This window comes from Vibrio sp. SCSIO 43009 (assembly GCF_023716525.1).
Classification (GTDB): domain Bacteria; phylum Pseudomonadota; class Gammaproteobacteria; order Enterobacterales; family Vibrionaceae; genus Vibrio; species Vibrio alginolyticus.
The window spans coordinates 980,418-1,211,103 of sequence record NZ_CP071842.1; the positions used below are offsets into that span (position 1 = coordinate 980,418).

The 230,686-nt window shown below is 44.7% G+C and carries 221 protein-coding genes, 2 tRNA genes and 1 riboswitch (2 of these 224 only partly in view); of the genes, 131 read left to right on the forward strand and 92 right to left on the reverse strand.

Annotation, left to right across the window (positions count from 1 at the left end; translation table 11 throughout):
* Positions 1-376, reverse strand: partial view of a hypothetical protein gene (locus J4N43_RS04595; RefSeq protein ID WP_050450713.1) — the beginning only. Its footprint begins 1,175 nt before the window's first position; only the first 376 of its 1,551 coding nucleotides appear in the window; the start codon lies at positions 374-376; the stop codon falls past the left edge of the window.
* A 744-nt stretch (positions 377-1,120) separates the two neighbouring features.
* Between J4N43_RS04595 and J4N43_RS04600 the strand changes: the two genes are divergently transcribed.
* On the forward strand, positions 1,121-2,800 hold the full coding sequence (locus J4N43_RS04600) for a mechanosensitive ion channel family protein (protein ID WP_005380681.1): 1,680 nt from the start codon (positions 1,121-1,123) through the stop codon (positions 2,798-2,800).
* A 69-nt stretch (positions 2,801-2,869) separates the two neighbouring features.
* On the opposite strand, the gene J4N43_RS04605 is transcribed toward J4N43_RS04600, so the two are convergent.
* The 10 genes from J4N43_RS04605 to gap all read right to left on the reverse strand — a co-directional run bounded on the left by J4N43_RS04605 (position 2,870) and on the right by gap (position 12,971).
* The gene (locus J4N43_RS04605) at positions 2,870-3,154 is read right to left on the reverse strand and encodes a putative quinol monooxygenase (protein WP_005384942.1); all 285 of its coding nucleotides are present in this window, start codon (positions 3,152-3,154) and stop codon (positions 2,870-2,872) included.
* Positions 3,155-3,171: 17 nt separating this feature from the next.
* On the reverse strand, positions 3,172-3,567 hold the full coding sequence (locus tag J4N43_RS04610; RefSeq protein WP_005380685.1) for a VOC family protein: 396 nt from the start codon (positions 3,565-3,567) through the stop codon (positions 3,172-3,174).
* Positions 3,568-3,707: 140 nt separating this feature from the next.
* Positions 3,708-4,007, reverse strand: a complete 300-nt coding sequence (locus J4N43_RS04615) for a ribbon-helix-helix domain-containing protein (RefSeq protein ID WP_005384938.1) — start codon at positions 4,005-4,007, stop codon at positions 3,708-3,710.
* 137 nt (positions 4,008-4,144) lie between these two features.
* Positions 4,145-5,722, reverse strand: a complete 1,578-nt coding sequence (locus J4N43_RS04620) for an alkaline phosphatase (protein ID WP_158159737.1) — start codon at positions 5,720-5,722, stop codon at positions 4,145-4,147.
* A gap of 398 nt (positions 5,723-6,120) precedes the next feature.
* A complete protein-coding gene (locus J4N43_RS04625) occupies positions 6,121-6,480 on the reverse strand; it encodes a hypothetical protein (RefSeq protein WP_053349598.1) in 360 nt (119 codons plus the stop codon).
* A gap of 251 nt (positions 6,481-6,731) precedes the next feature.
* Positions 6,732-7,679, reverse strand: a complete 948-nt coding sequence (locus J4N43_RS04630; RefSeq protein ID WP_053349599.1) for a ChaN family lipoprotein — start codon at positions 7,677-7,679, stop codon at positions 6,732-6,734.
* Positions 7,680-7,776: 97 nt separating this feature from the next.
* Complete coding sequence (rlmA, locus tag J4N43_RS04635) at positions 7,777-8,604, reverse strand: 23S rRNA (guanine(745)-N(1))-methyltransferase (protein WP_062730495.1); 828 nt, start codon at positions 8,602-8,604, stop codon at positions 7,777-7,779.
* 96 nt (positions 8,605-8,700) lie between these two features.
* Positions 8,701-10,737: a methyl-accepting chemotaxis protein gene (locus J4N43_RS04640; RefSeq protein WP_158159736.1), complete on the reverse strand. Its 2,037-nt coding sequence runs from the start codon at positions 10,735-10,737 to the stop codon at positions 8,701-8,703.
* A 198-nt stretch (positions 10,738-10,935) separates the two neighbouring features.
* On the reverse strand, positions 10,936-11,820 hold the full coding sequence (locus J4N43_RS04645) for a D-hexose-6-phosphate mutarotase (RefSeq protein ID WP_005384929.1): 885 nt from the start codon (positions 11,818-11,820) through the stop codon (positions 10,936-10,938).
* Between the two features lie 155 nt (positions 11,821-11,975).
* Positions 11,976-12,971, reverse strand: coding sequence for a type I glyceraldehyde-3-phosphate dehydrogenase (gap, locus tag J4N43_RS04650; protein ID WP_005380697.1), 996 nt, complete (start codon positions 12,969-12,971; stop codon positions 11,976-11,978).
* A 337-nt stretch (positions 12,972-13,308) separates the two neighbouring features.
* Between gap and msrB the strand changes: the two genes are divergently transcribed.
* Positions 13,309-13,716 carry a peptide-methionine (R)-S-oxide reductase MsrB gene (msrB, locus tag J4N43_RS04655; protein WP_005380698.1) on the forward strand — a complete coding sequence of 136 codons (408 nt, stop codon included), beginning with the start codon at positions 13,309-13,311 and terminating at the stop codon, positions 13,714-13,716.
* Positions 13,717-13,833: 117 nt separating this feature from the next.
* Here the strand turns inward: msrB and J4N43_RS04660 are convergent, their stop codons facing one another.
* Positions 13,834-14,655: a DUF2989 domain-containing protein gene (locus tag J4N43_RS04660; RefSeq protein ID WP_017821139.1), complete on the reverse strand. Its 822-nt coding sequence runs from the start codon at positions 14,653-14,655 to the stop codon at positions 13,834-13,836.
* 101 nt (positions 14,656-14,756) lie between these two features.
* Here J4N43_RS04660 and J4N43_RS04665 point away from each other — a divergent pair, with 101 nt between their 5' ends.
* Positions 14,757-15,041: a YeaC family protein gene (locus tag J4N43_RS04665; RefSeq protein ID WP_005380700.1), complete on the forward strand. Its 285-nt coding sequence runs from the start codon at positions 14,757-14,759 to the stop codon at positions 15,039-15,041.
* Positions 15,042-15,136: 95 nt separating this feature from the next.
* Here J4N43_RS04665 and ansA read toward each other — a convergent pair whose 3' ends face one another.
* Together ansA and sppA are read right to left on the reverse strand one after the other, a co-directional pair.
* Positions 15,137-16,150: an asparaginase gene (gene ansA / locus J4N43_RS04670; RefSeq protein WP_017635822.1), complete on the reverse strand. Its 1,014-nt coding sequence runs from the start codon at positions 16,148-16,150 to the stop codon at positions 15,137-15,139.
* Positions 16,151-16,314: 164 nt separating this feature from the next.
* A complete protein-coding gene (gene sppA / locus J4N43_RS04675) occupies positions 16,315-18,165 on the reverse strand; it encodes a signal peptide peptidase SppA (RefSeq protein ID WP_005380705.1) in 1,851 nt (616 codons plus the stop codon).
* 224 nt (positions 18,166-18,389) lie between these two features.
* On the opposite strand from sppA, the gene J4N43_RS04680 reads away from it, so the two are divergent.
* Complete coding sequence (locus J4N43_RS04680) at positions 18,390-20,402, forward strand: NADPH-dependent 2,4-dienoyl-CoA reductase (RefSeq protein WP_199266798.1); 2,013 nt, start codon at positions 18,390-18,392, stop codon at positions 20,400-20,402.
* Between the two features lie 59 nt (positions 20,403-20,461).
* On the opposite strand, the gene J4N43_RS04685 is transcribed toward J4N43_RS04680, so the two are convergent.
* On the reverse strand, positions 20,462-21,778 hold the full coding sequence (locus tag J4N43_RS04685) for an MFS transporter (protein ID WP_054701571.1): 1,317 nt from the start codon (positions 21,776-21,778) through the stop codon (positions 20,462-20,464).
* Positions 21,779-21,951: 173 nt separating this feature from the next.
* On the opposite strand from J4N43_RS04685, the gene J4N43_RS04690 reads away from it, so the two are divergent.
* Complete coding sequence (locus tag J4N43_RS04690; RefSeq protein WP_005380711.1) at positions 21,952-22,500, forward strand: NAD(P)H nitroreductase; 549 nt, start codon at positions 21,952-21,954, stop codon at positions 22,498-22,500.
* Positions 22,501-22,603: 103 nt separating this feature from the next.
* Positions 22,604-24,571, forward strand: a complete 1,968-nt coding sequence (locus tag J4N43_RS04695; RefSeq protein WP_053349603.1) for a DNA topoisomerase III — start codon at positions 22,604-22,606, stop codon at positions 24,569-24,571.
* A gap of 44 nt (positions 24,572-24,615) precedes the next feature.
* On the opposite strand, the gene J4N43_RS04700 is transcribed toward J4N43_RS04695, so the two are convergent.
* Positions 24,616-24,822 carry a hypothetical protein gene (locus J4N43_RS04700; RefSeq protein ID WP_005380717.1) on the reverse strand — a complete coding sequence of 69 codons (207 nt, stop codon included), beginning with the start codon at positions 24,820-24,822 and terminating at the stop codon, positions 24,616-24,618.
* A 183-nt stretch (positions 24,823-25,005) separates the two neighbouring features.
* Positions 25,006-25,695, reverse strand: coding sequence for an SDR family oxidoreductase (locus J4N43_RS04705; RefSeq protein ID WP_053349604.1), 690 nt, complete (start codon positions 25,693-25,695; stop codon positions 25,006-25,008).
* A 271-nt stretch (positions 25,696-25,966) separates the two neighbouring features.
* On the opposite strand from J4N43_RS04705, the gene J4N43_RS04710 reads away from it, so the two are divergent.
* Positions 25,967-26,890 (forward strand): histone deacetylase family protein, encoded by a 924-nt coding sequence (locus tag J4N43_RS04710; RefSeq protein WP_053349605.1) that lies wholly within the window; start codon positions 25,967-25,969, stop codon positions 26,888-26,890.
* A gap of 201 nt (positions 26,891-27,091) precedes the next feature.
* On the opposite strand, the gene J4N43_RS04715 is transcribed toward J4N43_RS04710, so the two are convergent.
* From J4N43_RS04715 to J4N43_RS04725, 3 genes are all read right to left on the reverse strand, one after another.
* Positions 27,092-27,182: transfer RNA gene (locus tag J4N43_RS04715), tRNA-Ser, on the reverse strand.
* 154 nt (positions 27,183-27,336) lie between these two features.
* A complete protein-coding gene (locus J4N43_RS04720) occupies positions 27,337-29,145 on the reverse strand; it encodes a DUF3413 domain-containing protein (RefSeq protein ID WP_005380721.1) in 1,809 nt (602 codons plus the stop codon).
* A 22-nt stretch (positions 29,146-29,167) separates the two neighbouring features.
* Positions 29,168-29,395: a YejL family protein gene (locus J4N43_RS04725; RefSeq protein ID WP_005380722.1), complete on the reverse strand. Its 228-nt coding sequence runs from the start codon at positions 29,393-29,395 to the stop codon at positions 29,168-29,170.
* Positions 29,396-29,480: 85 nt separating this feature from the next.
* Here J4N43_RS04725 and yejK point away from each other — a divergent pair, with 85 nt between their 5' ends.
* From yejK to J4N43_RS04740, 3 genes are all read left to right on the forward strand, one after another.
* Positions 29,481-30,479, forward strand: coding sequence for a nucleoid-associated protein YejK (gene yejK, locus J4N43_RS04730; protein ID WP_005380723.1), 999 nt, complete (start codon positions 29,481-29,483; stop codon positions 30,477-30,479).
* A gap of 82 nt (positions 30,480-30,561) precedes the next feature.
* Positions 30,562-31,890, forward strand: a complete 1,329-nt coding sequence (locus J4N43_RS04735; RefSeq protein WP_053349606.1) for an Hpt domain-containing protein — start codon at positions 30,562-30,564, stop codon at positions 31,888-31,890.
* 104 nt (positions 31,891-31,994) lie between these two features.
* Positions 31,995-33,158 carry a hypothetical protein gene (locus J4N43_RS04740; protein ID WP_005380725.1) on the forward strand — a complete coding sequence of 388 codons (1,164 nt, stop codon included), beginning with the start codon at positions 31,995-31,997 and terminating at the stop codon, positions 33,156-33,158.
* Between the two features lie 90 nt (positions 33,159-33,248).
* Here the strand turns inward: J4N43_RS04740 and nhaC are convergent, their stop codons facing one another.
* Complete coding sequence (gene nhaC / locus J4N43_RS04745; RefSeq protein WP_005380726.1) at positions 33,249-34,682, reverse strand: Na+/H+ antiporter NhaC; 1,434 nt, start codon at positions 34,680-34,682, stop codon at positions 33,249-33,251.
* A 431-nt stretch (positions 34,683-35,113) separates the two neighbouring features.
* On the opposite strand from nhaC, the gene asd reads away from it, so the two are divergent.
* A complete protein-coding gene (gene asd, locus J4N43_RS04750; protein WP_005380727.1) occupies positions 35,114-36,229 on the forward strand; it encodes an aspartate-semialdehyde dehydrogenase in 1,116 nt (371 codons plus the stop codon).
* Between the two features lie 57 nt (positions 36,230-36,286).
* On the opposite strand, the gene J4N43_RS04755 is transcribed toward asd, so the two are convergent.
* Together J4N43_RS04755 and J4N43_RS04760 are read right to left on the reverse strand one after the other, a co-directional pair.
* Complete coding sequence (locus J4N43_RS04755) at positions 36,287-37,150, reverse strand: ion transporter (protein ID WP_005380728.1); 864 nt, start codon at positions 37,148-37,150, stop codon at positions 36,287-36,289.
* Positions 37,151-37,185: 35 nt separating this feature from the next.
* Positions 37,186-37,824, reverse strand: a complete 639-nt coding sequence (locus tag J4N43_RS04760) for a YchE family NAAT transporter (RefSeq protein ID WP_005380729.1) — start codon at positions 37,822-37,824, stop codon at positions 37,186-37,188.
* 650 nt (positions 37,825-38,474) lie between these two features.
* Here J4N43_RS04760 and adhE point away from each other — a divergent pair.
* Positions 38,475-41,177, forward strand: a complete 2,703-nt coding sequence (gene adhE, locus J4N43_RS04765) for a bifunctional acetaldehyde-CoA/alcohol dehydrogenase (protein ID WP_005380731.1) — start codon at positions 38,475-38,477, stop codon at positions 41,175-41,177.
* 143 nt (positions 41,178-41,320) lie between these two features.
* Here adhE and J4N43_RS04770 read toward each other — a convergent pair whose 3' ends face one another.
* The 3 genes from J4N43_RS04770 to sodB form a co-directional block, all read right to left on the reverse strand.
* Entirely contained in the window at positions 41,321-42,064 is a 744-nt protein-coding gene (locus J4N43_RS04770; protein WP_005380732.1) for an SDR family oxidoreductase, read from the reverse strand.
* Between the two features lie 134 nt (positions 42,065-42,198).
* Positions 42,199-42,702: a VC2046/SO_2500 family protein gene (locus tag J4N43_RS04775; RefSeq protein WP_033907342.1), complete on the reverse strand. Its 504-nt coding sequence runs from the start codon at positions 42,700-42,702 to the stop codon at positions 42,199-42,201.
* Between the two features lie 154 nt (positions 42,703-42,856).
* Positions 42,857-43,441, reverse strand: coding sequence for a superoxide dismutase [Fe] (gene sodB / locus J4N43_RS04780; RefSeq protein ID WP_005396533.1), 585 nt, complete (start codon positions 43,439-43,441; stop codon positions 42,857-42,859).
* A 285-nt stretch (positions 43,442-43,726) separates the two neighbouring features.
* Here sodB and J4N43_RS04785 point away from each other — a divergent pair, with 285 nt between their 5' ends.
* The 3 genes from J4N43_RS04785 to J4N43_RS04795 all read left to right on the forward strand — a co-directional run bounded on the left by J4N43_RS04785 (position 43,727) and on the right by J4N43_RS04795 (position 45,824).
* Positions 43,727-44,062, forward strand: a complete 336-nt coding sequence (locus tag J4N43_RS04785; RefSeq protein ID WP_017635833.1) for a Grx4 family monothiol glutaredoxin — start codon at positions 43,727-43,729, stop codon at positions 44,060-44,062.
* 417 nt (positions 44,063-44,479) lie between these two features.
* On the forward strand, positions 44,480-45,055 hold the full coding sequence (locus J4N43_RS04790; RefSeq protein ID WP_053349607.1) for a hypothetical protein: 576 nt from the start codon (positions 44,480-44,482) through the stop codon (positions 45,053-45,055).
* 193 nt (positions 45,056-45,248) lie between these two features.
* Positions 45,249-45,824, forward strand: a complete 576-nt coding sequence (locus J4N43_RS04795; RefSeq protein WP_053349608.1) for a hypothetical protein — start codon at positions 45,249-45,251, stop codon at positions 45,822-45,824.
* Positions 45,825-46,211: 387 nt separating this feature from the next.
* On the opposite strand, the gene J4N43_RS04800 is transcribed toward J4N43_RS04795, so the two are convergent.
* From J4N43_RS04800 to J4N43_RS04820, 5 genes are all read right to left on the reverse strand, one after another.
* On the reverse strand, positions 46,212-46,661 hold the full coding sequence (locus J4N43_RS04800; protein ID WP_252094129.1) for a hypothetical protein: 450 nt from the start codon (positions 46,659-46,661) through the stop codon (positions 46,212-46,214).
* Between the two features lie 139 nt (positions 46,662-46,800).
* A complete protein-coding gene (locus tag J4N43_RS04805; protein ID WP_252094130.1) occupies positions 46,801-47,823 on the reverse strand; it encodes a phage integrase in 1,023 nt (340 codons plus the stop codon).
* A complete protein-coding gene (locus J4N43_RS04810; RefSeq protein WP_252094131.1) occupies positions 47,810-49,252 on the reverse strand; it encodes a KAP family P-loop NTPase fold protein in 1,443 nt (480 codons plus the stop codon). Before J4N43_RS04810 ends, J4N43_RS04805 begins: the two co-directional genes overlap by 14 nt.
* A gap of 34 nt (positions 49,253-49,286) precedes the next feature.
* On the reverse strand, positions 49,287-50,231 hold the full coding sequence (locus tag J4N43_RS04815; protein WP_252094132.1) for a DUF6414 family protein: 945 nt from the start codon (positions 50,229-50,231) through the stop codon (positions 49,287-49,289).
* Positions 50,228-50,410, reverse strand: coding sequence for a hypothetical protein (locus tag J4N43_RS04820; RefSeq protein WP_252094133.1), 183 nt, complete (start codon positions 50,408-50,410; stop codon positions 50,228-50,230). Before J4N43_RS04820 ends, J4N43_RS04815 begins: the two co-directional genes overlap by 4 nt.
* 273 nt (positions 50,411-50,683) lie before the next feature.
* Between J4N43_RS04820 and J4N43_RS04825 the strand changes: the two genes are divergently transcribed.
* Positions 50,684-50,923: a hypothetical protein gene (locus tag J4N43_RS04825; protein ID WP_252094134.1), complete on the forward strand. Its 240-nt coding sequence runs from the start codon at positions 50,684-50,686 to the stop codon at positions 50,921-50,923.
* On the opposite strand, the gene J4N43_RS04830 is transcribed toward J4N43_RS04825, so the two are convergent.
* The 3 genes from J4N43_RS04830 to J4N43_RS04840 form a co-directional block, all read right to left on the reverse strand.
* Positions 50,913-51,605: a DUF4145 domain-containing protein gene (locus J4N43_RS04830; RefSeq protein ID WP_252094135.1), complete on the reverse strand. Its 693-nt coding sequence runs from the start codon at positions 51,603-51,605 to the stop codon at positions 50,913-50,915. The two genes, J4N43_RS04825 and J4N43_RS04830, sit on opposite strands and share 11 nt — an antisense overlap.
* A 108-nt stretch (positions 51,606-51,713) precedes the next feature.
* The gene (locus J4N43_RS04835; RefSeq protein WP_252094136.1) at positions 51,714-52,181 is read right to left on the reverse strand and encodes a hypothetical protein; all 468 of its coding nucleotides are present in this window, start codon (positions 52,179-52,181) and stop codon (positions 51,714-51,716) included.
* 23 nt (positions 52,182-52,204) lie between these two features.
* On the reverse strand, positions 52,205-52,846 hold the full coding sequence (locus tag J4N43_RS04840; RefSeq protein ID WP_252094137.1) for a phage repressor protein CI: 642 nt from the start codon (positions 52,844-52,846) through the stop codon (positions 52,205-52,207).
* 166 nt (positions 52,847-53,012) lie between these two features.
* Between J4N43_RS04840 and J4N43_RS04845 the strand changes: the two genes are divergently transcribed.
* The 10 genes from J4N43_RS04845 to J4N43_RS04890 all read left to right on the forward strand — a co-directional run bounded on the left by J4N43_RS04845 (position 53,013) and on the right by J4N43_RS04890 (position 59,015).
* Positions 53,013-53,225, forward strand: a complete 213-nt coding sequence (locus tag J4N43_RS04845; RefSeq protein ID WP_045588167.1) for a hypothetical protein — start codon at positions 53,013-53,015, stop codon at positions 53,223-53,225.
* A gap of 111 nt (positions 53,226-53,336) precedes the next feature.
* Positions 53,337-53,876, forward strand: a complete 540-nt coding sequence (locus J4N43_RS04850; RefSeq protein ID WP_252094138.1) for a phage regulatory CII family protein — start codon at positions 53,337-53,339, stop codon at positions 53,874-53,876.
* Between the two features lie 9 nt (positions 53,877-53,885).
* Entirely contained in the window at positions 53,886-54,221 is a 336-nt protein-coding gene (locus J4N43_RS04855) for a hypothetical protein (protein ID WP_252094139.1), read from the forward strand.
* A 71-nt stretch (positions 54,222-54,292) separates the two neighbouring features.
* A complete protein-coding gene (locus tag J4N43_RS04860) occupies positions 54,293-54,721 on the forward strand; it encodes a hypothetical protein (protein WP_252094140.1) in 429 nt (142 codons plus the stop codon).
* Entirely contained in the window at positions 54,718-55,119 is a 402-nt protein-coding gene (locus tag J4N43_RS04865) for a hypothetical protein (RefSeq protein ID WP_252094141.1), read from the forward strand. The genes J4N43_RS04860 and J4N43_RS04865 overlap by 4 nt, the downstream gene beginning before the upstream one ends.
* A 1-nt stretch (position 55,120) precedes the next feature.
* The gene (locus tag J4N43_RS04870) at positions 55,121-55,486 is read left to right on the forward strand and encodes a hypothetical protein (protein WP_252094142.1); all 366 of its coding nucleotides are present in this window, start codon (positions 55,121-55,123) and stop codon (positions 55,484-55,486) included.
* Between the two features lie 7 nt (positions 55,487-55,493).
* The gene (locus J4N43_RS04875; protein ID WP_025587969.1) at positions 55,494-55,721 is read left to right on the forward strand and encodes a hypothetical protein; all 228 of its coding nucleotides are present in this window, start codon (positions 55,494-55,496) and stop codon (positions 55,719-55,721) included.
* Entirely contained in the window at positions 55,718-55,951 is a 234-nt protein-coding gene (locus tag J4N43_RS04880; RefSeq protein WP_193289515.1) for a hypothetical protein, read from the forward strand. The genes J4N43_RS04875 and J4N43_RS04880 overlap by 4 nt, the downstream gene beginning before the upstream one ends.
* A complete protein-coding gene (locus J4N43_RS04885) occupies positions 55,948-56,376 on the forward strand; it encodes a hypothetical protein (protein ID WP_252094143.1) in 429 nt (142 codons plus the stop codon). Before J4N43_RS04880 ends, J4N43_RS04885 begins: the two co-directional genes overlap by 4 nt.
* 8 nt (positions 56,377-56,384) lie before the next feature.
* Positions 56,385-59,015: a replication endonuclease gene (locus J4N43_RS04890; RefSeq protein ID WP_503064186.1), complete on the forward strand. Its 2,631-nt coding sequence runs from the start codon at positions 56,385-56,387 to the stop codon at positions 59,013-59,015.
* 30 nt (positions 59,016-59,045) lie between these two features.
* On the opposite strand, the gene J4N43_RS04895 is transcribed toward J4N43_RS04890, so the two are convergent.
* Positions 59,046-59,468, reverse strand: a complete 423-nt coding sequence (locus J4N43_RS04895; RefSeq protein ID WP_109168551.1) for a hypothetical protein — start codon at positions 59,466-59,468, stop codon at positions 59,046-59,048.
* Positions 59,458-60,255, reverse strand: a complete 798-nt coding sequence (locus J4N43_RS04900) for a hypothetical protein (RefSeq protein ID WP_109168550.1) — start codon at positions 60,253-60,255, stop codon at positions 59,458-59,460. Before J4N43_RS04900 ends, J4N43_RS04895 begins: the two co-directional genes overlap by 11 nt.
* Before the next feature lie 369 nt (positions 60,256-60,624).
* On the opposite strand from J4N43_RS04900, the gene J4N43_RS04905 reads away from it, so the two are divergent.
* On the forward strand, positions 60,625-60,930 hold the full coding sequence (locus tag J4N43_RS04905; protein ID WP_252094144.1) for a hypothetical protein: 306 nt from the start codon (positions 60,625-60,627) through the stop codon (positions 60,928-60,930).
* Here the strand turns inward: J4N43_RS04905 and J4N43_RS04910 are convergent.
* The 3 genes from J4N43_RS04910 to J4N43_RS04920 all read right to left on the reverse strand — a co-directional run bounded on the left by J4N43_RS04910 (position 60,925) and on the right by J4N43_RS04920 (position 64,051).
* A complete protein-coding gene (locus J4N43_RS04910) occupies positions 60,925-61,176 on the reverse strand; it encodes an Ogr/Delta-like zinc finger protein (protein ID WP_109168548.1) in 252 nt (83 codons plus the stop codon). The two genes, J4N43_RS04905 and J4N43_RS04910, sit on opposite strands and share 6 nt — an antisense overlap.
* A 77-nt stretch (positions 61,177-61,253) precedes the next feature.
* Positions 61,254-62,282: a phage portal protein gene (locus tag J4N43_RS04915; protein WP_252094145.1), complete on the reverse strand. Its 1,029-nt coding sequence runs from the start codon at positions 62,280-62,282 to the stop codon at positions 61,254-61,256.
* Positions 62,279-64,051: a terminase large subunit domain-containing protein gene (locus J4N43_RS04920; RefSeq protein WP_252094146.1), complete on the reverse strand. Its 1,773-nt coding sequence runs from the start codon at positions 64,049-64,051 to the stop codon at positions 62,279-62,281. The genes J4N43_RS04915 and J4N43_RS04920 overlap by 4 nt, the downstream gene beginning before the upstream one ends.
* Before the next feature lie 166 nt (positions 64,052-64,217).
* Here J4N43_RS04920 and J4N43_RS04925 point away from each other — a divergent pair, with 166 nt between their 5' ends.
* The 24 genes from J4N43_RS04925 (at position 64,218) to J4N43_RS05040 (ending at position 82,119) form a co-directional block, all read left to right on the forward strand.
* Positions 64,218-65,075 (forward strand): GPO family capsid scaffolding protein, encoded by an 858-nt coding sequence (locus tag J4N43_RS04925; protein WP_252094147.1) that lies wholly within the window; start codon positions 64,218-64,220, stop codon positions 65,073-65,075.
* A complete protein-coding gene (locus J4N43_RS04930) occupies positions 65,075-66,079 on the forward strand; it encodes a phage major capsid protein, P2 family (protein WP_252094148.1) in 1,005 nt (334 codons plus the stop codon). The genes J4N43_RS04925 and J4N43_RS04930 overlap by 1 nt, the downstream gene beginning before the upstream one ends.
* A 10-nt stretch (positions 66,080-66,089) precedes the next feature.
* On the forward strand, positions 66,090-66,806 hold the full coding sequence (gene gpM, locus J4N43_RS04935; protein WP_252094149.1) for a phage terminase small subunit: 717 nt from the start codon (positions 66,090-66,092) through the stop codon (positions 66,804-66,806).
* Between the two features lie 114 nt (positions 66,807-66,920).
* Entirely contained in the window at positions 66,921-67,340 is a 420-nt protein-coding gene (locus J4N43_RS04940; protein ID WP_045588186.1) for a head completion/stabilization protein, read from the forward strand.
* Complete coding sequence (locus tag J4N43_RS04945) at positions 67,337-67,828, forward strand: phage tail protein (RefSeq protein WP_252094150.1); 492 nt, start codon at positions 67,337-67,339, stop codon at positions 67,826-67,828. The genes J4N43_RS04940 and J4N43_RS04945 overlap by 4 nt, the downstream gene beginning before the upstream one ends.
* Positions 67,812-68,468: a hypothetical protein gene (locus tag J4N43_RS04950; protein ID WP_025605250.1), complete on the forward strand. Its 657-nt coding sequence runs from the start codon at positions 67,812-67,814 to the stop codon at positions 68,466-68,468. The genes J4N43_RS04945 and J4N43_RS04950 overlap by 17 nt, the downstream gene beginning before the upstream one ends.
* A 3-nt stretch (positions 68,469-68,471) precedes the next feature.
* Positions 68,472-69,602: a DUF2586 domain-containing protein gene (locus J4N43_RS04955; protein ID WP_140345058.1), complete on the forward strand. Its 1,131-nt coding sequence runs from the start codon at positions 68,472-68,474 to the stop codon at positions 69,600-69,602.
* 3 nt (positions 69,603-69,605) lie between these two features.
* Entirely contained in the window at positions 69,606-70,055 is a 450-nt protein-coding gene (locus J4N43_RS04960) for a phage protein (RefSeq protein ID WP_025605246.1), read from the forward strand.
* 12 nt (positions 70,056-70,067) lie between these two features.
* The gene (locus J4N43_RS04965) at positions 70,068-70,286 is read left to right on the forward strand and encodes a TraR/DksA C4-type zinc finger protein (RefSeq protein ID WP_252094169.1); all 219 of its coding nucleotides are present in this window, start codon (positions 70,068-70,070) and stop codon (positions 70,284-70,286) included.
* A complete protein-coding gene (locus J4N43_RS04970; protein ID WP_252094151.1) occupies positions 70,283-70,780 on the forward strand; it encodes a hypothetical protein in 498 nt (165 codons plus the stop codon). The genes J4N43_RS04965 and J4N43_RS04970 overlap by 4 nt, the downstream gene beginning before the upstream one ends.
* Positions 70,777-71,007, forward strand: coding sequence for a hypothetical protein (locus tag J4N43_RS04975; RefSeq protein WP_031429740.1), 231 nt, complete (start codon positions 70,777-70,779; stop codon positions 71,005-71,007). The genes J4N43_RS04970 and J4N43_RS04975 overlap by 4 nt, the downstream gene beginning before the upstream one ends.
* A 2-nt stretch (positions 71,008-71,009) precedes the next feature.
* Positions 71,010-71,294, forward strand: a complete 285-nt coding sequence (locus J4N43_RS04980; RefSeq protein WP_045607483.1) for a hypothetical protein — start codon at positions 71,010-71,012, stop codon at positions 71,292-71,294.
* Positions 71,291-71,554: a putative phage tail assembly chaperone gene (locus J4N43_RS04985; protein ID WP_031429742.1), complete on the forward strand. Its 264-nt coding sequence runs from the start codon at positions 71,291-71,293 to the stop codon at positions 71,552-71,554. Before J4N43_RS04980 ends, J4N43_RS04985 begins: the two co-directional genes overlap by 4 nt.
* A 41-nt stretch (positions 71,555-71,595) precedes the next feature.
* Positions 71,596-71,736: a DUF6890 family protein gene (locus J4N43_RS04990; RefSeq protein ID WP_162836293.1), complete on the forward strand. Its 141-nt coding sequence runs from the start codon at positions 71,596-71,598 to the stop codon at positions 71,734-71,736.
* Between the two features lie 11 nt (positions 71,737-71,747).
* On the forward strand, positions 71,748-73,634 hold the full coding sequence (locus J4N43_RS04995) for a phage tail tape measure protein (protein WP_252094152.1): 1,887 nt from the start codon (positions 71,748-71,750) through the stop codon (positions 73,632-73,634).
* The gene (locus J4N43_RS05000; RefSeq protein ID WP_025589745.1) at positions 73,634-73,975 is read left to right on the forward strand and encodes a DUF2590 family protein; all 342 of its coding nucleotides are present in this window, start codon (positions 73,634-73,636) and stop codon (positions 73,973-73,975) included. The genes J4N43_RS04995 and J4N43_RS05000 overlap by 1 nt, the downstream gene beginning before the upstream one ends.
* Complete coding sequence (locus J4N43_RS05005; RefSeq protein ID WP_252094153.1) at positions 73,975-75,162, forward strand: baseplate J/gp47 family protein; 1,188 nt, start codon at positions 73,975-73,977, stop codon at positions 75,160-75,162. Before J4N43_RS05000 ends, J4N43_RS05005 begins: the two co-directional genes overlap by 1 nt.
* Positions 75,149-75,751, forward strand: coding sequence for a phage tail protein (locus J4N43_RS05010; RefSeq protein WP_052131904.1), 603 nt, complete (start codon positions 75,149-75,151; stop codon positions 75,749-75,751). Before J4N43_RS05005 ends, J4N43_RS05010 begins: the two co-directional genes overlap by 14 nt.
* A 13-nt stretch (positions 75,752-75,764) precedes the next feature.
* Positions 75,765-78,464, forward strand: a complete 2,700-nt coding sequence (locus J4N43_RS05015) for a phage tail-collar fiber domain-containing protein (RefSeq protein ID WP_252094154.1) — start codon at positions 75,765-75,767, stop codon at positions 78,462-78,464.
* Entirely contained in the window at positions 78,461-78,997 is a 537-nt protein-coding gene (locus tag J4N43_RS05020) for a baseplate complex protein (RefSeq protein WP_252094155.1), read from the forward strand. Before J4N43_RS05015 ends, J4N43_RS05020 begins: the two co-directional genes overlap by 4 nt.
* Positions 78,998-79,007: 10 nt before the next feature.
* Positions 79,008-79,697 (forward strand): hypothetical protein, encoded by a 690-nt coding sequence (locus tag J4N43_RS05025; RefSeq protein WP_252094156.1) that lies wholly within the window; start codon positions 79,008-79,010, stop codon positions 79,695-79,697.
* On the forward strand, positions 79,688-80,359 hold the full coding sequence (locus J4N43_RS05030; protein ID WP_252094157.1) for a hypothetical protein: 672 nt from the start codon (positions 79,688-79,690) through the stop codon (positions 80,357-80,359). Before J4N43_RS05025 ends, J4N43_RS05030 begins: the two co-directional genes overlap by 10 nt.
* 1 nt (position 80,360) lies before the next feature.
* The gene (locus J4N43_RS05035) at positions 80,361-80,558 is read left to right on the forward strand and encodes a hypothetical protein (RefSeq protein WP_252094158.1); all 198 of its coding nucleotides are present in this window, start codon (positions 80,361-80,363) and stop codon (positions 80,556-80,558) included.
* A gap of 931 nt (positions 80,559-81,489) precedes the next feature.
* Positions 81,490-82,119, forward strand: coding sequence for a DsbA family protein (locus J4N43_RS05040; RefSeq protein ID WP_017821191.1), 630 nt, complete (start codon positions 81,490-81,492; stop codon positions 82,117-82,119).
* Positions 82,120-82,197: 78 nt separating this feature from the next.
* On the opposite strand, the gene J4N43_RS05045 is transcribed toward J4N43_RS05040, so the two are convergent.
* Together J4N43_RS05045 and rnt are read right to left on the reverse strand one after the other, a co-directional pair.
* Positions 82,198-83,523 carry a Na+/H+ antiporter family protein gene (locus J4N43_RS05045; RefSeq protein WP_017821192.1) on the reverse strand — a complete coding sequence of 442 codons (1,326 nt, stop codon included), beginning with the start codon at positions 83,521-83,523 and terminating at the stop codon, positions 82,198-82,200.
* Positions 83,524-83,551: 28 nt separating this feature from the next.
* Entirely contained in the window at positions 83,552-84,196 is a 645-nt protein-coding gene (gene rnt, locus J4N43_RS05050; RefSeq protein ID WP_005384888.1) for a ribonuclease T, read from the reverse strand.
* Positions 84,197-84,537: 341 nt separating this feature from the next.
* Between rnt and motY the strand changes: the two genes are divergently transcribed.
* Positions 84,538-85,419 (forward strand): flagellar protein MotY, encoded by an 882-nt coding sequence (gene motY, locus J4N43_RS05055; protein ID WP_005384887.1) that lies wholly within the window; start codon positions 84,538-84,540, stop codon positions 85,417-85,419.
* A gap of 120 nt (positions 85,420-85,539) precedes the next feature.
* Here motY and J4N43_RS05060 read toward each other — a convergent pair whose 3' ends face one another.
* From J4N43_RS05060 to J4N43_RS05110, 11 genes are all read right to left on the reverse strand, one after another.
* Positions 85,540-85,974: a DUF2753 domain-containing protein gene (locus J4N43_RS05060; RefSeq protein ID WP_005384886.1), complete on the reverse strand. Its 435-nt coding sequence runs from the start codon at positions 85,972-85,974 to the stop codon at positions 85,540-85,542.
* A 150-nt stretch (positions 85,975-86,124) separates the two neighbouring features.
* Complete coding sequence (gene gloA, locus J4N43_RS05065; protein WP_005380739.1) at positions 86,125-86,541, reverse strand: lactoylglutathione lyase; 417 nt, start codon at positions 86,539-86,541, stop codon at positions 86,125-86,127.
* A 32-nt stretch (positions 86,542-86,573) separates the two neighbouring features.
* Entirely contained in the window at positions 86,574-87,215 is a 642-nt protein-coding gene (nth, locus tag J4N43_RS05070) for an endonuclease III (protein ID WP_005380743.1), read from the reverse strand.
* Between the two features lie 64 nt (positions 87,216-87,279).
* Positions 87,280-87,972: an electron transport complex subunit E gene (locus J4N43_RS05075; protein WP_005380745.1), complete on the reverse strand. Its 693-nt coding sequence runs from the start codon at positions 87,970-87,972 to the stop codon at positions 87,280-87,282.
* The gene (gene rsxG / locus J4N43_RS05080; RefSeq protein ID WP_047103464.1) at positions 87,972-88,604 is read right to left on the reverse strand and encodes an electron transport complex subunit RsxG; all 633 of its coding nucleotides are present in this window, start codon (positions 88,602-88,604) and stop codon (positions 87,972-87,974) included. The genes J4N43_RS05075 and rsxG overlap by 1 nt, the downstream gene beginning before the upstream one ends.
* A gap of 7 nt (positions 88,605-88,611) precedes the next feature.
* Complete coding sequence (gene rsxD / locus J4N43_RS05085; RefSeq protein WP_053349609.1) at positions 88,612-89,658, reverse strand: electron transport complex subunit RsxD; 1,047 nt, start codon at positions 89,656-89,658, stop codon at positions 88,612-88,614.
* Positions 89,658-92,408 carry an electron transport complex subunit RsxC gene (gene rsxC, locus J4N43_RS05090; RefSeq protein ID WP_062730497.1) on the reverse strand — a complete coding sequence of 917 codons (2,751 nt, stop codon included), beginning with the start codon at positions 92,406-92,408 and terminating at the stop codon, positions 89,658-89,660. The genes rsxD and rsxC overlap by 1 nt, the downstream gene beginning before the upstream one ends.
* A gap of 8 nt (positions 92,409-92,416) precedes the next feature.
* Complete coding sequence (gene rsxB, locus J4N43_RS05095; protein ID WP_005380760.1) at positions 92,417-93,013, reverse strand: electron transport complex subunit RsxB; 597 nt, start codon at positions 93,011-93,013, stop codon at positions 92,417-92,419.
* A 3-nt stretch (positions 93,014-93,016) separates the two neighbouring features.
* Complete coding sequence (rsxA, locus tag J4N43_RS05100) at positions 93,017-93,595, reverse strand: electron transport complex subunit RsxA (RefSeq protein WP_005380762.1); 579 nt, start codon at positions 93,593-93,595, stop codon at positions 93,017-93,019.
* 305 nt (positions 93,596-93,900) lie between these two features.
* Positions 93,901-96,198 carry a formate C-acetyltransferase gene (gene pflB, locus J4N43_RS05105; protein WP_053349610.1) on the reverse strand — a complete coding sequence of 766 codons (2,298 nt, stop codon included), beginning with the start codon at positions 96,196-96,198 and terminating at the stop codon, positions 93,901-93,903.
* A gap of 350 nt (positions 96,199-96,548) precedes the next feature.
* Positions 96,549-96,624: transfer RNA gene (locus J4N43_RS05110), tRNA-Asn, on the reverse strand.
* A gap of 559 nt (positions 96,625-97,183) precedes the next feature.
* Here J4N43_RS05110 and uvrB point away from each other — a divergent pair.
* The 3 genes from uvrB to luxU all read left to right on the forward strand — a co-directional run bounded on the left by uvrB (position 97,184) and on the right by luxU (position 101,252).
* Entirely contained in the window at positions 97,184-99,214 is a 2,031-nt protein-coding gene (uvrB, locus tag J4N43_RS05115) for an excinuclease ABC subunit UvrB (RefSeq protein WP_017636056.1), read from the forward strand.
* Positions 99,215-99,504: 290 nt separating this feature from the next.
* Positions 99,505-100,911: a quorum-sensing sigma-54 dependent transcriptional regulator LuxO gene (gene luxO, locus J4N43_RS05120; protein ID WP_005380768.1), complete on the forward strand. Its 1,407-nt coding sequence runs from the start codon at positions 99,505-99,507 to the stop codon at positions 100,909-100,911.
* Positions 100,908-101,252 carry a quorum-sensing phosphorelay protein LuxU gene (gene luxU / locus J4N43_RS05125; RefSeq protein WP_005380770.1) on the forward strand — a complete coding sequence of 115 codons (345 nt, stop codon included), beginning with the start codon at positions 100,908-100,910 and terminating at the stop codon, positions 101,250-101,252. The genes luxO and luxU overlap by 4 nt, the downstream gene beginning before the upstream one ends.
* 137 nt (positions 101,253-101,389) lie before the next feature.
* Here the strand turns inward: luxU and J4N43_RS05130 are convergent, their stop codons facing one another.
* Positions 101,390-102,286 (reverse strand): YvcK family protein, encoded by an 897-nt coding sequence (locus J4N43_RS05130; RefSeq protein WP_005388931.1) that lies wholly within the window; start codon positions 102,284-102,286, stop codon positions 101,390-101,392.
* 175 nt (positions 102,287-102,461) lie between these two features.
* Positions 102,462-102,596: riboswitch (molybdenum cofactor riboswitch) on the forward strand.
* Between J4N43_RS05130 and moaA the strand changes: the two genes are divergently transcribed.
* From moaA to J4N43_RS05185, 11 genes are all read left to right on the forward strand, one after another.
* Positions 102,585-103,574 (forward strand): GTP 3',8-cyclase MoaA, encoded by a 990-nt coding sequence (gene moaA, locus J4N43_RS05135; RefSeq protein WP_017636052.1) that lies wholly within the window; start codon positions 102,585-102,587, stop codon positions 103,572-103,574. Its footprint overlaps the riboswitch before it by 12 nt.
* A 101-nt stretch (positions 103,575-103,675) precedes the next feature.
* On the forward strand, positions 103,676-104,188 hold the full coding sequence (moaB, locus tag J4N43_RS05140) for a molybdenum cofactor biosynthesis protein B (RefSeq protein ID WP_005388935.1): 513 nt from the start codon (positions 103,676-103,678) through the stop codon (positions 104,186-104,188).
* Between the two features lie 26 nt (positions 104,189-104,214).
* On the forward strand, positions 104,215-104,694 hold the full coding sequence (gene moaC, locus J4N43_RS05145; protein ID WP_005380779.1) for a cyclic pyranopterin monophosphate synthase MoaC: 480 nt from the start codon (positions 104,215-104,217) through the stop codon (positions 104,692-104,694).
* Positions 104,691-104,948, forward strand: coding sequence for a molybdopterin synthase sulfur carrier subunit (gene moaD, locus J4N43_RS05150; RefSeq protein WP_005388938.1), 258 nt, complete (start codon positions 104,691-104,693; stop codon positions 104,946-104,948). The genes moaC and moaD overlap by 4 nt, the downstream gene beginning before the upstream one ends.
* Position 104,949: 1 nt before the next feature.
* The gene (gene moaE / locus J4N43_RS05155) at positions 104,950-105,405 is read left to right on the forward strand and encodes a molybdopterin synthase catalytic subunit MoaE (protein ID WP_017821374.1); all 456 of its coding nucleotides are present in this window, start codon (positions 104,950-104,952) and stop codon (positions 105,403-105,405) included.
* 531 nt (positions 105,406-105,936) lie between these two features.
* Positions 105,937-107,613: an ABC transporter substrate-binding protein gene (locus J4N43_RS05160; RefSeq protein WP_158159715.1), complete on the forward strand. Its 1,677-nt coding sequence runs from the start codon at positions 105,937-105,939 to the stop codon at positions 107,611-107,613.
* 128 nt (positions 107,614-107,741) lie between these two features.
* Positions 107,742-108,662 (forward strand): oligopeptide ABC transporter permease OppB, encoded by a 921-nt coding sequence (oppB, locus tag J4N43_RS05165; RefSeq protein WP_005380786.1) that lies wholly within the window; start codon positions 107,742-107,744, stop codon positions 108,660-108,662.
* Positions 108,663-108,677: 15 nt separating this feature from the next.
* The gene (gene oppC / locus J4N43_RS05170; protein WP_017633861.1) at positions 108,678-109,580 is read left to right on the forward strand and encodes an oligopeptide ABC transporter permease OppC; all 903 of its coding nucleotides are present in this window, start codon (positions 108,678-108,680) and stop codon (positions 109,578-109,580) included.
* A 27-nt stretch (positions 109,581-109,607) separates the two neighbouring features.
* The gene (locus J4N43_RS05175; protein WP_005380792.1) at positions 109,608-110,579 is read left to right on the forward strand and encodes an ABC transporter ATP-binding protein; all 972 of its coding nucleotides are present in this window, start codon (positions 109,608-109,610) and stop codon (positions 110,577-110,579) included.
* Complete coding sequence (gene oppF / locus J4N43_RS05180) at positions 110,558-111,571, forward strand: murein tripeptide/oligopeptide ABC transporter ATP binding protein OppF (RefSeq protein WP_005387265.1); 1,014 nt, start codon at positions 110,558-110,560, stop codon at positions 111,569-111,571. The genes J4N43_RS05175 and oppF overlap by 22 nt, the downstream gene beginning before the upstream one ends.
* A gap of 167 nt (positions 111,572-111,738) precedes the next feature.
* A complete protein-coding gene (locus tag J4N43_RS05185) occupies positions 111,739-112,686 on the forward strand; it encodes a glutathione S-transferase family protein (protein ID WP_053349611.1) in 948 nt (315 codons plus the stop codon).
* 114 nt (positions 112,687-112,800) lie between these two features.
* On the opposite strand, the gene J4N43_RS05190 is transcribed toward J4N43_RS05185, so the two are convergent.
* From J4N43_RS05190 to J4N43_RS05200, 3 genes are all read right to left on the reverse strand, one after another.
* Positions 112,801-113,223 carry a DUF7282 domain-containing protein gene (locus J4N43_RS05190; protein WP_005380804.1) on the reverse strand — a complete coding sequence of 141 codons (423 nt, stop codon included), beginning with the start codon at positions 113,221-113,223 and terminating at the stop codon, positions 112,801-112,803.
* Between the two features lie 342 nt (positions 113,224-113,565).
* Positions 113,566-115,710 carry a phosphate acetyltransferase gene (pta, locus tag J4N43_RS05195; RefSeq protein WP_005380805.1) on the reverse strand — a complete coding sequence of 715 codons (2,145 nt, stop codon included), beginning with the start codon at positions 115,708-115,710 and terminating at the stop codon, positions 113,566-113,568.
* A gap of 136 nt (positions 115,711-115,846) precedes the next feature.
* Positions 115,847-117,043 (reverse strand): acetate kinase, encoded by a 1,197-nt coding sequence (locus tag J4N43_RS05200; protein WP_005380807.1) that lies wholly within the window; start codon positions 117,041-117,043, stop codon positions 115,847-115,849.
* Positions 117,044-117,389: 346 nt separating this feature from the next.
* Between J4N43_RS05200 and yfbV the strand changes: the two genes are divergently transcribed.
* The 6 genes from yfbV to J4N43_RS05230 all read left to right on the forward strand — a co-directional run bounded on the left by yfbV (position 117,390) and on the right by J4N43_RS05230 (position 124,643).
* Positions 117,390-117,842: a terminus macrodomain insulation protein YfbV gene (yfbV, locus tag J4N43_RS05205; protein ID WP_005380809.1), complete on the forward strand. Its 453-nt coding sequence runs from the start codon at positions 117,390-117,392 to the stop codon at positions 117,840-117,842.
* A gap of 330 nt (positions 117,843-118,172) precedes the next feature.
* Positions 118,173-119,138 (forward strand): ABC transporter substrate-binding protein, encoded by a 966-nt coding sequence (locus J4N43_RS05210; protein ID WP_053349612.1) that lies wholly within the window; start codon positions 118,173-118,175, stop codon positions 119,136-119,138.
* A 175-nt stretch (positions 119,139-119,313) separates the two neighbouring features.
* Entirely contained in the window at positions 119,314-120,249 is a 936-nt protein-coding gene (locus tag J4N43_RS05215; RefSeq protein ID WP_005380812.1) for an ABC transporter permease, read from the forward strand.
* Entirely contained in the window at positions 120,246-121,040 is a 795-nt protein-coding gene (locus J4N43_RS05220; RefSeq protein WP_005387275.1) for an ABC transporter ATP-binding protein, read from the forward strand. Before J4N43_RS05215 ends, J4N43_RS05220 begins: the two co-directional genes overlap by 4 nt.
* 141 nt (positions 121,041-121,181) lie before the next feature.
* Positions 121,182-123,008 carry a maltodextrin glucosidase gene (gene malZ, locus J4N43_RS05225; RefSeq protein WP_158159714.1) on the forward strand — a complete coding sequence of 609 codons (1,827 nt, stop codon included), beginning with the start codon at positions 121,182-121,184 and terminating at the stop codon, positions 123,006-123,008.
* Between the two features lie 174 nt (positions 123,009-123,182).
* Positions 123,183-124,643, forward strand: coding sequence for a sensor domain-containing diguanylate cyclase (locus J4N43_RS05230; protein ID WP_005380815.1), 1,461 nt, complete (start codon positions 123,183-123,185; stop codon positions 124,641-124,643).
* A 51-nt stretch (positions 124,644-124,694) separates the two neighbouring features.
* On the opposite strand, the gene dusC is transcribed toward J4N43_RS05230, so the two are convergent.
* Positions 124,695-125,654: a tRNA dihydrouridine(16) synthase DusC gene (gene dusC / locus J4N43_RS05235; RefSeq protein ID WP_062730500.1), complete on the reverse strand. Its 960-nt coding sequence runs from the start codon at positions 125,652-125,654 to the stop codon at positions 124,695-124,697.
* Positions 125,655-125,824: 170 nt separating this feature from the next.
* On the opposite strand from dusC, the gene J4N43_RS05240 reads away from it, so the two are divergent.
* Positions 125,825-126,442, forward strand: coding sequence for a YecA family protein (locus J4N43_RS05240; RefSeq protein ID WP_005380818.1), 618 nt, complete (start codon positions 125,825-125,827; stop codon positions 126,440-126,442).
* 79 nt (positions 126,443-126,521) lie between these two features.
* Here J4N43_RS05240 and dsbB read toward each other — a convergent pair whose 3' ends face one another.
* Both dsbB and nhaB read right to left on the reverse strand, forming a co-directional pair.
* Positions 126,522-127,058: a disulfide bond formation protein DsbB gene (gene dsbB, locus J4N43_RS05245; protein ID WP_017821379.1), complete on the reverse strand. Its 537-nt coding sequence runs from the start codon at positions 127,056-127,058 to the stop codon at positions 126,522-126,524.
* An 83-nt stretch (positions 127,059-127,141) separates the two neighbouring features.
* The gene (gene nhaB / locus J4N43_RS05250) at positions 127,142-128,728 is read right to left on the reverse strand and encodes a Na(+)/H(+) antiporter NhaB (RefSeq protein ID WP_005380822.1); all 1,587 of its coding nucleotides are present in this window, start codon (positions 128,726-128,728) and stop codon (positions 127,142-127,144) included.
* Positions 128,729-129,367: 639 nt separating this feature from the next.
* Between nhaB and fadR the strand changes: the two genes are divergently transcribed.
* The gene (fadR, locus tag J4N43_RS05255) at positions 129,368-130,207 is read left to right on the forward strand and encodes a fatty acid metabolism transcriptional regulator FadR (protein WP_005380824.1); all 840 of its coding nucleotides are present in this window, start codon (positions 129,368-129,370) and stop codon (positions 130,205-130,207) included.
* Positions 130,208-130,317: 110 nt separating this feature from the next.
* Here the strand turns inward: fadR and J4N43_RS05260 are convergent, their stop codons facing one another.
* A complete protein-coding gene (locus J4N43_RS05260; protein ID WP_017821380.1) occupies positions 130,318-131,127 on the reverse strand; it encodes a hypothetical protein in 810 nt (269 codons plus the stop codon).
* 743 nt (positions 131,128-131,870) lie between these two features.
* Here J4N43_RS05260 and J4N43_RS05265 point away from each other — a divergent pair.
* The 3 genes from J4N43_RS05265 to J4N43_RS05275 all read left to right on the forward strand — a co-directional run bounded on the left by J4N43_RS05265 (position 131,871) and on the right by J4N43_RS05275 (position 133,292).
* Positions 131,871-132,515: a hypothetical protein gene (locus J4N43_RS05265; RefSeq protein WP_225452447.1), complete on the forward strand. Its 645-nt coding sequence runs from the start codon at positions 131,871-131,873 to the stop codon at positions 132,513-132,515.
* A gap of 10 nt (positions 132,516-132,525) precedes the next feature.
* The gene (locus J4N43_RS05270; protein WP_062730501.1) at positions 132,526-132,864 is read left to right on the forward strand and encodes a hypothetical protein; all 339 of its coding nucleotides are present in this window, start codon (positions 132,526-132,528) and stop codon (positions 132,862-132,864) included.
* A gap of 182 nt (positions 132,865-133,046) precedes the next feature.
* Complete coding sequence (locus J4N43_RS05275) at positions 133,047-133,292, forward strand: hypothetical protein (protein ID WP_226975267.1); 246 nt, start codon at positions 133,047-133,049, stop codon at positions 133,290-133,292.
* A 78-nt stretch (positions 133,293-133,370) separates the two neighbouring features.
* On the opposite strand, the gene metG is transcribed toward J4N43_RS05275, so the two are convergent.
* Entirely contained in the window at positions 133,371-135,446 is a 2,076-nt protein-coding gene (metG, locus tag J4N43_RS05280; RefSeq protein ID WP_062730503.1) for a methionine--tRNA ligase, read from the reverse strand.
* Between the two features lie 162 nt (positions 135,447-135,608).
* Here metG and apbC point away from each other — a divergent pair, with 162 nt between their 5' ends.
* The 3 genes from apbC to J4N43_RS05295 all read left to right on the forward strand — a co-directional run bounded on the left by apbC (position 135,609) and on the right by J4N43_RS05295 (position 139,783).
* Positions 135,609-136,685: an iron-sulfur cluster carrier protein ApbC gene (gene apbC / locus J4N43_RS05285; RefSeq protein ID WP_252094159.1), complete on the forward strand. Its 1,077-nt coding sequence runs from the start codon at positions 135,609-135,611 to the stop codon at positions 136,683-136,685.
* Positions 136,686-136,865: 180 nt separating this feature from the next.
* Positions 136,866-137,507 (forward strand): uridine kinase, encoded by a 642-nt coding sequence (gene udk, locus J4N43_RS05290; RefSeq protein ID WP_005380833.1) that lies wholly within the window; start codon positions 136,866-136,868, stop codon positions 137,505-137,507.
* 188 nt (positions 137,508-137,695) lie between these two features.
* A complete protein-coding gene (locus J4N43_RS05295) occupies positions 137,696-139,783 on the forward strand; it encodes an AsmA family protein (RefSeq protein WP_062730505.1) in 2,088 nt (695 codons plus the stop codon).
* A gap of 62 nt (positions 139,784-139,845) precedes the next feature.
* Here the strand turns inward: J4N43_RS05295 and cobO are convergent, their stop codons facing one another.
* Positions 139,846-140,451: a cob(I)yrinic acid a,c-diamide adenosyltransferase gene (gene cobO, locus J4N43_RS05300; RefSeq protein WP_062730506.1), complete on the reverse strand. Its 606-nt coding sequence runs from the start codon at positions 140,449-140,451 to the stop codon at positions 139,846-139,848.
* A 117-nt stretch (positions 140,452-140,568) separates the two neighbouring features.
* On the opposite strand from cobO, the gene J4N43_RS05305 reads away from it, so the two are divergent.
* Positions 140,569-141,018 (forward strand): low molecular weight protein-tyrosine-phosphatase, encoded by a 450-nt coding sequence (locus J4N43_RS05305; protein ID WP_025767219.1) that lies wholly within the window; start codon positions 140,569-140,571, stop codon positions 141,016-141,018.
* Positions 141,019-141,078: 60 nt separating this feature from the next.
* Here J4N43_RS05305 and J4N43_RS05310 read toward each other — a convergent pair whose 3' ends face one another.
* The gene (locus tag J4N43_RS05310) at positions 141,079-142,638 is read right to left on the reverse strand and encodes a SulP family inorganic anion transporter (RefSeq protein ID WP_005380840.1); all 1,560 of its coding nucleotides are present in this window, start codon (positions 142,636-142,638) and stop codon (positions 141,079-141,081) included.
* 332 nt (positions 142,639-142,970) lie between these two features.
* Complete coding sequence (gene rne, locus J4N43_RS05315) at positions 142,971-146,060, reverse strand: ribonuclease E (protein WP_053349620.1); 3,090 nt, start codon at positions 146,058-146,060, stop codon at positions 142,971-142,973.
* 639 nt (positions 146,061-146,699) lie between these two features.
* On the opposite strand from rne, the gene rluC reads away from it, so the two are divergent.
* The gene (gene rluC / locus J4N43_RS05320) at positions 146,700-147,644 is read left to right on the forward strand and encodes a 23S rRNA pseudouridine(955/2504/2580) synthase RluC (protein WP_021033985.1); all 945 of its coding nucleotides are present in this window, start codon (positions 146,700-146,702) and stop codon (positions 147,642-147,644) included.
* A 58-nt stretch (positions 147,645-147,702) separates the two neighbouring features.
* Here the strand turns inward: rluC and J4N43_RS05325 are convergent, their stop codons facing one another.
* A complete protein-coding gene (locus J4N43_RS05325) occupies positions 147,703-148,284 on the reverse strand; it encodes a Maf family protein (RefSeq protein WP_053349621.1) in 582 nt (193 codons plus the stop codon).
* 149 nt (positions 148,285-148,433) lie between these two features.
* On the opposite strand from J4N43_RS05325, the gene yceD reads away from it, so the two are divergent.
* The 15 genes from yceD to J4N43_RS05400 all read left to right on the forward strand — a co-directional run bounded on the left by yceD (position 148,434) and on the right by J4N43_RS05400 (position 161,583).
* Positions 148,434-148,958 carry a 23S rRNA accumulation protein YceD gene (gene yceD, locus J4N43_RS05330; protein ID WP_005387307.1) on the forward strand — a complete coding sequence of 175 codons (525 nt, stop codon included), beginning with the start codon at positions 148,434-148,436 and terminating at the stop codon, positions 148,956-148,958.
* 59 nt (positions 148,959-149,017) lie between these two features.
* Positions 149,018-149,188, forward strand: a complete 171-nt coding sequence (gene rpmF, locus J4N43_RS05335; protein WP_005396978.1) for a 50S ribosomal protein L32 — start codon at positions 149,018-149,020, stop codon at positions 149,186-149,188.
* A 10-nt stretch (positions 149,189-149,198) separates the two neighbouring features.
* On the forward strand, positions 149,199-150,224 hold the full coding sequence (plsX, locus tag J4N43_RS05340) for a phosphate acyltransferase PlsX (protein WP_017633846.1): 1,026 nt from the start codon (positions 149,199-149,201) through the stop codon (positions 150,222-150,224).
* Between the two features lie 5 nt (positions 150,225-150,229).
* Complete coding sequence (locus tag J4N43_RS05345; protein ID WP_017821385.1) at positions 150,230-151,180, forward strand: beta-ketoacyl-ACP synthase III; 951 nt, start codon at positions 150,230-150,232, stop codon at positions 151,178-151,180.
* 75 nt (positions 151,181-151,255) lie between these two features.
* Positions 151,256-152,179, forward strand: a complete 924-nt coding sequence (gene fabD / locus J4N43_RS05350) for an ACP S-malonyltransferase (RefSeq protein WP_005387313.1) — start codon at positions 151,256-151,258, stop codon at positions 152,177-152,179.
* Positions 152,180-152,224: 45 nt separating this feature from the next.
* Positions 152,225-152,959 carry a 3-oxoacyl-ACP reductase FabG gene (gene fabG / locus J4N43_RS05355; RefSeq protein ID WP_031781117.1) on the forward strand — a complete coding sequence of 245 codons (735 nt, stop codon included), beginning with the start codon at positions 152,225-152,227 and terminating at the stop codon, positions 152,957-152,959.
* Between the two features lie 246 nt (positions 152,960-153,205).
* Positions 153,206-153,439 (forward strand): acyl carrier protein, encoded by a 234-nt coding sequence (gene acpP / locus J4N43_RS05360; protein WP_004406112.1) that lies wholly within the window; start codon positions 153,206-153,208, stop codon positions 153,437-153,439.
* Positions 153,440-153,532: 93 nt separating this feature from the next.
* The gene (gene fabF, locus J4N43_RS05365; protein WP_005372948.1) at positions 153,533-154,783 is read left to right on the forward strand and encodes a beta-ketoacyl-ACP synthase II; all 1,251 of its coding nucleotides are present in this window, start codon (positions 153,533-153,535) and stop codon (positions 154,781-154,783) included.
* 107 nt (positions 154,784-154,890) lie between these two features.
* Entirely contained in the window at positions 154,891-155,706 is an 816-nt protein-coding gene (gene pabC / locus J4N43_RS05370; protein WP_053349622.1) for an aminodeoxychorismate lyase, read from the forward strand.
* Entirely contained in the window at positions 155,703-156,719 is a 1,017-nt protein-coding gene (gene mltG, locus J4N43_RS05375) for an endolytic transglycosylase MltG (protein WP_005372950.1), read from the forward strand. The genes pabC and mltG overlap by 4 nt, the downstream gene beginning before the upstream one ends.
* Positions 156,716-157,348 carry a dTMP kinase gene (gene tmk, locus J4N43_RS05380; protein ID WP_005387350.1) on the forward strand — a complete coding sequence of 211 codons (633 nt, stop codon included), beginning with the start codon at positions 156,716-156,718 and terminating at the stop codon, positions 157,346-157,348. The genes mltG and tmk overlap by 4 nt, the downstream gene beginning before the upstream one ends.
* A gap of 24 nt (positions 157,349-157,372) precedes the next feature.
* Positions 157,373-158,335 carry a DNA polymerase III subunit delta' gene (locus J4N43_RS05385; RefSeq protein WP_017821391.1) on the forward strand — a complete coding sequence of 321 codons (963 nt, stop codon included), beginning with the start codon at positions 157,373-157,375 and terminating at the stop codon, positions 158,333-158,335.
* A complete protein-coding gene (locus J4N43_RS05390) occupies positions 158,326-159,093 on the forward strand; it encodes a TatD family hydrolase (protein WP_053349623.1) in 768 nt (255 codons plus the stop codon). The genes J4N43_RS05385 and J4N43_RS05390 overlap by 10 nt, the downstream gene beginning before the upstream one ends.
* A 444-nt stretch (positions 159,094-159,537) precedes the next feature.
* Positions 159,538-160,968 carry a PTS glucose transporter subunit IIBC gene (ptsG, locus tag J4N43_RS05395; protein WP_005372959.1) on the forward strand — a complete coding sequence of 477 codons (1,431 nt, stop codon included), beginning with the start codon at positions 159,538-159,540 and terminating at the stop codon, positions 160,966-160,968.
* A 213-nt stretch (positions 160,969-161,181) separates the two neighbouring features.
* On the forward strand, positions 161,182-161,583 hold the full coding sequence (locus J4N43_RS05400) for a hypothetical protein (RefSeq protein ID WP_053349624.1): 402 nt from the start codon (positions 161,182-161,184) through the stop codon (positions 161,581-161,583).
* A 63-nt stretch (positions 161,584-161,646) separates the two neighbouring features.
* Here J4N43_RS05400 and J4N43_RS05405 read toward each other — a convergent pair whose 3' ends face one another.
* From J4N43_RS05405 to J4N43_RS05415, 3 genes are all read right to left on the reverse strand, one after another.
* The gene (locus J4N43_RS05405) at positions 161,647-161,742 is read right to left on the reverse strand and encodes a MetS family NSS transporter small subunit (protein WP_005372963.1); all 96 of its coding nucleotides are present in this window, start codon (positions 161,740-161,742) and stop codon (positions 161,647-161,649) included.
* Entirely contained in the window at positions 161,739-163,205 is a 1,467-nt protein-coding gene (locus J4N43_RS05410; protein WP_053349625.1) for a sodium-dependent transporter, read from the reverse strand. Before J4N43_RS05410 ends, J4N43_RS05405 begins: the two co-directional genes overlap by 4 nt.
* 569 nt (positions 163,206-163,774) lie before the next feature.
* Complete coding sequence (locus J4N43_RS05415; RefSeq protein ID WP_053349626.1) at positions 163,775-164,365, reverse strand: outer membrane protein; 591 nt, start codon at positions 164,363-164,365, stop codon at positions 163,775-163,777.
* Positions 164,366-164,492: 127 nt separating this feature from the next.
* Between J4N43_RS05415 and cydH the strand changes: the two genes are divergently transcribed.
* Positions 164,493-164,585 carry a cytochrome bd-I oxidase subunit CydH gene (gene cydH, locus J4N43_RS05420; RefSeq protein ID WP_005372970.1) on the forward strand — a complete coding sequence of 31 codons (93 nt, stop codon included), beginning with the start codon at positions 164,493-164,495 and terminating at the stop codon, positions 164,583-164,585.
* 44 nt (positions 164,586-164,629) lie between these two features.
* Positions 164,630-165,781 carry a patatin-like phospholipase family protein gene (locus J4N43_RS05425; RefSeq protein ID WP_005372971.1) on the forward strand — a complete coding sequence of 384 codons (1,152 nt, stop codon included), beginning with the start codon at positions 164,630-164,632 and terminating at the stop codon, positions 165,779-165,781.
* A gap of 108 nt (positions 165,782-165,889) precedes the next feature.
* On the opposite strand, the gene pyk is transcribed toward J4N43_RS05425, so the two are convergent.
* On the reverse strand, positions 165,890-167,332 hold the full coding sequence (gene pyk, locus J4N43_RS05430; RefSeq protein WP_025767228.1) for a pyruvate kinase: 1,443 nt from the start codon (positions 167,330-167,332) through the stop codon (positions 165,890-165,892).
* Between the two features lie 410 nt (positions 167,333-167,742).
* Between pyk and mlc the strand changes: the two genes are divergently transcribed.
* Both mlc and J4N43_RS05440 read left to right on the forward strand, forming a co-directional pair.
* The gene (gene mlc, locus J4N43_RS05435; protein ID WP_005372973.1) at positions 167,743-168,960 is read left to right on the forward strand and encodes a sugar metabolism global transcriptional regulator Mlc; all 1,218 of its coding nucleotides are present in this window, start codon (positions 167,743-167,745) and stop codon (positions 168,958-168,960) included.
* Between the two features lie 363 nt (positions 168,961-169,323).
* Positions 169,324-170,277, forward strand: a complete 954-nt coding sequence (locus tag J4N43_RS05440) for a chemotaxis protein CheV (protein ID WP_005372976.1) — start codon at positions 169,324-169,326, stop codon at positions 170,275-170,277.
* 72 nt (positions 170,278-170,349) lie between these two features.
* Here J4N43_RS05440 and J4N43_RS05445 read toward each other — a convergent pair whose 3' ends face one another.
* From J4N43_RS05445 to J4N43_RS05460, 4 genes are all read right to left on the reverse strand, one after another.
* Positions 170,350-173,424 carry an error-prone DNA polymerase gene (locus tag J4N43_RS05445; protein ID WP_053349627.1) on the reverse strand — a complete coding sequence of 1,025 codons (3,075 nt, stop codon included), beginning with the start codon at positions 173,422-173,424 and terminating at the stop codon, positions 170,350-170,352.
* Between the two features lie 27 nt (positions 173,425-173,451).
* Positions 173,452-174,855, reverse strand: coding sequence for a Y-family DNA polymerase (locus tag J4N43_RS05450; RefSeq protein ID WP_053349628.1), 1,404 nt, complete (start codon positions 174,853-174,855; stop codon positions 173,452-173,454).
* Positions 174,856-174,859: 4 nt separating this feature from the next.
* Positions 174,860-175,552 (reverse strand): translesion DNA synthesis-associated protein ImuA, encoded by a 693-nt coding sequence (imuA, locus tag J4N43_RS05455; protein ID WP_053306608.1) that lies wholly within the window; start codon positions 175,550-175,552, stop codon positions 174,860-174,862.
* 129 nt (positions 175,553-175,681) lie between these two features.
* A complete protein-coding gene (locus tag J4N43_RS05460; RefSeq protein WP_005372980.1) occupies positions 175,682-176,428 on the reverse strand; it encodes a YciK family oxidoreductase in 747 nt (248 codons plus the stop codon).
* A 254-nt stretch (positions 176,429-176,682) separates the two neighbouring features.
* On the opposite strand from J4N43_RS05460, the gene sohB reads away from it, so the two are divergent.
* The 8 genes from sohB (at position 176,683) to J4N43_RS05500 (ending at position 185,793) form a co-directional block, all read left to right on the forward strand.
* Complete coding sequence (gene sohB, locus J4N43_RS05465; protein ID WP_252094160.1) at positions 176,683-177,744, forward strand: protease SohB; 1,062 nt, start codon at positions 176,683-176,685, stop codon at positions 177,742-177,744.
* Between the two features lie 208 nt (positions 177,745-177,952).
* Complete coding sequence (gene cmk, locus J4N43_RS05470; protein ID WP_021033981.1) at positions 177,953-178,633, forward strand: (d)CMP kinase; 681 nt, start codon at positions 177,953-177,955, stop codon at positions 178,631-178,633.
* A 110-nt stretch (positions 178,634-178,743) separates the two neighbouring features.
* Positions 178,744-180,414: a 30S ribosomal protein S1 gene (rpsA, locus tag J4N43_RS05475; protein WP_005385817.1), complete on the forward strand. Its 1,671-nt coding sequence runs from the start codon at positions 178,744-178,746 to the stop codon at positions 180,412-180,414.
* A 213-nt stretch (positions 180,415-180,627) separates the two neighbouring features.
* The gene (gene ihfB / locus J4N43_RS05480) at positions 180,628-180,909 is read left to right on the forward strand and encodes an integration host factor subunit beta (protein ID WP_005385816.1); all 282 of its coding nucleotides are present in this window, start codon (positions 180,628-180,630) and stop codon (positions 180,907-180,909) included.
* A 269-nt stretch (positions 180,910-181,178) separates the two neighbouring features.
* A complete protein-coding gene (locus J4N43_RS05485) occupies positions 181,179-181,475 on the forward strand; it encodes a LapA family protein (protein WP_005376663.1) in 297 nt (98 codons plus the stop codon).
* A gap of 18 nt (positions 181,476-181,493) precedes the next feature.
* On the forward strand, positions 181,494-182,669 hold the full coding sequence (lapB, locus tag J4N43_RS05490; protein WP_005376665.1) for a lipopolysaccharide assembly protein LapB: 1,176 nt from the start codon (positions 181,494-181,496) through the stop codon (positions 182,667-182,669).
* 84 nt (positions 182,670-182,753) lie between these two features.
* Positions 182,754-183,455 (forward strand): orotidine-5'-phosphate decarboxylase, encoded by a 702-nt coding sequence (pyrF, locus tag J4N43_RS05495; RefSeq protein ID WP_017821659.1) that lies wholly within the window; start codon positions 182,754-182,756, stop codon positions 183,453-183,455.
* A gap of 499 nt (positions 183,456-183,954) precedes the next feature.
* Positions 183,955-185,793 carry an extracellular solute-binding protein gene (locus tag J4N43_RS05500; RefSeq protein ID WP_017633867.1) on the forward strand — a complete coding sequence of 613 codons (1,839 nt, stop codon included), beginning with the start codon at positions 183,955-183,957 and terminating at the stop codon, positions 185,791-185,793.
* Positions 185,794-185,853: 60 nt separating this feature from the next.
* On the opposite strand, the gene J4N43_RS05505 is transcribed toward J4N43_RS05500, so the two are convergent.
* The 10 genes from J4N43_RS05505 to dsrO all read right to left on the reverse strand — a co-directional run bounded on the left by J4N43_RS05505 (position 185,854) and on the right by dsrO (position 197,932).
* Complete coding sequence (locus tag J4N43_RS05505; protein ID WP_017821658.1) at positions 185,854-186,093, reverse strand: hypothetical protein; 240 nt, start codon at positions 186,091-186,093, stop codon at positions 185,854-185,856.
* A 206-nt stretch (positions 186,094-186,299) separates the two neighbouring features.
* Positions 186,300-187,073, reverse strand: coding sequence for a hypothetical protein (locus J4N43_RS05510; RefSeq protein ID WP_031778929.1), 774 nt, complete (start codon positions 187,071-187,073; stop codon positions 186,300-186,302).
* A 102-nt stretch (positions 187,074-187,175) separates the two neighbouring features.
* Positions 187,176-187,754 carry a PqiC family protein gene (locus tag J4N43_RS05515; protein WP_053349629.1) on the reverse strand — a complete coding sequence of 193 codons (579 nt, stop codon included), beginning with the start codon at positions 187,752-187,754 and terminating at the stop codon, positions 187,176-187,178.
* Positions 187,754-189,400, reverse strand: a complete 1,647-nt coding sequence (gene pqiB / locus J4N43_RS05520) for an intermembrane transport protein PqiB (RefSeq protein ID WP_005376682.1) — start codon at positions 189,398-189,400, stop codon at positions 187,754-187,756. The genes J4N43_RS05515 and pqiB overlap by 1 nt, the downstream gene beginning before the upstream one ends.
* Entirely contained in the window at positions 189,393-190,724 is a 1,332-nt protein-coding gene (locus J4N43_RS05525; RefSeq protein WP_053349630.1) for a paraquat-inducible protein A, read from the reverse strand. Before J4N43_RS05525 ends, pqiB begins: the two co-directional genes overlap by 8 nt.
* Before the next feature lie 301 nt (positions 190,725-191,025).
* Positions 191,026-192,078 (reverse strand): c-type cytochrome, encoded by a 1,053-nt coding sequence (locus J4N43_RS05530; RefSeq protein ID WP_158159713.1) that lies wholly within the window; start codon positions 192,076-192,078, stop codon positions 191,026-191,028.
* 8 nt (positions 192,079-192,086) lie between these two features.
* Positions 192,087-192,650 carry a c-type cytochrome gene (locus tag J4N43_RS05535; RefSeq protein WP_370687796.1) on the reverse strand — a complete coding sequence of 188 codons (564 nt, stop codon included), beginning with the start codon at positions 192,648-192,650 and terminating at the stop codon, positions 192,087-192,089.
* 277 nt (positions 192,651-192,927) lie between these two features.
* On the reverse strand, positions 192,928-196,020 hold the full coding sequence (locus J4N43_RS05540; RefSeq protein WP_158159712.1) for a tetrathionate reductase subunit A: 3,093 nt from the start codon (positions 196,018-196,020) through the stop codon (positions 192,928-192,930).
* A gap of 17 nt (positions 196,021-196,037) precedes the next feature.
* Entirely contained in the window at positions 196,038-197,168 is a 1,131-nt protein-coding gene (nrfD, locus tag J4N43_RS05545) for an NrfD/PsrC family molybdoenzyme membrane anchor subunit (protein ID WP_033905724.1), read from the reverse strand.
* Complete coding sequence (gene dsrO, locus J4N43_RS05550) at positions 197,165-197,932, reverse strand: sulfate reduction electron transfer complex DsrMKJOP subunit DsrO (RefSeq protein ID WP_158159711.1); 768 nt, start codon at positions 197,930-197,932, stop codon at positions 197,165-197,167. The genes nrfD and dsrO overlap by 4 nt, the downstream gene beginning before the upstream one ends.
* A gap of 178 nt (positions 197,933-198,110) precedes the next feature.
* Between dsrO and J4N43_RS05555 the strand changes: the two genes are divergently transcribed.
* The 14 genes from J4N43_RS05555 to J4N43_RS05620 all read left to right on the forward strand — a co-directional run bounded on the left by J4N43_RS05555 (position 198,111) and on the right by J4N43_RS05620 (position 212,194).
* The gene (locus tag J4N43_RS05555) at positions 198,111-199,943 is read left to right on the forward strand and encodes a sensor histidine kinase (RefSeq protein ID WP_053349634.1); all 1,833 of its coding nucleotides are present in this window, start codon (positions 198,111-198,113) and stop codon (positions 199,941-199,943) included.
* Between the two features lie 25 nt (positions 199,944-199,968).
* Positions 199,969-200,571, forward strand: a complete 603-nt coding sequence (locus J4N43_RS05560) for a response regulator transcription factor (RefSeq protein WP_017633878.1) — start codon at positions 199,969-199,971, stop codon at positions 200,569-200,571.
* Between the two features lie 102 nt (positions 200,572-200,673).
* Positions 200,674-201,072, forward strand: a complete 399-nt coding sequence (locus tag J4N43_RS05565) for a hypothetical protein (protein ID WP_005376702.1) — start codon at positions 200,674-200,676, stop codon at positions 201,070-201,072.
* A 64-nt stretch (positions 201,073-201,136) separates the two neighbouring features.
* The gene (locus tag J4N43_RS05570; protein ID WP_053349635.1) at positions 201,137-203,248 is read left to right on the forward strand and encodes a protein-disulfide reductase DsbD family protein; all 2,112 of its coding nucleotides are present in this window, start codon (positions 201,137-201,139) and stop codon (positions 203,246-203,248) included.
* Positions 203,245-203,760, forward strand: a complete 516-nt coding sequence (locus tag J4N43_RS05575; RefSeq protein ID WP_053349636.1) for a protein disulfide oxidoreductase — start codon at positions 203,245-203,247, stop codon at positions 203,758-203,760. Before J4N43_RS05570 ends, J4N43_RS05575 begins: the two co-directional genes overlap by 4 nt.
* A gap of 161 nt (positions 203,761-203,921) precedes the next feature.
* Complete coding sequence (locus J4N43_RS05580) at positions 203,922-204,554, forward strand: class I SAM-dependent DNA methyltransferase (RefSeq protein ID WP_053349637.1); 633 nt, start codon at positions 203,922-203,924, stop codon at positions 204,552-204,554.
* Between the two features lie 25 nt (positions 204,555-204,579).
* Complete coding sequence (locus J4N43_RS05585) at positions 204,580-205,335, forward strand: class I SAM-dependent methyltransferase (protein WP_053349638.1); 756 nt, start codon at positions 204,580-204,582, stop codon at positions 205,333-205,335.
* 19 nt (positions 205,336-205,354) lie between these two features.
* On the forward strand, positions 205,355-205,780 hold the full coding sequence (locus tag J4N43_RS05590) for a GNAT family N-acetyltransferase (RefSeq protein WP_053349639.1): 426 nt from the start codon (positions 205,355-205,357) through the stop codon (positions 205,778-205,780).
* A gap of 3 nt (positions 205,781-205,783) precedes the next feature.
* Positions 205,784-206,344 (forward strand): GNAT family N-acetyltransferase, encoded by a 561-nt coding sequence (locus tag J4N43_RS05595; RefSeq protein ID WP_081051339.1) that lies wholly within the window; start codon positions 205,784-205,786, stop codon positions 206,342-206,344.
* A 228-nt stretch (positions 206,345-206,572) separates the two neighbouring features.
* On the forward strand, positions 206,573-207,706 hold the full coding sequence (locus tag J4N43_RS05600; protein WP_005376722.1) for an efflux RND transporter periplasmic adaptor subunit: 1,134 nt from the start codon (positions 206,573-206,575) through the stop codon (positions 207,704-207,706).
* The gene (locus J4N43_RS05605) at positions 207,699-208,970 is read left to right on the forward strand and encodes a TolC family protein (protein WP_053349640.1); all 1,272 of its coding nucleotides are present in this window, start codon (positions 207,699-207,701) and stop codon (positions 208,968-208,970) included. The genes J4N43_RS05600 and J4N43_RS05605 overlap by 8 nt, the downstream gene beginning before the upstream one ends.
* Positions 208,967-210,181: an ABC transporter permease gene (locus J4N43_RS05610; protein ID WP_158159710.1), complete on the forward strand. Its 1,215-nt coding sequence runs from the start codon at positions 208,967-208,969 to the stop codon at positions 210,179-210,181. Before J4N43_RS05605 ends, J4N43_RS05610 begins: the two co-directional genes overlap by 4 nt.
* Positions 210,182-210,183: 2 nt before the next feature.
* Positions 210,184-211,467 carry an ABC transporter permease gene (locus J4N43_RS05615; protein ID WP_053349642.1) on the forward strand — a complete coding sequence of 428 codons (1,284 nt, stop codon included), beginning with the start codon at positions 210,184-210,186 and terminating at the stop codon, positions 211,465-211,467.
* A gap of 22 nt (positions 211,468-211,489) precedes the next feature.
* Complete coding sequence (locus tag J4N43_RS05620) at positions 211,490-212,194, forward strand: ABC transporter ATP-binding protein (protein ID WP_025767247.1); 705 nt, start codon at positions 211,490-211,492, stop codon at positions 212,192-212,194.
* A 65-nt stretch (positions 212,195-212,259) separates the two neighbouring features.
* Here the strand turns inward: J4N43_RS05620 and J4N43_RS05625 are convergent, their stop codons facing one another.
* Together J4N43_RS05625 and J4N43_RS05630 are read right to left on the reverse strand one after the other, a co-directional pair.
* Entirely contained in the window at positions 212,260-212,943 is a 684-nt protein-coding gene (locus tag J4N43_RS05625; RefSeq protein ID WP_053349643.1) for a hypothetical protein, read from the reverse strand.
* 75 nt (positions 212,944-213,018) lie between these two features.
* Positions 213,019-213,936, reverse strand: coding sequence for a leukocidin family pore-forming toxin (locus J4N43_RS05630; protein ID WP_005376731.1), 918 nt, complete (start codon positions 213,934-213,936; stop codon positions 213,019-213,021).
* A gap of 1,101 nt (positions 213,937-215,037) precedes the next feature.
* Between J4N43_RS05630 and J4N43_RS05635 the strand changes: the two genes are divergently transcribed.
* Positions 215,038-216,012 carry a DUF1852 domain-containing protein gene (locus tag J4N43_RS05635; RefSeq protein WP_005376733.1) on the forward strand — a complete coding sequence of 325 codons (975 nt, stop codon included), beginning with the start codon at positions 215,038-215,040 and terminating at the stop codon, positions 216,010-216,012.
* A 30-nt stretch (positions 216,013-216,042) separates the two neighbouring features.
* Positions 216,043-217,071 carry a methionine synthase gene (locus J4N43_RS05640; RefSeq protein ID WP_047103352.1) on the forward strand — a complete coding sequence of 343 codons (1,029 nt, stop codon included), beginning with the start codon at positions 216,043-216,045 and terminating at the stop codon, positions 217,069-217,071.
* Positions 217,072-218,268: 1,197 nt separating this feature from the next.
* Here the strand turns inward: J4N43_RS05640 and J4N43_RS05645 are convergent.
* The gene (locus tag J4N43_RS05645; RefSeq protein WP_053349644.1) at positions 218,269-219,288 is read right to left on the reverse strand and encodes a DUF2955 domain-containing protein; all 1,020 of its coding nucleotides are present in this window, start codon (positions 219,286-219,288) and stop codon (positions 218,269-218,271) included.
* A gap of 9 nt (positions 219,289-219,297) precedes the next feature.
* A complete protein-coding gene (locus tag J4N43_RS05650; protein ID WP_053349645.1) occupies positions 219,298-220,362 on the reverse strand; it encodes an HlyD family secretion protein in 1,065 nt (354 codons plus the stop codon).
* Positions 220,363-220,461: 99 nt separating this feature from the next.
* On the opposite strand from J4N43_RS05650, the gene J4N43_RS05655 reads away from it, so the two are divergent.
* Together J4N43_RS05655 and J4N43_RS05660 are read left to right on the forward strand one after the other, a co-directional pair.
* Positions 220,462-221,322, forward strand: coding sequence for a LysR family transcriptional regulator (locus J4N43_RS05655; protein WP_017634710.1), 861 nt, complete (start codon positions 220,462-220,464; stop codon positions 221,320-221,322).
* 150 nt (positions 221,323-221,472) lie between these two features.
* Entirely contained in the window at positions 221,473-222,015 is a 543-nt protein-coding gene (locus tag J4N43_RS05660) for an isochorismatase family protein (protein WP_053349646.1), read from the forward strand.
* A gap of 39 nt (positions 222,016-222,054) precedes the next feature.
* On the opposite strand, the gene J4N43_RS05665 is transcribed toward J4N43_RS05660, so the two are convergent.
* A complete protein-coding gene (locus J4N43_RS05665; protein ID WP_053349647.1) occupies positions 222,055-222,951 on the reverse strand; it encodes a 1-aminocyclopropane-1-carboxylate deaminase/D-cysteine desulfhydrase in 897 nt (298 codons plus the stop codon).
* A gap of 222 nt (positions 222,952-223,173) precedes the next feature.
* Here J4N43_RS05665 and J4N43_RS05670 point away from each other — a divergent pair, with 222 nt between their 5' ends.
* Positions 223,174-224,412, forward strand: a complete 1,239-nt coding sequence (locus J4N43_RS05670; protein ID WP_053349648.1) for a leucine-rich repeat-containing protein kinase family protein — start codon at positions 223,174-223,176, stop codon at positions 224,410-224,412.
* Between the two features lie 95 nt (positions 224,413-224,507).
* On the opposite strand, the gene J4N43_RS05675 is transcribed toward J4N43_RS05670, so the two are convergent.
* Both J4N43_RS05675 and J4N43_RS05680 read right to left on the reverse strand, forming a co-directional pair.
* The gene (locus J4N43_RS05675) at positions 224,508-225,806 is read right to left on the reverse strand and encodes a sensor histidine kinase (protein WP_053349649.1); all 1,299 of its coding nucleotides are present in this window, start codon (positions 225,804-225,806) and stop codon (positions 224,508-224,510) included.
* Entirely contained in the window at positions 225,803-226,480 is a 678-nt protein-coding gene (locus J4N43_RS05680) for a response regulator transcription factor (RefSeq protein WP_053349650.1), read from the reverse strand. Before J4N43_RS05680 ends, J4N43_RS05675 begins: the two co-directional genes overlap by 4 nt.
* A gap of 152 nt (positions 226,481-226,632) precedes the next feature.
* Between J4N43_RS05680 and J4N43_RS05685 the strand changes: the two genes are divergently transcribed.
* Genes J4N43_RS05685 through J4N43_RS05695 form a run of 3 tightly spaced genes read left to right on the forward strand, consistent with a single transcriptional unit; the run spans position 226,633 to position 229,509 of the window.
* A complete protein-coding gene (locus J4N43_RS05685) occupies positions 226,633-227,673 on the forward strand; it encodes a glycosyltransferase family 2 protein (RefSeq protein ID WP_080996823.1) in 1,041 nt (346 codons plus the stop codon).
* 2 nt (positions 227,674-227,675) lie between these two features.
* Positions 227,676-229,082, forward strand: coding sequence for an ArnT family glycosyltransferase (locus J4N43_RS05690; protein ID WP_053349651.1), 1,407 nt, complete (start codon positions 227,676-227,678; stop codon positions 229,080-229,082).
* Between the two features lie 4 nt (positions 229,083-229,086).
* Positions 229,087-229,509 carry a GtrA family protein gene (locus J4N43_RS05695; protein WP_033905699.1) on the forward strand — a complete coding sequence of 141 codons (423 nt, stop codon included), beginning with the start codon at positions 229,087-229,089 and terminating at the stop codon, positions 229,507-229,509.
* 127 nt (positions 229,510-229,636) lie between these two features.
* On the opposite strand, the gene J4N43_RS05700 is transcribed toward J4N43_RS05695, so the two are convergent.
* A complete protein-coding gene (locus tag J4N43_RS05700; protein ID WP_206953372.1) occupies positions 229,637-230,581 on the reverse strand; it encodes an immunity protein TsiV2 protein in 945 nt (314 codons plus the stop codon).
* A 3-nt stretch (positions 230,582-230,584) separates the two neighbouring features.
* On the reverse strand, positions 230,585-230,686 hold the 3' portion of the coding sequence (locus tag J4N43_RS05705; RefSeq protein ID WP_138940436.1) for an immunity protein TsiV2 protein. 846 nt of this gene lie beyond the right edge of the window; only the last 102 of its 948 coding nucleotides appear in the window; the start codon falls outside the window, past its right edge — the gene reads right to left on this strand; it ends in the stop codon at positions 230,585-230,587.

Consider the following 230,686-nt stretch of genomic DNA (forward strand, 5'->3'; position numbering starts at 1 on the left):
TGTTTTCGTCATATAGCTTCTTGCCAATATTAGAGTTTGAGAACTCTTCAGCTCTAACCTTCCACGACCTAAGCTCCGATACTGAATATTTAACAACATCTACGTCTATGATTCGAGAACAGCTCTGACAAAGCCAGATTCCATTGTCATAATCTTTACGTTGTTGTTTTGTCAAATCAGCGTCATATCTCGGTCCACCAATAGCGGCAGCCGTAATATGAGCGGCAACACCGATTCCAGCAGAGCCAAGAGCTCCAGTTTTCGCGCCTCTTGTTAGTACTCTGCACTCAGGGTTGGAACACAGATGGCCAACCCTCTCTGCCAATACTTTCTTTGTAGGCTGTGAAAAATCATCTCTTGGTTTCAGTTCACCCATATACTTCAATCAGACTGTATCAATACTTAACCTAAATCATACAGCATTGCGCATATCAACAGCTATTTTTTACTTCTAGAGTCCTACCCACTCTAACTTCCAATTGCCTTACGTATTCTTGATGCTGACCCGCTAGGTACATACATTTTGAGTGCTTCATGATTTGTACTGGCCAACCAAGTTTTGCCGCGTAGTTGGAGCGGTTCACCATACATGAGCTAATCCGCGCTTCACCAATTTTGCATGATCCCTGAAACACTTCTGTCCAAAAATTTGTTATGTGGGGTTATGGCTGTATGATACAAAGGAGTAGCTATTAGGCTGAGTACTTTCTCGTATAGTAGAGCGCTGACTAGCAATAAAATTTCGAGACTTGCTTAGATCGGGTTGACGGGATAGTTGAGAATTTTTGGGTGATTTTCTCAGGTTTTGGTTAGAGAAAGACCTTCTTGTAGAGAAAGTTGTGAATCCATTGGTATTACTGGCCTCTCTCATGATTCATAAAAACAAAAATTAATTCTTGCGATTTTTAAATCATCCCAACCGTCCTTAGTCGAATACAAACAAGCCTTTCATTGATTAAATGAAAGGCTTGTTTGCTATTGGGGCTCCCAACTTTGACGTCTCGCTAACGAAATGCTGCTCAGTTTATTATTTAGTGTTGTAAACTTAGGAGTATGATTTCAACGCTTTACACTTCTATTCCTGATTGTTTTGATCAGGATTGTTCCCTATGAGGTAAACATGACGTTTCATTTCCCCCAGAAACTGCGCCTGACATCTTGGGTGACATTATTCGCACTTGCCGTCATTATGTTCTCCCCAATGGCTGTTCATGCGACTGCTACTGACGATATCCAAGAGCCTTCTGCTGCCGAAATCTCGATTGACAACTTGAACCGAGAGATTGTGGATTTATCCCAAAGCCTCTCGCAAGCGAGTGGCGACGAGCGTGATGCCCTTCAACTGCAACTATTCCAAAAGAATGAAGAATTAAGAAGCCAGTTAGCGTCAGCGATTGAACGTGAAACTATCTCTCGCGACAAGCTGATCTTGCTAGTTAAAAAACAAGAACAATACTCTGAGGATGCGACGAACTATCTATCGGAAAAAATAAAGAAAGTCGTCGAGGATTTAAATAAGGCTAAGGATGAAGAGAAGCTTGCTCTTGTTAATGATTATCGAGAGCTACAGCGTTATCTTGATGTTAGCTTCGATTCGAGCTGGCAAAATCTCGCTTGGTTGAAGGAGCTAGGGGCCCAAAACGAGCGCGCAGAAGCGGAATTAAAAGATAAAATTGATAAACGTATGCGCTTACTGTCTGCTTCAATTGAGTACTTGAGTCAGCAAAGTGAGATCATTGGCTCCCAACTTTCGTCTAGCCCAGAGTCGGAAAAAGCGTCGTTGCAACTTAGTCAGCTCATTACTAAACAAAGGCTAAATATTGCGACAGAAAGCTTACGCAACCTGATTTCAATTGGTGATAAAGTCGGTTTAGAAACGTCTGAATACAAACGCCAAATTTTTGAAGTGACGGGTAATATCACCCATGATTTACTGAATACCAAAGTTGTGTGGTCAATACTGAGTCACTGGTCCAACTCGGCACTGGATTGGTTTGCCGAGAATGCACCGCAGCATATCTTCCAGTTGTTTGTTTTTGCGCTGATTTTATTGATCGCTCGTGGACTGGCTAAGTTAACGCGCAAAGTGGTCCGTAAGGCAGTTGCATCGAAAAACTTAAAACTTTCCCACTTGATGCAAGACTTCTTTATCTCGATGTCCGGCAAATTCGTGTGGGTGATCGGTATCATGGTAGGCTTATCTCAGCTTGGCTTGAACCTAGCGCCAATCCTAACCGGTTTCGGTATTGCTGGTGTGATTATTGGTTTCGCGTTGCAAGACACGTTATCCAACTTCGCGGCGGGTATGATGCTGCTTATTTATCGCCCATTTGATGTTGGTGATTTTGTGTATGCTGGCGGTGTAGATGGCAAGGTAAGCCATATGAGTTTGGTGAACACCACAATCCGTACGTTTGATAACCAAATTATTATTGTGCCTAACAGCAAAATCTGGGGAGATGTTATTAAGAACGTCACGCATGAACGCATTCGCCGCGTGGATATGGTGTTTGGCATTGGCTATGCGGATGACCTCTTAAAAGCGGAGTCAGTATTGTCTGATATCATTACCTCTCACCCTTCGGTACTTCGCACTCCAGAGCCAATGATCAAAGTTCATACATTAAATACGTCTTCTGTAGATTTTATTGTGCGTCCTTGGGTAAAAACGGATGATTACTGGGATGTATACTGGGATGTGACAAAAGAGGTGAAACTACGCTTCGACCGAGAAGGTATTTCGATTCCTTTCCCACAACAAGATGTGCATTTGCATATGGTGGAGAAGCAAGACGCTTAATCACAGGTCCCAACTAGTGAAAGGCACTCTAGATAGAGTGCCTTTTTTGATCTTCGGTTAGCGCTATAGTTACAGTTCGTTAAAGAACACCAGTTTAGGCTCGCATTCTAACAAGTTGTCGATCTGGCTAATCAAAAGAGCAAAGTGTTCTGTTTTACCATGAAGCTCAAATGCTTGTTGGTTTTTAAATTGCTCCTGAAAAACGAAGTGGCATGTATTGTCTTTATCTTGGAACAATTGATAACGAACGCAACCTTCTTCATTGCGAGTAGGTTCAAGCGCTCGGGTAAGTACCTCTTTCAACTCTTGTTCTTTTCCCGGTTGTGCATGAAAGGTAGCCGTCAAGTGAATCATAATGTTTACTCTTTTTGTTATAGGTAACGCCCTTGGCGTTGCAGGAACTCAATTTTGTAACCATCAGGGTCGGTTACAAAAAAGAACGTTGCTAAATGCTTTTGTTGATGGTCAAAGGCTTTGATGTCACCAGTTTCAATGCCGAGAGATTTAATGCGTTTGTGGGCTTGTTCAATGTCCTCCACGCTGACGGCAAGGTGGCCGTAACCTGAGCCGTGAGTGTAGGGCTCACTTTGGTCGTGATTGTGCGTCAGTTCCAATTCAAAGCCAGTTTCTTGGTTGGCTAGATAGGTTAGAGAAAAGCCATCAAAGATGTATTGATCAGCGACTTCTAGTTCAAGTACGTCACAGTAAAATTGTAGAGAGCGGTCCAGATCACTTACTCGGATCATGGTGTGAATCATTTTTGTCATAGGTACTCCTTGATAGTCCGCACAGGTTAGCGATTTCAAAAGGAGTCTGGGTAGTACTCTAGTACGACAAATTAGAAGATGCTCAAGGGTTTATAATACGGATGCATAGCCTAGGATGGTTATTGCTCGGTTGGTTGCTATTAACTGTTAAGTTGCGCAAGTGCTTGACGAGTGGTCTCTTGAGGTTGGCGGGCGTAAGTGAGGCAAGCGCATCGAAGTAAGGAGGCAAAGTTGTTCACTTCACCATTGTATTCGAGTGCTTCTTGATAAACAGTGCTTATGAATTTAGGAACCGTCATGTTTTGAGCACTAGCGATTTCCTCAAGAATTGTCCAAAAGCTCGCTTCAAGTTTTACACTGGTCGCGTGACCATCAATACGGATAGAGCGGGTGATGAACTGATAGTTGTCTTGGGGTTGCTTAGCAAAGATTTCGCACATTTTCTTTATTCATATAATTAAAGACCCATAATTATTGTGGTGTGCGATTTAAAACGTCAACTGTTTTCATGAATAAAAAAAACGCTCCCTTGCGAGAGCGTTGAAACATCACGAGTTGTGAAGTAAGTGCAAGTTGATTATTTAATTTGTTGCTTCAAGTACTCGCCTAGTTGCGAGTGGTGCATGATTTTTGATACCGGAAGGATAGTTTCTGCAGGTCCCCAAGCAAATACGTTGACAGGAGTATGCGTATGAGTACCCGTCCCCCATACTGTGTTTTGCTTTGTTGCATGCGCACGCGCTAGCAAGTTGCCACGGTCGTTGTAAGGAAAGAAAGCATCAAAGTCATTGATTGTCGGTACGTTCTCTTCGCTTAAGTATTTGTGTCCAGCGAGTCGGTATGGATTTGGTTTACTTGCTAATACGCGTTCTGCTTGCTCAGGCGTAATCGAAAAATCGCTATTTGCGTTCACGACTTCCGCAAACTTCTCTGGAGTTTGCTCTTTCTTATCAAGCGCTTGGAATTCACTGATCATGCCGTAGTAACTTTTCTTTTGGTTGTATAAACCATCGAGGATCTCGAACTGACCAAAGTTGAAGTTTGGCGCGTAATCCTGATTTTTGAATGCTTCGCCGTCGCGTTTTTGTGGTTTAGGCAAGTTTGCTGATGAGTAGCTAAAGCCAAAAGAGCCGGTTTCGTGGTCAGCAGTAACAATGATCAGGGTGTCATCACGGCCTTTTGCCCACTCATAAACTGAGTTTACCGCTTCATCGAATTTAAGCATTTCATGCAGCATCGTACCTGCATCGTTACTGTGGCCAGCCCAGTCAATTTGGCCGCCTTCAACCATCAAGAAAAAACCGTCTTTGTCTTTTGAAAGAATGTCGATTGCTTTGGTGGTCATTTCTTTCAGCGATGGCTGCGTGCGTTTTGGATCGTTTTTGCTTTGACTGTAGGCAATACCATCGTTCATGCCCGAGTAAGCAAAAAGTCCAAGTAATTTGTCACCTTTAGCTTGTGTGAGCATATCGCGGCTGAAAGCCAGGTTGTAACCTTGGTCTTGCGCCTCAGTAAGCAAGTTGCGCTCATCTTTACGTTTCGACTTTAGGTAGACATTACCTTCAGTGAGCTTTTCAAGTTGCTCGTATGTCTTTCCCTTGTCGTTTGTCGACTTTGGAATCCAATGACGAAGTCCACCAGACATCATCACGTCTACGCCTGTTTCGAGCATATCCGCCGCAATATTGTTTTCTAGGGAGCGATGTGGTTGATGAGCGGCAAATGCTGCTGGCGTTGCGTGGGTCATACGCGTATCAGAGACGAGCCCTGTCGCTTTACCTTTACTTTTGGCTTTTTCCAAAATAGTTTCGACATGGTTGCCTTGGCTATCAATGCCAATGACTTCAGAAGCGGTAGGGATTCCTGTCGCTAGCATCGTAGCTGAGCACGCAGAGTCGACGACAATTGCGTCTTCTGGATTGGTCAGTGATGATCCAATCACACCTTCTTGAGCGAGTTTGTATAACGCTGTGCTTTCGCCTTTGTAAACCGAGTTAGGTGCGTGTTTTGCGTAGGTCTCGAGTAAACCAACTTGTTGAGGACCCATGCCGTCGCCGATCATCAAAATGACGTTTTTGATTTCAGCTGAGAGTGCGTTGAAAGAGAGGGTAGATGCAGCCACTGCCGTAACGATTGGAGATACTAAGCGCTTCATTATATTTTCCTTGTTTATTGAAAGCGCAGGCATTAAAGCAATGATTTATGAAGGTTTTGTGTCGGTAATAAAAGTTTAACCAAATTGTCGTTTTTGTTTGGTTTTGCAGAAAAAATGAGTCGCTCTGTAACGTTCGTTAGTTTGGAAAGAAGAAAGCCCACAAACGTGGGCTTGGATTACGCTTAGGAGTTGAAAGCATGGACTAAAGTTATCCATTCAGTGCCTTCACAAGAAACCTAGTTTAGGGAGCAATAAACGAGCATGTATTATCGGGCCACAAGAGCGGTCGAATTCACTTACGTTTGCATCATATCGTTCTTTGGCTTATTAAATTATGGGCTGCAGTAAGTGTTTGGTTCAAATAGGATTTGTTGTCGTGACGATTATCAGACTGGTTATCAGACTAATGCCAGTATGATGCCACCAACGGTAAGTGCCGCAGAAAGGTATTGACCCGCAGAATATGAGCCATCCTCTTCTTTCTCGATTTTATCGGGGTGATCCATGCCAAGCGCACCATGCGTGAAAGATTCGACCTTTTCACCAACAGATTTATCTTCTGCTTCTATTTTTTTGCTGTCGTGCTCGATTTGTTGCAGAGCGGCAAGTAGCGCTTTGCCTTCGGTCGAAAGCGTCACCTTATTGTGTTCGACTTTCAGCGGCGAAGCACTAGTTTCTTCTTGTGCAATACTTGCTTGTTTAGAGGCGACAGGTTGTTTGGCATAGCTATTAACAGAAGTGCTTCCTACTGGATTCATCGAATACTCCTTGGAACATCGACACTCGGTCACTGAGTGCGGGTAAAAAGCAGTTATATTTTTATCGGCGGCAAAGTTTATTTCTGAAGCTATTTGGATAAAAACAGGTCTGCTTTTGCCGCTTCTAGTTTCTATTGGTGATCATTAGCAAAAAATAGACCAGCAGGAAGCAGACCCTTGTCACTCTATGAACTCGAAGCGGTGTGATGATGCAACGCAACGGCAAGGTAGTAACTTAAATTGAAGACCAGCTACTTACATTGAAGATCGTTATTGCGTTTAGTTAGATGTTGATATGCCGCCATGCGGTGAGCATCTTGTACATACCGTACTGGTGGTGCGAGAACCTCTAACTGATAGTCTGTATTATCAGAAAGCACGTTATCTGTTGGGCTAATTACAACCACTTTTAAGCTCGGGTTGCGGCTTAAGATTGATGCTGCCGTACCCAACCCTTGCTCGGTGTGAAACTTGCCCGCAACATGGACAATCTGAGCGCCTGGGTTGTCGTCTAGATAGCTAACGATAGATTCCGCCATAGTTTCATCCCAAGTAACTTGAGCTGCAAACTGTTTTTCCGTCTGCTCTGGCTTACCGTGATGCATGGATGCCATGAACTTTTCTTTGTACGGACTACTACCAGTGTTGATGGCTTGTGCAATGAACATCCGCTGATCATCATCGAGCTTGTTAATGTAATCTAGCCCTTGTCGACCAATGCATCGGACAATGCTCTTTGGTGCATTTGCTGCAATGACCGGGAGATTTTTCTGCTTAGCAAACTCCACGAGAGGGCGATAGTCGCTTTCATAATTGGGCCAAGCGTTGGCTTGTTTCATTAAGTACTGTTCGCCGATCTCCCCACGTAGGTAAGCGTCAACAACAGGTTGTTTGTCGCGGGTAAATTGTTCCATAGATAACGCGAGTGAGCGGTCGTAGGACGTAAGTTGTTTGAGCATATCGGTTTGAAAGCGATGAATGCCGGCGTGTGTGTGCCATTCACCAATAAGAATGACATCTGCTTGTTGCAGCTCAATTGGCAGTTTGCTTAGAGCGATGTGCTCGCCAGAAGGGGTGTATAGTTGGTAGTCGTAAAAACTAGTGACTTCCGCTGAGGTTGCGTGAGAGTTGGTGTGCGTATATGAAGAGCAACCAGTAAGTAAGCCTGCAAAGAGCAAGCTCAAAGTAGAAAAGCGCATTGAAAAGCCTCCAAAAATGTCCGGATGATATTAATGGAGGCTGAGCAATGAATCAATATAAATGATAACTATTTGCGTTTGTTGTTTTTTTGACGTATTAATTGAGTGTTTTTTTGCGATATACACGCAACATAAAATCAGCCTCACATTGGAAAAGTGTAGCGGATTTCAACTCTTCACGAAGAGCATCGGTTGCTTTCCATGCGAATGGCGTCATTTGCAATAAATCGACTGCGGCTCCGTTTTTCAAGTCCATAACATAGTTAAGATGCTGCTGGTGCTCTAATTCAAACCCTTCAATATGTTCTGGTTCTTCATTGTGAAGACGAACTTCTTGATAAATCCGCTCACGCAGTTGGTATAAGTGGCGACTAGCAGGAGTAACCGTGACAACAACGCCGTCGTTTTTTACAACGCGCTGCAGCTCCTCAGCTTTACACGGGGCATAAATGCGCAAAATGGCATCTAAGGATTCATTTGCGAAGGGAAGTCGGTGACTAGAAGCCACACTAAAGTTGCAGTGCGTGTAACGCTTCGCCGCGTAACGAATGGCAACTTTGGAAATGTCTAAGCCATAAATCGTGGCATGGTTCGCTTGTGTTTCTATCGTCTTTTGTACTTGATCTGTGTAGTAACCTTCACCACAACCAATATCTAATAATTGATGGGTGCTCCCCTCAGTGTATGTTGCACACAGCTGCGCCACTTCTTGGCGCATTGGGTTGTAGTAATCTCCTTCGAGGAACCGACGACGAGCTTGCATCATCTCTTTGTTGTCACCAGGATCTTTAGAACGTTTGTGGTGCGCTGGCATCAAGTTAACGTAGCCTTCTTTTGCTAAGTCAAACTGATGATTGTTTTCGCACTTAAACGTTTTTTCATTTAACGCTAGAGCTTGGTGGCATAGAGGGCATTGATAGTTCATGACGATCTCGAACAGAAAGTAGGGCGGCAAATTCTATCAAAAAGCGTGGTATCAAGTGAAACAAAAAGAGCCGACTGGGTCGGCTCTTATTAAGTATTAGTGGAAGAAGTCGACTTGCTCTTTCAAGTTTCGTGCTTGTTGTTGAAGTTCAATGGCACTTTGCGAGGTTTTTGCGCTCGTGTTGCGGCTTTCTCGGTTAAGTTCACTGATAGAATGGGCATTTGCTGCAATTTCTTGTGAAACTTGAGCTTGTTCTTCTGAAGTCGCTGCAATGGCGTCGGCTTGAGAGGCTATCGACTGCACTTGTACTGCGATGGCTTCTAATGCTGTGCCCGCGTCTTGTGCTTTGTCCAAGACCTGGTTTGCACTGCGTTGGCTGTCTGTCATCATATTAACTGCATTATGAGTCGACCCTTTTAGTTTCTCGATAATTTCCACGACATCTTGAACTGAGCTTTGGGTTCGGTGCGCAAGTGTGCGCACTTCATCTGCTACAACTGCGAAGCCACGGCCTTGCTCACCTGCTCGTGCTGCTTCAATGGCGGCATTCAAGGCAAGTAAATTGGTTTGCTCAGCAATTTCATCAATCATTTTAGTGACGGTTTGAATACTCTCGCTATCGCGATTTACTTGCTCGATAGCCGTTGCTGATTGATCCAATTGATCGTTAAGTTGAGCAACGTCGATACATACGCCTTCAACAATCGCGAGACCAGACTGGCTATCGGTATTTGCTGAGCGTACGTTTTCCGCAATGCTTTCGACTTGTTGTGCGACAGATTGAGCGGAAGAGGCCATTTCTTCAATCGCTGTCACAACTTGCTCGACTTCTTGTTGTTGTCGGTCGGCTTGGGTCAAATTGCTATGTGCATCGTTGGCAACGCTGGTAGAGTTGCTCTCCACTAAGTCGCTTGTTGAACGGATCTTACCAACAAGTTCATTGAGCTGACTTGCCATACTGGCGACACCCGAGCTCAGGTTCGTAATTTCATTCTTTGATGCTTTACGAGACGCTGGGATGCTCAAGCTGACTTCGCCGCCGGCTAAGCGAGTCATGTATAAGTTTAGAGTCGTGAGAGGTTGTAAGCTGCGATTCAAGAAAAGTGTCAGTACAACAAAAGTAATGATTGCCGCTACCGAAGAAATGATGGCAATGAGTGTGAGAAGCGTGTCGCTACCTTTTGTCACTTCTTTGATAAACGTACCACCTAGCAGTTTCCAGTTCCAACCTGGAACCTCTGTGTAGACAAGATACTTTTCGCCTACGTTACCTTGGTACTCGAAAGGGTAGCGAATTAATCCACTAGATTGTTCGAAAATCTGACCAAAAGGCTTGTGACCATTGTAGTCGGCGACTTCTAGTATTGACGAATCTGAGCCGCTTTTTGCTGGATGAAGTAGGTACTTACCAAGATTGTTGTCGTCGTTATCAACGATAATGGTGTAACCAGTGTCGCCCCATTTTATCTCTTCGAGTGCATCGAATAAGGTTTGTGTCGCTTGGTCTACTGGTAAGCCAATAAACGATAGGCCTGCTACCTTTCCTGTCGCATCTTTGATTGGGGCATAGTAGGTAATGTAGCGCTCGCCATACAATTTAATTTGAGCGTAATACGGTTGTCCTGCTTTAAGTTGCTGATAACCAGGATGGTTGATGCCTAGCGTGGTTCCGACCGCTCGTTGACCTTGTGGATCTTTTAGGGAGGTGGACACCCGAATAAAGTCGTCACCCAATGGTGCGAATAGCGTTGCTATAGCGCCGGTATCACGTGTGAAACTGTCGACCAACTTGGTGTCATTAATTAAGCTTTCACTGTATTGAGTGATGTTTGGTACTTCATGTCCCATGAAGTCAACCGTGTAATTTTCGACATAGACACCGGCAAGGTAGCCATTGCGAAAAGTAGATTCGAGGACTTTAGCGGTGTGCAGGTAAGCATCGAATTGGCCAGCAATGGTTTTTGCCATTGATTCTACTTTAGATTGGTGTTCTTTCAGTGTGCTTTCCAATAGAACATCGGAAGCGTTGCGGTAAACAAGCGCGGCAATACTGCTGAAAGCAATGAATAGACACAAAGTGATCACCAGTTTCAACTGGAATCCGACACTTTGATTTCGGTATCTCTCTAACATAGACTAATTCCTGATATTTTTATTATTTATGAGTTTTGTATCGGTATGCTATCGGTTTATATGATCAATTTTTTTGATATTTATTAATGAAACCGTCAAAAGTGACCAGTAACCAATAAGTTAGTAAAGATAGGACCATCTAAGCAGAGCTTTTATTACAAAAAAAGCCGGGTATCCCCGGCCTTTATATGGTGATTCTTACTGCGCTGAAATGACAGTGACAAGTTCATGTGTCTCACCTGGTTGGAGGGTTTGACCTTGCTCAATACTTGGTGCATGAACAGCAGACTCCACACACAACATGGTTTGATAACCATCGTCAGCCATGTCACCCATGCTTTGCGCACCTTCTGCCCAAGGGTTCCATAATACTGCTGAGTTGTGGCCTTGGTTGTGTACGCTTAGCGTACGGTCCAATACCGGGTCTTTTACCAAAATTTTCGCTTCTGGTTGCGTGTAAACGCGATCAATGGTGTCAGTTAGTTGTAGAACATTACCACCTTGGCATACCGCATCAGCTTTCAAGCTATCAATGTACTCGGCACCCATGCCTGTCGTTTGTGCTTGCTTAATGTCTCCAACGTTTAGGTAAGTATGTAATGCGCCAGAGAAGGTCCAAGCCTCGTCATCGATGTTCATGACTTTGAGCGTCACTTTTAGCTCATCGCCCACTTCAATCACCAAACGAGCGTCAAACATATGGGGCCAAATATCGTGGATTTCTTCTGTCGGGAACAGAGCAAGTTCAACAATCACACCGTTATGGTTCTCACGATGTTCAACCAACTCCCATTCTGCGGTGCGGGCAAAGCCGTGAGCTGGAGCAGCAATACGCCCAAACCAAGGCCAACAAATCGGAATACCACCGCGAAGAGCAGCTTTACCATCGAAGACAGCTTTTTCGCTCATCCAGATCAGATCTTCTTGACCTTCAGGCGTGAACGACACGACATGACCACCGTGTAGCGAGATGCCTGCCGTTGCTTTGTCATGAATCACGCGGATGATTTTTATCTGATCAACTTCAACGATAGTGACGTTATCAGATAGCACCGTTAGGGCTGGGAGAGTTTTTAAATCCATGTATAGTTTCCTATCGCTGGGGAGAGCTTTTAGACGCGCTTCTCACATTAAATGCAACATCGAGCCTGCATTCTCTCAAATTCCAGATACAAAAAAGGCGACTCTAGAGCCGCCTTTTCTTTAACGAAGTTATTCGCTAATTGCTAACTTTCTAATTACTTAGAGATGTGAGCGATTAGGTCTAGAACTTTGTTTGAGTAACCGATTTCGTTGTCGTACCAAGATACAACCTTAACGAATTTGTCAGTTAGCGCGATACCAGCTTTAGCATCGAATACTGAAGTGCAAACTTCGCCGATGAAGTCTTGAGATACAACTGCATCTTCAGTGTAGCCTAGAACGCCTTTTAGTTCGCCTTCAGAAGCTTCTTTCATCGCTTTACAGATGTCTTCGTAAGAAGCACCGTTAACTAGGTTAACAGTTAGGTCAACTACAGAAACGTTAGCAGTTGGTACGCGGAAAGCCATACCAGTTAGTTTGCCGTTTACTTCTGGAAGTACAACGCCTACAGCTTTAGCAGCACCAGTTGAAGATGGGATGATGTTTTGAGAAGCACCACGACCACCGCGCCAGTCTTTAGCAGAAGGACCATCTACAGTTTTTTGAGTTGCTGTAGTTGCGTGAACTGTAGTCATAAGACCAGATTCGATACCGAACTTGTCGTTAAGAACTTTAGCGATAGGCGCTAGACAGTTAGTAGTACAAGAAGCGTTAGAAACGATGTCTTGACCAGCGTAAGTGTCGAAGTTTACGCCGTTAACGAACATTGGAGTAGCGTCTTTAGAAGGACCAGTTAGTACAACTTTTTTCGCGCCAGCAGTGATGTGCTTACGTGCAGTCTCGTCAGTTAGGAAAAGACCAGTTGCTTCAGCTACAACGTCAACACCGATTTCGTCCCATTTTAGGTCTTCAGGGTTGCGCTCTGCAGTAACACGTACAGTTTTACCGTTAACGATTAGGTTACCGCCTTCAACTTCAACAGTACCGTTGAAACGGCCGTGAGTTGAGTCATACTTAAGCATGTATGCCATGTAATCTACATCGATAAGGTCGTTAATACCTACTACTTCGATGTCGTTGCGCTCTTGCGCTGCACGGAATACGAAACGACCGATACGGCCAAAACCGTTAATACCTACTTTGATAGTCATTATAGTTGCTCCACAACTTAATTTCTGATTAAAGATAACTGGTAGTAAAATTACAGAATCCAGTAAACATCTGCAAGTGATAATCGGACTTAACTTGTTTAAAGTCAAAAAAAAGCGACGCTTTTTTTAACAATTCTTTGCAAATGTACGTTTTTTAAACTTTTAACTGATTCTTCTGTAGCCCAGTTGGCGTAATATAACTGGTGATATAAGTGCTCTTATCAAATTAATTACGCATGGTGTCCTGGTGAGAAAGTATGTGCTACAACTGTTAAGAGAAGCAAGTTTTTTGCTAAAAAAGTCAATACCAAGAACAGTAAATAAGGAGCCGAAAGTCGTGGAACAAAGCGGGAAAAAAGTGACGAAGTCAGATGAACAGTGGCGTGAGCAACTGTCTGATGAAGAGTTCCGTGTTTGCCGAGAGCAAGGTACAGAGCCTCCTTTCAGCGGTAAGCTACTGCATAATAAGGAAACTGGTGTTTATGCTTGTACTTGTTGTAATGCCCCTCTCTTTGTCTCTGATAACAAGTATGACTCTGGCTGCGGATGGCCAAGTTTTGATGCGCCTATCAACGATCAAGCGGTGCGTTATTTAGAAGATCTAAGTCACGGAATGGTACGTACAGAGATTCGTTGTGCAACGTGTGATAGCCATCTAGGGCACGTTTTTGAAGATGGCCCACAGACCACAGGAGAGCGTTTTTGTGTTAATTCTGTGTCGTTAATTTTCAACAAATCAGAATAATAACGACAAAATTGTGCTCGAGATTGTTTTATCCTTTCAGGATGATTCATGCTCAACAGTGATCTGAGTGTCGCTCGACTTAAATAAAAACTCCCGCTCATTGCGGGAGTTTTTCGTTTATATCTCACTGGGTATCATTGCTGGGGAATAGATACCTTTCTCTATGGCTTTCGCCACCGATTCGGCTAATTCATCCAACTGCTTATATCGCTCTGGATGACTGAAATTGAACATACGTTGGAGCTGCTTTTCATCAGCAAGCGGTACGTCGAATCTCTTCGCGACCATTGCCCATAGATACGCTTGCTCTTTGTCTCCAAGCCCCTGATGAATACTTGCCATTGACTTGAGAATGACCGGATTGATGTTGTCTTCATCAGATAAAGACAACGCGTTATTAAGAAGCTCCAGGGTTTTCTTGGTATCTCGGTTGGTATAAAAAGTGGCTAATGCATATTGCATCTCAGCATTATTTAATTGGGGAGACCCTTCCATTTGTAAAAATGCGCGCCGAGCTTGAGTATCTCCCGTTTGAGACCATAAGAAATACAAAGTAGCCGGGTCTTCTGAGCCTTTTAACTCGTTTACGATGCGCTCTAGCTCATCAATACTGTGTACCAATGCATTAAAGCGTTGTCTTTTGAGAGCACTTTGATCAATAGGGGTGATCTGGGAGGCGAGTTCTAAGCATTTCCTATATTCAGCGACCAGACCGTATTCGATGATTTGGTTGGCCTCTGATGGGTTTTTCAATTGCTCAAACCGATGCCAAACCAAATTTGTTCTTGGAATTCGACATTGGCCGTCATCCATATTGAGCTGCTCGCAACGCAGCTCTGGTGTTTTTTGGCACAACTCTTCGGTTGTCACGTTACCTTCAAAACAGCCCGATAGCGCAAAACATGCGAGGCTGAGAAGTAACCAGTTTGTTCTTTTCATGGCTTTGCTTGTGATCCGTTACACCAATTCATTTTCGTATTCTTGACTCAGTTTCTTAACCCGTTATGTTCTGTAAATAGAATGTAATAAGAAGGTACACTATGGACGCAGAACAACTATTACAAGCGATGACTCCAGAAGTTTATGATCGCTTAGTCTATGCAGTAGAAACGGGAAGATGGCCTGAGGGTACAACACTTTCTAAAGAGCAGCGAGATTCGTGTATGCAAGCTGTGATGTTGTATCAATCAAAACATAATACTGATGCGCAGCATATGACGGTTGCAGCCGGTGGTGAAATCAGTTTTAAATCAAAACAAGAGCTTAAAAAACAATTCAGCGGAGAAGAGAGCGATATTGTTCGTGTCAATCCGAACATTGATTAATCCTTACGCCTTATTTCTCAAAATTTTATTATTTTGATTTTGAAAGAAAAAAGCCCAAATTGTATTGGGCTTTTTAGATCGTAGAAAGCTTGAACTTACAGGCTCATTTCACCACGCAGTACTTGTTGCATTCTCTCTTTTACTTCTTCGTAAGAAAGGTTTTGGCTTAGAAGGTAGTGTAGTTTTGCCAGCGCCGCTTCGGGCGTCATGTCAAAGCCACTGATAACACCAGAGTCTGCGAGAGCACAACCTGTGGCATATCCGCCCATATTCACTTTACCTGCCAAACACTGAGTTAGGTTTACGACAATAACGCCGCGCTCAGAGGCTTCTTTCAGGTGACCAAGCAGCTCAGGGTTCTGAGGAGCATTACCGACACCAAAAGTCAGAAGAATCATCGCATTCACGGGCTGACGAAGCGTGTTGCGGATAACTTCGTGTGAAATACCAGGGTACATGGTGATCACACCGATTGGTTGTGGCGTGATGTTGTGAACCTTAAACTCACCTTCTGGTTGTGCACCAACGGTTACGCTGTTGCTAACTTGAATATTGATCCCAGCTTCCAATAGTGGAGGAAGGTTTGGTGAAGTAAAGGCATTAAAACCGTCTGCATGAGATTTTGTACTGCGGTTACCACGCATCAATTGATTATTGAAGAACAAAGTTACTTCGTTGATCGGGTAGTTTGCCGCAATATGTAGCGCGTTTAATAGGTTTGCTTGGCCGTCAGAACGCAGCTCTGCGAGAGGGATTTGTGAACCCGTTACAATCACTGGCTTACCAAGGTTTTCAAGCATGAAAGACAATGCGGACGCTGTGTACGCCATGGTGTCAGTACCATGTAGGATAACGAAACCATCGTATTTGTCATAGTTGTCACGAATATCATTCGCAATCTGCTGCCAGTCAGCAGGTGTCATATCTGATGAGTCAATCAGAGGGTCGTATTCGTGGATGGTGTAATCCGGCATTTCAGGACGATGGAATTCGGGCATGCTTGCTAATTGCTTTTCCATAAAGCCAGCAACAGGCACATAGCCGTGGTCGGATTTTTGCATTCCGATGGTACCACCGGTGTAAGCGATGTAGATGTGTTTTCTAGTCATCGTTTTTTCTTTCGTGTAGGGGAACAGAGGCGGGGATTATATACCTAAATAACCTTGAGATGCGAGGCTATACGCACAGCATCAGAAAGTCATCTGAGGAGATGCAAAGCCTAATAAAAAGGGCACTTCAAGTAGAAGTGCCCTTTGTAATATTGATGGAAAAACTACTGCACTTGGCAGTTCAAACAAAATGCGTATTGACCTTTAGGATCGTTGAAGCTTTGGAGCAAGCTTGCGTCTTGTTCGAATTGTTGAGCTACGGGTTGAAGACTTTTTGGTAGCAAGCTTGTTGCATCAATACCTAGAGAGACTTTCACCTGTTTCATAAACTCTTGTAGAAATAGTTCAGTAGGTGAAAGAGGCTCTTCTACCCAGTAAATGCCGTAATCGGTTACATTCGCTAGTTTCGCTGCTAGCTCTACAGCATCATCAAAGTCACCCATTTGATCGACAAGACCAAAGGATAGTGCATCTTGGCCAGTCCAAACTCGACCTTGAGCAACTTTGTCAACTTCCTCTAGAGACATATCGCGATTCTCGCCAACTAGAGAAATAAAGCGCTTGTAACCGTGTTCGATACCTAATTGGAACACTTGAGACGCGCCCTCAGAAAGGCCAGTGGTAATACCGTCACCTGAGAACGGCGATGTGCCAACGCCATCAGTGTTAATACCTAACTTGCTAAAGCCTTTTTCAAACGTGGTGATGACACTAAATATACCAATGGAGCCCGTCAGGGTTGTTGGCTGAGCAACGATTTTGTCTGCGCTCATTGAAATCCAATAACCACCAGAAGCAGCCAAACTCGACATGGATACAACAACCGGCTTACCTGCTTGCTTCAGAGCTTCTACTTCGTTACGAATCACTTCAGAAGCAAAGGCACTGCCTCCTGGACTATCTACTCGTAATACGACCGCTTTCACTTTTTCATCATTGCGTGCTTGACGCAGCAAGCTTGCGACTGTGTCACCACCAACAGTTCCGCGAGGTTGTTGACCGTCCATAATCGCGCCACTTGCTAGAACAACGGCGATGTCGTGCTGAGGTAGTGTGTAATCGGGACGAATCGTTGCAAGGTAGTCGTAGTAACCAATCGCGTTGTAGCTGTCTTTGCCGTCGCTACCAAACTGTTTTGCGAATAGAGTGCGAATGTCTTGGCGTGTCGCAAGTTCATCCACTAGCCCCAATTTGACTGCGAGCTGAGCAATATCGCCATTTACAGACTTCATCTCGTTAATCAGTTCATCCATGGTTGGATTAAGCACTTTCGCATCAATGTTTCGGTTTGTTGTTACGTCATCAACAAAAGCACTCCACAATTGAGTAACCCAGCGTGTTGCTGACTCTTTCGCCGCATCGGACATGTCATCACGAATAAACGGTTCGATAGCGGATTTATAAGTACCTACGCGAAAAACATGAGTAGAAACGTCAAGCTTTTCAAGTAACGTTTTGTAGTACATTGAGTAAGCGCTGTAACCTTTAATCAATACACCACCATCAGGTGCCAGATAAACTTTGTCAGCGTAACTTGCCAAGTAATATTGGCTTTGGTTGTAGAAATCACCTACGGCGTAAACGGGTTTGCCTGACGCTTTAAATTCGTTCAACGCTTTCGCGATGTAACGTAGTTTCGTGAGATTTGTTTCTGGCATGTCTCGCAGTGCTAGCACTAATCCAGACACTTTAGGATCGTCTTTCGCGTAGCGAATAGTATCAACGATATCGAAAAGGACGTTTTCTTTCGGTAGCTCATTACCCAAAAGGGAACCAGCAAAAGAGTCCATTGGGTTTACATAACGTCTTTGTTCGACAATTGGGCCTGAAAGGTTCATCACCAATGCCGATTCTTTTTCGACGACAGGTTGACCGTCTCCGGTATAAGTAAAGGCAAAGTAGAAAACGGCAATCATCAGCAAGAAAATTAGGTTTGCCAGTGCGAGTCTGATGAAAGTGATACTTTTCCATATCCCTTTAAATATCAAACCAATAAATTTGAAGAGTTTTTTCATCTTGTCTCCATAACGAGATAGTTACGCCGAGTCTAACAAAGTATGGGTTCTTATCTCTAAGATCTCAAAAGATAACATTTTTTTAGCTTATCACGACCACTCAACAATTGGCATATTTTCACACGAGATTGATCGGTGTTACAAAAATGTAAACGCTTGTTTGATTTTTTGGTTGAGCAGGCTTAATCTGGTCAGACCATGATAATAACAATGGATGTTAAGTGATGTCTGCCATGTACCCAAACCTATTAAAGCCACTGGATCTCGGTTTCACACAATTACGAAACCGAGTTCTGATGGGATCAATGCACACGGGCTTAGAAGAGCACAAAGAAGGATTACACAAGCTCGCTGCTTTTTATGAAGAACGCGCGAAAGGCGGTGTCGGACTGATTGTAACCGGAGGTTTTTCTCCTAACTTACGCGGTCGTTTACACCCGTTGAGTGCTGAATTCAGCAAGCCAAAACATGCTAAAGCCCATAAAGTTGTGACAGAAGCGGTGCACAAGCACGGTGGTAAAATTGCGTTGCAAATTCTCCATGCTGGGCGTTATGCAATGCATCCATTCTCGCAAAGTGCATCTGGCATTAAAGCGCCGATTGCAAAGTTTGCTCCGAGTGAAATGAGCGACCGCCAGATAAAGAAAACCATCGACGCGTTTGCTAATAGTGCGGAGTTAGCACAGCTTGCTGGTTATGATGGCGTCGAGTTAATGGGCTCGGAAGGTTACTTGATAAACCAATTCTTATGTAAACGTACTAATATGCGTTACGACGAATGGGGTGGCAGCTATAAAAAACGTATGCGGTTTCCGCTAGAAATTGTTAAAGCGGTACGCAAGGCGGTAGGTGACAAGTTCATCATCATCTTCCGTCTTTCTATGTTGGATCTTGTCGAGCAGGGCAGCACTTTTGAAGACGTTATCGAATTGGCGAAAGCACTTGAAGAGGCTGGCGTCACGATTATTAATACGGGTATCGGTTGGCATGAGGCTCGAATTCCGACCATTGCGACTCAAGTACCACGTGGTGCGTTTACATGGGTTACGGAAAAAGTTAAACCTCACGTTTCGGTTCCTATTATCACTTGCAACCGTATAAATACGCCAGATGAAGCAGAACGCATTTTATCTTCAGGTCATGCCGACATGGTTTCGATGGCGCGCCCATTCTTGGCCGATCCTTACTTTGTTGCTAAAGCCGAACAGGAAAAAGCGCAGCTTATTAATACGTGTATTGGTTGTAATCAGGCGTGTCTAGATAACGTGTTTAAAGGTAAGCGCGCCAGTTGCTTAGTGAACCCACTTGCGTGCTATGAAACCGAAATTGTTGTTGAACCAGCCTTTAATAAGAAAAACATTGCCGTTGTCGGAGCAGGTCCGGCGGGCTTAGCTTGTGCGACTACACTGGCTGAACGTGGCCATAAGGTTGATTTGTTCGAAAAGAACGACCGCATCGGTGGTCAGTTCCGTCTTGCGATGCAGATCCCTGGTAAGGAAGAGTTTCGAGAGACGATACGATATTTCGCTAACCGTATTGATGAAACAGGCGTGAATCTGCACTTATCGACGGAAGCGAACTATGACTTACTCACAGAATACGATGAGATAGTGATGGCATCGGGTGTTGAGCCACGTAAAGTCAATATTGATGGAATTGATAACCCAGAGAAAGTCGTCGACTATCAAACTCTCATTCGAGACAAAACGCCAGTCGGTGAGAAAGTGGCTATCGTTGGTGCTGGTGGCATTGGCGTAGATGTCGCGACCATGCTCACAGAGCCAGTTGGACAAACGTTGGATGACTGGTTGCATGAATGGGGAATCGACAAGGAGATGTCTCAGCCGGGTGGTTTATACCCTTACCCTGATGCGGTTAGCGATAAAGAAGTCTGGGTACTTCAGCGTCGTAAAGGTCGTGTGGGTAAAGGTCCGGGTAAAACGACAGGTTGGATCCATAAACGTACCCTTGAAAAACGGGGCGTACATTTAGTCGGCGGCGTGTCTTACGATAAAATTGATGATCAAGGTTTGCACATTCATGTAGACGGAAGCGCGCAGGTACTTAATGCAGACAAAGTTATCATTTGTGCTGGGCAAGAGTCTGTACGTCCGTTTGAAGATAAATGGTCTGAACTTGGAGAGAAGATTCATATCATTGGCGGAGCTGACCATGCGGGTGAACTTGATGCTGTGCGTGCGATTCGTCAAGGTGTTAAATTGGCGGTAAAACTCTAGCCTTTTAATGTGTGTTTACCATAAAAGCTGCGCTTTGAGCGCAGCTTTTTTGTATAGAACTAGTCACTGATATCTGGCAGTTGTTTGGCCATTACCACGCCAGCAAAAGTAATAAAAGAGAACACTAACACCACAGCTGAAAGGCTCAAGAAGTTCGACATAACACCAAGAGAGCTCATTAGAAGCAGCATTATCCCAACCACTGTGTTACTCACGGCTACATAGCTCGTCCGTTTGTCACCTTCTGCGATATCAACTAAATAGGTTTTTCGTCCGACTCGTATTCCGTCGTGGGCAATACAAACACAAAAGTAAAGCAGAGGAATCACGAATAGGAAGCTTTGGCTAGCGGTGACCCATGTATCGTAAACAAATAACACAACACCAAGTAGCGCGCTCATCATTGCGCCTATGACCATCACACTGCGGCTAGAGCGATCGGACATTCTTCCCCAGAAAGGACCTGACACAAAGGAGGCTAAGCCACTCGCAAACATAAAGAGAGCTAGCACCCAGAGCTGTCCACCCAGAGATTGCTGTGCCAGCACAACGTAGTACGGTGCACTCAGCGCAGAACATAAAAATAGTGTCCGCGTGATAACGAATCGACGAAAGGTCACGTCTGTCTTAAGTAACGCGAGTTGTTTAAATGCTTCGAGGACGCCATTTCGACCACCGTCTACCTCACCGGCATACTCATTAATTCGCGCATAGACTAATGCCGCGATGAGCCATATGACGCCCGCTAAGCCTAAACTCAGACCGTAAAAGCGCTCTGTCGGCTCTACGTCCCATAACCAGGCTAGTGCCAGAAGGCTAGCGAAAAGCAGCGTAACCAGGCCAGCAGCGCTTGAAGACCAGCCGTTGACTTGACCTCGTTGGTTTTTAGGGATGGTTTTGCCCAATACATCTTTTGATGCGACGGAATTTAAACCGCGTGAGAGGCTGAAGATCACAAGACATGCAATCACACCATAACCCGCAGCTGCTCCTGTTAGAGTTAATGCGACCAATCCGATTGCAAATATGGAAAGAGCCTGCAAGATGCTGCCAATTACCCAGACCCATTTTCTTACTGGAATGCGTCGGATGTAGTGCGCGATGCTAAGTTGTGGGATAAGGGATCCTGACTCACGAATAGGAACCAGCCAACCAATTAAATAAACCGGTGCCCCGAGACTTTGTAGTATCCACGGCAACGTGACTTTAGGGTTGATTAACGCATCGCCGACCTTCGTTAAAAACTGAGCGAGAATGATTTTAAGAAAGTTGCCGGGAACTTGATGACAAGCTGATTCAGGAATCGCCTTACAGGCACGGGCATCTTCGTCATTAACGATCTTTTCGTAAATGCTGTTTTGTTTGTCCTTGTTCATCAACCTGCCTATGTTCAACTTATTCATTTCGCGAATAAATTAACATTAAACCCAGATTGATGTTAAGTGAAGCACGTTATCAAGCCCACAGAAAACCGGTTGTTATTCGCAGGAGCAGATTGTGCTAAAGTGGCGTAAACAAAATAACAACGATATTCAATAAGGATTCTTTCATGGACGCTCTCGATCTTTTGCTCAATCGCCGATCTATCGCGAAGTTATCCGCGCCTGCACCAGAAGGTAAAGCTCTTGAGAACATCATTCGTGCTGGCCTTCGTGCGCCTGACCATGCGGGATTAACCCCTTGGCGTTTCGTTATCGCACAGGGCGATGGTTTGAAAAAACTGTCAGATATCTTGGTAAAAGCGGCAGAAGCTGAAAATAGTGATGAAGCGGTGGTCGAAAAGGTAAAGAATGCCCCATTTCGCGCACCAATGGTGATCACTGTTATTGCTAAAGTAACAGAACATGAGAAAGTACCAGCACTAGAGCAACACTTATCTGCGGGATGCGCTGTACAAGCGATGCAAATGGCAGCCGTAGCACAAGGCTTTCAAGGATTTTGGCGCTCAGGTAAGTGGATGTTCCATCCAGAAGTTCATCAAGCATTTGGTTTAGAAGGTGACGATGAGATTGTTGGTTTCTTGTACTTAGGCACGCCTGGTTGTACACCGATGAAAGTTCCTGAGCGTGACCTTTCTCAGTTTGTTGAATTTCTATAACTGAAAACTTAAATAAACTGACTGTTTATTTATACAGTTTTTCTTGATTTATTAGGGCTACATTCGATAATGTGGCCCTAATTATATTTATTTCCCAAACGTTATGTCTCGTCTGTTTATTGCTGAAAAACCAAGCTTAGGCCGTGCGATTGCCGCTGCACTGCCAAACCCTCAAAAGAAAGATCAAGGATTCATCCGCTGTGGGAACGGGGATATCGTTACTTGGTGTATCGGCCATTTGCTCGAACAAGTCGAACCTGACGCTTACGATGAGCGTTATAAAAAGTGGAATATGGCAGATTTACCAATTGTTCCGCAGCAATGGCAGCTCAGACCGAGGAAAAGCGCAAGTAAGCAATTAACAGTGATTCGTAAATTGCTCAAAGAAGCTAACGAAGTCATTCATGCAGGAGACCCAGATCGAGAGGGTCAGCTGTTAGTTGATGAAGTTCTGGACTATTGCAAGTTATCTAAAACCAAGAAGGAATCCACACAGCGTTTGCTGATTTCCGACTTGAACTTACCTGCGGTTAAACGCGCACTCAGCTCTATGCGCAGTAATCGCGAGTTTATCCCACTTTCAGTTTCTGCATTGGCCCGCTCTCGGGCTGATTGGCTGTATGGTATGAACATGTCTCGTGCTTATACCTTGCTTGGTCAAAAAGCAGGGTATCAAGGTGTTCTCTCGGTAGGGCGAGTGCAAACGCCAGTTCTTGGCTTAGTGGTGCGTCGTGATGAAGAAATCGAAAACTTTGTCCCGAAGGACTATTTTACCCTACATGCTCTGATCCCATATCAAGATGCCAATGGTACTTTTGATATTCGTGCTCGTTGGAAGCCAAGTGAGGCATGCAAGCCTTGGCAGGACGAAGAAGGTCGAGTATTAAACCGTAAGTTGGTAGAAAATGTTGCAAACCGTATTGCAAATCAACCCGCAAAAGTGACAGAGTCGGAACAAAAGCAAACCAAGCAATCAGCACCATTACCTTATTCGTTATCTGCTTTACAGATCGATGCCGCGAAGCGCTATGGTATGAGTGCGCAACAAGTACTAGATACTTGTCAGGCATTGTATGAAAAGCACAAGTTGATCACTTACCCGCGTTCAGATTGTCGCTATTTGCCGATGGAACACTACTCACAAGCAGGGACGGTGACAACTGCTATTGCGAATAACGCAAAAGAGTTGCAAGTTGCCGTTCAGGGAGCAGACTTAACATTAAAGTCCAAAGCCTGGAACGATAAAAAAGTGGATGCGCACCATGCGATTATCCCTACACCGAAGCAAGCTAATGTGAATGCGCTTTCCGGCAATGAGATGAAAGTGTATCAATTGATTGCGCGCCAGTACCTCATGCAGTTCTATCTGGCGGCGGTTTACGCAGAAGCGAAATTGGTTTTCGATATCGCTGGTGGTACGTTTGTCGCGAAAGGTCGTCAGTTAGTTTCGCCGGGTTGGAAAGCGCTAATGGGCAAAACTGACAAGGAAGATGAAGGTATTGATGCCGTGCCACCGCTACCCGAAGGCACCGTGTTAACTTGTCGTGAAGGGGAAATAAAAGACCGAAAAACCGAGCCACCAAAGCATTTTACCGAGGCATCGCTGTTGCAAGCGATGACCGGGATCGCCCGTTATGTTGCGGATAAAGAACTGAAAAAAATCCTTCGTGACACTGATGGGCTAGGCACGGAAGCGACTCGCGCTGGTATTTTGGACACGCTGTTCAAACGCCAACTGCTTACGCGTCAAGGTAAGTCAATTCTCAGTTCTCCTGCGGGAAGAGGTCTCATTCATGCCTTGCCAGAAGATTCAACATACCCTGATATGACGGCTCATTGGGAGCACCAGTTACAAGGTATGGCAGAGAGAAATCAAGCATATCAGCCGTTCATGCAAGCACTGGAACAACGCATTGATAGCTTGATGGCACAAGTAAAAGCAGGGCCTATCCCTGATTCATTACGTCATCTACCCAAGGTGGAACGTCCTGCGTTTAAACGTAAAAAGCGCAGTTATTCAAAGAATGGTGGCGCGACTAAATCTCGTGCAACCAAAGGTAAGCAGGCATAGGACAAGCGCGGCGTAATTAAACTCCGCGCATGCTTGAAAATAGATTACTCGAACAGATCACCGTGGTTTTGGATCGCGCCTCTTACTTCACCTTGAGTTAACACGCGTTTGTCCAGTACCTCTTTCACCTGGTTGCCCAAGTCAACTAATGTATCTCGATTCGCTTGAGTTTGGCGTTTACCAGCACTTCTCAAGCAGTAATTTAGTTCGTGCTCTTCGCTAAAATTAACCAAATCCCTATCTGCTGCCATCGTGCTTTCTCCTTATTTGTTCTACTTTTTCCTAAGTCTGGATTGGATGTAGATAAATTCAAGTTAGATTGCACGAATTATGCTGGTGGATCACTGATGAACATTATGTTTGCCAACCAAGTCACGATTATGAAGCCTGGCTTTGATGATATTTGGTTTAGTGATGGTTGTGTCTTAATGCTGCTACCAAGGTAACTCAGTACCATCGTAGTTAATAAATCGACCTGAAAGCTGCGGTGTGCTCAGCTTTATCACGTTCGCTAGGCCTTGTGCGGAGGTTTGCGTATCTATCAAAGCATTTGGCCCGCCCATCGCCGTTTTTACCCAACCAGGGTGAAGCGCCAAAACAGTAAACCCTTCAGTTGTTAAATCATTACTTAAGCTTTTAACAACCGAGTTAAGCGCCGCTTTCGATGAGCGATAAATATAGCCGCCACCGGACGTATTTTCGGTCATACTGCCGACTTTTGATGAGATACAAGCAATCTTTTTTATCTTGCCTTGTTGTAAGCGAGGGTAACAGTACTCAACCAGTTTTAACGGAGCAATGGTGTTTACTTCGAAGACTTTACGCCATGCTTCTACGTCAGTATTTCCAAAGCCATATCCCTTGGGGCCGTAATATCCTGCATTATTGATGAGTAAGTCGATGGCAGGGAGTTTATCGGCAAGCTTAGCGACTTGTTCGTAGTGAGTGACATCCAGTTCGTGCAAAACCAGATTACTGAATTGTGAGGCTAGAGTTTGTAGTTCTGAACTGTTCTCTAAGGAACGGCTAGTAGCATGTACTTGGTGGCCTTGCTTCAGGTACAGCTCAGTTAAGCTAAGGCCAATGCCGCGATTTGCTCCGGTAATAAAGACGGTTTGACTCATACAAACACCTATGTTTTTTTGATTTCAGTTGAAAGTCATTGTGTTAGTTAAGCACAATAAAATCAACCAACCACCACGCACCAACAACAAGAGATGAAAATAGGGACAGGGCACAAAGAGAGCCAAACAGTGCGCCGAGAATAGCAAAGAAAGTAGAATTCATATGTATATTAAATTTAATTGATATTGAAAATCATTATCAATTAAATTGCGTTTTATTCAACCCTTTAAGTTGATACTATTTCGTTACCATTGTTATTAAGAATTTCTCATGCTGCCATTTATCTACCACCCGATTTATTCTCAACTTGAGTTGCCAGAGGGGCATCGTTACCCAATTATGAAATACCAGTACCTCTATGAATCGGTATTGGTGCATATGGAGAAAGATAACTGGAAAGAGCACACGCAGTTTTTCCAGCCCGAAGCATTAACTGTTGGGGAAGTAAAACGTGTTCATGACGAGGAATACGTCGAGTTACTTGTTAGTGGAAACATGCCAGCTGCGAAGATGCGCCGAATAGGTTTTCCTTGGAGTGAGTCTCTCATTACCAGAACGCTAACTTCAGCAGCGGGCACGGCTCTGACCGCAAAAAAGGCACTTGAGTACGGTGTGGCCATTCATTTGAGTGGTGGGTATCACCACGCACACAAAGAGTTTGGCAGTGGTTTTTGTTTATTTAATGACTTAGTGATCGCGGCCAGGCAAGCGCTCGAAGTCGAGCATGTCGATAAAGTATTGATCATTGATAGTGATGTTCACCATGGGGATGGAACAGCAACTTTATGTGACGATGAGCCAGATATCATCACGCTTTCTTTCCACTGTGATAAAAACTTCCCAGCGAGGAAGCCTCAGTCTGACCTCGATGTGCCTTTGGTGCGAGGAACAGGTGATGAGGATTTTTTAATGGCGTTTAAAGAAGTGGTCGATATGGCACTTAATCTTCATCGCCCTGATTTAGTTATCTACGATGCTGGTGTCGATATACATCAGGACGATGAGCTTGGATATTTTGATGTGTCGACTCAAGGGATTTTAGAACGTGATAGATTTTTAATGCAAACAGTGAAATCTCGAGGTATCCCTGTCGCAGCTGTCGTTGGAGGTGGATATCGAACGAATCATGCTGACCTCGTCCCAATCCACTTGCAGCTTATCAATGCCGCTAAAGAAGCCTTTATTGATGAGTAGATACAACGAGACGTAAATATCAAATTGATTCAACACGGGACACTGGAACGAACGAAAAGGGCATTAATTTTTTGTGGGTTCTTTCTGAGTGTAGCGGAGTGCTTAGTTGCGTTCAAGAAGTGATAAGTGATTTGTACAAATCTTTTTAAGTCTGGAGATGCGAAAAAGCCCGCTAATTTCTTAGCGGGCTTTTTCTAAAAGTGGCGGAGAGATAGGGATTTGAACCCTAGATACGCTATTAACGTATGCCGGTTTTCAAGACCGGTGCTTTCAACCACTCAGCCATCTCTCCGTTGTTGAGGCGCATAATATAAGGCTTTGAAAATGTTGTAAACCCCTAGTTGAACTGATTGGATGTTTACTGCGCAAATTTGTGGTTTGTGTTGTTTAAATAAACAAAAACTCCCCAAAAAGGGGAGTTTGAATAGTATATGGATTGCTAGGTATTAATCGTTTTTAGAATAAAAACGCTGTAACTCAGTTAAACCTTGCATCAAAACTGGCAACTTCGGTGCATCATCTCGAAGTCGTTTGTAGTTTTTGTCATACAGCTTGTAGTTGCCAAACTTATCGATCACTGTGGTTTGTGAGCTAGTAATTAAGGCAAGCTCGCGAGTATCGCCCGCCAAGATCCAGCGACGACGGCTTTCATCGAATAGGTTGCGACCACTACTGTAATCATATGGGTTGGAAGATACGCCGAGCATATCTTGCAACAGTGTAACCGAGAGGTCCAAGTGGCTTGTGCTGTGATTAAACTCGCCAGCCAGCATTCCAGGCCAATGGATCACCATCGGAACTTGTAATTGATAACGGCTGTAGTTGCTGTTTGCTCCCCAGCTGTTCGTATTGGTTTCGTTAAATTCACTACCGTGATTAGAAGTGATGATTACGATGGTGTTTGTCAGTTGTCCCGTCGTTTCTAGTTCATCAATAATACCGGCGATAGTTCTATCCGCCGACTTCACTGCATATTCATAAGCTTTTTTGAATCGCTCACTTGCGGGCATTTCTTCGTCATTATTTGAAGGAATCGATTCAAAATTATCAACGGTGGTGACTTCGATGTAACTAAACCATGGCTGACTTGCTTTCTCTGCTAACCATGTATTCCAGTTTGCGATAGATTGTTTATCGGTATGAGCTTGCGTGCCATCTAGGTCTTCCGCTAAGTTCAAGTCGCGGAAAATAATTTCTGAGTAGAGATCATCTTCAAACCCACTGCCACTGAATAAACCAAAGTTGTAGCCCTGATCTTTCAGTACATCGAGCAATACTGGGGAAGCACCTTGCGCCTTGATGCTTGATGCATAACTGGTCGGTAAGCCATAGAACAAACCAAAGGCCCCGTATGTATCATTACTTGAGCTGTAATGATTACGGAAGTTCTGATTGTTTTCAGCAAACTCATAGAGGTTAGGCATCTCTTCTTGGTTAAGCGCATCCGCTCGTAAATTGTTTATGCTGATCATCAACACATTGAGCTTATTAACTCGGCGGTTAAACTCAAGCTTTTCAAGAGGGTAGTTGACTAACTCTACGTTGCCTTCGTTTTCTGCTAAACGTTTTAGGTATTCCTCACGGTCAAGTAGACCATGTTTTTCCATAAAACTCTTCGCCGTCATCGGGTAAGACAAAGGGAAGTTTGAACGCTGGCTAGTAATTGGGTTGTAAAAATACGCATCTGCCCAAATGTAAACCAAATGGCTGGTCATAAAGCTGAGGAAAAAGACGGCCGCGAGAGGGCGTCCTACGTGCTTATGAGATAGTTTGCGCTGTTTTCGCCATACCCATTCGGATAGTGCGAGTTGAATAAGGAAGATCAGCGGCATCACAACAAATAAATGTTGTAGGTCAGTGCTGAGCGCACTTTTGTCTTCGCTGAATAGTAACTCCCAGACAACGGGAGTTAAGTGCAAATTGATCGACTGATACGCTTGGGTATCAATTAATAATATGGTTTGCCCAACGGTTGCGAAAATCACTGCCACCAAACGGAACAACTTCCGCGATGGCAGGATAAACGTCAACGGGAATAGAACAAGCAAGTAAAGTGCGAAAACTAGAAAGCCAAAGTGACCAACCCAAGAAACCGCCAGATAAAACTGACCAAGTAACGTCTCGGGCCAAGGAGACTGAACAATGTAGCGTGTGCCTATCAACATCGATGCAACGATATTGAAGAATGCAAACCAGTGACCCCAACCAACTAGTCGAGATACACGTTCGCCGTATGAGTTTCCGCTGTCTACCATGTATGTGTTCTATTGTCCGTGATTAGTGTGTTTTTGGTGTTTCTAAAGAAGACATCAGCGCCTGAGCAAATTTTTCAGCAATCGCTTTGCGTTGTGAAGCAGCAACACGTTGATTTAAGACATTGGTTGCGATATTTCCGGCAATCATTAGCGTCAACTCAGGAGAAGCAGCGTGTTTTTCAAGAACTGTTGCTACTTCAGCAAGAATTTTTTCTACTTGCTCGTCAGTATATTTAGATGTAATCGGCATAAAGACTCTAATAATGATAGTAAAAGCGGCTTATGATAACCTACAATGCCCATCAACTAAAACCTTGTAGCAAGATAAAATCACTATGAGTCTTCATCTTTCAAACGTTATTCTGCATCAACTGTGCAAAAACGATCAGGACGAGCTGGTTGTAAACTTTCGTCCAGCATCATTAGAGAACGATGCATCTACAGAAAACTTAGTCGCTGAGCTTCACCGAGTATTCCATTCTAAAGCTGGTAAAGGTTTTGGCGCTTTCCAGTCAGACAGCGAATTTCAATTTTGGCTTCAAGAAATGCGCAAAGGAGAGCGAGATTTTTACGACTTCTCACAAATTAGTGCAAATCGCTTGAAAGAAGAGTTGATTAAGTACCCATTTGCGGATGAAGGTATCTTGGTTTTCGCTGAGTATCAGAGTTTAGCAACGGACTACTTGTTCATCGGTATCTTACCAATGAATCAAAGTTTAAAAGTGACCGAAGGTTTGGACATCAGTGCGACAGATTACTTAGATATCACCAAAATGGATATTGCCGCACGCATCGACCTGTCGAGCTACGAGACCGACAAGGAATCCAATCGTTATCTGCAATACATTAAAGGACGCGTTGGCCGTAAAGTGGCGGACTTCTTCCTAGATTTTCTGCAAGCGGATATTGGCTTAGATACTAAACAACAAAACTTAGTGTTGATGCAGGCGGTGGATGATTTTTGTGCTGACTCGAAGCTAGAAAAGCAAGAAGTGAATGAGTACAAGAAACAAGTTTACGACTACTGCAATGAGCAAATTAAATCCGGTGATGAAGTTCAAATCTCAGAACTTTCCGGAGAGCTTCCTCAAAGCCAAGATGGCACGAGCTTTATGGATTTCACCAAAGAGCAAGGGTACGAACTTGAAGAGTCTTTCCCAGGTGATCGTGCGACGGTTCGCAAACTGACTAAATTTGTTGGAGCTGGTGGTGGTTTGAATATTAGCTTCGATAGTCTCTTACTTGGTGAGCGTATTTTTTATGATCCAGAGACGGATACCTTAACGATTAAAGGGACGCCTCCAAATCTAAAAGATCAGTTAAGTCGCAATTAAAATCATATCGTTAAATAAAGAGAGCAAACGGCTCTCTTTTTTTATGTGAATAAGAAACATCCATAGTATATGCTTGTAATTAATGGAGATATGCGAGGGGCAAGTGTTGCTGAAGCTAAAAGAAGGAATACGGCGGTTTGTTTGGTTCTGGTTCGTTTTGTGGTGTGTTTTAGCACTTGGCATTTGGCTGCAAGCCAAACAAACGATTCAAACGATTTCGACTGTAAATGAGTTAGGAAGTAAAGTTGAAGAAGTCAGGCACTTTTTTAACTTCGATCTGCCTTACCGTGTTAAACACGTCGACCAAATTTCACTGAAACTTCAGTTGGCTTATGCAGTTCGCTTACAGCTTGAAAGTGAGTTTTCTGAAGGGAAAATCACACCAGACATCACTCAATTGCTTTATACGACCGACCGATTTTTAGAAAGTGCTCGAGCTTTTGTAAGAAGTGACAGTGAATTGGTTTCGTTAGCTGAACAGTTACGAAGCAGCCGTGCTCGAACAGAAAACTCTGAGCAAATTCAGGCAATGTACTATCGCTTAGGTGCGCTTGTTTTTGAGTCTGTCTTTAGTGACTCTGCAACGAATAGCGATACTTACCGTGACTTAGACCGACTTTTTATTGAATCAGAGGCACTCTCTCCCGAAGAGCGAAGTGCTCTTCAGCGCCAGCTTGCTCAAACCTCAAGCGCACTATCTGCTCAGGCACAGGGCAGTTATTTATCTAATCAACTGCTTAATCCAGATTTCCCGAACCAGTTAACTTCGATAAATGATAAGTTGGAACAGAAGCTAATGACTTTTATTGTTTGGCTGTCTGTAATCAGTGGTTTGCTCCTTTTCCTCATTTCATTGGGAGCCTTCTCCCCAAAAACGATTCAACCGATACCACTACCCAGAACCGATGATAAAAAGTCAGAGCAAGTTGGCGATGATGAAAATGGAGCTAACACTGTTCCCTCAGCTCAGTCAGAAAATTTTCAAAACGTCCAAATGAACGAAAAAAGTTGTAATGAGGTGAATTCATCACAAGTGGAAGTAGTGGAACGTGAGCCGTACATAGATATCAATAAAATGTTAGATTCTCTGTCTGGTGACGAGGGCGCTGTGCGGATGTTACTGGAGGTCTTTATTCAGGACCACTCTGGCGATGGCACTAAAATGTATCAGCTGTTAGAAGAGGATAAAGAGCAAGCGCAAAGAGCCGCACACAGTCTTAAAGGGGTCTCAGGGAGTTTAGGTGCAATGCCATTGCACTGTATTTCGGGTGATATTGAACTGTTGATTAAACAAGGGCAAAAAGTGCCGGAAGAGAAGTTGGCATGTTTAGATGATGTCCTAAAACAAACCATACTTTTTGCTAATAATGTTCTCAATAGTGAAAAGATAACAGAAGCGCTAACAGATTGATATTGCTCTGACTTAATGTCATAAGAGTTGAGGTAATAAAGGCTCGAACTATATGACTTAGTTCGCTTTATTCCTGTTCTATACAATTTGTTAAAGGTGTTTTCATGTCCGTTCGCCGAATGTCTTCAATGATGTTGATAGGGCTGGTTATGATGCTTTCAGGGTGCTCCCTGCTCGAAGTCAAGATCGAGAGTCAAACCGTCCCTCTTACCAAACAAGAGCTCAATATGCGTCTTTTGACTCGTGAGTATGCGCAGCAGTTTTTTGCTCAGGTTGAGCAAGCAGCAGACGCACTACACGAACAATATGAGCCTCATGATAAAGTTCATCAATCTTATATTTTACTTTGGAAGATAAATGCTGAAGAGGGCATCCAAGCTTCTGCGTATCAAGTGTCCCCAATGGCTGCACTGATTGATACATGGACTTTCACGCTACAAATGGAACAGTTCTTTACTACCGCTTCTGGTAATGAGCTCTTTGCGTCTGATGAGGCCAAGTTAGTTTCCGTTTATTTAGCGAAAGAGGTAGATAAACTGGCTCAATCTTTATTGAAGAAAGAAGCATACATCAAGACACAAACGTTTGTTGCAGAGTTCGCCAAGCAGCATCCATTCGCTGATTTAAGCATGATTAGGACTCCGGCTTACCGTAGGTGGTTAGATGCAAACCAAATTAGCGAAGAGGAAGCCGTTACAACGCTAGGCACGATGCCAGAAGCACTTGGGGATGTCTCTGATCGTCTAAGTCTGGTATCAGAGCAGACACCAAAAATTATGACGTGGAAAGCGCAGTTGTTGGCCTTGAATAGCTCTGCCAGTATCGAAAAAGTCAATGCGGCGCTCAATAGTTTGCAAGTTACCGCTGATTCGATGAGGGATTTTATCGATAACAACCCAGAGTACATGCGTTATTTGGCAGAACAAATGGCGCTGGAGTTACAACCTTTGGTTGACGATATCGATCAAAGGACGGAGGCGCGTTTATCTCAGTTGGGTGAAGAACGCCAAGCTATAGAGCTGATGGTTGCCAGAGAGCGCCAAGAAATCGCACAGATCATTACCCATGAGCGCGAGAAGTTTGCTCAAGATATGGATCGAGTGTCGCAAGAGGTTGTGAATCTCGCAATGACTAAGCTGATTGAACTTGTCAAAAGTACCATCATCTACTTTATTCTGTTCATTGCCGTTATATTCTTTGCACCGCTTGGCTTGGGCTATTGGTTTGGGAAGCGTGCAGCCGTGAAAACGCTAGTCAAACAAAGCTAACGATTTGTTTTGGAAATAAAAAAAGAGCGCTTTAAAGCGCTCTTTTTTAGTATTGAATTCGAAAGGGAGGTTCTTCCTATCTCTGCGAAGTTAAGCGGTTTGCTGCTTTAATTCGCCTTCAGCTTCTTCAACTGCTTCTGCTGTTGGTTCGCACTTATCAACAAACCAACCCATGTAAGAAGTGAAGATCGTTACGATGATACATACAAAACTCAGCCACATGAACGGGGCATAAGACAGTGTAGCAACACCCAAAATACTGGCCATGTAGATACCGTTGTCACTCCAAGGGACCATACCTGAGGTTAGCGTGCCGCCAAATTCTGCGTTACGAGACAAATTCTTACGTTTGTAGCCTAGACGGTCATAGTTCTTCGCACAGATTTTTGGGGTCAGGATAAGTGAAACGTACATCGCTGAACCAAATACGTTGCCCATAAAGGCCGTACCAATTGTGCTTGTTGCCAATGAACCTGCACTTTGAACGCGTTTTTCAAACAGCTTCGCGATAGTCTCTAGCACGCCTACTTTATCTAGTAGACCACCAAAACCAAGGCCAAATACGATAACCGCTACCGACCCAAGCATTGAAGACATGCCGCCACGGTTAAGGATTGAGTCAATGAAATCTACGCCAGATGAGATTGCAAACGGAGCCCAAGCCGTGTTGAACGCGGTTAGGAAATCGACATCTTGGATCATCACTGCCCAAATAATACCTAGCAGAGAACCAAAACTGATCACTGGGAATGAAGGCATACGCATCGCTAGAAGTGACAATACGATGATCACAGGAACAAATGAGTAAGGGGTGATGTAGAACTGTTGTTCCATCGCTTTAATGACAGAGTCTACCTGGCTCATGTCAACTTGACCTGCGTAGTGGAAGCCAAATGCAGTAAACATAATGCCTGTAATAATGTAGCTAATGAGTGCTATCGGCAACATGCCTTTAATATGTTCCATCACTTCAACGTTAGACATAGATGAAGCAAGGATTACTGAATCCGATAGAGGCGACATTTTGTCACCAAAGTAACAGCCTGAAAGTACGGCACCTGCAGTGATTGGTGCAGGAACACCAAGACCTTGACCGATACCCATCATTGCAATACCTGCCGTGCCAGCCGCACCCCAAGACGTGCCAGTCGCTAGCGCAGTCAATGAACAGATGATCATGGTCGCGAGCAAAAAGATGGAAGGGTGGATTGCTTTAAGGCCGTAGTAAATAATGGTTGGAACAATACCACCAGAGATCCAAGTACCTACAAGCGCGCCAACGGCCAAAAGGATTAAAACGGCTCCAAGTCCATTGGAGATGCCATTTAGTGCTGCTTTTTCCAGATCTTTATACTGATGGCCAAGCTTTATGCCCAATATCATGACAATGAACCAACCGATGTATAGCGCTAGCTGAATCGGTAGGTCTAGCTTGGCTGTGAACGAAAATGCCAGCAGGAGAAATAAACCGAGCGAGATAAATACCTGTATCAAGCTTGGTAGGCGTGGTGTAACTTGCTTCATATGTGCCTCTGTCAATCTTGGAGCAATAGAGGAAGGCGCTCCTTGTTGTAATCGCGCATAACATACATTAACAAAAATTATATTTCGAACATTTGGTGTTTTATCTTGATGTTCGTCGGTAAAAACGTTTGCTTGTGAAATTAACTGTTAGTTTGTTTTAACTTTTTTGGTTTTAAATGTTGTGTAATGTGAAATTATTGTGCTTCATGTGTTATTTTCTCATTGAGTGGTAAGACCAATTAGGGGGCTAAAGTGCTTTCCCTACTTGAAAAATGGTTAAAACCGCAAACCAAACACTAAAAAATCTCGTGTAACCCGGTTTTTCAGAGGAAAAGGTTAAAAAACGCGCTTATTTACAAAATAGGGGTTGAGATTTTGCTGTGAAAAATTAACTATGGGGTAGGTTTTTTAATACATGGAGAGTTAATACGATGAGAGTTGGTTTAGTTGGTTGGCGCGGTATGGTTGGTTCAGTCCTTATGCAGCGTATGGTTGAAGAGAAAGACTTCGACCTAATCGAACCAGTATTCTACAGTACTTCTCAAGTTGGTATTCCTGCTCCTAACTTAGGAAAAGACGCAGGCTTACTGCAAGACGCATATGATATTGAAAGCTTAAAACAGCTTGATGCGGTAATCACCTGTCAAGGTGGTAGCTACACAGAAAAAGTTTTCCCTGCACTTCGTCAGGCTGGTTGGAAAGGCTACTGGATTGACGCGGCCTCCACGCTACGTATGGCTGAAGATTCGATCATCACACTTGATCCAGTGAACTTAAAGCAAATCCAACAAGGCATCCACGGTGGCACGAACACATTTGTCGGTGGTAACTGTACGGTTAGTTTAATGCTAATGGGGCTAGGTGGTCTATTTGAGAAAGGCCTTGTTGAGTGGACAAGCGCAATGACTTACCAAGCCGCATCTGGTGCTGGTGCGCAAAATATGCGTGAATTGATCTCGCAAATGGGCGTTATCAATGATTCTGTTAGCTCTGAACTTGCAAACCCATCAAGCTCTATCCTAGATATTGATAAGAAAGTTGCGGATACAATGCGCAGCGGCTCTTTCCCTACCGATAAGTTCGGTGTGCCACTAGCTGGTTCGTTGATCCCATGGATCGATGTGAAGCGCGATAATGGTCAGAGTAAAGAAGAGTGGAAAGCGGGCGCTGAGGCGAATAAAATTTTGGGTTCTCAAAGTTCACCTGTCCCAATTGACGGTACCTGTGTGCGTATTGGCGCGATGCGTTGTCACTCTCAAGCACTTACTATCAAGCTTAAACAAAATGTACCAATGGACGAAATCGAAGAAATCATCGCCACTCATAACGATTGGGTGAAAGTGATTCCTAACGACCGTGACATCACTGCTCAAGAGCTAACGCCGGCAAAAGTTACGGGCACAATGTCTGTACCAGTGGGTCGTCTACGTAAGATGGCAATGGGTGATGATTTCCTAAATGCTTTCACTGTTGGTGACCAACTGCTTTGGGGTGCTGCGGAGCCATTGCGTCGTACTCTGCGAATTATTCTGTCTGAGAAAGCATAATCACATCAATCCTTTATTTGATGACAAAATAAAAGAGCTCCTTAGGGAGCTCTTTTTTCATGCGTCGTCTTCCGTTCGAACGACTCTTTTGTCTGGATCGGCCAGTTCACTACCACAATGTTTACAGTAAATTGCGTCAGAGTCGTGCCCTGCGTGGGAGCAGTTTGGGCATTTCACCAATACTTTGTGCGATTGCATCTCTTGGTGCAGTTCGGCAGTGAAAATACCTGTAGGTACCGCCAAAATGGAATAACCCAGTAACATGGTGAGTGATGCAAGCCCTTTACCTAGGTCTGTTTGGGGGACCAAGTCACCATACCCAACCGTTGTGATGGTCACGATCGCCCAATAAATACTTTTAGGAATGCTAGTAAATCCGTTTTCAGGTCCTTCAATGATAAAAATCAACGAGCCGAAAATCGTTACCATAATGGCGACGGAACTAAAGAAGATAAAAATCTTTCTGCGCGCCATAAGCAGTGAACGTAAGAGGATATTGGACTCTTGGAGGTATCGGACTAACTTGAGTATGCGGAATATTCGCATCACTCGCAGCGCCCTGATCACACCCATAAACGAAGCGGATGGGAAGAAGAGTGCTAAATAAGTGGGCAAAATCGCAAGTAAATCGACGACACCATAAAAACTCTTTGCGTAGGCGGCAGGTTTGGGGGAGCAATAAAGCCTTAGAAGGTATTCAATCGTGAATAGGCCAGTAAATGTGTATTCAATAAACTTCAGCTCTTTTTCCCACTCGGCACGAACGGAGGGTATCGAATCTAACACCAGTACGATTAACGAGCTGATGATCGCGATAATGAGAGCAATATCGAACGTTTTACCAGCTTTGGTATGAGTACCAAAAATGGTGACATATAGAGTATGTTTAAGAGAGTCAGTCGTCATGACAAAGCGATCCATTGTTGAATCGCTCTATCATACAATTTTATAGAAACTCAGGCTAATCCTGGAAATAAGTTGCGTAAGCCATTCGCAATGAACTCTATGCCAAGCGCGCCCAATATCAAACCCATGATACGAGTAATGACGTTGATTCCAGTTTGACCTAAAAATCGTACGATCAATGGGGCAGAGCGGAACAATAGCCATGAACAAAGGCAGAACAAACCAATCGTAATACTAATGCCCACGGTATCGAACATGCTTGGGTAGCGTGCACCATAAACAATAGTCGAACTGATTGCACCAGGCCCTGCCATTAAAGGCATTGCAAGAGGGACCACACCAATCTGTTCACGACTGACGTATTCCGTTTTCTCTTGTTTGTTCTGCTTATCTTCCCCCAGTTTACCGCTCATCATCGAGAATGCGATGCTAAGTAATAGCAACCCGCCAGCGACACGAAACGAATCCAGAGAAATACTGAACATGTCTAACAGTAACTGACCAGCAAAAAGCGAAATGATCAGGATGATCGCAACAGCCACATTTGCTGTTGTTGCCGTATTGCGCTTTTCGTCTGGTGTCATATGCCCGGTTAGTGACACAAACACAGGCATGATACCAACAGGGTTTACTGCGGCGACCAAACCGAGAAAAAACTGCAAGAAGATAGCAAGTTCAAAAGTTTGCATGTTGCTTACTCATCAAAGTTCACATTAGTGAAAAGGAGAAGGGGTAATTTGGGCGTAATGTAAGGCAAAAGTTAGGTTGTAAGAAATGAAAAAAACTAACGCATTCCCTGCCATTTAAGTGAGAAAAACTAATTCTTTAATAAACTGTATCTAATCTGGAAAGGAAATGTTACGTATAAAGTTGCTGATAAATTGCACTGTTTTACATAAACGTTAACATTCGCACATTTTTGATAAAAACCAAGGTGGTTTGTAGAGAGATGTATTCGGTTCGATATACTCTCAGTAGCACAAAGAATTGTTCCTACATGTAATTTTGTTGGTCAAAAATGAAACTTTTTTACAGGTTGTTGTAGTTTCTTTTATTTATTTGTCCATTTGCTTCTTTTTTGCTCAATAAAAAATGAAAGTTAATTTATTTGTTTATCAAGGATTTATGTCATTTTGGTGTGATGAGGCACCACTTTGGTAGTATTTAGGTGGTGAGAACTGATCCAAGTCAATTTTTTTCACACTCTGAAATATTATACTCAGTCCTGAAAGCAATTTACTAAGACGTTTGTTTTCTAAGTGACTGATAAACAGTAAAAACGATAAGTAATAGCCTTAGTAAAAAGTTTTTAATATTTGTTAATTTTAGGAGATTCCCTATGCCTGTAACTAATATGGCTGAACTAGATGCAATGGTTGCTCGCGTTAAGAAAGCGCAAGAAGAGTTCGCTACTTACTCTCAAGAGCAAGTAGATAAAATCTTTCGTGCAGCATCGCTTGCAGCTAACCAGGCCCGTATCCCGCTAGCTCAACAAGCGGTAGAAGAATCTGGTATGGGTATTGTTGAAGATAAAGTAATCAAGAACCACTTCGCTTCTGAGTTTATCTACAACAAATACAAAGACGAACAAACGTGTGGCATCTTAGAAGAAGATGACAACCTAGGTACTATGACTATCGCTGAGCCTGTAGGCATCATCTGCGGTATCGTACCAACGACTAACCCAACTTCTACAGCGATCTTCAAATCTCTAATCTCTTTGAAGACTCGTAACGGTATCATCTTCTCACCACATCCACGTGCGAAAAACTCAACTAACGATGCAGCTAAACTCGTTCTAGATGCAGCAGTAGCAGCAGGCGCACCAAAAGACATCATCGGTTGGATCGACCAGCCTTCTGTTGAGCTTTCAAACGCTCTAATGAAACACGATGACATCGCGCTTATCCTTGCAACTGGTGGTCCAGGCATGGTTAAAGCAGCATACTCTTCTGGTAAGCCAGCAATCGGTGTAGGTGCAGGTAACGTGCCGGTTGTTATCGATGAAACAGCAGACATCAAACGTGCTGTTGCTTCTATCCTTATGTCTAAGACTTTCGACAACGGGGTAGTATGTGCTTCTGAGCAAGCTGCAATCGTAGTTGATGAAGTATACGACGAAGTGAAAGAGCGTTTTGCTTCTCACAAAGCTTATGTCCTAAGCAAAGCAGAAGCTGATAAAGTTCGTAAAGTGCTTCTTATCGATGGCGCGCTAAACGCGAAAATCGTAGGTCAGCCAGCAGCAGCAATCGCTGAAATGGCAGGCGTTAAAGTTCCAGCAGACACTAAAGTTCTTGTTGGTGAAGGTCTGGGCAAAGTATCTCACGATGACGCATTCGCTCACGAGAAACTATCTCCAACTCTAGGTCTATTCCGTGCTGACAACTTCGAAGACGCGGTTGCTCAAGCGGTAACTATGGTTGAGATTGGTGGTATCGGCCACACATCTGGTCTTTACACTAACCAAGATACTAACGCTGACCGTATCCGTTACTTCGGTGACAAGATGAAGACAGCTCGTATCCTAATCAACATCCCGACTACTCACGGCGGTATCGGTGACTTGTACAACTTCAACGTTGCGCCATCTCTAACGCTAGGTTGTGGTTCTTGGGGTGGTAACTCTATCTCTGAGAACGTAGGTCCTAAACACCTAATCAACAAGAAAACTGTAGCGAAGCGAGCTGAAAACATGTTGTGGCATAAACTACCTAAGTCAATCTACTTCCGTCGTGGTAGCCTTCCAATCGCACTGGGCGACCTAGAAGGTAAGAAACGTGCATTCCTAGTAACTGACCGTTTCCTATTCAACAACGGTTACGCAGATGACGTAGTAAGCCTACTAAAAGCTCAAGGCATGGAAGTTCAAACATTCTTCGATGTTGAAGCTGACCCAACACTGTCTGTAGTAGAAAAAGGTGCGGCTCAAATGGCTAGCTACCAACCTGACGTTATCCTAGCGCTAGGCGGTGGTTCACCAATGGATGCAGCGAAAATCATGTGGGTAATGTACGAGCACCCAGAAACTCACTTTGAAGAACTAGCAATGCGCTTTATGGACATCCGTAAACGTATCTACAAGTTCCCTAAAATGGGTAAAAAAGCTGAGCTTGTATGTATCACTACAACTTCAGGTACTGGTTCAGAAGTCACTCCATTCGCGGTTGTTACTGACGACAAGACTGGTGCTAAATACCCACTAGCTGACTACGAAATCACGCCAAACATGGCAATCGTTGATGCGAACCTAGTAATGAACATGCCAAAGTCTCTAACAGCATTTGGTGGTTACGATGCAGTAACTCACGCTCTAGAAGCTTACGTTTCTGTTCTTGCTAACGAATACTCAGATGGCCAAGCTCTTCAAGCACTTAAGATGCTAAAAGAGTACCTACCATCAAGCTATGCGAACGGTGCAAATGACCCAATCGCTCGTGAGAAAGTACACAACGCAGCTACTATCGCTGGTGTTGCATTTGCGAACGCATTCTTAGGTGTTTGTCACTCAATGGCTCACAAACTGGGTGCTGAGTTCCACTTGCCACACGGCCTAGCTAACGCACTACTTATCTCTAACGTGGTACGTTACAACGCGAACGACAATCCAACTAAGCAAACTGCGTTCTCTCAATACGACCGTCCACAAGCACGTCGTCGTTACGCTGAAGTTGCTGACCACCTAGGCCTAAGCCAAGAAGGTGACCGTACTGCTCAGAAGATTGAACGTCTACTAGCATGGTTGGATGAACTAAAAGTTAACCTAGACATCCCAATGTCTATCCAAGCGGCAGGTGTTGCTGAATCAGATTTCGTAGCGAAACTGGATGAGCTAGCGGTAGAAGCGTTCGATGACCAATGTACCGGTGCGAACCCACGTTACCCTCTAATCAGCGAACTTAAAGATGTGTTGATGGCTTCTTACTACGGTAAAGCATTTGTTGAAGGCGAAACTTTCGAAGGTACAACTGTTATCAAGAAGAAAGCAGACCAAGAAGCAGCAAAAGCAGCACCTAAAGCAAAGAAAGAAAAAGCTGACGCGTAATTAAAAAATCGAGTGAGCAAGGTTTTCGCTAGCACGAAACCTTAATCGGGAAAAGGTTAAAGCCCCAGTCAAATGACAGGGGCTTTTTTTATTTTGGTGCAGGAGTTACATCTGGCTTGGGAAAACAGAGTTGCTGTGTATGCTTACACTTCGGTCGCAACTACTCGGCCACTGAAGTATTCATTCGCGACGATGTATGCTGTGTTGCGGACTAGTTCGTCTTGGATCTCAGCCCAGTGCCTCTCGTTGAGCTCTTCTTTTGTATGATTTACCGAGGGAATAACGCCGCCCACTCGAATGTTGAATGGTGTGAGTTCTTTTGCCCAGCTGTGAGTAAAACCTGACACCAACGCCGCCATGCTTTCAACTCCCGTAAAGTCTTCATGGTTGTCATGAGAAATGACGTTAACAATGACGCCTTTCTTGTTTCTGGCTCGAAAGCGCTCTGCTCCTACTTGGCCGTAGGTATAAAGGAAGCGTGCCGCAGACGACAAGTGATCAATGTAAGTACTCATTGGTTCTGGCGCCATTAAGCCAGGCATAGGGGAGCTGGTCCAGCAATTAACAATCACATCTGGTGTCGCACGTAGCTGTGATTCTATCTGGTCAAACAATAAGTTAATGGACGTTGTGTTATCACTACACACATTCATAGCATACACTTTGTCAGTGAAAGCGCTGATTTGCTCATAGCTCGCTCTCAAAGCGCTAGAATTTTGGTCACAAAGAATCAACGTTGCTCCAAGGTGAGCAAAGTGATTTGCACAGGTTCTTCCTATAACCGAACCTGCAGACGTGACGAGAATAATTGATTCTTTGATATCCATAGCACCTTCACTGTATCCATATGTGAAAAACAATACACCAGTGGTTTGTGCTAATAGCATGGTTGAAATTCGTTGGGTTCAGTGTGAAAGGCTTCAAACTAACGCTTTCGAGTGAGGACTATTGTGCGGTAATTTGTAAGATGTCACATTTCTGACGTGTAGGTATTGCAAGCTATTGGATAAAAAGCGGATCTCTATGCTTTAGCTTGAATTTGATGCTGACGTTGAGCCGTCACTAGCTGATTATATAGCCCAGCATCTGGGATCAGTTGTTTGTTGCGTTCGCCCAATCTGCGTCGCTCATGACCAGATAGGTTGTGATAAACCTCCTCTGGTAGGTTGAATGTGTCTTCAGGCAGGTAAGTCAGCGCATCTGGTTTTAGGTAATGGCTCAGCTTTGCGGAAGGCAATCCTGCATCGTGAAACTGTTTCGCTTGTTCAGCTGCGAGTTCATAGCTGCTGCTATCAGAACGAAGAGCTTGAGGTTGCGATAAACCCAATTGTTGGCGAAGAATACTGTCACTGGTGATGACTTCCTGGACCTCTTCAACTGGGACCACATCGCGAACATCATTAGAGAACATAGACAGAATCAGCGAGAAATCCGCACGACGACCTTCGTGTACGGCATGGTTAATACCATTACCGAACTGAAGTTCGTTGATAATTGCAGCTTTGTCTAACGTATGAATTTGCATGATGTTCCTCGCTCGATGCTCTTTTAACGGCGTGAATAAGAAGAACTTTAGTAAAAGAGGGAATTATTTAAAGGTGCTAGGGAATGCGAAACAAAAAAGCCCGCTAAATAGCGAGCTTTTGAATAAGACTAAATTGAACTTAGGGGGAAGTATATTACTTCGCTAGGTTCTCAGCTACGAAGTCCCAGTTTACTAGAGCCCAGAAGCCGTTCATGTAATCAGGACGTACGTTGCGGTAATCGATGTAGTACGCGTGTTCCCATAGGTCAACAGTTAGAAGTGGTGTTGTACCTTCTTCTGTTAGAGGAGTAGCAGCGTTAGAAGTGTTAACGATCTCTAGAGAGCCATCAGCTTTCTTAACAAGCCAAGTCCATGAAGAACCGAAGTTGTTGATTGCTGAATCAGTAAACTTCGCTTTGAATTCTTCAAAAGAACCGAATGCTGCGTTGATTGCGTCTGCAACTGCGCCAGTTGGCTCGCCGCCCGCATTTGGAGCAAGACAGTGCCAGTAGAACGTGTGGTTCCAGATTTGCGCTGCGTTGTTGAATACGCCACCAGTAGAAGTCTTGATGATCTCTTCTAGAGTTTTGCCTTCGAACTCAGTACCAGGGATAAGACCGTTAAGCTTAACAACGTAAGTGTTGTGGTGCTTACCGTGGTGGTAGTCTAGAGTCTCTGCTGAGATGTGTGGTTCTAGTGCGTCTTTCGCGTAAGGAAGAGCTGGTAGTTCAAATGCCATTACTCGATTCTCCATTGATTTGAAAGGATGACCTTTCGATTGCTTCCAGTGTTTTTTTATAGCTATGTCGCCTTTAAGGCTGACTTGCTAAGTATTTTAGCAAGTTTTTACTTTATTAAAACCCCGATATGAAAATATTTTAAGAGGTTAGCAGTGGTGAAGTGCTGCATTGCTCGCCAATGAGCAATCTAAAATTAAGCCTTATTAATTATATGGTTTTTATTCTGTCGTTATTGAGTAGAATGTGGCAAATAAATAAAGTTCAAACCCATGAATGAGGAAGCGATGGAAACTATCGACAAAATCAAACAGCAGATCTCTGAAAACTCAATCCTGCTGTACATGAAAGGATCACCGAAACTACCTAGCTGTGGTTTCTCTTCTCAAGCGTCACAGGCACTAATGGCATGTGGTGAGAAGTTCGCTTACGTAGACATTCTGCAAAACCCAGATATCCGTGCTGAGTTACCAAAGTACGCGCAATGGCCAACTTTCCCTCAACTATGGGTTGAAGGCGAGCTTATCGGCGGTTGTGACATTATTCTAGAAATGTTCCAAAAAGGTGAACTGCAGCCTCTAATCAAAGAAGCAGCAGCGCGCGCTGAAGATCAAGCTGAGTAATTCGTAAATACTCACATTTAGCGATAGAATACGAAGGAGCCGTACTGGCTCCTTTTTCTTTTTAGGTTAGTGGAATGAACATAAAGCTTTGTTCTGACTGCCTATCTCGTAAACCTCGCGAAGCCATGTAAAGTCCGCCTAGTGTATACAAAAACTTCAATATGCATTTTAATGCATTTTGGCGCGTAATTACGATGTATGCCGCCATCTATTTCGTAAAGTCGTTTTCAAACATCATTGCTTACAGGTCTTGACAAGGGAGTTGTTACAAATGGTATTTGGTTAAGGAATTACACTAAAGGCAATTTAAGTCCCCCAGAATTTTGAGGCCAACTTATTTCGGTACAAAATGCACTCGAAGAGTAAGCCCCATCATAAATCGGCATTGGACGCTAAAAATCAAGTTTTGGAAGGATTATGACAGTTTACAAGATAATAGATAATTTAAGAGAATTTCAAACGATCTGCTCTGGTCCCGATGAAATCGCTAGCCAGTTAGGTGACTTCGACTATTTTGAGAGGATCTTGTTACAGGCAATTAAAAATCAATCTCTGCAAGATATTTGGAAGCCTGTGGAGGTAAAGTTTCAAGATGTATTTAAGTACAATTCTCTATTGCCTGATATTAGTTTGTGGGCGCGAACATATCTTGTTTTATCTCCGAGGGCATATGAAATATTGAATGCTTATCTAACTGAACACGGAGAGTTTTTACCTGCTAACTACCAAGGTGGGCAATGGTATTTATATGCATCACTGACTTTTGGACAAGAAAACAAGAGAAAGTGCGTAGAAAAAATCGCATATGGGAGCCGAGATGGGTTAGATACCCTTGTTTTTATTGACGATGATGTTAAAGACAAAATGGTTTTCAAGTCTCGGCTAGAAGGAGCGGGCACCTTGTACTGTACAGATAAGTTTAAGGCTTTGTGTGAACAAAATCAGCTCAATGGCATCATGTTTTCTTCTAATTTGACAGATCCATTTAATTAGTGATTTTTATTAATATGAAAATACTATTTCTCTGATACTGGGGTTTGGAAGCACTGTAATGGTCGACGAGAAAATTAGCTTTCTCCTCTAAAACGCAGCTTTTTTAGGCCTGTTTCCTTCATGAAGAATGATTTGAAAAGTAACTTACCCATAGGTGGCTCCTGGTAGTAAAACATGAGGAGTTGATAGATTAATGACGGTTTATAAAATTTTCGACTGTCACAATGAATATAAAATCGTGAGCACTACGCCTAGTTCTATAGCTAGGCAGTTAGGTGACATTGATTTAATAGAAAAAATCGTTGTGCAGCCATTAGAAAACTTTTCTTTCAAAAGTATATGGGGTGAAGTAGATATTGAGTTTGAAGATGTTCTCAAGAAAGACTCATTACTTCCTGATATCAGTTTATGGTTACGGGTTTTCTTAGTGCTTTCCCCTAAAGCTTATGCATCTTTAAAAGAGCCATTGAGCAAAGTAGGCGAGTTCTTATCGATTCGTTATAAAGGAGAGGAATGGTACCTGTATACACCGTTGGAGTTTGGGCAAGAAGATGAAGATAAGTGCGTCCAAAAAATTGAATATGGCAGCTTAGCAGGTGTAGAGGTGTTAGTATTTAATGAAAGCGACGTTGCAGAAAAGGTTGTTTTCAAGTCAAAGATGCTAGGAGCGAGCTTTCTGTATTGTACTGAACATTTTAAGAGTTTGTGCGAACAAAATGAGCTAGGTGGGCTAGAGTTCTCAGCTGACAGACTTGTTTATCTAACCTAAGATCTACAATGAAACTTAACACGCCTCGTATAGACTGGCTTTAGAGCGAATTATTAAGATAAAGCAGTTTTTCAACTTATGAGACTGTATAATTACTCCGAGATTTTGAAATGATTTTAAAGGTTTAATTATTAAAGTGGATATAAAGCTTTATTATGTATGGTAGTTTCCATGAACCCCATAAACCTAGCTATCCCTTGTTATTACTAGCTTTTTAAAATCACCAATATATGAATGTTGCTGGTAAATGGTGAGTGTTGCTGAGCAACGCCGCCATTTTGTCGCCATTTTTAGGTATTCTCTAGTAATGCTGAACCGACACAAATTAGAAGTTGGATGCAACTAATAGTACACAGCCTTTGGAGTTTCTAGTCAATTGTTTGATATTTAGCTATTAAATTGAACGTAAAGTTTGTCCATAATTATCTTATGTAGTTTTTTGCCCTTTTCAGTGGTACCAAAGAGAATTACATTCTGTTCTTTAGCTTCATATGTGATTAAGCCAAGTCGCTTGAGTTTTTTGTAATTTTCCTGAGATTCAAAGTTATTCATCCCATCTTTATAGGTGGTTTTTTCGCTACCTTCTCCCCCAATTACCAAGAAAAGGTGTAATTGCCCATATGTTAAGTCAGATAAATTCTTATATTCAGTAAGTGCATCAGCCTCTAAAGCAGCCTCTCTTGTTTCAAGACTAAACGAACCAAACTTAAGGTGTTTTATTGACTCAATGAGTTTGTTGATATCACCAAAAAATATAATCAATAGAGTAATTACAAGAATCACGAAAGGCCATGATCCATTTTCTATAACAGCTATGGTTATTGTGTTCCAATCCATATTTTGTCCTTTAAAGTCAAACTATTATTAGTTTAATTCGTCTATTATTAAGCTAACTAAAGTGAACATCAATGCCCTGTATAAGCGCAAATAAAAGATAACTGGAAAAGAGTGGTTATGGTTTTAGTTACCCCCTATTTTAGAATTTCATTTGTACTAGAGGATTAAACCTCACTGCATCACTCAAATGGTTTGGTGAAAAGTGGGCGTAAATCATCGTGTGGTCGATATGCTGATGGCCGAGGATTTCCTTCAGTACAAGAATGTTGCCGCCATTCGTCATGAAGTGACTCGCGAAGGTATGACGTAAAACGTGAGTCGCTTGACCTTCTGGTAAGTGGGGAAGGGCTTTAGTTAACCATTTGTACGCCACGCCGTAACCGCAAGTGAAAAGTCGGTCATTCGTTGGTTTATAGATTTGGTTATACAACTCTTCGGAAATCGGTACCGTTCTGTTCCGTTTGCCTTTGGTATTGTTGTAGGTAATGCGGTATTTCGTCAGGTTAGAACCCTTCAGATAAATTGCTTCCCTGATACGTGCCCCAGTCGCCAGGCAAACTTTATATATCTTCGTCAGCTCATCACCAATCGGGCTTTGTTGAGCCACTTCAAACAAGTGACGAATCTCTTGTTCGGTCAGGAATGCCAGTTCAGATTCCGGCTTTTTAATCGCCTCAATCCCATCAACGGGATTAGGTAGCTTCCACTCTCCAAGCTTTATCAACTTATTGAACAACGCTTTTAGCAATCCGAAGTCCACATTATTCGAAGCGATGGAAAGTTCTTTGTGTTGCTGGCCTCGACCTTTGTTGGAACGACTAGAGCGATAAGTCGCGAGTTGCTTTGAGTTAAGGTGTGAAGCAATCGGGTTGTTTAAATCTAAAACCATGTTTTCTAGACGTAGGCGAGTGTGATCACCGGACTTGAGATTCTTGCCATGTAGCTTAAACCACAAGTCAACTAACTCAGACAAACGGCGGTGATCGGGTTTGTCACCAAGCCAGGGCTTGTCGTTAACTTCGCGCATGGTGAATTGTTCAAAGGAAACTGCTTCACCTTTTGTGGCAAAGCGTTTGCGAATGCGCTTACCGGCTCGGCCCTGTGGGTAGCACTCACAAAGCCAAGGATTCTTGCTGCCGTCTTTGAGGTTACGAACTGACATCGGTCATATAACCTGCAAAATTTAAGAGAGAAAAGTAGTCGTTTCTAACTGCATGTTTGTCGGATTCTAAGTTGGTTCTGTAAACATGTGAAAATGCTTCAATAATGCTTACGACTTTACCTCCTGTTAGTGAGGGATTAATTTCAGCACTTATATATGAATTTATGTAGGTCATATCGTTAATATCTGAATTTGTTTTAATGTTACGAGATAGTTGATACAAAATATGATTTACAGAAACTTTTCCTGAAGAGTGTTTGGTTAATTGGAAATGCGGAACAATACTAGACTGATTTATTCTATCTTTACTATGAGAATTTGGAGAATTGTATGGTGATTCGTGTCGAGTATATAGTTCTCTGTAAAACTCTGGATAACGATGACGAAGAATAGAGAGAATAACTAGAGGCAGCACTCTATAAGATTTCTTTTGTGTGCATGCTACTTCAATATCATTCAGTATTTTTTTTACTTCACGTAATGATGTAATGCCATGCCATGTAAGGATATGAGAGATAAGTTCAAAATGCTCGTATTCTCCGGGGATAGGACCAACTATAGACGTCAGTTCAATTTCAATGAACTGCTTTAACGTCGGCGCTGAAAGTGTAGCGCTTCTATCAAAAAAACGACTCAAATAGCTAGTTGAATCAAACCCTTCACCATATACAGCTCTAATTGAATGTTGTAACTGCTCGGTATCCGTAGCCAGCACAAAAACAAAGTTTTTTGTATTAAAGAAATGCTTAACTGATTCAATTACTTCTATAGCGTAAGTCGGTCTGCAGCGGTCAAGTTCATCAATCAGGACATAGATAGGAGTAGATTTATCATTGTGAACCTTTATATATGCATCACTTAATTCAACAAGAGTCTGTTTAAAGTCATTAATGCCTTCTACCTTTTGCTTTTGTTCAAGCATGGAGGAGAAAGTGTCTTTAAGTGAATCGGTTAAATCGCTAGTTTCTAGACCAAGATCTTTTAGTCCATCTGATATGTCTGAAAACAGTGAATCATCAGCTTCCATTCCCCCTTGGCGTTTTACGAAGCCAAGGATTAACTTCCATGAAGTATTTTTGGCAAAATGTTTGCCACCTTCCATTAGTTTGTTTAGTAGGTCTTTGTTCTCTGTAATCGCACTCATCAGCTGTGAATGAAAAGCCTCAAGTAACGCTAACATAGCGTCATGAGTAAAATCAGACTTCCATGCATCAAAGTAAACAACAGGGTGTTTTTCTTTCAGCTCGTTATACCAGCACTGGAGGAAAGTAGTTTTACCCGCTCCCCATTCAGCATTGAGGTTAAGAACGTAACCATCTTCAGCTTTTTCGTTGAGGAAGTCGGTTAGATGTTCGGCATAAGACCTACGATCGATGACTGGAAATTTCTCGAAAATTATGTCTGATGGGACTTCATGGATGTTAGACATAGTACGGCCTTTAATGTGTTACGCATGCAGCTTTCTATAGCTCGGTATAAATCGCCACTGGTTCGATTATGATTTCGTTGTGCTCCAAGCCATAGGTAAATTTGCTGACACCTATCATCGAAGACGAAATAGCTCTCATTTTAGACTTCATATCACCAACATCATCAGATGAAGTAACTTGAGCTAAGGGGTGTTTTTCTTGGAAAGGATCATCAGAGCACTTGTGGCTGATGACACCAAGTACAACAAACTCTCTTTGTGTCAGCCTTGAGTACTTTTTGATAATTGAATTTAAAGGCTCTCTTAGATGGTCTCGGTCTAGATACGATGAGAAAAGAGTATCGTGCAATAACTGATGAAATTGAAGAGCACCATTTTGGCCAAATTCAAGCAACTCAATAAGAGACTCCTGAAACAACTTAGGCTGTCTTAAGTTGGATTCAAGCGCTTGTTTTTCGATGTTATGGTTTTTGAAAAACTCTTTAGACACCGCAGAGTCTTTGTCTTTAACGTTTGAACTTAAATGCTTTTGCTCAAGTATTGTTAACTCAGTTTGCATCTGGGAGATGATTATATTCTCACCAATGCGATTAAAGTTTCGATAGATATTTAGTACTTCTTGCGAATCCGCGACCAGCATTTGAGCCTTGATTTTGACAAAGGAATAATCGGAAATTGAGGAGAGGATATCCTCTGTAGAGGCCAGTGAATTTATGTCAAGAAGCTTGCTTTCTTCTTCTAATCGTTTTTGAAACAGGTTGAATGAGTGATCGTGAAGGAATTTCTTTGTTGTTGAAGAGGATGTTTCTCTAATAACATCCGCAATGATTTTTCCAGAGGCTAGTTTACCTTTTTGTGTGTGCTGATCGGTGTGTTCAACATGATGTTCGTTGAGGACGTATTCGGTAACGCCTTCGAAGAGTTGAGAGGAGAAAGAATAGAGTTTTGGTTCATCCAAATAGATAAAGTTTTTAATCATTTTCCTAGCCTAGTTTTATCTTTATGCCGTTTTAGCGCAGCAGATAAGCGCTCTTTTTTAGATTCGTTAAAAGCGTCGATAGAGTATTTGCGTTTGGTATCGATAAATGTCCAAACGGAAAATGTGACAGTTAATATTACCGCGATGATGCCGATTGCATTGATAAGGATACTCAACATGTAACTTCTCCACCTGTTTGCTCGTGCTGTTCAGATTTTGCTTTTGAACTGAGTCTAAAGAAAATGACAAAGCAGAGTATAAATGAACAAGCGGCGAGAACCATAGACGAGTTGGTTAAATGTTCGACATTGATACCTTTAACACCCGATTCGAGCATCAATAATAAACACGTCAGCGCTCCGTAAAAAAAGATTGCGACAATCGACCCGGCGTTACTCATTGTTTTCCAGGTTTGATCGCCTGACATATGTTCCAATTCATTGAAAATGGATATGTGTAGTACAAAACCTACAGCGATAAAGTCTGCCGCGTTGAGTGGCTTAACTGTTTCCATAAACGAACAAAAGAACAAACGTAACCCTATTGGTATTAGCCCAATGATTACGGTATACCAAAGCCATTTCGTTAACTTCGACACCTCAGATGATTTGCTTTTAGTCACGATATTCCCTTATAGTTTTGCGTCACCGTACTATCGATTAGTTGAATCAAATAGCCAACCTACTCAGTAACTTTCTTTCGATCTTCCTGCTTTTGCTGCGCAACACCAATAAGGGCCTGCATACGTTGTTCACGTTCATGCCTGTTGATGTACCACTCTTTAATGAGAATTTCTAAAAGGTTGATTAACAGAGCTGCTTCTTCTGGCTCAACATCAACTATCACGTTAATGTCTTTTTCCATATGAGCGCCGATATTCCCGATACCACGGACACCGTCAATGGCTGCCCATGTAAGAGGGTCAATTTTGTCTTTAATACTCTTGATTTCATCTACTAGACGCGCAGGTTTAACTTCCCAAAAATCTCGCAAGATTCCCTGTAAACATCTGCGTGCCAATGTTGCCGAAGACTTCGGGCTAAGGTCTCTGATTAAGCATGCTTCTTCATAGTCGGAGAGAATTGCTTTTGGAATGTAATCTGGAAAAGTTTTCGCTGTTGAATTTGGCTGAAGCTGCCAAGAGCGTAGTACGGCATCTGGCTCTTGGTCTATGTGTGCATATTTTTTAACCAAAATTGCAGAAATCGAAATTTCGCAGCAATTGGGGTTTGGACAAGTAATCACCTCAGTTTCAATCATGAGCGCCACCTTGAATTTATTACCGTGGTCAAAACTGTGGCGACCAATACTCAAGTGATTTCCATCAATAGTTGCATTGTGATTGCAGTATGGGCATTGCCATGAATGAGCCATTTCAAACTCCTAACCAATTTAATTATTAAACTTTCTTTAAAGTCACCGCCACACGGCCAATTACCTTAATATCTTTTTCCGACTATTTCATTGTCATTTCACCAGGTGTCAGTTGGTGATTCCAGTCAATGTGTCATAAAAATCACCTTCCACTGTTAGGGTCTTACCACCAAGTGCAAGCTGTTTGTCGAAGTCTTTCGATGAAACAAGAACAAGGTTATAGCTAAGCGTTAGCTTTTTAGCTTCTTTATCGTTTTCGATGACTTCTACATCAAAACGAGTCTTGTGCTTATTTGAGATAACGAAATATTGACCATCCATGTTTGCAGTGGCCTCAAGGTCTAAGTTATCTCTCATGTTGTTGGTCAGCTGATTACCATTTAAAAGCGCTGACAGAGATTTGGTGTTGAAAGTGTATTGGATGCAGCTTTGCTCGTCGCTAGTGCAGTTATAGATGGTGGCTGCTGGTTGATTGTTTTTAGTGAAACCATCACCAACTAATATCACTTTCATATCGTCTTGCGCGTAACTGAATGCAGCACACAGCCCAAGAACTAAGCCAATTACATATTTCATTATCTTTCCCTAGCCAATTTTTATTATTTAAGTTTTGTTTCTAACACTATCTTGCCGATTACCTCGATATCACCGTCCTGAACTTCAATCGTTTGTCCGTCGAAAGCGATGGCGAGTTTGCCGGGTAGGCGTTGAACCTGGTTGATGGAGTATCGGCCGTCGATGCCAATGAGGTAATTACCATTCATTGCGTCGTTCTCTTTCTTATCGACCAATACCACACTTTGGTTGGTTTCAATTTCAATCAGATCGGCATTCTCTAAACCAAAGCCATTAATGCGGCGAACTGGATACGGCACTTCGCCTGTATCTAGCAGCTTTCCATTAGTTAAGCAGAAGCTTTTGATGATGACAGAGTTAGCCTGCAGATTTATCGAACGTTCCGAACTAGGATAATTAGCCGATCCTTTTTGAGTTTCAGAGTTTCTATCCTCTGGTCTCAAAGCAAGTTCATCTAGAGGGATTCCCTTTGCTAAATGAAGCCTAACCATTAACTCATGCGATGTTCTGTCATGTGCATTCCATGTAGTAAATGTAGATTTTGGTACTCCCAAGATCTCACTTAGCTCTTCTAGGTTGCGACAATTTAAGACCTTTTTGAGGTTATCAGTGAATTCTCGACCTTTCTGATACTCGTACGGCAATATTTTTTCGTTCTCATTCATGCTCAAATAAGACCTAGCTCTAAAAAATCCCATTTAAATGTTGATTGGTGTCAAATAAGACCTTGCAACTATGTCAAATGTGATCAATAATTCCTGTGTACCTGATTAGTGCGAATAATCGTGAGTACAGTGAAATGTTATTAAATCAACGAAATAGGATACCACCATGTTGTCATACAACCCAGTATTACCCGTGCCATTTGTGACGTTTGAGGAATACTCTCGCATCACTGGTCTCAAGCTTGAAACGATTCGAGACTACGTGCGTAAAGGTCGCATCATCATCCAAGAAAAAAGAGCCCCAAAAGAAAAGCCGCTGGTAAACCTCATTGCAATGAATGAGATAGCCGCTCGTGAAGCGCTGGCAAAACTAGGATGAGCTATGCGTTTTTCCTCTCTGATTCCAACCAAAACTTACTGCCCGCTTTGGCTTCATTTATTCGCCTGGGCAGTCATTTGCATTCCAACGTTGCTATAAGGATTGTCAAACATGGACGCAAACATCGCCATGTGCAGATTACGTGAGGCCAAACAAAACGCGTTTGACGAGGCGTGCTGCGCATTTGCAACCAATCACAACATGGCAGGATTAGCCAGAAAGATGGACATGGGCGAAACCATGCTGCGCAACAAGCTCAACCCAGAGCAGCCGCACAAGCTTTACGCCATTGAGTTAGCCTGGTTGTGTTACCACTCCGGCGACTACTCAATCCATAACGTTCTTTATAGCAACTTGGGCACCGTGACCGTGGCACTGCCACAGGAATCAGAACAGAAAAACTTCATTGAGCGCACGTTGCTCAACAACGCGCTAAGCGGCGAGCTTTCTGGCGATGCAATGCAAATGTGCACCGCAGAGCGCCTGCCGCGTTCAACCAAAAACAAGACCTTAGCCAAAGCGCATGCCGCACTCGGCAACCTTGTTTTGATGATTTCCGATTTAGAGAACCGCACGACTGGCGCAACACCTATGTTGTCTATGGGGCTGGATTTCTTCGCCAACGGTGCGCCACTTCCGGGTTTAGCCTAAGGAGCAATAATGAGTCAGTTAGCTATTCAGCAAGAACAATTACAACAAGCACCCACCGCCAGCGAGAGCATTGCTGCATGCAAAGCGCTTTTCAATGGTTCCGCTACACGCGGCAAGTTGAGGAAGGTGTTCAACGAGTTGCCAGATAAAAGTCGCGGTTTGGTTCTTATCGCTGGCGGTATGTCACCAAAAGATTACCAACGTGAGTTTGAGTCGTTCAACGATTTAGAGCTGCAAAAAATCCGTTCAGGAATGCAGTACCTCAAAGAAATGATCGTCGGCTTTGACAACACGCTCGGTGATGTTCGTCGCCTCAAGCACTACCAATTCAGTAATACCCATTAATCACCAAGCCAACCTTTGCCCCCGCTGTATCCATGGGGGCCTTTTTTTCGTCTAAGCGTAGGAGCATAGAGATGAATACCAATCAAAAGTTAACCGAAGCAAGAAACCTCATAGACCAAGTCCTAAACCGCAATGTCGGCACGATTGGGCATGCGGATTTACCAGCAGAAGCATTGGCTCAAAAGCAAAAGCTATTTAGCGGCCAGAGCACCAACCGTGAAGTGTTAGACATTGTTAACGCCATTAATGCGCTGGCTATCAGTAATCAGGATGTAATTGAAATTCACACCGGCTTTGTAGCCAACGTAAATTGGTTCGAGACAATTGCTTATGTGAAAGGATGTCAGTACGAGCCGGGTGCAAATAGGTTGTTTCAGAAGCGAGTTCGACTCGATGAAGAAGATGCCGGCACTCAGTTATTAGCAATCGAAAGCGAGATAACAGAACTTGTCATTGAAGCCCGTGAAGAAGCTGAAGCAAAAGCGGAGGTGGAAGCATGAGTATCCTGACTATCTATCGCAAAGACTTAGAGTTCGGCCTTCGTCATGAAGGCTTCACTTCACGCAAAATCGAGCAGTTTATTCGCGTATTCAATCCGGTGGAATCAAGCCAGGGCAACATGCTGGAGCTGGATTCTACTCGAGCAATGTTGGTGAACGTGAACGGCACTAAGCAAGGTTTGTGTCTGGAAGACTTCATCACCGCATGGTGGGTTTACTGGGTAGTGGTATTCAACCAATCCACAGACAACGCAACGCATCATCAGGCCATTGGCGCAATCCGCGCTCTTTTCTTTATCTCTGCATGCACGAAAAGCACAAGCCAAAACACCACAATGCAAACGTGGTGGCGAGACTGCGAACCTCTGCATGGATACCCAACGTTGGAGGCTATCTGATATGGCATCACTAACTCAGTTACTTAATGAAATCGGTGACGAGAACGTAACGGTTCAAGCACTTCACCAGTGTATGGACTCAGCTCAATACAACAAAGGGCGAACCACAATCAAATTCAAAACCGATGGTCTTGGCGCTATCGAACTAGCGGATGGGGAAAAGACCGCTCTTATCGTTTGGGTTGATGCGGACAAATACAACAATGCACTAGCGAACGCCAAAACAATGAAGAAATCGAGCATTGTGGAATCACTACGTGAAGCTATCCAACAGGCCGAAGAACTAGGTTTAGTAAGAACTGAAGATGGCACGGTCATCACCGGAGCGATTGAAACACCTGATGGCATTGTTTTGGTTAAGGAGTAAAGAGCAAATGGAATACGCAGCAATCATGCTTTGTCCAGATGGCGGCGTTGTTCGCCATGAAGACACTCAAGAAGTTGCCAATGTAATGGTTGGCGACTTCGAATCACTAGACCAGGCAATCGAGCAGGCATGCATTTCTCTTAGTTGTACTCACCTAACCAAAGGTGTGTTGAGCAAAGGAAACGGTAAAGGCGGCTTTATGTTGGTGACCACTCAGGAACTGGAGGCGGTATGAAATACAAGAAGATTACTTCCCTCTCTGTAGATGAAGACAAAATCCAAGTCTTTGAAGGAAGAACGGCGACATTCGAAAAATGCGCGGTTGCTTACTTTGCTGGACCAGAAGGTTGGGGTGTAACCATGAATATTCAGATTGAAGAGTTGGAAAGCTTCGTTAATGAGCCAGATTGGCAAAAGCGGTTTGTTGAATTTGCGAAAGAAAAATTAGGGATGGTAGCAGCATGAGATCAGATTACATCTACGAACTAGACGGTCATAAAGGTCAATCCGCGATCGCGAAAGCGTTTGGCGTTCCACTGGGTACTTTGAAATCACGCCTACGTAACGGCAAAACCATCCGTGAAGCGGTTCATTTTGTTGATGGCCGTGAGAACAATTGCGGCGTTGCTACTCACGAGTGGAAGGGCATTAAAGGTATCGACAATATCGCTAAAGCGATTGGTACCACGCACACCACAATCTACAAGCATTTGAAAGCAGGTTGCACTCTGGATGAAGCGGTCGCAAAAGTTCAGAAAAGCCATAAGCGAGCAGAGCAAGTTCGCAAACTTCGCGCTAAATCAATAGCCAAACCAATTGAACAGGTTGGCATCAAGAAACCAACGGACATTAGCCCGCTTTGGCGTGTTGCTTTAGGTTTTGGTGGATAAAAACAATCGTGTCGAAGTACCTAAGCGAACCAACAGAAATCGAACTATTAGACTTAGATAAGTTCGGTTTTGACCATGACTACAAACGTGCTGCTTCTCTGGCTTGTCAAAGTTGGGGAAGTTTGCACGTTTTTCCGCAAGCGCCAAAAACACTAGCGGATGCTTGCTTTGGTGCAAGACGTTTTGATGAGTCGCAAGAACCTGACGACCTGAGCGTACTCGAACGTAAACTATTCGAAGCAAACCCAGATGATTTTGAGTGGGCAAAAGACAAAATCCATGGCCTGCCAGACTATTTAACCAAGTACTTTGTGACTCGATACATTTCAGTTTTCGAAAAGAAAGGTCGTAGAGAAGCAAACATCTTTTTGCGTGAGCGCATGGGGCCAGCAGCTGATCGCGCCGTTATGGTATTACGCAAATACAAAAAGCTACCAACAACCCAAAAGGTTGCTTTGCTCAGTGAAGAATTAGATAACACTGACCAAAGTGACTTTACGTCTGCACACCCAGAGATAGCAAAACCTCAACTTCGCTTTGATTTCGACAAGGCGGAGAAAAACCGCAAGCCAGTGAAAAGCCGTATCTTGGCAGAGCTAGAACAAGATGAACTCAAAGAAATGGCGTTCAAGATTGGCAAAATCATGAATGCTCGTTTCCAAATTATCTCTTCTAAGTTGGCAAGCATTACTGAAGCTGAGCTGGAAAAAGACGATACGTTCTGTCCTGTCGTTGAAGGTTACCATCAGTTAGCGGCTTTCACTTCTCTGTTTGGCATCAAGCCGCCTTGTAAATACAAGAAGCAAAATGAGCTTTCCGCTCTGCAAGACATCTCGCGCATGATTAGCGAAAAGTGGTGGCTTGGTCGTTTGGTTAAAGCTCGCAAAATTATGCGTGAGCACCTAGCCATTGCAATGGGGCAAGTATCTTCAAAAGCTTCTGCTTATGCGTCTTGGGATTGCGTTCGTGAGCACCAGGAGCAACAAAAGCGCAACTGGGAATACATCAAGCAGTGTGAACTCTTTGACGAAGAAACCGAAGATAAAGCCGACCTAGCCGAAATGGTTCTGAAAAGCGTGTCTAATCCTGCGATTCGCCGTCATGAACTGATGGTGCGTTGTCGTGGTTGTGAAGACATCGGCAATGAATTGGGTTTGCAAGGCTTGTTCCTTACTTTGACCACGCCCTCGAAGTACCACAACTCCTACAAGAAAGGCGGTTTCATTGAGCATTGGAATGGTGCGAGCCCTCGAGAGGCGCAAGCGTACTTAAACAATGCTTGGCAGCGTATCCGCGCTAAGTTAGGTCGTGAAGAAATCCGCTGGTTTGGCGTACGTGTTGCTGAGCCACATCATGACGGCACACCACACTGGCATTTGCTGATCTGGGTAAAACCAGAAGAAGTGGCGCAGGTGCGTGACATCTTTATTTCGTACGCTACCCAAGAAGACCGCGCAGAACTGCACCCGCAATACGAAAAGGAAAAGCAAAAGCCATTTCGTAAGTGTGCTTATGTTGGTCCTATGGATTACCGCCCACGTTGTGACTTTGGTTACATCGACCCAGAGAAAGGCACAGCAACAGGCTACATCGCGAAATACATTTCTAAGAACATCGACGGCTTTGCTATGGACGATGAAGTGTCCGACGAAACAGGCAAATCAGTCAAAGACATGGCGAAGAACGTCAGCGCATGGAAAAGCCGCTGGGCGATTCGCCAGTTTCAATTTTTTGGTGGTGCGCCGGTTACGACTTACCGAGAGCTGCGCCGCTTCGCGAGCCAAAACAAAAAAGCCTTTATGGAGTACCTCTTCATGCAAGTGCGAGAGGATTTGCTTGCTATGTACATTAAGCTACAGCGTGACCTAGTTGGACCTATCAAGCCTAGTAAGCTGATTTCTAATAAAGAGTTAATAAAAGTAATAGGGGATAGTTTCCAAGCAAGTTTAAACACTGATGATTCAAGCATCACAGAAACTTTAAAAGCCGCAGATCATGGTAATTGGCAAGGCTACATAATGGGGCAGGGTGGACCATTCGTTAAGCGCGAAGATTTGCTGATCACTAACTCATATCAAGTACTTCCTTTCGCATCACCTCACGGTGAAGACGTGCGCAAGGTGGAAGGTTTCCAAACACCGGAAGCGATCGTGAAAACTCGCACTAAGGTCTGGACGATTCAGAAGAAATCAAAAGTTATCGCAGAAGCAGAAGCGATCACCCAAGGGAGCGCAGCGACCGCTATTGGAGCCTCTGGCTCCTCTCGGAGTTCTGTCAATAACTGTACGGAGCATCGCGAGGTACAGGTCAGCGATCAGCTAACCCGAATTTTAGACCCGGTGAATAGTCGGGCGAATAACCCGCCAAATATTGATGAAACGGCACTGGCCGCACTGCTAAAAGGCAGTTCAATTCGCATCGACGATGCAACCAGTATTCAAATCCGCCCTGCGGAGGTAGACGAACACGGGAATATACGTCCGGCACAGCTGGTCGAGGTAAGCCGTGCGCCTGCAGATGATCTTAAATGGATGGATTTCGAAGGTTGGGACAAGGTATTCGCCCAACCAGAACAGCAAGAGTATCAACAACCAGACCTGTCGTTCTTCCCTGATGGGGACGACTGGCCGTTGGTTTAGATTAAATCAACTAGCCAGTAAGCTAGTAGTTTATGGATTTTTTGATTGAGAATTCGGAGTAACTGAAGCTTGCATTTTTGAGCACTGAACTAAAAACTTATCCAGAGAGTCTGCTGTTGATTTCGCTTGAGTACTAGAAAATGATTCGTCTAAGTTGTAGTCAGCTTTTTTTCGCAAAGTTTTATAAATTTCTAAGAACGTTTTTAGCCGTCTTAGGTCATTCTTATCATACGGCTCATTTTGCTTTGCATCATAAGATACTAAGTAGTGCTTAAGTGATTCGTGACACCCGACACCTTGAATAGGTACCGGGTCGCAAGTCAATATTTCTAAAACACCGTGATACATACCATAGTAACTTCTACTGATTATGTTTCTGAACTCAATTTCAGTTGTAGCACTAGACAATGACTGTTTGACTAAAGTATTAAAATTTTGAGCGTTAACCGACATTTCGTAACCTCGTTGCAAGAGTCGGTGTATCATCACCGACTAGTTCGAAGTGTGTTATACATTTAATATCGTCAAGGTCAGCCTCAACTAATTCGCCTGACAAATCCCAGTTCAAATCGAACAGTTGTTCAGGTTCGCACTCAACGTAAATCGTTAGCGTTGCGTGTCCTGACTCTGGTGGTATATCTAATAAAGTGCCGTTAAGCACAACGCCCTTGTGAGTTTCTGCAACTCTTGCAGCGATTAAAGATAAGTCGGTAATTGTGTTTGATGAAACGTCAAACCTTGCTTCAATATCACGCATAATCATGCGTCTAACTCCCGTACCTTTTTGAATTCGCGTCAACAACTCGTTTTGTTGAGTTCTTGATAGCCACTCTACTAATTTGGCATCTAGACCAAAGTCATTGAACAAAAAGTTAGTACTTACAATGTTCTCTACATCATATTCATCTGCACATTCTAGTGGCATACGCTTCACTATTTCGTAAGCTACAGTAGGCATACCGAGATAGAGCATTGTCCAGATTAAGTTGGAAGATACAAAAGATTCATGCGCGTATGAACGAGATATACTCATAGCTTTATCTTTTACTTCATCCAATCTATCAGCGGCACAATATACGAGAACTTCAATTAAAGAAGATTCTTCAATACTTGGAAGATTTAAAGCTTCTCTCTTATACGTGGCAAACTCAATATCGTTCAGCTTTTCATCGCTAAAGATAACTGCGCGTAATTCATCGAGTAATTCGTTGGTTCGTGATTTTGCAACAGATTCAGTCAAGGTTGAGCCCCAAGTTAAGAACTAAAAAGTAAATATAAATATAATTTTTAAGAGACGAAACTATACCCCAGTTGAAATCTTCAAACAATGTGCACATTGTCAAAAATTAACCAATATGCGACAACATTCATCAATATGCGCCATGTGTCAATGGCTATTATAGTCCACTCCCACCAAAACTATTCACAATTCTAAAAGTGTATTTTCTGTGAGTTTGATCACGTTTCTAAGACCTTGCGCGATCTGGAACCTAAGTTAGCTTGGTTTGGTAAACAACGCATTTGCCCATTTAGGAAATGCTTTACCGCCTGTTTTAATGATGTAGCAGCGTGATTTCTATTAACTCGAAGTAAAAAAGGAAAATTCTTAATGAGTGAATTATGTCTAAAAACTACTGTAGAAACCTGTATGGATATACAGTATTATTTCCGAATTCAGTGGTTAGGGGGTGCTATGTTGTTGAAAAATGAGAATGAATTACAACAAGCGTTAGACATCATTATTGATGGAATAGCAGTGTCAAATGCAAAACCGGAAATGATAGCAATGGGCGTAAAGATGATGAACATGGTGCTGGCGAACTACCAGGGAGAAATCGACGAGAAGAAGAGAAAAGCCATTCAGTCGATAATCCAAATGGCTGTGGAAGTAGATAGTCCGGTATTTTCTTTATAATATCGCAAGCTGTTGCTTGAGTGATTGCCGCTGTTCTGGCGGCAACGCTTTCACCAGATTAAAAGCCAGTTGGCTTGTCGTTTTTGCCGATGGACTCAACGTATGGCTATAAGACAAATTCATCACAAATGTGTGTCCACATTCTGGGTCACTGCAGCTGCAATACAAATCTGAATGACTGTTGGTTAAGCGGTTGGATTTTTGGATTCGGCTTTTGCTACCACACTCCGGGCACAACACTCTCATATAAAATACCTAGCTTATTGACTGACTTGATAATCATACGCCAAAAGGCTGGTTTTTTATACAGCTTGGAGAGGGGTTTACGCCGTATCTCCATGTATTAAATTAAAATTAAGTCGCAAATGCTTAGGTACCTCTGGGTCTGAGTTCACCTCATCCATAATCAGCTCACATACAGGAATGATCTCATCCTTAGCGTATTCACTGCCTATCTTCGTTGGGTCGCCTAAACTGGTCGTGCCCTGCGGAATAATGCCAGCTTTACCCACCGGGAAGCGGTGGCCGACAAGAATGTCCTGCGCGGTAATATTTTTGATGCGCTCAAACTCATCTTTGGTGGCGATATCACCAACCGGAATCAGCTGAATCCCTTTCTCTTTGCCGTTCGGAATATTCACAAACATACTGCGGAAGTTACCCACGCCTTTAGAGCTGGCGATCTTCTGCTTCAACATTTCTTCATCTTCTTCACTCAAGTTTGGGTCGGTGGCGTAGAAGATAAAGCCCATATGTGCGCCGTTCTTGTAATAGCGGCGTCGGAACAAGGTCGCGTCTTTATTTAGCAAGCTGCTCTGAATGCTGCCTAAGTAATCCGCCAAACCATAGATTTGCTGCTGCGGGTCATACTGAGGCAAGAAAATCACATCTTCCTTTTTATATTCGCGTTGCTGGTTGTCGCGTTCCAGAATGACAAAGTTGCCGTTTTTGCGTCGGCGAAGGTACATGCCAGGTAATGGATGCAAGCGAACCACACGTTTGAAACCATCACGGATTTTTAGAAATGCAGCATCGCCAAAGGTGAAGTAATCACGGCAAAAAGCTTGAATATGTCGGCGGCGGGTTGCGCCTCCACTTTGGAAGCGTCCGGCTACATAATTAGCACGAGCTATCAACAGTGAACCATGATAGGCGTTGGCACGAGCAATATCCGCTAAGCCACTGCGTGAAATCGGAGGTTCCCAATAGTTATCAGCATCGTTGTAGAACAAATCTGAATAGGTGGTCATCCAACTGTTTGAGTCGATGGACTCTGGTGAGGAGTCGATGTGATAGACCGACTCTGGCGCGTGTTCTTCTTGTTTGACTAAAGTTGTGGTTTGTTCGGTCATGCTGCAGTGGCCCAGGTTGATTTAGTTGGTGTTGAGTGATCTAACGGTTCGTTAGATACGGCGTGAGAAATCGCCCAGAATGCATCGGCGTGTCCGGTCGTTTCACTGCGTTCGGCTTTAAAGGTCATGGCGTTACCGCTGGCGGTTGGGACGCGCTTAATCGCCATAAACGCCATGGCAATGTCTTTATGTTCGGCATCGAACTGCAGGCGTTTGGCTTCTACTACATCAATCATCTTCATGACCAGACGGTTCTTGTTTTCGTTGCTGTAGTGGATGGCGTGAGCTTCACGTGGGTATTTCTTAGAAATTAAGTCCCAAACACCGCCGCCAATGCCCGTGGTGTCGACCCCGATGTAAGTCACTTTGTAGCGCTGAAATACTTTGTCTATTTCCGCAACGTGATATTGGAAGTTAAGCCCTTTCCAATAGTGCTTCTCGAGCACACGGAATTTTTCACCCGCGACGACAGGCGGAGCGACAACCACCAAGCAGGCATTGTCTCGGGTTCGGCTTGGGTCGTAACCCAACCAAACTTCGCGATTGGCAAAAGGTCGTTTGTTATTTGGTTTGTAGTCCTGCCAGTGAGCAGCATCCACCATGCCTTTTTCGAGGTCAGAGAATTTGAATACAGACAACGAACCGTCGACAAACACACACATAAACAGGTTTTTGAAGTCATCATCACTGTATTCGTCGCGCAGTTCGTCAATGTCAAACAGGTCACAACCACCGTTTGCCGCATCTTCAATGGTGACAACATAACGCCACTGTTTGTCGGGGCAGAGTCGCCCGCCGTCTCGGAATTCATCAAAAGTCGGGAATTCGACGTGGGCACGAGAGTCTTTACCTTTGCGCCACTGGTCACCAGTCCAGAACGGGTAAGCCTGGTGCATTTTCGACGATGGCGTAGAAAAGTAAGTTTTGCGCCACTTCTTATGCGTTGCCATTGCCGAAGCCAGTTTGTTCAGCTCGTCGAACTTAGGTATCCAGAAATATTCATCGACATACACGTGGCCGTGGTAACTCTGTGCGGTTTTACTGTTCGTGGACAAAAAGCGCAGTTCGGCGCCATTGGAAAGAATAATCGGGTTGCCGGTTAACTCGATGTCTAAGAACTCTTTACCAATCGCAATGATGTAGCTGCGGAAAACCTCAGCCTGTGCTCGTGATGCAGAAAGAAAGATTTGGTTGTCACCAGTAAGAATCGCATCTTCTAAGGCTTCACCACTGAAATAGTAGGTAGCGCCTATCTGGCGAGATTTCAGAATATTACGAATACGCTGTTTGATGTTATTGCGCATCGTGTGCTGGTATTCGAAAAGGGATTCGTGCCAGCCTTTAAAGTCATCTTCTGTCAGGTGCTCAATGCTGTTCTTCTTACGGCTACTTTTGCGGTTACCGTTACTGCTGCTTTTAGAAGAGTCACCATTACTCTTTGGTGAGCTGTCTGGCGAAAGGTGTCGCTCTGCTTTGGCTTTTGCATCAGCGTGAGCTTTTAACAGCTTAACGTGGTGATCGATAAGCTTGTCCATTTCCTTGAGCTGCTGATCGGTTTTCTCATCCTTATCTATCAGCACCGCCAAACGGCGGTTAATCATTTCCTCAACAGAAAGTTCATTCAGCAACAAAGCCCAGCCGAATTTCTCCGCCCAGGTATAAAGGATGCGCTCACTATTAAGGTTCAGTTGCGCCGCAATTTCTTTCGGAGGAACACCGCGTAAATAGAGCTTTTTCGCGGCTTCTCTTATTTCATCTGAATATGCCATAGCTGCATCATACGCGCCGAAAACTTGCAGATGACCTAGATAAATTCCTGAAAATTCTAGTTTTGATTAAATCCGAATTGGCAGGAATTGAAGTGGCTGAAAGCCGTTATTCAAAGGCGTATTGTTTGCTCACACCGATATGTGAATGACAAGTTTGAGTACCAAAATGCCAAAGATTAGTGACTGGAAAATCATTGCTACTGAGGGGCCAACCGTAGACGGGCGCAAAATTACCCGTGATTGGATTGAGCAAATGGCGGCAAGCTATGACCCGAAAGAGTACACCGCGCTAATCTGGCCAGAACACCGTCGATTTTATGGCTACGGTGAAAACTGGGGCAATGTTGCTGAGCTTAAAGCTGAAGAAGAAGACGGCAAATTACGTCTGTTCGCGAAGCTTGAGCCAAACGAATACATGCTTGAAGCCAACCGCAAAAAGCAAAAGCTGTTCACATCAATCGAGCCAAATCCCGATTACAAGGGCGAAGGGCGTTGCTATTTAATGGGCCTAGCTGCGACTGACTCCCCAGCCTCCACAGGTACCTCGCTCCTTCAATTCTCTCGTCAATCTGGCGAAACCACCGAATTAGAGTGCAGTGCATTGGAAGAAGTCGATTTTTCCGAGTGCTTCACGCGCAAAGACCGCTTTTTCGCGGCATTCAATGAATTTTTCTCTTCTGGCGATGAAGTGCCAGAAACTCCATCAATAGACGAGGATACCGAAGTGACTGAAGAGCAACTTAAAGCAGCACTGAAAGAACAGTTTGCTGCATTCAAAGGCGAGTTCAAGCAAGAACTGAAAGAAGAGTTCAACTTGCAAGGCGAACCAGAAACACCAGAGACAGAAGAGCAGGGCACAACTGTTGAGCAGTTCTCTGCCACTCTGGACGAAAAGCTAAAACCGTTAACTGAGAAAGTGAACGGTCTCGAAACCAAATTCGCTGAACTTTCACAAGAAGTACCAGGCCAAGAGCCGAACCCGTCGGGTACCAGTGAGAAGTTCTCATCTGAGGAGATTTTTTAATGCTGAATGCACTATCTACCACCTACCTACAAGAGTTTTGTGCAGCGACGTTAGCAGCGGCAAATGCTCCGCAGGGTACTCAGTCATTTAACCTGACGCCACCAATGGAAACCAAACTTCGCCAGGCGATCATGGAGTCGGATGCTTTCCTCGGCATGGTCTCATTGCTGCCAGTTCAGCAAATTAAAGGTCAGGTTGTTGATGTGGGTGATGATGGCCTGTCTACAGGTCGTAAAGACAGTGGTCGCTTTAGCGTTGAAGTTGGTCAAAGTGGTAATACTTACGAGCTGACTAAGACCGATTCTGGCGCACATATCTTGTGGGAAACCATGACTCAGTGGGCAAACTCAGGCTCAAAAGGTCAGTGGTTGACCATGATGAAAAACGCCATCTCTCGCCGTTTCGCATTAGACATGTTGCGCGTTGGCTTTAATGGTACGTCTATCGCAGCTAACACAGACCCAGTCGCTAACCCGCTTGGTCAGGATGTTAACAAAGGTTGGTTAACCATCGCCAAAGAGAAGAAAGCGAGCCAAGTTCTTGCATCTGCTCAACTCGACCCAACAGGCGCAACCGCAGATTCTTACAAAAACCTAGATTCGCTGGTTCAAGACCTGATTAATACAACGATTGCACCAGAGCACCGCCAAGACCCTGATCTAGTGGTTCTCGTCGGTTCCAACCTGGTCGCAGCAGAACAGCATCGTTTACTGGAATCAGCAAACACGCCAACCGAACACAAAGCTGCGCAGCAGTTAGCCAAAACCATTGCGGGTAAACAGGCCTATACACCGCCTTTCTTCCCTGCCGATGCGGTGTGGGTAACTAACACTAAGAACCTGCAAATTCTTACCCAAGAAGGTACGCAGTGGCGCAAGCAGAAGAATGACGAAGACGAGCTTCGCTTCAAGCAAAACCATATCCGTATGGAAGGTTATGCAATCGGCAACCTGAACAAGTTCGCTGCGATTGAAGCGGTAACCGTTGTTGAGCCTGCAGCTTAAGGAGTGACGCATGGTTAGCCCATTAGCAAAACAGCGTCGACAGCTCATTGAAAAGCAGGCTAACCAGTCTGCACCGGGAGTGAGTTCTGGTGCAGATACCGACAGCCTGCACATCAAGCTGATTGAGTTTGAAGAAGACCGCAAGTATTTGCGCTCTTTAAATGCCATCGCTGATCGAATTAAGCACAAGCGTGAAGTACTGGTACCGAAGTACAAGCCGTATGTTCAGGCCTACTTAGAAAGTGGTGAAGCGTTCGAAAACCCAATCTTTACCAACTTGGTGGTTTGGCTATTCGACATTAAAGAGCTGGATACCGCAATCGAATGGTGCATGAAAGCCATTGAGCTCGACTTACCAACGCCAGAGAACTTCCGCCGTGACTGGCCGACGTTCTGTGCTGACGAAGTGTTGGCATGGGCGGAGAAAGAATCGGAACGTGGTAATTCAATCGAGCCTTATTTCTCTCAGGTATTTGAAAAGGTCGAGAAAGACTGGCGCTTGCACGAGAAGGTTCACGCAAAGTGGTACAAGTTCGCGGGTTTATACCTGATTCGAAATGAAGAAGGCCAGCCGCAAGCTACTGCCATCGGCAACGTGGAAACGTTGGAAAAAGCTTTGGCTCTGCTTCAACACGCGCACGATAAGAACAGCAAAGTGGGTGTGGGTACCCAAATCAAAAAGATTGAATCTCGTATTCGCGCCATTAACGAAGGCAAGAATCTGTAAAGACTCCTACGCCACCGCGCCTCGGCTGGTGAGGTAAGAGAAGCCAATCGGCTAACTCGATACCGTCGACCCAGTGGCTAGAGGCGCCCTAATTTAAATAAGCAAGGAACTGTTATGAGCTTTGGCGGAAATGTTAACAGCGCAGTCGATATCGCCATACCAGGTGAAGGATGGCCCGATTTATCTACGGATGAATTCCGCAGTTTACGCCGTGTTCCCCATACGTTTGATAACGACTCTTTGAACTACGCGGTGACCATCGCCGCGCTAAATATTCAGGAACGACTGGAAAGCCTGATTGTAGATGGCGAAAAGCCAGTGCTGAGCAATCCGAAAATCATGCTCTACAAACGTGCGGTTTATGGTCGGGCTCATGCAGAACTGATGAAAGAGTTTGCGACTCAAGACCGCCGAAAAGAAGGTGAAAGCGTGGCAACGGATGAACCGGAACAAGAGGCACGTTTTCTCGCCCAGAGTAACAAAGATGTGCGTGCGCTCCTTGGGCGCAGTGCGAATGGGATTGACTCGATATGAGCGAAACCACTTACAACAAAACCAAGCTGGAACACCTGACGGATTACATCGTCAGTCACCTGAATTCCAATGTGCTCGATAACAAAATCGATGCCTGGCAGGAAAATGGCTCCATCGTGCCAAACGGTGAAGACCGAGGGAACGGCGGTTATATCGCTTGTCATTGGAAGTACAACGCAGTGATCAGTATTGAAGAGTTTCCGCACCGACTTCTGGACCCTCGCTGTTTACTTGCTTTGGTTGCCTGTTGGCTGAGCGATTACGACACCACGCGTAATGAAGATGAGTTAGGCGACCCAGACCTTTCGGTTGATGTGATAAACAGTGAGGTAGCCGACGTTGCCATTGAATTGGAAATGATGGAGCCGATTGAGCTGATCCCTGACCCCGCGGGAATGATCACTTGGCGAGGGGAAACCTACCGAGTGCAGGCCGTTGAAATCTACACCGCAGAAGAAGCGGAGTTGGTGAATGAAGCCGCAAATTAAGGTCAATGAGCGCGATGTGCTCAACATGCAGGAAAAGCTGGCCATGCTGGCTCTGCCACCTAAAAAGCGAGTCTGGATACTGAAAACCCTTGGCCGTTGGGAAACGACCAATACCAGAAAGCGCATTCGTTCCCAAAAAGACGTTAACGGACGCGCTCTGCAACCAAAGAAAGGAAAGAAGAAAGGCAAGGTTTTAAAGCGGATGGCAAAGGGCTTAACGCCTTATGTGAGAAACGCCAACCAGCTTGATTTGACTTGGAGTAACAAGTTAACCGCAAAAATCGCAGCAAGGCACCACCTTGGTCAAAAGCAAAAAATGACCAAGCGCCAAATGCAAAAGCGATGGGGCAAACCGGATTACTCAGCACCTTGTACCAAGGGGCAAGCGAGAAAGCTAAGAGAACTGGGTTACACGGTACCGAGAAAAAGCGGCAAAGGACGAAAGAAAGCCAGCTTACGTGAGTTGATGGCAACTATCACCCATGGACAAGCAGGACAGCTCATTCGAGAACTCTCTAATCAGCCAAATATCACCAGTTGGGATATTCCATTAGCAGAGCGTCAGATTCTCGGTAGTAAAGAACGTGAAGTGAACCGCCAGCTCATCAAGATATTTGAGCAGGCAAAACAGAGGAAATAACCAATGGCAACCGGAAAGGTAGAGGTTAACAATCTCAATTTGGCACAAGGCGGTATCCCTGAGATAGAACGTCACGTGCTTTTCATAGGGCGTACTGACAAGGCAGAACTGCAAGGCAAAGTGACCCGCATTAATAACATGACCAACCTTGACGAAGTTGTTGCCGATGATGCGCTTGGTCTGAACGTGAAAGCCGCCCAGCTTAACGGCAAACAAAACTGGACGGGTGCGATTGTTGGCTTAGATGCAGACGATACCTGGCAAGACGCTGTTGATCTGGCGAACCGGACTGACTCATTCGAAGGCATTGCCATTTGTGACCCAGTCACGGTCAAAACTCAGTTTGATGATATGCAGTCGAAAGCAACCGAGCTGACTAGCAAACTTGGTCGTTGGGTGTTCTTCCTCGCCGCTTGTGCGGGCATTGATTCAACCCCTGATACAGGCCAAACGTGGGCAGAGTACGAAACCGCCATGCTTGACCTGGTGAAAGATGTTTCTGCAAACCTTGTGACGCCCGTTCCTCAGCTTAACGGCAATAACGTGGGTGTACTTGCTGGGCGTCTATGTGATCGAAACGTCACGGTAGCAGACAGCCCGATGCGTGTGGCAACAGGCTCAGTATTGAGTTTGGGAGACATGCCAACGGACAGCGCAGGCAAAGCATTAGAGATGAGCACCATCGCTACGCTGGCAGACGCACGTTACTCACTGCCGCAATGGTATGCCGATTTAGAAGGGGTGTACTGGTCGGACGCAACCACATTGGAAGCCAAAGGCGGCGATTATCAGTACCTCGAATACGTTCGCCCGGTGCACAAGCTTAACCGTCGTGTGCGTATCAAAGCGATTCGCCGTATTGCCGACCGCATTCTTAACTCAACGCCTGCAAGCATTGAGCTGAACCGCACTTACTTCCGCAAAGATATGCGTGATATGTCGAAAACGACAGAAGTTGGTGGCATTACCTTCCCTGGTGAAATCATGCCGCCAGAAGACGGTGACGTCACCATTCAGTGGGTAACCAAAACCAAAGTGTCGATCGGTTTGATGGTTCGCCCTCATAACTGCCCGAAACACATCGTGGTCAACATCGCGCTTGATCTTACTAACCCTGCAGATTTGGAGGCGTAATCCATGAGAATTTCTGGCAAGAACATGCATTTCTCTTTGGGTGACTACAAGCTCAAAGCACAAAAAGTCTCGTTATCCATTACCGATAATTCCGCCGTCAATAAAACCTCTGGTGTGCCAGATGGTTACGTCGACGGAGATGTTGAGGCTAGTGGTGAAATGGAGCTGACCACGCAGCAATTTAACCTGCTCAGCAAAGCCGCTAAACAAGCCGGATCTTGGCGTGGAATGCCTGATTTTGACGCGCTGTTCTACGGCAAGATTGATAAAGATGAGCTCAAAATTGAAGCCTTCGGATGTCGTATCAAAATCTCTGACCTACTTGATGCCGATTCGAATGGAGGTAGTGCATTAGTTCACAAGTTGCCGTTCGAGGTGACAAGCCCAGACTTTGTCAGCATCAACGGTGTGCCGTACCTGCGTCCGGATGAAACCGAAGATTTGGTTCAATAACAAGGAGGCATGATGGCAGATGTTATCGACCATGCCTGCGGTCTTGAAACCCAATTCACAGAAGTGGCGCTTGCCAACCAACTGGCAAGGGCTAAGCGAATTGAAGAACGGGAAAGCGCACATGAATGCGGCGAATGTGGCGACTCAATCCCAGAAAAACGCCGCCAAAAAGTACCAGGTTGCATCTACTGCACCCAGTGTCAAAGCGAATTGGAGCGAATGACCCGATGAATTTAGCAAAGCTCTTTGTTGAGAAAATCATGAAGCCAGTCCTTGACCACTTAGATATGGCATCCGGTGGTAAAGGCACAATGAACACTCAAGCGGCCATTAATCTGATCCTGATGATTATTGCTCATGAGTCTGGAAAGTTTACTTACTCAAAACAAGTGCGTGGTCCTGCATTGGGCTTTACCCAAATGGAACCAGCCACCTTCAACTGGCTTGTCGAGTGGTTAGGTAACAGTCGCCCTCACTTGTTGGATGCACTGTCGATGTTTTGCCCCGTTGAGCACTTAGACCCTCGTTACATGGTGGTTTCACCCGAGTTCGCAGTGGCAACCGCACGACTCAATTTAATTCGGTTCCCAGAAGCCTTGCCAGAAGCCGATGACCTAGAAGGTTTGGCTCGGTACGCGAAGAAGTACTGGAACACAAGCGCAGGTAAAGCAACAGCAGAAGATTACCTACAGGCATATCAATCCCTAATCGGAGAAGCAGCATGAATTTCTTAACTGGAATCGTTGGCAAGACATTGTTGGAAGTACTGAAAGGTCTGTTCTTTCAAATCAGTTGGTCAATCATCCTTGAACGTTTCGCCACACGCTCAGTGGTGTGGGGCTTAGAAACCCTAAAAGGCTTAACTAGCAATGATGTGATGCAAGAAACCGTGGACGACATCATCAACGCATTACAAGGCAAACGCTTAAAAGAAATTCCACAGAAGGAATAGTGATGGATTCATCATGGATATCGGCGATTGTGGCAACGATAGCGCTGCTTATCGCCATCATCAATGTGGTTTTCGGCAGAACGGATAAAGGGCAAAGCACCGCCCGAGACCATGACCGTCGTATCCATGCCAATGAGCTAGCCACTGAGCGACTGCGCGGTGATGTCGCTGAGAAGTACGCCACCAAGCACGAACTACGGGAAGCCGTAGATGATTTGAAAGATTCTATTAACGGACGATTCGACCGTTTAGAAACCAAGTTAGATAAAGAGAGAGATGTAGCATGAGCAAACAAATTGCACTAACGGTTGGTGATGCAGATATCACGTTCGTCCCAACAGAAGCAGATTACAACGACTACATGAACGCATTGGCACAGGGGGAAATCGTGAACTCTGCGCATAACTTTCTGATGAACACCGTTACAGAAGAAAGCAAAGAAGTATTCCGTGAACTGACGAACGAGAACCCAGGTGCAGCAATTCAGGTTGTGGGTGAAGTTCTCAAGGAATACACGCCGAAGCTGCAAATCAAAGTAAAAAAATAGATGCCCTTGTTCGGGCTATGGACTCCAACGAGCTCGAACAAATGCTCACCTGGCGCCGTAAGTGGTTGCCGGGTGAGACAGACAGCGAAGAGAACCTTGCAAGGGCCATTTGGTTAGAGCGTCAGTATTGGGAAAACATGCAAGCTGCTACCGCTAACGGGGTTGCCAAGGCGTTTAGCTGATAAGGAACACGATGTTACCAGAAGCACTCAGATTTCAAGTTGGATTGATTGACCAGATTTCTAAACCTCTGGGCAATATTCAACGCAATTTGAATGATGTCACCAATACCTACCGTCAGGGTACTCATACCATGATGGCAGGAGCGGCAGGCATGGTGGGTGCTGGTTTTGCATTGCAACAAGCCTTGATGCCAGCGATTGAGATGGACAGGGCATTAGGTGAAGTGAAATCACTTGGTGTTGCCGATGACCAGCTAAAAACCCTTACCCAAACAGCAATGAAGTTTTCGGTTGAATACGGTAAGTCGGCCACTGAATTTGTGGCGGCTTCGTATGATATCAAATCTGCTATGGGGGATATGACAGGCGATGAACTGGCGGGTGTCACAAGAAGCTCGGCTATTTTAGCCGCTGCGACTAAAGCAGATACGGCCACCATTACCAACTACATGGGTACCATGTACTCGGTTTTTAAAGACCAAGCCGATCGGATTGGTAAAGACAACTGGGCTGAACAAGTTGCAGGTATGACCGCAAAATCTGTCGAGAGGTTCAAAACCACGGGTCAAGGAATGTCGGATGCGTTTAAAGGTGTTGGCGCATTAGGTAAAACTCACGGCGTAGCCATTCAGGAGCAAATGGCTGTGCTTGGCCTGCTGCAAGGTTCTATGACTGGTAGTGAAGCGGGAACTCGTTATAAAGCCTTTATGAGCGGCGTGGTAAAAGCGCAAGACAAGCTAGGCATGGCGTTTACCGACAGCAACGGGAAGATGCTGCCAATGTTCGACATTATGTCGAAACTACGCAACCAATTCGGTGATTTAGATTCACTGGAAATTGATCAAATTAAGCAAGCTTTCGGCTCGGATGAAGCCGTACTGCTTATCACCGACTTGATAGGTAAAACGGGTGAGCTGCAATCAAGCGTCAAAGACCTAAATGATGCCAGTAACTTAAATACGGCAATTAACATGGCTGGAGCGATGACCGACCAATGGGAACGACTCGAACAAGGCGTGTTTGCGGTTCGAACTGCTTTTGGTGCGGCGTTGTTGCCTGCTCTCTTGCCAGTGATTTCGAGCTTGGCCGATGGTGCGATAGAAATCATCGAATGGACAGAGATGTTCCCGAACCTGACAAAGTACATTGGTTTTGCTGCCATGGCGATTTTAGGTGCAGCAGCAGCAGGTGGTGCTTTTACCTTAATGATGGGTGTCGGTAAACAAGCCATGGCGACTTATATGCTCACCATGAAGATGTTTACAGGGGTGAACTTTTTACTAACCAAAGGAATGGCAGCGCTTCGCGTTGCAATGCTAGCGGCAAACATCGCAATGATGGCGAACCCCATTGGATTCATTGTTGGTGCTGTAGTTGCCGCAATCGCCGCAGTTGGTGCGTTGATTTTCTACTGGGATGATTTGAAAGCCTCGTTTGGTGACACAACATGGTTTCAAGTACTAGAAGGGGCAATCACTTTAATCACACTTCCATTCAGAGCCATGTTTGAGTTCATCAAGGCAGGTTGGCAATGGGTCATGAGCGGCTTTACCGATACGAGTGGATTTGCCTTTATCGGTGATATGGCCAACTCAATTAGGGAAGTTTTTTCCGGAGTGTTCAATTGGATTACCCAGAGCCTAGCGGGAATTTGGGACTCAGTAAAAGGACTCATTGATTGGATACCAGGCTTCGGCGGTGATGATGAAACTACCCAAGTGAAATCGAAGTCCGTTCAAAGCGCTACGCCTCGTGCACAAATTCAACCAGGTGGCGCAGCTAAGAACATTGCCAGCTACCAAACCAGCTCAACCAACTACGGTGGTGTGGCGATTTATCCAACCTACATGAACAGCCCGCAAGACATGGCTAGTGAACTAGAAATGGCGGCAGGCTAATGGCGGATTACAAATACCAAGACATTTTGATTGAGAACGGGGATGTGGTGCTCGATGCAGGCCGCAACCCAATCTTGATTCAAGACCGAGCGGTTATCGCCCAAGACATCAAACACGCCATCATCGAGAGCAACTTAGCGGTGGATTTAATCGCTGAGCGAAGCCCGTCAAAGAAAGCCGATATTCGCACCAAGCTGGAATTGCTAGTTGAAGAAGACGTTCGATTGGTACCAGGTACCGTGCGTTTGGATGAACCGACCGAGGGCACGATTTATGTGTTTGCCGACACCATGGACTTTGGCGAGTTGCAATTAGAGATAGTGAATAACGGAGAGCGTTAATGACTGATATTCCAAAACCAGACTATTCCGAACTGGTGAAGCAATCCGGTATCCCAACCGATGAAGCTGGGTGGAAGAAAGTACTCAAAGAGGAGATGGATAAAGAAGGTTCCATCATCTCAAACGACTCGCCGTTTTCTCCATTTTGGCGACTCATTGAAGCCACCGTAGTGAAAGTCACGATGTGGCTCATCAATACCTTATTGGTTGGTTACGTCTTACCGAACATGTTTGTCGCAACGGCCGTAGACCAATGGCTCGACTTGTTGGCGTGGCAATGCAAACTCACCCGCAAAGGGGCAACCAAAGCCAAAGGCATGATCGCCTTTCAACGTTCCGCGGCTAAAGGCCCTGCGTTGGTGATCCCCAAAGATACATGGGTTCAAACCGAACCGATAAACGGCACGATTTATCGAGTGAAGGTACTTGCCGATACGACGATGCCAGAAAACGAAACCATGGTGATGGTAGAAGTCGAGGCGGAGAACGAGGGCGCGGCTTACAACCTAGGTGAAGGGTATTACCACATTTTGCCAACAGCCATTCCGGGCATTGGTGCAGTGACCAACCCTGCCGAATGGTTGAATGAAGCAGGGGCAGACAAAGAGAGTAATGACGAACTCCGCCTACGTATTCGTAACCAGTGGAGCGCAGTCGCAAGATGGCACATTGATGCGGCTTACCGTTCACTGCTCACCAGTCGAGCAGGAATCAACGACGACAATGTGTATTTTGAGCATAACGCACCGCGTGGCCCAGGTACCGCAAACGCGCTCATCCTTTTAGACACTGGTGAACCATCGGCAGAAATGTTGGCGGATTTGAATGAGTACATCCGTGTCGAAGGTCAGCACGGCCATGGTGATGATCTGCAAGTGCTCGCCATGCCAGAAACGACACACGATATTGCCTGTCGGGTTTGGCCGCTGCGTTCACTAACGATGGGAGACCGAGACGCGCTACGCGTAAAAGTGGAGCAGTTCATTGGTGCGGCTTTCCGTGAGAACACCGACTACTCGCCAACGGTCACTAATCCGGTTATTCGATTCAGTTTCTCAAGGTTAGGGCAGGAGCTGCATGCGCAGTTCTCTGAGATTGAATCCCTCGAATTTGATAACGCCGACATCATCAACAATCTGACGGTACCGCGAATTAATTCTCTGGGGGTGACGATTGAAAATTCCTGAGATTAATCTGCGTTACTGGATGGGCCGAGGCGAGCTGGCTAAGTTCGCCCGAGCCATGCGCAATTACTGGGAACATGTAAGAGCGGCATTCGAAATGCCACTGCAGCAGCATGATCCGTTAACCGCCCCAATGGCATTGGTGAACATTCTTGCCTGGCAACGTGAAATAGAACGCTTAGGCCAAGAGCCGGAAGCCCTGTTTCGAATTCGGGTGGCTCATGCATACGGGTTTGCGCGTGACGCAGGCACGATAGCAGGCTGGGAAGATATGTTCGCCAAGTTGGGCTATCCGCACATCGGGCAAGACGAGCGGTTAGCTAATGTAGATTGGGATGTAATCAGTCTAAAAATCCGCGACGGCGATTTAACCAATGTCCCTAAGTTGTTAGATACCGTCATTAGACAGTACGGGCGCACTTGCCGCCGATATCAATACACCAGTTATGTTGAAATGCCGTTGGCCGCTCGAAGCAAGAACGTCGAAGCGCAATACACAACGTCGCACGTTAAGACCAGGCTCAACGTTGGCATGCTTCCAAGTGTGCTGAACGTCGACTGCGAATATTACCAAGCCACAGTGAAGGGTTAAGGAATTACTAAACATGGCAAATACCACTGACAAGTCAATTTTAACCGCCGCAGGTAAAGCACTGTTGGCACAGCTCAACGCTGAAGAAAAACCACTTATCATCGACAAGATGATGTTTGCGAATGTCCCAAACCGCCCAGAGTTTCCACAGCCAGATGATGTGGTACCGACGGATGACATCGTTCATCAAGAGCAGGTTGAGCAACGCGGCCGCCTTTCTGCAGACTCGGTGATCTACAGCACCACATTGACCAGCGATGTTGGTCCGTTTGAATTTAACTGGACAGGCGCATACTGCTCTGAATATGGCGTATTAGTCACGATTGACCATCACGCGCTTACACCAAAAACAGCTGATGAACCGGGTGTTGCAGGTAATACCTTGGTGCGTTCGGTCGTCCTTGAATACAAAGATATCGCGGAAATCACCAACATCACGGTGGATGCATCCAGCTGGCAATACAACGCCACCGACCGCATGAAGAAGATGGACAGCGATGTGGCGCAGTCCATCATCGACCAGAATGGCAAAGACTGGTTTATCGAAGACGGTTTCTTGGTCACACCATCGGGCAGCGCATACAACATCAAAGCGGGTGCCGGTTATGTTTCTGGCAACCGTGTGAGCATGGAGTTTGACCGCAGCGTTCAGGTACCCAACAAACCATCGTTCATCTACATCGATGCACACCGCGAAGGCACACCAACAGGTGAGCAGGTGACTCTGTTTGATTTCGTTATCACGGCCGAAGAGAAAGATGATTACATCGATTCATCGACTGGTAAAGATATCTCGCATTTCGTGTGCAAAATTGCCAAGGTGCTGGCTGATGGCTCGGTGAGTGATTTGAGGCCGGAGAGTAATGTAGCGACGCTTGAATATGTAGAGAAAGTAGCGGGAGCAGCTTGGACAGAAGGTACTTTGGTCACCAACCCTAAATCCATCTATGTTTTTGCTAAAGACTCGGCATTTCCTCTTCAACTATATGCGCCAAATGCTTCAGTTGAATCGCCAGTTCTCATGGGAGAAAAGCCAGACTCAAACTGGGAAACTCACTATTTCCGATTTGCTGATCTGGGAGACATGCGCGGTAATGGGAACAAACTTGGTATTTTCAATGGGGCAAAAGCTGTTGTCGAAAATGTGAATTTCGTTGTGGGGGATATCGATGAAGGGGAAGGTATCTCCATCGATAACACTCCACTGTATGCCAATTCGATAAAAGGTGGTTTTGTTCATGGTGAGTCTTTTGGTGGAGTTATTGCCAGCGAACAATCAATGGTGGAATCAGGAAAAATTTACCTCAACCTTATCGAAGGAGATGATAGATACCGTTCATATTTGTATTTTGATGCACCAGATATGGCGGTCTCCCCTATTGCCTATTCGGAGAGTTATGGTGGTTCGGTAAAGGATGGCATTTTCGCAGTAACCGACCGAACCGGGGAAGGGGTTCGGTCTTTCCATGGTTACCGAGCAGGTCATAAAAGTACCACACTCAATGCCTGCTTTTTTGGGGCTCAAGCGGGCGAACTGGCGAATGACACCTTCACCGAACAATGGTGGAAAGGCGGTAGTGCTGGCTTTGGTCGTTTAGCTCTTCATGATTCAACGTCGGCGAATACGGCGGCAATGGGGAATGAGGCAGGCAATCATCTAAAGGGAGATAGAGGGGCTTACTTCGGTTCATTCAGTGGTAATTCTGCGGAAGGGAAAGAAAGTTGTGGTGTCGGTTTTCAATCATGTGACCACAACTTGGGGCATTTTGCCAACGGTGTTGGCTTTCAATCGCTGTTTCAGAACCAAGGTGACTACTGTGATGGGGTAGGTTATGGCGCGTTAGGTAACAATCAGGGAGATAGAAACGGTGGTATTGGCGCTTATGTTTTAAACAACTCGTTAGGAGCTGATAACTTCGGAGTAGGGTATCGTACATTATCCGTCTGTCACGGTTCGTTTAATGTGGCAGGTGGAAACCAAGCCGCCTACAAGCCGGACGGTTCACCTTTCACTGCTTCCCATGTTGCATTGTGGGGCTACCGCGCTGGTTACAACTCCGATGGCAACGGGCTTTCTGGTCTTGGAAGAGAAGTCTTATCTGGCGCAACAGGTGATTTCTTGTCAGCACTTGGGTATTTAGCTGGGGTTGGAGTGACCTACTCACGTTCAACTTGCGTTGGGCAGCAATCTACAGTGACGGGCAATGACCAAATTCAGTTAGGTGCACCAGGTTCATCGGTTTATGCCTATGGGCCAGTTCAAGACCGAAGTGATGAGCGAGATAAGACGGACTTCAATCCGATTAGTGAGGCGTTGAAAAGATTCTTTCTTGACGTTGAGTTTCAAACCTACCGATTGGACTACCGAGAGTCTTACTTTGAGTATGAGAAAGTTCAAGTGGGTATTGATGATGCAGCTCAACCTGTATTTGAAACCAGAATAAAGAAACTGCTAAAGGATGGGTCAAAAGCTGGACAACGTCATCACGCAGGGGCAGTAGCCCAACAAGTCAAAGCTGCGATGGACAAGCACGGAGTGGACTTTGGTGGGTATCAAGACCACTTAGTGAATGGTGGTGAAGATGTTAAATCATTAGGTTATCAGGAGTTTATCCCTATCATAGGCGCTTTAATCCAAGACCATGATCGAGAGATAAATGAGTTGAAAGCCATCGTAAGTAACTTAACTAAACAAGTTGAAACGCTTCTATGATAACCCTCAACGGCACCCAAATCTCACTTAAGAACCTGCGTATTAGTGTACGCCAACAGCTCGCCGGACAAGATATGTCCGGCCAGTCCTCATCGACTGACCAAGCTGAAACGGGCAACAAAGGCAAAGTGTTGTCCGTCAGTGGCGTGATACCGTTCAACAAGAGTGAAACCCTAAGCAACCTTTTCACCTTGGCAGGCGGGCAAGACAACAGTGCCCGTCAGATTTATCGCATCAGCAACAATACTGCCGCTGCGCTAAAGATTCGCCAGGTGAAGTTCCAAGGCACTATTCGAGCCGATGAACAAGAGAGCAACCGACAATGGAACGTCGCTTTCGAGTTGGTTGAGCACTTGTCCGTTCCTGAGCGTGTTGAACAGCGACAGGAAGATAAGCCAGCAACTCAACAGCAGGTGCAAGGGGTAACCACTCCGGTTGAAACGGGTCAAAGTGAAGACGTTCCGCCGGATACCAGTGTCGAACTCACTGGCATCATGAAGTTTCTCAAATCACTAGACGAAATATTGTCATAGGGGGGAGGTTATGGAACCAAACCACAAGTTTGTATGCCGAGCCTATCTTGGTAGTCAAAAGGTTAAAGCAAAGAATCATCGCATTCTCTTTGATGTGAACACACCTGGTCGCTGCTCAGTTTCCGTTGAAGGTTCTCCAAAGGTAAATACCATCATCGCGGTGGATATTGGATGGGGTGACAGCATATCGCGGGTATTCCTTGGCTACATCGAACGTGTTCAAGCATCAGAAAAAGGGTGGTCAGAACTGTTTTGTCGCGAGTTGGCGGCATTGTTGTTTAAGCCACTCGATATCACGCTTCGTCATCCGACATTGATGCAATTACTTAGCGATGTCACCAACAAAACCGGATTGCAGTTCGTAGTACCGGAAGCGGCCTACAGTAAAACCTCCATTCCTTGCTTTTACAGTGATGGAAATGGTTATCGAGTGATGGACGAGCTGTCTCAAGCGTTTGCTATTGAAGACCTGTTTTGGCAACAGCAGGGCAACGGCCAAATTTATGTGGGCAATTGGAAGGACTCTTACTGGGCTGATAAGCCTGTGACTATTCCCGATAGCTTAATGACTCAACACACTACGGCAAAGTCAGTGAAAATACCCGCGAGCCCGAAGTTAAGACCGGGCGCCATCGTCAATGGCTTGCGTTTGGTGGGCGTTGATTTTCAAGGAACAGAGGTGAAGCTGACATGGACGTAAATGCAATAAAGCGAATCATATTTCGTTTGTTCCCAGAACTGACCGGACGCTGGCATTTGCCACGATGGGGTACGGTGGTTGCGTTACCTGAGTTGCCGGAAGAGGGAGATATGTCTGATCGCTTTTATCCGCATTACGCAGTGGATGTTCAGCTGCTCGATGAGAAGGGCGTGGAGTTCAAAGATAAATCACCACTTCAGGCAGTACCACTTCCAATACCAGGGGTGGGTGAATACGCCGGCAGACTTGAGCCACCGGCGATCGGAAGCATTGTAGAAATCGGCTTTATGTTCGGCCAACCGGATAAGCCTTTCATTCGTTGTGTGCTGCCGTTGGGGTTCAAGTTACCAGCGATTAAGCAAGGTGAAAGCCGTTACCAACAGCGCCAAGGGGTTTACCAGCTGGTCGACGAAGCGGGTAACTTTGAAAGCAAGACAGACAAAGACAACGTCACCGAATGTTTAAACCAACGCATCAAAGTGTTGGAAGACAAAATAGAAGAAATCACAAATAACAAAACCACTACTGCAAAGAAAATCATAGAAGTCGCTGATCTAATCACAATGAATGGCGGTAAAGGTGTTGTGCAAGGTGACTGCATTTGTGCTTACACAGGCAAACCTCACTCTGATTTTTCATCGACAGTTAAGGCAGGTAAATAACATGGCAATGAATAAAGACTCTCTCAAAGCAAAGTTGGAAAGTGAACTACAAGCACAAGGGTTCGTTCTCACTGGTGAATTCGCCATGGCAGGGAAGATGGCAGAGGCGATCGCCAATGCTGTATATGATGAAATCACACAAAATGCCGAGGTTCCAGTTACTGGCGGAAGCTCAGCTGGGACTTATCAAATCACTTAACACCTTGTCTCACAGCGTGAGACATTTTTTTGGTTGCCTTATAGATAAATCAACCTATCTATAGGAGCAAAGAAACTTGAACATTTCACCAAACGACTTACTGATTTACCTAGGAATAATTCATACCTCTATTCTTATTATTAACGGGCTATCAAAGCATTAGCTTCCAACCCATAATAATTATCAAAGTAAGCGCCTATCTTGGGCGCTTTTCTTTTACCTCGAACATCTACAACTATTACTCACTCTATGCGGCTAAACCATAAATAGGACCATCCAGTGACGGAAGGCGACCTCTAGGTGACGGAATCCGCACTCCTCCTCCCCACCTGCGACGTTTTCGATCTGGTTTTTTCGCAATTCTTAAATGTCGAAATTCAGCTGCCTACGTAACACGGTAGATATCAAGCGAAGCCTTAGCCATAGCGGGGTTCGAGAATCCCCAAGACCTCTAAGAATCGCTTCTAGAGCCATTTTATAAATTTCAAAAGTTGAAAAGAATTTCAGGAAATTGCAATTTTAATGATCTGGAAAGATCAGGTGGTGATTGGTAAGTGTTTGAAAATAATGGAGTGAGGGTGTTTTTCGTCATAAATGAAGACGATCAAAAGAAGAAAGAGACGATCAGTTGTGAAGCTTACGAAGCCTTGTATAGACAGGCTTGAAGGCGAATTGCCAAGATAAATAAGTTTTTCAATTTATGAGACTGTATAATTACTCTGAGATTTTGAAATGACTTTGAAGTTAACGGTAAGAAATCGCTGTTTTCGTGGGGAGCGCTTGAGAGGAGCCAAAGCCTGCGTTTTTGCCGGACAGCTCGTTAACTTCGAAGTCTAAACCAAGCAATTAGATTTAAATGTGTCGCCACTTCATCGCCACTTAATGTTTTTGTTTGATTTAAATAAATGATTTTAAAGGTTTAATTATTAAAGTGGATATAAAGCTTTACTACGTGCATGACCCAATGTGCAGTTGGTGTTGGGGTTACAAACCAACGCTGGATAAACTAAAACAGCAACTGCCAGGTGTGATTCAGTTTGAGTATGTGGTTGGTGGTCTTGCGCCAGATACTAATTTACCGATGCCGCCCGAGATGCAACAAAAACTCGAAGGTATTTGGAAGCAGATTGAGCGCCAGTTAGGCACTAAGTTTAACTACGATTTCTGGAAGCTTTGTACGCCAGTTAGAAGCACTTACCAATCTTGTCGTGCGGTTATTGCAGCGGGCTTTCAAGACTCTTATGAGCAGATGCTAGAAGCGATTCAGCATGCGTATTACTTACGTGCGATGCCTCCTCATGAAGAAGCCACTCACTTGCAACTAGCGAGAGAAATTGGCTTGAATGTTCAGCAATTCAAGAATGACATGGATGGCTCTTTCTTAGAAGGTGTGTTCGAAGATCAATTGAGCCTTGCAAAGAGCCTAGGTGTGAGCTCTTACCCTAGCTTGGTTCTTAAAATTAACGACGCTTATTTTCCGATTGCCATCGATTACCTGTCGACAGAACCAACCTTGAAGCTGATTCGTGAGCGTATTATTGACAATATGCCAGCGCAATAACCACAGTTATGAATAACAAAAAGCCGCTCATTGAGCGGCTTTTTCGTAACTAAATGTATATCCATCCAAGCAATAGTATTAAAGCACCATTGCTGCAATCCAACCAAAGATGATTAGAGGGATATTGTAATGGATAAAGGTTGGAACGACTGTTTCCCAAATGTGCTCATGTTGACCGTCGGCATTTAGACCAGATGTAGGGCCTAATGTAGAGTCAGAAGCTGGAGAGCCTGCATCACCTAACGCAGCCGCAGTACCTACCAGTGCAATCGTTGCCATCGGCGAGAAGCCAAATGCTAGCGCAAGAGGCACATAGATAGTTGCAAGGATTGGAATCGTAGAGAACGATGAACCAATGCCCATTGTTACCAACAGGCCAACGATCAGCATCAGTAGTGCAGCTAAAGGCTTATTGTCACCGATGCTGGTTGATAGCGATTGTACTAGTGTTTCAACACCGCCAGTTTGCTTCATTACTGCTGCAAAACCTGCCGCTGCAATCATGATGAAGCCAATCATTGCCATCATGTGTACACCTTTAGTGAACACGTCGTGCGTCTCTTTCCATGCAATAACGCCGCCGAAAGTAAACACCATAAAGCCAGCTAGAGCTCCGATAATCATTGAACCCGTGTAAAGCTGAACACCCAATGCAGCGACAATACCAAGTGCCGCAACCAAGATGTGCTTTTTATTGATGACATGATCGGTTTCGTCAACGACAGTCAACTCAGTTTCTTTGTAGACACGCGGTTTACGATAGCTAACAAAGATAGCCAGTAATAGACCAAACAGCATACCTGCACCAGGCAGTAACATGGCGGTTGGGACTTGGCTTGCAACCACATTCTCCAAACCGTTGTCATGTAGGTTCTTTAACAGAATGTTGTTTAAGAAAATACCGCCGAAACCAACAGGCAAGATCATGTAAGGTGTGATCAAACCGAAGGTAAGAACACACGCGACCAAACGTCGATCGAGCTTAAGTTTCGCAAATACGCCCAAAAGAGGTGGAATCAAAATTGGAATAAAGGCGATATGGACCGGAATTACGTTCTGAGATGACATAGTGACAAGAACGAGCGCGACTAACACCGCGTACTTTAACCCGGTAGTTGACGCCGAGTTTTCTTTACCATTTAAGCGCTTGATAACACTTTTGGCCAGTAGATCCGTGATGCCTGATTTCGAGATGGCAACAGCGAAAGTACCTAACATGGCGTAGCTTAGCGCAATAGTTGCACCGCCACCTAGACCACTTTCAAATGCGGCAACCGTATCCCCAAGGCTCATGCCTGCGACTAGGCCGCCTACGATGGCACTAAACGTGAGGGCAACCACCACGTTTACGCGCATCAATGCTAACACGAGCATGACGCACACTGATATAACGACAGGATTCATACTTTTCCTAATATGTTGTGTTTACTTATTATTCTTCGTCGACAAGCGGCCAACCGCCGAGGGCCTTCCATTTGTTGACAATACCGCAGAATAATTCTGCTGTTTTTTGTGTATCGTAAAGCGCAGAGTGTGCTTCACGGTTATCAAATTCCATCCCGGCTGTTTTGCATGCTTTAGCGAGAACTGTTTGGCCATAAGCAAGGCCACTTAATGTAGCCGTATCAAAAGTAGCAAAGGGATGAAAAGGGACTCTTTTTAGTTTACAGCGTTCATTTGCTGCATTTACAAAACCCAAGTCGAATGCTGCGTTATGAGCAACCATAATTGCACGTGAGCAATCTGCGGCTTTTTGTTCTTTGCGAATAAGCTTATAAATTTCCTTTAGCGCCTCTTGCTCAGAAACAGCACCTCGAAGAGGGCTGAAAGGGTCACGAATACCATTGAATTCAAGCGCTTCTTTTTCTAAGTTAGCGCCTTCAAATGGTTCCACATGAAAATGAATGGTGGAGGCCGGATGCAACACGCCATGTTCGTCCATTTTCAACGTAACGGCACAGATTTCTAAAAGTGCATCAGTTTGAGCATTGAAACCAGCGGTCTCAACGTCTACTACCACAGGGAAATAACCACGAAAGCGTTTTTTCAAGGTTAGAGCTTCATTTTCTAGTGTCATGTTGGCTTATTTTTGTGTGACGAAGGCTGCATTATTGCAGATTATACCGATGAGAAAAACCGCAATTTAAGAGAAAACCGGAATTCTATTTTGCATCCAATCAATAAGTTTGTATTGCATATTATGTAGACGTTTATTCGCCATACTTTGCATCATGTAAACCGATAAAACATGAGGAAGTAAAACGCTAAGTGGCGGTTAAGGTGATTGGAACACTATGGCTCACATTAATGGCAGTGTGACAGATAGCCCTATATTGGCGAGATTTTTGCATGCCGGTTGAAGTGGTTTTATTGATGCAAATTGACGGCAACAGACTGCCGTTTAAGAGACAGTATTAGATGAAGAAATGGCTGATTACCAGTGGTGTTGTATTTTCGTTGTTTAGCACAAGCAGCTTCGCTTTGATGGGCAAACGTTATGCTGCAACTCCACAGCAATCTCAATGGGAAATGGTGGTCAATACACCATTAGAATGTCAGCTTGTACACCCCATTCCAAGCTTTGGAGATGCGGTATTTTCATCTCGTGCAAATAAAAAAATCAATTTAGACTTTGAGTTAAAAATGCGTCGCCCGATGGGAGAAACACGTAACGTCAGTCTCATTTCTATGCCGCCACCTTGGCGGCCAGGTGAACACGCCGATCGAATTACAAACCTAAAGTTTTTTAAACAGTTTGATGGTTATGTCGGAGGGCAAACAGCATGGGGCATTTTGTCTGAGCTGGAAAAAGGCCGTTATCCGACTTTTAGTTACCAAGATTGGCAGAGCCGAGATCAGAGAATTGAAGTCGCATTGTCATCAGTACTATTTCAAAACAAGTACAACGCGTTTAGCGACTGTATTTCCAACTTATTGAAATATAGTTTTGAGGACATTGCTTTTACGATTTTGCACTACGAAAGACAAGGTGATCAGTTAACCAAGGCTTCTAAAAAGCGTTTATCACAAATTGCAGATTATATCCGACATAATCAAGATATCGATCTCGTGCTGGTGGCGACGTACACAGATTCAACCGATGGTAAAAGTGCGAGTCAAAGTTTATCAGAGCGACGTGCAGAGTCACTTCGTGACTATTTTCAGTCTCTAGGGCTACCGGAAGATCGAATTCAAGTGCAAGGGTACGGCAAGCGTCGTCCTATTGCAGATAACGGTTCGCCAATAGGAAAAGACAAAAACCGCCGAGTCGTGATATCTCTAGGGCGAACCCAAGTGTGATGCTTATAAAAACGCCGAAGCTGAAAGCTTCGGCGTTTTTGATTTACTGACGTTGTTAATAATATTTTAGTGGTATTTTGCCAAGCACCTTTCGGTGATTCCTGCTGTATAATTTGAATGTTAGTTTAAGCGGAATTTGGCAATGACTTCGCAATTGGTTGCGGTATCTATTTTTTCAACCTGTTTGGCAATAGCTGGATTAGGGTGACGCTTCATAAAGTCTATCAACGCCTTAGTACAGCATCCTATCGAGTCGATAAAGCTTGCACACTCTTTATTTGGGCATTGTGGGATAAGTGTTAAGACTTTCTCAGAGGCCAGTTGAAGGTATTTGAGTTCATAGTCAGTATCTCCGGCCCAACGCCAGAACTGAGCTAAGTTATGACAAGAAATCACAGAAATTAATAATCGCTCGTCCGCCTCAATTTCCACACATTCGCTGATATCTTCACTCAGGCTTAGGGCTTGCTGGTAATGAAGAATGCTGCGAACAGGGTCATCTAGTTGAAGTGCCGTATCGGCTAGAAGTGTGTGTTTTTCCCATTCACTGATCATTATCGTAATCCCGCATATCGAAGTTGCGGATAAATCTAAACGATAACTATTATCAAGTAAAGAGTTTTGTTTATAAAAGGACAGGCAGATCGCAGACCTGCCTGTAATCGGAGTTCAACTTGCAGTACAAGTGATTATTAGAAGTGCCGCTTAGCCTTCAAGACCTGCTGAAGCTTGCTTGTTTTGAATAAGCTCAATCATGTAACCATCTGGGTCTTTTACGAATGCAATGTGCGTGCTTCCGCCTTTTACTGGACCTGGCTCACGAGTCACATTACCGCCCGCCGCTTTGATAGCGTCGCAAGTTGTGTAGATATCATCAACACCAATGGCGATATGACCAAAAGCGGTACCTAAGTCATACTCAGTTTTACCCCAGTTGTAAGTCAGTTCGATCACTGCACCTTGGGATTCGTCACCATAACCAAGAAACGCTAGCGTGTATTCGTACTCTTTATTTTCGTTAGTACGAAGCAGCTGCATGCCCATAACTTCAGTGTAAAACTTGATGGATTTGTCTAGATCACCTACGCGAAGCATAGTGTGGAGAATTCGACCGTTTGACATTTTTTGCTCCTAGCTTTGATTTACAAATAGCGTTAGCTATCTGGGTATACTTTCTCTTTATATTCGCACAAATCTTCGATAATGCAGCTACCGCAGCGAGGCTTTCTTGCTACGCACGTATAACGACCATGAAGAATGAGCCAGTGGTGCACATCGAGTTTGAATTCTTTTGGCACAACTTTTAATAGCTTCTGCTCGACATCATCAACCGTTTTTCCCATCGCAAATTTAGTGCGATTCGACACGCGATAAATGTGCGTATCGACGGCAATAGTTGGCCAACCAAAAGCGGTGTTGAGCACGACGTTTGCGGTCTTGCGACCTACGCCTGGTAGCGCTTCTAACGCTGCACGATCTTCAGGAACTTCACCATTGTGTTTTTCCAACAAGATCTTACAAGTCTTGATTGTGTTTTCTGCCTTTGAGTTAAACAAACCGATGGTCTTTATGTATTCTTTTAAGCCATCGACTCCCAAATCAAGAATGCTTTGAGGTGTATTCGCTACAGGGAAAAGCTTGTCGGTGGCTTTATTGACGCTTACATCGGTTGCTTGAGCTGATAGTAATACAGCGATTAGCAGCTCAAAAGGGGAGCTCCAGTTAAGCTCAGTTTGAGGATTCGGATTGTTTTCTCGTAATCGCTCAAGAATTTCGATTCTTTTTATTTTGTTCATTGCTGACTTCCAATACCGTCTCTGCGGTTTATGAAAAAGGCTCCTATGACAGAGCCTTATCTTGTTATGCGTTAGTGACGCGAGCACGTTCTATGGTTGGTTTTTCTTCTTTTGGTTGACGTGCCTGAATTGAATTATCTATGACATTTTTGAGCGCTATCAACAGCCCAACACCGATAAATGCACCAGGTGGGAGAAGCGCTAACAGGAAGCTATTGTCAAATTGGAAAACTTGAATCCGTAGAGCTGAAGCCCAGTCTCCTAGGAGAAGGTCTGCTCCGTCGAATAGTGTGCCATTACCAATTAATTCGCGCATGGCACCTAAAACAACCAAGACGCTCGTCATACCAAGGCCCATCCACAAACCATCTAGCGCAGCGGGTGCAACATCATTTTTTGACGCGTAAGCTTCTGCTCGGCCAATAATAATGCAGTTCGTTACAATCAGAGGAATAAAGATACCTAGAGACAGGTACAAACCGTACGCATAGGCATTCATTAACAACTGAACGCAGGTAACGAGTGAGGCAATGATCATAACGAATACAGGTATACGGATCTCTTTTGGCACATAGTTACGAATAAGAGAAACTGTTACGTTGGATCCAACTAGCACGAGTAAGGTTGCAATACCAAGACCTAATGCATTGGTTATCGTGGAAGAAACCGCTAGCAGTGGACATAAGCCCAGCAGTTGTACGAGAGCGGGGTTGTTACTCCACATACCGTTTTTCATCAGTAATTTATTCTCATTCATTACTGCTCTCCTTCACAGCCTAACGGCTGGTTAAGAATGTCTTCACGAGATTGGTTTACGTAGTTAACGGTATTTCGCACCACTTTTACGACGGCTCTTGGCGTGATCGTTGCACCAGTAAATTGATCGAAATCGCCGCCATCTTTACGAACTTTCCACGAATTCCAATTGTTTTCCGTGACTTGTTTTCCTGTAAAGCTCAGGATCCAGTCGGTGACACGAAGATCGATTTTATCGCCCAGACCAGGGGTTTCTTGGTGGTTTAGGACGCGTGTCCCCAAAATATTGCCCTGATTATCAATCCCAGTAATCACTTTTATCTCACCATTGTAGCCATCTGGCGCGATAGATTCTATTGCGATTGCTGTTGGTTCACCATTCTTCGTGGCGAGGTAGGCTGGCATCGCACGTAATGTCCCCAGATCTGGAGACGTGACCATTGTACAAGCTTGCGTGAGTGCGTTGTCATGCATGTTTTCTGGAATGACTTGATTCAAAACAGAAAGTAATTGTTTTTGCTCTTGTACCTTGATTTGGTCTTTTGTTAGGTACTGAGTAAGGGCGACTAATCCGGTTGTTGCACATGCAAATATCGCGAGTGTCAGACCATTTTTTCTAATAGCGGTTAACATGTTTACCTCAGTGACCGTAAGTTCTAGGTTTGGTGTAGTAATCGATCAGTGGCACACACATATTTGCAAGCAACACTGCAAATGCAACACCATCTGGGAAACCGCCCCAACTGCGAATGATAAAAACCAAAGCACCAATAAGCGCACCGAAGATTAAACGTCCTTTGACGGTGGTAGACGCCGAAACGGGATCGGTTGCAATAAAGAATGCGCCAAGCATGGTTGCACCAGATAACAAGTGTAAAATTGGCGACGCAGTTTCCCCTGGCGTCAGCAACGTGAACACTAGGCTAAACAGAGTCAGACTCGCAAGGAAACCTGCTGGAATATACCATTGGATGATACGCTTTTTGATCATGACTATGCCGCCAAGAAGGTAAGCAAGGTTTACCCATTGCCAACCAATACCACCTAAGCCATCAAATATTGGCTGCGACATTACTTCGCTTGGAGTGGCACCTGTAAGAATGCCAGTCTTAAATGCATCAAGTGGTGTCGCCATTGTCACGCCGTCAACTCCTGAGCGAACTTGCTGAAGTGATAAGCCGTCGTAATCATAGCCCGTAAAAATTAAAGAGAGTGTATCTGCAAAATTTACATGATCAGGTATGAGTGATGTCGGTGCACTCCAACTCGTCATTTGTACTGGGAAAGAGATCAACAAGACCACATAAGCGACCATTGCAGGGTTGAATAAGTTTTGTCCAAGGCCACCATAGAGGTGTTTAGCGATTACTATCGCAAAAATAAGCCCGATCACCATAATCCACCACGGAGACCATGGTGGTATAGCAACGGCTAACAACCAAGCGGTAACTATTGTACTGTTATCACGTAGCGCTCTCATTGGTGAGCGTTTACGACAGATCATGACTAAGGCTTCAAGGGATACAGCGACTGCAATGGCAAAAATCAGTTGAATAAGCGTACCCCAGCCAAAGAAGTAGGTTTGAGCTACTAAACCTGGAAGTGCGCAAAGTGCCACCCATTTCATTAAATCTGGCGTACTACGACGACTGTGGGTATGCGGTGAACTGGCAATAAAAAACGACACTACTCGTTCTCCTCAGTATTATTTTTATTAGCTTCTTGTTGCGCTTTGCGTGCCTTCGCGCGCGCAATTGCTGCGGCAACCGCGGCTTTCTTCGGATCCACTTCTGGTTCTTCGGAGGTTGCTTCTTCAACAGGCTCTGTTTGCGTTTCTTGCTTCGCTTTGCGCGCTTTGGCTCGAGCGATGGCAGCAGCCACGGCGGCTTTTTTCGGATCGTCGGTTTGCTCGGCACGTGCTTCAGCTTCTTCCGCTTCAGTTGAGTCTGCTTGTTTCGCTTTACGAGCCTTCGCGCGCGCAATTGCTGCGGCAACCGCGGCTTTCTTCGGATCCACTTCTGGTTCTTCGGAAGTTGCTTCTTCAACAGGCTCTGTTTGCGTTTCTTGCTTAGCTTTACGCGCTTTGGCACGTGCAATGGCAGCTGCCACGGCGGCTTTTTTCGGATCTTCGGTTTGCTCGGCTGGTGCTTCAGCTTCTTCCGCTTCAGCTGAGTCTGCTTGCTTCGCTTTTCGCGCTTTGGCTCGAGCAATTGCAGCGGCAACTGCGGCTTTTTTCGGATCGTCGGTTTGCTCGGCAGGTGCGTCAGCTTCTTCCGCTTCGGTTGAGTCTGCTTGCTTCGCTTTGCGCGCTTTGGCTCGAGCAATTGCAGCGGCAACTGCGGCTTTTTTCGGATCGTCGGTTTGCTCGGCAGGTGCTTCAGCTTCTTCCGCTTCAATTGAGTCTGCTTGCTTCGCTTTTCGTGCTTTGGCACGTGCAATCGCAGCAGCCACGGCGGCTTTTTTCGGATCGTCGGTTTGCTCAGCAGGTGCTTCAGCTTCTTCCGCTTCAGTTGAGTCTGCTTGCTTCGCTTTGCGTGCTTTGGCACGTGCAATGGCAGCAGCAACCGCGGCTTTCTTCGGATCGCCGTCTTGCTGTACAGACGTTTCCGATTCTACAGATTCAGTTGAATCTTCTTGTTGTGCTTTTTTCGCTTTAGCTCGGGCGATGGCGGCCGCAACTGCCGATTTTTTATCATCAGCGTTATTGTCTGGCGTTTCGCCTTGTTCTTTTTGCGCTTTACGTTCGCGAGCAAGACGTTTGCGTTCTTCGCGCAGTTTTGCCATTTCTGAGTTATCAGGTTCACTAGAGCCTGCTTTAGCTGCTGCCGCTTGTTTAGCCTTCGCTTTGGCAATGGCTGCCGCTACGGCGGGTTTTACTGCTGGCTCTGCTTTTTCAGTGGTTTCTGTCTTTTGAGCTTTCACTCGTGCGATCGCTGCTGCTATCGCATCATCGCTACCAGAAGACTTCATCTCTTTTCGGCGTTGATCGGCAGCTTTCTTGAAGCGATTTTCACGTTCTGCTTTTTCGCGTTCCATACGCGCTTTTTTCTCTTCAAAACGCAGTTTTGCTCGCTCTGCAGCTTCCGCTTCTTGTGCTCTAGTTCTAATTTCTGCTTTCGCTTGGCGGTAGTACTGTACGAGCGGAATTTCACTTGGACATACAAACGCACAAGCGCCGCACTCGATACAATCCTTTAAGTTTAATTCTTCGAGTTTGTCATACTCTTCAGCTTTCGCATGCCATTGCAGTTGTTGAGGCAGCAGCGAAGCAGGGCACGCTTCGGCACATTGGCTACAGCGAATACATTCCATCTCATACTGGTGCGGAGAGATCTCACGACGAGTCGGAGCAAGGATACAGTTTGCTGTCTTGGTAATCGGCACTTGGGAGTGAGGAAGGGTAAAGCCCATCATTGGCCCACCCATAATTAAACGCTGTAACTTCTTATCTGCTTTATAGCCAAACTCATCCAACAGTGCTTGTACTGGTGTCCCTAATAATGCCCAAACGTTGCGTGGTTGTTTGAAGGTTTTACCAGTGAGAGTCACGATGCGCTTTATCATCGGCTCACCGTCGATGACTGCGCGTTTTATAGCGTAAAGAGAACCAACATTCTGGACCAAAATACCAATATCGGCTGGAATCGCGCCACTTGGCACTTCTTTATTGGTTAAAATTTTGATCAGCTGTTTTTCACCGCCAGAAGGGTATTTAGTTGGGATAACGCGAATAACGATATCTTTGTTTATAGCCGCAGCTTCTAGCGCTTTGATTGCTTCTGGTTTGTTGTCTTCAATGCCAATAATCGTGAGCTTTGGTGTCAGGATATGTTCGACAATTTCGATACCTTGAATAAGCTCTTCGGCATGTTCTTGCATGAGCTTGTCATCAGACGTGATGTATGGCTCGCACTCTGCTGCATTAACGATAAGAATCTCGGTACGAGCAAAACCTGATTGGATTTTTTTTGCAGTAGGGAAGCCTGCGCCACCCATACCAGAAATACCAGCGAGACGAATAATATCAATCAGTGCGTCAGGGGTTTCTTGTTGGTAATCTGCGACGGGGTTTCTTTCACACCATGCATCTTTCCCATCAGGCGTGATGACTGCGCACAACTCACTTAACCCAGAAGGGTGCGCGACAGTTCGTGGCTCAATCGCGGTGAGCGTACCTGATGTTGGAGCATGCACTGGAACCGTAAAGCCGGTCTCCGATTGCGTTAATGGCTGACCTTTTAATACGTAGTCACCTTCGGCAACCAGTAGGTTACCCGCTTTACCAATGTGCTGTTTTAGCGGCAATACAATTTCTGACGGGATAGCCGCATGAGCGAGTTCAGTTTTGTTGGACTGCTTTTTATTTTCTGCCGGATGCACACCACCTGGGAAATCCCAAAGCGCGCCTGTACGAATTTGTTCAATCAAAGACAACATGTGAAACCTTACTTAATTGAATCTTTCACGTTCGCTGCATTGTCGGCAGCATCCGTAATGTTAAGTACCGGAATGGAGTGAAGTTGCCACTTCCAGCTTTCTGTGGTCGTTGCCACAGGAATCATTTCAATACAATCAGTCGGACATGGGGCAACACACAAGTCACAGCCCGTACATTCGTCTTTGATTACGGTATGGACCGCCTTTGTTCCGCCTACAATTGCATCCACCGGACACGCCTGAATACACTTAGTGCAGCCAATACACATGTCTTCATGAATAAACGCAACGGTTGGAATTTTGCTGTCGAGATCGTGCGCAGATTCTTCTGGCTCAACACCCATTAAGTCGGCGAGCTTTTCGATTGTTGCCTGACCACCAGGGGGACATTTGTTTATGTGGTCGCCATTTGCAATTGCTTCAGCATAAGGGCGGCAACCAGGGTAGCCACATTGACCGCATTGAGTTTGCGGTAAAATGGCGTCGATTTGATCCACAATAGGGTCCGCTTCAACTTTAAAGCGAATAGAAGCAAAACCAAGTATCGCGCCGAAAATCGCAGCCAGAACCGCTAACGCGATAATCGCAATTAAAATCGTACTCATCGCTTACTTCACCAAACCTGTAAAGCCCATAAAGGCGAGTGACATTAAACCTGCTGTAATCATTGCTATTGATGCACCTTTAAAAGGTACAGGAACGTCGGCGGCGGCTATGCGCTCTCGCATGGATGCAAAAAGTATCAACACCAATGAGAAACCAACAGCGGCGCCGAAGCCGTAGATGATCGATTCAATAAAGTTATGGTTTTCATTAATGTTAAGAAGTGCCACGCCCAATACTGCGCAGTTTGTTGTGATCAGCGGTAAGAAAATGCCAAGCAAGCGATAAAGCGTCGGGCTGGTTTTGTGCACAACCATTTCGGTGAACTGCACCACAACGGCTATCACCAAAATAAAACTCATGGTTCGAAGGTACTCAATACCTAGTGGACGAAGGATGTAGCTTTCCACTAAATACGCACACACTGACGCGAGCGTTAGCACAAAAGTTGTCGCTAAGCCCATACCTATTGCTGTTTCTAGTTTTTTGGACACACCCATGAAAGGACATAGGCCCAAAAACTTCACCAGTACAAAGTTGTTCACCAGCACAGTGCCGACCAACAACAAAACATATTCGGTCATAGTTATTACGTTCTTAAAATCCGATCTTGATATTATCGTGTTTTGTGACACCAATAACAACCAGTGAACGATGTGGTTTTACATACACGATGGAAAAATAGTCGTCTATTTGATCTATTTTGATGAATCAATAAGAAATTGAATCGTTTGCTGAATGTATTGTTAGCGAGAGGATACTACCTATTAATTTTCATCTAATGTGTGATTTTAAAAAAAGCCCGCCTCTCCCAGGTAGAAAAGAGAGGCGGGCAACGCATATTTACAAGCTAATTATTTAAACTTTCTGAGTGCTTGATGGACTGTGTTTATATCTTACTTGTGAAGGTACGAGTGATGACGTCTTGCTGTTGCTCTGTCGTTAGAGAGTTAAAACGTACCGCATAACCGGACACTCGAATCGTCAACTGAGGGTATTTCTCTGGATGTTCAACCGCATCCAATAACATCTCTCGGTCCAGAACGTTGACGTTAAGGTGTTGACCACCTTCAATCGCAATGCCCTCGTTGCTTGCTTCGTGATGGAAGTAACCATCCATTAGCGCAGCTAGGTTCTTCTTCTGACTCAAGTCATCTTTACCCAATGCGCTCGGCACAATTGAGAAAGTGTAAGAAATACCATCTTTAGCGTAAGCAAACGGTAATTTAGAAACCGATGCCAGAGACGCAACCGCCCCTTTTTCATCACGACCGTGCATTGGGTTTGCACCCGGTCCAAAAGGCATACCTGCGCGACGGCCATCAGGTGTATTACCCGTTTTTTTACCGTAAACCACGTTAGATGTGATTGTTAAAATCGATTGAGTTGGCACTGCTTCGCGGTAGGTGTGCATCTTCTGAATTTTCTTCATGAAGCGCTCAACTAGATCACAAGCGATGTCATCAACTCGGGCATCGTTGTTACCAAATTTTGGATAATCACCTTCGATTTCAAAATCAACGGCGATGCCATCTTCATCACGAACAGGTTTCACGGTCGCGTATTTAATTGCCGCCAAAGAGTCAGCGACAACAGACAGACCTGCAATACCACACGCCATGGTGCGGTGCACGTCGCGATCCATCAATGCCATCAGTGATGCTTCGTAGCTGTAACGGTCATGTGAGTAATGGATGATGTTCAACGCTGTGACGTATTGCGTTGCTAGCCACTCCAACATATTGTCGAAACGAGGCATCAAAGCGTCAAAGTCGAGAATTTCATCTTGAACTTTGTCCACTACCGGACCCACTTGCGCTTTCGATTTTTCATCGATACCACCATTGATGGTGTAAAGCAGTGCTTTTGCAAGGTTGGCACGTGCACCAAAGAATTGCATGTGCTGACCAACAACCTGCGGGCTCACACAACAGGCAATCGCGTAGTCGTCATTGTCGAAATCAGGACGCATTAGATCGTCGTTTTCGTATTGAACCGAAGAGGTATCAATCGACACTTTTGCAGCATATTGTTTGAACGCTTCAGGTAATTGCTCTGACCAAAGAATCGTCATGTTTGGCTCAGGAGCAGGGCCCATAGTATGTAGTGTATGTAAGTACCGGAATGTCGTTTTAGATACTAGCGTACGGCCATCAACGCCCATACCAGCCATGGCTTCGGTTGCCCAGATTGGGTCGCCAGAGAACAATGAATCGTATTCTGGTGTGCGTAGGAAGCGAACCATGCGTAGCTTCATGATGAAGTGGTCAATCATTTCTTGCGCTTGTGATTCATCAATCAAACCGTTTGCTATATCGCGTTCTAGATAGACGTCTAGGAAAGTCGAAGTACGGCCCAGTGACATTGCTGCGCCGTTTTGCGATTTAACCGCCGCTAGGTAGCCAAAGTAGGTAAATTGGATCGCTTCTTGTGCAGTTTTTGCAGGTAGCGACATATCAATGCCGTATTTCAGACCCATTTGACGAATGTCTTCAAGCGCTTGAACTTGATCGGCTATTTCTTCGCGCAGACGAAGTGTTTTCTCAAGATCGTTGCCTTGTTCTAAGAACGTTTGTGTTGAGTTGTATTGCTCTTTTTTGTCTGCTTTTAAGAAGTCGATACCGTATAGGGCGAGACGACGATAGTCACCAATGATACGACCACGGCCATAGGCATCAGGAAGGCCCGTGATGATGCCTGATTTACGACACGCCAGAATTTCTTGGGTGTAAAGGTCGAAACACGCTTTGTTGTGAGTTTTACGGTATTCAGTGAAGATTTTTTCAACCGTTGGATCTAGCTCGCGGCCATAAACTTCGCACGAGTTTTTTACCATGCGAATCCCGCCATTGGCGATGATTGCACGTTTTAGCGGTTGATCAGTTTGTAAGCCAACGATCTTTTCCAGATCTTTGTTGATGTAGCCTGCATCGTGGGAAGTGATTGTTGAGGGCAAGTCTGTGTCAAAATCAATAGGGGCGTGTGTGCGGCTTTCTTGTTTTATGCCTTCAAGCACTTGGTTCCATAACGCTGAAGTGGATTCGCTAACTTCAGCTAAGAAAGTCTCGTCTCCCTCATAGGGTGTATAGTTTTTTTGGATGAAGTCACGAGTGTTGACAGAGTTTTGCCATTCACCAGCAGTAAATCCAGCCCATGCATCTAGCATGTCAGTTGTCGGAATAGTCATAAGTAAATCCCTAAGTTATTGATAATTAGAATGGAGGCGACGAGTAGGACGGAACCATCCTTAACCCTTTTAATCGTATGGATTTATTTATTATGAGTAAAATGAATGCTTTTCATTTTTTTAATGATTAAATTGCATTAATAATAGATTCAACTATTTACGATTGTGTTTTGCTAGAAAAGAGACAGAATTAAATGTGTGGTGCTGTGAGAACACTATCTATGACAATGTTATGAGTTCTGTAATTTGAACTTATTTCGGTGTGATTTTATGGCGCCTAGATTGGCTTAGATTTCATGGCGATTAAGATACAAAAAAGCCGTGTCTTGCGACACGGCTTTTCTATAATCTGGCTCCTCCTGCTGGGCTCGAACCAGCGACCTGCGGATTAACAGTCCGTCGCTCTACCAACTGAGCTAAGGAGGAATTGCTTTGCTTGAAAGCGGGAAGAATCTTACCGAGCACTCAAACTACTGTCAACAGTAAAAAAATACATTTTTAGCAAAAAATATTGATTTAAGGGCTTTACTTTTCTGTATGGCTTGCCAATAAAGGCTCGAGGTTAGTTATCCACTAAATTTGTGGATAAGTATGTTGATGAGATCTGGGTAAAGAAAATTAATATGCAACTAAGTTTTTATTTAATGAATTTTTAGTCGGAGTTATGCGTAGAATAAGCAAATAAAACAGAGATTTATCGATGTTAATCAAAAGGTATTCAAAGTGGATAAAAATCAATCTTTTGGGGATAAGAAAGTTTTAAGCTAATTTTTGGGGAAAAGTTGTGGAAACTATAATGTAAAGAATGTGTGTAGCTCTTCAACTAGGGCGAAGTACTATATCAGAGTCACTTTTGTATGGCTATAGCATTCTAGACAAACAAGAAAATTTATTAACAATGATGGTTAAATTCTCGATAGACGTAGATTTCATTAGCTAAGGTGTATATATATACAGCCAAAGCGCAGTAAAATTGAGGAAGGGTATGAGTAAAGTCTATGAATTGGTCTCCGATTATCAGCCATCGGGCGATCAACCAGGAGCGATCAATCAGTTGCTTGAGGGGCTCGATGCTGGGCTAGCACATCAAACCTTGTTGGGGGTCACAGGCTCAGGTAAAACCTTCACACTAGCGAATGTGATTGCTCAAGCTCAACGACCTGCAATATTACTTGCGCCAAACAAAACGCTTGCTGCTCAGTTATATGGTGAGATGAAGTCATTCTTTCCTAATAATGCGGTTGAGTATTTTGTTTCTTACTACGATTACTACCAACCTGAAGCATACGTTCCCACAACAGATACTTTCATTGAAAAGGACGCTTCGGTTAACGCCCACATTGAGCAAATGCGACTGTCTGCCACTAAAGCTTTATTGGAACGGAAAGACGCTATTATCGTTGCTTCGGTTTCAGCTATCTATGGTTTGGGTGATCCGGAATCCTACTTACAAATGATGCTTCATTTGCGACGTGGAGATGTGATTGATCAGCGTGATATGCTTCGTCGCCTAGCGGAGCTCCAATACTCGCGCAATGATGTTGCTTTTGAGCGAGGGCAGTTCCGTGTACGTGGCGAGGTGATTGATATATTCCCTGCTGAATCAGACCAAGACGCTGTGCGCGTTGAGATGTTTGACGATGAGGTGGATTGCATCAGTGTGTTCGACCCATTGACAGGCGTGGTGAAACAACGAGACTTGCCGCGCTATACCATCTATCCCAAGACGCACTATGTGACGCCAAGAGATCGCATTCTTGAAGCGATTGAAAATATTAAAGTCGAACTAGAAGTGCGCAAAAAGCAGCTTCTAGATAACAACAAGCTACTGGAAGAGCAGCGAATTAGCCAGCGCACTCAATTCGATATCGAAATGATGAATGAGTTGGGCTTTTGCTCCGGTATCGAAAACTATTCTCGTTATCTCAGTGGACGCTCGGAAGGTGAGCCGCCACCAACCCTGTTTGACTACTTACCTCATGATGGCTTGTTGATCATCGATGAATCTCACGTGACAGTACCGCAGATAGGTGCCATGTATAAAGGTGACCGTTCGCGTAAAGAAACGCTGGTGGAGTTTGGTTTCCGTTTACCTTCAGCTTTGGATAATCGTCCACTGAAGTTTGAGGAGTTTGAAGCACTAGCGCCACAGACGATTTTCGTCTCTGCTACTCCTGGAAATTACGAACTAGAAAAATCGGCGGGTGATGTAGCGGATCAAGTCGTTCGTCCTACAGGCTTGCTTGACCCTGAGTTGGAAGTTCGCCCAGTAGCGACCCAAGTCGACGACCTATTGTCTGAGATCCGTATTCGCGCTGCTAAAGATGAACGAGTTCTGGTTACAACATTGACCAAACGAATGGCTGAAGATCTCACCGAATACCTTCACGAACATGATGTTAAGGTACGTTATTTACACTCAGACATTGATACTGTTGAGCGTGTGGAAATTATCCGTGACCTTCGCCTTGGGGAATTTGACGTGCTGGTGGGAATAAACTTATTGAGAGAGGGCCTGGATATGCCAGAGGTCTCGTTAGTTGCAATTTTGGATGCGGATAAAGAGGGCTTCTTGCGGTCTGAACGCTCACTCATTCAGACCATTGGTCGTGCTGCGCGAAACATCGAAGGTAAGGCGATTTTATACGCTGACCGAATCACCAACTCAATGAAAAAGGCGATGGATGAAACTAACCGTCGTCGCGAGAAGCAGGAAGCGTACAACGAAGAAATGGGTATTTCGCCACAAGCGCTCAAACGAAATATCAAAGACATCATGGAACTTGGCGATATCACTAAGTCTAAACGCCAGCGTAACACTAAACAGGTACCATTATCGAAAGTGGCGGAGCCTTCGCAAACTTACGAGGCACTGTCCCCTCAGCAGCTAGAAAAAGAAATCAGTCGACTGGAGGCAGCGATGTATCAGCATGCGCAAGATTTAGAATTTGAGTTAGCGGCACAAAAGCGTGACGAGATTGAAAAACTACGAGCGCAGTTCATCGCAAATAGTTGAACAAACTTACCGATTTAACTATCCAAGCATTTTAGGTCGCTTGTAAAAAAAGAAGCCAATAGGCAGTCGGGTCTATTGGCTTGTTTTGTGAACATATCGTTCACTAACAACGTCAGTTGGCTAGGTGACCCGAGGGGTCACTATCGTTACAGCATGGTTTGTGCCACTTTTTAAATAATTGATATTATTTTTGAATTTTTTCCTTTGCCCATAATTTAGCTAATGTTATTTGCAAAATGCAAAGCGTAATGCGATTATTGTTTAAAACACAACAAAATAATAGCTAGGTTATGCAACAAAAACCCGAAGGCCCAAAGTCTCGTTACCTTTTAATGGTCGAGGACACCGCATCTGTTGCGGCTCTGTACCGCTCATACCTGACACCGCTTGGCATAGATATCAATATTGTCGGCACAGGTAGGGATGCCATTGAGAGCCTAAATCATCGAATTCCAGATCTTATTTTACTCGATCTCCGTCTGCCAGATATGACGGGGATGGACGTTTTACATGCCGTTAAAAAGAGTCATCCCGACGTACCTATAATTTTTATGACCGCTCACGGTTCTATCGATACCGCTGTCGAGGCCATGCGTCATGGCTCACAAGACTTTCTAATTAAACCGTGTGAAGCAGACCGTTTACGTGTCACGGTTAACAATGCAATTCGTAAAGCGACCAAGCTAAAAAATGAAGCCGATAATCCAGGCAATCAGAGCTATCAGGGGTTTATCGGCAGTAGCCAAACCATGCAGCAGGTTTACCGTACGATAGATTCAGCGGCGAGCAGTAAAGCGAGTATTTTTATCACAGGTGAAAGTGGAACTGGTAAAGAGGTATGTGCCGAGGCTATTCACGCAGCAAGTAAACGTGGTGACAAACCTTTTATTGCAATTAACTGTGCTGCAATTCCAAAAGATTTGATTGAGAGTGAACTGTTTGGTCACGTAAAAGGGGCCTTTACTGGCGCTGCGAATGATCGTCAAGGGGCAGCTGAGTTAGCGGATGGCGGCACACTTTTTCTAGATGAGCTTTGTGAGATGGACTTGGATTTACAAACCAAGTTGCTACGATTTATTCAAACGGGCACATTCCAAAAAGTGGGTTCCTCAAAAATGAAGAGCGTGGATGTGCGCTTTGTTTGTGCCACTAACCGTGATCCCTGGAAAGAGGTACAAGAAGGTCGATTCCGTGAAGATTTGTACTATCGTTTGTATGTCATTCCTTTGCATTTACCGCCTTTACGCGAACGAGGCGAAGATGTTATTGAAATTGCATACTCACTGCTAGGTTACATGTCACACGAAGAAGGAAAAAGCTTCATACGTTTTGCGCCAGATGTCATCGAGCGATTCAACAGCTATGAGTGGCCGGGTAACGTTCGTCAGTTACAAAACGTGCTACGCAATATCGTTGTTCTAAACAACGGTAAAGAGATTACGTTGGACATGTTACCGCCACCGTTGAATCAACCGCTTGACCGTCCGTCGTCTGTGGCTAAATTAATTGAGCCGAAAGCGATGACCGCATCTGAGATTATGCCATTATGGATGACGGAAAAAATGGCAATCGAGCAAGCGATTGAAGCATGTGATGGCAATATTCCTCGAGCGGCGGGATACCTTGATGTCAGTCCGTCGACGATTTACCGCAAGTTACAGGCATGGAACGGCAAGGAAGAGCGGCAAAAAGTATGAGTGTAAATGTATTAAATCAGCAAAAAATAGATGAACTGTCGATGGAAATTGGCAGTGACAACGTACCTGTACTGTTCGATATCTTCCTAGGAGAAATGGATACCTATATCGAGAACTTATCCCAACTACAGGGGGCAGAGCGATTAGCTTACTCAAAAGAAATCAGCCACGCGTTGAAAAGTAGTGCTGCGAGCTTTGGGGCAGATCGCCTTTGTGAACTGGCGATGTCCATAGACAAAAAAGCGAAAGCCGGTGAGTTAACTGCGGAGTCTGAGGTGTTAGAGGTTATGTTCGATCTTTTGCACGAAACTCGAGATGCTTATCGCTCTTGGCGACAGTAGCTATTTATTCCTATTAACCATTTTTCTTAGTAAACATCTGTTCTTACTGGATGCCTGAACTAAAACCCTTCGATGACAGAAGGGTTTTCATTATCAATAAACAACTTAAAAGAGGGCGCTAGTCAGGTAACGTGCTCCTAGATAGAAAGTTGTAGCTGATTTTCAATCGCTAGTTTGAGCTTGTTTCTATCGTGACGCCAGTCTCGGTTAGAGGAGGCGAGTGACTCCGTCACTACATTCCATTGACTTAAGACGTCTTGCTCGGTTTTCTCTGCTAGAACCACGTCTATTTTTCTTCCTTGACAGGCACGTTCACACCATTCTAATTTTTGAGCCATCGTCATTCGTCCCGCTGGGCCGTATTCTGGACTCAGGTTAGCAACAAAAATGACTTTTGCTTTTGTGTTTGCTGCAATCGCTTTGCCGAGTTCAGGCAGCAATAAAGGAGGCATGATACTAGTTAAAAAACTGCCAGGGCCAAGAATAATCGCGTCCGCTTCCGCCAAAGCTGTGATGGCTTCTTTGGTAGCAGGCACTTCTGGTGAAAGATCCAAACGTCGCAAGTCTGCTTTCATTTCGTCGACATTTGTTTCTCCCGTAACCCACTTCCCATCTACGGATAACGCGGAAAGATCCGAAGGGTGTTCGGACATAGGAAGGATGTTAACGTCGACTTTTAACATATTGCGAATCAGATTAATGGCATCTAAAGGTCTGACCGATAAGTTATCGAGTGCAGTAAGCATCAAATTACCAAGATTATGACCATCAAGTTCGCCAGTGCCTTTGAAGCGATATTCAAACATCATAGAACTGATCGAAGGCTCTGTAATGAGCTGATTAATACAGTTACGTGTGTCTCCCCAAGCGATTCCTCCTTGGCAGTGACGAATTCTTCCTGTTGAACCACCATTGTCAGTCGTGGCAACAATCCCAGTTGCATTGCTGCCAAAATCTCGTAATGCGGCCAGCATTCGACCTAAGCCATGACCACCGCCAACAGCGACCACTTTTTTATCTGTGTAGATATTCATTATGTTCTTCTAATAATCTAATAAAAAACGGCTACAATTTATCTTAAGGAGTGTCTTAAAGGTACTCACTTAGCGGTAAATTGTGTCTCTAGAGAGTTTTTTATCACTCAAGTCTGGATTCCATTACAAATATTAAGTATTTTACACCGCAAAGCTATCAGAGATTTCATATCTCTGGTTGCCATAACTCCGAGCTCACTATTGCTAAGTCCTTGGATAAGCGTTTTGAGCCAGTGGCATACTGTCACAAGGGCATGATTGGAAATGGCCATGCCTCCCGTGTTTGGAAAGGTGTTCCGTGGCGCAACAATTCGAAGACAAATTTCATCGTAAGTTTTATTACTTGCGTCTGTCTGTGACCGACGTATGTAATTTCAAATGTACCTATTGCCTTCCTGATGGCTATAAGCCTTCGGGCAATAAAAACTCGTCTTTTTTATCTCTCCCTGAAATCAAACGGGTCGTAAAAGCATTCGCTGATTGTGGCACGTCAAAAGTGCGCATCACTGGTGGTGAGCCTAGCTTACGCAAAGATTTTACCGACATTATCCATTCAGTAGCGGCGACGCCTGGCATTCAAAAAGTTGCAACGACAACCAATGGCTATCGCATGGCAAAACAAGTCGCAGATTGGCGTGAAGCGGGTTTAACCCACATTAATGTCAGTGTGGATAGCCTTGACCCGCGTATGTTTCATCAAATCACAGGTGAAAATAAGTTTACTGAAGTCATGAATGGTATCGAACGTGCGTTCGAGGTCGGTTATGAGCAAGTAAAAGTTAATGTGGTGTTGATGAAAGATCTGAACCATCACGAGCTGCCAGCGTTTCTTAACTGGATAAAAGATCGTCCAATCCAACTGCGTTTCATTGAGTTGATGCAAACGGGTGAGATGGATGAGCTATTTAATAAGCACCATGTATCCGGAGTGGCAATTCGTAACCAGCTAATTGCAAATGGTTGGTTGCTGAAAGTGCGCTCGCATAATGATGGTCCTGCGCAAGTATTTGTTCATCCTGATTACAAGGGTGAAATAGGTCTTATCATGCCTTATGAAAAAGACTTTTGTGAAAGCTGCAACCGACTGCGCGTTTCTGCGATGGGTAAGCTGCACCTATGTCTGTTTGGAGACCATGGTGTAGAATTGCGTGATCTTTTGGAACGTGATGAGCAAGAGAGTGAGCTTATTGAACGTATCCAGGCGCAGTTACAAACCAAGTCGGTAAGCCATTTCTTGCATGATGGCAATACTGGTATGACGCCACACCTCGCGTCTATCGGCGGCTAACTTCATTCAACTTTTAGAGCGAGCTTAGTGATAAGCTGGCTCTAACTTTTTCCGAATCGATACCAAGCGTATCAAAGCTAATTAAGAGAATAGGTGAACAAATGGGTCACGCTGAAAGCAAATTCCAACCTGCAAATATTGCCGTTCTAACGGTATCTGACACTCGTACTGAAGAAAACGATACCTCTGGTCGTTACCTAGCTGAGCATGCTCAAGAAGCGGGTCACAACGTAGTAGACAAGCAAATTGTTATTGATGACATGTACAAGATCCGCGCGATTGTTTCTCAATGGATTGCTGATGAAAGCGTACAAGCGATCATGATTACTGGCGGTACAGGTTTCACCTCACGTGATAGCACGCCAGAAGCACTTAAGCCTCTATTTGATAAAGAAGTTGAAGGTTTTGGTGAGTTGTTCCGTATGGTGTCGTACGAAGAGATCGGTACGTCTACCATTCAGTCTCGTGCGATTGCAGGTTTTGCTAACCACACCGTGATCTTCGCAATGCCAGGTTCAACGGGTGCGTGTCGTACAGGCTGGACAAAAATTATTAAACAGCAGTTGGATGCAAGTCATCGCCCTTGTAACTTCATGCCACACCTATCTGTATAACCTTTCCTAAAAGCGAAGGAAAAACAATGACCCAATTTACACATATCAATGCTTCTGGCGAAGCAAACATGGTTGACGTGTCAGCAAAAACGGAGACGGTTCGTGAAGCTCGTGCTGAAGCATTTGTTCACATGGCCCCAGAAACACTTCAACTGATTGTCTCTGGCCAGCACCACAAAGGTGATGTATTTGCGACGGCTCGTATTGCTGGTATTCAAGCTGCGAAGAAAACCTGGGATTTGATTCCACTTTGTCATCCGCTACTACTCTCTAAAGTTGAAGTTCAACTGGAAGCTATCGAAGCAGAAAACAAAGTTCGCATCGAATCAGTATGTAAACTTGCGGGTAAAACTGGTGTGGAAATGGAAGCGCTCACGGCAGCTTCCGTTGCTGCTCTAACGATTTACGATATGTGTAAAGCAGTACAAAAAGACATGGTCATTGGTCAAGTTCGTCTACTAGAGAAAACGGGTGGTAAATCTGGTCACTTTAAGGTGGAATCATGATTAAAGTACTTTTCTTTGCTCAAACTCGCGAGCTGATTGGCATCGACAGTGTCGAGTTAGACGGGCCGTTTGAAACGGTTGAATCAATTCGTGCACATCTAGTGGAAGAAGGCACTAAGAAAGATGGCAAGTGGGATTTAGCGCTCGAGCCAGGAAAGCTACTTGCTGCAGTGAACCAATCCATCGTCCCTCTGGATACACAAGTAAAAGCAGGTGACGAAGTTGCGTTTTTCCCGCCGGTAACTGGGGGTTAAGATGGATTCTCGTGTTTCTGTACAAATTGAAGACTTTTCGGTTGAGCAAGAATATCAACGTCTATCTGAAGGGACGGCTGCCGGTGCTGTCGTTACATTCGTTGGTAAAGTTCGAGATATGAACCTTGGGGATAATGTCATTGGTTTACATCTAGAGCACTATCCGGGGATGACAGAGAAGAGCTTGAGCGACATTTGTGATCAAGCTGAGTCTCGCTGGCCACTATTAGGTGTACGCGTGATTCATCGCGTCGGAGACATGGATAGCGGTGATCAAATTGTATTTGTGGGCGTTTCCAGTGCGCACCGCGGCGCGGCATTTGATGCGTGCGAGTTCATCATGGATTATCTGAAAACCCAAGCTCCATTTTGGAAAAAAGAGCGTACGACGAATGAAGATCGTTGGGTTGAGTCGCGCGACACCGATCATCAAGCTGCACAGCGTTGGGAAAAATAGAACTAACCCGCATTCTAGTGAAAAAAGCTAAGTGCTAATGGTACTTAGCTTTTTTTGTATTTATCTTCATTGTATTGCTCACTTTGTTTCAATATTTCCTATCTTTTGTCTGGTGATATTCTTCACAATAAAAGTTTTTTGCCCAATATATAAACAATTATTTGTTAGACTTGATTTGTCATAAATGTTAAATGATGTGTAAATATCTAGCATAAGATGCTAGTAAATGGTTTAAACTCAGATTAATCGAAAGTTTCGCCTGTTAAATGTCGCTTCTGGTCTTTATTTGGCTGGTGAATGCTTTGGGGTTAGAGTTTACTGCTAGATATGTGTGGTTTAGTCAGCATTATTGGTTTTTTTGCTACATTTTTATGGCAAATTACTTCAATGATTGCTAATGTGTGCCGCAGTCTTTGTAAGGTTTTAGACTTTTGTGCTCAGAAAGTGCACTAAAAAAATCTAAAACTCTGACCGTTCCAGGCCCTTACAAAGAAGTCATGGATGCTAACGAAAAAATTTGGAGTTTTACGCATGTATAAGAATAAAATCACGCGCGCTTTATTTATTGGTGCTGGTCTTTCTCTCGCTCTAGCTGGTTGTGGTGAAAAGCCTGCGGAGAAACAAGCTGCTGAGCCTGCTCCGGCTCCAGCCCCTGAAGCTAAATCTGATTCTAAAGAGCCAAAACTTGCTGCTGTTCAAGAATTGGTGCGTGGTAACGGTACAGAAGTTGCGACAATAGACCCTCATAAATCTCAAGGTGTTCCAGAATCCCACGTGATTCGCGATCTTCTTGAAGGCCTTGTAAACCAAGATGCGGACGGTAACACTATCCTTGGTGTTGCAGAATCTTGGGAAACTGAAGACAACAAAACATACACTTTCCACTTACGTGAAGACGCAAAATGGTCAAACGGTGATCCTGTCACTGCAGGTGATTTCGTTTACAGCTTCCAACGCGCAGTCGATCCAGCAACCGCCTCTCCATATGCTTGGTACATGGAATACACCAAGATGAAGAACGCAAAAGACATTGTTGCGGGTAAAAAAGATAAGAGCGAGTTAGGTGTTAAAGCGGTTGACGATCACACGTTAGTGGTTGAGTTAGATACTGCAGTACCATATTTTGTAATGATGATGGGCCACACGACAGTGAAACCTGTTCATCAAGCAACTGTTGAAAAGTTCGGCGATCAATGGACGAAGCCAGAGAACTTTGTAGGTAACGGTGCTTATGTTGTTGACAACTGGGTTGTAAACGAGCGTTTGGTTCTAAAACGTAACGAACAGTACTGGGACAACGAAAACACGACGCTTGACCAAGTTACTTTCCTACCAATCGAGAACCAAGTAGCGGAAATGAACCGCTTCCTAGCGGGTGAAATCGACTTCACGAACGAGCTGCCTACAGAGCACTTCAAGCGTCTGAAGAAAGAGCACCCACAAGAAGTGTCTGTAACCGGTAACTTATGTACTTACTACTACATCTTCAATACGAAGAAAAAGCCGTTTGATGATGTTCGTGTGCGTAAAGCGATTTCTTATGCGATTGACCGTAACATTGTGACTGATGCGATTTTAGGTCAAGGTCAAAAGCCAGCTTACTTCCTAACACCTGAAATTACGGCAGGTTTCAACCCAGAAATTCCTGCATACGGCAAAATGACGCAAGAAGAGCGTAACGCAGAAGCTGCGCGTCTATTGGAAGAAGCGGGTTACGGCGCAGACAACCCTCTTGAATTTAACCTTCTATACAATACATCAGAGAACCACAAGAAACTTGCGGTTGCACTGGGTTCAATGTGGAAGAAGACGCTTGGTCTAGACGTTACGCTAGAAAACCAAGAGTGGAAAACTTACCTATCTACCAAAGATTCTGGCAACTTTGAGGTTGCTCGTGCAGGTTGGTGTGGCGACTACAACGAAGCTTCATCTTTCCTAACGCTGATGATGAGTAATAACACTACTGGTGGTATTCACTACGACAGCAAAGAGTACGATGCGATCATGAACAAAGCATTTGCTTCAACTTCTGACGAAGAGCGTCAAGCGCTTTACCTAGAAGCAGAGAAGTTGATGGCAAAAGATATGCCAATCGCACCTATCTACCAGTACGTGAAATCACGTCTACTATCACCGAAAGTTGGTGGCTTCCCAATAAATAACGCGGAAGACAAGATTTACTCTAAAGATCTCTACATCACAGAGTAATTCGTAACTCGATAGAACTATAAAAATGAGGCTCTACATGTGAGAAATTGCATGTAGCGCCTATCTTTAGTCCAAAAGAATTGGACGACTTCTTTAATTTAACTGTCACAGACTGAAAGAGTGAGTTTATGCTTAAATTCATCGCAAAAAGGATATTTGAGGCGATCCCAACAATGTTGGTTTTGATCACCGTATCTTTCTTTCTTATGCGCTTTGCACCGGGAAACCCTTTCTCGACAGAGCGTCCATTGCCACCCGAAGTAATGGCAAATATCGAAGCTAAATATGGCTTGGATAAACCTGTATTTGAACAATACACCACGTATTTGACCAATGTTATCCAAGGTGATTTCGGACCGTCATTTAAATACCTTGATTACTCAGTAAACGAGCTGATCGCGGTTGCCTTACCTGTTTCGGCTAAAGTGGGCTTCATCGCCTTTATCTTTACTTTGATAATGGGGGTTACCGTCGGTACCATTGCTGCGCTCAAGCAAAATACTTGGATTGATTACACCATTATGTCGACTGCGATGCTTGGTGTCGTAATGCCATCCTTTGTATTAGCGCCTGCGCTTATCTACATATTCTCGCTTCATTGGAATATCTTCCCTGCGGGCGGTTGGCAAGATGGTAGCTGGCAGTATTTAGTGCTTCCTGTTATTGGTATGTCGCTACTGTATGTTGCTACCTTTGCTCGTATCACGCGTGGTTCGATGATCGAAACCCTAAACAGTAACTTTATTCGTACGGCACGTGCTAAAGGTCTAAGTTACCGTTATATCATTATCAAACACGCTCTTAAGCCGGCACTTCTCCCTGTTGTTTCTTACATGGGCCCAGCTTTCGTAGGTATCATCACCGGTTCCGTTGTTATCGAAACCATTTTTGGTCTGCCTGGTATTGGTAAACTATTCGTTAACGCTGCGTTTAACCGTGACTACTCGCTAGTAATGGGGGTAACCATTCTGATTGGTTTCCTATTCATTCTATTCAACGCGATTGTAGATATTTTACTTGCGATGATTGACCCGAAAATTCGCTACTAACAGGGACGTTTGGTTATGTTAACGAAAAAAGAAAACCTAGAAGCGATTGAGAAATTCTCCGAAAACTTGGAGATTGAAGGTCGCAGTCTTTGGCAAGATGCTCGTATCCGTTTCATGCGCAACAAAGCGGCGATGGTGAGCTTATTCCTTCTTGTTCTAATGACGTTGGCGGTTATTATCCTGCCAATGATCGCTCCGTACACATTTGATGATACTGACTGGTACGCGATGCACGTTGCACCGAATGCTGACCATTGGTTTGGTACTGACAGCTTAGGCCGTGATTTATACGTGCGTACGCTAATTGGAGGTCGTATTTCGTTGATGGTAGGTGTTATGGGTGCATTTGTAGCGGTACTGATTGGTACGCTCTACGGCGCAGCATCTGGTTTCATCGGCGGTAAAGTTGACCGCGTAATGATGCGTATTCTAGAAATTTTATACGCGGTACCGTTTATGTTCCTGGTGATTGTACTGGTAACATTCTTCGGTCGTAACATCATGCTGATCTTCGTTGCGATTGGTGCTATCGCATGGCTAGATATGGCGCGTATCGTACGTGGTCAGACTCTTAGTCTACGTAGCAAGGAGTTTATCGAAGCGGCACATGTGTGTGGTGTAAGCAACTGGAAAATCATTACTCGTCATATCGTACCGAACGTACTGGGTATTGTAGCGGTATACTCTACGCTGCTTATCCCAAGTATGATTCTAACGGAATCATTCCTATCATTCCTTGGTCTTGGTGTTCAGGAACCAATGACAAGTTGGGGCGCTCTTCTACAAGAAGGTGCACAGACAATGGAAGTAGCAATCTGGCAGCTGGCATTCCCAGCAGTGTTCATGGTTGTGACGCTATTCTGCTTCAACTACGTTGGTGACGGCCTGCGCGATGCGCTGGATCCAAAAGACAGATAATTAAAAGATAAGATTAAGGAAGCAATGATGAGCTTATTAGATGTCAAAGATCTGCGCGTCGAATTCACCACGCAAGATGGTATCGTAACCGCAGTAAACGATTTGAACTTTTCTCTAAACCAAGGCGAAACCTTAGGTATCGTTGGAGAGTCGGGATCAGGTAAATCTCAAACCGTATTCGCAATCATGGGCCTTTTGGCTAAGAACGGTATTATTTCTGGTAGCGCAAAGTTTGAAGGCAAAGAAATCCTAAACTTACCAGAAAAAGAACTGAACAAAGTGCGTGCGGAACAGATCGCAATGATCTTCCAAGACCCAATGACATCACTGAACCCTTACATGAAAGTGAGTGATCAGTTGATGGAAGTGCTTATGCTGCACAAAGGCATGGGCAAAGCGGAAGCATTTGAAGAATCAGTACGCATGCTGGAAGCGGTAAAAATCCCTGAAGCGCGTAAGCGTATCACGATGTACCCGCATGAGTTTTCAGGCGGTATGCGTCAGCGTGTAATGATCGCGATGGCGTTGTTATGTCGTCCTAAACTGCTTATTGCCGATGAGCCAACAACAGCACTTGATGTGACGGTACAAGCACAGATCATGGACTTGTTGAATGAGCTGAAATCTGAGTTCAACACAGCGATCATCATGATCACGCACGACCTTGGTGTGGTTGCAGGTTCGTGTGACAAGGTGCTGGTGATGTATGCAGGCCGTACTATGGAGTACGGTAACGTAAACGAAATTTTCTACAATCCAAGCCATCCTTATGCGGAGGGGCTGCTGAAGGCGATTCCTCGCCTCGATACTGAGGGTGAAATTCTGCCGACCATTCCTGGTAATCCACCAAACTTGCTTCGTCTACCGCCGGGCTGCCCTTATCAAGAGCGCTGTCACCGTGTGATGGATCGTTGTAAGCGCGAGGCGCCAATTCTGACACCATTTGGTGATGGTCGTCAGCGTGCATGTTTTTCTGAATGGGAGGCTTGGAACAAATGAACGCAGTAGACAAAAAACTAATTCTGGACATTTCTGAGCTGAAAGTTCACTTCAGCATTGCCTCAAAGTCGGCATGGCCGTGGTCAAAGCCTTCGAGCCTGAAAGCGGTAGATGGCGTGAACGTTCGACTATACGAAGGGGAAACGCTTGGTGTAGTAGGTGAATCAGGTTGTGGTAAATCGACGTTTGCTCGTGCCATCATTGGTCTGGTTGAAGCTACTGACGGCCAAGTAGTTTGGTTGGGTCAAGACCTTACTAAAATGAAAAGCGTTCAGCGCCGTGAGACGCGTAAAGAAATTCAGATGATTTTCCAAGACCCATTGGCATCGCTGAATCCGCGTATGACTGTTGGTGATATCATTGCTGAACCTCTTGAGACATTCTATCCAGAACTGTCTAAGCAGGAAGTGAAAGATCGCGTTAAAGAGATGATGGCGAAAGTTGGCCTATTACCTAACGTGATTAACCGTTACCCACACGAGTTCTCGGGTGGTCAGTGTCAGCGTATCGGGATAGCGCGTGCGCTTATCCTTAAGCCTAAGATGATCATTTGTGACGAGCCAGTATCGGCGCTTGATGTATCTATTCAAGCTCAGGTTGTTAACCTGCTTAAAGAGATTCAAAAAGAGTTAGGGCTTTCTCTGGTATTCATTGCGCATGACTTGTCTGTCGTTAAACACATTTCAGATCGCGTTTTAGTTATGTATTTAGGTAATGCCGTGGAACTTGGCGAGGCCGAGGCTCTGTTTGCTGATCCTAAGCACCCATATACGCGTGCGCTGATGTCTGCGGTTCCGATCCCGGACCCGGATATTGAGCGCAATAAGAAAATCCAAATGCTAGAGGGTGATCTTCCTTCACCTATCAACCCACCGTCGGGTTGTGTATTCCGCACTCGTTGCCCACAAGCAACCGAAGAGTGTGCGAAGACAAAGCCAACCATTTTAGGTAATGACGTTCACGCGGTATCTTGTTTACACGTTAGTGTATAAATTCAGCCTGTGACGGGCTTAAGCGCGACACCTTCATCGGGTCGCGCTTTTTTTATGTGTCTGATTTATACATTCGAATTTCTTGAACATGATGTCCTAAGTTCGATGATTCTCTGTTTGATAGGAAACGCTAATATAGACACAAACAGAACGAGAGGAGAGCAATCATGGGTAAGTTGGTTGAAGGTGTTTGGCAAGATGTCTGGTATGACACAAAATCAAATGGTGGCAAATTTGTGCGCGAAGATGCCGGATTCCGTAACTGGGTTAAAAACGACCCTGATGCGGAGTTTACACCAGAGTCCGGTCGATACCATTTGTATGTCTCTCTTGCTTGTCCGTGGGCACATCGAACCCTCATTTTCCGCAAGCTGAAAGGTTTAGAACCACATATTGATGTCACGGTCGTTTGCCCTGATATGCTCAGCCAAGGTTGGCAAATGGGGCTTCCTGAGCCATTGTTTGGTCACACGCGCATGTATCAAATTTACACGCAGGCCAAACCCGATTACACGGGCCGCGTAACCGTGCCTGTACTTTGGGATAAAAAGACCAATACTATTGTGTCAAACGAGTCGTCAGAGATCATTCGTATGTTTAACTCGGAGTTCAATGCGTTAACAGGGAATCGCGACGACTACTATCCAGAACATCTAAAACACGTTATTGATGAGTGGAACGATTTTGTTTATCCGAATGTCAACAACGGAGTGTATCGTTGTGGCTTCGCGACTACGCAAGAGGCGTATGAAGAAGCGTTTGATTCTTTGTTTAATGCATTAGATAAAATCGATGCTCACCTAGCTACGCATCGTTACTTAGCAGGGAACACAATTACTGAGGCGGATTGGCGTTTGTTTACGACTCTTATTCGTTTTGATGCGGTGTATGTGGGGCATTTCAAGTGTAACAAGCAGCGCATCGCAGACTACGAAAATATACAAGGCTACTTAAAAGAGTTGTATCAAGTAAAAGGCGTCGAAGATACGACGGATTTCTATCACATTAAACGCCACTACTACTTCAGCCACACTGGGATTAATCCGACGCAAGTTGTACCAAAAGGGCCTGATTTAGACCTAAATACTCCTCATGGAAGAGAAAGGATTGGCTAGTTTGCTGCTTCCATCGCAAATGAAAAAGTACTTAACGGTTAGCAATGCCGTTAAGTACTTTTGTGACATCTAAATACCGGGAGTAGGAAGTTTACTTTTTCATTCATCGCCACCTTACTTAGCGCGTACGATGTCCATCACTAGCTTTCCGTCCACTTTTACAGGACCGTCCTCTTTAGCGCCGAGCGTATACTCAAACACACCAGTCTTCATGCCACCTTTCTCTCCGTGGACCATTAACATCAGCATATCGCCTGATTCTACTGGTTCCATCAAAATTGCATTTACGTTTTCATTCTTTCCCATTTTTAACGGAGCGTAGCCGATAACAGGACCAGGCTTCATTGATTCGTCTGTTCGGTGGACAACCATCCACCCATTGTCATCAGCATGAGCCATTTCAGCGGTCACCGTTCCTCCGGACATATCTTGATCGACGCCTTTAATACTCGGGGCGGAAAAGCTGAATGAAGAAAAACTAATCAGAAACGCAGCTAAACCAAACTTTATCAGTGATGTATTGATGAAATCCTTCATATATATTCCTTAGCAGTCAATGAGTTTGTGTATTGCAGTAGCTTTTACGTATTTCCTAGCAAAAAAGTTTAGCTAAAACGTAAATAATGCCGATAAATTGAACAGGGACCGTGCTGGTTTGGAGCCAATGCATTTTTGGGAGTGGGTCAATCGGTGTAAGAACAAGCACGAGCAATGTCGATTAGGTATGGGGGGCGATAGGGAGAAAAGCTTTGTGCACCAGTAATTATAGGTTGTGCAGTGATTGGTACAAAAAACAAATAAGTGTTCTGGCCAGCAATAGAAAAAGCCCTCGACGAATCGAGGGCTTTGCATCTATATCCAACTAGATGTCAGAAGCGATTATTTAGCTTCTTGGTCTGCTTGGATAGCTGTTAGAGCGATGGTGTACACGATGTCGTCTACTAGCGCGCCACGAGACAAGTCGTTTACAGGCTTACGCATACCTTGCAGCATTGGACCGATAGATACTAGGTCAGCTGAACGTTGTACCGCTTTGTAAGTCGTGTTACCCGTGTTTAGGTCTGGGAATACAAATACTGTCGCTTTACCTGCAACTGGAGAGTTTGGTGCTTTAGAAGCAGCAACGTTTTCCATAATAGCAGCGTCGTACTGTAGAGGACCGTCAATGATAAGATCAGGACGTTTCTCTTGAGCCAGTTTTGTTGCTTCACGTACTTTATCAACGTCTGCACCCTTACCAGATTCACCAGTAGAGTAAGAGATCATTGCAACGCGTGGTTCGATACCAAATGCTGCTGCAGAGTCAGCAGATTGGATAGCGATTTCAGCAAGCTGTTCAGCAGTTGGATCTGGGTTGATTGCACAGTCACCGTAAACCAGTACTTGATCAGGCAGAAGCATGAAGAATACTGAAGATACGATAGACGCATTTGGTGCCGTCTTGATGATTTGGAACGGAGGAACGATAGTGTTCGCCGTAGTGTGAACAGCACCAGAAACTAGGCCGTCAACTTCGTCGTTCTCAAGCATCATTGTGCCTAGGAATACTGAATCTTGTAGCTTCTCACGAGCCACAACTTCAGTCATGCCTTTCGCACCGCGCAACTCAACTAGGCGAGCAACGTAGTTTTCACGAACAGCATCTGCATCGATGATGGTTACACCAGTACCTAGCTCAACGCCTTGTTGAGCCGCTACGCGACGGATTTCATCTGGGTTACCTAGAAGTACACAGTCTGCAATGCCGCGTTCAGCACAGATTGCCGCTGCTTTAACTGTGCGTGGTTCGTCACCTTCTGGAAGAACGATACGCTTACCTGCTTTACGAGCAAGTTCAGTTAGCTGGTAACGGAACGCTGGTGGGCTTAGACGACGAGACTTCTGAGTGCCTTCAGTCATAGACTCGATCCAGTTACCGTCAATGTGGCCAGCAACGTGTTCGTTGATGAACTCGATACGCTCTTTATCGTCTGCAGGTACTTCGATGCTGAAGCTCTGTAGGTTTAGAGACGTTTGCCAAGTGTTACCTTGTGCTTTGAAGATAGGTAGACCAGTGTCGAATGCTGGTTTACATAGGCCTTCGATTTCGCTAGGGATATCGTAACCGCCAGTTAGCAGTACTGCACCAATATCCACACCGTTCATTGCAGCAAGAGAAGCAGCAACGATAACATCAGGACGGTCTGCAGAAGTAACAAGTAGAGAGCCCGGTTTGAAGTGCTCAATCATGTTTGGCAGAGAACGTGCACAGAAAGTGATGCTCTTGATGCGACGAGTGTTGATGTCACCTTCGTTGATGATATCTGCTTTCAGGTGTTTAGCCATGTCGATTGCACGAGTCGCAATCAGATCAATGCTCCATGGCACACAACCTAGTACACGAATTGGAGAAGTGTTAAAAATTTCCATCACTTTCAATTCGTTTTGTTTCGCGCTGTCTGCATCGTCAAAGATTTCAGATAGGTCAGGGCGAGTACGGCCAGCTTCGTCAACAGGAGCGTTTAGCTTGTTGATGATAACACCAGAGATGTTTTTGTTTTTAGTGCCGCCGAAGTTAGAACATGCTACTTCGATACGCTCTTTCAGTTGCGCAGGGTTATCTGTACCTGGAGTCGCAACTAGCACGATTTCTGCACCAAGTGTTGCCGCGATTTCCGCGTTTACTTGGTTTGCAAATGGGTGCTTACGAGTAGGTACAAGACCTTCGATTAGCGTAACGTCTGCGTCTTTGTTGATTTGGTTGTAACGTTCAACAACGGTTTCTAGCAGCTCGTCCATGTTGTCGTTACCGATTAGGCTTTCAGCAACAGACATCGCCATTGGTTCACCGATCTTCATATCGCTGTTACGACCAACGATAGTTGAAGTCAGATCTGGCTGATCACCACCTGAACGTGGCTGACAGATTGGCTTGTAGAAAGAAACTTTAACGCCTTTACGCTCCATAGCGCGAAGAACACCCATGCTAACGCTTGTTAGGCCAACGCCTGCGCTAGTAGGGATAAGCATAATAGTACGAGACATTCGTAGAGTACCTTTAGCTATTTGGGGGATAAAAGCTCAACTCTTATTCCATGAAGCTCGAAGAATAGGAGTTGAGCCCCTAAGAAATTCGTTTGAATGAAAATCTGGCTAGCCGAGTGGCTAGCCAGGAATTCAATTAAAGACCTGTCAGGCGAGCAGTGTCTTCAGCGATGACTAGCTCTTCGTTAGTAGAGATAACCATTGCAGGGATACGGCTGTTTTCAGTCGTGATAACGCCTTCGCCGCCGAAGCGAGCTTTAAGGTTAGCTTCGCTATCTACTTCGATACCGAAGATGCCAAGACGGTTTAGAACCATTTCACGGATAGGGCCAGAGTTCTCGCCGATACCGCCAGTGAAAGTGATTGCGTCTAGACGGCCTTCCATTGAAGCAGTGTAGCCAGCAACGTATTTAGCTAGACGGTGGCAGAACACGTCCATTGCGCGTGTTGCTTCTTCTTTTTGACCGTAGTTGTCTTCAACGAAACGACAGTCAGAAGTCACTTCAGTTAGACCTTGAAGACCAGACTCTTTAGTTAGCATCGTGTTGATTTGATCAACAGAGTAACCTAGAGCGTCGTGTAGGTGGAAGACGATAGCAGGGTCGATGTCGCCACAGCGAGTACCCATTACCAGACCTTCAAGTGGAGTAAGACCCATAGAAGTGTCTACAGATTGACCGTTCTTGATCGCACATACAGATGCGCCGTTACCTAGGTGACAGTTGATGATGTTTACTTCTTCAACTGGTTTGTTTAGTAGGCCTGCAACTTCACGAGTGATGAACAAGTGAGAAGTACCGTGCATGCCGTAACGACGGATACCGTGTTCTTTGTATAGGTTGTATGGAAGAGCGTATAGGTAAGACTCTTCAGGCATAGTTTGGTGGAACGCAGTGTCAAATACAGCAACGTTTTTCAGCTCTGGGAAGTTTTTCTTAGCCGCTTCGATACCGATGATGTGAGCAGGGTTATGAAGAGGTGCAAATGTTGCAGCGTCTTGAATACCTTTTAGAACTTCATCAGTAATTAGTGCAGATTGAGTGAACTGCTCGCCGCCGTGAACGATACGGTGACCGATTGCGCCTAGGTTAGCTTTAAGCTCTGGCTTAGAAGCAAGAATAGTTTCTACCATAAACGCTAGTGCTTCTTCGTGAGCTGCACCATTGCCTAGTTGAGCTTCGTGCTTGCCATCAAGTTTCCACTTGATGCGAGCTTCAGGAAGGTGAAGACACTCAGCAAGACCTGACAAGTGCTCGTCGCCGTTCTCGGCATCAACAACGGCAAATTTAAGAGAAGAACTACCGCAGTTTAAAACTAAAACTAGCTTAGACATGTATGACTACCTGTTATTCGTCTGATAAAAAATCAGTTAAAGAATGAAAAATTAATCACAAGAATAGCCGATACCCAGAAGGCTGCGTACTAATCCTGGTCAAAAATTGTTCTAATTCCATATAAAGAAATAGTGATGAACCCTTCCATCACTATGATGCGATCCGTGCAGATAGATATCTCGGAGTTGCTTAAATTGTAAATAACAGCAACAATGAGATTGAGGGTCTGCAAAGGATAGCGATAATAAGCAATGATAACAAAAAAAATTTGAAAGAATATTAACTTTCATCAATTTTTTGTACCTTCAGTTGAAATGTTCAACTATTTTTTAGTGAGAGAACGGTATGAGTAATAAAGTCGGATTGATCCATAGCCTGAAAGATGGCCAGAATTACATGGAGATCTGGCCGGTTCGTAAAGAGCTAAGCGCCATATTTCCGGAACAGCGTATCATTAAGGCGACTCGCTTTGGCATTAAAGTCATGCCAGCTGTTGCTGCGATCAGCGTACTCACTCAAATGGCATTCAACAATTACCACGCTTTACCTCAATCCATTGTTGTCGCCTTGTTTGCGATTAGCTTGCCACTTCAAGGCATTTGGTGGCTTGGGGCTCGATCCAACACGAAATTGCCGCCTTCTTTGGCCTCTTGGTATCGGGAGTTGCATCAAAAAATTGTGGAAACAGGTTTTGCATTAGAGCCTGTCAAAGCTCGCCCTCGTTACAAAGAGCTTGCGATAATACTGAACCGAGCGTTTCGCCAGCTCGATAAATCGTCATTAGAGCGTTGGTTCTAATTTAAATTGTTTGAAATGGAGTGTGCACTGGCCGCTCCATTTTTGATCCTGCCTCTATTACCTACTTTGACGGTCGTTGATGAAGCGAGCGAAGCTTTGTTTACCAAAGATTCTTTCCGGATGAAGAAGTCCCCCCGATCACAAATGTTACTTTAGTGTTAAATCTTTCTTTTCTTTACTAAGACTTAGTAGTAATAATAAAAACAAGATGCGCAAGAAGTGCACAGTTATATGAACACAACAATACCGCCTTCAAACATTTGAATTCACGAGTCGATACACATATTGAAAGCTCGTGAAACAAGGACGAAGTCACATCAAGGAGTTATGATGAAAACGAAACGTTTATTAGCCACTGCCGTTCTATCAGCTACTGCTATTTTCTCTTCTACCAATGTACTGGCCGCCACTGCAACTGTCGCAGTTTCACAGATTGTCGAACACCCGGCGTTAGACGCGACGCGCCAAGGGTTACTTGATGGTTTGAAAGCGAAAGGCTACGAAGAAGGCAAAAATCTAGAATTTGATTATAAGACCGCACAGGGTAATCCAGCGATTGCGGTGCAAATTGCCCGTCAGTACGTCGGTGAAAATCCTGATGTGTTAGTTGGCATCGCGACACCTTCGGCACAAGCCTTGGTGTCGGCTACTCGCTCTATTCCTGTTGTCTTTACTGCGGTAACAGATCCGGTTGGTGCGAAATTGGTTAAGTCGATGGAACAACCAGGCAAAAACGTAACTGGCCTGTCTGATCTTTCACCCGTTGCTCAGCATGTCGATCTCATCCAAGAAATTCTTCCTCAGGTGAAAAGCATCGGGGTTGTATTTAATCCCGGTGAAGCTAATGCCGTGACTTTAGTTGAATTACTAAAAGAAAGCGCAAAAGCAAAAGGCATACAAGTGGTTGAAGCGACCGCACTAAAAAGTGCTGATGTTCAGTCTGCGACTCAAGCGATTGCAGCGAAATCAGACATTCTTTACGCCCCAACAGACAATACAGTTGCAAGTGCGATTGAAGGAATGATTGTGGCAGCGAATCAAGCGAAGAAACCTGTATTTGGTGGCGCGACGTCGTATGTCGAAAAAGGTGCAATTGCAGGCTTAGGTTTTGACTACTACCAGGTTGGTGTACAAACCGCGGATTACGTGGCGGCGATTCTTGATGGTCAAGAACCAGGCAAGCTGGATGTAAAAGTCGCGACGGGCTCTGACCTTGTAATTAATGAAAGCGCAGCATCTAAGCTCGGTATCAAGCTGCCAAATTCTGTGGTTGAACGTGCGACAAGCATGCAATAAGTAACGCTTTTTGGGGGTTAAGCCTGTCACGTTGGTTGGTAGACGCTTGCCCCAAAATTGATACTCGCCGGATTTCTCGTGTAGAGCATTCTGCTAGAGAAGAAGGGGAGTATACGTTAGAAGTCTTAAGTTCAGGTTGGTATTAGCCAGCCTGAGCATGCAGAAAGGAGCAGTTATGTCTGCATTTGCTTTTTTTGGTGCACTCGAAATTGGCTTGATTTATGGCCTAGTCGCTCTGGGTGTGTATCTTACGTTCCGTGTTCTCGATTTCCCCGATTTGAGTGTGGATGGCAGCTTTCCAATGGGAGCTGCGGTAGCTGCAACGGCGATTGTCGCAGGTATTAATCCTTGGCTTGCGACAATAATGGCGATGATAGCTGGTAGTATGACGGGGTGGGTAACCGCTTTTCTGGCTGTTCGGTGTGGTATTTTACACCTGTTAGCTTCCATTCTTACCATGATCGCTGCATTTTCAATTAATATTCGTATTATGGGCAAACCTAATATGGCGTTGCTTGGAGAGGATACGATTCTCACTCCGTTTGAAGCATTGGGCGATGCGATGTTTATTCGCCCTCTGGTTGTTGGGGCCTTAGTTCTTCTCTCCGCTTTCTTTGTCATTCGCCTGCTGAACAGCGACTTTGGTCTTGGTTTACGAGCCACGGGTGTGAATGCGCGTATGGTTTCTGCGCAAGGGGCGAGCACTGGCTTTTATACCTACTTTGGCTTGGCTTTATCCAACGGGTTTGTGGGATTCGCAGGCGCGTTGTTTGCACAAACGAACAGCTTTGCGGATGTGACCTCTGGCGTGGGCACCATTGTCGTTGGTTTGGCAGCTGTGATTTTGGGGCAGACCCTTATTCCCGGGCGCAAGATTTGGGTTGCGGTATTTGCGGTCATCATCGGTTCGGTACTTTATCGTCTTGCAGTGGCTTTCGCTTTGAGTTCTGGCATGTTTGGTTTACAAGCTTCAGACCTCAACCTGGTTACCGCAGTATTGGTGGCTGTGGCGCTTATTGCTCCAAAGCTAAAACAGAGCATGAGAGCGAAACAACGCGTTACTGATGCTAAACAAGCGGCATCAAAAAATGGTTCTGGGGAGGCATTATGATCGAACTAAATAACATTCAGGTCACGTTCAACCCAGGGACGATTTTGGAAAATCGTGCATTGAAAGGCGTCTCTTTAGAGGTTCCAGAGCATCAATTTCTTACCGTGATTGGTTCTAATGGCGCAGGAAAATCGACGTTGCTTGGTGCGGTGACAGGTGAGACGCCGATGATAGGTGGTCAGGTGATCATTGATGGCAAAGACGTCACCAAGCAGACGGTAGCCCAACGTGCGACGCAATGCGCCCGAGTGTTTCAAGATCCATTGGCCGGGACTTGTGGTGAACTGACGATAGAAGAGAACATGGCTCTAGCGCACATGCGTGGTAAAAAACGCAGCTGGGGGTTGGCGCTCTCTACTAAACGTCGCAAGCTGTTCCAAGAGAGAATTAGCATCCTCGGTCTTGGTTTAGAAGACCGCTTGGGCGATAGCATTGGGTTGCTGTCTGGTGGACAACGACAAGCCGTTAGCCTTGTGATGGCGACGTTATCGGAGAGTAAGTTGTTGTTGCTTGATGAACACACGGCTGCGCTTGATCCTCGTATGGCGGCGTTTGTTATCGACTTAACTAAACGTATTGTCGATGAGTTCGATTTAACCGTGATGATGGTGACGCATTCGATGAAAGACGCATTAGCATGTGGCGATAGGACCGTAATGCTTCACCAAGGTGAAATTGTGCTTGATGTGGCTGGAGAGCAGCGCGCTAACATGCAAGTACCAGACTTGTTGGATATGTTCTCCAAAGTGCGTGGTGAAGAGCTGGCAGATGACAGTCTCTTGTTGAACTAAGCGGTATCCGACAAGTCACTACGCCTACTAAGTGTGATCCTCCATGGGAAAATTGGCTGATATGTCAACTCGCAGGGAGGATTTCTTGTCTCTAATTCTTCAATAACATAGTGGCATATCCGATGACGAGGAGTGCCCATAATGAACCTGCCATTTATTTTTCATAGTCAAACTATTGATGGTTTAGCTTGTAATGACGAGCAAGTTACAGTCAGGCTGAAAACCGAGACATTGGATTTTGATTCCGTCTATGTGCGTATTGAGCCGGACAATGAAGAATATCTGGTCGACATGGCTCAAGTAGGAACAGCTGGTGAATTATTACTATGGGAGGCATCGTTTCGACCAAATCAAGATCGAGATGTCACACATTATGTGTTTAAGCTCCTCAAAGACGGACAACAATACTGGCTCGATGCACGAGGCGTACAAAAGCGTATTCCACCCAAAGAGTTCCACTTTAAGTTGAATGTAGAGCATCAACCACCAAGCTGGGTCCAAGAGCAAGTTTTCTATCAAATCTTTCCTGACCGTTTTTCTGCTAGTAAAAGTGAGTCTGATATTCGCCACGCTTATGCTCAGTATGATTCTGCATCGATCGTCAAGGTGTGGGGAGATGCGGTAGGCTCTCACCAAAATACCGGGGCACGTGAATTCTTTGGCGGCGACCTCAAAGGTGTGGAGCAAAAGTTGGACTATCTTGAACAGCTCGGCGTTACTGCGCTTTATTTTAATCCGATCTTTTCTTCACCAAGTAATCATAAATACGACACCACCGATTACTTCACTGTTGACCCTATGTTCGGCACCAATGATCAGTTTGCTGAACTGTGTGAGAAAATCCGTGGTAAGAATATGAAGATTGTCTTAGACGCGGTGTTTAACCACACGTCAGTGCATCATCCTTGGTTTGATATCCAACAAAAAGGAGAAGGAGCGTATGGCAATCCGCAGTCAAAGTTCCGTGATTACTACTTTTTCGAAGGCGAAACCAATCACTACATTGGTTGGAAAGGCATTGGTAACTTACCGGTTCTGAACTTCGAAAATGAACAGGTGCGCGACTACATCTACCAAAGTGAAGATTCTGTCATCAAGTATTGGCTGAAGCCACCGTACTTGGTTGATGGCTGGCGGTTTGATGTAATCCATATGCTTGGCGAAGGGGACGGCGCGAAAAACAATGCTCATTATGTGGCAGCGTTTCGTCATGCAACTAAGTCAGTAAACCCGAATGCTTATGTGTTAGGTGAGCACTTTTTTGAAGCAACGCAGTGGTTGCAAGGTGATCAAGAGGATGGGGCGATGAACTACTACGGTTTTGCTCATCCAGTCCGAGTTTTTATCGCACGACAAGACATTATGTACGATCCAATCAACATTGATGGTTTGGAGTTTAAAGTATGGTTGGACGAAGCCAGAGCAAAAATCCCATTTTCGAATCAGCTATCGCAGCTAAATCAACTCTATAGTCACGATACTGCTCGGTTTATCACATTGGTTGATGGTGATAAGCGTAAAATGAACATCGCGCTAGCAATGCTTATGACTTACGTTGGCACGCCTTGTATTTACTATGGGAGTGAAGTCGGTCTAGAAGGAGGGCTAGACCCGGATAATCGTCGTTGTTTTCCTTGGAATGAAATTGAAAGTTCACAATGGCTATCGCTTTACCAACAATGGATCAAGATACGTAAACAATGTAAGCCTTTACAGTCGGGCTGTATTCAATGGCTGCATTGCACTAACAACCAGTTGGCGTACGCACGTGTACTGGGTCGTGAAGCAGTCGTTGTTATGATTAATCTCAGTGGTAATGAATGTTCAATCGATTTACCTATGTGGCAACTGGGCTTGGAGGTTAGCCAAGTTATATCGTTGTTAGATGACACAGAACAGGTTGATTATAAAGGTCATATCTCTGTCAATATGTCGGCACAGAGCTGCAAATTATGGCGACTAAAGTGACACCACACTCTATATTGATTAAACTCCTTTAATATATAAACGGTCTCAAACAGCGCGCACACATTTGTTTGGTCTCTTGTTATCTGGTGCTGCATTGCATGCGTTACCAGATAACGAGTATCAATTTAATAGCAGTCATAAGAGACTATTGACCTTTCATATGCATGGTACTCAATGGTAAACCAAAGGCGATTTAGCCTCTCATTTGTCATCTTTTTTCCTCTGGCACTATTTGTAGTGGTTTTACTCGTTACAACGAAAAATTACTATGATGCGGTTAACCGCTATATCGATTCAGAGTACTCGCGTATCGAGCGTGCAATGTCTCGCGGTATCAAAGTGCTCACGGCTTTAGATTACAGCTTCACCAACTATACCAATTACGCTAACCCACTGTTTGAAGAACATAATTCTTTAGTCAAAGAAGGGCTTTGTTATCTTTGGCCTATAGATGTGTTATTACTCGAAAGTGTTTACAGTGAAGGGTTACCTGCGGTTGACCTTGATTATATGATCGTAGGGGACGAAAGCTTATGCCAGCAAGGTTCAACGATTAACCAGTTAGCTGAACAAAAGGCGGGTTTTGCGCCGTCCTTGTCATTTCTGCACGATATTGAATCGCACATTGTTGGAATCCATTACATTGACAAGCGCGGTTACGTTATCTCCTCACCCGATACCTACGCAAAAAATTTCACGAGAGAGCTTTTGTCAACGCTAAAAGCCCGACCTTTTTGGCAAAAAACCGCGCAAGATAAAGTGAACATTACCTTGGCTGGACCAGGGCCTGTGTTGGACTCGATGGAAGGTCAAGTCATTAGTATGACGGTACCCGTCTATGAGAAAGGAGAACATCAAGGTGTTTTATCTATTGATTTTGACATCAATACGCTTATGGCTTCGTCGCTAGGTCTTGTAGGTCAGTTTCATTTGGTTTCCAATTTACAATCCATTCCTTCAAACAGTACACGAATCAAACCAGTCGAATTAGAGCGATTGAGTGCGAATCACAGCATGTACTACGAGTACAACCTTTGGGATGAAGCTAAGAACCTAGCGGTTTTTGAAAAATACAGCCTTATTGTCGCACTATTTATTTACGTGTTGAGTACCGTCGTCTTGTTCTATGTGAATATGCATAGCGAGCGACGCTACTTTAAAGAACTGGCAGCAAGAGACCCAATGACCAGCTTATTGAATCGTCGAGGTATGCAAACCGTGTGGCGTAATAAGATGACAAAAAAACAGGTTGCTTTAGCAGTGTTCGATATTGATAACTTCAAGAAGATCAACGACACCTATGGTCATGATGTCGGTGATTCTGCAATTCAGCTTGTTGCAAAATGTATACGTGAAAATATTCGCCATACCGATGTTGCCTCAAGGTTTGGTGGCGAAGAGTTCGTTTTAGCGATTTATGACGAAGATTCAGAGGGCATTAAACTCATTTTAGACAGAGTAAAAAAGGCCATAGATGAGCGCTCGACACGCGTAACGAAAGAAGGCTTTACGATCTCTGGCGGTGTGGTGTTTAGTAAAGAGAGCCGAGTAGAAAACTTTGATGAATTGTTTAAAGCGGCGGATGAAAAGTTATATCAAGCCAAAAGTACCGGCAAAAATAAGATCTGTTACTAGGATTTAGATACAAAAAAGGACGAGATATTCGTCCTTTTTTGTGTTCGGGAGTTATGCAACCTGAGAGTTTAAGTCATCGCGGTAGCGTTGAATATGCTCAACAATTGGTGCGGCTTTGTTGAACGTTCTGATTTCTCTAAATAGGTCTTTTGCTTCAGGATAAGCCTGACGTAAGTAAGAGAACCATTGTTTTACGCGGTTTGGGTAATACAAGCCTTTATCGCCTTTCATCTCAAACTTGGAATAATAGATGAGCAACTCAACCACCTCGGGCCATGACATTGGCTGGTGGTTATGTTTTACCATATTGCCTAAGTTAGGGATATTGAAAGCGCCTCGGCACACCATCAAAGAGTTAACGCCAGTCGTTTCAATGCAACGTTGACCGTCTTCATAATTCCAAATTTCGCCATTCGCAATCAGTGGGATATCAAAACGTTCACGAATTTGGTTGATGTAATCCCATTTTATCTCAGAAGCTTTATAACCACCTTGTTTAGTACGTGCGTGTACGGTCAGTTCATTTGCGCCAGCAGACTGAATGGCATCGACAATTTCAAAGCAATCTTCAGGGTTCTCCCAGCCAAGACGAATTTTTGCAGTTACGGGAATGGCTTCTGGAACGGCTTCTCGACAAGCTTTAACCACACGGTGAATGAGCTCTGGATGTTGGAGTAGCGCTGCTCCACCTTTACTTTTGTTGACCATTTTGGCTGGGCAACCAAAGTTTATATCAATACCTCTGGCGCCAAGGTTTGCCGCTTTAATTGAGTTCTCAGCCATCCAGTTCGGTTCTTGTCCCAACAATTGCACATGTACTGGCACACCAGATGCAGTCTGAGAACCTTGCAACAGCTCTGGGCATAAACGGTGAAACACATGATCGGGTAATAGCTGGTCGATTACGCGAACAAACTCCGTAACACACAGGTCATAGTCGTTTATCTCGGTCAGGATTTGGCGCATCAAATGATCTAAAACGCCTTCCATTGGGCCTAGTACAACTCGCATAGCTTGCCTAATACAGTTTGGTGGTAAAAAGGAGGGCGATTGTAGCGATGTAAGTTAAGTTTGTCATTAAAAGACTCGAAGCGCCCAATGCCGTCAAACACACAACGTTAGGTTACTTGCTTTTGAGCTCTGAGGTATAATGCCGCCAAATTTATGGGAAACCAGATGTCATGCAATACACATTGATTGAAAAAGGTGAAGTTCACGTCGATGAATCTTGCCTATTTATCGAAGGCGCAGTGTTAGCTGCGAATCTGACGACAAAACCACTCGCTCCTGAAAAGTGGTTAGAGCCGCTATTAGGTGAGGGATTCAAAGCGATTCAACCAGCTGTGGAAGAGCAAATTCACAAGCAGCATAACCGAATTCAACGAAACGAATATTCCGTGCTAGAGCTAACAGGCAAAGAACCTGAACAACTTGCTGATTTTGCCGAAGGCTTTATGTCTGTTTGGCCAATGATTGAAGAACAATGGCAAGACGTTGAGCTCAATGATGGGTTACAGCGTATGCTGCAAGCATTACTGACCACTTTGATGCTGGCTATCGATGAGCCAGCAACGCAGCAACAGATGCGCGACGCAGGTATTGAAACGCCACCGGCCCTGACAGATTTAGTCGATCAGCTTGATTTAATGGTCGGTGAAGTCGCGCTGGGCGCGGATGAGTTGATGGTAGGCAATAAAGCTCAAAGCCTAAACCCATTCAAAGGTATCGGGCGCAATGATCCCTGTCCTTGTGAGAGCGGAAAAAAATTCAAGCAGTGCTGTGGTCAATCACGCGGCTAAATCGAATCGCCGCGCTATCCACTTAACAAAAAGCCGACCAGATGGTCGGCTTTTTGTTAATATTTACGCGTCAGTAGGATTAACGAATTGGATTAACGCGTTTTGCAGGGAAGAATTGTGCAATTACAATTAATGCCAAAGCGATTAAATTGCCTGCAAAAATTACGACTAACCATTGTGGCATTGATAAATCAAGGAACTGCCATACAACCTTAGAGCAATCACCATATGCTTCAAACATCCAAGGAACCCACTGATTGAGCGGAGCCCAGCTAGGGAATGTGACGAATAAATCGCAAGTCGCGAATGGTGATGGATTAAACTGGTAGTCAACGTGCTGCATCGCAAGTAACAAACCCTTGTAAGCACTTAATCCCCAGCCTATCAAACCTAGCCAGCGGAAAATTGGGTTCTTGGGTGCCAATATACCAACCATTGCAGCGACGCCCACTCCCATCATCGCGACTCTTTCATAAATACACATGACACATGGTGCAAGCATCATGACGTGCTGAAAATAGAGGGCACATGCTTCAAAGAAAACGACGAATAGCAGAAGCAGTAGCCACGATAAACGTCCCTTTGAAAACTGGTTAAGTGAATTTAAAATAGTCACGTTTTTGTTCCTGTCTGAAATAGAAAAAGCTCTGAATACTCAGAGCTTTTTATCGTGGATAAGTTTCCTAATCAACTCAAATTTTAGTGACCACCGGATACTACGGGAGTCAGATCACCACTATGAGGTAAAATCCAACCAGCTTCGTAGAAAGAAGCGGTTGCAGGCTCTAGGAAGAACATGATTCCCATTAGACCGACAATCGCAAGAACGACGGTGTAAGGCAGCGCCATGATAACCATTCGACCGTAAGACAGACGAATTAATGGAGCGAGAGCCGATGTGAGTAAGAATAGGAATGCCGCTTGACCGTTTGGCGTTGCAACAGAAGGCAGGTTAGTACCAGTATTGATTGCCACCGCCAGTAAGTCGAACTGATCACGAGTAATGAGGCCCTCAATGAGTGCAGTTTTTACTTCATTGATGTAAACCGTACCAACGAACACGTTATCCGACACCATAGATAACAAGCCATTCGCCACATAGAACAGAGCTAGCTGAGTACCTTTATCTTCAACGGCAAGCACCGCATCGATGACTGGTTTAAACAGCTCTTGATCAATGATTACAGCAACGATCGAGAAAAATACAGCAAGCAGTGCAGTGAAGGGCAGGGCCTCTTCAAACGCTTTCCCCATGGAGTGCTCTTCAATGACACCAGTAAATGCGGTCGCTAAAATGATCACAGAAAGGCCAATTAAGCCGACAGCCGCTAAGTGCAAAGCGAGTGCAACGATCAACCAAACCGCAATAAGACCTTGAACCCAGAGTTTTGCGACATCTTGATTTGTTCGCGTTTTACGCTCTTCACGGTCAAAATCGACGAGGATCTGACGAACGTTATTAGGAAGCTTCGCGCCGTAGCCAAACACTTTAAGCTTTTCAACTAAAGCACAAGTGATGAGACCACAGAAAAATACAGGTAGTGTCACTGGAGACATACGGATTAGGAATTCACCAAATAACCAACCCGCTTGGTCTGCAATAATTAAGTTTTGAGGTTCACCAACCATCGTGGTTACGCCACCTAAGGCAGTACCTACACCAGCATGCATCAACAAAGAGCGCAAAAAGGCACGATAGTTTTCTAAGTCATCACGCGTTAGTTCAGTGATCGTGTCATCTTGTGTATGGTCATGGTCACCGATAGGGTTACCAGACGCTACTTTGTGATAGATAGAGTAAAAGCCGATCGCCACGCTGATAACAACGGCGATAACCGTCAAGGCATCCAAAAATGCAGACAAAAATGCCGCAGCAAAGCAGAACGCGAGTGATAGTAGGGTTTTAGAGCGAATGCCAAGTAAAATTTTGGTAAAAATGAACAGCAATAGCTGCTTCATGAAGTAGATGCCCGCAACCATAAATACCAGAAGTAGCAGTACTTCGATATTTGCTACTAATTCGTGCTTAACTTGCGCAGGGCTAGTCATGCCGATAGCAATGGCTTCAATAGCAAGTAAACCGCCAGGTTGTAATGGGTAGCATTTTAATGCCATTGCTAGCGTGAAAATAAATTCAGCGACCAACAACCATCCAGCTACAAATGGGTTTATTAGGAAGAATACAATCGGGTTAATTATTAAGAAGGCTATAATGGCAACTTTGTACCAATCAGGCGCTTTACCAAGGAAGTTCTTGATAAAAGCGTTTCCGAGCGATATCGGCATGATAATTCTCTTTATAACAAAATTATGAATAGACACTACAATAGTGCTTAAGTATCTGTTTGTTAGACTTATTAACTAGTCTTTAAAAACAATAACTTAGTAAAACAACAATCCTTTGTTTATTGTAGTCTTGCCAAGTTACTTCCCCTGAACTCAAGCACCGCTCACTTTCGACCGCAAACTCTACACTCAGGCATTTATTAGTCAATAACAAAACGTGATGCTACCGACTAAAATGACTTTTTAAATGTAATAACGCGATCAAAACGGCGTTACTATACCATGAAAGTCTTAAAAAAATCCTCTTGGATTTTAAATGACGGTCAGTGACGAGAAAAGGCAAATTAAGAAAGAATATTAACTGTGATATACAAAGTAATTTTTCATATTTTGAATATAAAAATGTGACACGGTTGTCTTTATTTCTCCGAGATTTGTGAGCTGTTTAATTAAATGAAAATTCATATTTTACTGCTTTCGCTCGCATGTTAGAGCCTCTTAAATTGACACAACATATAGAGTATTAACTCTATGTTATGGAGTCGTTTCCACTATTGATCGTAAATTTTCTCAAACCGCTAAGTAGTGGTATGATGAGTAGTATCGACCCTCAGAAATCAATATTGGATAAAAAGTAGAATGGTCATAAAGGCGAAAAGCCCTGCGGGATTCGCAGAAAAATATATTATCGAGAGCATTTGGAACGGCCGTTTTCCTCCAGGCTCAATTTTACCTGCTGAGCGCGAGCTGTCCGAACTGATTGGTGTTACTCGAACGACTTTAAGAGAGGTTCTTCAACGACTAGCCCGTGATGGATGGCTGACTATCCAGCACGGCAAACCTACGAAAGTTAACCAATTTATGGAGACCTCTGGCCTGCATATTTTGGATACTTTAATGACGCTAGACGTTGATAATGCGACAAACATTGTAGAAGATCTGCTTGCGGCACGTACTAACATCAGTCCTATCTTTATGCGCTATGCATTTAAAGCGAACAAAGAGAGCTCTGAGCGTACAATTAAGAACGTAATCGAATCTTGTGAAGCTTTAATGAATGCGGCTTCCTGGGACGAATTCATCGCTTCTTCGCCGTATGCTGAAAAAGTTCTGCAGAATGTGAAAGAAGATAACGAGAAAGATGAAGCGAAGCGTCAAGAAATCTTGATTGCTAAAACGTTCAACTTTTACGATTATATGCTTTTCCAGCGCCTAGCATTCCATTCAGGAAATCAAATTTACGGTTTGATCTTTAATGGTTTGAAGAAGCTCTACGATCGTGTCGGTAGCTACTACTTCTCAAATCCAGCTTCTCGTGAGCTAGCTCTGAAGTTTTACCATCAATTGCTCGAAACTTGTGAAAGTGGCCAGCGTGAGCAACTACCAGTAGTGATTCGTCATTATGGTATGGAAAGTGCGTTGATCTGGAACGAAATGAAAAAGCAATTACCAACGAACTTCACGGAAGACGACAGCTAAGCGCTGACAAGTTGAATAAACGAAAACCGCAGTGCCTTAGGCCTGCGGTTTTTTTGTTTTTATTTATAAGTCGGCGACGAACCAAGCACCAATAATAAGGCATGGAACGTTTATCCTGCTAGCGAGAGTCTGGGTAACGGTAGATATAATGACTCTACGACATCTGAAAGGACATGGTCGTAAGTATTGAAGATGGTCAATGACAAGTCCGATGTGACGCCATAAAGCTCTGCTTCTGTTAAGTCGACATGACTCCCTGTCACGTATTCATTTAGCGTCTGTATTGAGCGCGTGGAAGCAGGAGAGGTAATGCTAAGTGGAGCGATAACCGCTAGTTGGTTTAGCTTACGCATCATGACCGATGCATAGTTTTTGAAACGCTCATTTCCGCCTTGTTCTCCTAAATCTTGAATGCTGATTCGTAACTGAGTCAGGGTCTCCAAGCTATCCATAATGTTTTGCCAGTTCATGTGATACTCATTATGCAAGTCATCTCTTTGCTCAACCGCTAGCCATGCGATGGTTACTTCATCCATCAAAAACAAGCAATGACGAATTAACTTACCATGCTCCATCTGGTTTCTTGCAACACTATGGTCATTCCATTGTTCAAGTAGTTTCCCTACTTTAATCTGTAATACGCGATACATGGGTTTGTTTTCAAACCGTGATGTTTCGACTAAAAGATGCAGCTTGTTAGTCAGAGCATCATGAAGAGCGTCCAATTTTTGTTGATCGTTTTGTTGGAATTGAAGCGAGTAGTGAGTAGCAGCTCGGTGGTGTCTCAGAAGGTGAACAACATCTCGCAACAATGTTAACAGCTGATATTTGCGCGCATGTTGCTGCTCTCGTTTAGAAGATAAGTGATATATTCCGGCTAAAATAGCGATGGACAATAGTGTGGAAATCAAAACAAACATAACCAACTCCTTGTTAGTGTTTGGACCTAACAAGGAAGATTGCAGTTTTGATGCCAAACAAAAACTCAATTTAAACAATTGGTTATATTGAATGTTCTTTTTGAATGGTCGTTGTTGGTGCATGGATTCACCAAATTTGTGAATATGGTTGATTATTCGGTGTCGATGCTTGGTGTACGCGTTATTCTTTGTGAGTTACATATTGATTACTTTTTGTAGTCTGATTCAAGTCACAATGTTTAGAAATTAAAATACTCGAACACTTCATATGATATAAGTTGTCTATTTTGTTGATTGTTCGAGGTAATTAATTTGTCTAATAAATTCGACCTATGCTTCAGTACTCACTCAAAGATAACGCTCCCTATCGATACAAATGATGAGGATAGGTACCTTCAGTTTCGTAAGGACAACCCACATATATTTGGTAGTTTTATTCCCGCAGGTACTCCTTTCATACTGAACGAAGGCTCTGTGAACAACATAGCTAAGTTGCGTAGCGAGAGACCTGATATAGCTTGTGCTCTTGATACTGTAAAAAGTTGGTCACAAGAAACCAAAAGAAATGTAGCCAATCTAACACGTGAGTTTGGCGATGAAAACTAACAAGCGGTAGCCCTCCTCTATGAAAAAGAGATTAAGCCTTTTTTAGATGCTACTAATCATACTATGGGGAGGGGGGAATCGATGAGTATACTGCAGTAGGTGCTGCCGCTACTGCTGTTAATGAAAAGCAAGTCAGATTGAGTAATTTCGGGAAAGCTTCGCTCAAATATCAAAACGCCTTACTAGATGTACGTACAGCCTCACGAAGTGGTGCGCAGAAAAAGGAGCTTGTGAAGCTTGGATATAGAGTTAAAGAAGCTCACAGTTCTTTGAATGCCAAATTTACAAAAGAGCTTGCCCATTATGCAGGACGAGTTAAAAGTAGCCGTGGAAACATTTGGAGCAACCCGAATAGGGCTGTCAATATCGCGCGAAGTGGCAGGGATATAACTAAGTTACATTTAACATCTATAGCTAACATCCGCTCAATTCGATTTCTTGAACAAAGCTCTAGTATTGTGGGTAAAAAGATCATCATGATTGATGCTGGTGTTCGCTTTAACAATGTTCGAAATGCCAAGAATAACGGAGAAAATTGGCAAAAAAGAGCAGCAATGGAAGTTGCAGGGTTTGGTGCGAGCAACGCTGCTGGCGTTTGGACTACATCCAAAGTGATTGTATCTGGAATGGGAGTCGCTTTGGCTGCTGGCCCATTTGGAGTAGTAGTATTAATAGGTGTTGGTTTAGGGGCTGGTTATGCGGCTGCAAAAATGGGTGATTGGTTTGGGCAAGGTTTAGCAGAAAAAACCTATGAAACTAGCTCTAAAGTAAATTGGTTTTAAAGGAGTAGTTGTGTTTTGTTTCGATCTTATAGTGATGATTGTTGGTTGGACATGGTTACTGAGCACATTGGTTTTTATTCGTGTATCAGCAAAGCGGATTGAGACAAAAATATTGCAGGATGGTCATGATCCAATTGGCTGGGACAGAAATGGGTGGGGTTTTAGATTTCCCATGTACGCCTCAGTGTTGATGCGAGGTAAACCTGCGAAAGTATCGCTGGTAGAAGACAAACTTATTCTAAAGTACGCGACGGTCTTTGACCGAGTGCTTGCGTATATTGTCACAATAAGCTTCGTGATGGCACTTGCTTTGGGAGCAGTAATGGGGTTGGGGCCTGAAGAGTACTGAGTGAAAACCAGTTAAGCGCAGGGCTCTGTAGAACGGTGAATACAAGCCTAGTTGAAAAGCCAAATCCTAGTAAAGGGAACAAAGTGTTTTATTTTAATATTGTAAACATTATTGTTGGATGCACTTGGCTAGTGAGTACCTTGTTTTTTATTCGTATATCGGTAAAGCGGATTGAGAAAAAGATGTCGAAGGATGGTCATGGCCCTGTCGGTTGGGATAGAGATACCTGGGGGGTTAGATTCCCAATGTATACTACAGTTTTAATGCGAGGCAAGCCTGCGAAAGTATCACTTGTAGATGATCAGTTAATACTAAAATACGCAACGACATTTGATCGAGTTCTCGCTTTTGTAGTCACGATCAGCTTTGTACTTTTCCTTGCATGTGGCGCGATTATTACTTGGGGTCCAGAAGAATTCTCTTTGTAGTACAATCAAGCTTAATCGATAAGCTTAACTGCGAGAAAAGGCTTAACTGATTTAGTTAAGCCTTTTCAATAAAGATACTTACATTACGCGCATACCAGGTTGAGCGCCTTCGTGTGGCTCAAGGATCCACAGGTCACTACCACCAGGGCCTGCCGCTAGGATCATACCTTCAGACATACCAAACTTCATCTTACGAGGTTTTAGGTTTGCAACCATTACCGTTAGTTTGCCTTCTAGCTCTTCAGGTTTGTAAGCTGACTTGATGCCAGAGAATACCTGACGAGTTTCACCACCGATGTCCAATTGGAACTTAAGCAGTTTGTTGGCTTTTGGTACTTCTTCACAAGAGATGATACGAGCGATACGCATATCTACTGCAGCAAAAGCATCGAACTCAATCTCTTCAGCGATTGGCTCTTTGTCTAGCTCGGTTTGGCTAGCCTTGTTCTTTTCCGCTTCAGCTTTCTCTTTCGCCGCCATTTCTGCCGCCGCATCTTCTTTAGACGCTTCGATCATCGCTTCAACATTCTTCGGATCGATACGGTTGAACAGTGCTTTGAACTTAGTGATCTCGTGGCCTGTTAGTGGAGCAGCGATGTTTTCCCAAGTTAGCTCTTGGTTTAGGAACGCTTCAGTACGCGCAGCTAGCGATGGCATTACTGGTTTCAGGTAAGTCATCAGTACGCGGAACAGGTTGATACCGACAGAACAGATGTCTTGTAGTTCCTGATCTTTGCCTTCTTCTTTTGCTACAACCCACGGTGCTTTTTCATCAACGTATTGGTTAGCTTTGTCTGCCAATGCCGTGATTTCACGGATTGCACGACCAAACTCACGCGTTTCGTAAAGCTCAGCGATACGGTCAGCCGCAGAAACAAATTCGTTGTAAAGTTCAGGCTCTGCAAAGTTGTCAGACAGTTTGCCTTCAAAACGTTTCGCGATGAAACCTGCGTTACGAGATGCCAGGTTAACGATCTTGTTAACAACGTCAGCGTTTACGCGCTGAGTGAAGTCTTCAAGGTTAAGGTCTAGATCATCGATACGGCTGTTTAGTTTCGCAGCGTAGTAGTAACGTAGACACTCAGGGTCTAGGTGCTCTAGGTAAGTGCTTGCTTTTACAAACGTACCTTTAGACTTCGACATTTTTGCGCCGTTTACGGTTACGTAACCGTGTACGAATACGTTGTTAGGCTTGCGGAAGCCAGAACCTTCTAGCATTGCTGGCCAAAATAGGCTGTGGAAGTAAACGATGTCTTTACCGATGAAGTGGTACAGCTCTGCTGAGCTGTCTTTTTTCCAATACTCGTCGAAATCTAGGTCGTCGCGCTTGTCACATAGATTTTTGAAAGAGCCCATGTAGCCGATAGGCGCGTCTAGCCACACGTAGAAGAATTTGTTTTTCTCACCAGGGATCTCGAAGCCAAAGTATGGTGCGTCACGTGAGATATCCCATTGCTGCAAACCAGATTCGAACCATTCTTGCATTTTGTTCGCTGTTTCAGCTTGTAGCGAGCCAGAGCGAGTCCACTCTTTTAGCATGCTTTCAAACTGAGGTAGGTCGAAGAAGAAGTGCTCTGAATCTTTCATTACTGGCGTCGCACCAGAAACCGCAGATTTAGGATTGATCAGTTCTGTTGGGCTGTAAGTCTCACCACAGTTGTCACAGTTGTCACCGTATTGGTCTTCAGACTTACATTTTGGACAGGTACCTTTTACGAAACGGTCCGGTAAGAACATCTCTTTTTCTGGATCGAACAGCTGAGAGATAGTACGACTAGAGATAAAGCCATTTTTCTTCAACTCAAGATAAATGTGTGACGCTAGCTCACGGTTCTCATCTGAGTGTGTGCTGTGGTAGTTATCAAAGCTGATATCAAATCCAGCGAAGTCTTTTTGGTGCTCTTCGCTAACTGCGGCAATCATTTCTTCAGGAGTAATACCCATCTGTTGCGCTTTAAGCATGATTGGCGTGCCGTGAGCATCGTCAGCACAGATGAAGTTTACAGTGTTGCCGCGTAGGCGTTGGTAACGAACCCAAATGTCCGCTTGGATATGCTCAAGCATATGACCAAGGTGGATCGAACCGTTAGCGTACGGAAGGGCACAAGTTACCAGCATTTTCCTTGACGGAAAGTTTTTTGGATCGTTTGCCATACTTAATATTCGCTTTTCTTGATAGGTATAAATAAATTTTGATGGATAATACTACCCCATGAACTGACTAACTCCAAGGTGTCAAACTGCGGAATGCCTTAGTTTTTTTGGGGTTCTGGTTGAGCCTGGACGGTGGTAGCATGACATCTAAAAGGAGGGCTTATGCATCAGTTCACTTCAAAACAAGATTTTTGTCACTGGTTTAACCAATTCCAACATCCACAGTTGGTGGAAAACTGGGCAGATATTCATGGCGCAACTTCGATTACGACACAGGGTTCTATTGATATAACGTTGCCATTCGCAAGTAATGAGCTTCAAACCGTACTGCATGACTGGATCAAACAGCAGCAAGCCTCGGGTAAAGTAGCTGAATTCCCATTTAATATTCGCCTTGAAGTTAAAGCTTTAGAAACTCAAGTGGCTAACTCGGTTAAGGGTGTTAAGAACATCATTGCCGTCAGTTCTGCGAAAGGTGGCGTTGGTAAATCTACTACCGCAGTTAACTTAGCGTTGGCAATTGCTCAATCTGGGGCGAAAGTGGGATTATTGGATGCAGATATCTATGGTCCGTCTGTACCTATGATGTTGGGGCAAGAAGATGCTAAACCAGAAGTTCGTGATGGCAAGTGGATGGAACCCATTTTTGCTCACGGCATCTATACTCATTCTATCGGTTATTTGGTGGATAAATCAGAAGCGGCGATATGGCGCGGTCCAATGGCTTCAAAAGCGTTGTCGCAGTTATTAACTGAAACAGATTGGCCAGATTTGGATTATTTGGTGATTGATATGCCGCCAGGTACGGGGGATATTCAATTGACGCTGTCACAACAAATTCCGGTAACAGGTAGCGTGTTAGTCACAACACCGCAAGATTTAGCCCTTGCCGATGCAAGGAAGGGAGCGGCAATGTTTAACAAAGTCCATGTCCCGGTTATTGGTGTTGTGGAAAACATGAGTTATCACATTTGTAGTCAATGTGGCGCGAAAGAGCATATTTTTGGTATGGGCGGAGCTGAAAAAATGTCGCAAGAATTTGGCTTAGCATTGTTAGGACAAATTCCGCTTCATATCTCTATGAGAGAAGATATTGACGCTGGCGTGCCAACGGTAGCAAGACGCCCAGAAAGTGAGCATGCAGGGTATTATAAGCAACTTGCCGATCGCGTATGTAGCACGATGTTTTGGCAAGGCAAAGCAAAACCAGATGCGATTAGCTTTACAATGGTGAACTAAGTTTACTATGCCTGCTGGTTGATAATTGCACATTTTAACGTTTGCTCGGAGGTTAATCCTCTGAGCAGGCAGAAACTTATGACTAAACCCTAATTCCAACTAGTAACTATGGGGTGAACTCCCTATAATCAGGCAGTTTATCTTTTTATGTGACTAGAAATCATCATCGGGTGCAAACTAATGTCTGATAATAATCAATGCGTCATCGTAGGTATTGCTGGCGCTTCTGCTTCTGGAAAAAGTCTGATCGCGAGCACTATTTATAATGAGCTTCGCGCGAAAGTAGGCGATCATCAAATCGGTGTCATCACGGAAGATTGCTACTACAACGACCAAAGCCACCTAAGCATGGAAGAGCGAGTAAAGACGAACTACGATCACCCGAGTGCGTTGGACCACGACCTACTGTGTGAGCACCTAGAAAAATTGGTACGTGGTGAAGCAGTAGAAGTGCCTGAGTACAGCTACACTGAACACACAAGAACAATTAACACCACCACAATGACACCTAAAAAGGTGATCATTCTAGAAGGTATCCTTCTTCTTACAGACCCTCGTCTTCGTGATTTGATGCATGCGACAGTATTTATGGACACACCGTTAGATATTTGCTTGCTTCGCCGTGTTAAGCGTGATGTGGAAGAACGAGGCCGAACTATGGAGTCTGTTCTTAAGCAATACCAACAAACAGTACGTCCGATGTTCATGCAGTTTATCGAACCTTCTAAGCAATATGCGGACATTATTGTTCCTCGCGGTGGTAAAAACCGTATCGCAATTGATGTATTAAAAGCTCACATTGCAAGACTTTTGAAAGCTTAAGCCTATAGACGGCTATATCGCTTTATTTTTAGGAGAAGAAGTGGCACCTTAAGTGCCACTTCTTTTTTTGTTTTTAAATTAGTCAGTTGCAGGTTAAAACCAGACACTTTTCACGCTTTTGTGGAACTGTCAGCGGTAAATGGAGTCTGCGCTTATAATTGTAAAAACACTCGAGCAAGGAAAAACAAATGAAGAAACTGCTCTTAATTCTAGCAATACCGATTGTGGTCATTTTGGTCGCAATTTTAGCGTTAACCATCTTCGTCAATCCGAATCAGTTTAAACCCCTTATTGTTGAGCAAGCGCAAAAGCAAACGGGATTAGAGTTGGTGATTGAAGGGGATATCAGTTGGCAATTTTTCCCATCGATTGGCTTTGAGTTGGGACATACAGAATTGCGAAATCCACAAGGCTTTAGTAAACCCAATTTATTCAAAGTTGATACCGTTGGTGTAGACATCTCTGTTATGCCACTTTTTAGTCAGCAGCTTGAAATTGGAAACGTCACGCTTGATGGTGCTGAGTTCTACATTGAAACCAAGAAAGATGGCAGCAAGAATATTGATGCATTGACGAAAGCCCAAACACAACAAGCAGAACAAGAGAGCAATGCTGCGCCTACGCAAAATGGTGAAACGCAAACTTCTGGTTCTGATTGGAGTATTAATCTTGCTGGCGTTACTGTTTCTAACGGTTCATTAGAAATGCAGGATAAGCAAGCCGGTAGTTACACCAAACTTTATGATATTTCATTAAACCTTTCCGAATTCGCTTTTGACAACTGGACAACGGCTGATTTTGGCGTGAAGGGCGAAATGAACGACCAAAAGTTCACCGCGAAAGGTCAGGCAGACTTTAAGCTAGAAAAAGGTTTGGCAAACTACGCGCTAAAGAACATCAACTTTGATGCGACATACTCTGACCCTGCCAATAAAATTGAATCGGCAACGATCGGTTTAGACACGTTTGAATTCGATAAAGTAAATAACCTGACTTATGCCATTAAGGGTGACGCTGGTGGTATGAAGTTAGATATGCAGGGTGCTGGTCAACTTAGCGTGGACAAGGCTATCAGCAAAGTACAGTTGGATAAGTTAACTCTTAAATCGACTTTTGAGGGTGATGCCTTACCTCAGTCCCCGATGAAAGTCGACATGGTGTCTGATCTGTCTTTCGACCTAACGAAAAACCATCTGAGTTTTGTTCTAGAGAAGTTAACAGCGAATGCTATCGCCCTAGATGGTAAGGCAGATGTGACACTCGGTGATATTCCTAAAGTACGCTTTGCTCTCCATAGCCCCAATATCGATCTTGATGAGTTCTTAGGGTTAGATAAGCAAGCTGCCGAAGGTAATAAGCCTGCTTCTGGTGGCGAGAGTGCTCCTGCCGGACCTGAGGTTGAGCCTGATTTGTCTGCGTTGAAAGCGTTAGATGTAAAGGGTGACATTACCATCGACAAATTCAAAGCGGCAAATGCGAAGATGGAAGCGGTAAAAACGAGCTTCACTGTAAATCGTGGCGTGTTTGAGCTTACATCATTTAGTTCGAAGTTGTACCAAGGCTCAATCTCAGCGACAGCGAAGTTAGATGCACGCCAATCACCAGCGACTTACAGCGTTAAAAAGTCAATCAAAGGCGTGAAAGTTCAACCGCTACTTATAGACGTTGCTGAAAACGACAAACTTGAAGGGACAGGTAACATTGATGTGAATGTTACAGGTAAGAGTCTCACGCCTACCGGTATCAAGAAGAATCTATCTGGTACGGTTGTTATCAATTTTGCTGACGGTGCGGTGAATGGCATCAACGTTGCTCAGTTGATTCGTGAAAACTATGCGAAATTTAAAGGGCAAAAAGTTGAAGGCACCAATGAAGCTAAGAAAACAGACTTCAGTGCGATGACGGCGACATTGAAACTCAACAAAGGTGTAGTATCAACGGATAATATGCAAGCTCAGTCTCCATTGTTACGTGTTCGTGGTAAAGGTACCGCAAACTACATCAATGAAACAGTCGACTTTACTATCAGCACGTCAGTTGTAGGCAGCCTAGAAGGCCAGGGCGGTAAAGATATAGATGAGCTGAAAGACATCACGATTCCAATCAATGTGTCTGGTAAGTGGGCAGAACCTAAATTCAAGCTCGTATTCGATGATGTTCTGAAGCAGAAAGCTCAGAAAGAAATCGATCGTGGCGTAGAGAAGCTAACGGACAAAATCAAAGACGAGAAAACCAAAGATGCGGTCGATGGTTTATTGAAGAATCTTTTCAACTAACCGTGCGTGAAAATCAAAAGGGTTGGCATTTTGCCAACCCTTTTTAAATTACTCTGCGAGTGTTACCAATCGACGCCTTTGAGGGCTTTTACGCCAGATTCAAATGCGTGCTTTACATTTTTCACTTCAGAAACGGTATCGGCCATTTCAATCAGGGTTCGATGTGCGCCACGCCCAGTAATAATAACCGACTGCATTTTAGGTCTGTTGCTCAGTGCTTCGACCACTTCGTCTAAGTCGATGTAGCCGTAGCTCACCATATAAGTTAGCTCGTCAAACAAGATGACATCGATAGAGTCGTCTTGCAGCATGCGCTTACATTCTTGCCATACGCCTTGCGCTGCTTCGGTATCAGCGGCTTTGTTTTGAGTTTCCCATGTAAAGCCGGTTGCCATTACTTGGAATTCAACGCCGAGTTTCTCAAGTAGGTTGCGCTCACCGTTGTCCCAAGTACCTTTAATAAACTGCGCGACAGCACAACTCAAACCATGACCCACTGCGCGTGCGATCGTACCGAATCCTGATGTCGATTTACCTTTACCATTTCCGGTAATGATCAGTAGCAGACCTTTTTCCTCTTGAGCAGCAGCGATTTTTGCGTCTACCTGTTCTTTGACTTTTTGTTGGCGAGCTTTATGGCGTGCTTCTTTATTTTCTTCGATAGACATAATACTTCCTCAATTCCTTTTCGTGCTGTGCCCAAGCTAATTTGGGTTCATTGATTTATCTCGCTATGATAGACCAACATATCGTGAAGAAAAACCACCGATAATTCAGGGAATAAAATGAAGAAAATACTTGTTGTTTGTATGGGAAACATTTGTCGGTCACCAACTGGAGAGGCAGTGTTAAGAGCGAAAGCTCAAAAGTTAGGCGTTGAAGTAGAGGTTGATTCGGCAGGTACAATTGGCTACCACGCAGGAAACCGACCAGATTCAAGAGCGATGGCAGCAGGAAAGCAGCGAGGTTATTCTTTTAAAGGAATGCAAGCGCGCCAAGTCACCATTGATGACTTTGAAAAGTTTGACCTTATATTAGCCGCAGATAAAGCAAATTTGGCCGATTTATTGGATATTTGTCCGTTGAAGTATCGACACAAAGTATCGTTATTTTTAAGTCATTCTGAGTCAGGTTACGACGAAGTCCCGGACCCATATTATGGTGGGGAAGATGGCTTTGAACTGGTGCTTGATTTAATCGAAGAGGCATCAGACGCAATTTTGAAGAAGCTATAATCGCCGTGCTTGAAGACAATAGAAAAAGGGATGAGCTCAGCTCATCCCTTTTTATTCGTGTTAACCCGCTAGTATGTCGGTTGCGACTTTGTAGCTTGGGTCTTCCTTCACGTTAATTTCAACCAAGCTGCCAGCTTTGTCCAAAAGTTTACGACAATCTGGGCTTAGGTGACGAAGGTGCAGCGTTTTACCTTGAGCATTGTAACGCTCAGCCAGTGTTTCAATGGCTTCAATTGCAGAGTGATCAGTCACGCGAGAGTCTGCAAAATCGACAATCACATCTTTTGGATCTTCAGGCGCGTTAAACAACTCCAGGAAGTTAGCCGCAGAGCCAAAGAAAATAGGGCCGTGAATCTTGTACTCTTTTGAACCTTCCTCGTTTAAGCACGTGTCGGCATAGATGTGCTTAGCGTGTTGCCATGCAAACATTAATGCAGAAACGATAACACCAACCGCTACGGCAACAGCAAGGTCAGTAAGAACAGTAACAACGGTCACAAGAACAATAACGAAGAAGTCTTGCTTCGGTACGCGGCGTGCTAGCTTAAATGTTGCCCATTCGAATGTACCAATGACAACCATGAACATCACACCAACCAGAGCAGCGAGTGGGATCATTTCAATTAGCGAAGAAGCGAATAAGATAAACATCAATAGAGCGATAGCCGCAACGATACCAGATAGACGGCCGCGACCACCTGAGTTTACGTTGATCATCGACTGACCAATCATCGCACAACCACCCATTGCGCCAAACACAGAACACGTCATGTTTGCCATACCTTGACCGATACATTCGCGGTTAGATTGACCACGAGTATTCGTCATCTCATCTAAAACTGTCAGTGTTAGTAGAGATTCAATTAGACCAATGGCCGCGAGAATGATCGCGTATGGAAGAATGATTTGTAGTGTCTCTAGTGTAAATGGTACCGCAGGAATAGAGAAGGTTGGTAGTGAACCTGCGAGTGTTGCAGCTTCATCACCAGACATTGTACGCAGGAAGTCAACAACAGTGCGAGTTTCCAGATCCAAGCCAACCACTAAAGCCGTCACCGTTACGATCGCAACAAGTGAAGAGGGTACAGCTGTTGTGATTTTTGGTAGAAAGTGAATGATTGCCATAGTCAGCGCAACCAAACCAAGCATTAGCAGCATCTGGTCTTGTGGTAGCCAAGTAAGCATGCCATTGATGTCTGGCGCTTTAAACTGACCCAACTGAGCTAGGAAGATAACAATAGCCAGACCGTTCACAAAACCGATCATCACAGGGTGAGGTACGATACGGATGAACTTACCCAATTTAAACATACCAGCGGCAATTTGAAGAATACCAGCGAGCATGATGGCTGCGAATAGGTACTGGACACCGTGAGTCGCGACAAGCGAAACCATTACGACTGCCATGGCACCTGTTGCACCAGAGATCATGCCAGGACGACCACCGAAAATGGAAGTAATAAGACCAACGATGAATGCAGCGTAAAGACCGACCATCGGATCTACGCCTGCGACGAACGCAAATGCGACAGCTTCAGGAACCAATGCTAGCGCAACGGTTAAGCCTGATAGCACATCATTTTTTACGGAGTGCTTAGAAAATTGGGGAAATTCGAACATGTTTGTTTTTAAGTTCTCTTTGCAATGAGTTAAACCCGACACATATTCGTATTTGCACAAGCCACTGGAAGGTTGAGTTTTAATCAAACATTGCAGTGTAAACCGTAGTATTAAAAGAGCAGCATCAGAATGGTGTCGAAAACTTGAGTCGGCGCATGCTACCGAAAAGTGTGATTAAGTTCAAGAATGATACGAATAATGGCGTACAAATGTGATCACGAATTGGTATTTATATGAACAATTTTTTGGGCAAATATGAAGATAAAAAAGGCTACCAGATGGTAGCCTTTAATTTATTTATGCCGTTAAGCAGTTGAACGTAATGATTTAGCCTAGTTAAAGTTAGGCTTTGTCATCTCTGCCGATGCACGGTTTTTAGCCACTTGGCTACCAGCACCTTTAGCTTGGTAACGTTCGGTTTTGAACGGTGCTGCTGCAACCGTGATTTCGCGTAGCTCTTGAGGGCCAGGTGCTTTCGTCATCGGTGCGCTAGCGTTTAGCTTAGCCGCAACTTTAATGGCTTCGACTTTAGGCTCTGGTTTATCTACTGGCGCTTCGGCCGCAATCTCTTTTTCTGCTTCAACGATAGGCTCTTCAGCAGGTGCCGTTTCTACAATGGCATCAACCGGTTCAGCATGTTCAGTTACAGGAGTTTCAACGATAGGCTCTACCGAGGCTGTTTCTATTACTGCTGATTCAGCTTTTTCTGTGATTACTGTTTCCACAGCAGGTGCTTCCACAACGGGTGCTTCTACTACTGGAGCTTCCACTTTCGCTTCAACGGTTTCTTGAACCTTGTGTTCAACAACTGGCGCATCTGTTACGACAGGCTGCTCGCGACGAATAATCACTTTACCCATTGCCATTTCTGGACAAGCAAAGCCACCTTGGATTGCAGGTACTGCTGCTACAGCTTCTTCCTTAACTCGCACTTCCTTCTTAGGTGCTGGTTTCGGAATGTAACGTGGCATTACTTTACCCATAGCCATTTCAGGAGAAGCGACACCTCCCTTACGTAGGCGGAATGGGTTAGGGCGGCGATCACGGCCACGGCGACGACGCTGGCCGCTTGCACGCAGGTGACGTGGCGAACGACGATTACGACGTTGCTTAGACTCTGCTTGCTTGTTGTCTTGCTGTGCCTCTACCGCTGCTTCTGTTGGCTTTTCAACTTTAGCTTCAACCGTTTCTTGAGTCTTAACCGCTGTTTCTTCGGCTTTCTTCTCAATAGCTTCTTGGTCCTTAACGCGTACAGACTTGTTCAATTTGCGACGTTGGCGGCGCTCTTTCACTTTTTCTGCTTTCGCATTTTGCTGCTTCGGTTTGCTCTCTTCTGGTTTTGTTTCAGTACGAGCTTCCGCTGCTAGCTGCAGACCTTTTTCCGCTACTTTTGCGTTTGCTTTCTGCTCTTGGGCTTTATCTGCCTGTTGAGCTTTAGGTTTACGCTTTTGGTTACGGTTTTGCGGTTTATTTGTTTGTTGTTGAGCTTCGTTTTGCTCATTAGCCTGCTCATCACGAGGCTTACGACGACGTCGGTTATCGCGATTGTCGCGGTTATCACGATTATCACGCTGGTTGTTATTGCGACGACGATCGTTGCGATCACGTTTGTTACGTCGATTATCGCGATTTGGTTTTTTCTCTTCCTGAGGTTTCTGTTCTTCTTTTGTTTCTTCAGAACCACCGAATAGGAAGCTACCAAGTGCTTTAAACAGACGGCTGAACAATCCAGGTTTCTCTTCTTGTTCAACGTTTTGTTCTTTCTTCTTCGCCTCAGGAGCTGGTTTAGCTGCTGGTGCAGGTGCGGTTTGAGACGGAGCAGCAAAGCCTTTAAGAACTGGCTCTTCAATTCGTTTTGGTTTTACGTCAACTTCCGCTGGCTCTTTACCTTCTGCTTCTTTCATTGCTTCCAGTTTCTTAGGAAGTAAGTAAGAAATCAGATCGAACTCTTCGCCTTCACGAACACGGATAACTTCAAAGTGCGGTGTTTCCATATCAGAGTTAGGAACAACCGTAATTTTCACTTCTTGAATGCGTTCGATATGGTTTACTGAACGACGTTTTTCGTTCAATAAGTAAGAGGCGATTGGCACAGGTACGACTGCAAGTACTTGTGCTGTGTTGTCTTTTAGCGCTTCCTCTTCAATTAAACGAAGTACAGAAAGTGCTAGAGATTCGTTGTCGCGAACGACACCAGTTCCGCTACAGCGAGGACAGATGTGATGGCTTGCTTCTGCAAGAGAAGGGCTCAAGCGCTGGCGTGACATCTCCAACAAACCAAAGCGAGAAATACGACCGATTTGTACACGAGCGCGATCAAGACGAACGGCTTCACGTAGACGGTTTTCTACTTCTCGTTGGTGACGAACTGGGGTCATATCGATAAAGTCGATAACCACTAAGCCACCCAAGTCACGTAGACGTAATTGGCGAGCAATTTCGTCGGCTGCTTCTAGGTTCGTGTTTAGAGCTGTTTCTTCAATATCGCCGCCCTTGGTTGCACGAGCAGAGTTGATATCGATAGACGTTAGTGCTTCAGTCGGGTCAATAACAATAGAACCACCAGATGGCAGACGCACTTCACGTTGGAAAGCCGATTCAATTTGGCTTTCGATTTGGTAGTGGCTGAATAGTGGAACTTCGCCTTCATATTTCTTAACGCGGTTAAGGAAATCAGGGCGCACCAATTGAATGTGCTCTTTTGCACGTTCGTAGATGGTGTTGCTATCAATTAAGATTTCGCCAATATCACGACGCAAATAGTCACGGATTGCACGAACGATAACGTTACTTTCTTGGTGGATTAAGAATGGAGCAGGGTTAGAGTCCGCTGCACCTTTGATTGCACCCCAGTGGTTAAGTAGTACATTCAAATCCCACTCAAGCTCTTCAGCACTCTTGCCAACGCCAGCAGTACGTACGATTAGGCCCATGCCCTGAGGCAGTTCCAAAGTACTTAATGCGGCTTTTAGTTGAGTACGCTCGTCACCTTCGATTCGACGAGAAATACCGCCAGCACGAGGGTTGTTAGGCATCAGAACAAGGTAACTACCAGCAAGAGAAATGAAAGTAGTAAGAGCTGCGCCCTTGCTTCCACGTTCTTCTTTTTCCACTTGAACGATAACTTCTTGGCCTTCCGTTAGCACTTCTTTGATGCTTGGACGACCTTGGTAGGTGTAACCTTCAGGGAAATATTCGCGGGCAATTTCTTTGAGAGGGAGGAAACCGTGACGCTCGGCGCCGTAATCAACAAATGCGGCTTCTAAGCTTGGTTCGATACGTGTGATACGTCCTTTGTAGATATTCGCTTTTTTAGATTCATGACCTGGACTCTCGATATCAAGATCGAAAAGTCGCTGGCCATCAACCAGAGCGACACGCAACTCTTCTTTTTGAGTTGCGTTAATTAACATTCTTTTCATTGAAAATTCTCGTTGTCTTTTCTTTTATATCTTTCTTGTCGACTTGCCACTGTTTTTTCGCTCTTTCACGGTGCCTGATCCCATGGCTTGTATTTTGCAGCCTCCCGGCTGGAAGGGGATGCTCTCGGGCACTTCAGTCATCACAAGCCTCTTGTGGTTTCTGTTGGAAACGTAGACTTGTGACCCGCTATTTGGGCGGTAGGTACTCAACGTGAATATGCGAGGAGTAGGGTGGCAAGAGTGTTGAATTCGATGTGTCTCACGCCAATGCTGCACTCGACCTTCAACGATCTACTCACATTGCTTGAGGATAAATGATTGGTAATGAATAAAATGTAACCAAACCTTCCTTAGCAGCTGTGAACTATAGCAGTGCGCGTGGCTATCAGCAATCTGCTTTCACGCAAACGATAGAAAATTTGCCGCTAAACTCAAAATTTCTAATTTATAACAGGTTGTTTCATAAGCAATTGAGATGTGCAAACTGTTCAGGACAGAAAACAAATTGAGAACTTGATTGAGAGTTTTAATAATTTAAACAAAAGCTTGGCGAAATTTAGACCAGTATGTGCCACCGAGTGTTTCTTTTACGACAAGAATAATGTGAAGTCGCACGAAATTGAGTTTACAATACCGCCCATGAACGAAATAAGAACAAAAGTCCAGTTCGTCGACATTGACGAAGATATGGCGGGTCAGCGCATTGATAATTTTTTGCGCAACCAATTAAAAGACATTCCTAAAAGCATGATTTACCGAATTGTGCGTAAGGGCGAAGTGCGCGTAAATAAAAAGCGTATAAAAGCAGAGTACAAGTTAAAAGCAGGAGATCTCGTTCGTATTCCACCGGTGACCGTCGAGAAAAAAGATGACGATGTCGCACCAAGTACGAAACTTAACAAAGTCGCTGAGTTGGAAAATATGATTATCTTCGAAGATGATCATATGTTGATTCTAAACAAACCATCTGGCACCGCGGTGCATGGTGGCAGTGGTTTAAAGTTTGGTGCGATTGAAGCGCTTAGGGCTCTGCGTCCTCAAGCTCGCTTTCTTGAACTTGTGCATCGTATTGACCGTGATACTTCAGGGATTTTGCTGGTTGCTAAGAAGCGTTCTGCACTTCGTCACTTGCAAGCCCAGTTTCGTGAAAAGACAGTAAAGAAGTTTTACTTAGCTCTTGTCATGGGGCAATGGAAAAGCAGTTGTAAGGTTGTGAACGCGCCACTGCTCAAAAACGAAGTGAACAGTATTGTTCGTGTTAACCCTAATGGTAAGCCGTCAGAAACGCGTTTTAAGATTTTGGAAAAGTTCGAACAAGCTACATTGATTCAGGCGAGTCCGATTACTGGTCGAACTCACCAAATACGAGTTCATACGCAATACACTGGTCACCCAATCGCTTGGGATGATCGCTACGGTGATCGTCGCTTTGACGCTTACACCGGTCAAGTTGGTTTAGATCGTTTGTTCCTACACGCGGCAAACATCAAGTTCCAGCACCCATCAAATGATGAGTGGATGGAAATCAACGCACCGATGGAACCGAAACTAGAAAAAGTGTTGGCGGGTTTAAGAAACGCGTAACCATGTTTTCCTCGCGGATGCAAAAGGGAGCCACAGGCTCCCTTTTATCGTATTTGGGTTAAAGGACATCGAGTCCTTGAACATTCAACATATCAATCAAATCAATCAATGGTAGTCCGACAAGTGTGTTCGGGTCTTTACCAACTAATTTCGTAAACAAGCAAATTCCCATGCCTTCGCTTTTAAAGCTGCCTGCGCAGTAAAAAGGTTCTTCCCTGTCGACGTAGCGTTCGATTTGTTCAAGCGTTAAATCTCTAAAGTGCACCTCGAAAGAATCAAAGCCGACTTCTGTATGGTTTGTGACGGTGTTATGTACCGCAAGACCAGTATAGAAAGTGATGACTTTTCCACTTTGAGCCAAAAGTTGATTTATCGCGTTATCTCTATTTAAAGGCTTGCCAACGATTTCACCATTAATGACACAAACTTGGTCACTGCCGATAACTAAACTTGCTTTATCCGTCTGGCAAGATATTGCTTTCTCTTGGGCCAGTCTCTGCACAAGTTCAGTTGGCGTTTCTTGGTCAAAAGGTGTTTCATCGCAATCAGGTGATAAACAAACGAATGGTAGTGAGAGCTTTTCAAGCAGTTGTTTACGAAAAGGGGAAGTTGAGGCTAAAACCAGTTGGTAATTTTTCATTTTGAATTACAATTCGTGGGAGCATTTCCAATAGGATAATCGATCAAAAATGATTCTGGCTAATGCTCTGTATGTTAAGCGTAAAAAAGTACAACTTTTTTGCCTTTTTCTTTGACTAATTTTGATTTGGAAGATAATATTCGCGCCCTATGCAAAAGGTAAAAATACCGCGAACGGTTGACCCAGCTAAAGCTGCACAGAAACGATTGGATTACGATGGCATCATCCAAGCTAGTCTTTTCAAGCGCTTAGTGGAAACAACTGAAGGCGTAAAACGCGACGCAGAAGTCTCATTGTCATTTGGGATGGATGAACAGCGACTCGTTGTTATCTCTGGTAAAGCTAACATCGAAGTCGATTTAGAGTGTCAGCGTTGTAATGAGGTATTCGCACATGAGTGCGAAGTTGAATTCCTTTCTACTCCTTACTACGGTGAGAAAACAGAACAGGAAGCACCAGAAATTTATGATTTGGTAGATCTAAATGAATATGGTGAATTAGACCTCATACAACTTGTTGAAGACGAGTTCATCTTAGCATTACCTCAAATTGCGATGCACGATGAAGCGGATTGTAGCGTTGATTCAAATAACATGGTTTTTGGTGAGATTCCTGAAGAAATTGAGGAAGAAAAACCGAATCCATTCGACGTTTTGAAAAGTCTGAAAAAGTAATAGGTGTGGTAGCCGATTCTTCTTCAGGTTTTTAACCCAATAGTATAGGAGTAGGGTCAATGGCCGTACAGAAAAACCGTAAAACTCGTTCTAAGCGCGGTATGCGTCGTTCACACGATGCGCTAACTACAGCTGCTCTATCTGTAGACGCGACTTCTGGTGAAACTCACCTACGCCACAACGTAACTGCTGAAGGTTACTACCGTGGTCAAAAGGTTATCAACAAGTAAGGTTGAACCTTTGCAAAGTATTACCGTTGCACTTGATGCAATGGGCGGGGATTTCGGTCCACGCGTAACAGTGCCTGCCGCCGTGCAGGCACTGTCTCATTTCCCAGAGCTAAAAGTGATTCTTATTGGTGATCAATCTCTGATCACGTCTCAATTATCTCAACTCGGTACCTCGACCAGTTCCCGCTTGACTATTCTTCACAGCGAGAAAGTTATCTCGAACTCAGAAAAACCTTCATTGGCGTTACGTAATAGCCAAAATAGTTCTATGCGTATGGCTATCGATTTGGTTTCTGAGCAGAAAGCGGATGCTTGTGTTAGTGGTGGCAACACCGGTGCATTAATGGCACTATCGCGTTTCATTCTTAAGTTACTTCCTGGCATTGAACGTCCTGCTTTAGTTTCCGCTTTACCGACGATTACCGGAAAGCGTACTTGGATGCTGGATCTGGGGGCGAATGTATCGTGCGATGCTGATAGCTTGTTCCAATTTGCTGTAATGGGCAGTGCATTAGCTGAAGAACACTTGGGTCGTCCTCCTCGCGTTGCTGTACTCAATATTGGCGCAGAAGAGATTAAAGGTAACGATTTAGTCAAACGTTGCGCAGAAATGCTTTCTCAGACCGATGCGATTAACTTTGTCGGTTATATTGAAGGTAATCAAATTTTGCATGATGTTGCTGACGTCATTGTTTGTGATGGATTTGTCGGCAACGTATGCTTAAAAGCCAGTGAGGGAACAGCTCAACTTTTTATCGAAAAAATTAAAACCAGCATAATGGCATCAACGATAAAGGGTTGGATAGCTAGAAAGTTGTTTTCTAGGCTGTTTAATGAACTAAAAACACTGAACCCCGACCAGTATAACGGCGCAAGTTTGCTAGGATTGCGCGGCATTGTCATAAAAAGCCATGGAAGTGCGGATGTATCTGCGATTGTCAATGCACTTGGCGAGGCAGTACACGAGGTCAAACGACAAGTACCAAGCCGTATTAGCGATCGTTTGGAAGCGGTTTTACTCGAGAGGCATTATTAGTCTTCATGTATAGCAAAATTTTAGGTACTGGCAGCTACCTGCCATCTCAGGTGCGTACAAACGCAGATCTAGAGAAAATGGTAGATACAAGTGATGAGTGGATCGTTGCTCGCACGGGTATTAAAGAGCGTCGAATTGCTGCAGAAAACGAAACTGTAGCAGACATGGCATTCTACGCAGCTGAAAACGCTATCGATATGGCGGGTATTGATAAAAACGATATCGACCTGATTATCGTAGCCACAACGAGCAGTAGCCATACTTTCCCTTCATCTGCGTGTCAGGTGCAGGCAAAGCTTGGCATTAAAGGTTGTCCAGCTTTTGACTTAGCCGCTGCTTGTTCTGGTTTTGTGTACGCATTATCTGTTGCAGACCAACATATCAAATCTGGTATGTGCAAAAACGTACTTGTGATTGGTTCAGATGCTTTGTCTAAAACGTGTGATCCGACAGACCGTTCAACCATCATCCTATTTGGTGATGGTGCCGGAGCCGTTGTCGTAGGCGCTAGCCAAGAGCCTGGCATTATCTCTACCCACATATACTCGGATGGTCAATTCGGAGAGCTTCTAAGCCTACCTGTACCTGTGCGGGGGCAAGATGCGGATAAATGGCTTCATATGGCTGGGAACGAAGTATTCAAAGTCGCTGTAACTCAGCTATCGAAACTAGTAAAAGATACGCTTGAAGCCAACAACATGCATAAGTCTGAACTAGACTGGCTAGTGCCGCACCAAGCGAACTACCGCATTATTTCAGCAACAGCGAAGAAACTTTCGATGTCACTAGACCAAGTCGTGATTACACTTGATAAACACGGCAACACATCAGCTGCAACTGTGCCAACAGCACTAGATGAAGCGGTACGTGATGGTCGTATTAAACGCGGTCAAACTCTGCTTCTTGAAGCGTTTGGCGGCGGATTCACTTGGGGCTCGGCCCTTGTGAAGTTCTAAGTTTCACAAGAATTCAAAATTTAAGGTGCACTTGGTGCATCTTATTTCTTTTTACTTTGCTTAAAGGAAAACAACATGAGCAAGTTTGCTATCGTATTTCCAGGTCAAGGTTCTCAAGCTGTAGGTATGCTTGCAGAACTAGGCGAACAATATGACGTAGTAAAACAAACATTTGCAGAAGCATCTGACGCACTAGGTTACGATCTATGGGCGCTTGTTCAAAATGGACCTGCAGAAGATTTAAACGAGACTTTCCGTACTCAACCAGCTTTGCTAGCTTCATCTGTTGCAATCTGGCGTGTATGGCAGGAACTTGGCTTAGAGCAACCAGCAAACCTAGCCGGTCACAGCCTAGGTGAGTACTCAGCACTTGTATGTGCGGGTGTTATTGACTTTAAAGAAGCCATCAAGCTGGTTGAATTACGTGGTCAACTTATGCAAGAAGCAGTACCAGCTGGTACTGGCGCAATGTACGCGATTATCGGTTTGGCTGATGATGCGATTGCAAAAGCGTGTGAAGACGCAGCGCAAGGCGAAGTGGTCTCTCCAGTAAACTTTAACTCGCCTGGTCAAGTCGTTATCGCTGGTAGCAAAGACGCAGTAGAGCGAGCTGGTGCGCTATGTAAAGAAGCCGGTGCGAAGCGTGCGCTTCCTCTTCCTGTTTCAGTACCTTCACACTGTGCACTTATGAAGCCAGCAGCGGAAAAACTTGCTGTAGCTCTTGAGTCTATCGAATTTAACTCACCACAGCTGCCAGTTATCAACAACGTTGATGTGGTTGCTGAGACAGATCCTGCAAAAATCAAAGATGCGCTTGTTCGTCAGCTACATAGCCCAGTTCGTTGGACTGAAACAGTTGAACTGATGCACGAACAAGGCGTAGAAAATCTTCTTGAGCTTGGTCCTGGTAAAGTTTTAACAGGTCTAACAAAACGTATCGTGAAAACGCTAACTGCAGCAGCAGTGAATGATATCGCATCGCTAGACGCTGCGAAGTAATCCATCAAGCGATAAATTTGCGATAAGAAAAGGAAACACAACATGATGAATCTAGAAGGTAAGATCGCGCTAGTTACCGGCGCAAGCCGTGGTATTGGCCGCGCGATCGCGGAACTTCTTGTCGAGCGAGGTGCTACGGTTATCGGTACTGCTACTTCTGAAAGTGGTGCGGCTGCTATCAGCGAGTATCTTGGTGATAACGGTAAAGGCTTAGCGCTTAACGTGACTGATGTCGAGTCTATCGAAGCGACATTAAAAACGATCAACGAAGAATTTGGTGTGATCGATATTCTGGTGAATAACGCTGGTATTACTCGTGACAACCTATTGATGCGCATGAAAGATGATGAGTGGAACGACATCATCGATACCAACCTAACGCCAATCTACCGCATGTCTAAAGCGGTTTTACGCGGTATGATGAAAAAACGTGCGGGTCGTATCATCAACGTAGGCTCTGTTGTTGGTACCATGGGTAACGCTGGTCAAACTAACTACGCAGCAGCGAAAGCGGGCGTGATTGGTTTTACTAAATCAATGGCTCGTGAAGTTGCGTCTCGTGGTGTAACAGTGAACACTGTTGCTCCTGGTTTCATCGAAACTGACATGACTAAGGCACTAAATGATGACCAACGTGCGGCAACTTTGTCGAACGTGCCAGCAGGTCGTTTAGGTGACCCACGTGAAATTGCATCAGCAGTAGTTTTCCTTGCTTCTCCTGAAGCAGCGTACATTACTGGTGAAACTTTGCATGTAAATGGTGGCATGTACATGGTTTAATGCGACAGTTTATGCAAAATAAGCTATTTTACATTGTGAAAAATAGCCTATAGTTGCAGTTAACTGTCATGAACTTGTCATGCTTATGCGCAAGATTTGTGCATGATTTAAGTCAAAAATGTATTGAAATTCGGTTAAATTCGCTAATTTTGTGGTTTGACCAGCAAGGACCCCCTTGCAACTTTCAATAGTTCGAATAAACTACGGAATCATCGCATTAGGCGAAATCTGTAAAGGAAAAGAAAAATGAGCAACATCGAAGAACGCGTAAAGAAAATCATTGTTGAACAGCTAGGTGTAGACGAAGCAGAAGTTAAAAACGAAGCTTCTTTCGTTGACGATCTAGGTGCTGATTCTCTAGACACTGTAGAACTAGTTATGGCTCTAGAAGAGGAATTCGACACTGAGATTCCTGACGAAGAAGCTGAGAAGATCACTACTGTTCAAGCTGCAATCGACTACGTAAACAGCGCTCAGTAATTAGCTCTCCCAGGCGGTCTCCTAGACCGCCTGTGTTCTTTCTAACTTCTTCTATCCTCTCATAGAAATATTCAATTCCCGGAGAATTATATCGTGTCCAAGCGTCGTGTAGTTGTCACTGGCATGGGTATGTTGTCACCGGTAGGCAACACAGTAGAATCATCTTGGAAAGCCCTGCTAGAAGGTCAAAGTGGTATCGTAAATATCGAGCACTTTGATACTACGAACTTCTCAACTCGTTTTGCAGGTCTTGTTAAAGATTTCGATTGCACAGAGTACATGTCTAAAAAAGATGCTCGTAAGATGGACCTTTTCATCCAGTACGGCATTGCAGCGGGTATTCAAGCTCTTGATAACTCTGGCTTACAAATTACCGAAGAAAATGCGGCTCGAGTTGGTGTTGCTATCGGCTCAGGCATTGGCGGTCTTGACCTTATCGAAACTGGCCATACTGCATTAGTAGACAAAGGCCCTCGCAAAGTTAGCCCATTTTTTGTTCCTTCGACCATTGTAAACATGGTTGCAGGTAACCTATCTATCATGCGTGGTCTTCGTGGTCCAAATATCGCGATTTCTACCGCATGTACTACTGGCCTGCATAATATCGGCCATGCAGCACGTATGATTGCCTACGGCGATGCAGATGCGATGGTTGCTGGTGGTGCAGAAAAAGCTTCTACGCCTCTTGGCATGGCTGGCTTCGGTGCAGCTAAAGCGCTATCTACTCGTAATGAAGAGCCTCAAAAAGCGTCTCGCCCATGGGATAAAGGCCGTGATGGTTTTGTTCTAGGTGATGGTGCTGGCATGATGGTGCTTGAAGAGTACGAACACGCAAAAGCACGTGGCGCGAAGATTTACGCAGAACTGGTTGGTTTTGGTATGTCTGGTGATGCTTACCACATGACATCTCCAAGCGAAGACGGCTCTGGTGGTGCACTTGCGATGGAAGCGGCGATGCGTGACGCTAACATCACAGGTACTCAAGTAGGTTATGTGAATGCTCACGGTACTTCTACTCCAGCAGGTGATGTTGCAGAAATCAAAGGCGTGAAACGTGCTCTTGGTGAAGAAGGTGCGAAGCAAGTTCTTGTGTCTTCAACTAAGTCGATGACGGGTCACCTATTAGGTGCTGCTGGCTCTGTTGAAGCAATTATCACGGTTATGTCTTTGGTTGACCAAATTGTTCCGCCAACCATTAACCTTGATGATCCAGAAGAAGGTCTAGACATCGACCTTGTGCCGCATACAGCGCGCAAAGTTGAAGGTATGGAGTACGCTATCTGTAACTCGTTTGGCTTTGGTGGTACAAACGGTTCTTTGATCTTCAAGAAGTTCGCTGAGTAACGCTATCTAACCTAATTTAGATAAGCGAAACTTGTATTCTAACGGCTCGATGCTTAGCATTGAGCCGTTTTGTTTTATTTGTTGTCTGCTAATTTGAAGGTACGTGAATGTTTTGGGTAAATGGAGTTCCGCAAACGCATGTAGAGCTAGGTGATCGCTCATTCCAGTACGGTGATGGAGGCTTTACCACCATCCTGACCCAAAATGGAGAGTTGGTTTACTGGCAGGAACATACTGAGCGCATGAGTGCTTGCCTTGACGCTTTGAAGATCTCTTCACCTGACTGGAAAGTTGTGCATGATTGGGCAAGCAAAGCGGTTTTATCTGACGCACGAGCGGGGGTGAAGATTCACGTTAGCCGCGGTATTGGCGGGCGAGGGTATAGCCCTAATGGGATTAAAGGCCCTATCGTGACGATTTCCAATTTTGCATTTCCTTCTCATTATTCATCTTGGCAAGAACAAGGTGTGGACTTGGGCGTTTGTAATACTCGTCTAGGGATTCAACCTTTACTTGCGGGACATAAGCACAACAACCGTTTAGAGCAGATTCTCGCCAAGGCTGAAATCGACAATACAGAGTTTGCAGATGCAATAACGTTAAATGTGCAAAACCATGTCATTGAAACTACAATAGCCAACCTTTTTTGGGTTAAAGGTAATAAAGTATTTACGCCGGAGCTGACCTTATCAGGCGTTACGGGCGTAATGCGTCGTAAGGTGCTTGAGTTACTTAAAGTAAGTCATATTGAAGTCATCGAGGGGCGTTTTATACTTCCAGATTTGCTGAGTGCTGACGAGGCTTTCATGTGTAACTCAATATTAGGTGTTGCTCCTATTCGCAGCATAGTGGCATCGAACTCTAAGACTATATTTCCGATAGGAAAATTGACTCAACGACTGCAAGGGAATTTAACTACGTGATTAAAAAACTGTTGGCTTTTGTTGTGCTGATCGCAGTGATAGGCGCAGCAGCTGTTTTTTATATAATTTCACAGGCTAAACAATACGTTGAAAAGCCTATTCTATTGGAACAACCTCAGCTGTTTACTGTAGAAAGTGGTACAAGCTTTCATCATGTCATGCGCGCTTTAGTTGAAGATGAGGTGATTGAAACATCGGAGTACATCCGTTTAATTCCTCACTTATACCCAGAATTGTTGCAAGTGCGAGCGGGTACTTACCAACTAGAGCCTGGTATGTCGCTTTCGCAAACATTGGAGCATCTGAATACTGGAAAAGAATACCAGTTTGCGATCACTTTTGTTGAAGGCAGCCGCTTTTCTGAATGGGTAGATCAACTAAAAAGTGCTCCTTATTTAAAGCATGATTTAACCGATCTTTCAGAAAAAGAAATGGCTGCGAAGCTTGGAATTGAGAGAGAAAAGCTAGAAGGGTTGTTTTTAGCAGAAACCTACCATTACACAGCGGGTGCGAGTGAAAGCCAGTTATTAAAACGAGCGCATCGAAAACTCAATAAAATACTGGACGCTAGCTGGGAAGCTCGTCAAGAAAAGCTGCCATTACAGGACAAATATGAAGCCTTGATTCTCGCGTCTATCATCGAGAAAGAGACGGCTATTGATTCTGAGCGTGAGCGCGTCGCTTCTGTGTTTATCAACCGATTGAACAAACGCATGCGGTTACAAACTGATCCGACAGTTATTTATGGTATGGGTGATGCCTACGATGGCAACATTCGTAAGAAAGATTTGCGTACGCCAACACCATATAACACCTATACCATCAATGGTTTGCCACCAACACCGATTGCGATGGCTGGTGAAGCTTCCATTGAAGCGGCTTTGAACCCAGAAAGCAGCAACTATTTATATTTTGTAGCAAGTGGAAAGGGCGGACATGTATTTTCGAAATCCCTTGCTGAGCACAACCGTGCTGTTCGTGCCTATTTAAGAGAACTAAGAAAGAACAAATGATGAAAGCAAACTTTATTGTCGTTGAAGGCCTAGAAGGCGCGGGTAAAAGCACTGCGATTAAAACCGTTTTAGATACGCTAAAAGCGGCCGGTATTGAGGATATCGTAAATACCCGTGAGCCAGGAGGCACACCGCTAGCAGAAAAAATGCGCGCTCTGGTGAAAGAAGAGCACGAAGGCGAAGAACTTAAGGACATGACGGAGTTGCTGCTTCTGTACGCTGCACGTGTTCAGTTGGTTGAGAACGTGATCAAACCAGCTTTGGAAAACGGTCAGTGGGTGGTTGGTGACCGACATGATATGTCGTCGCAAGCTTATCAAGGTGGTGGCCGTCAGATTGACGCATCGTTAATGAAAAATCTCCGGGATACAACGCTTGGTGATTTTAAACCTGCTCTCACTCTCTATATGGATATTGACCCTCGTGTTGGGCTTGAGCGTGCACGTGGGCGTGGTGAGTTAGATCGTATAGAGAAGATGGATATTAGTTTCTTCGAGCGTACACGTGAGCGTTATTTGGAGATTGCTCATGCCGATCCTTCCATCGTTATCATTAACGCAGAACAGACGATTGAAGGCGTGTCGCGTGATATTCGGGACGCTCTAAACGAGTGGCTAGCTCGTCAATAAGTGAAATGTAAATTTAGGTGACTCATGTTAAATGATTATCCATGGCTACAGCCAATATGGGATAACCTCAAAGTAGGGTTAGAGTCGGACAGAATACCAGGTGCGCTTTTATTACAAAGCGATCAGGGCTTAGGCATCGAAAAACTTATCGAGTTTTTTAGCCAAGCGCTTCTTTGCCAAAATTACGCGAGTGAAGCATGCGGTTTTTGTCATAGCTGCCAGCTAAATCAATCTCAAAACCACCCTGATTTACACTGGATCAAGCCAGAGAAAGAAGGAAAGGCGATAACGGTGGACCAAATTCGCGCTTGTAACCGTCTTGCTCAGGAATCATCTCAGCTTAATGGTTACCGCCTATTTGTAATAGAACCGGCGGACTCTATGAACGAGTCGGCATCGAATGCGCTGTTAAAGACGCTAGAAGAGCCTGGGGCAAAGTGCTTGTTTTTGCTCGTTACCCACAATCAGGAGCGTCTGCTCCCAACGATTCGTAGCCGTTGCCAACACTGGGTTGTTGCGCCTCCGTCAGCGGAACAAGCAATGCAATGGATGCACGAACAAGGGGCGAAGCAAGTTCCTGCTTATGCCTTAAAACTGAATATGGGCTCTCCAATAAAAACATTGGATGCGTTAAATAATGGTGATCTCGAAGCTTACTTGGCTTTTGAACGCAGTTTTATTAAGGCAATGTCTTCGCCTGTTTCAGACGTTTCTGAGTGTGCTTCTTTAATCGCTAAACACTCAGAGCAATCACTAGACTGGGCATGGTATTTACTGACAGATGCTCAGAAAGCGCAGTTTGGTGTATCAGAAGCTCAAATGCTTCCGGGCGCGACAAAGTTTCAACCGGACAACTATAACGGTTTGTACTCATCAGCGAAGGCGCTGATGAACCTGAAAGCTCAGGTGCAAGCCTTTCCTGGCCTGAACCTTGAGCTACTATCAATGAATTGGTTAATTGAATCACGAGAGGCATTATGTTCGTAGATTCTCATTGTCATTTAGACAAATTGAATTACGACGATCTCCACATCAATGTGGAAGACGTTATTAACAAAGCTAAACAAGCAAACGTAACTGAGCTACTTTCTGTTGGAGTAACGCTGGATTCTTTCCCGAAAATGATGGAAATGATCGAGCCTTATGACAATGTTTATGCTTCGTGCGGTGTGCACCCACTTGATGTTGAAAGCGACTTTTCGATGGACGTATTGCGCCACCATGCGTCGAATGCAAAAGTCGTCGCTATTGGCGAAACGGGTTTAGATTATCATTACAAGCCCGAAACGGCCGCGTTACAGAAAGAGCGCTTTGAGCAACACGTTGATCTTGCAGTGGAGCTCAACAAACCTTTAATTATCCATACCAGAAACGCACGTGCGGATACTCTAGATATTTTGCGTAAGGGTGGGGCAGAGAAATGTGGTGGTGTTATCCACTGTTTTACAGAAGATCTTCCATTTGCTGAAGCTGCACTGGAGCTGGGGTTTTATATTTCTATCTCGGGGATTGTTACTTTCCGTCAAGCTACAGAGTTAAAAGAAGTGGTGAAGACTCTACCTTTAGAGAAGCTTCTTATTGAGACAGATTCTCCTTACTTGGCTCCTGTTCCCCATCGTGGCAAAGAGAATCAACCCGCTTACGTTGTCGAAGTCGCTTCTTATATTGCGCAACTCAAATCGTGCTCTCTTTCTGAAGTGGCACATAAAACCACCGAAAACTTCCGAAATCTTTTTTTGCGATGAAAAAATAATAAGAGCATAAAAAAGGAGCTTAGGCTCCTTTTTTGTTGATAAAAACAACAGATACGCTCACGAGTTTAATGTTTACTAAAAATGTTGATTTAATAACATTCAAAAATCACAAATGTAATTTTGTTACTAAAAATAACATTGGGGCGTATTTTATTTACGCCTTAAAATTAATTATATAAATAATTAATTCTTTATAAAACAGTAATATAAGTGCAATGCAAACCTTTTCATCGGCTGTTTTTGGGTGTGATCCAAGACTTGTTTTGAAACTAAATTTCGTAACTGTGTGGAAAGTTTGAGGGTCATCAATATATATTTAGAGCCGGAAAATATAATGCAGTTGTGGTTACATTTTCATTGGGTGCTAACCTTTAGGCTACGGGGGTGTGCCGTTAGTGCCCAAATAATACTTATAAATTTATCAGGAGCATAAACATGTTTAAGAACCTTTTTGCTAACCTGCAAAAAGTTGGTAAGGCTCTGATGCTTCCAGTATCAGTTTTACCAGTTGCAGGTATTTTATTAGGTGTGGGTGCTGCCCATCTAAGCTTTATTCCAGAGATCGTTTCTAATCTTATGGAACAAGCTGGTGGTTCAGTATTCGGCCAAATGGCACTTCTATTTGCAGTAGGTGTAGCGCTAGGCTTCACTAACAACGACGGTGTTGCAGGTCTTGCAGCTATCGTTGGTTACGGCATCATGACGGCAACGCTAGGTGTAATGGCGGGCGTTATGGGTGTTGAGAAAATCGATACAGGTGTACTAGGTGGTATCCTTGTCGGTGGTGTGGCTGCTTGGGCATTCAACCGTTTCTTCAAAATCCAACTTCCAGAGTACCTTGGCTTCTTCGCTGGTAAGCGCGCAGTGCCAATCATCACTGGTTTTGCTGCGATCATCCTAGGTGTTATCCTATCTGTTATCTGGCCACCAATTGGCGGTGCAATTTCTGCATTCTCTGATTGGGCTGCACACCAAAACCCACAGCTAGCATTCGGTATCTACGGTGTTGTTGAGCGTTCTCTAATCCCATTCGGTCTACACCACGTATGGAACGTACCGTTCTTCTTCGAAGCAGGTTCTTGTGTTAACGCTGCCGGTGAAGCTCAAAATGGTGTACTAACTTGTTACCTAGTTGCTGATGAAGCATCTCGTGCTGCTGGTAATGGCTTCGGTCAGCTAGCGGGTGGTTACATGTTCAAGATGTTCGGTCTACCAGCTGCAGCAATCGCAATTGCTCATTGTGCTAAACCAGAAAACCGTGCAAAAGTAATGGGTATCATGGCGTCAGCTGCACTGACTTCATTCCTAACTGGTATTACTGAGCCAATCGAATTCTCATTCCTATTCGTTGCTCCACTACTATACGGTATCCACGCTCTACTAGCTGGTTCTGCATACATCGTTTCGAACACTCTAGGCTTTGTACACGGTACTTCTTTCTCTCACGGTCTGATCGACTTCCTAGTTCTATCTGGTAACGCTCAGAAGATGGTGCTAATGATTGCCGTTGGTCTAGTTTACGCAGTAATTTACTACGTAGTGTTCCGTGGTGTAATCACAGCGCTTGACCTAAAAACACCTGGCCGTGAAGATGAAACGGAAAGTGCAGCTGTAACTTCTGGCTCTGATATGGGCGGTGAACTGGTTGCAGCGTTTGGCGGTAAAGCTAACATTACTGGTCTAGATGCATGTATCACACGTCTACGTGTAGCAGTTGCAGATACAGCTGCTGTTGACCAAGACAAGCTAAAACAACTAGGCGCTGCTGGTGTTGTAGTTGTAGCTGGTGGTGTACAGGCTATCTTCGGTACTAAGTCTGATAACCTAAAAACTGAAATGGATGAGTGGATTCGTAACCACGGTTAATCGCAGTCATTCATAGTAATGCATAAAAGGAGGCTTCGGCCTCCTTTTTTAGTTCCTATTTTATTAACTGACAGTTCCTTTTTTAGTGTGATCCTAAACTCATCTTTACTTTTGTCAGCTTTTTCATACATCGAGCTTACCCATCGTTGACATATTGATACGCCATTATGTTTGAATAGCGAATAATGTTTTTTTGAATAATTGATAACGTGTATGAAGAACAAATTCATTTTATTTTTGGGACTAGTTTCTAGTACGGCAATGGCGGCAAGCGAACCAACGGATCTATCAGTTGGTATGGCTGTCGATCAACAATTAAGTGTTGTTGTAGAGTTAGATAACAAATATCGTGGCATTATCGGAAACGATGGTATGGCGTTTGATTACATCGCTAAGCGTGGAACATTCGATCAAAACATGCCTGTGACTTGGTATGTCGGCGTTGGTGGCTGGTATGAATGGGATGACGAGTTTGGTGTGAGAGTACCACTTGGCGTGAACTGGGATTTATCACGCGGCTGGGACCTTTATGGTCAAATACACCCAGAGCTAGATCTTTACAAAGGTGCTGACTTGCAACTTGGCGGCGCCGTTGGCATCAAGTACAGTTTCTAGAATAAAAGAAACATAAAAAAACGCCGGTAAATACCGGCGTTTTTTGTTTGGAATGCAATACTGTTATTGTTTATCCATGGCTCGCTTGATGCAAACGGCAGCGCCGCCCCAAGTGATACCTAAACCAATAACCATCATAATAATTGCGCTGATTGTCATTTTGCTGTCTCCTTGCGGTTCACTGCGTTGATCACTAGACCAAAGATAAAGAGTGCGGCGATAAGTGCCCAGCCTAAAGTTAGATCATAGCCACCGTAGCCTTCAGTAATTAGGGCGTATAGCTTGGTCGCTAAGATAATGGCGAGCATGATTGGTGTAACGAAGCGTAAGCAGATCTCGAACCATTGACCAACAGAGAAATCAGAGCGCTCGTTAACGTAATTACGTACTTCTGGCACGCGCTTCAATAGCCACGCCATCAAGACAATCTCAACCAGACCACCAACCATGATGCCAACGTTGTTTGCAAAGTGGTCTACTAGATCGAGTAGCAGCAGACCGCCATTGGTAGCAAACGCCATAGAGACAACGAAGCCAATACCAATCACAACATTTGCAGCTTTTTTACGGCTCCACTTCAGCTTGTCGATAATGGCTGAAGTTACGGCTTCCATAATTGAAATATGCGAACTTAGACCAGCAACCACCAGTGCAAAGAAGAACAGTGGACCAAGAATATATGGGGCAGGTAGTAGGTTAATTGCCGCAGGTAAAGTAACAAAAGCCAAGCCAACGCCTGCAGATACCACCTCTGTTAACGGCTTACCTTGCTCTTGAGCCATGTAACCCAATACTGAGAAGATCATGATGCCGGCTAGGATCGAGAAGCCACAGTTGATCAACACGGTCATAAACGCGTTATTCGTTATGTCCGACTTTTCTGGTAGGTAGCTAGAGTAAGCTAGCATGATGGCGAAGCCGATACTTAACGTAAAGAAGATCTGACCATATGCCGCTGCCCATACTTTCACATCCCAAATTTTGCTGAAATCGGGTTCGAACATGTAGTTCACGCCATCTAGAGCTCCTGGCAAGAAAATCATACGTCCGATTAAGAAAATCACCATCAAGAATAGGGTTGGCATCATAATTTTAGATGCTCGTTCAATTCCTGATTTCACGCCTTTGGCAATAGCGGTGTAAGTAATTGCCCAAGCAATTACCATGGATAAAGCAATCTTCCATTGAATACTGCCTAAGTCTGTTGGTGAGTTGTCACCTAGCTTTAGGTATTCACTAAAGAAAAATGCGTTGGTATCGGTTCCCCAACCTTGAGTGAACGACAACCCAAAGTAAGAAATCGACCAACCGATAACAGCCACATAGTAAACGGCAATAACTGCAGCCACACCAACTTGGAACCAGCCAAGCCATTCAAATTTAGAATGAATTTTCGCTAGTGTTTTTGGTGCCGAGCCTCGGTATTTTTGTCCCATACTGAACTCAAGGATCATAAATGGAATACCGGCAGTGATCATGGCAAAAATGTAAGGAATAAAAAATGCGCCGCCACCGTTTTCATAGGCCATGTATGGGAAACGCCAAATGTTTCCCAAACCGATAGCAGACCCAACTGCTGCTAAGATGAATCCCGCCCGGGATCCCCATTGTTCTCGCTTCATATTTGACTCCTATAAGACTCCCTGAGGAATGAAGCTCTCTACGTAACACAGTAATAATTGCGCAAACAGTTGGAAGAAAGGACCGCTGTTATCCATCAGCTTTTCTATCCTTAATTCTAACTTTTTATAATTTTATAGAGCTATATTCTGGCTACTGTAAGAGAAAGTAGATTATTAATCTTAAAATTTTGATGTGTGTTTGATAAAACTGAAATATTTATCTGTTTTCACTGATCAGACTAACTTCTAATAATACTTAGCGCAATAGAATCTAAATGTTAATTCAGATGCGTTGTCTGGTTTTAATCTTGTTAAATTTGAGTTTGATTGTGGTTTTGTGTGGGTGGTTGGTTGTTTGTCTGGAATAAATAACTGGGATCTAATAATTGCTTTGGTGTTTAAGACTATTTTGATGAATTAGGGCGTACGGCTATCTTTTGTGCACCTATCTAGATGATGCTTCGTTACTTTGCCAAACAATGGTGTTTAGACGATATCCTTTATCGGCTCTGTGCAGGACTCGTTCAGCGTTCTTTGTGACGAGTCCTACAAAGGAACATGCATAAAAATTAGAAGCGGAAACTAAAACCGACATTTGATTGGAATTGGTTCATCCAATCAGTATCGAACTTAATGATACAGTTTGAGCCGTCATTAGGTAGAGTACAGGCGCCAGATGTATCGTTATCAACGACCGTTCCTAACCATCTCAGTTGGGCCGTTAATGCAAAGTTCTTTGAAAATTCATATTCCAGCCCTGCAAAAGCGCTAGCCGAAAATCCGTATTTTTTGTCTACCCAATCCACATCGGCATAAGAAGCGCCCAAACCTACACCGATATAGGTTTGCCAATTTTCTGCGACAGGATAGTACATGCTGCTTTGGAAGTGCAGATAATGTATATCTGCCGAGTTGGACAGCTTTTCAAGTTCCGTCGATTGATTGGAGTAAAACAATCCGATCCTTCCTTTTTCTAAGGGAGTCTCGACTGAAAGAGCGTAATTCACTGCGGGGTCGAGAGCGTATGTATTACCACTTTCATCCTCTACTTGGCCGCCTCCTGTATAGCCTATGTATGGCGTAACGATGATATTCGCTTGTGCATTGATAGCAGTACTCATCATCATGATTCCTACTAGCCAGCTGAGTTTTTGGTTCATGCCCTATCTCCTTATTATGACTAAGCTAATTGTGATGGGTTAGTCAAAATTGCGCGACTAAATTAAGCAAATCTTGAACATATTTCACTCCGGTGTTATTAATTTGTTACATATTAAGGAGGTGTTTATGGAACACGATCTAAAATCCGCATTAATCATTGTGGTGACTGTTTTTGCAGTGCTTTTGTCATTTGGCATCATTGCTATTACAACAGCTTAAGATAACCACTTTTACCAAACGTTTTAACAAAACGGCGTGAGCCTATGATACGTAACAGCGGTATAATCACAGAAAGCCATGCAGAGCTTGATGTAAAAGTTTATGAGCACTTTAGGCATGGTAAAACTGCTTTAGTCACGCAAGGTGGAGGGCAGAGAGGGATTTTTACCGCTGGCGTTTTAGACGCCTTTTTACTTTCCAACTTCGATCCTTTCGATGAATTCTATGGCACCTCTGCCGGAGCACTTAACTTATGTTCTTACTTGTGTCGTCAACATGGCATGGGCAAAGCTTTTATTACCGAGCTGACAACGTCTCCTGAATTTTTTAATCTGTTTCGCTATATCCGAAAGCAGCAGTACTTAGGTTTAGAGTGGGCATTAGAACGGATTCAAGATTTCCCATACAAGCTTGACCTTGATTTAGGTCGCAGCGCATTGGGAAAACGAGGAGCGTTTGCTGCGGTAACGAATATAGAGACGCTATCAGATCAATATCTACCAATCTTGGATGACTCGTGGTTTAACACTATGCTAGCGACATGTGCGATTCCCAAGTTGTACCACGGACCTGTCGACGTAAATGGCAATAAATTTGTTGATGGCGGCGTGTCTGCCTCTATCCCTGTACAAGAAGCGTGGCGTCAGAATGCTCGCAACATTATTGTCATTCGCACAGAGCCGTTTTCAGAGATTGAAGCGAGAGCCCAAAGTGAAGTGGGGGATGTGCCTGTCGAATGGTATCGAGAGTCTATCAACTCAGTACAGCAATCATGGCAGCAAAAAGTGAATCAGTGGAAGCTGGATTGGGCGTCGTTCTTCCAACAAAAAATTAATGCAGCACATCAATCGAAGCTTGCAGGGAAAATGCTGTTAAATGGAGGCCGTTGGTTGTTCGGTGCCGATAACTTGTATCGTTTAAGTCATTTGATTGGTGAGAATTTTGATTCAGGTTTAGCCGACATGCTGATGATTCATTATCAAACATTTGAGCTCACTCAGGCCTTTATATCTGCTCCACCTGACGACACTTTTATTTTACAAGTTGCGCCTAAAGAGGGACTTCGTTCTTCTTCTTTGTTAAGTGACCAAGAGTCACTAGAGCATGACTATCAACTTGGGCTTCAAGCTGGGTTTAACCTAGTTCAACTCTATGACCAGCTGGATGTTGAAATTGATGGTAGAGAGAGTGCATAAACCTTCTTACGTTCACGATGTGCGCAATATACAAAGCATATAAATAAGGCTCCATTTTCGGAGCCTTATTTGCGGGTTCTTGTGGTTAACTCCGGTTAGGTATAACTACTACGCTTGTAGAATGCGCATGCAGTTGGTTGAGCCAACAACATCCATTACATCGCCTTGAGTAATAATGACTAAATCACCTTTGTGCAAGAACCCTTGCTCTTTAAGGCTAGTAATAGCTGCTTGAGCCGTTGGTAAACCCGCATCACTTTTTGACTCGAAATATACAGGTGTCACGCCTCGGTATAATGCTGCTCGATTTAGTGTCGATTCATTCCGTGATAAGGCAAATATTGGCAAGCCAGAGCTTAAGCGAGACATCATCAACGCAGTCCTGCCGGACTCAGTTAACGAGATCATCGCTTTAATTCCTTCCATGTGATTCGCAGAGTACATGGTTGCCATTGCGATGGTTTCTTCAGCGGTTTCGAAGGTTCTATCTAAGCGATAGGTTGATAGACTTGCCTCCGACATTTTTTCTGCCCCCACACATACTTCGGCCATGGATTTGACCGTTTCTACAGGATATTTACCTGCAGCAGTCTCTCCAGACAGCATCACCGCGTCAGTGCCGTCTAGAACCGCATTGGCTACATCCATCACTTCAGCACGCGTTGGCATTGGGCTAGTAATCATGGATTCCATCATTTGTGTCGCAGTAATCACGATACGGTTTAAACTGCGTGCGCGGCGAATCAGTTTTTTCTGGACACCAATGAGCTCAGGGTCACCGATTTCTACACCAAGGTCACCACGTGCAACCATCACTACATCGGATGCGAGAATAATGTCGTCAATAGACTCATTGGTCGCGACGGTTTCTGCTCGTTCGACTTTAGCCACTAACATGGCTTCAAGGCCTGCATCTCTGGCTAAGCGTCGAGCGTAATGCATGTCTTCGCCGTTACGCGGGAATGAAATAGCAAGGTAGTCTACTTGAATTGCTGCGGCGGTAAGAATGTCGGCTTTATCTTTCTCTGTGAGCGCATCCGCTGACAATCCGCCGCCTTTTTTGTTGATCCCTTTATTGTTGGACAGTGGGCCACCGACAATCACACGGGTATGAACTTTATTACCCTCTACTGTAGTAACTTGCAGCTGAACGCGTCCATCATCGAGTAATAAAATGTCATTTGGTGAAACATCTTGCGGTAGTTCTTTATAATCTAACCCTACAGATTCTTGATTGCCTTCACCTTTTGGTAAATCACTATCTAATGTGAATTTATCGCCCACATTCAAAATGACTTGGCCGTCTTTAAACGTTGATACACGGATTTTAGGGCCTTGTAAGTCACCAAGAATTGCAACCTGACGCCCAAGTCTTGCTGCAATGGTACGGACTTTGTTCGCACGTTGAATGTGGTCTTCACTGGTTCCATGTGAAAAATTCATACGGACAACGTTTGCACCGGCTTTGATGATCTCCTCAAGTATATTGTCCTTATCCGTTGAAGGACCCAGCGTAGTGACAATTTTTGTTCGTCTTAATTTGGAAGTCATAGATTCTCCGATGAATGTGTGTGTAAAGGTAACTTGAACTCTATCCTTACTTTACGCAATCGCTCTCAAGGTTAGCCTCGTTGCTGAGCCCACACCTTAAAGCTACTTGAATATAAGTATATGCACAGAATGTTTACATTAAGAGTAACCCCGGTAAAACAGACAGATATTCGACAGGCAATGGCCTTATTGATAAAAATGCGCTGCTTTAAAGGCACTACTTCATAATTTAGTGAATAAAAATAAGTTATTTTTCAAACAATTTAACAGGAGTAGATTCTTCGTTATTTGATTGAATACACAAACAAACAGGTTTATACGTGATGCTTGTCACGGGGATTTATTAATTCACTTCACAATTAGTTCGCAAAGTAAAAAAATTGTCCCGTTATAGAATTTCGGAGTGCAAGATGTACATGGCTCAACCGGGCCATATTGATCATATCAAACAGGTCAATGCTGGTCGTGTATATAAACTAATTGACCTAAAAGGTCCTATTTCTCGAATTGATTTGTCCAAGCAGAGTGAGCTTGCTCCTGCTAGTATCACCAAAATCACTCGAGAATTAATTGAAGCGCACTTGATTCATGAAACGACAGTACAAGAAGCGACGAGTCGTGGTCGACCTGCTGTCGGTTTGCAGGTCAATAATGAAGGCTGGCAATTTTTGTCAATGCGTTTGGGGCGGGGTTATTTAACCATTGCTTTGCATGAGTTAGGCGGTGATGTACTGATCGATACTAAAATCGAGATACACGAGCTTGACCAAGACGATGTGCTTGAGCGCCTGCTTTACGAAATTGATGAATTTTTTCAGACTTACGCGGATCAACTGGATCGGGTTACCAGTATTGCCCTTACACTGCCTGGTCTCGTGAACTCAGAGCAAGGTGTCGTTTTGCAGATGCCTCATTACAATGTCGAAAATCTTGCTCTTGGACCAGAGATATACAAAGCAACAGGCTTGCCAGTTTTCATTGCCAATGACACGCGAGCTTGGGCATTAGCAGAAAAGCTTTTTGGTCATTCTCAAGATAATGACAACTCCGTTCTTATCTCTATCCACCACGGTTTAGGTGCGGGCATCATTCTGGATGGGCGCGTTTTGCAAGGCCGTCACGGTAACATTGGTGAACTCGGGCATATTCAAATTGACCCAAATGGAAAACGTTGTCATTGCGGCAATATTGGCTGTTTGGAAACCGTTGCCAGTTCTCAAGCAATTCGTGAAGAAGTCGTAAGACGAATCGCTGATGGCGAAGACTCTATTCTTGCTAAACAAGAAGAAATGAGTATTGAGAGCATTTGTGAAGCCGCTGCAAACGGTGATCCTTTGGCCGTCGATGTGATTGAAAAACTTGGAGGCTACTTAGGCTCTGCAATTGCTATTGTGATCAACTTATTTAACCCTGAGAAAATCTTGATCGGTGGTGTGATTAACCAAGCAAAAGATGTGCTTTATCCTGCGGTTCGTCGCTGTATCGAAGAGCAGAGTTTACCTGTTTATCACCAAGATCTTGAGCTGGTGGAGTCTCGTTTCTATAAGCAAGCCACAATGCCTGGTGCCGCGTTGATTAAGCAAGCGTTGTACGATGGTCAACTATTGATGAAGGTTGTGGAAGGTTAAGTACTTTTTAACATGATGATGTGCCTGGCTGTTGAGACTGCATTTGTAGGTGATTTAGGGTGAGACTTAACGGCTCACCCTTTTTGATCGCCTATTACTAGAAAGGGAATTTGAGTTATGTTGCATTGCTATATCTGCGCCATTCATGTAATTTCCTAAAAAGCTCAAGTAAATAAACAAAATGGCTTTCAATGTGCTGCGTGACTTTGCGTCTGATGCAAAGAGAAGTAATACGCTAAAACTGTTGTACTTTAAAGCTGTGCTCGAAAAGCCAAATATTTTAAGGTTATTTGGTTATATAACCTTGCTGTGTCTGTACTGATTTCGAGTAAAATAAGAATTATCCATAATTTAGGTAGTAGTATGTCCGGAGTGTTAAATACGGTTGACCAGCGTACAAACTTGGTTGGTGAAAATCGACTAGAGCTTCTGCTGTTCACTTTAAATAGTCGCCAGTTATTTGCGATTAATGTATTCAAAGTGAAAGAGGTCATCAAGCTTCCACCGTTAACCAAGCTCCCTGGATCGCACTACAATATTCGTGGGGTTGCTTCTCTACGAGGTGAAGCGGTACCAGTGATTGATTTACGAGGCGCAATTGGTTTTCCTGCTTTACGTGGTGAAGCGGAAGAAGAAAATTTGATCGTGACAGAGTACAACCGCACGGTGCAGGGCTTCTTAGTCGGCCCGGTTAAAAACATTATTAATACGGCATGGACTGAAATTCAGCCGCCTCCTTCCACGTCTGGTCGCTCGAATTACCTCACGGCTATCACGCAAATCAAAGAGGGGGATGCCTCTCAAATTGTCGAAATTATTGACGTTGAAAAAGTTTTAGCAGAGATCGTACATTACGACGTGACTATCTCGGAGGACATTCTCGATCAAGAATTGGCCCAAGCAATGGTCGGGCGTAATGTTCTGATTGTGGATGATTCCTCTACAGCTCGTAATCAAGTTCGCGATACGCTTTCTCAATTGGGTATGAATATCATCGAGTGCCGTGACGGGCTAGAAGCGTTAACGGTTTTAAAACGTTGGTGTGATGAAGGTAAAGATGTAGAAAAAGAGCTGTTGATGATGATTACGGATGCTGAAATGCCTGAAATGGACGGTTATAAACTGACCCATGAAGTGCGCCAAGATCCACGTATGTCTAAGTTGTTTATCACATTGAACACTTCTCTGAGCGGTAGTTTTAATGAAGCCATGGTGCAAAAAGTAGGCTGTGATCGCTTTATATCTAAATTCCAACCGGATCTGCTGGTTGAAGTTGCTCAAGACCGATTACGCCAGATGCTTTCTAAAAGTGCATGATTAGATCTAGTGAAATCAGAGGGAGCGCACCTCTCTCTGATTTTTAACATCTCTCTCCTTAATTCCTCTGTACTAATGGAAATCCCGAGATTTACTTTGTAGATTGTTCAAGTAGTGCGTGTAATCAATCAACTTACCAGCAATGACGTGCGTGACTTCTCCCTCTCTTTCAAGAATGCCTTTCACCATTAATACTTTAGCGCCTAAATACGCTTGCTTTTGGGCTCGTGCTGTCGCTTGCCAAACGACCACATTAATGTTGCCCGTGTCATCTTCTAACGTAAAAAATGTCACGCCAGCGGCGGTGCCTGGAGATTGTCTTCCTGTTACCACACCTACCACTGTGACCAGTGACTTATGCGGTTTCTCTGTCAGTTGCCTCATGCGGGTAAAGTGAGGGAGTTTGCCCGTTTCTTCTAATAGTTTAATTGGATGGCGGCTAAGAGATAGTCCCGTGCTTGCGTAATCCTCAATTAAATTTTCATATTCAGAAGGTTGAGTCTGGTAGCTAACATTGGGTTCTTCGACCTTGTGAAACAATGGTAGGTCAGATAAGGAATCCATTGCTGCCCAGCGAGCGTTATAACGATTCCCCGATAAGGCCTGAAATGCATTGGCTGAAGCCAATAATTCAATGTCACTTCGGCTTCTTAATATCTGCTTTACTTCTTGAATCGATCGGTAACCATTAAGTGGTTTGCGCTCAATAAGTCTTTGTGCGCTTTCTGCGTTAAAGCCTTTCACCAAGCGAAAACCAAGTTGCACGCCGAGCCTGCCATTCGGACGTGAGACGAGATGATGTTGATATTTTGAATGATTGACGCACACCGGCAATACTTCGACGCCATGTCGGCGAGCATCTTGTACTAATTGCGATGGGCTATAAAATCCCATTGGTTGGCTGTTCAACAATGCAGTGTAAAATTCGGCTGGGTAATAATATTTTAACCATGCAGAACAATATGCCAGCACTGCGAAAGACGCTGAATGACTTTCAGGGAAGCCGTACTCACCAAAGCCGCAAATCTGATCGAAAATGCGCTCAGCAAACGCTAAGTCATAGCCTCTCTCTTGCATACCATTGATCAGTTTTGGTCTGAATTTAGCGAGATCGCCATTCTTTTTCCATGATGCCATCGCTCGACGGAGTTGATCGGCCTCGCCGCCGCTAAACCCTGCGGCTACCATGGCTAGCTTGATGACTTGCTCTTGGAAAATAGGGACGCCCATAGTCCGCTCAAGAACGCTTTTTACTTCTTCCGATGGATAACTGACAGGCTCTTTGTGATCTCGTCGTTTTAAAAAAGGATGCACCATATCACCCTGAATAGGGCCTGGACGAACAATTGCAATTTGAATCACTAAGTCGTAATAACAAGCAGGCTTTAGGCGAGGAAGCATGCTCATTTGTGCACGAGATTCAATTTGGAATACGCCTATCGTGTCAGCTTTTTGGATCATGCGGTACACGTGTGGATCATCTTGTCGGCGAGTGATCTCGGAAATCGAGAGGGAGCGCTGGTGATGTTTCTCGACCAGTTGAAAGCACTTTTTGATGGCGTTTAACATGCCGAGTGCGAGTACATCGACTTTTAGTAGCTTCAAGCTTTCTAAATCGTCTTTATCCCATTGAATGATAGTGCGATCTTCCATCGAGGCATTTTCAACAGGTACCAACTCATATAAAGGGCCAGATGAAATTACAAAGCCACCTACGTGCTGAGATAAATGGCGTGGGAAGCCAATGATCTCGTTGACCAATTGGATAAACTGCTGCCCTTTGAGAGATTCTGGTTGTAAGCCAAGTTCAATAATTTGAGCTTGCCAGCCTTGGCTGCGATCTCGGCGATTAACGTTCTTAATGAAAAAATCTAATTGGGTCTCTTCAATCCCTAGTGCTTTACCGACTTCACGCACGGCACTTTTAAAGCGATAGCTGATCACTGTTGCAGCAAGTGCTGCACGCTCACGACCATATTTTTTGTAAATATACTGGATAACTTCTTCACGGCGCTCGTGTTCAAAGTCTACATCAATATCCGGCGGTTCCTTACGTTCTTTACTGATAAATCGTTCGAATAAGACAGCGATTTGTCGAGGATCGACGGCGGTAATTTCCAGGCAATAACACACCACAGAGTTTGCAGCGGAACCTCGCCCTTGGTAAAGAATGCCTTGCTGTTTCGCGAACATTACGATGTCGTGAATAGTAAGGAAGTAGTAGTGGTATTTCAGCTCTTGAATAAGCGCCAGTTCATTCTCGATGGTTTGATTGACTTCTGCTGGCACGCCTTCAGGAAAACGCAGCTTTTTACCGCGTTCTACCAACATACGTAAGTAAGAGTCGGGTGTGTAACCATCTGGGATCAGCTCGGTAGGATATTCGTATTTTAAATCGGAGAGCTTAAACCCGCATAAATCGGCGATGTAAGTACTTTCTTCCAGCCATTCTGGTTTGTAAATCCGAATCAACTTTTTAAAAGGACGAAGCGCTCGCTCAGTATTCGAAATACGGTCAAAACCGAGTTTATCGACGCTACAACCATGCTTTATAGCAGTAAGTACATGCTGTAATGGCAAGCGTTCAACATCATGCATGAGAACGCCTCCGCAGGCAGTTATAGGTAATTGAAATTCATGTGCTAACTGCTCGCAGTGCGCAATGTACTCAGTATCGTTGTTACTCAAATGGCGCTGAATCGCTACCCACAAACGATTAGCGTGGTGTTGATTGAGCCAGCGCCCCCAATAATGATCACTCTCTTGATGTGTGGGCAGCCACAATACCAAACAATGTCGAACCGACATCAAATCCCATTCGAACAGTTGATAGTTGCCTTTTTCACTGCGTCTCCTTGCGTTTGTGATGATACGACACAACTCGGCATAAGCCTTGCGACAAGGGCAAAGCAGTACGATTTGGCATTCATCATTTAACCAAAACATACTTCCAACGATTTGTTTGATATCGAGTTTATGTTGTTCGATGGTTGCATGGGCTTTGACAACGCCCGCGACTGAACATTCATCCGTTATAGCTAGAGCTTGATAGCGATAGAAAGCTGCTTGGAGTACCAGCTCTTCTGCATGAGAAGCCCCAGTCAAAAAAGAGAAGTTAGACTGACAAAATAGTTCCGCGTAACTCATAATGACCCAACAAAAATAACTGTCGATTTAACAAAAATAGCCATGAAGAAACCAGTGCTTGTGCTGATCGCGAAATATCCATAACCAGCGGCCTTGCTTGGTGTGTGCAATGTAGTAATCACGCATGATCTCATCACCATCCCACCACCCAGAAACTATTCGCTCAGGTCCGTGGACCAAAGAAACTTGCTCTTGCAATACAATGGGAGTCGGTAATTGCATTGCTGGGCGTAGTATGGATGGTATGGCGTGCCCCTTTTCATCCGGAGCATCAGCAGGGCGATACTGACTGGCCTTTTCTGGTCTAGGATCGCAAGCAATATTGGGTTTTAAAACGGCACTTTTTCCCAATTTAGCTTGCAGTAAAGAGAGCAGCTCTAAAGCATTCATGTTTCCTTTCTGCCCAGCAAAGAGATCGCGTGATGCACTAAGAGGCTCATCTTGACGGATGACTTTTAACGTTAGCCCTGTGACTGGGCCATTAAGCGAGAGTGATTCTAAGCTTAAACTCGCTAACTGTTGCCAACGCTGACATAGGTAATCACCTTGCGCAGAAGTGAGTTGAAGGTGTTGCTCTTGTTTCTCACGCTGGTGGAGTGTTAAACATAGTTCAAAAGCGACCTTATCTCTTAATTTAAGAAAGGTTTCGAGTTGACGAAGTAATTTGGCCAACGGCTTTTCAATCCACTGAACGTTTTCGATCTCAAACAAGAGCTCTAAATAAACTTGGAAGGATTCGGTAGGGTGATAAAAGTCGACAGGGTGTTTAAACTGCCCAGTCAGTCGACCAACGTAGTTCACCAAATCGATATCAAAGCGTCGTGCGATGTCTTGCAATGGCAGTTCAAGCAGGTTTTGCAATGTGGTGACACCTACACGTTGTAACTTCTCTACGGTAGCGTTTGATAAATCTGTCAGTTTTAACGGTAGTGGTGATAAAGCTTTTTGTATGGCAGATTTGTCTTCACTGATGACGTTCGCTCCTGATATTGCCATCAATTTGGCAGCAAAAGGCGAAAAACCACATCCGAATTGAAAACTCAGTTTCAGCTCCGATAAGTGAGCTCTGACTTTATTCCAATAGTTTTCAAGCCCTTCATACAGAGCGAGCATTGGAGTAGCACGCAGTAAAATACCTTGGTTTGGCATCAACACAACGTCAGATGTGATCAAATACAGCCATTGAGCAATTTCTTGTAACTTGCTCCATTCGGTGTGCGGATGATAAGGATGCACTTGTAAATCTCGACACAAGGACGCAGCACTGCCTAGGCCCATACCTGGTTTAATGCCTTGTTGTTCGGCAATCTCGTTGTATTGAAGAATCTGGCAACGTTGGCTTTCGACAATCACCACGGGTTGTTCTTGGTTATCACCAAAGAGTGCGTCTAGCTGCAGGCGAGGGAAGTGCAAGTAAATCCACAGAGCCATATCACTAACCTTGGTTCGCCAGTGGGAAATTGACCACAGTCGAGTGCACAGTTTCAGATGATGGTTTCACCAGTTGCGGGTAATGGTGTTGGAAGCCGATACTAACGCTACCTCTATTCCAGCCTCCTTTCCTTTTCAGCACTTCAACATGAATCCCTTGCTCGTCGCCTTTCAGTTTTAAACTGAGTGATACAGGCAAAGACAAGCGGTTGATAGTATCTGTTTTAAGCATAAAGAGAGGGCAAGTACCTTGTTCACTCGCTACCTGTAAGCGTTTCACTTGATGTATTTCAAGCTCTTCTTGCCATAACAAAACATTACTGCATACCCCACTTTTCAGACATTGCTCTGCAGCCCAAAGAGCGTCTTTGGGGTGAGTTGGAGTAACGACCCACACTTGGTTTATATCCAACCCGATGTAGTGTAAAAACAGAGAATTCACTAGCGCAGGTGGTTGAATAAATGCGGTCACACCATTGGTCTGAGTGGCTTTTAAATAGGGAGCGAGCAAACGCAATTCACCAATACTACCAATAGATTCCATCTCCACTACGCCATGAGGTGGAAAGCCTCCGCCGAGCAAATCATCTAATTCAGAAAAACCGGAACTAGTCTGCAACTGCTGAGGATCTGCTTTCGTTAAATTTGCTTGCCAAACAAGGTGTTGGCTTTTTAAGTTCTGAATAATATCTTGCATAATAAATACCTGTATATATGTACAGTATATTTCTGTGGGAGAAAGTCGCAAGATTTTTATGAAGAGAGAAATGAAAAAAGGCAGCGTTTGCTGCCTTTTCAATCGATTATGTGAGGTAACCTGAATGAGTTATTTACGCTTCGGTTGAGCGTCGATGCACTGACCGTTCACATCGGTAACCGCAGGATCCATTAAGTGCAAATATAGCGGCATGATATCCAGTGGCGTTTTGAGAGTATTCGCATCTTCACCCGGATATGCTTTTTCACGCATGCGAGTACGAGTGGCACCAGGGTTAATTGCGTTAACGCGAATCGGTGTATCACTCAGCTCGTCAGCTAAAACTTGCATCATGCCTTCTACGGCAAATTTAGAGATAGCGTATGGCCCCCAGAATGCGCGGCCAGAGTGGCCGACGGTTGAAGAGGTAAAGATAATACGCCCAGCTTCTGATTTACGCATCACAGGCAGTAGTGCTTGAGTCATTAGCACTTCGGCTTTCACGTTGATCTGCATGATATCGTCGAAGTCTTCCTCTTTGATTTGATCAAATGGACACAGCGAACTCAAGACACCTGCGTTGTGTAATAGACCATCCAAGCGACCAAACTGTCCTTCGATTGTCTCTGCCATATCAATGTAATTCTGCTGAGTTGCACCCTTGAGATCCAATGGAATGATAGCAGCTTGTGGATAGCCAGCAGCTTCAATCTCATCATAGATAGATTCAAGGTTTTGCACATTTCTACCCAAGAGAATAACAGTTGCACCGTGCTCGGCATAAGAAAGCGCGGCTTGACGGCCGATGCCATTACCAGCGCCAGTAACAAGAATGACTTTACCTTTTAGAGCATCAGCTGAAACGGAGTAGTTCACGGCGATAAATCCTTATTATTGTAAGAGGGTCCATGATAGTTAATTGACGCTAAAAAACGCCTGTTTCTCAATGGAAAATCTTGGTAATCGTGACAAGATGGTTACAATACACCAATTCATGTGTTATACCAATTCCAGAACTTTCGTTAGGTATGCTATCAATCAGAACAAGTGGTTACAAACCGCGCTGCCTTCTCGCTGATGTTTCTGCGTAACATACTAACGTCATCTGAAATGAGATAAAGGAGCTCTCGTTGGAATTTTTATTAGATTATGGTCTGTTTCTGGCCAAAATTATCACGGTGGTTGCTGCGATAATTGTTCTGCTCATTATTGCAAAATCGGCTGGTGGCAAATCGGGTGCGGCGAAAGGGGAGTTAGAGATTACCAACCTTTCAGAGCAACACAAACAATCTGTTGAGCAGTTAGAGCATCATTTGCATGACGATGCTTTCATCAAGGCTCGAGATAAAGCCGTCAAGAAAGAAGAAAAAGAGGAGAACAAATCTCGCGAGAAAGAAATCAAACAAGCGAGCAAAGACGGTTCATTAGATAGCAAGCGTGAACCACACCTATTTGTTCTTGATTTCAACGGTAGCATAGACGCAAAAGAAGTCGCGTCTCTACGTGAAGAAATCACCGCTATTTTGGCTGTCGCACGTGAAGGTGATGAAGTGTTACTTCGCTTAGAGTCTGGCGGTGGTATGGTTCATGGTTACGGCCTTGCCTCTTCTCAACTGGACCGAATCAAAGCTGCGGGTCTTCCTCTGATCATCTCTGTTGACAAAGTTGCGGCAAGTGGCGGTTACATGATGGCATGTGTAGCAGATAAGATTGTTTCTGCACCATTTGCAATTGTGGGGTCTATTGGCGTTATCGCACAAATTCCTAACTTCAACAAACTGTTGAAGAAACATGACATTGAGTACGAACAACTAACAGCGGGTGAATATAAACGCACGCTAACGATGTTCGGTGAGAATACCGATAAAGCGCGCGATAAGTTTAAGCAAGAACTTGAAGAAACACATGTCTTGTTTAAAGACTTCATCCGTGAGCGTCGTCCTAGTTTGGACCTAGACAAAGTAGCCACTGGTGAGCACTGGTTCGGTACACAAGCGAAAGAGCTTGGTTTGGTGGATGACATTAGTACATCTGATGATATCGTTGTTGCAGCATGCAAAGATAAAACTGTACTTTCTGTGCATTATGTACAAAAGAAAAAACTGGCCGACAAGCTAGCAGGTGTGGCGGGTAAAGTCGCTGATAGTGTGATTTTAAAGTTAGCTGAGCGTGGTCAAAAGCCGATTGTTTAATCGAGCTTAAGTTCATGACATTTAAAACGGCGAGGGCGGAAGCTCTCGCCGTTTTTGTTGAACTTTATGTTTATTGATGAATCCAATTACGCATTAGGTGTAATGCTTTACACGACATTTTTCCTCGCTCCAAAGACTGATTACCCGTATAATGTGCGCCTCGAAAACCGAGCAAATTGCTGAAAAGAAACTATTGGTGGAGAAGAACATGTCCTCTCAAACTCCGGTTGTAACCGTAGATGGACCTAGTGGTGCAGGTAAAGGCACTTTATGTATGTTGCTGGCGAAAAAATTGGGTTTCCAACTCTTAGATTCTGGCGCAATTTATCGTGTACTTGCACTCGCTGCGATTCACCACGGTGTCGACACCGAGTCAGAAGATGCTCTTGTCCCACTAGCAACACACCTAGACGTTCAATTTATCGCGGAAGGTGACTTAGTTAAGGTCATTCTAGAAGGCGAAGACGTGTCAGGGGAGCTTCGTAAAGAAGAAACGGGTATGGCAGCATCTAAAGTTGCGGCTTTGCCACGTGTTCGTGAAGCATTACTACGTCGTCAGCGTGCATTTGAGACCGCTCCGGGTCTGGTTGCTGATGGTCGTGATATGGGCACAATTGTATTCCCGAGTGCGCAAGCAAAAATCTTCCTTGATGCGAGTGCTGAAGAGCGTGCAAATCGACGCCTTAAACAGTTGCAAGAGAAAGGGTTAGATGTTAGATTTGCTGACCTTTTAAGCGAGATCCAAGAGCGTGACGACCGAGATCGTAACCGCCCAGTGGCGCCATTACGCCCTGCTGAGGATGCGCTTGTGCTAGATTCTACGTCGATGACTATCGACGAAGTAGTAGAAAAGGCACTACAATATATCGAATCGAAGCTAGCTGAGTAATAATACTCGACTAGGCTAAGAGCGTTGGTCGCAAGGATGATGACTGGCGAATTTAATAACCCCATGCGGTAGGATACCCGTGGAAGTTTAATTTATTGAAGATTAATTAAATGACTGAATCTTTTGCTCAACTCTTTGAAGAGTTTCTAAACGAAACAGAATTCCAACAAGGCAGCATCGTTAAAGGTACTGTAGTAGCTATCGAGAACGGTTTCGTTCTTGTTGACGCTGGTCTTAAGTCTGAATCTGCTATCCCTGCTGAACAGTTCAAGAACGCTGCTGGCGAACTTGAAGTAGAAGTTGGCGCTGAAGTAGACGTAGCTCTAGACGCTGTTGAAGATGGTTTCGGTGAAACTCAACTTTCTCGTGAGAAAGCTAAGCGTCACGAAGCTTGGATCGTACTTGAGAAAGCTTACGAAGAAGCTGAAACTGTTGTTGGTATCATCAACGGTAAAGTTAAAGGCGGTTTCACTGTTGAACTAAACGGTATCCGTGCTTTCCTTCCTGGCTCTCTAGTAGACGTACGTCCAATCCGCGACACTGCTCACCTAGAAAACAAAGAGCTAGAGTTCAAAGTTATCAAACTTGACCAAAAACGTAACAACGTAGTTGTTTCACGTCGTGCAGTTATCGAATCAGAGAACAGCGTTGAGCGTGACGAGCTTCTAGAAACTCTACAAGAAGGTTCTGAAGTTAAAGGTATCGTTAAGAACCTTACTGACTACGGTGCGTTCGTTGACCTAGGTGGCGTTGACGGTCTTCTACATATCACTGATATGGCTTGGAAGCGCGTTAAGCACCCATCTGAAATCGTTAACGTTGGTGACGAGATCCAAGTTAAAGTTCTTAAGTTCGACCGTGAGCGTACTCGCGTATCACTAGGTCTTAAGCAACTAGGCGAAGATCCATGGGTAGCAATCGCTAAGCGTTACCCAGAAGGTCACAAACTAACTGGTCGCGTAACTAACCTAACTGACTACGGCTGCTTCGTTGAAATCGAAGAAGGCGTTGAAGGTCTAGTTCACGTTTCAGAAATGGATTGGACTAACAAGAACATCCACCCTTCTAAAGTTGTTAATGTTGGCGACGAAGTTGAGGTTATGGTTCTTGAAATCGACGAAGAACGTCGTCGTATCTCTCTAGGTCTGAAACAGTGTAAAGCTAACCCATGGCAGTCATTCGCTGAAGCACAAGCTAAAGGCGACAAAGTTACTGGTAAGATCAAGTCTATCACTGACTTCGGTATCTTCATCGGTCTAGAAGGCGGCATCGACGGTCTAGTTCACCTATCTGACATTTCTTGGAATGTTGCTGGCGAAGAAGCTGTACGTGAGTACAAGAAAGGCGACGAGATCTCTGCAGTTGTTCTAGCAGTAGACGCTGAGCGTGAGCGCATTTCTCTAGGCATCAAGCAAATGGAAAATGACCCATTCAATGCTTACGTTGCTGACAACAAGAAAGGTGTTCTAGTTAACGCTACTGTAACTGCTGTTGACGCTAAAGGCGCTACTGTTGAAATCGCAGAAGGCGTTGAAGGTTACATCCGTGCTTCTGAAGTATCACGCGATCGCGTAGAAGATGCTTCTCTAATCCTAAGCGCTGGTGATGTTGTTGAAGCGAAGTTCACAGGTGTAGACCGTAAGAACCGCGTAATCAACCTATCTATCAAAGCTAAAGACGAAGCTGACGAGCAAGAAGCAATGGCATCTATCAACAAGCAAGATGACAATGCATTCGGTAACGCAATGGCTGACGCTTTCAAAGCTGCTAAAGGCGAATAATATACTCGCTTAAGCAAAAAAGGAGCCGCAAGGCTCCTTTTTTATATTTGGTCATATTTAAGTAGTAATACTAATGACAGTAAACTATCTTAATAAAAGGCATTTCTTCATTGCGCATTTTGCATAAAATTTGTCTAGAATTGTCAGCAAGTGTTTGTTGGAATTAGTATTACTTACTATAATAAGTGATAAAGATACTCAAAGAGGGCAACTATGACTAAGTCTGAACTGATTGAAAGACTCTGCGCTGAGCAAACACACTTATCAGCGAAAGAGGTAGAGGATGCTGTAAAAGATATTTTAGAGCACATGGCCTCTACACTAGAGAGCGGTGACCGTATCGAGATCCGTGGCTTTGGTAGTTTTTCTCTTCATTACCGCGAGCCTCGCGTAGGTCGTAACCCTAAAACGGGCGATAAAGTGGAATTGGAAGGTAAATACGTTCCACATTTCAAACCTGGTAAAGAACTTCGTGAGCGTGTAAATATTGGTTAATGCACTCTTATTAGTTTGAAAAAAGCGGCATACGTTTGTGTATGCCGCTTTTTTGTAATGTATCCAAGTTAGTAATACATCCAAGATCGTTTACTAATCTAATTGTGGATTCAGCTATTTTCTATACCCAAATAACTTTAACTTCTAAGCATGTCTACAAACTAAGCATCTTGAGGTTACTTGGGTATAGATTATTGCTAATATACGTAGTCTGAAGAAGCATTTTCCTGCATAATCTTACCGACTTACTCCTAGAAGGGTGATGTAACATGAAAATTATAAAAATCGTTGCTGTTTTAGCTCTCTTTTTAATTGCATTGGCGTTAGGTTCCCAAAACCAAGAGCTCGTGACTTTTAACTATCTTCTAGCAAAAGGAGAGTTCCACTTATCTACGCTATTAGGTGTAGTATTTGTGGTTGGCTTTGCTTTAGCGTGGGTTATCTTTGGTAGCATCCAACTGAAAACTCAGCTACAGGTCCGTCGTTTAAAGAAAAAACTGAAAAAGTACGAACCAACTGAATCAAACAACGCTGCTGATAAGCCAGCCATTGAAAAACAGGCATAAGGATAAGGCTTAACTTTAATGCTTGAACTACTCTTCTTGTTGTTGCCTATAGCTGCTGCGTATGGCTGGTATATGGGACATCGCAGCGCTCAGCAAGACAAGCAGAAGCAATCTCATCAAATCTCTCGTCAGTATATGACGGGTCTTAATCTACTGCTCTCTGACCAATCAGATAAGGCTGTCGATCACTTTATTGAATTGCTCCAAGTTGATAACGAGACCATCGATACTCACCTTGCGTTGGGTAACCTGTTCCGGTCTCGTGGTGAAGTCGACCGCGCAATCAGAATTCACCAAAATCTTATTTCTCGTTCAGGCTTAACACTGGACCAAAAGAACCTCGCCCTTCAACAGTTAGCGAAAGACTACATGGTCTCAGGTTTTCTTGATCGTGCAGAGAAAATCTTCGAACAGTTAGTCGAAGAGCCAGATTACAAAGAGGCGGCTCTTCAACAATTAGTGACCATTTATCAGCAAACACGAGAATGGGAAAAGGCGATTTATTACGCGAACCAATTGGCTAAGTTAGGTAATAAACGCTCAAGGATGCGTGCAAATATTGCCCATTTTTGGTGTGAAATAGCCATGCTCGACCAAGCTGATGGGAATACTAATAAGGCAATACAGCATTTTAAAAAAGCGTTAGCGGAAGACCCGAAGTGTGTTCGAGCAAGTATTGCTTTGGGACGAATTTATCTAGAGTCTGAAGACTATAAGCACACCATCAAATATCTGACAGGGGTACTTGAGCAAGATAAAGACTTTATCAGTGATGTCTTGCCAACTATTGCAGAATGCTATCATCATCTGGGTCAGGAAGATGAACTTGTCGAGTTTCTGCGAGCTTGTATTGATAAGAAAGCAGGCGTATCAGCCGAGTTGATGTTGGCTCAATTAGTTGCTCATCACGAGAACGTTGGGGCTGCTCAAGAGTTACTGACGAAACAATTGCTGAAAAACCCAACCATGAAGGGCTTCTACCGTTTAATTGACTACCACATTGCAGAAGCAGAAGATGGTCGAGCGAAAGACAGCCTATCAACACTACAAGCGATGGTGGGTGAACAGTTAAAAGTGAAACCGCATTACCGATGCCGGAAGTGTGGATTTTCTACCCATTCCCTTTATTGGCATTGTCCGTCCTGTAAAGGATGGGGGACGATCAAGCCAATCCGCGGATTGGATGGTGAATAATTCTTAATGCAGCTGGCAGAGTTTCTGTCCGCTGCATTTTTTTAACTTTTTATTTAATAAGAACCAAAACAGTTAGGAGATGAAATGATCGACCAAAAAGTTATTGTCGCACTGGATTATGATAACCAAGCAGATGCACTTGCGTTTGTAGATAGAATTGATCCTGCGTCATGCCGACTAAAAGTTGGCAAGGAGATGTTTACGCTATTTGGTCCTGATTTTGTACGTGAACTCCATAAACGTGGTTTCTCTGTATTCCTAGATTTAAAATTTCACGATATTCCAAACACCTGTTCGAAAGCAGTTCGCGCTGCGGCTGAAATGGGTGTATGGATGGTGAACGTACACGCGAGCGGTGGTGAGCGTATGATGACGGCATCACGTGAAATTCTTGAGCCATATGGTAAAGATCGTCCACTTCTTATCGGTGTAACGGTACTAACCAGTATGGAACAAAGTGATTTAGCTGGTATTGGTTTGAATGTTGCGCCTCAGGAGCAAGTTATTCGTCTAGCAACCTTGACCAAAAACGCAGGCTTAGATGGTGTCGTATGTTCAGCGCAAGAGTCCTCATTACTGAAGAGCGAACTAGGCCAAGAATTTAAATTAGTGACCCCTGGTATTCGACCTGCTGGCTCAGAACAAGGTGACCAACGCCGTATCATGACGCCAGTAGACGCTATCCAATCAGGTTCAGATTATCTTGTGATTGGTCGCCCTATCACTCAAGCGTCAAATCCTGCAGAAGTGCTGAAGTCGATCAATGAGAGCTTATCTAAAATGTAAGCACTGTCTCGATTGTATGGAGAAAAGTGAGGCTAAGATGCCTCACTTTTTATATCGAATGAAAATACTAATCGCGGTAAACAACCATTCCTTTTAACCAGCTATGTCTGATCATTTACTCGCTGTAACTGGTATATCGGGGCCAATTGAGATAAAGGTTCTGCGGTTTATTCTGAGTAAAGTAGGGCTTGGTACTATGCCGATCACACTTTTGTAACATAACTCACTGTGATGCCTCGAAAATGCAACCATGTGTTATTGATGGCTTGCGTTACAAATGTCTAAAGAATACTATGGCGAAGATGCATTCACTGCGTTGTAAGGTCTAGGATGACCTAGTGAAACTCTTTGAAATTAATATAGAAGCTGGCAGGACGTCACTTCATATTACGTTCCTATTATTTCCTATCTGCGTATTTTAAATCGCAGCTTTCTGTGAGCTTTCACACGCTGTCTTCCTTGTTACGACCTTAGTGCGCAAACACAACAAGGAAGAAACATGACTAAAAAACTGCCATTTTCAGTACTAGCAACACTGACCGCTGCCAGTTTTCAACTGAGTGCGGCAGAATTGCCAGCTGATATCGAATGGATTTCAAACAACAACGAACCTCTATTTGCCTCTGAAGAGGCGGTACGAGGTGGCACCTATCGCACTTACATTCAGAGCTTTCCGCAAACATTACGAAGTGTTGGTCCAGATGCGAACTCAGGTTTGCGCCAATACTTAATGGATGGTTCACCAAAACTGGCTCAGCGTCATCCAAATACTGGCAAATGGATCCCTCAACTTGCTAAGTCATGGGCATTTGGAGAAGACAACAAAACCGTATTCTTTAAACTCGACGAAACGGCCGAGTGGTCAGATGGTGAAAAAATTACAGCAGATGATTACGTCTTTATGATGAAGTACTACACGTCAAAAGACATTATCGACCCGTGGTATAACGACTTCTTCACAAACAGTATTGTGAGTGTTGAAAAAATTGATGACTACACGATCAAAGTCAATCTTGCTGTAGCTCAAAGTCATGACTCACTTATGGTTATGATTAACATGCCAAGTAATGGTTTTCAGCCTCGTCCTGAACACTTCTTTGAAGGAGAAAAGGACGCAAATAACGATGGCATGCCTGATAACTTCGTCAGAAAGTTTAACTTTAAATCTGAGCCAACCGCAGCGCCTTACTACATTGATCAAGTGAAGAAAGGTAAGAGCGTGACATTCAAACATGTCGGTGAAGATTGGTGGGGATACAACAACCGCTACTATAAAAACCGTTATAACGTTGAAAAGGTTCGCATTAAGGTGATTCGCGATCCTGATATTGCCATGAAGCACTTTGAGAAAGGCAACTTAGACTACTTTGAGATGGTGCTACCAAGCTTTTGGCATGACAAAACCAATAGTGATGTGTACAAAAAAGGCTATATCCAAAAGTACTGGGGCTTTAACGAAGCACCGCAAGGAGCTGGTGGTCTTTGGATGAACACAGCGATGCCGATGTTGGATAACCTAGAAGTGCGTAAAGGTGTTATGGCAGCCACTGACTATGACGGCATGATTGAAAACATCATGCGTGGAGATTATTCACGTAAACCGCATGGACTCGGCTTTGGTCATGGCGAATACGATGATCCTAACAATACACCGCCAAAGTTTGATGCTGATGCGGCGGTTAAACACTTCGAAAAAGCGGGCTTTGATAAAGTGGGCGCAGATGGTATTCGTGTTAACGACAAGGGCCAACGCTTGAGCTTTGCTATCACCTATGGATACAACTCTTGGACACCGCGTATTGCATACCTGAAAGAGCAAGCGAAACTTGCTGGTCTTGAGTTCACGTTAAACTTGGTGGATGGCTCATCTGCGTTTAAATACATTCTTGAGAAAAAGCATCAGCTAGCGTTTTTGAATATGGGCTCTGGTGAGATCCCTGCGTATTGGGAATACCTACACTCGGATAATGCAAATCGACCACAAACGAATGCTCACACCAACTACAGCAGCCCTGAGCTAGACAAGTTAATTGAAGCGTATGATTCTGAGTTTGATCAGGAGAAGCGTTACGACTTGTCGCATCAAATCCAAAACTATGTCAGCAAAGCGAATATCATCGTTCCTGGCTACATGGTGCCTTATTCTCGAGTTGCTCATTGGCGCTGGGTTAAAATTCCTAAAAACGGCATGACAAAAGCGACAGAATGGGTGCTTCATCCAATGGATATCGGTAATTTCTGGATTGATAACCAAGTAAAAGAAGAGACAGAGGAAGCGATGGACGAGGGTAAAACCTTCCCAGAATTAACGGTAATTGATGATCGTTACAAATTGTAAATCAGTAGTTTAGATAGAAAATGATAGCCCCGGTAATGAATTTTATCGGGGCTTTCTTTTTTACTTAACAAGGTAAGACACTTCTAAAAGGTAGGTTTTTGCATCACCAAGCAAAGAGAACGCTTTATCGATGGTTTTAAATCGATCATCAAGCGAGTCGCTGGATATCAGCTGGCTGAATGTTTGCAACGAGAAAGCTTCGTTTGCTTTGAAGAACTGATGTACGTTTTCAAGCTGCACTTTATGAATATGCTCCACCTTATTTAGGGCGGTGGTTAAATCGGAAATGTTAATCGACATTGCTACTCGGGAACCTTATCAACAAGACCTATATGAGGTCATAGAGTGAGGTTTTATATTTTGCGACAGAGAGTAACACCGAAGAGCAATTTATAGTCTGATGAAGATCAATTTGCCTTATTTAAGCATCTGTAACGCGGCACTAGACGTGTACCTAGAGCTAGTACACGTTACAACGCTTGAATATAGGCTAGGGTTTCACCTGATCAAAAGTAAAAGCCAAGTCCGACTAAAAGCCCTTGAGAAGCCGTATCATATTCAAATACCTCTTCATTTTTGTAATCGACCCAGGTCGACTTGTAAGCTAAGTTGAGATCAGACCATTCGTTAAAGCTATAACGAACACCAGTTTGAATGGCATAAGTGAAGTGAGTATCGTTGCCAAGTCCGGCGTCGATGCTGGCATGAAATCGCCAGTTTTCGCTCAATTCATCAATGAGTCGCAAGCCAACTAAAAAATCGACCCAATCTTCTTGTAATGACAGTCTATCTTCTAGTACCCGGTTGTCATTACGATACAGCTTGCCGGTGATGTCATTGTCCCACCAACGTAATCCAAACATATAATCCAGTTTACCAAATGAATATTGTTCGCGTTGGAATGCCTTTGCTTCTAGAACACCTTGCCGTATTTCGATGTCCGCACGATAACGAGCGTTAGGCAGAGCGCCCTTGATATTATTAACATCACCACTTAAGTTCATGAAACTATAATCTATGTAGTAGCCCCACTTACTTTGGTAAATACTCTCGAATCGCAACATCGCCCCAATATCGAGGTGGTCTACGATGAACTTAGGATCGACATCCACCTCTGATGAAAAGCGACCAATACTGGTATCCCCGTGGATATTCAGTCCTAGCATGTACACTTCTATGCTATTTCGCCAACGAGATTCTTGTGTCTCGGCTGAGAGCGCTACTGATGTAGGTAATACAAGAATGAGTGAGGAGAGTGATAGCAGGTTACATGGTTTCATCCAATTTCCTTTTTGGCTTTTCGTCAGCTTTCAGCTTAGTAGAAGTCGCTACACTCTGCATAAAAAAGGGAAGCAACTTGCTTCCCTGTAATTAACATTGACTTAGAGTTGTTTGGCAATGTCTGAGGTTAGGCTTTCTAAGCCTATGGATAAAGCGTTGACGAGCGCTTCATAGCCCTCATCTTGAAGCGGCTGAGAGATTTGTATTGGCGCGCTGTTTTCTACCTTACCTTCGGCATTAATGAGTAACCATTCCCCCTCAATTTCGATATTACCTTTGTAGCTGCCATTAAATTTATTTAACGTAAGCTGTAGTTTGGCTTCACCGCTTTGATCCAACAGATTATTCATTTCAGTCGGCCAGTAATGACTTTGCTTTTGACGTAGTTCCGCGACAACTCTCTGAGTGATTTGCTCAGAAATACTGTGCGCCCATTGATTGTGTTTTGCCTGAATAACTTGGGTCTCAGAGGTTCGATAAACAATGCCATTATCATTCAAATAACTCGCCAATGTCACTGGACGAACAACTAAAGTTGGGCGCTGAGCGATATCAGAAGAGCTCAGCGTCACTGGTTCCACCTTAGGTAGAAGGTACATAGCTCCTTTAGTTTGCGGAGCGCTACTGCAACCCGTTAGACCGACAAATAGCGCGATAGACAGAAAGAATACTCGTTTCATTAGTTTTGGCCTTTAACTGGTATTGGGTCACTGATTTCATCTTCTCCAAACACAAGAGAGTTTGGCTTTTCGTTTAGCTGTTTAAGTACGGGTTTAAACTCTGTCATCACGCTTTCTAATTCTTTTAGCGTGGCTTCCATTTCGCTGTACATGGTTGAGTTGGGCCCATAACCATCGAGTGTTTTTTGTAATTGCTGTAAGCTTTGGCGAATATCTGTTGGGATCTCTTGCGTCTCTTTTTGATTCAAAAGTTTATCAATACTGTCCGCCACGCGTTCTGCTGAAGCTAACGTTTTTTCGGACGTTTTTAACGTTGAATTGAGAGAATCTAGCGTTTCTTCCATTGGTAAGTTATTAATCTTATTTAGGAAGTCGTTCACTTGGCGCTGAACCTGCGCAAAACCACCACGCATGGTTGGGAAAACATCTAAATCAGCAAACTTACTCGGTACGTAAGGCTCGTCGTTTGGATAGAAGTCGGCGTCAACATACAGTGCGCCTGTTAATAAGTTACCTGTTTTTAAAGTACCACGTAGGCCTTTAGCAAACTCACTCTTCAATTTATCTTTTAACATTGGTAAAGATTGGGATTGGAAATCGCCATAAACACGGCCGAGCTCGATACGTACCAATACAGGGATTTTTTTCGCAGAAAAGTTCTCTTCTGGGGTTGGAAGTCGCATTGGTACACGCATCACAGTACCAATTCTCAAGCCTCGATATTCGACAGGTGCCTTACGTTTAAGTCCTCGTACCGATTCATCAAAAAGCATAACGAATTCAATATAATCATCGTACATGCCTTCTCGAAGTTGTTTAATATCATCGTACAAGCGGAAGTTGACCATATTTTCAGTGAGCTGTTCACCGGATTCAAGACCTGGAACGGTATCGAAGGTAACACCACCCGTTAGCATGCTCTCTAATGAGCCAAACTTGACTTCGAACCCTTCAGCGTTGAGCTGTAAATCTACGCCAGAATTCAGCCAGAACTTGGTACGAGTGCGCACTAAGCTGTCATAAGGCTTGAAAATAAAGAGTTGGTATAACGCTTTGCGAGTGTCAACATCAAAGCTGGTTTTCTCTACACGACCAACCGTAAAGCCTTTATAAATGACGGGGTCACCAACGCCTAGCTTACCAGCCTCGCGGTGTGTTAACACAAGGCGTAACCCCTCTGCATCAGGAGAGGCCACTGGGGGAACATCTAAGACCGTAAAGCGCTCTTTCTCTATCTTAGATTTACCCGGTTGAAGTTGGATGTAAGCGCCAGAGAGCAAGGTCTCTAAACCTGAAACGCCATCACGGCCAATACGAGGCTTCACCACCCAAAACATGGTGTCATCTCGCAGCATGCGTTCTGCATCCTTGTTCATTTGTGCCTTAGCGATGATGTGATCGTAATTTTCACTGAGAGTGACTTCAGTAATCAGTCCGACTTTTACATTCAATGCTCGGATTTCGGTTTTGCCAACCTCAATCCCATCTGCGGTTGGCAGTTGGAGAGTAATTTGTGGGCCTGTACTGTTGATATATTGGAACAGCATCCACGCTCCCATGGCTAGCGCAAGGATCGGGACAATCCATATCGCAGAAATCTGCTTTTGCGGTTTTATTTGAGCGGTTACGTTGTTCTCATCACTCATATTTGGCTTTCTCGTTTAAGTTGTCAGAAATCGGCTCCTGCACTTCGTTTTGTGGCAATTGCCACAACAAACGTGAGTCAAATATCATTGCAGAAAGCATAGTAAAAATGACCACTGCCGCGAAAGAGAGCGCAGCAGGACCTGGATAAATCGCCATTAAGTTTTGCAGTTGAACCAGTGCAACTAAGATCGCGACGACGAAGATATCGATCATAGACCAACGACCAATAAACTCAGTTATGCGGTAGATCTTTAAGCGTGAAATACTCTCTTCGTGCGGAAGATATCGCGCTTTTTGCGCATTGTAATACAGCCACGCGAGTGCCAGCATTTTCGCCATTGGAATAAATACGCTAGCAAAGAAAATTACCATCGCAATAGGGTAAGAACCTAAATGCCAAAGCAATATTACCCCCTCCATGATAGTTGAACCTTCTGCATGTCCAAGGCTTACGGTGTACATCATAGGGTAGAGGTTTGCAGGGATATAGAAAATGACTGAAGCAAACAAAAGCGCCCAAGCTTTTTGTAAATTATCTGCGGGGTTGTATTTGTGAATAGGGCTTTTACAACGAATGCAGTGTTGGTGTTTTTTAGCTTCAATAGGGTTGAGCTGGTGACACGTATGACAACCAATATGGTTGTGGTTATGGTGCGTGTCACCCTCTTTTACATCAGAGAGCTCGATAGCTGGAATAAAGTGTCCCCAGAGCCAGCTTTTGTCGACCATTGATATGCATTTGACTACCAGAACGGTATATACACAAAACGCCCAGAATGAAGTGCCCATTCCTATGTCTGCGAGGGAAGCGATTTTAATTAAGCTGACCAACACGCCAATCAAAAAGACATCCACCATTAACCAGGGTTCGACTCGAAACAGAAGACGGCATAAAACTTTTGCCATTCGTTGCTGTTTTTTGGATGGCGTATGTTTACGCGCTTTTAATGCTTCGAGATGAAGAAAGAGAATGAGACCGACATAGATAGCAGGCAATACGACGACCGTTGCGAGAAGCAGTACACCTAAAAGTACATTTTGAAATTCAGCCAGCATTTTGGCCGCATGCAATAAGGTGATTTCTTGCGATAGCCCTTGCACACTGAACGACATAAAAGGGAAAGAAATGCTTAACACCAACATGATCAAACATGCCGATGAAATGGCGATCACGCTTTGATAGGGTTTAGCATTCACTTTTGTCAGAGAATGCGCGCATCGAGGACATTGAGCTTTTTGCCCTTGATCGATATCGGGAATACGAACAACAAGGCCGCACTCTTCGCATGAAATTAACTGACGGGAATTAGGTTGAATACTCATCGGGTAGGTTTTAGATTCATTTGCTTTAAGAATACTCTTTTTTCACTAGGCACGCTTGTTTTGATTCAGGAGTTTACGAGTTTCTTACTTTTGGCATTAGAGCATATGGGAGATCTAAGACATAAACGAAGTCGCGTTTGGTACAAGATTTTACGGCGAAGATGAGTATGTTGGAAGCCGAAAATAATGTGATATTGCTTGTCTGTGGAGGGGTAATTACTTGTTTTTAAGGGTAAGTAATCCTGCCCAGATAATCTGAGCAGGGAAAAAGAGCATTTTATTTAAAGTGGTTAGTTGTACTTTATTTGACCGTTCCGCTCTTAAAGGCATTGGCCCCGACTTGCGTACCGTTGAGCGTTTTGCCGTAATAGCCTTGGTGCTGGTGATATTTCTCCGCGTTTGCGGTGACATTGCCTTTGAATCGAGGATCTTGTGGACGCTCATGGCTGTTGACGTATGCTGCGACATCCCAAGCTTCTTGCTCTGTCAGCTGCACACTTTTCCCAAGCGGCATGTTTTCGTAAATAAAATAGGCTGCAGTGTTAATCCGGTGCATACCTGCGCCCCAGTTATACGCATATTCGCCCCAAAGTGGTGGAATGTATGAATGGTCGTTGGTGTCTTTGATGCCTGAACCGTCGGCGCGATGGCAAGTTTCACAGTTCTTTTCGTAGACCAATGCGCCTCGCTCTATTGATGGTTCTTGCTCAGGGGCGGCGATTTTTGGGTAGCCACGCCCAGAGAGATTACCTCGCTTTTCAACTGGTAATGCTTGTGCGATGGCTTCGGGCAACGGAAAGTCTTTTGCTTTTCCACCAATTTGCAACGCTTTTGCGTCTAGCTCTGGAATGGGTTCATCCGCCATACCATGTTTGTCAAGCAAACCGCCCATCGCTAACCAGTAGGCGTAAGCACTAAGGGCAACAATTTCTGGCGAATCGTAAGCGGGCGCTTTACCGTTCATGGAATACTCGAAACAACCCTGGATACGGTCAGCATAGCTGTTTACGCGATCGTTTTTCTTACGATATGCCGGGTATGCCATGTAAGCTGCCCACAGTGGCGCAGCGTTTGCTTTTCGTCCTGCCTCCATATGGCAGTTCACACAGTTTTGTTCGTTGCCAACGTATTTTCCGCGCATTTGTTGTGAGTTAACAAAGAGCGAGTAACCGCGTTTTACTTGCTCACCAAATGCGGTGTTTGGGATTGTGCTGAGATCACGCGGTTTTAAGTATTCACCGTGCTTTTCTTTTTCTATCGCAGGTAGCTCTTTCTGGCGGTCCGGTAACAGATCGTTAGCTAATACGAGCGTAGAAATGAAAGGCAGTGCGAACAAAGAATAGAAACGTTTCATGACTGCTCCTAGTAACGTAATGAGGCAAAGTAGTAAGCAAGATTTTCGATCTCTTTGTCAGTGAGATTTTTTGCGATGGTCCCCATCATATTGAGCGGGTCGCCACTGCGAGTGCCGTTTTTCCATGCCATCAATTGCGTTTTTAAGTAATCAGCATGTTGGCTTGCGAGGCGAGGGAACTTGTCGACGCCCATACCGCTGGCTCCATGACAAGTCGCGCAAGCTGGAATATTTCGATCCCAATCGCCTTGGAAAATTAACTTACGATACGGGTTACGAATATCAGCTTGGTCGCCGCGTTGTTCTGGATTCGTGAACTCATAGCTCGGGAGGTTAGCAAAGTACTCCATAACTTCCTTACGGTCTGCGGGATCGCTGAGTTCCTTCGCCATGCCTTGCATGACCACATTTTGGCGTTCGCCACTAAGGAATAATTCGATTTGAGTGTTGAGATAATTCGCGTTTAAACCAGCGATCATCGGCGCGATATTTGGCTGTCCCATGCCATCTTGGCCGTGACAACCGCTACATACGCTGGCTTTTTCCGGAATAGACGAGGCGCTTGCGCCCATAGTGGTTGCTAACAAACAGGCCACCACCACTGGAAGAATTTTTGACATGCTGACTCACTTTAATTTTTATTAATATGTCTAAGTGCTACTTGGTAGTCACTCGGACGATATTGTCGGCCTTGTCAATAATGAAAGGTATTGTGGATTTCCACATATTTAATAAGTGTAAATGGCCGTATTTGTTTTTATTGGTTGTTCTATAAGCGATAAAAACAAAGTGGTGAAGAGCTGCACAAATCGGCAGCTCTAAGTGGTAGAGACGTCTTAACGTGCGGCGTTACGCTTTGCGGATTTTGGCCGGCAAGGACTGACGTGCCGCCGCGCCCACTACCCAATCCAACAATACACCTTTACCTTCTCGGGTAGGATCAATTAAGCCAATGTCGTTAATGTTGACGCCATCTTGGCTGCGCGTTTTTACGGGTTGTTGTTTATCGCCGATCCAGTGCGAGCGTTGTCCTAGCTCGGTATGACCAAACCCATGTTCAAATCCGAGTGTGCCAGGGCGAATTCCGCTGACTATCATCGCAAGTGCTTTGGTGCTTGCAGATGGTGTCTCAATAACAAACTCATCACCTGTTTTAATGCCTGCGCGCTCGGCATCGATTGGATGGATGTACACTGGGTTTACGCCTTTAATCGAGTTCAACCTTGGCGATAGATTGGATACCGCACTGTGAATGTTGGATTTAAAGTTCGTCAGGCTGAATGGCCATTCTGAGCTTGGGAACTGTTCTTCCATTGGTGTGCCATCGGCCAGCTTTTGTGGATGCCATGTTGGGCAACCCGTGTAGAAATCACCGGTCATGGTGTTTCTTGCGCTGCCGACACGTTCATTCCATATCGCGACAGGTCGTGTCCATTTATGCTTCATTTGCTCACCTTGATACGCTTCGGTTGCATTTTCAAAACGTCCACCGCGAGCAAAAATAAACGCCACACGTTTCATCTCATCCGCTGTCAGCGTCTTCTGCATGGCTGGCATTAAACGCTCTAGGCCGGACCACGCAATGTCTTCTGCCGAAACTTCAGGTACCCCGCCTTTCACATAAGCCAAGTTTGCCGCGGAACGTAAGTAGAAATCTTCAGCGCTGTGGAGGGCGTGCCAATTCCCTTGCGCATCTTGAATCGCGTTGTCACCAAAGCCGCCTAGTTGCATTTTCTTGGCGACATCAATCAAAAAGTTTTCTAAGCAAATTGAACGACCATCGGCGGTTTTCTCTGTTCGCGCTCCCACAATCGGCCAGCGAGCGGTGACGGTTTTCACCGGAACGTCGTGCCAAGGCGTTGCCATTCCCCAGCTTTCGTAGGTGACCGTGTCCGGCACAATATAGTCCGACAATGCGGTGGTTTCGTTAATGAACGCATCAACAGACACAATCAAACCGAGCTGCTTTGGATCTTTAAGCTTGTATTCCAGCAGCGTTTTCAAACCGGGTACACCATACATTGGGTTCGCCATGTGGTTGATCCACGCTTTTACGCGGTATGGATACCCATCAATAGCCGCAGATAGGTGCTCTGTCAGCAGTGGCGCGGCAAACGGATACCAAGGGGCGCGAGTTGGGTAAGGTGATTCACCTGCCTCAACGCGACGTTTGTATTCGCTGGTTTTGTGGTAGGGGAATTTACTGCGCGACAAAAAGACGCCTTTCGGGCCGACTTTGCCAGTAAATTTGGTGAAGTCGTAACGAGGACCCGCAGCGGAAGTTGGGTAGCCACCCGCTTTGGCCATCGCGCCGCCTTTCATATTTATGTTACCAATCAACGCATTGAGCATCATGATGGTAAACGAGTTATAGAACCCATTGGTGTGCATGTTGCCACCGTGGGTATCGACCACCGCTTTTGTTCCGTGACTGGTGAAGCGCTTTGCTAGTTCAACAATTTGTTCGACAGGGATTTCACATTGTTGGCTGTAGAACGCAAGGCTGTATTTGAACGCCTCTTCTTTGAGTCTTTGTAGAGACGATTTTACGCGCACTTCGCCCGATGCAAGCGAAACCGTTTTATCGACAAACAGTGCCGCTTCCTCAGCTTGGGTATGAACACCAAATTCGCTGCTTTGCTCATCCACGATGACGTACGGGTCGGAGTCAGACAACGCTTCGCCCTCAAATGGCAGGTTCAGATCAGATGCGCGTAAAAACGTGCCGTTTCTCGGGTGCTGCTCATCGCTGATTACCAAGTGCGTGGCATTACACCAGTGCGCGGTGCCGGCTCGCTTCATCGCGTTTGCCCCCGGCTGCGCCAAGAAGGTTTTGTTGTAGCGTTGGTTTTCGATGATCCACTGGACCATGCCAAGCACGAGGGCAGAATCGGTACCCGGTTTGATTGGTATCCAGCGGTTGTTGTCACCAGCGGCCAAGCTCGATGAACCCGCAGGCAAACTTGGCGTGATGATGGTGTATTCCAAGCTACCTTCTGTTCGCGCATTGGCGAGTTGGCGCGCCTGGCGCTTAAAAGGGTTGCCAGCTTGCGCAGGCGACATACCGATGAAGATGATGTATTCCGCATTATCAAAGTCTGGCTTCAAATGTGCGTTCTTATCTAAGTCGTTCATAAATGCGCCGCTGCCAGCACGAAATGCGTAGCCGCAGTAAGAGCCGTGATGCCCAAAGTTACGTGTACCATAGCTGTTGAACGCGAAGCGTTTGAATATGTCGTCTCGGCCTTCGTTACCGGCGTTGGTCATTAACAATTGGTTGGCTTTCGGTCCATATTCTGGGTTTTCAGGATCAACGGGTGTTGTTAAATCGCGAATGTCGCGTAAGCCATCAACATGGCCTTCACCAAATAAATCACCACCTTCAACGACTTCTTTTATCAATTGCTCGTAGCTGATCGGAATCCATTTTCCTTCGCCGCGTTTGCCAACTCGTTTCAGTGGCTGAGTAATGCGGTACGGGCTGTTGCGAATTTCTAGCATCCCATTGCCACGTGCGCATGCTGTTGAACGACCGTCAAGGCCCGCTTCTCCTGTCAAACTTAAATAAGCATCTTTGACTGGCGTTTCGAACGGAATGTGTTGCTGATGAGAGAGTGGGTGATATGGGTTGCCAGTAATACGCAAAATCTCGTCGCTGCGGTTATCAATGCGTACACGCAATCCGCACAGTGACCAACAACCAAAACACATTGATGGCGCAACGCGCTGATTTGGATTCGGGATTAGGTTGCCTTTGCTGTTGACCGTGTACTCTGGTTCAAGCGAGTTACCGTGGTGAATATCACGCGTTTTTTCTCCCGCAGTGCCTTCGAGCGCACCCTCGACCATGTGTTTGGTGGTGGTGGCGTAACCCGCAGCGAATACGCCAAGCCCACTCACTGCAATGCCTGATTTCAAAAACTGACGGCGTTTGTTATCCATGATGAAATCCCCTTTGATTAGCGTTCAGTTAAGGTGAGTGATGAGGCTTTTACTTCGATCTTTTGTTTTGGCTGAACCAGCTCCGAACCGAGCAGTGCCAGTGCAAGCCATAATCCGAGCATGCCGATAATGCCTATCCAGCCATTTCCATCCATAGTGAGTTGGTATGGATACAGCCCTGCATCGAACTTGGCGATGATTTGCACTTCCATGATGGTAAACCAGCGAATCAGCCATGCACTTGCCAGTGCGGCAGCAGACACAAAACTGAGCCCTATGACGTGACGAAATCTGGCTGATGCGGACTTTTGGGTATCGCGCAAGAAGATGAAAGCGAGCAAAACACAACCTAAAACGACAAAAGTGAGCAGGGCAATGTTGTGCATCCACTGTTCGCTAGAATAGAGCGAAAATGCGGAATTGTTGGATGCCCAAATCGGTAGCAGTATCAGCGTTAATACACCGCTGGTAACCACTGATTTTTTAAGTAAATTAGTATCGCCAGATGTCAGTGTCTTTGACTGACTAGGCAGCAAGAGCCAAATCAACAGAGAAAATCCGACCGCGCTCATAAATGCAGTGACAAACCAAAGAACCGGCGACGCGGGTTGGTGCCATAAAGAGCGCGATTTAACGACTGCAATTTCAGCGCCTGTGTAGACTGCAATGGTGATGCCTGATAGCACCGTGATAACAGATACCATAAGCATGACTCTACGAGAGAGCGCCCAGTCATCCAGTGACAGCTTTGAAATTAGAGGCAGTACTTTCCCTGGCTGATTACGTAAGTTGATCAGATCCTCGCGGAGATACAGCCATGCAGTCACTACCGCTAAACCTGAGAAAACAGGCAGGAACAGCGAGCCTAGAGACATCCATGACCACGGCGTGATGTGCGCGTAAAAATGCCAAGCTCGTCCCGGCTGGTGAAGGTCGCCAGTTAACGCCAACGGGCCTACGATAGCGCCGATGGCCATCGTTAGCACCAGCGCGGCGCGTAACCGATGACTGGTGTGTTGCTCAAATAACAGTGCGATTAGGAACAAAATAGCGGCAGCGTAAGCAGAACCGATGTAAAAGAAGTACTGCACCGCCCACGGGAGCCAAGCCATTGCTTGAGGTTGGACTAACACTTCGGTGATGTTCATGCGCGCTCTCCTTGTGGGTCGTAAATAGCTGGCTGCCCGTCGATGTGGCTGGTGAAGCGTTCATCCATGCCGATGTAAAACACATGCGGCTTGGTCTCTTCATTGGGCTTTAGCACTTTGATATCGTCTTGGTGCTTCGCAATTAAGCGGCGGACTTCACTTGATGGATCATTCAAATCACCAATTACACGTGCTCCGCCAACACAGGTTTCCACGCAGGCAGGCAATAGACCTTTTTCTAGACGGTGAGCACAGAAGGTACATTTATCTGCGGTGAGGGTGTCTTCATTGATAAAGCGAGCATCGTAAGGGCAAGCTTGTACACAATACGCACACGCTACGCAGCGACTGTTATCCACCATGACAATACCATCTTCGCGCTGAAAGGTTGCTTGAACCGGACACACTGCCACGCAAGGTGGGTTGTCGCAGTGGTTACAAAGGCGCGGTAGCATAAAGGCTTTTGCTTCTCGCGTGGCTGTAGAGCCATCATCTAACGTAACTTCGTATTGCTTTACGGTGGTTCGGAATTGACCAATTGGCGCTTGGTTTTCAATGCTGCAACCTACGGTGCACGCTTGGCATCCGACACATTTACGCAAATCTATCACCATGGCATAACGCTTGCCGATTTGTCCTTTTCGGTCAGCGGACTGGTTATTTCGAATAATGTTTCCCGCAGTTGCCGTGCCAATGCCTGCGACTGGAATTAACGCGGCTCCGGCTGTGACCGCGCTGAGAAAGCGACGTTTGGTGGAATCCATAACTCACCTGCTTTTTTGTTGTATTTGAATTGACTGATTCCATTGTGAGAAATGCACTGCGAGGCTTATATTGTGGATTTCCACATATCCAGATCAAACTTGATCTAAAACAAATGTGGTTTAGGGAAGGTAGCTGTTATTCTTGTCGTACTCTCTTGACGGAACGATTCGACTCATCATGAAAAAAGCACTGTGGCTTCAGCTTTGGATTCTTTGCTTAGTTGCCTTTGCATCTTTGACTCAGGGCGCAGTTTCTGAACAAGCAGATCTGCAAGGAATGCAAGAGCAAAAAGCAGAGCAGCCACGGGCCAAGCAAAAAGTCGAAGTGGGCGTGTTAGCGATACGCGGCCATCTTTATGCTGAGCAGAGATGGCAACCGACCATTGATTGGCTCAATCAGCAAATTTCCGATGTGCATTTTGTCCTTCATCCCCTTAACTTGGATGAAATGGGCGAAGCGGTGAAGTTTCAGACCATGGATTTCATCTTAACCAACCCAGGTCAGGCAGTGCGATTGGGCAGGCAATACGCGCTGTCGTGGATGGCAACGCTAACCAGCAGAGCCCCACAAAACTCGAATTATGGCATTGGTTCGGCGCTTGTGGTTCGAGCCAATTCAAGTTATCAAACGGTGCAAGATGTCTCAGGACGTCCCGTTGCGGCGGTATCAGAAAAAGCGTTTGGTGGTTATCTAACGATGCGCTATCAAATAGTCAAAATGGGGCTTAATCCAAACGATTTCTTTTCTGATGTCCGCTATCTTGGTTTTCCTATTGATGCCAACCTGTATCAATTACGTGATGGTAATGTGGAAGCGGCCGTCGTCCCTGCTTGTTTATTGGAACAGATGCTAAGTGAAGGGCTTTTACAGCAAGGGGATTTTCGAGTCCTAAATCAACAGCCAAATGAACATTCTTCGTGCGCTGTTTCTACGCCGTTATATCCAAACTGGTCATTTGCCAAAACAGAGCGCGGCTCTGCTCAGATCGCCAAACAGATTGCGCAAGAATTGTTAGCGATGCCACCTGAACACCCTGCGGTTATTGCGGCAGGCGCATCAGGTTGGACGTCCCCCGTCAGCTTGCTGAGCATCGACAAACTTTATCAGGCGTTGGATCTCCATCCGTTGCAACAACCTTGGTGGAGTGAGGCACTGCGCTGGCTGCGTAGTCATCAAGAATGGGCGTGGGCGCTGTTCATGTTTGTGATTGTGTTGAACGCGTACCACTTTTGGCTTGAGTATCGATTTAGCAAGAGTAAGCAAGCGTTGGAGCAGACATCGTTACGATTAAAAGAGAAAAGTGAACAGTTAGAACATTCACAAAGGGTCGCGATTGTCGGAGAAATCGGCACTAGTCTTGCCCATGAACTCAATCAGCCACTGGCAGCCATTCGCAACTATAGTGAAGGCGGTTTACTTCGCTTGGCCAAAAAGCGCCCTCATGAAGATATTGTCCCTGTGCTTGAGAAAATACAGGGCCAAGTTGAAAGAGCCGATGCAATTATTCAGCGATTAAGAACGTTGATTCGCAAGCGCAGTGTCGACAAAACGTCGTGCGATCTTCAAGTACTCATTGATGACACGATTGAGTTACTCCATTTTCGGATGCAGAAGCAAAACATTTCTATTGTGGCCAGTACAGAAGGGAACATTCGTCCGTTACTTGTCGATGCAGTTGGCGTACAACAGGTTTTAGTTAATGTGATCAGCAACGCGATTGATGCGTGTACTTTGTTCCAAGAGAAATATCACTCATCAGGTTATCAAGGTAAAATTGCCCTGCATTGCGATTACCAAATCAGTCAACTCTCTATTCGAGTGTTAGACAATGGTACAGGGTTGCAGCAAGAGAATCCGACTCAAGCGTTTGTGAGTAGCAAAGAAGAAGGGCTTGGGCTAGGGTTAGCCATTTGTCGCGATGTGATGGAAATGCATGGTGGCGAGTTTGTCATCAGCTCGACAGCACCACATGGTTGTTTGGTTGAGCTTGTGTTTCCATATCAAAACTAATCTGAACTAGGCATAGGAGCATTCAATGAGCAGCGGTGAAAAGCAGCTACCTGTTTTTGTAGTCGATGATGATGAATCGGTGCGTGACTCGCTCGCTTTTATGCTGGAAGAGCATGACTTCAACGTGACGACTTTTGCTGATGGGCAATCTTTTCTCGATAAAGTGAACATTCATCAGGCCGGATGCGTGATCCTTGATAGCCGAATGCCCAACCTTCGTGGTCAGCAAGTACACCAAGTTTTAAATCAAGCCAACAGCCCGTTGGCCGTTATTTATCTGACAGGGCATGGTGATGTTCCGATGGCGGTCGATGCATTGCAAGCTGGGGCGGTCAATTTCTTCCAAAAACCAGTCAAAGGCGATGAACTGGCACGAGCCATTTTGCAGGGACAGGCGCAGTCTGCCACAAACCTCGATATGGCAGCAGCTAAATCGGCTTATGAATCGCTCACACCTAGAGAAAAAGACATTTTACGTTTGATCATTGAAGGAAAACGCAACATTCGTATTGCTGACGAACTTTGCATAGCAATGCGAACGGTTGAAGTACACCGAGCCAATCTATTGAAGAAGTTCTCGGCAAAAACCGTCGCAGAGTTGGCATATATTTATGGCAGGCTAGATTAAAGCTTAGCGAGTGAAGCCTCTTAAGGTTATTTAGAGGATACAACTTGAGCTTTATGACGACTCGCGTATTATCTTCTTCGTTCTTACTTTATCTGAATTCTTATGAGTTTGTTGACTAAACGACATCACACGCCACATAAGCGGGCAAAATGGCTACTGGCGATTATTGGCTGGGTGGTCGTTGTGTGTCTGATGCAAAATTCAGGCTTTGCATCGTCATGCTCTATGAAATATGAGACGGAATCGCCTGCGGTTTCACTTGCTGATGAGCGTTCGAGCGTCAAGTCGATTGATACTAAAGAAACCAGCAAGTGCGAATTGTCTGAAAAGTTAATTCAGTTTTCTCAACATCAACTCGATGTATTTATTGTTGTTCTGTTTGTGGGTCTTTTTGCTTCGGCAATTTGGTTGTGCAGTGCCTATATTGGTGCGCAACATTGGACCGAACCGATAGGCCGTAAGTATCGAGTCCATCTGACTTTCTGTGTGTTCCGAGAATAAAAGCGTGCTTTCTGACCACTAGCGTCAGTTATTTAGCACCTTTGTCTTTTAACTAGGAATCACTATGAATCAAATTACTAAACTGACTCAGTTTGCGTTCATGTTTTTTATGACGCTTGCTTTGAGTTTGCTCTCTCTGAGTATTTCAGCTCAAACTACTGATACAGGTTGGCTAACCAACCCACAACATCCTCCAGTGCAAACGCGCTTTGTGCTCACTGGTCAACAAGATCCGCAAGCCAAAACAATTACTGGTTATCTGGACGTCAAGTTGGCTGGGGACTGGAAAACTTACTGGCGTTCACCTGGTGAGGGCGGCGTAGCACCATCTATTGATTGGCAAAATTCACAAAATTTATCCAATGTGGATTGGCAATGGCCGCACCCACAAAAATTCGAACTATTAGGTATCGAGACTCTTGGGTATAAAGGCGACACTTTGTTCCCCATGACGCTGCACGTCGAAGACATGTCCAAACCTGTCACGATTGATGCGGTACTGACACTTTCTTCTTGTACGACGATTTGTGTGCTGACCGACTATCAAATTCAATTGACGTTCTTGCCTTCTGATCTAAAAGTCGATGAAGACGTGATGTTCAGTTACGCTCAAGCAGTGAGTAACGTGCCGCAGCCATCGCCGTTTATTGATGTTACTCAGGCGAGTTGGGATGCGAACCAATCGAAACTACAAATCAAGCTACAGAACAGTCAGGGTTGGCAACAACCACAAGTGCTGGTGGATGGTGTCGATGAAGCAACGCGAGACTATAGCTTCAAGCTTGAAGGAATGCATCCAGAAGGAAACATCGTCACCGCGAGCTATATCGTTGATACTTGGCTGGGCGATGTGGAGTTAGATGGTCAGTCGCTGTTTGTGACCATCAAAGACACCAATTTACTAGCAGAAGAAACCACTCAAGCAACTGCTGAGGCAATAGTTGAACCGCTGCCGAGCACGTCTCTAACGAGTGTTTTTCTATTCGCGTTGCTCGGCGGTTTAATTCTTAACATTATGCCTTGCGTTCTTCCGGTTTTGGGGATGAAGCTAAGTAGTATTGTTGCCGCTCAAGGTATCGAGCGTCGTCAAATTCGCGCTCAGTTTGTTGCCTCGTCACTTGGTATATTAACGTCGTTCTGGATTCTCGCTGGTTTTATTTTGGTGCTCAAGCTAACAGGTAATGCCATTGGTTGGGGCGTGCAATTTCAAAGCCCCTGGTTCTTAGGTTTGATGGTGTTGGTCACCACTTTGTTTGGGGCCAATATGCTGGGGCTGTTTGAAGTCCGTCTATCATCGGGTACCAATACATGGCTGGCCTCGAAAGGTGACAACTCGTTAGCTGGACACTATGTGCAAGGGATGTTTGCAACCTTGCTTGCTACGCCGTGTTCTGCGCCTTTCCTAGGAACGGCCGTGGCGTTTGCTTTGGGTGCCGATGTGGTTACGCTGTTTGCTATTTTCACCGCCTTAGCGTTGGGGATGGCGTTGCCTTGGATTATGGTGGCAATTTTCCCAAGTATTGCGCTTAAATTGCCGAAGCCGGGTCAGTGGATGAACGTGGTCAAAAACGTATTTGGTGTGATGATGTTGGCCACCAGCGTTTGGCTACTGTCTTTGATGGCCAATCACCTCCCAGTGTTTTGGGTCATTTTCGCCGGTTTAGTCGCGTTTATTGTTCTGATGATTCGCGTTAAACGCGTTCATGGCGATAAAGCACTCGTGCTATCCGGCTCTGCATCGCTTATCTTAATTGCTGGCGGGCTGCTACTTGGTAGTATCACTGCCGACCAATGGGCGACACCGCTTCCTGAGGACTTAGCGTGGCAGAAGCTTTCTAACTCGGCGATAGAACAGCACGTCAATAATGGGCGAGTGGTGTTTGTGGATGTCACTGCGGATTGGTGTGTCACGTGTAAAGCGAACAAGATCGGCGTGATCTGGCAAGATCCTGTCTACTCATTGCTGCAAAGCCCTAATGTGGCGACGTTAAAAGGGGATTGGACACATCCGGACGGCTCGGTAACGGACTTTTTACGAGCTCATGGGCGTTACGGTGTGCCGTTTAACATCGTCTATGGCCCGGCGGCGCCACAAGGTATCCCGTTACCTGTTATTCTGACTGATGATGTTGTTTTAAGCGCGGTGAAACAAGCGAGTGGGGGAACCATTCAATGAGTTCGACAAAGCAGCGTAGAACATTCCGATATTGGCTCGTTCAAATCGTACAGATGGTGCTCATTGTCACCGCGATTTCTATCGCGATGGATTGGTATCGCACCAAAGATATTCCTAAACAGGAGGCTCCACCATTGAGCTCCGTATTGAGCGATGGTGAATACTTCGATGCAATCGCGCAAAGTTATGAACAACCTGTCGTTGTTTATTTTTGGGCGACTTGGTGTCCCGCTTGTAAATTTGTAAGCCCAAGCGTGAGTTGGCTGAGTGATGACTACACCGTAGTTGGCGTTTCTGGATCGTCGGGACCGAATAAGCGTGTGGCGCAGTTTATGAGGGCAAAAGAATATCGTTTCGAAAACATAAACGATCCTTCAAGCGATATTATGCGCGAATGGAAAATTAGCGTGACCCCAACCATTTATGTTTTAAGAAATGGTGAAATTTCCTCCGTCACAACTGGCGTTACTACTCCGATAGGAATATTAGCGAGAATTTGGTTAGCTCGATAACGCAATAAAAATCCGATATTCAAAATATAGAGTATCGGATTTTTTTGTTGTCCTAAACAACCAGTCTGTCACATACCATAAAGAACTAGTTAACCAATAAGTGTCTAGATGCTTATTGCGTGCTACATTCGAGCATCGTTCTGGTTATCAAGGAGGAAACGATGAATGTAGCAAAAATGTATGATGATGTGTCGGATCGCTATCAAAAGTTGGTGGATGACAGTCACTACGTCGGTCCACGTTGGATTTCTGAGAAGTTAAAAACCTTTCCCATCGAGCAAGGCTCGGTTCTCGACCTAGCCTGTGCGACTGGCAGTATCGGTCATGTCGTAAAAAGTCACTATCCAGAACTCGCCATCCATGGCTTAGACATCTCGTCCAAAATGGTTGATAAAGCGCGCCAAACTAGCCTCTATCAAAGTGTCGCGGTTCATAATCTCGATGAGCCATTTTCCCCTTTGTTTGAGCAAACCTTCGACCTTATCACCGCACTTGGTTTTACTGAGTTTCTAGCAAAGCCTCAACAACTTCTGGAGTGCATTTCGCATAAGCTAACTGCGAATGGACGATGTTTTATCAGCTTTCAATACCACGATCCGGATGGACAAGATTTGCCTCGAAATACTTATAGTGGATCGGTCGTGCATAAGGCATATACCGAAAGTGAAGTTGAGCAACTCTGTCAGCAAGCTGGGTTGGAAGTGGTTTCACTAGAAAACGTGATTGGTTACGTATCTGGTGTTGGTTATGTGTGTCGATACTTGATGCTAGAGCTGAAAAAGTCACACCGCTGAAATAAGTAACAAACAAGGATTGTTTTTGAAAACACAAGATTTAACCGAGTTCGGGTCTGGAATTGAATATGATGCTCAATACGACCAGCATTACCATCACGACATTGCTTTCATCACAAGGTTAACCGAAGAAACCAATGCTCGAAGTGTATTGGATGTCTGTTGTGGTTCCGGTATTGTCACGATTCCAGTCTCTGAGCAACTCAACGAAGCCATTGGCATTGATATTTCTGAAGGGATGCTCAAACACGCAAAGGACAAAGCCAAAAGCAGGAGTAACTTGCGTTTTCTTCATCTCGACGCAACCCAGTTTTCGTTAGGTAAGAAGTTTGACCTAGCCATAATGACAGGGAATGCATTCCAAGCCTTTTTAAGTGACGAGATGCTAGCAGGTGCACTGAGCTCAATATCAAGACACCTCGAAAAAGGTGGGCGATTTGTTTTCGATACGCGGTTACCAACGCCAGAAAATCTAGAATTGGATCATGAGATGGCGCTGTGGCAAACCTATGTTTCTCCAACCTATGGTGAAGTGAATTATTTCGGTATGAAGGCCGAGTATGACTTGCAAACGTCCATCATGTATTTGAACAAAGAGCGCCATTTTGAAAGTGGAACGATTGAGCATTCCAGCATTGATTTAAAATATCGTCCGCTAGAAGACATAGAGGGTTTCCTTGAACAAGCGGGATTCAGAATCATAGAGAAGTACCAATCTTGGTCAGCGCAAGTATTTGAGGCGAATGCCAACTCGCTTGTCTGTGTGGCTGAGAAAATATAAATCAATGTTGAGGGATACAATGCAAGGATTTCGAATTACTATGTCGTTAGATGACATGGATTTAGACGTTATCTACCAGTTCATTTCAAACAGTTATTGGGGAAAGGGTATTCCAAGAGAACGCTTTGAGAAGTCATTGCGCCATTCGTTCTGTTTCGCGGTTTTGGATGATGAAAATCAACTCGTTGCTTTTGCTCGGTTAATTACCGATCGTACCACGTTTGCGTACCTTGCCGATGTGTTTGTTGTGGAGGTACACCGTGGTAAAGGCATCAGTAAGTTGTTGATATCAGAAATTGTTGCTCATCCAGAACTACAAGGTTTACGCCGTATGATGCTTGCAACCCGCGATGCTCACGGGTTGTACGAACAGTTTGGGTTCACTCCTATTGCTCCAGTAGAAAACTTCATGCAAATCTGGAAACCGAATGTTTATCAGAGCTAAATCATGATGAGAGTTGAATCTCAACAAGTGGCAATCAGATACCTCAAAACAACAGACGCTGCTCCCCTGTTTGAAAACTATTTAGGCGATGAGAAAGCATGCCGCTTCCTCAATCGCCAAGTCCACCAAAATGTTAATCAAACCCTTGAAGCTATCGAAAGATGGCGTGCTCAATATGATCAAAAGTCTCCCAATCTATTAGTCTTCGCTATTGAAGAACTCACTTCTCAAACTCCTATTGGTTGTCTGGTGCTGATACCTGAGCAAGACAGCAGTGAAATCCATTTTGGTATTTCTGCTCGCTATCGGGGAAAAGGCTATGCAACCCAAGCCTGCAAACTTGGCGTTGTCTACCTGCAAAGCTTGGGTATAACGCGCATTCGCACCGCCCCGCATATTGGCAACCACGCGAGTATCCGTGTGTTGGAGAAATGCGGCTTTATCAGCCAAAGCATTTTAAAAGCGCATGCAGTTTTTCCTGCTCTAGGACGTGAGGCGCAAGACTGTATGGATATTCGATTGGAGGATATCGAACAGCGCCATTTTGCACATTGTTCAGAATGAAATTGATAGCGGTTGAAACGAGCGGTTACAGAGCTTGTCAGTCGCCATCGTAGACAGCGTCTTCGCTGAATGATTCCTCGAGATTTTTTTAGTCTTTGATTGTCAGAGGTGACTGACAAAACCATACCAACTGTGACAACCAAACCGCTATTAAAGCAGGATATTATTCCTTCAACTTTGTGTTTTAGGAGTAGTCATTAGACTACCCAATAATTGTTGGAATAAATAATGACGAAACGTTGGCTTGTCTCCGCTGTGAGCATCGCGCTGCTCGGCGGTGGTACGTATTTCTATCTCCAATCTGCTGCTCAACCAGAATTGCTGCCTACATTGATTGTGGAAAAAGGCACGATTGAAAAACAAGCGGTGGCTGTTGGTAAAATTGTCCCTGCACACTCTGTGTCTATCAAGTCACAAATCGACGGTATTGTCGGTGAAATTTACGCGAAAGTTGGTGAAAAGGTGAAGCAAGGCCAGCCGCTGATCAAAGTGCGTCCAAACCCAACACCCCAAGCATTAACGGATGCATCGGCAGAACTCATGCGTAGCGAAGCCGATCTGGAATCCGCCAAACAAAAACTGTCCAACTTAGAAAGCTTGGTCAAGCAGGACATTATTCCAAGTAACTACGACGAATACGTAAGTGCGCGCTCGGCAGTCAAATCTGCGCAAGCGGACGTATTGCAAAAGCGCCAGAATCTCGAACTCATCCGCAGTGGTGAGGCGTCTATCGGCGATGCGCGTTTAACGTCGACGATCTACGCGCCAATTGATGGCACAGTACTCAACCAGAAAGTAGAGGTCGGAGAGCCGATCATCTCGACTCAATCAAGCCAAGCCGCGACTGAAATGATGTCATTGGCCGACATGAACAGTCTGATTTTTAAAGGTAGCGTCAGTGAGCATGATGCTGCGCAGTTGTCTCCGGGAATGCCCGTTATGTTGACGGTTGCGCCTTATCCTGATGTGGCGATTTCTGGTGTGCTAACCAAAGTGGCGATTCAATCTGAGAACCTTAACTCACCAGAGGGCAATGCTTCGGCAAAAAGTTTTGATAACGGTTTTGAGGTTGAAGTGGGAGAACTCAAGATCCCACAAGATGTGTTGCTTCGTTCTGGTTTTTCATCGACGGCTCAAATCATTCTGAAGAAGTCTGAAAACGTGCTCACTCTACCGGAGCGCGCTCTGCAATTTGATGGTGACGCACCGAATGTTCTGATCCCCGACAGCTCAGAACAAGGGTTTCATAAACAACCTGTGAAACTCGGTCTGTCAGATGGCATCAATGTCGAAGTGCTTGACGGCGTGGAGCTTGATGAAGAGGTTATCGACAACAGCATGATGGGAGCGGCGCATGGTTAAGCTGCAACGATCAACAATCGCCTTTGCATTGTTGGCTGCCACGCTCAGTTTGCCGACCTACGCAATTTCTATTGAACAAGCTTGGCAACAAGCAAAGCAGAATGATCCTAATTACGAAAAAGCGAAAATCGGTGTCCAGCTTGGCGAGGTTGGCGTACAGAGTAGCCGCAGTGCGTTATTGCCGGGTTTAAGTGCCAGTGCGTCAGCGGATTGGAATGAGTCCTCAAGCCATTCCAACAGTTACGGCGCGACCTTATCTCAAACTATTTGGGATAGCAGTTTGTGGTCGGAACTGGATCAAGCGAATGCCAATTATCTCAAAGCACAGTTAGAGCTATCTCAATCGCATAACGAGCTTGCGCAGAAGTTGCTCACCGCTTACCTAGATGTGGCAAGCGCACAGGGCGACCTCAAATTGGCGCAGTCCAAGCTGGAGGAGGGGAAGGAACTTCTCAACATCATTGAGAAACGCTATCGAGCAGGCAAAGTGAAGTCGGTTGATGTTGAAGAGATGCGAGCGAATCAAGTCTCTGAGCAAGCAAGTATCCTCAATGCAAAAGCCGATCTCGAAGTGAAAAAAGCAGAGCTTGCGGCGTTAATCAATCAAATGCCGGAGAGTGTCGACCAAATTCGAACGGATTCTTTGATTCAGCCGCCGATGCTGGTGGACTCTCAGGAGCAATGGCTAAAACTGGCGAAAGACAGCAGTCCAGAGCTGTTGGTGGCGGCGCAGATGGTGAAAGCGAGCGAGTTCGCGAAAGATTCAGCTAAAGGTGGATACTACCCGACCGTCAAAGGCAGTGTGGGCTACAGCGATGGTGACAATCGTTCAAACGGCGAGTTTAACGCTGGGATTAGTTTGAGTTTGCCGATTGACCTCAATGGTGCAGTGCGAGCGAAAGTGGACGAAGCATCGTTGAACATTTTAAGCGCCAAGCAAGATATGCGTAGAGTGGAAATTGATATTCAGAAACGAGTTATTCAGCAGTTTACTCAGGTCGATATCAACTGGAATCAAGTTTTGATAGCGAACGAGCTGGTTGAGTCGCGCGCCAGAGTGTTGCAAAGCAAAGAGAAACTTTACGACGCTGGTCTGCTTGAAGTGTCGGAAGTTATCAGTGCACACAACAGCTTGTTTGAGGCGAAAAACAGTCTGCAAACCAACTTGTACAGCTACTGGCGTAAGATAATCGGCTTACTGCAAACCGCAGGGAAACTCGATGACGATACCATGGCGTTGATCTCTCGAGCTTTTCATTCATGAGCAGTCTATTGCAACAAACTTGGCAAACGTTGATGGCGCACCGCATGAAGAGCGTGCTGGCCATTATCGCGATTGCTTGGGGCGTGATCTCTGTGGTGGTGTTAATCGCACTTGGCGAAGGCTTTTATCGCCATCAGACCCAGTCGTTTTCCTTTATGATCAACAATGTGCAAGTGGTGTTTCCGTCGAGTACCAGTAAACCGTGGCAAGGGTTAGCTTCAAGACGACAAATTGATATTCCACAAGAAAAAGTCGACATGATCAAACAGTCGGGCTTCGTGCAACAGGCGTCGAGCGTTTACGCCAAATGGGATGCGAATATCACCAATCTCAAAGGACAGAACTTATCGAGTACGGTCAGCGGTATTGATACGTCTTACTTTCCTTTAATGCAACGCAAGCTGCAATCTGGTTCGAGAAACCTGTCACCAAGTGATATGAAAAACCACACTCGCGTGGCAGTGTTAGGCGATCAAATTGCGCAAATGGGCGGAATCCAAATCGGGGATAGGCTCAAAGTCAACGGCATTCCGTTTTTGGTGATTGGGATAACCGTTGGTGAGGACACTGGCATTTCATTCGGCGATAGCCGCACGGTTTTCATTCCTCAAACAACGTACCGCGATTTGTGGGATGCGAAACCTTGGATGGTATTGATGAAGCCGAGAGATGGGATGGATGCACCGTCGTTTCGACCAAATATCGTGAACTTTTTCGCCAAGCAGCTTCATTTTGACCCAAGTGATAAAGATGCGGTCGAATTACCCGATTTTAGTGAAGGTGCGGCGGTCATCAGTGGAATTTTGCGTGGCATTCAGATTTTTCTCGGAGCGAGCGGCGCGATGACCATGGCGGTCGGTGCGCTTGGCGTTGCCAACATCATGTTTTTATCTGTCACGGAGCGCACGCGTGAAATCGGTGTGCGTTTGGCGATCGGGGCGACTCAAAAATCCATACTCAGTCAGTTAATTCTTGAAGGGCTTATTTTGGTAGCTGTGGGCACGGCATTAGGTCTGATGTTTTCGTATGCAGTGGTGTCTGTCCTAAGCAGCATGGCATTACCGGAATGGATTGGTTTGCCTGTGATCACGCCAGATTCCATTGCTTGGTCTTTACTTGTGACACTTATCTTGGCATTGATGGCATCGTATTTCCCAGCAAGGCGAGCATCGCGTCTCACGCCAGTCATTGCTTTGAGTGCGAGGGCCTAGTCATGTTGTTACCGTTGAGACAAATTTTCCAAGAAATGGCCGCAGAAAAGCTGAGACTGGGTTTGACCATTCTGGCAGTAGCGTGGGCGACCCTCTGTATCGCTGCTATGTTGGCGGTAGGTGAGGGTATTCGTCAGGGCGTATTGAAAACCGCACAAAATGGTAACGGCAACTTGATCTATTTGACCGGAGGGATGGCCACCGTCGACCACGGTGCTTTTCACCAAGGTAAATTTCTGACGTTAAAAATGGACGATTCAGAGATCGTTCGAGCATTACCCGATGTAAAAAGCGTTGCGCCAACTGCGAAGTGGAAAGAGCGCATCACCGTTGGTGACAGAAGCTCATGGCAAGAACCGTTAGCGGTCACGAGCGAGTTTCAATCCATGACCCATTTGGTGCCTATGGCGGGGGGGCGATGGTTAAATCCACTCGATCAAAAAGAGACGCGCAAAGTCGTTGTACTGGGTTATGAACTGGCAGCCGACTTATTCAACCCGAATGAGGACTTTAGTTGGTTTGCGACAGTCACATTGCAAGTCAACCCTGTGGGGAAAAAGGTAAAAATCGGCAATGAGGAGTTCACCGTTGTGGGCGTATTGGAGAAAAACAGCGCTCAAATAGAGCTGGGGGATCTTATCAACTATTCCAGCTTTGTGCCGTTAGCGACGTGGAAGCGATTTCATGTCAACGGTGAAATTGGTGGCATCAATGTGCAACCACAAGCCGATGTAGACCGAGAAGCCTTAGCAAAGATGATCAGGCAAGTGATTGCCCGTAAACACGGGGCAAGTGTCAGTGATGAACAGGTCGTCCAAGTCGATGATATGTTCCTTAAGCAAAAGAGTATGCAGCAGTTTCTGATAGGTTTGCAGAGTTTCCTTGGCATTATCGGCTTCGTGACGTTAGCTGTTGCTGGTGTTGGCATCGCCAATGTGATGTATGCCACCGTAAAGCGATCTACGCGTGATATCGGTGTGCGCATGGCAGTCGGTGCAACCCCAACGGCTATTCGCATGCACTATTTAGTACAGTCTTTATTGACAATGATGATGGGGGGGGCGTTTGGGTTAGCCGTGACGTACGCGCTGGTGTCTGCCATCAGTTCCATTCCTTTAGAGGGCAATGCTTTTTATGAACAACTGGGTAAACCTGTCCCTGAGTTGTCGTGGGTCGTTGTCGCGATTGTCATCCTCACCTTAGTGATCATTGGTGTGGCATCTGCATGGTTACCTGCAAACCGAGCCGCAAAAGTCAGCCCGTTGGAGGCGCTACAAAGTGAATAACAACAATAACTCTGGAAAGAACATGTCGAACAAGCCGCTTGTTGAGCTGACCAACATCTGTAAATACTACTCAAGCGGGGAGGCGGAAGTTCGCGCGCTAGACGGCGTTGACTTAACCATTAATCAAGGCGAGTTTCTTTCGATTCTTGGCCCGTCCGGTTCAGGCAAATCAACGTTGATGAACATGCTCGGCTGTTTAGACAAGCCCACCGATGGCAAGTACCAACTTGGCGGCCAAAACGTCGCAAGTTTAAGTGCGAATGAGCTGGCTGGCATTCGTAACCAAAAGATCGGATTTGTCTTCCAAAGCTTTAACTTATTGGAATACGCGACGGCGCTTGATAACGTGGCACTGCCGTTGGTTTACTCTGGTATCAAAGCCAAAGAACGTCGCCAGCGCGCAGCTAAATTGCTAGAGCAAGTCGGGCTAGGGGATCGTTTAGACCATAAACCAAACCAGCTTTCTGGTGGTCAAAAACAGAGGGTCGCGATTGCAAGAGCCTTGGTCAACGATCCGCAAATCATCTTAGCAGATGAACCAACGGGTGCATTGGATTCAAAATCCGGCGCAGAGATTGAAGCCTTGTTCAACCAACTCCACGCCGAAGGTAGAACGCTGATCATCGTGACGCACGATAACGCTCTGGCAGAGCGCACTAAACGCATCATCACCATCAAAGACGGCAAGGTGATTTCGGATAGGGTGCCGGTAAGTAGGGAGAAATGAGCTTTTCTTAATTGAGAACTGAGTTTTAAGGGAAATAGCGATACAGAGGCTATCTCCCTTTACTTTTATTCGCGATGTTCGTTTTGTCTCTCTTTTATCAAGTCATGCTTTTGTTCTTTAAGTAGAGTGATTGCGAGCTTAGTGTCCTCAATCAATTTACTGTTATCGTTGAGATCTTTGCTCTTCAAAGGCAAAACTAGATAATGAATGCTGCCATCTGCATTCTGTACTCCGGTAGCGATGATGACATCACCTTCAGACGCCGTACCAAAATACTCTGATACGACTTTGGTTTCGCTGACACCGTAGCTATCCAAATAGGATGACTCCGTATTGTCAAACAAGATAGGAACCCCTTGCTTAGCTAATGTTCGCAATTGTTTTTGCTTTTTCTCGTCGAATGGATAGTCGGTCGTACTGATGTAACTTACCTGTTCAGCTTCAATAAAATCGTACAGTTCATTGCTCAGTTCACTTAATGGGGCAGATATCCAAGGTGTAGCTGGAATGACGTCGGAAGTATCATCATTGCGACTTAGTGGTGTTGGAGCGGTAACAACCTCTTGAGCAGCATTGCTCTCAGGAGGCGTTACACTTATTGTCGCAGCGTCTTCTGTCTTGATTTGCTCGTCAAGGCTTGCAACAGGTTCGGTCTGGGCATTCTTGTTATTTGAATTAATCAGAAATATGGCGAGTACTGCACCAAGTGCTAGCGCCGATCCAGTCAAGAGTTTTTTGTTACTTGTCATGTGTCATGTCTTACCGTTTATTTCATTAGTAAATGCGGCGGCCACTTATTTATTCCGTGGCCGCAGGCTAATAAGTTAGTGGTAGAGATCGTCATTCCAAGAGATAGTTACGGCTCGGCTAGTCTCTGTCCATTGACTGCTATCACGATTTTTCTTCCAGGTATTTTCTGGTGTGGTATACCAGCTACACCAGTCGCGACCAAAGTAGTAATTGGTTTTTCGCCAACCAGCAACCAGCTTGACCTCTGATGTATCTAGGCCATCTTGAATGTCATTTTTTCTATATACGACGCCGACTTGTGGTTTAAAATCTGAACGCATAACGACAGGTAACTCATTGTAATCTATCAAATTACCCATGTCACAACTGGTCCAACGATATAATAACCAGTCTTTAGCTGGCGTATTATGGCGGATAGTCTTGTTTTCAATTAACCAATTAATGCTTTCGTTAGCTTGGTTAAAATCGGCGACCGTTTGAAACTCGGGCTGGTCGTACGTTACACGGTTGCTCCAGGAGATTCCCCCACTAATATTTGGAGAAGTAGAAGCACTGAATCCAAGGTTAAAATCTAGAGACTCACTGACAGATGCCGTTGCAATGGTGTTTTCTGGAGCATGGCTCATGTGGCGTAAAGGGGCGCCATTTAAATAGCTCAGTGCCAGCTTAAAAGCCGTTGGAACGGTGTAACGGTAATCTCCCCCAGTAGCAAAACCATAGATTTGTTCTTTGTTTGGAACATTAGTCATGTCGAAGCCAGAACCGCCATTTAGGATCAACTTGGCTTCTTTAGCGCCATTTGGTAGCAAAGATTGGTTCCAGACATTTTCTAAAGAATAAATTAAGCGGATTTTTTTCGAGCGTGCATCACCATCATCAAGCTGAAGCAATGTCGAAGTGTAAGATTTCAATGTATCTTCAGCATGTGCTGGTGCTAAAGAACCAAGTAAAGCGAGTGCGATAATACTCGCGGAAAGATGCTGTTTTTCCATTATTTTTTCCTATTAGTCAGCCCATAAAGACTTTTGTTTTAAACCATCTTGATGGGCACTTTATAATTATGGACAGGTTATAAATTCAAGCTCAATAAATGAGCGGTGAAATAGTGCATCTTGTTTTTTATTAAAAAAAGAAAAAGGATAGATTCGTGGGATTAATGTCTCATAGTTTTTAAATTCACCACTCAACTATAATAAATAAGAATTTGGTTATTAAGTCTTGTCTTTTTAAGTTATTGCTTAATTTTAATTTTCTAATGTTGTGTTGAGATTTTCTATTGATAAAAGTGAATTTTATAAATGTTAGCCATGTTATTTTTAGGGTTTTTGTTATACCAAATTAAGTAAAGTATCGTTATGTGGTTATCTCGGGTTTATGGGTTTAATTCAAATTAAAACAGTGGCTTATGTTTTTTTTGTTATTATTTTTTTAGAGCTTAATGTAATAGTTTAGTGATAAAGTCCGTCAATGAAGTTGCCATGTTCGTGTATGAAGTTATATGTGCTTTTACAGCAGGAAATTAAACTTTACGTTTAAGATGGTAAAGATAGAAAAAGAAATAAATAAGATTATTAAATAATCATGTTTCGAGAATATAAAATGTAACGTACTTCTAATTAAACGAATGCTTGAATAAACGATGGAGTGTGAAAAGTGCTATTTAAGTTACGCTGCCCTATATTCCAGTTGGTGCCTTGTTCATACAATGCGTTTTCTCGGCTTAAACTGGTTTACGTACTGCTAATCTCTTATCCGTTTCTTAATTACACATATTGGCAATATGCTCGCCAAGTTACGTGTATTGGTGTCAATGAAAAACAGTATCTACGATAGCTCTCTCAGGGTTGGAACTGCCACTATGAATTTCCTTCATGTTCAATGTGAAACAATACCAATATTACTCAACTCGTGAAGCAAGTATAAAAAAAGGACTGCTCTGGTGTTAGGCACTGCGACGGTCGTTTTTTGTACGAACCGTTCGTCGTAAGTACTGTGCAACCTAACGATTGGGAAAACCAAAAAACAAAAAATGTCCCCATGCACAGAGTTAGGAAAAGTCTGCTTTATCTAAGGAAATAGGATACCAACTCACGATGAATAACGATTTCACATTTGCTATCAAAAGCATTCGCTTTGATGAGAATTACCAACCATCAGACAACACGCGAATCACTACCAACTTTGCTAATCTGGCTCGCGGAAACTACCGCCGAGAGAATCTGCGCAATGCGCTCCGAATGATCGATAATCGTTTTAATGCGTTGGCATATTGGGATAACGCGCAAGGTGACCGCTACTCAGTTGAACTTGAAATCATCTCTGTTGATATGGATATCCAAGGTAGTGGAGAAGCATTCCCATCGATTGAAGTGCTCAAAACTAACATTGTTGACCACAACACTAACGAGCGTATCGAAGGCATTGTGGGCAACAACTTCTCTTCATACGTGCGTGATTACGACTTTAGCGTTTTGCTGTTGGACCACAACAAAAACCAGCCACAGTTCAGTATCCCAGCGAACTTCGGTGATTTGCATGGCAAACTGTTCAAAGCTTTCGTTAATTCTGAGTCTTACAAACAGCATTTCAAAAAGCTGCCAGTGATTTGTCTGAGCGTATCGGACAACAAGGTATATCGACGCACCGAAAACCAACATCCTGTTTTGGGCTTTGAGTATCAGCCGAACGAATCTTCGTTGACGGAGCAGTACTTCAAAAAGATGGGCTTACAGGTGCGCTACTTTATGCCGCCAAACAGTGTTGCACCATTGGCATTCTACTTCTTCGGTGACTTGTTGAACGATTATTCAAACCTAGAGCTTATCAGTACGATTAGCACGATGGAGACATTCCAGAAGATTTACCGACCTGAGATTTACAATGCCAACGCGGTTGCCGGTAATTGCTACCAGCCAAACTTAAAAAACCTAGACCACTCGCTAACTCAAATCGTTTACGACCGAGAAGAGCGCAGCCAACTGGCGATTGAACAAGGGAAATTTGCCGAGGAGCATTTCATCAAACCTTATCAATCTGTGCTTGAACAATGGTCTGCAAGCTGCGCGTAATCGATAACGAGAATCTAGAAAGGAATGACGATGAAAACACTATTACCGACTTCAACGGCTGGCAGCTTACCGAAACCTTCTTGGTTGGCCGAACCAGAAAAACTTTGGTCACCGTGGAAACTGCAAGGTGAAGAACTGATTGATGGCAAACGCGATGCGCTACGTGTCGCTTTGCAAGAACAAGAACTGGCAGGCGTTGATATCGTCAGTGATGGCGAGCAAACTCGGCAACATTTTGTGACGACCTTTATTGAGCATTTAAGCGGCGTAGATTTTGAAAACCGCAAAACGGTGACCATTCGCAACCGTTATGAAGCAAGTGTTCCGACTGTGGTTGGCCCAGTAAGCCGCACAAAGCCCGTGTTTGTTGAAGATGCCAAGTTCTTGCGTCAGCAAACTAAGCAACCTATCAAGTGGGCGCTGCCAGGCCCTATGACGATGATCGACACACTTTATGATGATCATTACGGTAGCCGTGAAAAGCTGGCTTGGGAATTTGCAAAGATCCTCAACCAAGAAGCGAAAGAGCTTGAAGCGGCAGGTGTCGATATCATTCAATTCGATGAACCTGCGTTCAATGTGTTCTTTGATGATGTGAACGAGTGGGGCATTGCATGTTTAGAGCGTGCGATTGAAGGGCTGAAATGTGAAACGGCGGTGCATATCTGCTATGGCTACGGCATCAAAGCGAACACAGATTGGAAGCAAACGCTAGGCACTGAATGGCGACAATATGAAGAAGTATTCCCTAAATTGCAGCAGTCAAATATCGATATTATCTCGCTTGAGTGTCATAACTCACGAGTGCCTATTGAGTTACTTGAGTTGATTCGCGGTAAGAAGGTGATGGTTGGTGCGATTGACGTCGCTACCAACGAAATTGAAACGCCACAAGAAGTAGCGAACACATTGAGAGAGGCGTTGAAGTACGTTGATGCCGACAAGCTTTACCCATGTACCAACTGTGGTATGGCACCTTTGTCTCGTGAAGTATCGACCGCTAAGCTCAATGCGTTAAGTGCGGGTGCGGAGATCATTCGTAAAGAGTTGGTGGGTTGATATTAATACTTAGGCTCCGCACCATGAACTAAAATTAGGGTCAATCTAGCGAGTTTAAACGAGACTAGGAATCTGATTACAGCTCGCTAGGAAATGACGATAACTTTCGCACTTCAAAGCACTCGGTGGGTAGCTCCTGAATCACCTCGTCCCTCGTTGTTCAGGGTGACGGATGTTGGAAGATACATTGCTCGCCACAACCCTAGGTATTGGTTCTGCTCCAAGAGAGGGTCATTCCAGCGAGTCTAGACGAGACTAGGAATCTGATTACAACTCGCTGGGAAATAGCGATAGTCTACGAACCTCAAAGCACTCGGTGGGTAGCTCCTGAATCACCTCGTCCCTCGCTGTTCAGGATGATGGATGTTGGAAGATACATCGCTCGCCACAAAACCGATATTTGAGCAGCTCCAAGATAGGGTCATTCCAGCGAGTCTAGACGAGACTAGGAATCTGATTACAGCTCGCTAGGAAATGACGATAACTTTCGCACTTCAAAGCACTCGGTGGGTAGCTCCTGAATCACCTCGTCCCTCGTTGTTCAGGATGACGGATGTTGGAAGATATATTGCTCGCCACAACCCTAGTTATTAGAGCAGTTTCAAGATAGCGTCATTCCAGCGAGTTTAAACGAGACTAGGAATCTGATAACAGCTCGCTGGTAAATGACGATAACTTTCGCACTTCAAAGCACGTGATTAGTAGATTCTGAATCACTTCGTCCCTCGCTGTTCAGGATGACGGATGTTGGAAGATATATTGCTCGCCACAACCCTAGGTATTAGAGCAGTTTCAAGATAGGGTCATTCCAGCGAGTTTAGACGAGACTAGGAATCTACTAACAACTCACTGGAAAATGGCGATAACCTTAGAACTTCAAAGCACTCGGTGGGTAGCTCCTGAATCACGCTCGTCCCTCGCTGTTCAGGATGATGGATGTTGGAAGATACATCGCTCGCCACAAAACCGATATGTGAGCAGCTCCAAGATAGGGTCATTCCAGCGAGTTTAAGTGAGACTAGGAATCGGGTTACAGCTCGCTAGGAAATGACGATAACCTTAGAACTTCACAGCACTCGGTGAGTCGATCCTGAACCACGCTCGTTCCTCGATGTTTAGGGTGACCGTTTTAAATAAAAATGCCGCTCACAGTAAAGTGAGCGACATACATTTCCCGTTTCCAGCCTCTGCCAAGGCTTAATTCAACTCCACGTTCTTCATCTCAGGATGCTTTAGCAATATCACACGAATCCAGTGATGCACCACCCACATCACCATCGCGGTGAGCAGAACAGCAACGAAAATCGAGCTGAAACGGTACAAGATCGAAAAGAACGCGTCTTTTTGTTCTGGCACCAATGAGGTCGTCAGCGGAACCGATAGGGCAGACATGGCAGAAAACGCGATAGCCGCTTTAATTTGCCCCTTGGTGAGCCACAAGCAGAATGGCCCCATCGCAATGGTAAAGGCGAGCCAAAAGAGTAGCCCATGCCCATACCAACTGCCCAATATGAGCTGAACAGCCATCCCTGCGATGCAGCCTAGTGCGGTGCCGATGATGCGAATTTTTGCCATGGCGAGCGAGCCCGCTAAAGTCATTGGGGTTAGGATGATCAAAATGGAAGCTTGTGCGGACAGCGAGTCATATAAGTCCGCTACTTGGAATACGATAAATGCCACCATCGCCACTACCCAACCCATAGCAACTTGGCTGATGTAGTCAATATCGCTTTTTACTGGGGTCGACATCTCAATGTGCTCGGCGGGGGACTTTGGCTCAGGGAACAACCAATACGCGAATGCGCAAACAAAAATATTGCTGAACGCCATCACCCACATGTTGACGTTGAACTCTTCAATATCCATGAAGTTATAGCTGGCAAAATTCAACACAATTGAACCCACCAACAGCCCCATGTAACCAAACAAATAGGTTTTCTGGTTCATCATTGCAATGCACTTGAACAGCATCATGATTCCGACGGCAACGGTCATTAATGTTGGATGAAACTGCAAGTATTCCAGCAAAAATGTGGCTTGTATGGTTGTCCACACCGCAGAGAAAAACACGATCAATAAAGCCGAAATATTAAAGTTGTCCATTCTGCCCAATATAAACAGCGGCATCATGATGGCAAAAAATCCGTAAGACCAACCGAAGATCATGCTTAGCGCTAGCCCTAAAGAGCAGCCGAACCAAATTCGTAAGGTTTTCATTGTCGCCGCCTAGTAAATGAAGTGGAACCAGCTTGCGAGGTGAATCTGTGCTTGCGCCATCAACTGCCAGAAAATGCTGTTGTCTGGGTACAAAACAATGGTAGCGCGAGAGCCGACAAACAGTGCTGGTGGTAACTCTTCGCTGCTGGTTAGGTTCACTCGTGTACGCTGCGCATCACGTACCCAGCGGTTGTTCACTTCCACTTTGGTTAGTGCGCCATTAGGCGTTTGTTGTGCGGCTGCTACACCGTAATCGCGGCTAGCTAAATCAAAGTCGTACACCGAACCTGGGTTGGCATCAAATGTGACCAAGGCGTGGAAAGTCTTGTCTATGTTCGCGACGGATTTTTCACGAAAATCAGCGGCTACCCAGAGTGATCCTGTTGGTACAAATGTCAGCAATGGCATGTTGGTGTTTGCCATCGTGCCAACTTCTAGTTGCAGGTTGGTCACGACACCATCACTGGGAGCGAGTACCGCGGTATTTGCCAAATCAAGTTGCGCCTTTTCGATGCCGTTTTTGGCAATTCGAACGGCGGTGCTTTGACCTTTTTGATCGCCTAATTGCGCCTCAATGACTTTTAAGTTTTGTCGTTCCGCTTTAAGCGCTGCACGTGATACCTGATTTTGGGCAAAGGCATTATCGAGTGTCGATTGAGAGATGACTTTCTGCTTCGATAACGTCAGTAAGCGGTTGTATTCGCGGTGTGCATTATCAAATGTCGCTTGTGCGCGGGCAATATTGGCAAGAGCGGCTTCGCGTTGAGAATACAGCGTTGCTTCTTTTTCATAAGCGGATTGCAGAGACAGCTCCGCCTGTTCAAGTGCTATCTTGTATTTACGATCATCAATCGTAAACAACACATCGCCTTTTTGAACGGACTGGTTATTCTCGATGAGAACGTCGGTCACTTTACCAGATACCTCGGGTGCGACTTGGACAACGTATCCTTGCACTCGTCCTTCGGTCGTTAAGGGGGCGTGGCGGTCAGCAATGATAATGTACAAAAATAGTACGATGAACAGGACAATCAAAGTTCGCATCCAGTGTTTGAATTTTTGGTCAGCCGTCATTACAAGTTCCGTTAAACATATTGGATAGCGGATTATAGAGAAGTTACTCACAATTCAGTAGAATGATAATACGAACATAAATGACCTAAAAATAGGACAATGAACGTTAATTTTGATGATATTTACCTATTCACTCAGACGGTGGTTCACGGCGGTATAAGTGCAGCGGCAGAGGCGAATCAACTACAACGCTCAAAAGTGAGTCGTCGCCTGCAAGAATTAGAGAAATCGCTCGGGGTACAGCTTTTGATCCGCACAACACGCAGCATTGAGTTGACGGAGCACGGGAAACGCTTGTTTGAGTTGGTGGGGCAGCCTATTGACCATATTCAGCAAGGTTTAAATGCCATGCATGAATATCAACAAGAGCTGACGGGCAAGGTGCGTTTAGCCATTCCTTCCGCATTGATGAGCTCTGCCGCGTTTAACGCGATCATCACCGAGTACACAACGCGGTATCCGGAGATTTCGGTCGAGATTGAAAACCATCAAGAGAGTGTCGATCTCAAGCGTCAATCGTTTGATTTACAGCTTCTTCCGAGCGTGGTCAAAGTCACCGATGACAGCTATGTGCAGTTCAGTCTTTTGCCTTATCGTAGTCACTTTGTTGCGTCAAAAGCTTATCTAGAATCGCATCCTCCAGTAAAAACGGTGGAAGATCTTAAGCAGCATCGCCTTTTAACTAATCGTTACAATGCCGATTTGCTCGATTCAGATTTGCATGTCGCGTTGCGATCGGACGATCTCAACTTGCTGCGCTCGATGGCGATAGCAGGAAACGGCATCGCGTTTATTCCACAAATTCATTCCAAGCCTGCACTGAGAGACGGTTTGTTGGTCGAGGTGCTGCCTCAATTCGCGCATCCGAAGCAGCATCTTACTCTGATTTATCCCTCGGCCTTATTTCTGCCCAATAAAGTCAAAGCCTTGATTGAGCTAATTCGAGAGAAATTTAAATAGTCAGTTCAAACCACACTTACCTAAGGGCAAATGTGTGAGCGAAGGTCATCTTTCTAGGTTTTATTGCTCTAACATGAAAGGGTTCTGATACATTAACTGTTGCTCAACTTGTTGAGTATGGTTTGTGGTCGCACAAGATAGGAGATGGAAATGTTATCGAAAGGAAACACGGGCCTGATTGTGGTGGATGTTCAGGGCAAACTCGCTACATTAATGCATGAAAGCGACGCACTGATTGAAAATATCACGAAACTGGTAAAGGGTGCCAAAGCACTAGATTTGCCTATTCTGTGGCTAGAACAGAATCGAGAAAGGTTGGGCCCAACCGCGGAGCCGATTCGTGAAGTGCTTGAAAGCACGCATTTACCTATTACCAAGTACACGTTTGATGGTTGCAAAGAGGCGACGTTTAAGGTCGCGGTGGAGAACGCGAAAGTTGATACCTGGTTGGTTTGCGGTATTGAATCCCACATTTGCGTCTATCAAACCGCGGTTTCTCTGCGTCAGTCCGGTTATCGCGTTGAATTAGTCACAGATTGTGTATCTTCCCGAACCGCTGCCAATAAAGCGCTCGCTCTTGCGAAGTTAACCGCAAACGGTGTGGTGCTCACTGGGTTAGAAATGTGTTTGTATGAAATGGTCGAAGATTGCCGAGTACCTGAATTCAAAGAAATTCTGGCGCTCATCAAATAGTGGAATCACTGTAATCAGCAACAACTTTATTTGAACACGCTATTCAAATTCTCGTTGATATCTTGGTAACATCGACTCGTTGCCAAGTAACCCGCCTTGGTGAATGTAAATCACCGTTTTATCTGTGTTCTCTTCGAACCAAGGTGTTAGGCATTGCCACATATACGGGTCGTATAACAGGTCAAATTCGAGGTCGGTTTGCTCAAAGAGTGCTTTCCATGTGATGTAATCTTCTTCGTACAAGCGACCAAAATGGTGTTTGTTGCGGATGGTTAAAATGGTTGGGTGGCTGTTTTCACAGAGCTGGTTGAACTGCTCAGTTAAGTAATCTGCATCGCCTACGCAAGGGCAAGTTAGCACTTCTATGCCGTGTGGGCTTAAATGTTTATGAAGATATAAAGCGGTCGTGCCAGTGCCTGATGGCAGGGCGACGGTAAACTGTTCTTTACCTCTCAATCGCGTCCAATCAAGAATTTCTCGTGCTAACTGTTTGATGCCAGCTTCAGCGAGGTGGGAACGTCCACCCTCTGGAATAAGCAATGTCGACTCATCTAATCTTCGTACCTGGTGGATGTATTCACTAGGGTGGAGTTCGCTACCGATGTCTTGCATGGCGGTGATTTTCATACCCAAATCGAGAGCGCCGCGATAGTTTCCGATGGGGGAGCTTTTTAGCCAAGATGGAATGTGATGAACATAAAACTCAAATGCCCAACCTTTAATCTGGGCGAGAGCCGCTAGCGAATACATCGCGTTGGATTGAGCAGAGCCGTAACTGATGAGGGTTTTGATGTCGCTGTTTTGCGTTTCCATCAACGCCATAAACTTACGTGCTTTGTTCCCAGAAAAGTGAGAATGCAGCATGTCATCACGCTTAAGAAAAAACGTATGACCGTTGAAGTTGTGTTGAGTTATCGGGCTTTCAGAGAGTTTCATGTGACTGCTGACGTGTCCAACCACGCGACCTTGCCGTTAAAAAGGGCGCGTAGTGTAACGCCATTAAACCCAGATAAAAAGTCTGGGTTTCAGTACAACCATTTCGGTTATTCCTGATGTTTTGGCCGCTTTGGTTTCAGGCGATTCCATCCATGACTCGCCTTTCTGTCTCAAGCCACGTACACTACGCCGCTTATTTCAACTCAATCAGAAGGCTTGGTTTTGCAAACTCTAGAACAATTAAAAACAGGACAATTAGTAGGAACGAAACAACTGAAGTTGGCGGAAGGGCTAACTGAGTTTCCTATGGAAATTTTAGAGCTTGCAGAAACGCTTGAAGTGTTAGATTTATCTGGCAACGCACTGTCAGATTTACCACCAGAACTGGAACAGCTGACCAAGCTAAAAATCATCTTTGCTTCCAATAACCAGTTCACCCATCTGCCAGAGGTCTTGGGCAAGCTGCCAAACCTTGAGATGGTTGGGTTTAAAACCAACAAGATCAAAGTGGTGAGTGAAGCCTCACTACCAACTCAGTTACGTTGGTTGATTCTGACCGACAACGAGATTGAAGTTCTGCCAAACAGCCTGGGTGAAAGACCACGCCTAAGAAAGCTTGCATTGGCGGGCAATCGCATCAAGCAACTGCCAAACAGCATGGAAAACTTGGTTAATTTAGAATTGATTCGTCTCTCTGCGAACCAGTTAGAGCACTTCCCAGATGTGTTGATGAAGCTGCCTAAATTGGCATGGTTTGCGTTCGCAGGTAACCCATTCTGCAAACACCCATCTTCGTTAGACAGCGTGCCGAAAGTGACGACAAACAGTTACTCACTTAACCATGTTCTTGGCCAAGGTGCGAGTGGCGTGATTTCTCATGCTAACTGGACTGACGCTCAATACGACTTCCCGAATGAAGTGGCGGTGAAAGTGTTCAAGGGCGAAGTGACCAGTGACGGCTACCCACATGATGAACTTGAAGCATGTTTGCAAGCAGGGCATCACAACAACTTGGTGAAATCCATCGCGCAAGTGGATGATGGTAATGAGCTTGCTTTGGTGATGGAGCTGATCCCAAACCGTTACTACAACTTGGGGTTACCACCAACGCTTGAAACTTGCACCCGAGATACATTCCCACAAGGGTTTACGCTGACGGTTGAGCAAGTGAATTCTATTGTGGAGCAGATGGTGGACGTGTTTAATCACCTGCACGATAACAAGGTGTGCCATGGCGATTTGTATGCGCACAATACTTTGGTGAATGACAAAGGTGAGATGATCTTCGGCGACTTTGGTGCGGCGAGCATTTACGGCTATTTATCGGACGAGCAGCAAGCAGCAATCAGAACCATTGAATCGAGAGCGTTGAAGTACTTTATCGAAGATATGTTTTCTGTGTGTGAGGCGTCGGAATCGGCATCGCAAGCATTCCATCGACTAGCAGCGCTTGCGGCATAGGGTTTCATTCAATTGAATCAAAAAGAGGTATCGAATTGCTCGTTTTAATACTGAGCAAAGTAGATACCTCTCAATTGAATTAGTCGCTGGGGAAGTTACTCTGAGCAAGCCTCTTGGTGCTCTGACGCAAGATCAATTACTGCCTCACAACCACCTTCTGGATGTGTACCAATCTTAAATTGCCAGCCATAGCGTTGGCATAAATCATCCACAATCATCAAACCTAATCCGTGCCCATCAGAGTGCGGAATGGTCGAAAAGCCTTCGCCTTCATCGCGCACTGAGATGGTGTTCTCATCCATGCTGATATGAATTGAACCCGATGGTGTCGCGGCGATGCCGTTTCGAATCAGGTTGCCAAGAATAATGGTCAACACGGCATTGGTCGCGCGCGTTCTTGGGTTGCCGTCGATCTGTACATTAAAGCTGAGTGCTTTCTCATCCGCCTGAGCTTGGCTTTGGAAGATGATTTGGTTGAGTTCTTCTTCGGTGATGCTGCGTACTGGTGAGTCATCTGCATTACGCTCGTAACGCACTAAGCCGAGTAGGGCATCCACCATGGTCGACATCTGCTGCGTTGCATCTTGAATTCGGTTCACCTGGCGGGTCTGGAAATCCGTGTTCGCACTTCTTGCCAGTAAACTGCTTGAGCCTTTCATCACTGTTAATGGTGTTCGCAGTTCATGACTCGCGTATCGTGCAAAGGCTTGCTCACGCTTGATGACTTGATTGATTTTGTGGCGGTACTCATTCAGCTCATCTGCAAGGGTTTGGAACTCTTTAGCTGAGCCCTCGGGCACACTAAAAGTTTGCGTAGCATCGCCTTGATGATGGTCGAGTTGAGTTTTAAGCGCATTGACGGGTTCAATCAAGCGTTGTGATAAGCGCAGCAGGAGGCTACCAAACAGGAACACCAGCACGGCGACAATGGACAGCACCATAGCGACGACGAGAATGAATTCCTCTGAGGTGATCTCGATTTCATCAATCAAGGAAACCAGAATAACGGGATGTTCAATGCCTTTGTAGGTGTAAGTGCTCATGTAAACCATGCGCGAGTATTCACCGTCTTCTACTTCATCAAGAAAGTGCTTTTGACCAATCAGGTATTTTTGATAGCGCTCGGCAACCAATGAGATGTCGTTGTATGCAGTGGTGAGTAGGTCAAGCTGAATACTGCCTTGCTCTGGGTGGGACTGGAAATGTTCAATTGCTTCTTTTTTGTCGACCATAATACGACGCTCGCCCACGCGGTCTTCAGACCAAAGCAGGGAGCCGGTAATCAACAAAAAGCAGAAGATGCCAATCACGACCGACACAAAAGAGAAAAACAGAGCGAGTCGCCCTGTCATACTTTGTGTGCTTTGCGTGCTAGCAAGTAAGCGATTGATCATGCACCTGTCTCCAAGCGGAAGCCGACTTTCGGTACGGTGATCAGCACATGTTGTTCAAATGGCTTATCAAGTTGGTTGCGAAGTTGGTAAATGTGGCTGCGCAGAACGTCGTTGTTTGGCTCGTTTTCTTGCCAAAGTTGGAAGGCGATTTCTTCGCGTGTCACCACGTCTGGTGCGCTTTTCACAAGCATTTCCAGAATGGTGTAAGTGGTGGGGTTTAGCGCCAGCAGTTTATCTTGGCGGTAAGCTTTACGCGTTTTTTGGTCGATAGAGACTTCGCCATATTCCAACTTGCTCGACGCGACAGTGCCACGGTAACGGCGGATCAGGGCCATCATGCGCGCTTCAAGAATATCCAGATCGAAAGGCTTGGTCAGATAGTCATCAGCACCGTGTTGGAAGCCTTTGAGCATATCGTCACGGCTATCAAGTGCAGTCAGCATAAGCACTGGTGTGTTGTTGCCCGCGTCGCGAAGTTTATTACACATGGTCAGGCCATCCATGCGTGGCAACATGAGGTCGAGCAAGATGATGTCGAAGGTGTTTTCCATCGCCAGTTTCAAGCCGAGCTCGCCGTTGTCTGCATAATCGAGTTCCATACCTGCACACTCAAAATAATCGAACAGCACGCCTGCGATTTCTCGATTATCTTCGACTAAAAGTACGCGTTTCATGTATTTCTCTCCAAGTGGGCGGGTTTTCGAAAATAAGACTTCGTCTTAACCGAACATTATTCACTAAGAACGTGAAAAAGATGTCAACAACATCTCTTTCACATTGATGTTTGTAGACTGGATTCATTCATCGGATTTAGTGGAAGAGTAGCATGTCAACCTTCAACACTCACGCTGCAACCTTTTCAAAGGTGAGCCAACACACTGAGCCTAAAACAGTTTTGTCTGTTGTGGTGCCATTCTTTAACGAGCAAGAAGTCTTGCCTGAATTTCATCGTCGTTTAGCCGCCGTTTTGGATGAAATGCCAGAACGCTGCGAAATCGTCTATGTGGACGACGGTAGCAAAGATGACAGCCTAATGATCGCGCAAAACTTTTCTCAATCTTCTAGCGACGTTCGTTGTATTGCACTAAGCCGTAACTTCGGCAAAGAGTCCGCCATGAGTGCGGGGCTGGAACACTGCCAAGGTGAAGCGGTGATCGTGATTGATGCTGACTTGCAAGACCCGCCGGAGTTAATCCCGCAAATGGTATCAAAATGGCGTGAAGGGTATGACGTGGTGAACATGCAGCGCAGTGAACGCCACGGCGAAACTTGGTTCAAACGCTTCTCGGCCGCTTGCTTTTACAAAGTGCTGAATAGCATGGCGAAATTGGATGTGCCGGAGAACGTGGGCGATTTCCGTCTACTGAGCGCAAAAGTGGTTAAACACATCAATGCGTTGCCAGAGCGTAACCGGTACATGAAAGGCATCTTTTCTTGGCCGGGTTTCAAGCAAGTGACGGTTCAGTTTGAGCGTGACGCTCGTTTCTGTGGTGAAACCAAATGGAACTACCTCAAGCTGATTGGCCTTGCAATGGACGGCATTACCTCGTTTTCCATTCGTCCTTTGCGTTTAGCGACACTTGCCGGTGCATTGGTGGCGTTCAGTGCCTTTATCTATGGCGCATTCATAGTGATGAAAACTGTTGTGTTTGGTGAGCCTGTCACTGGCTACCCATCCATGATGGTCGTCCAACTTGCATTGGGCGGTGTGCAACTGCTGTCGATTGGCCTTTTGGGTGAATACATTGGCCGCATTTTTGTCGAGACCAAGCAACGTCCTCTTTATCTTGTTCAGTCTGTTTACGAGCAGCCTGCAAAACATCAATCCATCCAAACCATGAAGTTTAAACTGGGAGAAACCGCGTAATCATGAGTATTAATAAAACCCATCTGTGGTTGTTGTTGGCGTTTGCTCTTTTACTCCGTCTTATTTCACTTGCCGCTTACCCTTTGATGGACACCACAGAAGCCCGCTACGGCGAAATGGCGCGCTTAATGGTGGAAACCGGCAATTGGCTTACCCCACAGTTTGATTACGGCGTGCCTTTTTGGGGGAAGCCACCCCTGTTCACGTGGATGAGTGCTTATGGCATTGAGTTGTTTGGATTGAATGAATTTGCAGTGCGCGCGCCTCATTGGCTAGCGGGTGTTGCGACGATTGTTTTTGTTGCTTTCATGGCGTATCGCGCGGGCTTTAATGCTGTCATCGCAGCGTTGGTACTGGCGACGTGTGGCATCTTTTCAATTGCGGCGGGCGCGGTGATGACAGACATGGCACTGACGTTGGCAATGACGATGGCGATGGTCGGCTTTTATTACTGCTGGCTTGGAAAAGACAAACACAGCCGATTGTGGGGTTACCTCGGTTTCTTTGGCTTGGCTTGCGGGCTGTTAGCGAAAGGTCCAGTGGCGATCGTGATCATGGGCATCGCAGTATTTCCTTGGCTCGTGATTCAGCATGGTTTCTTTGGTGCCTTAAAAGCCTTGTGGCAGCGTTTTCCAATTGTGTCGGGGTTGGTGCTCATGCTGGCGATTGCTCTACCTTGGTACATCATGGCTGAAATGGCGACGCCTGGATTTATTGATTACTTCATTGTTGGCGAGCACTTTAAGCGTTTTGTTGTTAGCGGTTGGGAAGGGGATCTGTATGGTTCTGCTCATGATCAACCACGTGGGATGATCTGGGTATTCTGGCTACAGTCGGCTGCGCCTTGGTCAATTGTATTGCCTATCTTGGCGTGGAAACGTCGTAAAGTACTCAAAGCCATTGAAACTGATCATCAAGGCCTATTTAGCTTCCTGATGTGTTGGCTGATTTCCCCAATGATCTTGTTCACCATGGCTGGGAATATCTTGCCTGCTTACGTACTACCGGGTGTGCCTGCGTTGGGTATCTTGATTGCGATGCTGGTGGAGAAACACGATTTCAAATGGTTGACCGGAACGGCAGCGGTGTTGCCAGCCCTGCTTATGATTGCGATGTTGGTTTTGAATATGGGCAAAGCAGACAGTCGCAGCGATCGCATCATCTTCGCGCAAATTAATGACAACGCTCCGGTCTTCTACATTGGTAAGCGCCCGTTCTCAGGTCAGTTCTATAGTCATGGTCAGGCGAAAAAGCTTGAAGATAAGAATGACTTAAACAATCTGAAGAAATTCCACCTGATTGGTAAATCGCAGCAAGTGGATAGCATGATTCATGAAAATGCGTTGAGTTGTACCAATGAGTTCACAGCAAAATCGAAACGCTCACTCTACACTTGTGTGGTTGGGTAACGGAATGCGCAAATTACCAAAATTTGCTTCGCTGGAAAGGTTTGCTTCGTTAACAAGGTTTGCTCTAGTAGGTGGTGTCGGCTTTATGGTCGACACCCTTATCTTTTCTGTGTTGTTCCATTGGTTTGGTCTGGATCTGATGCTGGCTCGTGGGATAGCATTTTTGTTTGCAGCAACCACGACTTGGCTTGGCAATCGCTGGCTGACTTTCTCTCAAGCAGAAAAAACCAACCCTTTCGCTCAATGGCAAAAATTTATGGCGAGTGCCTGTATCAGTGCTTTGCCGAACTTTATTGTGTTCAAAGGCGTAACGCTCGCCCTAGGAACGCAAGGGTTGATGGTCTATTTGGCTTTGAGCTTAGGCATATTGGCAGGCATGGTGAGCAATTATTTGCTCAGTGCAAAATGGGTGTTTAGTAGAGGATAGAAAGGTTCGGGCTTACTCTCCTATCCTCGAGTTAAAAATTCGTTATTTGAACCAATTTTTCTTTTTGTACATCAGAGTAAACCTAAAGCTTTTCATGGGGGATGTAAAAAGGTAAATAAGCCAAGGTTTATACCTTGGCTGCCGTTAGTTCAGATTTTGATTGTTCGATTTCAGATTCCGTTTGCCACTTGCCGTTGTAAAGGTATTCACGCTCAGGAAGTGGGGCATTTGACGCCCTTAAATCAAATACCTCTTCGGTTTGATATTCTCTACTACAAACTGGAATACTAAAGAGCCTTGATTCTGGCTTTGCTTCAAACAGCTTTTTATGATCATCGACCTCTTTACAATCCAGTTTGTAGACCTCTGACAGTTGTGTGACCATGGATTCTAAATCCGCTTCAGTTTTAAAGAAAACATAACAATCTGATCTATCTTGTGAGCGAAAGATAGTCTTATGAGCAGTATCTCGATATCTGCATATGTCATGCTTAAAATAGAACTGGATCACTTTCCTTTTTTTATTGTAGTCCGCAAACAGCCAATCCTCACGCTCTCCGATTCTCACTTCTGTTGGTTCATCTGGTTGGCGTTTAAGCATTTTAAAGGAGACTAATATAAAAGCACCTGCACCTACTAACGCCATCGGGCCAACCATCGCTACCATCACCACACATACCACTGCACCTATCCAGCCAACGGCTTGCGTGGCGGTATTCACCCACTTAGGCATGTTGCGACGTTTCTTCATCACAAAGCCTTTGTCAGAAAAAATATAGTCATAGCGATAGTCGAGGCCAATCGTAAGGTAAAAGGCACCAGACACCATCACCGATAAAATAAAAGAAAAAATAGTTACGCCAACCGTGTCACTCGTGTGTATAAACAAAGTTAATAGGAATGGGGCGATCACAAAGGGAAGCGCAAAAAGTTTAAAGTAATAGCGAAATGGTTCCTCTACATCATACTTGTGCCATGTTCTGACATTATCGCCTGCGAGTATTTCTTGCTCTTGCGCTTCTTGATAAACTGCTAATTCTTCTGGGGTGACGTAAAATGGTGAATATGCCAAGGGTTACTCCTTGGTTGTATTCAGTTCTGCTTTGCGCTGGTCGATTTCCGCTTCGCTTAGCCATAAGTCACCACGCAAGTATTTTAGTTCGGGTAATGTGGCATT

Bases quoted from the DNA above. Each gene is read 5' to 3' on its own strand.
- J4N43_RS04630 (WP_053349599.1), bottom strand. From the start codon at position 7,679: ATGCGCTTTTCTACTTTGAGCTTGCTCTTTGCAGGCTTACTTACTGGT.
- cmk (WP_021033981.1), top strand. From the start codon at position 177,953: ATGTCCTCTCAAACTCCGGTTGTAACCGTAGATGGACCTAGTGGTGCA.
- J4N43_RS05295 (WP_062730505.1), top strand. From the start codon at position 137,696: ATGAAGAAACTGCTCTTAATTCTAGCAATACCGATTGTGGTCATTTTG.
- J4N43_RS05385 (WP_017821391.1), top strand. From the start codon at position 157,373: ATGTTAAATGATTATCCATGGCTACAGCCAATATGGGATAACCTCAAA.
- J4N43_RS04955 (WP_140345058.1), top strand. From the start codon at position 68,472: ATGGCAACCGGAAAGGTAGAGGTTAACAATCTCAATTTGGCACAAGGC.
- J4N43_RS04790 (WP_053349607.1), top strand. From the start codon at position 44,480: ATGACAGTTTACAAGATAATAGATAATTTAAGAGAATTTCAAACGATC.
- J4N43_RS04700 (WP_005380717.1), bottom strand. From the start codon at position 24,822: ATGGCAGCAGATAGGGATTTGGTTAATTTTAGCGAAGAGCACGAACTA.
- J4N43_RS04980 (WP_045607483.1), top strand. From the start codon at position 71,010: ATGGATTCATCATGGATATCGGCGATTGTGGCAACGATAGCGCTGCTT.
- oppB (WP_005380786.1), top strand. From the start codon at position 107,742: ATGCTTAAATTCATCGCAAAAAGGATATTTGAGGCGATCCCAACAATG.
- J4N43_RS04995 (WP_252094152.1), top strand. From the start codon at position 71,748: ATGTTACCAGAAGCACTCAGATTTCAAGTTGGATTGATTGACCAGATT.
- J4N43_RS05630 (WP_005376731.1), bottom strand. From the start codon at position 213,936: ATGGAAAAACAGCATCTTTCCGCGAGTATTATCGCACTCGCTTTACTT.
- udk (WP_005380833.1), top strand. From the start codon at position 136,866: ATGTCTGATAATAATCAATGCGTCATCGTAGGTATTGCTGGCGCTTCT.
- J4N43_RS05310 (WP_005380840.1), bottom strand. From the start codon at position 142,638: ATGTTCGAATTTCCCCAATTTTCTAAGCACTCCGTAAAAAATGATGTG.
- rpmF (WP_005396978.1), top strand. From the start codon at position 149,018: ATGGCCGTACAGAAAAACCGTAAAACTCGTTCTAAGCGCGGTATGCGT.
- J4N43_RS04605 (WP_005384942.1), bottom strand. From the start codon at position 3,154: ATGATTCACTTGACGGCTACCTTTCATGCACAACCGGGAAAAGAACAA.
- J4N43_RS05000 (WP_025589745.1), top strand. From the start codon at position 73,634: ATGGCGGATTACAAATACCAAGACATTTTGATTGAGAACGGGGATGTG.
- J4N43_RS05215 (WP_005380812.1), top strand. From the start codon at position 119,314: ATGTCTGCATTTGCTTTTTTTGGTGCACTCGAAATTGGCTTGATTTAT.
- J4N43_RS05425 (WP_005372971.1), top strand. From the start codon at position 164,630: ATGATACGTAACAGCGGTATAATCACAGAAAGCCATGCAGAGCTTGAT.
- J4N43_RS05660 (WP_053349646.1), top strand. From the start codon at position 221,473: ATGTTATCGAAAGGAAACACGGGCCTGATTGTGGTGGATGTTCAGGGC.
- J4N43_RS04840 (WP_252094137.1), bottom strand. From the start codon at position 52,846: ATGAATGAGAACGAAAAAATATTGCCGTACGAGTATCAGAAAGGTCGA.
- J4N43_RS05015 (WP_252094154.1), top strand. From the start codon at position 75,765: ATGGCAAATACCACTGACAAGTCAATTTTAACCGCCGCAGGTAAAGCA.
- J4N43_RS05405 (WP_005372963.1), bottom strand. From the start codon at position 161,742: ATGACAATCAGCGCAATTATTATGATGGTTATTGGTTTAGGTATCACT.
- J4N43_RS05525 (WP_053349630.1), bottom strand. From the start codon at position 190,724: ATGAGTATTCAACCTAATTCCCGTCAGTTAATTTCATGCGAAGAGTGC.
- J4N43_RS05005 (WP_252094153.1), top strand. From the start codon at position 73,975: ATGACTGATATTCCAAAACCAGACTATTCCGAACTGGTGAAGCAATCC.
- J4N43_RS05640 (WP_047103352.1), top strand. From the start codon at position 216,043: ATGAAAACACTATTACCGACTTCAACGGCTGGCAGCTTACCGAAACCT.
- acpP (WP_004406112.1), top strand. From the start codon at position 153,206: ATGAGCAACATCGAAGAACGCGTAAAGAAAATCATTGTTGAACAGCTA.
- J4N43_RS04620 (WP_158159737.1), bottom strand. From the start codon at position 5,722: ATGAAGCGCTTAGTATCTCCAATCGTTACGGCAGTGGCTGCATCTACC.
- J4N43_RS05560 (WP_017633878.1), top strand. From the start codon at position 199,969: ATGAGCAGCGGTGAAAAGCAGCTACCTGTTTTTGTAGTCGATGATGAT.
- J4N43_RS05185 (WP_053349611.1), top strand. From the start codon at position 111,739: ATGGGTAAGTTGGTTGAAGGTGTTTGGCAAGATGTCTGGTATGACACA.
- J4N43_RS04810 (WP_252094131.1), bottom strand. From the start codon at position 49,252: ATGTCTAACATCCATGAAGTCCCATCAGACATAATTTTCGAGAAATTT.
- J4N43_RS04800 (WP_252094129.1), bottom strand. From the start codon at position 46,661: ATGGATTGGAACACAATAACCATAGCTGTTATAGAAAATGGATCATGG.
- J4N43_RS04985 (WP_031429742.1), top strand. From the start codon at position 71,291: ATGAGCAAACAAATTGCACTAACGGTTGGTGATGCAGATATCACGTTC.
- J4N43_RS04895 (WP_109168551.1), bottom strand. From the start codon at position 59,468: ATGTCGGTTAACGCTCAAAATTTTAATACTTTAGTCAAACAGTCATTG.
- yceD (WP_005387307.1), top strand. From the start codon at position 148,434: ATGCAAAAGGTAAAAATACCGCGAACGGTTGACCCAGCTAAAGCTGCA.
- rne (WP_053349620.1), bottom strand. From the start codon at position 146,060: ATGAAAAGAATGTTAATTAACGCAACTCAAAAAGAAGAGTTGCGTGTC.
- moaE (WP_017821374.1), top strand. From the start codon at position 104,950: ATGGATTCTCGTGTTTCTGTACAAATTGAAGACTTTTCGGTTGAGCAA.
- J4N43_RS04805 (WP_252094130.1), bottom strand. From the start codon at position 47,823: ATGTCAGTTCGTAACCTCAAAGACGGCAGCAAGAATCCTTGGCTTTGT.
- ansA (WP_017635822.1), bottom strand. From the start codon at position 16,150: ATGACTAGAAAACACATCTACATCGCTTACACCGGTGGTACCATCGGA.
- J4N43_RS05565 (WP_005376702.1), top strand. From the start codon at position 200,674: ATGAGTTTGTTGACTAAACGACATCACACGCCACATAAGCGGGCAAAA.
- J4N43_RS04875 (WP_025587969.1), top strand. From the start codon at position 55,494: ATGGAATACGCAGCAATCATGCTTTGTCCAGATGGCGGCGTTGTTCGC.
- J4N43_RS04720 (WP_005380721.1), bottom strand. From the start codon at position 29,145: ATGGTAGACAGCGGAAACTCATACGGCGAACGTGTATCTCGACTAGTT.
- J4N43_RS04835 (WP_252094136.1), bottom strand. From the start codon at position 52,181: ATGAAATATGTAATTGGCTTAGTTCTTGGGCTGTGTGCTGCATTCAGT.
- J4N43_RS05555 (WP_053349634.1), top strand. From the start codon at position 198,111: ATGAAAAAAGCACTGTGGCTTCAGCTTTGGATTCTTTGCTTAGTTGCC.
- J4N43_RS05390 (WP_053349623.1), top strand. From the start codon at position 158,326: ATGTTCGTAGATTCTCATTGTCATTTAGACAAATTGAATTACGACGAT.
- J4N43_RS05485 (WP_005376663.1), top strand. From the start codon at position 181,179: ATGAAAATTATAAAAATCGTTGCTGTTTTAGCTCTCTTTTTAATTGCA.
- nth (WP_005380743.1), bottom strand. From the start codon at position 87,215: ATGAACAAAATAAAAAGAATCGAAATTCTTGAGCGATTACGAGAAAAC.
- J4N43_RS04815 (WP_252094132.1), bottom strand. From the start codon at position 50,231: ATGATTAAAAACTTTATCTATTTGGATGAACCAAAACTCTATTCTTTC.
- tmk (WP_005387350.1), top strand. From the start codon at position 156,716: ATGATGAAAGCAAACTTTATTGTCGTTGAAGGCCTAGAAGGCGCGGGT.
- J4N43_RS04975 (WP_031429740.1), top strand. From the start codon at position 70,777: ATGAATTTCTTAACTGGAATCGTTGGCAAGACATTGTTGGAAGTACTG.
- pabC (WP_053349622.1), top strand. From the start codon at position 154,891: ATGTTTTGGGTAAATGGAGTTCCGCAAACGCATGTAGAGCTAGGTGAT.
- lapB (WP_005376665.1), top strand. From the start codon at position 181,494: ATGCTTGAACTACTCTTCTTGTTGTTGCCTATAGCTGCTGCGTATGGC.
- J4N43_RS04770 (WP_005380732.1), bottom strand. From the start codon at position 42,064: ATGCTATTAGCACAAACCACTGGTGTATTGTTTTTCACATATGGATAC.
- J4N43_RS05045 (WP_017821192.1), bottom strand. From the start codon at position 83,523: ATGAATCCTGTCGTTATATCAGTGTGCGTCATGCTCGTGTTAGCATTG.
- J4N43_RS04820 (WP_252094133.1), bottom strand. From the start codon at position 50,410: ATGTTGAGTATCCTTATCAATGCAATCGGCATCATCGCGGTAATATTA.
- J4N43_RS05075 (WP_005380745.1), bottom strand. From the start codon at position 87,972: ATGAATGAGAATAAATTACTGATGAAAAACGGTATGTGGAGTAACAAC.
- J4N43_RS04775 (WP_033907342.1), bottom strand. From the start codon at position 42,702: ATGCAAATTCATACGTTAGACAAAGCTGCAATTATCAACGAACTTCAG.
- rsxG (WP_047103464.1), bottom strand. From the start codon at position 88,604: ATGTTAACCGCTATTAGAAAAAATGGTCTGACACTCGCGATATTTGCA.
- metG (WP_062730503.1), bottom strand. From the start codon at position 135,446: ATGGCAAACGATCCAAAAAACTTTCCGTCAAGGAAAATGCTGGTAACT.
- J4N43_RS05580 (WP_053349637.1), top strand. From the start codon at position 203,922: ATGAATGTAGCAAAAATGTATGATGATGTGTCGGATCGCTATCAAAAG.
- moaC (WP_005380779.1), top strand. From the start codon at position 104,215: ATGACCCAATTTACACATATCAATGCTTCTGGCGAAGCAAACATGGTT.
- J4N43_RS05190 (WP_005380804.1), bottom strand. From the start codon at position 113,223: ATGAAGGATTTCATCAATACATCACTGATAAAGTTTGGTTTAGCTGCG.
- J4N43_RS05400 (WP_053349624.1), top strand. From the start codon at position 161,182: ATGAAGAACAAATTCATTTTATTTTTGGGACTAGTTTCTAGTACGGCA.
- imuA (WP_053306608.1), bottom strand. From the start codon at position 175,552: ATGCAAGATATTATTCAGAACTTAAAAAGCCAACACCTTGTTTGGCAA.
- J4N43_RS04625 (WP_053349598.1), bottom strand. From the start codon at position 6,480: ATGAATCCAGTAGGAAGCACTTCTGTTAATAGCTATGCCAAACAACCT.
- J4N43_RS05260 (WP_017821380.1), bottom strand. From the start codon at position 131,127: ATGTTTGTTTTGATTTCCACACTATTGTCCATCGCTATTTTAGCCGGA.
- J4N43_RS04680 (WP_199266798.1), top strand. From the start codon at position 18,390: ATGTCTGCCATGTACCCAAACCTATTAAAGCCACTGGATCTCGGTTTC.
- J4N43_RS04685 (WP_054701571.1), bottom strand. From the start codon at position 21,778: ATGAACAAGGACAAACAAAACAGCATTTACGAAAAGATCGTTAATGAC.
- pyk (WP_025767228.1), bottom strand. From the start codon at position 167,332: ATGACTTCCAAATTAAGACGAACAAAAATTGTCACTACGCTGGGTCCT.
- J4N43_RS04705 (WP_053349604.1), bottom strand. From the start codon at position 25,695: ATGAGTCAAACCGTCTTTATTACCGGAGCAAATCGCGGCATTGGCCTT.
- J4N43_RS04850 (WP_252094138.1), top strand. From the start codon at position 53,337: ATGGACGCAAACATCGCCATGTGCAGATTACGTGAGGCCAAACAAAAC.
- apbC (WP_252094159.1), top strand. From the start codon at position 135,609: ATGCATCAGTTCACTTCAAAACAAGATTTTTGTCACTGGTTTAACCAA.
- J4N43_RS05325 (WP_053349621.1), bottom strand. From the start codon at position 148,284: ATGAAAAATTACCAACTGGTTTTAGCCTCAACTTCCCCTTTTCGTAAA.
- J4N43_RS05030 (WP_252094157.1), top strand. From the start codon at position 79,688: ATGGACGTAAATGCAATAAAGCGAATCATATTTCGTTTGTTCCCAGAA.
- J4N43_RS05600 (WP_005376722.1), top strand. From the start codon at position 206,573: ATGACGAAACGTTGGCTTGTCTCCGCTGTGAGCATCGCGCTGCTCGGC.
- J4N43_RS04910 (WP_109168548.1), bottom strand. From the start codon at position 61,176: ATGAGAGTGTTGTGCCCGGAGTGTGGTAGCAAAAGCCGAATCCAAAAA.
- oppF (WP_005387265.1), top strand. From the start codon at position 110,558: ATGGGAGGCTTGGAACAAATGAACGCAGTAGACAAAAAACTAATTCTG.
- J4N43_RS04725 (WP_005380722.1), bottom strand. From the start codon at position 29,395: ATGCCGATTACATCTAAATATACTGACGAGCAAGTAGAAAAAATTCTT.
- J4N43_RS05060 (WP_005384886.1), bottom strand. From the start codon at position 85,974: ATGATCAGTGAATGGGAAAAACACACACTTCTAGCCGATACGGCACTT.
- J4N43_RS05445 (WP_053349627.1), bottom strand. From the start codon at position 173,424: ATGAGTTACGCGGAACTATTTTGTCAGTCTAACTTCTCTTTTTTGACT.
- J4N43_RS05130 (WP_005388931.1), bottom strand. From the start codon at position 102,286: ATGAATATCTACACAGATAAAAAAGTGGTCGCTGTTGGCGGTGGTCAT.
- J4N43_RS05645 (WP_053349644.1), bottom strand. From the start codon at position 219,288: ATGAAAACCTTACGAATTTGGTTCGGCTGCTCTTTAGGGCTAGCGCTA.
- J4N43_RS05415 (WP_053349626.1), bottom strand. From the start codon at position 164,365: ATGAACCAAAAACTCAGCTGGCTAGTAGGAATCATGATGATGAGTACT.
- sppA (WP_005380705.1), bottom strand. From the start codon at position 18,165: ATGAAAAAACTCTTCAAATTTATTGGTTTGATATTTAAAGGGATATGG.
- sodB (WP_005396533.1), bottom strand. From the start codon at position 43,441: ATGGCATTTGAACTACCAGCTCTTCCTTACGCGAAAGACGCACTAGAA.
- J4N43_RS04600 (WP_005380681.1), top strand. From the start codon at position 1,121: ATGACGTTTCATTTCCCCCAGAAACTGCGCCTGACATCTTGGGTGACA.
- J4N43_RS05035 (WP_252094158.1), top strand. From the start codon at position 80,361: ATGGCAATGAATAAAGACTCTCTCAAAGCAAAGTTGGAAAGTGAACTA.
- J4N43_RS04710 (WP_053349605.1), top strand. From the start codon at position 25,967: ATGCTGCCATTTATCTACCACCCGATTTATTCTCAACTTGAGTTGCCA.
- nhaC (WP_005380726.1), bottom strand. From the start codon at position 34,682: ATGAAGCAAGTTACACCACGCCTACCAAGCTTGATACAGGTATTTATC.
- J4N43_RS05220 (WP_005387275.1), top strand. From the start codon at position 120,246: ATGATCGAACTAAATAACATTCAGGTCACGTTCAACCCAGGGACGATT.
- J4N43_RS05500 (WP_017633867.1), top strand. From the start codon at position 183,955: ATGACTAAAAAACTGCCATTTTCAGTACTAGCAACACTGACCGCTGCC.
- malZ (WP_158159714.1), top strand. From the start codon at position 121,182: ATGAACCTGCCATTTATTTTTCATAGTCAAACTATTGATGGTTTAGCT.
- luxO (WP_005380768.1), top strand. From the start codon at position 99,505: ATGCAACAAAAACCCGAAGGCCCAAAGTCTCGTTACCTTTTAATGGTC.
- J4N43_RS04645 (WP_005384929.1), bottom strand. From the start codon at position 11,820: ATGGATTTAAAAACTCTCCCAGCCCTAACGGTGCTATCTGATAACGTC.
- nrfD (WP_033905724.1), bottom strand. From the start codon at position 197,168: ATGAACATCACCGAAGTGTTAGTCCAACCTCAAGCAATGGCTTGGCTC.
- J4N43_RS05590 (WP_053349639.1), top strand. From the start codon at position 205,355: ATGCAAGGATTTCGAATTACTATGTCGTTAGATGACATGGATTTAGAC.
- J4N43_RS04830 (WP_252094135.1), bottom strand. From the start codon at position 51,605: ATGGCTCATTCATGGCAATGCCCATACTGCAATCACAATGCAACTATT.
- fadR (WP_005380824.1), top strand. From the start codon at position 129,368: ATGGTCATAAAGGCGAAAAGCCCTGCGGGATTCGCAGAAAAATATATT.
- rsxC (WP_062730497.1), bottom strand. From the start codon at position 92,408: ATGTTGTCTTTGATTGAACAAATTCGTACAGGCGCGCTTTGGGATTTC.
- J4N43_RS05230 (WP_005380815.1), top strand. From the start codon at position 123,183: ATGGTAAACCAAAGGCGATTTAGCCTCTCATTTGTCATCTTTTTTCCT.
- J4N43_RS05595 (WP_081051339.1), top strand. From the start codon at position 205,784: ATGATGAGAGTTGAATCTCAACAAGTGGCAATCAGATACCTCAAAACA.
- J4N43_RS04845 (WP_045588167.1), top strand. From the start codon at position 53,013: ATGTTGTCATACAACCCAGTATTACCCGTGCCATTTGTGACGTTTGAG.
- J4N43_RS04695 (WP_053349603.1), top strand. From the start codon at position 22,604: ATGTCTCGTCTGTTTATTGCTGAAAAACCAAGCTTAGGCCGTGCGATT.
- ptsG (WP_005372959.1), top strand. From the start codon at position 159,538: ATGTTTAAGAACCTTTTTGCTAACCTGCAAAAAGTTGGTAAGGCTCTG.
- mlc (WP_005372973.1), top strand. From the start codon at position 167,743: ATGTACATGGCTCAACCGGGCCATATTGATCATATCAAACAGGTCAAT.
- J4N43_RS05695 (WP_033905699.1), top strand. From the start codon at position 229,087: ATGCGCAAATTACCAAAATTTGCTTCGCTGGAAAGGTTTGCTTCGTTA.
- pyrF (WP_017821659.1), top strand. From the start codon at position 182,754: ATGATCGACCAAAAAGTTATTGTCGCACTGGATTATGATAACCAAGCA.
- J4N43_RS04915 (WP_252094145.1), bottom strand. From the start codon at position 62,282: ATGACCGAACAAACCACAACTTTAGTCAAACAAGAAGAACACGCGCCA.
- J4N43_RS04965 (WP_252094169.1), top strand. From the start codon at position 70,068: ATGGCAGATGTTATCGACCATGCCTGCGGTCTTGAAACCCAATTCACA.
- adhE (WP_005380731.1), top strand. From the start codon at position 38,475: ATGCCTGTAACTAATATGGCTGAACTAGATGCAATGGTTGCTCGCGTT.
- pflB (WP_053349610.1), bottom strand. From the start codon at position 96,198: ATGACTATTCCGACAACTGACATGCTAGATGCATGGGCTGGATTTACT.
- moaB (WP_005388935.1), top strand. From the start codon at position 103,676: ATGGGTCACGCTGAAAGCAAATTCCAACCTGCAAATATTGCCGTTCTA.
- yfbV (WP_005380809.1), top strand. From the start codon at position 117,390: ATGAGTAATAAAGTCGGATTGATCCATAGCCTGAAAGATGGCCAGAAT.
- gloA (WP_005380739.1), bottom strand. From the start codon at position 86,541: ATGTCAAACGGTCGAATTCTCCACACTATGCTTCGCGTAGGTGATCTA.
- yejK (WP_005380723.1), top strand. From the start codon at position 29,481: ATGAGTCTTCATCTTTCAAACGTTATTCTGCATCAACTGTGCAAAAAC.
- rluC (WP_021033985.1), top strand. From the start codon at position 146,700: ATGAACGAAATAAGAACAAAAGTCCAGTTCGTCGACATTGACGAAGAT.
- J4N43_RS05570 (WP_053349635.1), top strand. From the start codon at position 201,137: ATGAATCAAATTACTAAACTGACTCAGTTTGCGTTCATGTTTTTTATG.
- J4N43_RS04870 (WP_252094142.1), top strand. From the start codon at position 55,121: ATGGCATCACTAACTCAGTTACTTAATGAAATCGGTGACGAGAACGTA.
- J4N43_RS05575 (WP_053349636.1), top strand. From the start codon at position 203,245: ATGAGTTCGACAAAGCAGCGTAGAACATTCCGATATTGGCTCGTTCAA.
- J4N43_RS05200 (WP_005380807.1), bottom strand. From the start codon at position 117,043: ATGTCTAAGCTAGTTTTAGTTTTAAACTGCGGTAGTTCTTCTCTTAAA.
- J4N43_RS04880 (WP_193289515.1), top strand. From the start codon at position 55,718: ATGAAATACAAGAAGATTACTTCCCTCTCTGTAGATGAAGACAAAATC.
- motY (WP_005384887.1), top strand. From the start codon at position 84,538: ATGAAGAAATGGCTGATTACCAGTGGTGTTGTATTTTCGTTGTTTAGC.
- J4N43_RS05655 (WP_017634710.1), top strand. From the start codon at position 220,462: ATGAACGTTAATTTTGATGATATTTACCTATTCACTCAGACGGTGGTT.
- J4N43_RS05650 (WP_053349645.1), bottom strand. From the start codon at position 220,362: ATGACGGCTGACCAAAAATTCAAACACTGGATGCGAACTTTGATTGTC.
- J4N43_RS04690 (WP_005380711.1), top strand. From the start codon at position 21,952: ATGGACGCTCTCGATCTTTTGCTCAATCGCCGATCTATCGCGAAGTTA.
- J4N43_RS04885 (WP_252094143.1), top strand. From the start codon at position 55,948: ATGAGATCAGATTACATCTACGAACTAGACGGTCATAAAGGTCAATCC.
- J4N43_RS04920 (WP_252094146.1), bottom strand. From the start codon at position 64,051: ATGGCATATTCAGATGAAATAAGAGAAGCCGCGAAAAAGCTCTATTTA.
- J4N43_RS05675 (WP_053349649.1), bottom strand. From the start codon at position 225,806: ATGATCAATCGCTTACTTGCTAGCACGCAAAGCACACAAAGTATGACA.
- J4N43_RS04905 (WP_252094144.1), top strand. From the start codon at position 60,625: ATGAGTGAATTATGTCTAAAAACTACTGTAGAAACCTGTATGGATATA.
- J4N43_RS04925 (WP_252094147.1), top strand. From the start codon at position 64,218: ATGCCAAAGATTAGTGACTGGAAAATCATTGCTACTGAGGGGCCAACC.
- J4N43_RS05625 (WP_053349643.1), bottom strand. From the start codon at position 212,943: ATGACAAGTAACAAAAAACTCTTGACTGGATCGGCGCTAGCACTTGGT.
- J4N43_RS05615 (WP_053349642.1), top strand. From the start codon at position 210,184: ATGTTGTTACCGTTGAGACAAATTTTCCAAGAAATGGCCGCAGAAAAG.
- J4N43_RS04795 (WP_053349608.1), top strand. From the start codon at position 45,249: ATGACGGTTTATAAAATTTTCGACTGTCACAATGAATATAAAATCGTG.
- J4N43_RS04970 (WP_252094151.1), top strand. From the start codon at position 70,283: ATGAATTTAGCAAAGCTCTTTGTTGAGAAAATCATGAAGCCAGTCCTT.
- J4N43_RS04660 (WP_017821139.1), bottom strand. From the start codon at position 14,655: ATGAAAAGAACAAACTGGTTACTTCTCAGCCTCGCATGTTTTGCGCTA.
- fabG (WP_031781117.1), top strand. From the start codon at position 152,225: ATGAATCTAGAAGGTAAGATCGCGCTAGTTACCGGCGCAAGCCGTGGT.
- rnt (WP_005384888.1), bottom strand. From the start codon at position 84,196: ATGACACTAGAAAATGAAGCTCTAACCTTGAAAAAACGCTTTCGTGGT.
- rsxB (WP_005380760.1), bottom strand. From the start codon at position 93,013: ATGAGTACGATTTTAATTGCGATTATCGCGTTAGCGGTTCTGGCTGCG.
- J4N43_RS05210 (WP_053349612.1), top strand. From the start codon at position 118,173: ATGAAAACGAAACGTTTATTAGCCACTGCCGTTCTATCAGCTACTGCT.
- J4N43_RS05505 (WP_017821658.1), bottom strand. From the start codon at position 186,093: ATGTCGATTAACATTTCCGATTTAACCACCGCCCTAAATAAGGTGGAG.
- J4N43_RS05440 (WP_005372976.1), top strand. From the start codon at position 169,324: ATGTCCGGAGTGTTAAATACGGTTGACCAGCGTACAAACTTGGTTGGT.
- J4N43_RS04855 (WP_252094139.1), top strand. From the start codon at position 53,886: ATGAGTCAGTTAGCTATTCAGCAAGAACAATTACAACAAGCACCCACC.
- rpsA (WP_005385817.1), top strand. From the start codon at position 178,744: ATGACTGAATCTTTTGCTCAACTCTTTGAAGAGTTTCTAAACGAAACA.
- J4N43_RS04610 (WP_005380685.1), bottom strand. From the start codon at position 3,567: ATGACAAAAATGATTCACACCATGATCCGAGTAAGTGATCTGGACCGC.
- pqiB (WP_005376682.1), bottom strand. From the start codon at position 189,400: ATGAGTGATGAGAACAACGTAACCGCTCAAATAAAACCGCAAAAGCAG.
- J4N43_RS04825 (WP_252094134.1), top strand. From the start codon at position 50,684: ATGTGTAGTACAAAACCTACAGCGATAAAGTCTGCCGCGTTGAGTGGC.
- nhaB (WP_005380822.1), bottom strand. From the start codon at position 128,728: ATGCCGATATCGCTCGGAAACGCTTTTATCAAGAACTTCCTTGGTAAA.
- J4N43_RS04950 (WP_025605250.1), top strand. From the start codon at position 67,812: ATGAAGCCGCAAATTAAGGTCAATGAGCGCGATGTGCTCAACATGCAG.
- oppC (WP_017633861.1), top strand. From the start codon at position 108,678: ATGTTAACGAAAAAAGAAAACCTAGAAGCGATTGAGAAATTCTCCGAA.
- J4N43_RS05515 (WP_053349629.1), bottom strand. From the start codon at position 187,754: ATGAAACGAGTATTCTTTCTGTCTATCGCGCTATTTGTCGGTCTAACG.
- dusC (WP_062730500.1), bottom strand. From the start codon at position 125,654: ATGCGAGTTGTACTAGGCCCAATGGAAGGCGTTTTAGATCATTTGATG.
- J4N43_RS05610 (WP_158159710.1), top strand. From the start codon at position 208,967: ATGAGCAGTCTATTGCAACAAACTTGGCAAACGTTGATGGCGCACCGC.
- J4N43_RS04860 (WP_252094140.1), top strand. From the start codon at position 54,293: ATGAATACCAATCAAAAGTTAACCGAAGCAAGAAACCTCATAGACCAA.
- J4N43_RS05410 (WP_053349625.1), bottom strand. From the start codon at position 163,205: ATGAAGCGAGAACAATGGGGATCCCGGGCGGGATTCATCTTAGCAGCA.
- rlmA (WP_062730495.1), bottom strand. From the start codon at position 8,604: ATGAACTATCAATGCCCTCTATGCCACCAAGCTCTAGCGTTAAATGAA.
- J4N43_RS05690 (WP_053349651.1), top strand. From the start codon at position 227,676: ATGAGTATTAATAAAACCCATCTGTGGTTGTTGTTGGCGTTTGCTCTT.
- J4N43_RS04640 (WP_158159736.1), bottom strand. From the start codon at position 10,737: ATGTTAGAGAGATACCGAAATCAAAGTGTCGGATTCCAGTTGAAACTG.
- J4N43_RS05680 (WP_053349650.1), bottom strand. From the start codon at position 226,480: ATGAAACGCGTACTTTTAGTCGAAGATAATCGAGAAATCGCAGGCGTG.
- J4N43_RS04960 (WP_025605246.1), top strand. From the start codon at position 69,606: ATGAGAATTTCTGGCAAGAACATGCATTTCTCTTTGGGTGACTACAAG.
- J4N43_RS04735 (WP_053349606.1), top strand. From the start codon at position 30,562: ATGGAGATATGCGAGGGGCAAGTGTTGCTGAAGCTAAAAGAAGGAATA.
- moaD (WP_005388938.1), top strand. From the start codon at position 104,691: ATGATTAAAGTACTTTTCTTTGCTCAAACTCGCGAGCTGATTGGCATC.
- J4N43_RS05450 (WP_053349628.1), bottom strand. From the start codon at position 174,855: ATGGCTCTGTGGATTTACTTGCACTTCCCTCGCCTGCAGCTAGACGCA.
- J4N43_RS05020 (WP_252094155.1), top strand. From the start codon at position 78,461: ATGATAACCCTCAACGGCACCCAAATCTCACTTAAGAACCTGCGTATT.
- J4N43_RS05685 (WP_080996823.1), top strand. From the start codon at position 226,633: ATGTCAACCTTCAACACTCACGCTGCAACCTTTTCAAAGGTGAGCCAA.
- J4N43_RS05345 (WP_017821385.1), top strand. From the start codon at position 150,230: ATGTATAGCAAAATTTTAGGTACTGGCAGCTACCTGCCATCTCAGGTG.
- J4N43_RS05160 (WP_158159715.1), top strand. From the start codon at position 105,937: ATGTATAAGAATAAAATCACGCGCGCTTTATTTATTGGTGCTGGTCTT.
- J4N43_RS05175 (WP_005380792.1), top strand. From the start codon at position 109,608: ATGAGCTTATTAGATGTCAAAGATCTGCGCGTCGAATTCACCACGCAA.
- J4N43_RS04930 (WP_252094148.1), top strand. From the start codon at position 65,075: ATGCTGAATGCACTATCTACCACCTACCTACAAGAGTTTTGTGCAGCG.
- J4N43_RS05605 (WP_053349640.1), top strand. From the start codon at position 207,699: ATGGTTAAGCTGCAACGATCAACAATCGCCTTTGCATTGTTGGCTGCC.
- cobO (WP_062730506.1), bottom strand. From the start codon at position 140,451: ATGTCTATCGAAGAAAATAAAGAAGCACGCCATAAAGCTCGCCAACAA.
- pta (WP_005380805.1), bottom strand. From the start codon at position 115,710: ATGTCTCGTACTATTATGCTTATCCCTACTAGCGCAGGCGTTGGCCTA.
- ihfB (WP_005385816.1), top strand. From the start codon at position 180,628: ATGACTAAGTCTGAACTGATTGAAAGACTCTGCGCTGAGCAAACACAC.
- gap (WP_005380697.1), bottom strand. From the start codon at position 12,971: ATGACTATCAAAGTAGGTATTAACGGTTTTGGCCGTATCGGTCGTTTC.
- J4N43_RS04615 (WP_005384938.1), bottom strand. From the start codon at position 4,007: ATGTGCGAAATCTTTGCTAAGCAACCCCAAGACAACTATCAGTTCATC.
- J4N43_RS05305 (WP_025767219.1), top strand. From the start codon at position 140,569: ATGAAGAAAATACTTGTTGTTTGTATGGGAAACATTTGTCGGTCACCA.
- J4N43_RS04865 (WP_252094141.1), top strand. From the start codon at position 54,718: ATGAGTATCCTGACTATCTATCGCAAAGACTTAGAGTTCGGCCTTCGT.
- luxU (WP_005380770.1), top strand. From the start codon at position 100,908: ATGAGTGTAAATGTATTAAATCAGCAAAAAATAGATGAACTGTCGATG.
- J4N43_RS05540 (WP_158159712.1), bottom strand. From the start codon at position 196,020: ATGGATAACAAACGCCGTCAGTTTTTGAAATCAGGCATTGCAGTGAGT.
- J4N43_RS05635 (WP_005376733.1), top strand. From the start codon at position 215,038: ATGAATAACGATTTCACATTTGCTATCAAAAGCATTCGCTTTGATGAG.
- J4N43_RS04740 (WP_005380725.1), top strand. From the start codon at position 31,995: ATGTCCGTTCGCCGAATGTCTTCAATGATGTTGATAGGGCTGGTTATG.
- gpM (WP_252094149.1), top strand. From the start codon at position 66,090: ATGGTTAGCCCATTAGCAAAACAGCGTCGACAGCTCATTGAAAAGCAG.
- J4N43_RS05275 (WP_226975267.1), top strand. From the start codon at position 133,047: ATGTCGAAGGATGGTCATGGCCCTGTCGGTTGGGATAGAGATACCTGG.
- J4N43_RS04755 (WP_005380728.1), bottom strand. From the start codon at position 37,150: ATGGATCGCTTTGTCATGACGACTGACTCTCTTAAACATACTCTATAT.
- J4N43_RS05510 (WP_031778929.1), bottom strand. From the start codon at position 187,073: ATGAAACCATGTAACCTGCTATCACTCTCCTCACTCATTCTTGTATTA.
- dsrO (WP_158159711.1), bottom strand. From the start codon at position 197,932: ATGGATTCCACCAAACGTCGCTTTCTCAGCGCGGTCACAGCCGGAGCC.
- fabD (WP_005387313.1), top strand. From the start codon at position 151,256: ATGAGCAAGTTTGCTATCGTATTTCCAGGTCAAGGTTCTCAAGCTGTA.
- J4N43_RS04665 (WP_005380700.1), top strand. From the start codon at position 14,757: ATGGACGCAGAACAACTATTACAAGCGATGACTCCAGAAGTTTATGAT.
- J4N43_RS04990 (WP_162836293.1), top strand. From the start codon at position 71,596: ATGCTCACCTGGCGCCGTAAGTGGTTGCCGGGTGAGACAGACAGCGAA.
- cydH (WP_005372970.1), top strand. From the start codon at position 164,493: ATGGAACACGATCTAAAATCCGCATTAATCATTGTGGTGACTGTTTTT.
- rsxA (WP_005380762.1), bottom strand. From the start codon at position 93,595: ATGACCGAATATGTTTTGTTGTTGGTCGGCACTGTGCTGGTGAACAAC.
- J4N43_RS04785 (WP_017635833.1), top strand. From the start codon at position 43,727: ATGGAAACTATCGACAAAATCAAACAGCAGATCTCTGAAAACTCAATC.
- J4N43_RS05665 (WP_053349647.1), bottom strand. From the start codon at position 222,951: ATGAAACTCTCTGAAAGCCCGATAACTCAACACAACTTCAACGGTCAT.
- J4N43_RS04940 (WP_045588186.1), top strand. From the start codon at position 66,921: ATGAGCTTTGGCGGAAATGTTAACAGCGCAGTCGATATCGCCATACCA.
- J4N43_RS05620 (WP_025767247.1), top strand. From the start codon at position 211,490: ATGTCGAACAAGCCGCTTGTTGAGCTGACCAACATCTGTAAATACTAC.
- J4N43_RS05025 (WP_252094156.1), top strand. From the start codon at position 79,008: ATGGAACCAAACCACAAGTTTGTATGCCGAGCCTATCTTGGTAGTCAA.
- asd (WP_005380727.1), top strand. From the start codon at position 35,114: ATGAGAGTTGGTTTAGTTGGTTGGCGCGGTATGGTTGGTTCAGTCCTT.
- J4N43_RS05535 (WP_370687796.1), bottom strand. From the start codon at position 192,650: ATGGGCGCAAGCGCCTCGTCTATTCCGGAAAAAGCCAGCGTATGTAGC.
- J4N43_RS04760 (WP_005380729.1), bottom strand. From the start codon at position 37,824: ATGCAAACTTTTGAACTTGCTATCTTCTTGCAGTTTTTTCTCGGTTTG.
- J4N43_RS04945 (WP_252094150.1), top strand. From the start codon at position 67,337: ATGAGCGAAACCACTTACAACAAAACCAAGCTGGAACACCTGACGGAT.
- J4N43_RS05530 (WP_158159713.1), bottom strand. From the start codon at position 192,078: ATGAAACGTTTCTATTCTTTGTTCGCACTGCCTTTCATTTCTACGCTC.
- uvrB (WP_017636056.1), top strand. From the start codon at position 97,184: ATGAGTAAAGTCTATGAATTGGTCTCCGATTATCAGCCATCGGGCGAT.
- J4N43_RS05240 (WP_005380818.1), top strand. From the start codon at position 125,825: ATGCAATACACATTGATTGAAAAAGGTGAAGTTCACGTCGATGAATCT.